Raw genomic sequence first — 226,663 nt, 5'->3', positions numbered from 1 at the left:
GGCAGCACCCGTGCCAGGTTCGCCGCCAGTCCGCCGCCGGTGACGTGCGTGAAAGCGTGCACCTGCGCGGCCTCGTCGCGGGCGAGCGCCAGGCAGTCGGCGGCGTAGACGCGCGTCGGCTCCAGCAGCTCCTCCCCCAGCGTCCGGCCGAACTCCTCGACGTGCCGGTCCAGCTCCCAGCCGGCGTGCCGGATCACGGCACGCACCAGCGAGTAGCCGTTGGAGTGGACACCGCTGGATGCCATGCCGATCAGCACGTCCCCGGCCCGCACCCGGTCCGGTCCGAGCACGTCGTCGGCCTCGACCACACCGGTGGCCGCGCCCGCCACGTCGTACTCGTCGGCGGCGAGCAGCCCGGGGTGCTCCGCGGTCTCCCCGCCGACCAGGGCGGTCCCGGCGACCTCGCAGGCGCGGGCGATCCCGCGGACGATGTCGGCCACCCGGTCGGGGACGACCTTGCCGGTCGCGATGTAGTCGGTCATGAACAGCGGCTCGGCACCCACCACGACGATGTCGTCGACGACCATGCCCACGAGGTCGAAGCCGATCGTGTCGTGGACGTCCAGGGCCTGGGCGATGGCGACCTTCGTGCCGACGCCGTCCGTCGAGGTCGCCAGCAACGGCTTGCGGTAGCGCGTCAGCGCCGATGCGTCGTACAGACCCGCGAACCCCCCGACACCACCGAGCACCTCGGGCCCCTGGGTCCGGCGGACGGCGTCCTTCATCAGCTCGACGGCCCGGTCACCGGCTTCGGTGTCGACGCCGGCGGCGGCATAGGTGAGGCGTTCGGTCACGTGTTCTTCAGACTCCTGGTCGGACGGTGGCGGGGTCGCCGGGTCACGGGTGCTCGAGCGCCGACTGGCCGCCCACACCGACGGAGAGCTGGGACAGCCCGTCCTCCGGGGCGCCGAGCGGCAGCTCGGACTGCTCGAGCAGGTGCTTGCCGAGCCGGTCCTCCTCGGGCAGCTCGATCGGGTACTCCCCGGTGAAGCACGCCGCGCACAGCCGCGAGGCGGGCTGCTCCGTCGCGGCGATCATGCCCTCGGTCGAGATGTAGCCCAGGGAGTCCGCCCCGAGCGACTGCCCGATCTCGCTCGGCGTCAGGCCGTTGGCGATGAGCTCGGCACGGGAGGCGAAGTCGATGCCGTAGAAGCACGGCCACTTCACCGGCGGGGACGAGATCCGCACGTGCACCTCGGCGGCACCGGCCTCACGGAGCATCCGGATCAGCGCGCGCTGGGTGTTCCCCCGCACGATCGAGTCGTCGACGACGACGAGGCGCTTGCCGCGGATGACCTCCCGCAGCGGGTTGAGCTTCAGGCGGATGCCGAGCTGGCGCAGGGTGTCCGACGGCTGGATGAAGGTCCGGCCGACGTAGGCGTTCTTCGTCAGCCCCTGACCGAACGGGATCCCGGACTCGGCCGCGTACCCCGTCGCGGCGGGAGTGCCCGACTCGGGCACGGGCATGACCAGGTCGGCGTCCACGGGGTGCTCGCGCGCGAGCACGCGTCCCATCTCGACCCGGGCGGCGTGCACCGGTCGGCCCTGGATGGTGTTGTCCGGGCGGGCCAGGTACACGTACTCGAACACGCAGCCGGCGCGCTCGACCGGGGCGAACCGGGTGGACCGCAGACCGTCGTCGTCGATGCAGATCAGCTCGCCGGGCTCGACCTCCCGCACGAAGGAGGCGCCCACGATGTCCAGGGCGGGGGTCTCGGAGGCGACCACCCAGCCCCGCTGCGTGCGGCCCAGCACGAGCGGCCGGACGCCCTGCGGGTCGCGGGCCGCGTAGAGGGCGTGCTCGTCCATGAACACCAGCGAGAAGGCGCCCCGCAGCCGCGGCAGCACCTCGAGCGCCGTCTGCTCCAGGGTGTGGTCCTCGTCGCCGGCCAGGAGCGCCGTGATGAGCGCGGTGTCGGTCGTGTTGCCGCGGGCCAGCTCGCCCCGGCGCTGGGCGCCGTACCGCTCGGCCACGAGGTCGACCAGCTCGGCGGTGTTGGTCAGGTTGCCGTTGTGCCCGAGGGCGACGGTCCCGGCCGCGGTCGCGCCGAGGGTCGGCTGCGCGTTCTCCCAGGTGACGCCGCCCGTGGTCGAGTACCGGCAGTGGCCGACGGCGATGTGCCCGGCCAGCGCGTTGAGCGCGGTCTCGTCGAAGACCTGGGAGACCAGGCCCATGTCCTTGTAGACCAGGATCTGCTCACCGTTGCTGGTGGCGATCCCGGCGGACTCCTGCCCCCGGTGCTGCAGGGCGTACAGGCCGAAGTAGGTGAGCTTCGCGACCTCTTCACCGGGGGCCCAGACACCGAAGACCCCGCAGGCGTCCTGCGGGCCCTTCTCGCCGGGCAAGAGGTCGTGGTTCAGGCGGCCGTCGGGGCGCAAGGGCATGTGTCGAGTATCCCACACACGTGTCCGGGGATCGCCGCCGCGGTCGTCCCCCGGGACGGCCGCGGCCCGACCGTCAGCGACGTCGCAGGCTGCGCCGGTCGGCGAGCACCGCGAGACCCCCCGCGAGGAGCACGAAGAGGGTCGTCGTGCCCAGCGTGAAGACGGAGACGAAGACGCCCGGCTTGAGCAGGAGGATCTCCTCGTCGACCGCGACGCTCGTGAGCCAGGTGCCGGCGACGACGCCGACCACGAGGCCCACGATCGCGCCGACGGTGAAGAACGCGCGGTAGCGCGGAGCCCGGCGGACCCGGGTGGGGTCGACGAGCAGGTGGTCCTCCGCGTCGTCGTCGGCGACGGCGCCGCCGGACGTCACGCCCTGGTCCGGCCGGGTCTCCTCGACGGCGTCGGGGGTGTCGGCGGGCTGCTCGGGAGAGGTGCTGCTCACCCGACGAGCCTATCGCCCCCGACGACAGCACCCGGTGGCGAACCCGGCGGCCCGGGCGGGCGCGTCGTGAGGGACGCGCCCGCCCGGGCCGCCGGTCGGCTCACCGGCAGGTCAGCCGCCGTGGGTGCCGCGCGCCTCGGCGACACGGTCCTCGGCCCAGGCCGGGGCACCCGGCACCAGGTCCAGCCCCACCAGCAGCGGGTCGTGGTCGGAGGACCGGAACGGCGACTCGTCGTACAGGATGGTCACGTTGTTGTTGTACCGGCTGTACTCGTTCGCGACCGGCTCGTACGCGTTGATGTTCCAGATGTCCGCACCGGCGAGGTCCTCGAGGGCCCCCTCCGAGGCGAGCACGTGGTCCAGCGACCCGACCTGACCGTCGTAGTTGTACGTGTACTTGCCGGTCGTCGGCCCGAGGTCCGTGTAGCCGGCGTCGGCGAGGACCATGATCGGGTCCTCCTGCTCGTAGGCGTTGAAGTCACCCACGAGCAGCACGCGGTCGGTCCGGGCGTCGGACGCGACCTCGTCGGCGAAGTCCACCAACGCCGTCGCCTGCCGCACGCGGGACTCGTTGTTGCGTCCCTGCCCGTCGCCGGCGTCGACGTCACCCGGCCACGGACCGAGCGACCCCTTGGACTTGAAGTGGTTCGTGATGACCACGACGTCGTCCACCGGGGCCTTGTCCTTGCCGCCCGCGGGCTGGAAGACCTGCGCCAGCGGCTCGCGGGCGTTCTGGAACGCCTCGGGGGCGTCGGTGAGGATCCGCGACGCGCCCACCGGCTCGGCACCGGCCGTGCGGTAGATGAACGCGTTGCGGATGACGTCCTCGTCCGCGGGCAGCTCGGCCGGCGAGGGGACGAACGCCCAGGTGCCGGCGCCGTCGGCCGCGTTGAGCGCGTCGACCAGGTCGGACAGGGCCTGGTCGCGGTCCTTGCCGAAGGCGGCCGAGTTCTCGACCTCCTCGAGCGCCACGACGTCGGCACCGAGGCCGCTGATCGCCGCGACGATCTTGGTCTCCTGGCGCTCGAGGTTCTCGGCGTCGGCGGCCCCGCGGGCCAGGCAGCCGGACCGCACGGTGATCGGGTTGCCCTCACGGTCCGTGTAGAAGGAGCAGCCGTCGAGCTGGTCGCCGGTGGTCGTGAAGTAGTTGAGCACGTTGAACGTCGCGACCTGCAGGTCACCGCCCACGTCCTGCGGCGAGGACTCGCGGGTGTTCTCGAACGTCGCCGGCTGGACGCCCGCGGCGTCGTCACCGGTGAGCTGCTGCTGCGGCTGGAAGGACCAGGTGCTGTAGCGGTAGTCGAGCACGACGGGCTCGGTGAACGTCACGGACGCTCCCACCCGCACCGGGTCGGTGCCGTTCAGCCACGGCAGCGGGACGTCGGTCCGCGAGTCGCGGCTGTAGTCCCACGAGGAACCGTCGTCGAGCAGGACGGCCCGGGCGGCGTTGTCGGCGGCCTGCTCGGCCGCCGCGTCCGACCCCGGTCGGCCGGCGGTGGTGGGCTGCACCAGCGGGCCGTCGCCCGCGGCCAGGCCGACCGTGCCGTAGCGGTTGGTCGGGTAGGTGTCGGTCACCGTGAAGTCGCCGGACGGCGCGAGGAGCATGTTCTCCAGCGCCTCACGCTCCTCCTCGGTGGCGGGCCACCCCGTGACCGTCGGCTCGACGGGCTCGGCCGGCTCGTCGAGGACGGTCCAGGACTCCGCGGAGACCTCGGTCAGGCCGTAGTACTCGGTGGCCTCACCGGTCACCTCGACGTGGTCGCCCACGGCGACCTCCTGGGCACCCGCCCAGGTGTAGACGAACACCGCGTCCGAGGCGCCCGGCGTCTCGTCGTCGGCGGGGTCGCCGCCCGTGCCGGCCGTCTGCAGCATGAACCCGTTGAAGCCGCCGGTCGGGTAGGCCGCCGTGACGACGCCGCGCGTGGTCACGTCCTGGCCGTCGAGCGGGGACGAGTCCCCCGTGCCCTGGATCTCGGCGATCGGCACGAGCTCGGGCTCCGGCTCGGGCTCCGGGTCGGTGCCCGGCGTCGTCCCGCTGTTCTGCGGGGTGGGCTCACCGGTCACGAAGTCCGCCGCGTTGTCCACGGTGTTCTCGTGCTCGACGCGGGCGACGGAGACGGCGTTGCTCGTCCCCGGCGCGGGGCCCGAGCCGAGGAACGTGTTCGCCGAGCCCCAGCCGACCAGGTCGACGAGGTCGGTGACCTCGGCACAGGCGCTGCCGGTGCAGTCGAGGCGGTCGGTGGAGCGGACCAGGGCCACCTCGGCGCCGGAGCCGGACATGAAGATGCTGCCCTCGACGTCCGGGGTGGGCAGGTCCGGCTGCGAGTCGTCGTTGCCGGGCGCCTGGGCCACGAGGAAGGACCCACCGGCCGGGATCTCACCGGTGAGGTCCGTCTGGGAGGACCAGGTGGTGCCCCCGGCGGAGCCGTACTGCACGGACCAGCCGTCCAGCGAGACGGGCTCGTCACCGGGGTTGTACAGCTCGACGAAGTCGCGGTCGTAGGCGCCGCCGTTGTTGCCGCCGCCGCCGTAGACCTCGTCGATGAGGACGGGCGCGTCCACGGACGGCTCGGCGGCCGCGGGGAGCGCGGCGACGGACGGGACGGCGAGGGTGGCCGCCAGCACCGCGGCGTACCCGGTACGGCGCGAGGGTCTGGCAGATGAGGTGCGGGTCACGCTGATCCTCCAGGGCAGGGATGACAGGACGCCCAGCGAAGCAGCATCCTGTGAACCCCAGTTGAACCGCAGGTCACGAGCGTGATGCCGACAGGGGGCGGGTGGCCGCGACAGTAGCGGTCGGCACCGACGAAAGCACGGCGACAGGCCGTGTCGGTCAGCGCTCGCGCGCCGCCTGCAACGGCAGCCACGCGCTGAGGTCGGCGCGTTCCCCCGAGGCGCGGACCCTGCCCGCGGCCGCCGCGTCAGCCCAGCGGCTCCGTCCCGTGGCGAGGCCGAGCCAGGTGTCGACGTCGGTCTCGACGACGTTGGGCGGCGTCCCGCGGGTGTGCCGGGGCCCCGGGACGGCCTGGACGGCACCGGCCGGGGGCACGCGGACCTCGACGGCGTTGCCGGGCGCGACGGCGGCCAGCTCCTCGAGGGTGAACCGCACCGCCGTCGTCGTGGTGCGCCGGTCGGCGTCCCCGGCGAGCCAGGACGCGACGGCGGCACGTCCGGTCGCCGGATCGGTCCGTCGTCGCGCAGGCATGGCGACACCCTAGGCCGAACGGTCAGGGCGCGGTGAACAGCACCCGACGGTCGGCCACCGACGCCTCGGCGAGGGTGACCTTGATCCGCTCGCCCAGCGGGAGCTCGGTGCCCTGGACCCGGGCCCGCACCGCCGGGTCCCGCAGCATCACCTCGCCCCGCCGCAGGCCGTCCGGGCGGGGCTCCCCGCCGTCGTCGACCACCACGGCCTCGAAGCGGCGCCCCACCCGCGGGGCGAGCAGCGCCGCCTCGACGATGTCGATGCACGACCGCTCGAACGCGGCCTCGCGCGCCGTGGCCGCACCCATCGTGCCCGGCAGGTGCGGCAACGCCTCCAGCACCCACCCGGGGACGTCCCGGCCGGCCGACTGGGCGAGGCAGACCTCCGTCGCGTACCGGTCCGCGAGGCGGCGCAGCGGTGCCGTGACGTGGGCGTACTCGGCCCCGACGGCGGCGTGGCGGGCGTCGTCCGGCAGCCCGACCCGCGCCCCGCCGCCGGGCCCGGGGACCCCGAAGGCCAGGTAGCCGGCCCCCCGGAAGAGGGTGGTCGCCTCGGTGAGGAAGGCCGCGTGCGCGGCACGGCGGGACTCGACGGTCGACAGCATCTCGCCGTACGGGACGTCGTCGGGCCAGTCGATCCCGAGCGCGGCCGCCGTGCGACGCAGCCGCCGGACGTCCTGCTCCTGGGCGGGCGGCAGCGTGCGCAGCAGACCCACACCGGCCTCGCGCATCAGCCGGGCCGCCGCGATGCCCGTCAGCAGGGAGATCTGGGCGTTCCACGACTCGACGGGCAGCGTCCGGCGCAGCTCCAGGTCGAAGGAACCGTCCGCGCGCTGCACGACCTCCTGCTCGGGCACGTCGAGGGAGACCCCGCCGCGGTCCCGTTCGCGCTGCTGGCGCAGCCGCCCGACGTCGGCCAGGTGCACCAGGGACTCCGGTGCGGTGCCGGAGTCGAGCGCCGTCTGCGCCTCGCCGTAGGTCAGCCGGGCGCGGGAACGGACGACCGCGCGCGTCACCGCGACGCTGCCGATCTCACCGGAGGAGTCGAGGGAGACGGTCCACAGCACCACCGGCCGGTCCTCCTCCGGCAGCAGGCTCGCGGCACCCTCGGACAGCACGGCGGGGTAGAGCAGGGAGCGGGTGTCGGGGCCGTAGTAGGTCACCCCGCGCCGGTGCACCTCGGTGTCGAGCGCCCCGCCGGGCGAGACGAAGGCCGCGGTGTCCGCGACGGCGTACCGCACGATGTACCCGTGACCTGAGCTGGCCACGTGGACGGCCTGGTCCAGGTCCTTCGACCCGGCCGGGTCGATCGTCACGAAGCCGATGTCCCGGCGGTCCTGGCGGAAGTCCTTCAGGTCGCCCCGCGCGGCGGCCTCGGCCTCCGCCCGCGCCTCGGCCGGGTACATCGCCGGGAGCCCGATCTCGGCACGCAGCGTCGCCAGCGCACTCCCGACGTCCTCGGGGGTGGCGGACGCGATCCGGAGCTGGCGGATGGGCACGTCACGACGGTAGTGGGGCCCGCGCCTGATCGCGCGGGGAGACAGGAGCCGCGCCGTCGGACACGATGGGAACGCACGCGCACCGCCGCCCGGGCGCTCGCCGCGTGGTTTCGACACGGCCGCGGGCGGCAAAGTATCTTGATATCAAACCATCTCGTCGTCCCCAGGAGCACCTCCGCATGAACACCGAGTCCCGGCCTGCGGCCGGCAAGATCATCTACACGTACACCGACGAGGCGCCCCTGCTCGCCACCTACTCGTTCCTCCCGATCGTCCAGGCGTTCGCGGCGAAGGCCGGGATCGACGTCGAGACCCGCGACATCTCCCTGGCCGGACGCATCCTCGCCCAGTTCCCCGAGACCCTCGGCGAGGACCAGCGGGTCGAGGACGCCCTGGCCGAGCTCGGCCAGATGGCCACCACGCCCGAGGCGAACATCATCAAGCTGCCGAACATCTCGGCCTCCGTGCCGCAGCTCAAGGCCGCCATCGCCGAGCTCCAGGAGGCCGGCTTCGCGATCCCCGACTACCCGGAGGAGCCGGCCACGGACGCCGAGCGCGAGGCCCGCGCCGCGTACGACAAGGTCAAGGGCTCCGCGGTGAACCCCGTGCTGCGCGAGGGCAACTCCGACCGGCGCGCCCCCTCGGCGGTCAAGAACTACGCCAAGGCGCACCCGCACCGCATGGGCGAGTGGACCGCGGACTCCAAGACCGAGGTCGCCACGATGGGCGCCCACGACTTCCGCTCCAACGAGCAGTCCGTCGTCATCCCGTCGGCGGACACGCTGACCATCCGCCTGCGCACCGCCGAGGGCACGCAGGTCCTCAAGGAGGGGCTGGCGGTCGAGGCCGGCGAGGTCGTCGACTCGACCTTCCTGTCGGTCAAGGCGCTGCACGCCTTCCTCGCCGAGCAGATCGAGCGGGCCAAGGCGGAGGACGTGCTGTTCTCCGCCCACCTCAAGGCCACCATGATGAAGGTCTCGGACCCGATCATCTTCGGCCACATCGTCGAGGCGTTCCTGCCGGAGGTCTTCGAGAAGTACGGCGCCGAGCTCAAGGCCGCGGGCCTGTCCTCGCGCGACGGCCTCGGCGGCATCCTCAAGGGCCTGGACTCGCTCGAGCACGGCACCGAGGTCAAGGCGTCCATCGAGAAGGGGCTGGCCGACGGCCCGGCCCTGGCGATGGTCGACTCCGACCGCGGCATCACCAACCTGCACGTGCCCTCCGACGTCATCATCGACGCGTCCATGCCCGCCATGATCCGCATCGGCGGCCACATGTGGGGGCCCGACGGCGCCGAGCACGACACGCTCGCCGTCATCCCCGACTCCTCGTACGCCGGCGTGTACCAGGCCGTCATCGACGACTGCAAGGCCAAGGGCGCCCTCGACCCGGCCACGATGGGCTCCGTCCCGAACGTCGGCCTCATGGCGAAGAAGGCCGAGGAGTACGGCTCGCACGACAAGACCTTCGAGATCCCCGCCGACGGCACCGTCGAGGTCGTGAACTCCGCCGGCGACGTGCTCACCTCCCACGACGTCGAGGCCGGCGACATCTGGCGCGCGTGCCAGACCAAGGACGCCCCGATCCGCGACTGGGTCGCGCTGGCCGTGCGTCGCGCCCGCGAGTCCGGCGCCCCGGCGGTGTTCTGGCTGGACGAGACGCGTGCCCACGACGCCAACCTCATCGCGAAGCTCGAGCAGTACCTGCCGGAGCATGACACGGACGGCCTGGAGATCCTGGTCATGAACCCGGCCGAGGCCACGCGGTACTCGCTGGACCGCATGCGCGAGGGCCTGGACACCATCTCGGTGACCGGCAACGTGCTGCGCGACTACAACACGGACCTGTTCCCGATCCTCGAGGTCGGCACGTCGGCCAAGATGCTCTCGATCGTGCCGCTGATGAACGGTGGCGGGCTGTTCGAGACGGGTGCCGGCGGCTCCGCCCCGAAGCATGTCCAGCAGCTGCTCGCCGAGAACTACCTGCGCTGGGACTCCCTCGGGGAGTTCTTCGCCCTGGCCGCCTCCTTCGAGCACCTGGCCAAGGCCGAGGACAACCCCCGCGCCCGGGTCCTGGCGGACACCCTGGACCGCGCGACCGAGACGTTCCTCCACGAGGACAAGGGCCCCTCGCGCCGCATCGGCGGGATCGACAACCGCGGCTCGCACTTCTACCTCGCCCTCTACTGGGCGCAGGAGCTGGCGAAGCAGACCGAGGACCCCGCGCTGGCGGAGGTCTTCGGCCCGCTCGCCGAGCAGCTCGCGGCCCAGGAGGCCACGATCGTCGACGAGATGGTCGCGGCGCAGGGCAACCCGGCCGACGTCGGCGGCTACTACCGGCCCGACGGTGACAAGGCCGCGGCCGTGATGCGTCCCTCCAAGACGCTCAACAGCGCGATCGACTCCTTCTGAGTCATCCCGGCGGGGTCCCTCAGGGGCCCGCACCCGACCCGTCTGCGGAGGTGCGTCGCTACCAGGACCAGCCGCGGGCGCTGAGCTCCAGCTCCTCGCGCAGCCGCTCGTCCTCCGAGACGCGCTCGTCGGGACGCAGCGGTTCGTCCACCACGGCGAGACCGGCGACGCGGCAGGCGTCCCGCAGCATGGCGTCGTAGGCGTCCTGGACGGCCCGCCAGTGGTGGGCACGCGCGTACAGCCCGGGATCCTCGGTGACGGTGCGGAGCTCCTCCGCGAGCTGGCCGAGCCGGATCTGGATGGCGAGGGTGACCAGGGGGTCGGGACCCGCCCGGCGGCGACGACGGCGGGCCACCGCGTCGTGGTGGGCGTCCGAGCGCAGCCAGGATCGCACGGCCAGACCGATGACCACCGATCCGGTCGTCAGCAGGAACACTGCGAACCACGACATCGTGCGCCTCCGAGACACCCATTCTAGTGACCCGTCTCACCGTGCGGCGACCTCGCCGCGTCCCGACCTGCTCCCCCGGCCCCTGGCCCCGGGCTCCGGGCCCTCGGCCCCGGCACCCCGGCCCCCCGTCCGCGAGTCAGGACTGATTCGCGCGAGGGAGTCCTGACTCGCGGGCCCACGGCCTGACGCACGGCGAGGGTTCGGCTCGGCCCGCTGGCGCGATCCCACGACGCGCCCTATTCTGGAATCGTTCCAGAAAAGCGACCGGGTGACCCCCGAGAGAGCGAGGAGCACGATGACCACGCCCGCCATCCATCGCACGACGGACCGTGCCGAGGCCTCCGAGACCCTCACGCGGCACCTGCAGCGTGTCCTCGTGGCGCTCGTCGACCTGCACGTCCAGGGCAAGCAGGCGCACTGGAACGTCACCGGCCGCGGGTTCCGCGACCTGCACCTGCAGCTCGACGAGCTCGTCGACGTCGCCCGGCAGCACAGCGACACGGTCGCCGAGCGGCTCCGTGCCCTGCAGGCCGTGCCCGACGGACGCTCCGAGACGGTGGCCACGTCGACCGACCTCTCGCCCTATCCCGCCGGCCTCGTGTCCGTGACCGACACCGTGGACGCCGTCGTCGAGCGCGTCGCCCAGGTCGCGGAGGTCGTGCGCGAGGTGCACGACGACGTCGACGCGGCCGACCCGACGTCGGCCGACCTGCTGCACGAGATCATCCACGACCTGGAGAAGCAGGCCTGGATGATGTCCTCCGAGAACCACGAGGTCTGACTCCCCGTCCAGGTCGCGTCCCCGTTGTGGGGATGAAAAATGCAGGTCCCCGTCTCGGGGACCTGCATTTTTCATGCCCACAACCAAGGGGCGACGGGAGGGGTCAGCCGAAGAGCCGCGGCAGCGTGCCCTCGTGGGCCTCGCGGGCCTCGTCGAGCGCGATCTCGAAGGAGTCCTCGCCGAAGGTCACGGACACGGTGTCGCCACCGGTCCGGCCCAGACGCACGACCGGCACCCCGGCACCCTCGGCGAGCGCCACGACCTCGGCCTCGCGCTCCGGCGTCACGGCCACGAGCGCCCGGGCGGTCGACTCGCTGAACAGCGTCGCGAACGGCGTCACCGCGTCCCGCGCAGCGACCTCGTCGAGGGAGACCGCGACGCCCACGCCGTAACGCAGGGACGCCTCGAGCAGGGACTGCGCGAGACCGCCCTCGGACAGGTCGTGCGCCGCCGTCGCGGCACCGGCGCGGCGCGCGGCCACCAGGACCTCGGCGAGCGAACGCTCGGCCGCCAGGTCGACCCGCGGCGGCAGCCCGCCGAGGTGCTGGTGCTCGACGTCGGCCCAGGCGGAGCCGTCGAGCTCGTCGGCGGTCGTGCCGAGCAGCAGCACGGACTGGTCCGCGGCACGCCACCCGGACGGCAGCGCCGTGCGGACGTCCTCCAGCACGCCGAGCACGCCGACGACGGGCGTGGGGTGGATGGCCGAGTCGATCTGCCCGGCCTCCCCGGTGCCGTTGTACAGGGACACGTTGCCGCCGGTGACGGGCACGGCGAGCTCCTGGCAGGCGTCGGCCAGCCCCTCGATGGCCTCGACGAGCTGCCACATCGAGTCCGGGTGCTCGGGGGACCCGAAGTTGAGGCAGTCGGTCACCGCCAGCGGGGTCGCCCCGGTCGTGGCGACGTTGCGGTACGCCTCGGCCAGGGCGAGCTGCGCACCCGCCCGCGGGTCGAGCTTGCCGTACCGCCCGTTGGCGTCAGTGGCCAGGGCGACGCCCAGACCGGTGCTCTCGTCGACACGCACGACACCGCCGTCGTCGGGCTGGGCGAGCGCGGTGTTGCCCTGCACGAAACGGTCGTACTGGTCGGTGACCCAGGCCGGGGAGGCCAGGTTCGGGGAAGCCAGCAGCCGCAGCGCGGTGGCGCGCAGCTCGGCACCCGTGACCGGTCGCTCGAGGCCCAGCCCGACGACGGAGGCCGCCTGCAGCTCGTCCTGCCAGGCCGGCCGCGCGTAGGGACGCTCGTAGACCGGACCCTCGTGGGCCACGGTCTTCGGGTCGACGTCGACGATCCGCTGCCCGTGGTGGTCGATGGTCAGGCGGCCGGAGCCGTTGACCTCGCCGATGACGGAGGTCTCGACGTCCCAGCGGCCCGTGATCGCGAGGAACTCCTCGAGCTTGTCCGGCCGCACGACGGCCATCATCCGCTCCTGCGACTCCGACATGAGGATCTCGCCGGCGTTGAGGGTGGGGTCGCGCAGCAGGACGTCGTCGAGGTCGACGTGCATGCCGCCGTCACCGTTGGACGCGAGCTCGGAGGTCGCGCAGGAGATGCCGGCCGCGCCGAGGTCCTGGATGCCCTCGACGACGTGCGCGGCGTACAGGTCCAGGCAGCACTCGATGAGCACCTTCTCCATGAACGGGTCGCCGACCTGGACGCTGGGCCGCTTGGCCGGCACCCCGTCCTCGAAGGTCTCCGAGGCGAGGATGGACGCGCCGCCGATGCCGTCGCCGCCCGTGCGCGCGCCGAAGAGGATCACCTTGTTCCCGGCACCCGAGGCGTTGGCCAGGTGGATGTCCTCGTGGCGCAGCACGCCCAGGCACAGGGCGTTGACCAGCGGGTTGCCCTGGTAGGAGGGGTCGAAGACCAGCTCACCGCCGATGTTCGGCAGCCCGAGGGAGTTGCCGTACCCGCCGACGCCGGAGACCACGCCGTGCACGACGCGTGCGGTGTCGGGGTGGTCGACCGCGCCGAAGCGGAGCTGGTCCATCACGGCGACCGGGCGTGCGCCCATGGAGATGATGTCGCGCACGATGCCGCCGACACCCGTGGCCGCGCCCTGGTAGGGCTCGACGAAGGAGGGGTGGTTGTGCGACTCGACCTTGAAGGTCACGGCCCAGCCGTCGCCGATGTCGACGACGCCGGCGTTCTCCCCGATGCCGACGAGCAGATGGCGCTTCATCTCCTCGGTGACACGGTCGCCGAACTTGCGCAGGTGGACCTTGGAGGACTTGTACGAGCAGTGCTCGGACCACATCACCGAGTACATCGCCAGCTCCGCCGCCGTCGGGCGACGCCCGAGGATGTCGCGGATGCGTTGGTACTCGTCGGGCTTCAGGCCGAGCTCGCCGAACGGCAGGGCCTCGTCAGGGGTGGCGGCGGCGTTGTCGACGGTGTCGAGCGTCGGACGGGGGGTGGCAGCCTGGGCAGCGGCGGTCATCAACTTCCCTCGGGTCGCACGGGATGCTCGGGCCGAGCGTCCGCCAGTCTACCGGCGCGCCGCGAGGCCTCCCGGGGTCGCCCCCTCGTCGCCCCCGGCCGCTGCGGCGGCCGCCGCGTCCTCGGGCTCGTCCACCTGGGCGGCCAGCCCCAGCAGGAAGTCGCGCACGGCCCCGCGGCAGTGCTCCGGCACCTGCCGGGCGACCTCGAACATCTCGCGGTGCACCCGGGTCAGCCGCTCGCGGACCTCCTCCTGCGCACCCTCCGTGGCCAGGACGACGAACGAGCGGCGGTCGTGCGGGTGCGGCTGCCGCTGCAGGCGCCCCGTCCGGCTGAGCCGGTCGAGCAGCTTGGTGGTCGAGGCGGTGGAGATCTCGAGGTACTCGGCCAGGCCGCGCGGGGTCACGGGTTCGCCCCGCCGCTGGGCGGCGATGACGAACCGCAGCGCCCGCAGGTCGGTGACGTTCATGTCCATCTCGCGGCTCGCCCGCTGCCGCATCACCTCGTCGGAGCGGCGGAAGACCCGGACGGCCTCGAGCAGCTCGCGGGCCGCCGCGTCCTCGTCGCCGTACCAGTACGGCGACGAGGTGGAGAGGGAGGAGGTGCTCACGACACCCACTGTACCTAGTTCGGCTAGCAAGAATCTTGCTAGGCTAGCCACATGCCAGGCCACGGACTGACCGAACCCACGTCGGACGCCGCCGAGGATGCCGACTCCGCCTACGACGACGTCGCGTACCGCAGCGCCGCGGTGGTGATCGATCGGTACTCCACGTCCTTCGGGTGGGCGTGCCGGCTGCTGGGCCCCGAGGTGCGCGACCACGTGCGTGCCGTCTACGCCCTGGTCCGGGTCGCCGACGAGATCGTCGACGACATGGCAGCACCCCTGAGCCTGGACGAGCGCGCGGCGCTGCTCGACGAGCTCGAGCGCGAGGTCGACGCCGCCGTGCGCCGCGGCCGCAGCACCAACCTGGTGGTGCACGCCTTCGCCGTCACGGCACGGAGGTTCGGCATCGGCGCCGACCTCACGGCGCCGTTCTTCGCCTCGATGCGCACGGACCTGACGGTGAGGGAGCACGACGCCGACAGCTTCGCGCGCTACGTCTACGGGTCGGCCGAGGTGGTCGGGCTGATGTGCCTGCGCGTCTTCACCGGCGGCGACGAGGCCGCGTACGGCCGGCTCGCACCCGGTGCCGCCCGCCTCGGGGCGGCGTTCCAGAAGGTCAACTTCCTGCGCGACCTCGCCGACGACCTCGACGACCGGGGCCGCGCGTACTTCCCCGACTACGACGTCGACTTCGACGACTCGGTCCGCGACCGCCTTCTCGACGACATCGACGCCGACCTCGCCACGGCCTCGGCGACGATCGTCGAGCTGCCCCGGTCGAGCCGCGTCGCCGTGCGCGCCGCCCACGACCTGTTCGCCGAGCTCTCCCGCCGGCTGCGCGCCACGTCCGCGGACGAGCTGCGCACGCGCCGGGTCCGGGTGCCCGACGCCGTCAAGGGCCGGCTCGTGCTCTCCGCCATGGTCCGTGAACGCCGGAAGGTGGCTGTCGCGTGAAGGTCGTCGTCGTCGGGGGCGGCATCGCCGGGCTCGCCACCGCCGGGCTCCTCGCCCGGGACGGGCACGAGGTCGAGCTGCTCGAGCGGCACGAGACGCTCGGCGGCCGCGCCGGGTCGTGGGAGCGCGACGGCTTCCGGTTCGACACGGGTCCCTCGTGGTACCTCATGCCCGAGGTCTTCGACCACTGGTTCGACCTCATGGGCAGCTCGACGGAGGCCGAGCTGGACCTGCGCGCCCTGGACCCGGCGTACCGGGTCTTCCACGAGGGGCACCGGGACCCGCTCGACGTGCGGCGTGACCGCGCCGCCAACCTGGCTGCCTTCGAGGCCGTCGAACCCGGCGCCGGGGCGCGCCTGGACCGGTACCTGGACGAGGCCCACGAGGCCTACGACATGGCGCTGGACCACTTCCTGTACACGACCTTCGCCTCCTGGCTGCCCCTGGCCGACCGTCGGGTCCTCACCCGCGCCCACCGCCTCCTGCCGCTGCTCACCCGCTCGCTCGAGTCGCACGTGGGCCGGCGGTTCGAGGACGTCCGCCTGCAGCAGGTCCTCGGCTACCCGGCGGTGTTCCTCGGGTCCTCCCCGGACCGCACCCCCGCGCTGTACCACCTGATGAGCGCCCTGGACCTGGACGGCGGCGTCCGCTACCCGGCCGGCGGGTTCGCCCGCCTGATCGACGCGGTCGCCGGGCTGTCCGAGCGCGCCGGCGCACGGATCCGGACCGGTGCGCACGTGACGGCGGTCACCACGGCCGCCGGCGAACGGCCCGGCGGGCGCGGCGGCGTCCCCGGTCCCCGCCGACCCCGCGCGCACACGACGGGCGTGCGCTGGCGCGACGCCTCCGGCCTGGAGCACCACTCCGCCGCGGACGTCGTGGTCACCGCCGCGGACCTGCACCACGTCGAGCAGGACCTGCTGCCCGCACGGCTGCGCAGCCAGCCCGAGCGCCGGTGGCGACGCGGTGACCCCGGGCCCGGCGGCGTGCTGGTCATGCTCGGTGTCCGTGGCCGGATCCCCGAGCTCGCGCACCACTCCCTGTTCTTCACCGCCGACTGGCACGAGAACTTCGGGGCCATCGCGGACGGCCGGGTCCCGGACCCGGCGTCGCTGTACGTGTGCGCCCCCTCGCGCACGGACGACACGGTCGCCCCCGCCGGCGACGAGAACCTGTTCCTCCTCGTCCCGGTGCCGGCCGACCCAGGGCTGGGGCGCGGCGGCGAGGACGGCACCGGGGACCCGCAGGTGGAGGCGATCGCCGACGACGCGATCGACCGCGTGGCCGCCTGGGCGGGCGTCCCGGACCTGCGGGACCGGATCGCCGTGCGCCGCACCGTCGGCCCCGGGGACTTCGCGGCGGACCTCGCCTCCTGGTCGGGCGGGATGCTCGGCCCGGCGCACACGCTGTCGCAGAGCGCGATGCTGCGGCCCGGGAACCAGTCGCGGCACGTGACCGGGCTGCTGCACGCCGGCGGCACGACGATCCCCGGCATCGGGCTGCCGATGTGCCTGATCAGCGCCGAGCTCGTGGTCAAGCGGCTCCGGGGGAACACGTCGGCGCGCCCGCTGGACCCCTCCCCGGGGGACGTCGCACGATCGCTTCCCTGACCCATCTGCCGGGCCATGAACAACTCATGGCACGAGTGACGCACCGGCGTGAACCGGGTCACATCTTGTTCACTCGTTGACACGCTTTCTCCGGAGTGGAGACCGTGTTTTGATGCGCGCGTGGAACACCTTCGACCCTTTGCCCCCGAAGCCTTCGAGTACGGGCTGGCGGCGTGGTCGTGGCTCGGCCTCCGGGGCAAGAACCCACGCTTCGCCACCGTCTTCGGCGACGTCCTGCTGGAGTCGTTGGAGGGGTGGTGGTTCCTCGACACCGTCGAAGGGACCCTCGAGCTGCGGTGGCACACGGCCGTCGAGCTCTCCGCCGAGCTGGACTCCCCCGAGGGACGTCAGGAGCTCCTGCTCGAGGACCTCGTGCTGGAGGCCGCCGAGCACGGTGTCGTGCCCGCTGCGGACGAGGTGCTGACCTTCATGCCGCACCCTGCGCTCGGCGGGCGGCTCCGCGGTGACTGTGCCGTGCCGGTCCGCCTCGAGCTGGCGCTGCGGATGTGCGGCGAGGTCCACCAGCAGGCACGGCGCGCCGCGGCGCCGGAACCCTCACCGCTGCTGCTCGGTCACAGCCTCTCGGTCTCCGCCCGGTCCGGCCTCGGGGACGCCCTGCCCCGGCCCTGACCTCTTCTGCAGGTCGGCGTCACGCAGTCGGTATCGACTTGTGACCCGATCGGCGCCTCCAGCGGATGCGTCCTCGCCGTGGATGACGTGTGCTGGTGGTGACGCGGTTGAGGCGGACCGCGGAGAAGGGTCGGAAACTGATGAAGAAGGTGCTCCTCGCGGGCGGAGCCGTCGCACTGGGCGACGGTGTCCTGCTCGGTACGACGATCGCGCTCGGCTGGACCGTGGTCGCGATCCTCCTGGTGGGGGCCGGCATCGCCGGCGCCACCCTGGTCGCGGTGACGACACCGGCGCCGCGGGCGCCGGCTCGTGCGTCGACCGTCACCCTGGGCCTCCCGTTGCGCGACCCGGTCGCCACGGAGAGTGCCGACGAGGCCGACGCCGTCGCGACGACGGGCATCGTGCCCGAGGCGCAGGTCGCGGAACCCGCAGCGGTCGCCGCCTGACCTCAGCGGACGACGCCCCCGGTCACCTGGTGACCGGGGGCGTCGCGTCGTCGGGTCGGCTCAGCGCGAGGACTTGCGCAGCGCCTTCTCGCTGACCGGGGCGGCACCGCTCGCCCGCTGCGCGGCGTAGTACGCGCGGGCCTCGGACTGCCGCTCGGCCTCGGCACCGGACGAGATCTTCGCCCGCAGGTGCTCCTGGCCGTAGCCGAAACCGTCCACCAGGTCGACCGCGTGCGGGCGCAGCCGACGCAGCAGCCGGTCGACGTAGGCGGTGACGGTGCGGGCGCGCTGGTCCGACAGCCGTCCGTTGAGCAGGTACCACGCCATGTTCCGCTCGATGACCGTCAGGCCGAAGACGTCGCGCACCCAGGTCATGATCCGGCGGGTGCCCGGGTCCTTGATCTCCGTCAGGGCCGTGGTGAAGGCCTCCCAGCGCAGCAGGTCGGCGTGCGCCTTGGCCGCCTCGACCAGCGCCACCTGGTTCTCGTCGACGATGCGCGCCGCCTTGGCCGGCTCCGCCTTCTGGGCGGGCCGCAGCGCCATCGCGACGTCCTCGACCATGGTGGCCACGCGGTCGGCGAGCAGCTCGCGCTGGGTCTCCGGGTCCCGCAGGTGACCGGCGGCCCGGCGGGGGTCGCCCACGTCGGCGATCGCCTGGGAGACGCGGCGCAGCCCCGTCCGGTCCAGCGCCGCGCCGGTGGCCCGCTCCACCACGAACCGTGCCATGCCGGCCGGCGTCTTGGTGGCGCCCTTGACCTCGCGGCCGTAGTCGGCGACGAGGCGACGGGCCACGAGCTGCTGCAGGACGGTGTTGTCCCCCTCGAACGTCGCGTAGACGTCGAGGTCGGCGTGCAGGGAGGTGATCCGGTTCTCCGTGAGGAACCCGGCGCCGCCGCAGGCCTCGCGGCACTCCTGCAGGGTGTCGAGCGCGAACCGGGTGGAGGTCGACTTCAGGGCGGCCGCCGTCGTCTCGAGGTCCTCGCGCCGCTCGGGGGTGTCGTGCTCGCCCGAGAAGACGTCGTCGAACAGGTCGAGCAGCCGCTCGTTGGCGAAGTGGCCCGCGTACGCCTCCGCGATGGCGGGGAACAGCCGACGACGGTGCGTGGCGTAGTCGAGCAGCACGGTCTCCTCGGCGCCGGCACCCGCGAACTGACGCCGCTCGGCGGCGTACTTCACCGCGATCGCGAGACCGATCTTGGCCGCGTTGACCGCGGAGCCGTCCAGCGAGACACGGCCCTGGACCAGGGACCCGAGCATCGTGAAGAAGCGGCGGCCCGGGCTCTCGATCGGCGAGCTGTAGGTGCCGTCGGGCGCCACCGAGCCGTAGCGGGCGAGCAGGTCCTCGCGCGGCACGCGCACGCCCGAGAAGTGCAGCCGACCGTTGTCGATACCGCGCAGGCCGCCCTTGAGGCCGTCGTCCTCCCCGCCGACCCCGGGCAGGAACTCCTGGGTCTTCGGGTCACGGATCGGCACGTAGAAGCAGTGCACGCCGTGGTTCACACCGTTCGTGATCAGCTGGGCGAACACCGTCGCGGCCGTGGCGTGCAGGGCCGCGTTGCCGAGGTAGTCCTTCCACGCCCCGCGGAACGGGGTGTCGATGACGAACTCCTGGGTCTCCGGGTCGTAGGTGGCCGTCGTGCCGATGGCCGCCACGTCGGAGCCGTGACCGGTCTCGGTCATCGCGAAGGCCCCGGGCACCGTGAGGTCCATGGCGTCCGGCAGCAGCCGGTCCTGCTGCTCCGGGGTGCCCAGGTGCAGGATCGCCGCGGAGAACAGACCCCACTGGACACCGGACTTGATCTGCAGCGACGGGTCGGCCGCGACCAGCTCGGAGAAGCAGGCGAGGTTGGCGCCGGGCTGGTCCAGGCCGCCCATCCGCTCCGGGAAGGCGAGCCACGACAGCTTGTTGCCGCCCTCGACCATGACGCGCATCTGCGCGAGCACACGCTCGCGGTGCTCGGCCGGGGTCAGGGACTCGTCCTTGTGGAACTGGGGGTCGCCGGCGCGCTCGCGCGCCTGCCGCCGCCACTCGGGCCACCGGCCCAGCAGCAGCTCGGAGACCGCCTCGACGTCGAGGCGCACGTCCTCGTCACGAGGCGCGGAGGTGCGGTCGCGGTCGGGGAGGGTGGCCGGGGACTGGTCGGACGTCGTCGTCATCAGGACTCCTGCTTCTCGAGGTGGCGGGACGGCTCGGCGCCGCCGGTGGCGTCGTGGTGGAGCACGCCGACGGGCCCGTTCCAGAGCCAGGTCGTGACCTGGTCGGTCAGGTCGTCGCGGGTCTGACCGTCGGCGCGGGTGTGTCCGAGCCACCACTCCCCCGCACCGCGGACGAAGCCGACGGCACCGGCGGCCCAGGCGGCCGCCGTGGTCGGGGGGACGTGGACGGCCCGGGCGAAGGGCTCGGCGACCAGGGTGATGACCGAGTCGAGGTAGGCACCCAGCGCCTCGGGGCGGGCGGTGCCGTCGTCGGGCTCGTTGCCCCCGAGCGCGGTCCGGGTGACGAACCAGTAGACCTGGGGCGAGCTCTCGATGGTCTGCAGGTAGGTGCGCACCATGGCACGCAGGGCGGCGTGCGGCGTCGGCGCCTCCGCGGCGGCCTCCGCGAGCAGGCGGTGCATCCCCTTGACCACGGACTCGGCCACGGCGAGGCGCAGGCCGGCCTTGTCGTCGAAGTAGCGGTAGTAGATCGACTTCGACGTGCCGGCCATCGCGGCGATCTCGTCCATCGACGCGCCGGGGCCGATCTCGTGGATCGCCCGGCGGGCCTCACGCACGAGCGAGGTCCGCCGCTGGGCACGATGATCGTCCCATCGGGTCGACCGTCCGTCCGGCCGGGTGGCACGTCCGTTCGTCGCGACCGTCATCGGTCACCCCCTGTGACTCGTCTCACGGGACTGAGAGTATCAGGTACTGTGAGTACTACTTGAAACCGTCGAGTGTAAGGAAGCACACAGTGGCCACTCGCCAGACCGCCCGAGCCCAGTCCGCCGGTTCGGCACAGGCCCCGCGCGACGCCGTCGTCGTCGGCGCCAACCGCATCCCCTTCGCCCGTGCCGGGAAGAAGTACGCCGACGCCTCCAACCAGGAGATGTTCACCGCCGCCCTCGAGGGCCTCGTCGCCCGCTACGGTCTGCAGGGCGAACGCCTCGGCGAGGTCGTCGGCGGAGCCGTGCTGAAGCACTCCCGCGACTTCAACCTCATCCGCGAGTCGGTGCTGGGCTCGTCGCTCTCCCCGAACACGCCCGCGTACGACCTGCAGCAGGCCTGCGCCACCGGGCTCGAGGCGACGATCACCATCGCCAACAAGATCCGCCTGGGTCAGGTCGACTCCGGGATCGCCGGCGGTGCCGACACGATCTCCGACGCACCGGTCGCCGTCAGCGAGGGGCTGCGCCGCGCCCTGCTGGAGGCCGGGCACGCCAAGACCTGGCAGGCGCGCGCCAAGGCGCTCGCCCGGATCCGCCCCGCCGACCTCAAGCCGCTCACCCCCGCCACCGACGAGCCGCGCACCGGCCTGTCCATGGGTGAGCACCAGGCGATCACGACCGCCCGCTGGGGCATCAGCCGCGAGGCCCAGGACGAGATCGCCCTGGCCAGCCACCACCACCTCGCCGAGGCCTGGGACTCCGGGTTCTTCGACGACCTGGTCACCCCGTTCCGAGGCCTGTCCCGGGACGACAACATGCGCCCCGACAGCTCGGCGGAGAAGCTCGCCGGTCTCAAGCCCGTCTTCGGCCGCTCGCTGGAGACCCCGGCCACGATGACCGCCGGCAACTCCACCCCGCTGACCGACGGCGCCTCGACCGTGCTGCTCGGCTCGCGGGAGTGGGCCGAGTCCCACGACCTGCCGGTGCTCGCGCGGTTCGTCGACGCCGAGACCGCCGCCGTCGACTTCGTGCACGGCCGCGAGGGTCTGCTGATGGCCCCCGTGCACGCCGTGCCGCGCCTGCTGGCCCGCAACGGCCTGACCCTCGAGGACTTCGACTTCTTCGAGATCCACGAGGCCTTCGCCTCCACGGTGCTCACCACCCTGGCCGCCTGGGAGGACGCCGACTACGGCAAGAACGAGCTCGGCCTGTCCGGCGCGCTCGGCACCGTGGACCGCAGCAAGCTCAACGTGCGCGGCTCCTCGCTCGCCGCCGGCCACCCCTTCGCCGCGACCGGCGGGCGGATCGTCGCCACCGCCGCCAAGCTCGTGGCCGAGAAGGCCGCCGAGACCGGCAAGCCAGCACGAGCCCTCGTGTCCGTGTGCGCCGCCGGCGGCCTCGGTGCCACCGCCGTCCTCGAGTCCGCCTGAACCCGGAAGGAGACCCCGTGACCGACCGCTACACCCAGGCCGTGAACTCCGGGTTCACGAAGACCCTCGCCACGAAGCTGGGGCTGCCGCGTCCCGCGCTCCTGCGCCGCTACCGTGCCGGTGAGCCGCTCACCGTGGGCCCCGTCCTCGTCGTGTCCGACGGTGCGTCGAAGGCCGACGCGGACGCCCTGGCCCAGACGTTGCTCGGCTGGGACCTCGACGTGCGGCGCGACCCCGGCGACGACGTCCGGTTCGGCGCCGTCGTCCTCGTCCTGACCGAGACGGCCCGCCCCGGCGACGCCTCCGAGGCCGTGCTGGCCACCGGGTCCGTGCTGCGACGGCTGGCCGGCAACGGCCGGGTCGTCACCGTCTCGCGGGCTGCCGCCGAGGGCGACGCCCCGGCGCTGTCGGCGGCCCGGAACGCCGTCGACGGGTTCCTGCGCTCGCTCGCCAAGGAGCTGCGCGGCGGCGCCACCGGCAACGGGATCGTGCTCACCGACGACGCCGCGGTCGACCAGACGTCCGTGCTGGCCACGCTGCGGTTCTTCCTCTCCGCGAAGAGCGCCTACGTCGACGGCCAGCTCCTGCGGGTCGGCCCGACGAAGGCCGGAGCACCCGCCGCGGACCTGACCACGGACCGTCCGCTGGCCGGGAAGGTCGCCGTCGTCACCGGCGCCGCCCGTGGCATCGGCGCAGCGATCGCCCGCACGCTCGCGCGTGACGGCGCGACCGTCGTGTGCGTCGACGTCCCGGCCGCCGGCGAGGGGCTGGCCCGTACCGCGAACGCGGTCGGCGGCACCGCCCTGCAGCTCGACGTCACGGCGCCCGACGCCGGCCGGCGGATCCTGCTGCACGCCCGCGAGCGCCACGGCGGGCTCGACATCGTCGTCCACAACGCCGGCATCCTGCGCGACAAGCTGCTCGCCAACATGAAGCCGGCGCAGTGGGACGCGGTGATCGCGGTCAACCTCGAGGCCCAGCTGCAGATCAACGAGACGTTGGTCCAGGCCGGCCTGGAGAACCTGCACGTCGTGTCGCTGGCCTCCACCTCGGGCATCGCCGGGAACAAGGGCCAGACGAACTACGCCTTCTCCAAGGCCGGCGTCATCGGGCACACCCGGGCCACGGCACCGCTGCTCGCCGAGCACGGCGGCACCGCGAACGCGGTCGCCCCCGGGTTCATCGAGACCGACATGACGGCGTCGATCCCGTTCGCCACGCGGTCCGTGGCACGGCTGCTGCCGACGCTCTCCCAGGGCGGCGAGCCGGTGGACGTCGCCGAGGCCGTCGCCTTCCTGGCCTGGCCCGCGACGGCCGGCGTCAACGGTCAGGTCCTGCGGGTGTGCGGACAGCACATGGTGGGCCAGTGACGGCGGCGCCCCCGCGCACGGCCGACGGCCGCGAGCTGCGCGTCGAGACCCAGCCGAGCCTCCCCGGACTCGGCGGGCTCTACGCGCGGGGCGCGGCCGCCTCGGGCCTGATCGCGGCCGGCCGCGCGCTGCCGTCGATCCCGGGCATCGGGGAGGCCCGCGGATCGGAGACCCGGGCGGACGCCTCGGACGGGGACCTCACCCTGCCCGACGTGGCCTACCGCGTCGGTGGGGTGCGCACCGACGACCTCGAGCGCCACCTGCACGACTACCAGCGGCTGGTGCACGAGCCGGTGGGCAACACGATGCCGGCCGGCTACCTGCACGTGCTCACCTTCCCACTGACGACCGGGATCATGGTGCGCAACGACTTCCCGCTGCCCCTGCTCGGCATGGTGCACCTGGCGAACCGGGTCGAGCTGCGCGGGCCGGTCACGGTCGGCGACGTCCTCGAGGTGCGGGCGTGGGCGGAGAACCTGCGTCCGCACCGGCGCGGGGTGCAGGTGGACCTCGTCGCCGAGGTCCGCCGCGACGCCGGCGACGAGACGGAGCCGCCCGTGTGGCGCGGTGTCTCGACGCACCTGGCCAAGGGGTACTTCCTCGAGGACGGCGACGGCGCGTCGGAGGCCGACCGGCCGCGCGGGGAGTGGACACCGCCCCTGCCCACCGGCCGGTGGGTGCTGGGGCCGGAGACCGGCCGTGCCTACGCGGCGGTGTCCGGGGACCGCAACCCCATCCACATGTCGGCGCTGTCGGCCAAGGCGTTCGGCTTCCCGCGGGCGATCGCGCACGGGATGTACTCCGCGGCGCGGGCGCTGGCCGACGTCGGCCCCGGGCGCGGGGACGCGTACCGGTGGACCGTGGAGTTCGCCAAGCCCGTGCTGCTGCCCGCCACCGTGGACGTGGCGATCACGCCCGAGGAGGGCGACGGGGCCGGGTTCTCCTACGTGGGATGGAACGCCCGCAAGGGGCTGCGGCACTTCTCCGGCGAGATCGTCCCGCTCTGAACCCCCGGGGCGTCCGCCGCGTCGGTAGGGCTACGCCGGACGCTGGTGCCGGGGGCGTGGCGCTGCTCGGCGGGCGCCCGTTGGCGGGCGCCCGCCGGCCGGCCTAGTTCGTGTGGTCGGACAGGATGCGTGCGACCTTGGGCAGATCGGCCTGCGTGCCGTCCGCGATCGACATGACGAGGTCGTAGGCGTCGTCCTCGCGCATGCGGAGGTCGTGCCCGTTGTAGAGGTAGAACAGCCTCACGCCTACCCACCCGAGCCGCTTGTTGCCGTCGATGAGGCTGTGGTTCTTCACCAGGCTCATCAGGAGGGCAGCGGCCTTCTGGTGGATGCCGGGGTACGCCTCCGTGCCGTACATGCCCGCTCGAGGGCGGGCGCACGCCGAGGACAGTAGGCCCATGTCGCGGACCTCGGGCGGGTGCCCGAGGAACGCGGTGGCGGCGGCGAGCAGGTCTGTCTCGTCGACGTAGATCACGTTCACGGTCTGTCCGTTCTCCTGGCGCTACTTCGCCAGGCGGTCGAGAAGCCCGCTGTCCTCCTTGACGATCTTCGCGATGAGCTGGTCGCGGAGGGTCGCGCGCTTCGTGTCGTACTCAATGAGTGCCCGGTCGATCGCGGCGTTCTCCGAGATTCCCTCGGAGGTCGCGATGCGCTTGACCGCCTGCTCCCCCTCGGGGCTGAGCCGGGTCGTGCGAGCCATGGGGTTCCTCCTTGCCAGGGTGCTCCGGGTGTTTGCGCCCCCGGTGGCGTCCGCGTTGGGTGATGCGGTACCACGACGGTACCACACGAGTGGTACCACAGTGATACCACCGCAGGGGATGGCTCGCCCCCCTACGTAGTGGGATGCTCATCGGCCAGCGCGTTCAAGGCGTCGAGCAGGCAGTCGCGGGTGACGGACAGGCCGGTCGGGTTCCACGACGTCGGGGTCACGCGAGGACCAGCTCCTGCTCCCGCAGCTCGAGACGGTCCCGGAGCCGCCACAGGAAGACCAGGAACCAGATCAGGACGGCGAACCCCAGCGCGGCGAGGAGCAGCACCACACCCGCGCCGACGGGCCCGACGGCGGCCCCCGGCACCGAGCCGGCCGAGAACAGCAGGGGGCTCGATCCGAGGCCCAGAGCGATCACCGTGAACGCCACGTCGAGCGCCCGCAGGATCCGGGCGTGCCGGACCACCCGCGGTTCAGCAGCCAGCACGTGGATGATCCCCGTGCAGGTGGCCACGACCACCACCGTGAGCGCGAGCGTCTCGACCGCCCCGAGCACGGAGAGGACGCCGTCCCCGACCGTCAGGCCGGGGACGAGCTGGACGATCGACCCGAGGCCGCCGAGCACCGCACCGACGGCGGCGACCGAAAAGGCCCGGTCGCGGACCGCGAGGAGCCGCAACGCCTTCACCATCAGGATCCAGCCGATCAGGTCGACGACGACGTCGAACCCGTCGAAACGCAGGTCGAGAACGACGATGACCAGGCCCCCGACGACGATCTGCAGCGGTCTCATGCGGCGGAGAGTAGCGCAGGGCGTCCCGGCGTAGGGTCGGGCCATGGACGCCCTGCACGAGCAGACCGCCCTGGAGCTCCGCGACCGGCTGCGCGCCGGTGAGCTGACCCCGGGCGAGGTGACCGACCACTTCCTGGCCCGGATCGCGGCACGCAACGACGAGCTGGGCGCGTTCGCCCGCGTCACCCCCGAGAGGGCTCGGGAGCGCGCGACGCAGCTGGGTCCGCCGTCGGGGCCCCTGTGGGGGATGCCGACCGCCGACAAGGACCTGTGGAACCGGGCGGGAGTGCCGACCGGCTTCGGCACGCGCGCCATGGAGGGCTTCGTGCCCGAGGAGTCCGACGACGTGGTCCTGGACCTCGACGCCGCCGGGATCGTCAGCCTGGGCAAGACCGCGACGCCCGAGCTGGGGTTTCCCGCCTACACCGAGCCGCTGGCGGGGCCGGTGGCACGCAACCCGTGGGACCTCGCGCGCGGCGCCGGCGGCTCCAGCGGCGGGGCGGCGGTCGCGGTGGCCGCGGGCCTGCTGCCCTTCGCCCCGGGGTCCGACGGCGGGGGGTCCGTGCGGATCCCGGCCGCCGCCTGCGGCGTCGTGGGTCTCAAACCCTCGCGCGGCCTGCTGCCCGCGGGGTCCGGGATCGAGGCCCTCGGCGGCCTCGTGGTCAACGGACCGATCGCCCGGACGACGGCGGACACGGCGCTGCTGCTCGAGGGGATGCTGCGCCGCACCCCGGACGGCCACGTCGACCACCGGTTCACGCTGCGCACCCCGGCCGCGCACGCGGGGTCATACCTCGCGGCCGCGCTGCGCGGCGAGGTCCCCGGGCGGGACGACGACGGCGACCGGTTCCGGGTGGGGGTCACCACCTGGAACGCCTGGGACGACTACTACGACGTCACCGTGGCGCCGGAGGCACGGGCGGCCCTCGACGCGGGCGTCCGGGCGCTGGCGGGTCTCGGGCACGGCGTCGAGGAGCACACCTGGGACCCGGTCCCGGAGTACGGCGACGCCTTCCGCAGCCTGTGGATGGGCGGCGCGTCGGCGGTACCGATCGACGACGACGCGGTGCTGGACCAGCTCGAGCCGCTGACGGCATGGCTGATCCGCCGCGGCCGGCAGGTGCCGGCCCGCGAGCTCGCCGAGGCCCTGGCGACGCTGACCCGGTTCGAGCGGACCCTCATCGCCGGGATGGGCGACCTGGACGCCGTCGTCACTCCCGCCCTGGCGATGACGCCGCGGCCGATCGGCTGGTTCGACGCCGCCGACCCGGACCACAACTTCGCCCAGCAGTGCCAGTACACGCCGTTCACGTCGTGGCTCAACGTGGCCGGGCTGCCCGCGATCACCGTGCCGACGCACTGGACGGCGGAAGGGCTGCCCATGGGGGTGCAGATCATCGGCCGTCCCGGCGGCGAGGTCACGCTGCTGGCGCTCGCCGCCCAGCTCGAGGACGTGCTGCGCTGGCCGGAGAGGCACCCGCCCGTCTGGTGAGGCCGGTCAGTCGGGGACGCAGGCGAACGCCTCGTCACCGCCGGGGCCGGCCGTGGCGAGCAGGCCGTCCAGCCCGGACCCCTCGGGCACCGGACGCGGGTCGTCCACGACGACCCACAACCCGTCGACGACGGCGTAGTCGGCCCGCGGCCCGTCGGCGACGAGCGCGGCCACGGCGGCCACGAGCCGCTCGACCTCCTCGCCCGCCGTGCCGGCGCCGACGGACGCGCGGACGGCCCCGGCGCGGTACCCGAGCCGGGTGAGCAACGGGTGCGCGCAGAAGCGACCGTCCCGCACGCCGATGCCGTGCTCGGCGGACAGGTAGGCGGCGACGTGACCCGGCTCGTAGCCGGACACCGTGAACGTCACGACGCCGACCGTGTCGGGGGCGTCGGGCCACAGCCGGATGACCTCGACGCCGTCGATCGCCTCCAGCCCGTCGACCAGCCGGGCCCGCAGCGCGTCCTCGTGCTCGCGCAGGGCCACGGTGTCGACGGCGGCGAGCGTCTCGCAGGCGGCGGCGAGCGCCACCGCACCGAGCACGTTCGGCGAGCCGGCCTCGTGGCGGGCCGGGCCGTCGTGCCAGTCCGTCCCGTCCACGCGCACGCTGCGCACCGCGCCGCCGCCGGCGAGGTAGGGCGTGCCGGCGTCCAGCCAGTCGCGGCGGCCGACCAGGGCGCCGGCACCGAACGGCGCGTAGGCCTTGTGGCCGGAGAAGGCGACGTAGTCGACCCCGGTCTGCGCCAGCGAGAAGCGGCGGTGCGGCACGAGCTGGGCGCCGTCCAGCACCACCCGGGCGCCGGCGCCGTGCGCGGCGGCGACGACGTCGGCGACCGGCAACGTCTCGCCGGTGACGTTGGAGGCCCCGGTGACGGCCAGCAGGGCGTAACCGCGCCCCGCGGACGCCCCGGCGGCGAGCTCGTCCCGGACCGCCGCCAGCGTGGCGGCGACCGTGCCGCGACCGGTGAGGACCGTGGCGTCGGTCGCGCGCTGCCACGGCAGGAGGTTCGCGTGGTGCTCGACGTCGAGGACGAGCACCCGGCCCGGGCTCCCGTCGGCAGCGGGGACGCACCCGGCCAGCAGGTTGAGCGCGTCGGTGGTGTGGCGCACCAGCAGGGTGAGGTCGTCCGGGCGGGCACCGACGAACTCGCCGATGGTGGCGCGGGCGGACTCGTACAGCGTGGTGGAGACCTGGGAGAGGTAACCGGCACCGCGGTGCACGGAGGCGTAGAGCGGCAGGGTGCGGGTGACGCGGTCGCCCACGGCCTGCAGCGCGGGCGCCGAGGCGGCGACGTCGAGGTTGGCGTACGGCACTCGCCGTCCGTCGACCAGCGGGGCGGGGGTGTCGTGCCCGAGGACGGGCAGCACCGGCGTCAGCACGTCGACCCGGTCGGCCTGCGGACAGGCGGGGCTCTCGGCGATCGTGGTCATGGCGTCCTCCTCGGTGTCCCGGGGAGCCGTCTCCCCGCGCTTGCCCGACGCCGGTCGGCGCCGTGCCTGGTCGTCACCCGGGGCACCCCGCCGCGAGGGGAGGGTTGCCGGCCAGCGAGCCGGGGCTTGGCGCTGGCGCTCTTGACCTGGTGCCAGGTTCACGGATCGACGCCGGGGTGTCAACAGATGGTCAGATGGTCTCGCGATGTGGTCGTCTCGCGGTCGAGCAGGCCCGGGGCGCGGTGTGGCGTCCACCAAGCGAGACCGACGTCCCGCTTCATGGACGCCGTCGCGTACGATCGCAGGGACCATCCCGAGCGGCCGAGTGACGTGGCACGTCGACGCCGCAGCAACCCCGCGGGACCGGCCGCCGTCGTCGACCGCGACGAGCGAGCCCGGGACCGGGCGCGGGTGCTACCGCCACGACCGATGGGAGGAGTGCCGTGACCGCACCGATCGAACCCCGACCCGCGCAGGGCTACGCCGGCGACCTGACCCCGCAGCAGGCGTGGGACCTGCTCGCCGCCGAACCCGGCGCCGTCCTGGTCGACGTCCGCACCGAAGGCGAGTGGCGCACGATCGGGGTGCCCGACGTCGCCTCGCTGGACAAGGCCACCGTCTTCACGCAGTGGGTCACCGGCGACGGCCGACCCAATCCGGGATTCCTCGCCGAGCTCGAGGCCGCCGGCGTGCCCACCGACCAGCCCGTGGTGTTCCTGTGCCGCTCCGGGCAGCGCTCCATCGGCGCCGCCCGCCTGGCGACGTCGGCGGGCTACGGCCCCGCCTACAACGTGCTCGAGGGTTTCGAGGGGCCGGTGGGCCCGTTCGGCGCCCGCGACCAGGCCGGGTGGAAGGTCCGCGAGCTGCCGCACACCGCCTACGCCGAGCCGACCCGGTGACCCGCACCGAGATCCCCACCGGTCCCGGCCCGAACCCCGAGCCGTACGGCGGCGCCGGCCACGCGCCCCTGCCCCCGACCGCACGTCCCGCCACCCTCGCGGTCCGCGGCGGCCACCGCCGCTCGGACTTCTCCGAGACGTCCGAGGCGATGTTCCTCACCCAGGGCTACACCTACGACTCCGCCGCCGACGCCGAGGCAGCGTTCGCCGGCGACCACTCCCGGTTCGTGTACTCCCGGTACGGCAACCCGACGGTGCGCACCTTCGAGGAACGCCTGCGCCTCATCGAGGGGGCCGAGGCCTGCTACGCCACCGCCACCGGGATGTCCGCGGTGTTCACCACGCTGGCCGCCCTGGTGCGCAGCGGGTCGCGGATCGTCTCGGCCCGTGCCCTGTTCGGCTCCACGAACGTCATCTACGACGAGATCCTCGCCAAGTGGGACGTGCAGGTCGACCTGGTCGACGGGCACGTGACGTCGCAGTGGGAGGAGGCCCTGGCCACCCCCGCCGACGTCGTCTTCTTCGAGACACCGTCGAACCCCATGCAGGAGCTCGTCGACGTGCGGCGCGTGTGCGAGCTCGCCCACGCCGCGGGTGCCGTCGTCGTGGTCGACAACGTGTTCGCCACCCCGGTCCTGCAACGGCCGCTCGAGCTGGGCGCCGACATCGTCGTCTACTCGGCGACCAAGCACGTCGACGGCCAGGGCCGGGTGCTCGGCGGGGCCATCCTCGGCCCCCGGGAGTTCCTGTCCGGACCGGTCGAGACGTTCCTGCGGCACACGGGGCCGTCGCTCAGCCCGTTCAACGCCTGGGTGCTGCTCAAGGGGCTGGAGACCCTCGACGTGCGGGTGCGCGCGCAGAACGCGAGCGCGCTGCAGCTCGCCGAGTACCTCGAGTCCGCCGACGGCGTCACCGGCGTGCGCTACCCGTTCCTGGCCTCCCACCCGCAGCACGAGCTGGCGAAGGCCCAGCAGACCGGGGGCGGCACCGTGGTCACGTTCGACCTCGCGGTGCCCGACGACGCCACCCCGGAGCAGGCGAAGCAGCGGACGTTCCGTTTCCTGGACGCGCTGCAGATCGTCGACATCTCGAACAACCTCGGGGACGCCAAGTCCCTGGTGACGCACCCGGCCACGACGACGCACCGGCGGCTCGGTGCCGAGGGCCGCGCGGCCGTCGGTATCCACGAGACCACGGTGCGGCTGTCCGTCGGGCTCGAGGACCCGCTGGATATCGTCGACGACGTCGCCCAGGCGCTGCAGGCCTGACCCCCGCACCGCCGAGCATGCCTTTGCGGCCCGGACCGGCACCGGGACGGGCCGGGAAGACCTGTTCGACCGTCGCGAGGGCATGGTCGCGGCGGAAGCGGAGCGAGAAATGCCAGGTGGGACGGGAGGAGGGCTCGCTAGGGTCGGGGCGTGTCCACCTACGTCCGCCCCGCGCTGCCGGCCGTGGTGTTCCGCGACGATGCCGGGGCACCGATCCCCTATGGCGCGCGGTGGACCGACCGGGCCGGACCGCCGGAGGACACCTACTCCGTCTGCGCCCACCCCGAGCGCTTCGCCCGCTGCACACGGTCGCCGACGCCTTGGTCGAGCACCTGACGGCGACTTACGACGTCGAGGTCACCGTTGACGACACCCCCGCCCCGGACGCCCGGGCGGTCGACGAACCGCAGCGCAGCGTCCACCTCCGCCCTGCTCACGACGACGGCGCTCCTCTGACGATCGTCTGGAGCGACCTGCCGGGGGTGTTCGTGCTCGCCGGGCTGGAGCACCTCGAGACGTTTCCCGGCTGCGCCTGCGACGCCTGCGACGAGGCCATCGAGGACGGCGCCGACGACCTCGAGGAGCTGGTGCTCGGCGTCGCGGCGGGCTCGCTGCACGAGCGGGTGCGCCGCACCTGGCCGGGCGCCCGGGACGTCTGGATCGGGCACGCCGTCGGGCACCGGGGAGGCCGGGAGCGGCGTCGCCTCCCCCTCGCGGAGGTCCGCCGCTCGCGCCGCCGCCTCCGCGCACTGCCGGACGGCCGCTGGCAGCCCTGGACTCGTCGGGACGGCGACACCGCGCCGTAGACTCCCGGCCGTGAGCCTCACGACCCGCACCGCCACCTCCGTCGACGGCGAGGACCTGATCGTGCTGACGGGTCCGACGGCGGTGGCCTCGTGAGCCGGGTCCGGCTCGTCCGCTCGGACGTGCTCACCGCGGAGGTCGACTACGCCTACGCCTCCGTCGTGCCGGCCGGCACCCGGCTGGTCCATCTGGCCGGCGCCTGCCCGCTGGACGCCGACGGCCGGACCGTCGCGCCCGGGGACCCGGTGGCACAGGCGCACCAGGTCGTGGCGAACCTCCGTCAGGCGCTCGCCGACGCCGGCGCCGGCATCGAGGACGTCGTCAGCACGCGGGTGCTCGTGGCCTCCACCGACCGGTCCGACCTGGTGGCGGTCTGGGACGTCGTCCGGGCGGCGTTCGGCGACCACGACGTGCCCAGCACCCTGCTGGGCGTCACGGTGCTCGGCTACCCGGACCAGCTCTGCGAGGTCGAGGCGGTCGCCGTCGCACACGGATGACGACGGACGTCATTCCGTCTCGCCCCGGACCATCTCCTCCTCGGCGTCCGGGCGGGTGCTCGCGAACGCGTCGGCCGCACGGCGCAGGGCGACCGCGACCGAGCCCACCACGAGCCCCTCGCCGGGGTCGCTGGAGCGCTCGACCACACCCCGGCGGAAGTCGCGGACCTGCTCGCGCAGCGCGTCGACGAGCTGGTCGCGGTCCTCTCCCCAGGCGTCGGCGCGGAGCACCCCGGCGAGTGAGCGCAGCACTCCGACGAGCGGTTCGCACAGGTCCTCGGGCAGGCGCACCGGTTCGGCCGTGTCCACCAGCAGCGTCACGACGACGTCGACGGACGCCGCGACCGTCTCCAGCTCCTGGGCCCGGGCGTCCTGCCCCTCGGTCCACCGCCGATACCGGCGGACCCGAGGGTGGCGCCCGGCCTTCGCGGCATCACGGCTCTCCCGCACCGACACCCGGGTCTCCTCGAGCACCGGCTGGATCGCGACGCGCCGGCGTTCCCAGTCCTCGGCGTCCACGTCGCTGGACTCCTCCAGCGACTCCGCCAGGTCCTCGACCTGCCCGGCGAGCAGCGCGCTCAACCCGTCCAGCGCGTTCTCCGTGGGGGTCAGCGGCAAGGGCGGCAGCAGCAGGTTCAGCCCGATCCCCACCAGGGCGCCGAGAGCCACCAGTCCCGCGAACGAGCCCACGAACGACAGCGCGTCGGCGTTGCCGAGGATGAGCACGAACAGGGCGGAGTTCGCCACCCAGCTCCCCTGGTCGCCGAAGAACTTCCACCCGGCGCACAGCAGCGCGACGCCGATGACCAGCGCGATCGAGAACGGGCCGACCGGGAGGAACTCTTGGGCCAAGCGGGCGATCCCGGCACCGAGCAGGACGGCGACGGTGACGCGATAGGAGTCCTTGACGGACCGCACCAGCGTGCTCGTCGTCGCGATGATGGCACCGAGCGGCGCGTAGTAGGGGAAGTCCCCCAGCGGGTGCGGCACGTAGATCCCCACGACCCACGCCACCCCGGCCGCGAGCGCGCCGCGCGCCGCGATGGACCAGCGTGGATGGCGCAGCCATGCCCAGTACATCGCCTGGGCGACCCCGGCGACCCGCTTCTCGACCATCGGACCCCTCTCGTCCCGAGCGATCCTCGCCACAGAACGTCAGGAGCGCATCCGCTCGCCGGAATACGCAGGTCGGGGCGGTGGGTTGTCCCGGGCGATGAACGACGTCCCCGCCCCCTCCCTCTCGGTCCTCGACCTCGTCCCCGTGCGCACCGGGCAGTCGAGCGCGCAGGCGCTCGAGTCCTCGATGACGCTGGTCCGCCGGGCCGACGCACTGGGCCTGACCCGCTACTGGTTCGCCGAGCACCACAACATGCCCGCCGTCGCGGCCTCCACACCGCCGGTGATGATCGCTGCCGCGGCCGCACGCACCGAACGCATCCGCGTCGGGTCCGGCGGTGTGATGCTGCCGAACCACGCCCCGCTCGTCGTCGCCGAGCAGTTCGCCGCGCTCGAGGCGCTCGCCCCCGGCCGCATCGACCTCGGGATCGGGCGTGCCCCGGGCAGCGACCCCGTCGTGACCGCCCTGCTGCGATCCTCCGGGCCGACGTCGGACGTCGACCGGTTCCCGGAGCACCTGCGCAACATCCTGGCCCTCATGGAGCCCGACGGCGCCCGGTTGCGGCTCACGGACGGCCAGACCTACGACGTCAACGCCACGCCCGCCGCGACGACGACGCCCACGCTGTGGCTGCTCGGCTCCTCGGACTACTCGGCGCGTCTGGCCGCGGAGCTCGGGCTGCCGTACGTGTTCGCGAACCACTTCTCCGGTGCCGGGATCGACCAGGTACTCGCGCTCTACCGCGACGGGTACCGCCCCAGCGAGACCCAGCCGCGACCGCGGACCTTCCTCACCCTGAACGCCGTCGTCGCCCCGACGGTCGAGGAGGCCCGCGAGCGCGCGCTGCCGCAGCTCCGGGCGATGGCCCGGCTGCGCACCGGTCGGCCGATGGGCACCGCCGAGACGGTCGAGGAGGCGCTGACCGCCCCGCTGGACGGCCTCGGCGAGCAGATGGTCGAGGACATGCGGTCGCGCTGGCTCGTCGGCACGCCGGACGAGGCCCGGGCCGAGGTCGCCCGCCTGGCGGCGCGGCACGGGGTCGACGAGGTGATGATCGTCCCGGTGGCCGGCAGCTACGCCTCCGAACCGCTGGACGCGACCCCCGGCCGGGTGCAGACGCTGGAGCTGCTCGCCGGCTGACGTGCGAGGATCACCGCGACGACCGAAGGAGCAAGGACCGTGCCCGACCTGCGCCCCCTCACCCCGTCGGTCGGCGTGCTGCGCGCCGACAACCCCGGCCCGATGACGCTCGACGGGACCCGGTCGGTCGTGCTGCGCGCCCCCGGTGCGTCCTCGTGCGTCGTGGTGGACCCGGGGCCGGACGACGCCGCGCACCTCGACGCCCTCGCGGCCGCCGGGCCCGTGGACCTCGTGCTGATCACGCACCGCCACGCCGACCACACGGCCGGATCGGCCGGGCTGCGGACGCGGACGGGAGCCCCGGTGCGGGCCGCCGACCGGCGGCACTGCCACGGCGGCGAACCGCTCGCCGACGGCGAGGTCGTCGAGGCCGCCGGGCTGCGCATCGACGTGCTCGCCACCCCGGGGCACACGGCGGACTCGGTGTCCTTCACGGTCACGGCACCGGGCGAGGACCCCGTGGTGCTCACCGGCGACACCGTCCTGGGGCGCGGCACGACCGTCATCGCCGAGCCCGACGGCTCGTTGCAGGACTACCTCGCCTCCCTCGACCTGCTGGAGCGGGTCGGGGACGGCCGGCTCGGGGTCCCCGCGCACGGGCCGGAGATCGCCGACCTCGGTGACACCGTCCGCGCCTACCGGGCGCACCGCCTCGAGCGCCTCGACCAGGTGCGCGCGGCCCTGGCCGCCCTGGGCCCCGACGCCGGCGTGGACGACGTCGTGGCCCACGTCTACGCCGACGTCGACCCGTCGGTGCTGCCGGCCGCCCGGCAGTCGGTGGCGGCTCAGCTCGCCTACCTGCGGCACGGGAGCTGACGGCGCACCGGGGCGCGCGGGCCCCGACGACGGCATGATGGCGGCATGACCGTCCGTCTCGGCATCGCCCACGTCCCCACGCACGCCCCGGAGACGCTGCGCACCGTGGCCACCGCGGCCGAGGACGCGGGGCTGGACGACCTGTGGGTGTGGGAGGACTGCTTCAAGCAGAGCGGCCTGGCCTCGGCGTCCGCGGCCCTGGCGTGGACCGACCGGATCCGGGTCGGGATCGGCCTCCTGCCGGTCCCGCTGCGCAGCACCGCGATCACCGCGATGGAGATCGCCACGCTGGCACGGACGTTCCCGGGCCGGTTCGTCCCCGCCGTCGGGCACGGGGTGCAGTCCTGGATGGCGCAGTCCGGGGTGCGCGTCGACTCACCCCTGACGCTGCTGCGCGAGCACGTCACGACCCTGCGCGCGCTGCTGGACGGCGAGGAGGTCACGACGTCGGGCCGCTACGTGCACCTGGACGCCGTCCGCCTGGAGTGGCCGCCGACGACGCCGGTGCCCCTGTGGACGGGCGGGGTCGGCCCGCGCACGCTGGCGCTGACCGGCGAGCTGGCCGACGGCCTGACCCTGGCCAACGCGTTGACCCCGGACGACGTGCGCGACGCCGTCGCCACGGCGCGGGAGGGCGCGTCCGCCGTCGGGCGTGAGCTCCCGGACGTGCACGCGACCCTCGTCGTCGCGACCGGGGCGCGGGCTCGGGAACGACTGGCGGCGGAGCTGCCGAGGTGGGGAGCCGACCCGCAGCGCGGGATCGGGGCGGCCGGGGGCGCCGACGAGATCGCCGCGGGCGTCCGGGCGCTGGCCGACGCCGGTGCGACGGCTGTCGCGATCCAGCCGACCGCGGACGAGCCCGACCTCGCCGAGCTGGCGGCGTTCCTCGGGCGGGAGGTCAGGCCGCGGATCGCCGACCGAGCGGGCCGTTCGGTCGGCGCGTGGTGACGCCGACCCTGGTCAGAGGTGCTTGCCGAAGCTGCGCTGGTCGTCGTAGCCGGCGTACTTGCCGTACGACTCGATCGGCTCGTACCCGAGCGCGGTGTACAGGCCGATGGCCTCCGGCTGCGCGGTGCCGGTCTCGAGCACGAACCGCCGGAACCCGGCCTGCCGGGCGACGCGCTCCAGCTCGGCCATCAGCAGGCGGGCCAGCCCGCGCCCCCGGTGCTCGGGCAGGACGAACACACGCTTCAGCTCACCGGTCGCCGCGGGGTGCACCGTGCCCCGACCGCGGCCGTCGTCGGTGGCGGACACGTCGCGGACGCTCCCGCACGCGGCCGGGACCCCGTCGACGCGGACGAGGAAGGTGGCGACGACCGTCCCCGGGTCGATGACCTCGTGGGCGTCGTCGTCCCCGCCGTAGCGGCGGCCGAGCTCGGCCACGGCCTCGGCGCGCAGCGTCACGGCGTCGGCGTCCTCCCACGGGACCCGGACGACCTCGACGGCGCCGCCACCCGGTCCGGTGCCTGCGGGCCGCTGCAGGTCGACACTCATGGCGCCACCCTTTCTCGCTGTCGAGGCGGACGGGCCGTCGGGATCACGCGTGGACGAGCGAGGCCAGGACCGAGGTGAAGAAGCCCAGGCCGTCCGTGCCGGAGCGCGGCCCGTCCGGACCGTCGGGGCCGAACCCCGCCTCGACCGCGTGCTCCGGGTGCGGCATGAGCCCCACGACGTTCCCCGCGGCGTTCGTGATGCCCGCGATGTCGCGGCGGGAGCCGTTCGGGTTCCAGCCGACGTAGCGGAAGGCGACGCGGCCCTCCCCCTCGAGCTCGTCGAGGGTGCGCTCGTCGGCGACGAACTGGCCGTCCTGGTTCTTCAGCGGGATCGTGATGTGCTGCCCCGCCTCGTACCGGTGGGTCCACGCGGTGTCCGCGTTCTCCACGGCGAGCACCTGCTCGCGGCAGACGAAGTGCAGGTGCTCGTTCTTGATCATCGAGCCGGGCAGCAGGTGGGCCTCGGTGAGGATCTGGAAGCCGTTGCAGATGCCCAGGACCGGCATGCCGCCCTTCGCGGCGTCCACGAGCGCGTCCATGGCCGGGGCGAAGCGGCTGATCGCGCCCGCCCGCAGGTAGTCCCCGTAGGAGAACCCCCCGGGCAGGACGACGGCGTCGACGCCCTGCAGGTCGCCGTCGGCGTGGAACAGCGAGACCGGCTCGCCGCCGGCGAGGCGCACGGCGCGGGCCGCGTCGCGGTCGTCCAGGGTGCCGGGGAAGGTGATGACGCCGATGCGTGCCTCGTCCAGCGTCGTGTCGACGGTGCCCGCGCTCATCAGGCCGACACCTCGGCCGCCTCGGCGGAGGCGTCCGCGACCCGGACGACGTCCTCGATGACCGGGTTCGACAGCAGCGTCTCGGCTGCTTCGCGCGCGGCGTCGAGCACCTCGGGCGTGACGTCGCCCTCGACCTCGAGCTCGAACCGCTTGCCCTGTCGGGCACCGGTGAACTGGGTGAAGCCGAGGCGCGGCAGCGCCCCGACGACGGCCTTGCCCTGGGGGTCCAGGATCTCGGGCTTGGGCATGACCTCGACGACGACGCGTCCCACGGCGGGCTCCTCAGGCGCTCGGCTGGGCCGCCGCTCCGGGATCCCGGCACGCAGCACGGCGGCAGGTGACGGGCGGGAGCACGGCGGCAGGATTCCGGGCGTCAGTCTACCCGTCGAGCGGAGCCGCGGGCCCCGGCCGGCCACGGACCCCGGACCATCGTCCGGTCGGGTGCAGACAGGGGTGGTCGTCCCCCGCTACCGTCCAGGTCATCCACAGCCAAAAGGGAGAAACCGTGACCAACCCGCCGCAGGACCCGTACGCACCCCCGACCACCACCGCACCGGACGCGTCCGCGCCGCCGACCGAGAGCGAGCCGTCCACGCCGGACGCACCGACGACCGTGCTGCCGGACACCGCCGACGTGCCCGCTCAGCCGTACGGGGTACCGCCGACCCGCCCCGGGACGGACGGGCTGGCGATCGCCGCGCTGGTGACCGGGATCCTGCAGATGACGATCATCCCGCTCGGCCTCGGCATCGCCGCGCTGGTCCGCATCAGGACGTCCGGCAGGTCCGGCAAGGGGTTCGCGATCGCCGGCATCGTTCTCGGCGCGCTGTCCACCGTCGCGTGGGCCGCGATCATCCTGCTGTTCTCCGCCCTCTTCACGAACGACGACTTCCAGGAGGCCTTCGCGGAGGGCTTCGAGGAGGGCTACGAGGAGTCGACCGGCACGGACCTCGGGCTCGAGGACTCCGCCGGCACGGACCCGGGACTCGCCGAGGCGTCGAGCACGGAGATCACCGTCGGCGACTGCTTCGAGGACCCCCCGCTCGAGGCCGTCGACTGCACGTCCCCGCACCACTCCGAGGTGTTCGGCGTCCAGGAGCTGGCCGGCGAGGAGTTCCCCGGTGAGCAGCAGGTGATCAAGGAGACCGAGGAGTTCTGCCTGAGCGCCTTCACCGAGTACGTCGGCACCGACTACATGGACTCCAGCCTCGACTTCTTCTACTACTACCCGACCGAGGAGATGTCGACGTCCGGGGACCGAGAGGTCTTCTGCGAGGCCGTGACGATGGACGGCAGCCCGCTCGAGGGGACGGTCGCCGGCTCCGGGATCTGAGCTCCCGGCGCCTCCTCGTCGAACCGGCCGAATTCACCCGGCGCTGTGCGTCACCTGACGCAGAAGGCGTCGGCCCTCCGGGAGAACGGTGGATCCGGACGATCTCCGCCGATGGCGGACGCCCTCCGGCCCGTCTCCCGCGGGCCGGTCGGACTCGACGAGGAGGCACCGACCCATGTCAGACAACAGCACGACGCCGACCGCGACGCCACGGAGGTCGCGACGCCGGTTGGCACTGTTCAGCGCTCTCGCGCTCGCCGTCCCGCTCCTGCTCGCGCAGGCCGTTCCGGCCCTGGCCAGTCATCCGCTCGCATCGCTGCCGGACAGCGACTTCGAGATCGACGTCGACGCCAACCTCGTCGTCGACGACGGTGCCCCCTGGATGGACTGGGCGAGCGTCGAGGCGACCGTCAACCAGGACGAGCCGACCGGCCGGGACGACGACTCGTTCGCCGGCGGGTCCAAGGAGGACGACGTCTGTCCGGGCACGACGACGGGCAGCATCCCCAACAACAAGAGCGACCTGCGTTACTTCGGGTTGTACGAGGAGGAGGGTGACCCCGGATTCCTGCACCTGTTCTGGTCCCGCGTCTCGGAACCGAACGGCACCACGCTGATGGACTTCGAGCTGAACCAGTTGCCGGATGAGTGCGGCAACGGAGTCAACAAGGTTCGCAAGGTGGACGACCTGCTGCTCGAGTACTCGATCGACCAGGGAGGTGCGAGGGCAGAGATCACCGCTCGCAAGTGGACCGGCACCGAGTGGGGACCGGCCGACGTCCTCCCGGAGGACATCGCGACGGGAACCATCAACGACAGCCCGATCACTGGCGCCAACGCCGTGGTGGGCAGCGGCGAACAGCTGGGCCCGCTGAGCGCGCGGACCTTCGGCGAGGCAAGCATCGACCTCGACTACCTGTTCACCGAGGGGGAGTGCACGACGTACGGCAGCGCGTTCCTCAAGTCGCGGTCCTCGGACTCGTTCACCTCACAGCTCAAGGACTTCATCAAGCCCGTCGACGTGGACATCTCCAACTGCGGGAAGCTCACCGTCGAGAAGGTCACCGACCCCTCCGGGGTGTCCGATACCTTCGACTTCACGACGACCGGCGGTCTCGACCCGGCGACCTTCACGCTGGGTGACGGGCAGTCCCAGCCCTACACGGACGTGTACAAGGGCACCTACACGGTGACGGAGGCCGCGGACGCACCAGGAGAGCTCGACAGCATCGTCTGCGACAGCGGCGACTGGAGCGTGGCCGACCGGACGGTGACCGTCAATCTGGAGGCGGACGACGACATCACGTGTACGTTCACGAACAGCCTGTACGGGTCGATCCTCGTGGAGAAGGTCGACGACAACGGTGATCCGCTCGACGGCGCGGCCTTCACCGCAACAGCCGGCGAGGACGTGACCGACCTCACCGACTACGGCAACGGCGTGTTCTGTGCCGACGTGCCGTACGGCGACTACACCGTCGAGGAGACGACGGTGCCGGACGACTACGTGGGGCAGGACCCGCAGGACGTCACGGTCAACACCTCGGAGACCTGTGCCGAACGGCTGGCCGCCGGGGACGACCCGGACCTGACGTTCACCAACGAGCAGCTCCACCGGGTGGTCGTGCTCATCTGCCACCAGGCGGACGACGAGCTGGTCGTCGGCACCGTGGCACTCGGTGAGGGCACTCCGCAGGACACGGTCGCACCGAGCGACATCACGCCGCTCACGGGCGTCGACCCGGACGCGGAGGAGAAGCTGTGCAACCTGCCCGGGTTCTCCGACCTCGAACACGGGGAGGTGGGCCTGACTGTCGACATCCCTGGCCACACGGCCGAATAGTCCCCTGAGCACGGCGGGCGCACGCACCAAGCGTGCGCCCGCCGTGCCGTGCCCCGGGTACGTCGTCGGCCCGGCAAGCACGCCGCACCGCCCAGGCCTACGCTGGCGCGAGGGGGACCTTGCTGCGGCAGGGACGACACGATGGCAACCGCGCGCACAGTGCCGGCGTTCGATCCGGCGTCGTTCATCGGGCTGATCCACGAGCCCGATCGCTCCCGCCTGCTGGCGGCCGGGCACCGCACGAAGGTCCCCGCCCGGACGCCCCTCACCACCCAGGGCACCACGCCGTCGTCGCTCTGCGTGCTCCTCTCGGGCACCGCCGAGGCGGTGCGGGTCGACCAGGGCGGCCACGAGACCCGCGTGCTGTCCTATGGCCCCGGCGACGCGGCCTGCCTCCCCGAGGTCTGCGCAGCCGTCCCGGCGCTGTCGACCGTGCGCACGTCCGCGCCGGCCGAGGTGCTCTCCGTCCCGGCGCGGGTCTTCCGGCAGCTGGTCACCACACCCGCCGTCTCGGAGGCGGCGGTCTCCGCCCTGGCCACCCTCGCCTACACGTTGGAGGAGCACCGGCTGCACGGGTCCTACGGCAACGTCCGGTCCCTGGTGTGCCACTGGGTGCTCCAGCTGGCGGCACGGTCCGGCGTGCCGCAGCCCGACGGATCGGTCGTCGTCCGGTGCACCCAGGCCGAGCTGGCGTCCTGGGCGGGGATCTCCCGCGAGGCGCTGGTCCGCCACCTCCGGGTGATGCGCCTGGACGGCCTCGTCGCCACGAGCCGCGGGTACCTGACGATCCACGACCCGGAGGGGTTGCGCGCGGCGGCCGACGACGGCGGCGGACCGTCGACGGCGTCGCCGAACGGTGTCAGTCGAGGCGAGAACCCGTGAGCCGTTGGTAGGCCTCGAGGTACCGGTCGCGGGTCCGGCGCACGACGTCCGCCGGCAGCGCGGGCGGCGGGGCGTCCCCGGCACGGTCCCACCCGGACGCCGACGACGTGAGCCAGTCACGGACGAACTGCTTGTCGAAGCTCGCCTGGGCCCGGCCCGGTTCCCAGTCGTCGGCCGGCCAGAACCGCGAGGAGTCCGGGGTCAGCACCTCGTCACCGAGCACGATCGGCCCGGTCGGGTGGTCGGACCCGTCGGGCACCCGGCCGAACTCGAGCTTGGTGTCCGCGAGGACGACGCCGCGGTCCCGGGCGATCCCCTCGGCACGGGCGTAGACGGCGAGGGTCAGCTCACGCAGCCGGGCGGCGTCGTCCTCCCCGATCCGCCGCGCCACCTCGGCGAAGCTGACGTTCTCGTCGTGCTCCCCCACCTCGGCCTTGGTCGCCGGGGTGAAGATCGGCTCCGGCAGGCGCGAGCCGTCGACGAGCCCGGCGGGCAGCGGGATGCCGGTGACCTCGCCGGTGCTGCGGTACTCGGCGAGCCCGGAGCCGGTGAGGTAGCCGCGCGCCACGCACTCGACGGGGAACATGTCCAGGCGGCGACAGACCATCGCCCGGCCCGCGACGACGTCGGGGACGAGACCGTCACCCGGCTCGGCGCTGGCCTCGGCCGAGACGACGTGGTTGTCGACGAGGTCGGCGAGCTGGTCGAACCACCACAGGCTGAGCTGGGTGAGGACCACACCCTTGTCGGGGATCCCCGGCGTGAGCACGTGGTCGTAGGCCGACACCCGGTCCGAGGCGACCACGAGCACGACGTCACCCAGCGGGTGCACCCCGCCGAGCGCCGGCAGGTCCGGGAGGTACAGGTCGCGGACCTTGCCGGAGTAGGCGTGCCGCCACCCGGGCAGGTCGAGGGGGCCACCGGCGAAGGCCTCGGGCGTCTCGGTCGTCACGGCACCCGCACCTCGCCCCGCTCGGCGGCCAGCGCGATGTCCGTGCGGTGGTGGGAGTCCGCGAGGTGGATCTCGGCGACGCCGGCGTAGGCCGCGGCCCGGGCCGCGGCGAGGTCGGCGCCCCGGCCGACCACGGACAGCACCCGGCCGCCGGCGGAGACGAGCGTGCCGTCCTCGGCCGTCGCGGTGCCGGCGTGCAGGACGTGCACACCCGGCAGGGCCTCGGCCGCCTCGATGCCGGTGATCGCATCGCCTCGTCGCGGGGACTCCGGGTAGCCGGTCGCCGCGACGACGACGTTGACCACGGCCTCGGGCGACCAGTGCAGCGGTGCGTGCTGCTCGAGCTCTCCGCGGGCCGCGGCCAGCAGCACGGACGACAACGGGGTCGTCAGGCGGGTCAGGACCGCCTGGATCTCCGGGTCGCCGAACCGGGCGTTGAACTCCACCACCCGGGCCCCGCGGGAGGTCAGCGCGAGGCCGACGTAGAGCACGCCGACGAACCGGGTGCCACGGTGCGCCATCTCGTCGATCGTCGGCTGCGCGATCCGGTCGACGACCTCGGCGACGAGGCCCGACGGCGCCCAGTCCAGCGGGGTGTAGGCACCCATGCCGCCCGTGTTCGGGCCCTCGCCGCCGTCGAACACCCGCTTGAAGTCCTGGGCGGGGACCATCGGGACCACCGAGGCGCCGTCGCACAGGCAGAAGAGCGAGACCTCCGGGCCGTCCAGGTACTCCTCGACGACGACCCGCCCCCCGGGTCGGGCACCGAGGGCCGCCTCCGCGTGCGCCAGCGCCTCCTCGCGGTCGGACGTGACCACGACCCCCTTGCCGGCCGCCAGGCCGTCGTCCTTGACCACGTGCGGGGCGCCGAACGCGTCCAGGGCGGCGGCGACCTCGTCGCGGGTGGTGCACACGTGGGCCATCGCGGTGGGCACGTTCGCCGCCGCCATGACCTCCTTCGCGAACGACTTCGACCCCTCGAGCCGAGCCGCCTCGGCGGAGGGCCCGAAGACCGGGACACCCGCGTCCCGGACCGCGTCCGCGACCCCGGCCACCAGCGGCGCCTCGGGGCCTACGACGACGAGGTCGGCACCGAGGTCGGTGGCCAGCGCGGCGACCGCGCCGCCGTCGACGGCGTCGACGGGGTGCAGGGTGGCCTCGCGGGCCATCCCCGGGTTCCCGGGGGCCGCGTGCAGCTCGTGCGGCTCTCCCCCGAGGGCGTCTTCCGCGGCGAGGGCGTGGAGGATGGCGTGCTCGCGAGCACCGTTCCCGACGACGAGGATCTTCACGGGATCTCAGTGTAGGTGGACGGGCCGGACCCCAGGGGGCCGTCCACGGGACGGCCGGTCCGCGCGCGAGCGACCGGAGAGGTGCCTAGCGTGGTCTGAGGTCGCCGACGCCCTCCACGCCGCCCCCAGGGCGCGCTGCCGACGATCGGACGGTCAGCCCGAGCTCTCCGCCACCCCACCCCTGGATTCCTCGCGTCGAGGGCACGACGGACCCGAGTCAGGAGCGGTCATGACCGTCACGGATCTGCAGGGTGTCGCCGGCACGGTGGTGCTGCCGGACGACCCGGCGTACGAGGACGCACGCCACGTCTACAACTTCATGGTGGACAAGCACCCGGAGGCCGTCGTCCGGTGTGCGAACGCCGACGACGTCGCCGCGGTGGTGAACTACGCCCGCACGTCGGGCAGGCCCATCGCGGTGCGCGGCGGGGGGCACAGCGTCCCCGGGTTCGGGACGGCCGACGACGCCGTGGTCGCCGACCTGTCCGCGATCAACCACGTCGAGGTCGATCCCGAGCGTCGCATCGCCCGAGTGGGCGGCGGAGCCACCTGGGGCATGTTCAACGAGGCGGCCGGTGCGCACGGGCTCGCCACGACGGGCGGGATCATCTCCACCACCGGCGTGGGCGGACTGACCCTCGGCGGCGGCATCGGCTACCTGACCCGCGCCCACGCCCTGAGCTGCGACAACGTGAACAGCGTGCAGATCGTGCTGGCTGACGGACGCCAGGTCACGGCCAGCCCGACCCAGGAGCCGGACCTGTGCTGGGCGCTCCGCGGCGGCGGGGGCAACTTCGGCGTGGTGACCGAGTTCGAGTTCGAGCTGCACCCGGTCGGCGACATCTACGGCGGCCCCCTGTTCTTCGAGCTCTCGGACGCCGAGGCCGTCCTGCGGTGGTACCGCGAGTTCGAGGCGGACGCACCCCGCGCCTGGGGCGGGTTCCCGGCCTGGCAGATCGCTCCCCCGCTGCCCTTCGTGCCGGAGGAAAGGGTGGGCGAGCCGTTCCTCGCGCTCGTCTCCTGCTTCAACGGCCCCGAGGCCGAGGGCGCGAGGCTGCTGGAGGGGGTGCGGGACGTGGCGACGCCGGTGGCCGAGCACGTGGGCGTCATGCCGTACCCGGCGCTCAACAGCGCCTTCGACGGCCTGGTCCCGCGGGGCCTGCAGCACTACTGGAAGGCGGCTTTCGTGACGGAGCTGACCGACGAGGCCATCGCCGCCCACCTCGAGCACGGCCCGAAGGTGCCCGTCGTGAACTCGACGATGCACCTCTACCCGATCGACGGCGCCGCTCACGACGTGCCGAAGAAGTCGACCGCGTGGGGTCACCGCGACGCCCGCTTCGCCTGCGTCATCGCGGGGATGTGGCCCGACCCGGCCGACAACGAGCGGTGCATCGCCTGGGTCAAGGACTACTACGCGGCGATCGCCCCGCACTCCCAGCAGGGCGGCTACACGAACTTCGCCTCCCCCGACGACGCCGACAAGGTGCGGGAGAACTTCGGCGGCAGCTTCGACAAGCTGCGCCGGGTGAAGCAGGAGTACGACCCGGAGAACCTGTTCCGGATCAACCAGAACATCCCCCCGGCGGGGTGAGTTTCGCCGGACCCGAGCGGCCCGGTCAGGACGGCACGGTCGCGTCCTGACCGGACGCCGCGAGGGAGTCGGCCACGAACCCGGTCCGCACCAGGTCGGCGACCGCGTCCCGCAGCCAGGACACGGCGTCCGGGGACCGGTCGCGCCCGGTGGCCACGGCCTGTCGGATCTCGGTGAACCGCGGCTCCAGCACCCGCACGTCGCCGCGCTCGGCGGCCCAGCGGGTCACGGGCTGGCGGATCCCGGCGGCGACGTCGAGACCCTCCGCCTCGAACACGGCCGTCCCCTCCGCGCCCCGGACGAGCTGGGCGTGCCGCAGGGTCCGCGTCAGGGACAGGTCGTACGCCGACCCCTCCTTGACCCCGATCCGCACCCCGGGGGCGTCGACGTCGGCGGCAGACCGCAGCGGCGAGGACGCGGGGACGGCGAAGACGCCCTCGATGAGGACGTACGGGTCGGTGAACGCCACGTGCTCGGCGCGCTGCGGCTCGGCCGCGAGGAACCCGACGTCGGCCTGGCCGTCCCGGACGGCGGCGAACGCGTCCCGGGCGGCGTCGACGCAGGACAGCTCGATGAACGTGCCGAGGTGGTCGGCCAGGGCACGGGCCAGGTCGACGGTGACGCCGGTGGGCGCCGACGCCGTGCCCTGGGCGAGCACCGGGTTGCCGAGGTTGATCACGGCGCGCAGCGCCCCCGTGGGGGCGAGCACGGCGGCCTCCGCGACGCGGCTCATGCCCGCGCGTGGATCAGGTCGTGGATGGGGATGATCTCGTCACGCCGCGGCCCGACCCCGACGGCGGAGATCCGGCAGCCCGACATCTTCTCGAGCGCCCGCACGTACGCCTGGGCGTTGGTCGGCAGCTCGTCGAAGGACCGGCACTGCGAGATGTCCTCCCACCAGCCGGGCAGCTCCTCGTAGATCGGCGTCGCGTGGTGGAACGCCGACTGGTCGTCCGGCATCTCGTCGTAGCGGGTGCCGTCGACGTCGTAGGCCACGCAGACCGGGATCTTCTCGATGCCGGTCAGCACGTCGAGCTTGGTCACGACGAGGTCGGTGAGTCCGTTGACGCGTGCCGCGTACCGGGCGATGACCGCGTCGTACCAGCCGCAGCGCCGGGCGCGTCCGGTCGTCACGCCGTACTCCCCGCCGGTCTTGAGCAGGTACTCGCCGTTCGCGTCGAACAGCTCGGTGGGGAACGGTCCCTCCCCCACGCGGGTGGTGTACGCCTTGATGACGCCGATGATCGAGTCGATCCGGGTCGGCCCGACGCCGGACCCCGTGACGGCGCCGCCGGCCGTCGCGTTCGACGACGTCACGAACGGGTAGGTGCCGTGGTCGACGTCGAGCATGGTCGCCTGGCCGCCCTCGAAGAGGACGTTGTGACCGGCGTCCAGGGCCTGGTTCAGCGCGAGCCCGGTGTCGGCGACCATCGGCCGCAGCCGTTCGGCGTGCCCGAGCAGCTCCTCGACGACCTCGTCGACGTCGACGGCGCGACGGTTGTAGACCTTCACCAGCAGGTGGTTCTTCTGGTCGAGCGCGCCCTCGACCTTCTCGCGCAGGATCTTCGGGTCGAACAGGTCGGCGACCCGGATGCCCACGCGGTTGATCTTGTCGGCGTAGGCCGGGCCGATGCCCCGCCCGGTGGTGCCGATGCGCCGCTTGCCGAGGAACCGCTCGGTGACCTTGTCCACCGTGCGGTGGTACGAGGCGATGACGTGCGCACCGGAGGACACCATCAGCTTGGAGGTGTCGACGCCGCGGGCCTCGAGCGCGTCCAGCTCCTCGAAGAGGACGTCGATGTCCACCACGACGCCGTTGGCGATGACCGGGGTGACACCGGGGGACAGGATGCCCGAGGGCAGGAGGTGCAGGGCGTACTTCTCGTCGCCGATCACCACCGTGTGCCCGGCGTTGTTGCCCCCGTTGAACTTGACCACGTAGTCGACGCGGTCACCGAGGAGGTCCGTCGCCTTCCCCTTGCCCTCATCGCCCCACTGGGCGCCGACGAGCACCACGGCTGGCATGGATCAACTCTCCTCGTTCGTCGATGAGACCCGGAGGATCCCGCCGGGCCTCGCCAGAGTTTACCCGGCCATGACCTGGTGTCCCAGACAGCGCGCCCTAGGCGGGTCGGGGACGCTGCGGCAGCTCGACCGACGCGCCACCCGTGGCCGTGTCGGACTGCTCGCAGTGGTGGTCGGTGTCGATCCGGAAGAGGTCGAGCGCGCCGCACACCTCGAGCACGAAGAGGTCGCGGTCGTCGGCGCCGCGCAGGACCGTGGCCCCGCCGCGCTTGCGGCCCGCGTCGGCGAGCGAGATGAGGAACGCCGCGCCGGTGGAGTCCATGAAGGTCACCCGGCACATGTCGATCACCAGCAGCTGGCGGCGGAGGCCGACGACGCGCGCCGCGATCTCGGGGAACTGGTCCCGTTCGGCGAGGTCGAGGTCGCCGGCGATCACGAGCGTCGTCGTCGTGGAGGACGTCGCGATCTCGATCATGTGCGCGAGCCTACCGTCGCACCCCGGAGTTCCGCGCCTCGGGACGGCGAGGGCCGCGTCCGCGTGGCAGGCCCGCGGGCCGCCCTGGGAGGATGACGCCATGAACCCTCTCACCGACAACCTGCTGTCCGGACCCGACCCGACGCTCCTGCCCGACGACCACGCGGCGGTGCGGGAGGCCCTGGAGACCGGTGAGGACCCCGCGGTCCTGGCGGCGGCGCACCCGGCGGCCAGCACGGCCTGGGCCGTCCTGGCCGAGCAGACCCTCGCGGGCGGCGACGACGTCACCCGCTCCGTGACGGCCTACGCCTACGCACGGACCGGCTACCACCGGGGCCTGGACGCCCTGCGCCGGGCGGGGTGGCGCGGCCAGGGACCGGTGCCGGTCGACCACACCCCGAACCAGGGGTTCCTGCGGGCCCTGCTGGCGCTGTCGGAGGCCGCCGCGCGGATCGGCGAGACGGACGAGGCGGAGCGCTGCGCGCAGCTCCTGACGGACTCCGGGGTCGCGGCCGCCGACGTCCGCGCGCTGCGCTGACCCCGTCCCGGCCCAGCCGCCCGGCGCGCCGACGCCGGGCCGGGCCGGGCCGGCTACGCGGGTCCTGACCCGCTGGTCAGGTCGGGGCGCAGCTTGGCCCAGACCAGCTTGCCCGACGCGCTGGGCCGCCATCCCCAGTCCGCCAGGCGTTCGACGATCTGCATGCCGAACCCGCCGAGCCGGTTCGGGTGCCCGTCCGTGGCGACCGGTGGCGCCGGGTTGGAGTCCTCGACCTCGATGCGCAGGCCGTCCCCCGTGTCGAACAGCCGGAGCGCGATGTTGCCCCAGCCGTGCAGCACGCCGTTGGCGACCAGCTCGCTCACGACGAGCTCGGCCGCCGCGGACTCCGCCAGCCCCCACGCCTGCGAGGTGCGCAGCACCGCGTGGCGGGCACGGCCGATGGCACCCGGTTCGCTCGGCAGCAGCCAGCGGCGCGAGCGCGGGCTCAGCGCCGTGACCCGCTGGTCGGCCTCCGGGTCGGGGACCCGCACCACGACGATCGCGACGTCGTCCTCGGGCGAGTCGGCCAGTCGGGACAGCAGCTCCTCCCCGACCCCCGCGGCGTCGCGGGCCGTGATGCGCCCGGACATCTCCGTCAGCGTCTCCAGCCCGCGCTTGAGGGACCGGTCGCGGCGCTCGATGAGCCCGTCGGTGTAGAAGACCAGCACGTCCCCGCGCCGCAGGACCTCGTGGCCGGTCTCGCGGGGCTCGTCGCCGAAGCCGACGAGCCTGCCGCCCGCGCCGTTCAGCAGGCGTGTGGTGCCGTCCCGCAGCAGCAGCGGCGGGAGGTGCCCGGCGCGGGTGTACTCCAGGCCCCAGCTGTCGTCCTCGGTCCGGTGCTGCAGCGCGGCGTAGACCATCGACGCCGGCCGCGGCACCCGCATCCCGGCCACGAGCTGGTCGACGCGGTCCAGCACGGTCCCCGGGGTCGTCAGCTCGTACGCGTAGGCGCGCACCACGGACCGCAGCTGACCCATCGCCGCGGCCGCCTCGACGTCGTGCCCGACGACGTCGCCGATCACCAGCCCGACCGTCCCGTCGGTGATCTGAAGGACGTCGTACCAGTCCCCGCCCACCTGCGCGTGCTCGGCGTTCGGCGCGTAGTAGGTCCAGACGTCCAGCCCGGTCACGTCCGCCTGCTCGGGCAGCATGGCGCGCTGCAGGGCCTCGGCGAGCCGGTGCTCGCGCGCGTACAGCCGCGCGTTGTCGATCGCGGTGCCGGCGCGGCGGGCCACGACCTCGACCACGGTGGACACGTGGTCCAGCCCCGGCGCGGGGCCCGGCTCCGGCACGGGTTCGTCCCCGTCCCAGGTGACGAGGAGACCGAGCACACGACGTCGGCCGGCCACCGCGTGCACGACGGCCTCCCGGGGCACCGCGCCCGTCTCGGCGACGACCCGGTGCATCAGGTCCCGCCGCAACCACCCCGCGGCCGAGGACGGGTCGAACCGGCCCTCGAGGCTCAGCCGCACCGGCCCGTCGACGGCGCCGTCGAGCAGCTGCTGCACGTCGTCCACCACGGGCTCGGAAACCTCGGACACGCCCCCCGTGAGGGCGGGTTCGAGCCGGTCGTGGGTCCGGTCCTCGGGGACGTAGCGCGTGTGACGCCGGCCGCGACCCGACGGCGGGGACGCGACGTCGACGCCGTCGGCGAAGAGCAGCCCGTCGTCGTTGACGTAGAACCCCGCCCAGGGCACCAGGGAACGCAGCAGGTCGGCGATGTCCCGCAGTGCGAACGGGTACTCCAGGTCGCCGAGGAGATCGGTGGTCTGCGCGATGAGGTCCAGGTCGGCGCGCTGCCGGCGTTCGACCTCCAGCGACGCCAGCTGCGCCGCCTGCTGGTCGACGTACTCGGAGACGTCGGTCGTGACGCCGATCCAGTACTCGGGGAGCCCGTGGTCGGTCGGCAGCGGGGTGACGTCGACCTGCAGCCACGTGGTGCCGCCGTCGCTGCGACGGGTGCTGACGATCCTCCGCATCGCGCGGCCGGCCTTGAGGTCCTCCTGGGCGGCGGTGCGCTGGGGGTCGTCCTCGACGAGCGCGAGCAGGGAGTTCGGGCCGAGGAGCGCCAGCTCCTCGATGCCGACGCCACCCAGCTCCTCGAACGCCCGGTTGACCCAGAGCACGGGCATGCCGAGGCTCCAGGCACCCGTGACGAAGGCCGGGACGGTCGTGACGGACAGCGCGGCCGCGAGCCGGGAGGCGGGAACGGGGAGAACGTCGGCGGACGAACCGGGCATTTGGTCCATTGCCCCCTCCCTTCTCAAGGTCTCGCGGCCAGGTTGGTGCATCGGGGGGCCATTCAACCGTAGATTGGTGTCCGCCGAGACGTGAGGTGAGCGAAAGCTCGAGGAAGGAGCACCGTGCAGGACGCATCCAATGCGGCGCACCCCCGGACGACGGGGACGGTGACAAGAACGCGGCGCCCCAGATCGGCGACCCCGCGAGCATCCATGTGATCGTGGGGAGCTCACGCGCTCGCGTGGTCCTCTCGGGCGAGATCGACGCCGACGTCAGCTCCGAGCTGGGCGAGGCCATCTCCGACGCGGAGGCCTCCGGGCTGCCGGTCGAGATCGACGCCCACCACGTGACCTTCATGGACTCCTCCGGCGTGGCCTTCCTGGCGCGCCTCGCCTCGCGCAGCCCGCACACGGTGCGCATCCTGCGCGCACCGCCGACGGTGCGCTTCCTGCTGGAGGTCACACGGATCGGCGAGCTGCTGGAGATCGTCGACGACGACCCCGGCGTCGACCTGGACATCACCTCGGCCCAGCACTGAGCCTGCACGCACCGACGCCCCGCCGCTCCGAGGAGCGGCGGGGCGTCGGTGCGTCAGCGGAGGCTGATCACATCTTGTGACCGGCCGAGCGCAGCCACTGGCAGGCCTCGACGATGCGGGCCGCCATGCCGGCCTCGGCCTTCTTGCCCCAGGCGCGCGGGTCGTAGGCCTTCTTGTTGCCGACCTCGCCGTCGATCTTCAGCACGCCGTCGTAGTTGGTGAACATGTGCTCGACGACGGGACGCGTGAACGCGTACTGGGTGTCGGTGTCGATGTTCATCTTGATGACGCCGTTGTCGACCGCCTCGGCGACCTCCTCGGCGGTGGAGCCCGACCCGCCGTGGAACACGAGGTCGAACGGGTTCTCCTTGCCGATCTCGTCACCGACGGCCTTCTGGATCTCCCCGAGGATCGCCGGGCGCAGCTTGACGGCACCGGGCTTGTAGACGCCGTGCACGTTGCCGAAGGTGAGCGCCGTCAGGTAGCGGCCCTTCTCACCGGCACCGAGCGCCTTGACCGTGGCCAGGCCGTCCGCCGGCGTCGTGTAGAGCTTCTCGTTGATCTCCGCGACGTGGCCGTCCTCCTCGCCGCCGACGACGCCGATCTCGACCTCGAGGAGCGTGCGAGCCGCCTGCGAGAGCTCGAGCAGCTCCTCGGCGATGACGAGGTTCTCCTCCAGCGGGATGTCCGACCCGTCGAACATGTGGGACTGGAAGGTCGGGTTCTTGCCGGCCTTGACCTGCTCGGCCTCGAGCGCGAGGAGCGGGCGCACCCAGGAGTCCAGGTTCTTCTTGACGCAGTGGTCGGTGTGGATCGCGATGTTGACCGGGTAGTTCTTCGCGACCTCGTGCGCGTAGGCGGCCAGCGCCAGCGACCCGGCGACGCGGTCCTTCACCGTCGAGCCCGAGCCGTACTCCGAACCACCCACGGAGACCTGGATGATGCCGTCCGACTCCGCCTCGGCGAAGCCCTGCAGGGCTGCGGTGATGGTCTGGGACGACGTGATGTTGACGGCGGGGTAGGCGAACTTGCCGGCCTTCGCCCGGTCGATCATCTCGGCGTAGACCTCGGGGGTTGCGATAGGCATCTGCGGTACTCCAATGAGGGGACGTACGAGGGACGACGCAGGCGGGCGACGTCCCACCGTCGCTGGTGGCCGGCGAGCACGCAGCCCACATGCATCCGGATTTTCTCACGTCCGACGCATCACCGTCACATGGCGTCGCACAGGATGAGACGGTCGCCCGGGTCATCGGTGGCGCGACGGGACGTCACGGGCGGTTCACAGATGCTGCGACGCCCAGGCGTGCAGGGCGATCGCCGCCGCGGCGCCGGCGTTCAACGACCGTGTCGACCCGTGCTGGGTGATGTGGACGACGACGTCGCACACCGCCTGCGCCTGCGGGGTCAGCCCGTCGGACTCCTGGCCGAGGAGCAGCACGCACCGCGGCGGCAGCTCGCGGCGCTCGAGCGCCACCGAGCCCGGCACGTTGTCCACGCCGACCACGGGCAGGCGTTCGCCGGCCGCCCACGCGGCGAAGGACTCGGCGTCCGGGTGGTGCTGGACGTGCAGGTAGCGGTCGGTGACCATCGCACCGCGCCGGTTCCACCGCCGCCGGCCCACGATGTGCACGCCGGCGACGTTGAAGGCGTTGGAGGTGCGCACCACGGAGCCGATGTTCAGGTCGTGCGCCCAGTTCTCGATCGCGACGTGCAGCTGCCGGTCCGCCGGACGACGTCGGTCCATGTCCGCCACGATCGCCTCGACCGACCAGTAGCGGTACGCGTCGACGACGTTGCGCCGGTCGCCGTGCTCGAGCAGCTCGGGGTCGTAGCGCGGGTCGTCGGGCCAGGGCCCGGCCCACGGACCGACGCCGACGACCCGGTCACTCATCGCCGTCCCGCGTGGACTCCCACCAGAACAGCGCGCCGACCACCGCGGCCCCCGCGAGGGCGAGCAGCAGGGGGCCGACGACGGCGCTCGCGTCGTCCGGGGCCAGCAGCCCGCCGTCGGCGTCCTGCCACGGCCACAGGGCCCGCAGCGAGCCGATCATGAGACCGGCGAGCACCGCCATCGTGCCCTGCCGCCGGTGCTCGAGCAGCCAGTGCAGCAGCTTCACGAACGAGGCCAGACCGACGGCGGCACCGACGACGAACGCGCCCAGGAAGGCCAGGTCACGGTCCTCCACGGCCTGCTGGACCGGGATGTACAGCCCGAGGATCACCAGCAGCGTCGACCCCGAGACGCCCGGCAGCACGAGCGCGTTGATCGCGACCGCCGCCGAACCGGCGACGTACCACAGCGAGGGGTCGACGACCTGCGACGGCGGCAGCCCGACGAAGAAGAACCCGACCACGGCAGCACCCAGCAGCAGCACGGCGTCCAGCGGCCGGAACCGGCGGGGCATCATGCTCAGCGGCACGAGCACCGACACCGCGATCATGCCGAAGAACACCGACCGCACCGGGACCGGGTTCTCCTCGAGCAGCGGGGCGATCGTGTTCAGCGAGGCGAGGAGCACCACCACCATGCCGCCCAGCACGGGGGCGAGGAAGCGCCAGTCCACCGCCCGCAGCGCCCGGCCGGCCGGGCGCAGCCCGTGCCCCTGCGCCACGCCCTGGACCAGCTCGCGGCCGGCGTGCACGACCTGGCTCGCCGCGGCCAGCAGCTGGTCGTACAGACCCGTGATGAGCGCGACGGTCCCGCCGGAGATGCCGGGGACGGACTCGGCCATGCCGACCAGCCCACCGCGGGCCGCCAGGCCCGGGGCGGAGCGCCAGCTCGTGCCGGACGCGGGGGCCGCGTGGCGGCGGACGGCACCGGTGTGGGTGGGAGGATCTGCGTGCTCGTCGGTCACGCTCGAAGCCTACGGGCTACCGTGTCTGCCATGACCGAGCGGAAGATCGAGTGCTGGCTGACCGACATGGACGGCGTCCTCGTGCACGAGGGCGAGGCCATCGACGGCGCGGCGGAGTTCATCGACGCCCTCCGGGAGAAGAAGCGCCGCTTCCTGGTGCTCACGAACAACTCGATCTTCACCCCGCGCGACCTGGCCGCCCGGCTCGCCACGTCGGGGGTCGAGGTGCCGGAGGAGTCCATCTGGACCTCGGCTCTCGCCACCGCCACGTTCCTCGCCGAGCAGGTGCCCGGCGGATCGGCGTACGTCATCGGCGAGGCGGGGCTGACCACCGCCCTGCACGAGGCGGGGTACACCCTCACCGACACCGAACCCGACTACGTCGTGCTCGGCGAGACCCGCACCTACTCGTTCGAGGCGATCACCAAGGCGGTCCGGCTCATCAAGGGGGGCGCGCGGTTCATCGCCACGAACCCGGACACCACCGGGCCGTCGCCCGAGGGGCCGCTGCCGGCCACCGGTTCCGTGGCGGCGATGATCACGGCCGCCACCGGCCGCTCGCCGTACTACGTGGGCAAGCCGAACCCGATGATGTTCCGCTCGGCCCTCAACCGCATCGAGGCCCACTCGGAGACGACGGCCATGATCGGCGACCGCATGGACACCGACATCGTGGCCGGGATCGAGGCCGGCCTGGAGACGTTCCTGGTGCTGACCGGGACGACCGTGGAGGACGAGGTCGACGAGCACCCGTTCCGCCCGTCCCACGTCGTGGAGTCCGTCGCGGACCTCGTCGACCGCGTCTGACCCGAGGGGCGCCCGCCCCGTCACTCCACCGCCGTCTCCGCTGTGGGCATGAAATCTACGGCCCATGACCGGTGCGGGGCGGCAGATTTCATACCCACAACGCGAGGGTCAGCCGTTCAGGCCGAGGTCCTCGAGGTCGAAGAGGTAGTGGTACGGCACCCCGAGCGCCTCGATCTTCTCCCCGGCCCCGGTGGCGCGGTCGACGATCGTGGCGCAGCCGAGCACCTCGGCACCGGCCCCGCGCAACGCCTCGATCGCGGTGATCGGCGAGCCGCCGGTCGTGGTGGTGTCCTCCAGCACGACCACCTTGCGCCCCGTGACGTCCGGCCCCTCGATCTGCCGCTGCATGCCGTGGGCCTTGGCCTCCTTGCGCACCACGAAGGCGTCGAGGTCCTGCCCGCGGGAGGCCGCGGCGTGCAGCAACGCGTCCGCGATGGGGTCCGCACCGAGGGTCAGTCCGCCGACGGCGTCGACCTCGGCGGTCCCGAGCCCGACCTCCTCGAGGTGGTCCAGCAGCACGTGCCCGACCAGCGGGGCCGCACGGTGGTGCAGCGTGATGCGACGCAGGTCGACGTAGTAGTCGGCCTCCTTGCCGGAGGAGAGCGTCACCTTCCCGTGCACCACGGCGAGGTCCTTGACGAGCTGCAGCAGCTGCTCGCGGGGGGTCGGGGAGAAGTCGGCGGAAGTCACGGGTACCAGGGTACGGGGGCGCGTCAGCGGTAGTGCCCGACGGCGCGCACCGCCCAGCGGGGCATCGCGCGCAGCAGCGCGGCGGCCGCCTTGTAGCGCACCGACGGCGTGGAGATGACGACGCCGCGCCGCACGTCCGCGAGCGCCTCGGCCGCCACGTCGGCGGCGTGCAGCCAGGCGCCGTCCGGCAGGACCTCCGTGCTCAGGCCGGCACGGTCGTGGAACTCCGTGCGGGTGAAGCCGGGGCAGAGCACGGTCGCGGTGACACCGGTCCCCTTCAGCTCGACGGCCAGCCCCTCGGTGAAGGTCCGCACGTAGGCCTTGGCGGCGGCGTAGCTGCCGCCCGCCGTCAGGGCCGCCACCGAGGCGACGTTGAGCACGGCACCCCGGCCGCGCGGGACCATCTGACCGACGGCGGCGTGGGACAGCACCATGACCGCCCGGACCATGACGTCGACGGCGTCGAGCTCGATGTCCAGGTCCCCGGCGACGAACCGCTGCGCGGGGGCGAAACCGGCGTTGTTGACCAGCAGGCCGACCGGACGGCGGTCGTCCTCCGGGTCCGCGCCGGTCACGGTGAGCCGCTCGGCGACCCGGGTGACGTCGTCGTGGCGCGCCAGGTCCGCCTGGATCACCTCGACGTGGACACCGGCCGCGGCCCGGATCTGTCCGGCGACGCGGTCGAGCCGCTCGCCGTCACGGGCGACGAGGACGAGGTCGTGGCGAGCGGTGGCGAGCTGCCAGGCGATCTCGAGTCCGAGACCGGCGGTCGCACCGGTGACGAGCGCAGTACCCATGACGGCACTCTATGTGTCCTAGGGTGCTCGCGTGCGCATCGCCACGTGGAACGTGAACTCCGTCCGCACGCGGCTGGACCGCGTGCTGGCCTTCCTGGAACGGTCCGGGACGGACGTGCTGGCCGTCCAGGAGACCAAGTGCCGGGACGACCAGTTCCCCCACCGGGCCTTCGAGGAGGCGGGGTACGAGGTGGCGCACACCGGCTACCACCAGTGGAACGGCGTGGCCGTGGTCTCCCGGGTGGGTGTCGAGGACGTGGCGACGTCGTTCCCGCACCAGCCCACGTTCGCCAAGCCCGACGAGGAACCGCGTCTCGAGGCCCGCGCCCTCGGGGCCACCTGCGGCGGCGTGCGGGTCTGGTCGCTGTACGTGCCGCACGGCCGCGCGCTGGACGACCCGCACTACGCCTACAAGCTGGCCTGGCTGGAAGGCCTGCGCACCGACGCCGAGCAGTGGCTGGCGGCGGACCCCGGGGCGCAGCTCGCCCTGCTCGGCGACTGGAACGTCATCCCCCGTGACACCGACGTCTGGGACGTCACGGCGTTCGAGGGCAGGACCCACGTGTCGGCCGCCGAGCGGGCGGCGTTCGAGGCCTTCGGACCTGCGGGGTACACGGAGGTGACGCGCGAGCACCTGCCCGCGCCGCACACGTACACCTACTGGGACTACCAGCAGCTCGCGTTCCCGCGGGACAAGGGGCTGCGCATCGACTTCGCGTACGCCTCGCCGGCGCTGCGCGACCGGGTCACCGGTGCGACGGTCGACCGGGACGAGCGACGCGGCAAGGGCGCCAGCGACCACGTGCCGGTGGTGCTCGACCTGGTCTGAGGCGCCGAGGTGACGGCCGGTCCGGATCGATGTCACGCCGGCCGCCGCGGCGTGTCGGGAGGGCCCCCTCCCTCGCCTCGCTAGGCTCGTGAATGTCTTCACAAGCCTGATGCGAGGAGTCGCCGTGGGTACGCAGATCGATGCCTCCGCCGCCGTGGGCGAGTACGTCGCCCGGGCCGACTGGCGGGTGCACGCCAACGCCAACCAGGGCTACTCCCTCGGTGGCCTCGTCCTGAACGTCGCGGGCAAGACGATCGCGAACTACTGGCTCGACGAGGTGTTCTCCCCCGAGCTGGCCGCCGCGCACCGGCAGGGCGACCTGCACGTCCACGACCTCGACGTGCTCGGCGGCTACTGCGCCGGGTGGTCGCTGCGCCAGCTGCTGTCCGAGGGGTTCGGCGGGGTCGCGGGGGCGGTCGCCTCCTGGCCGCCCCGGCACCTGAGCTCGGCGCTCGGGCAGATCGTCAACTTCTTCGGCACGCTGCAGAACGAGTGGGCGGGGGCCCAGGCCTTCAGCTCCTTCGACACCCTGCTGGCCCCGTACGTCCACGTCGACCGCCTCAGCCAGGCCGAGGTCACCCAGGCCCTGCAGGAGTTCGTCCACAACCTCAACGTGCCGTCCCGCTGGGGCACCCAGACGCCGTTCACCAACCTGACCTTCGACCTCACCTGCCCGCCCGACCTCGCCGACGAGCACCCCGTCGTCGGCGACGACGTCCTCGACGTCACCTACGGCGACCTGCAGGCCGAGTCCGACATGATCAACCGGGCGTTCGTGGCCGTCATGTCCGCCGGGGACGCCGCCGGCCGGGTGTTCACCTTCCCGATCCCGACGTACAACATCACGCCGGACTTCGACTGGGACTCCGAGATCTCCGAGGAGATCTTCGAGATGACCGCGCGGTACGGCACGCCGTACTTCCAGAACTTCATCAGCTCCGACCTGAACCCCGGCGACGTGCGCTCGATGTGCTGCCGCCTCCAGCTCGACCTGCGCGAGCTGCTCGCGCGCGGCAACGGGCTGTTCGGGTCCGGCGAGCAGACCGGCTCGCTCGGCGTGGTCACGATCAACTGCGCCCGGCTCGGGCACGTCCACGGCCCGGACCGCGAGGCGCTGTACGCGGCGCTGGACCGCCTCGTCGACCTCGCCGCCGACGGTCTCGAGGCACGCCGCGAGACGGTCCAGCGGCTCATGGACGGCGGGCTGTACCCCTGGACGCGGCGCTACCTCGGGACGCTCGACGCCCACTTCTCCACCATCGGCGTCAACGGGGTCAACGAGATGATCCGCAACGCCACCGCCGACACCGAGGACATCACCACGCCGGCCGGGCACGCCACGGCCCTCGAGCTGCTCGACCACCTGCGCACGCGCCTCGTCGAGATCCAGGAGCGCACCGGCCACCTGTACAACCTCGAGGCGACCCCTGCCGAGGGCACGACCTACCGGTTCGCCCGCGAGGACCGCGCCCGCTACCCGGGGATCCTGCAGGCGGGGACCCCGGAGCAGCCGTACTACACGAACTCCACCCAGCTCCCGGTCGGCTTCACCGACGACCCGTTCGAGGCACTCGCCCGCCAGGACGAGCTGCAGCGGCGCTACACGGGTGGCACGGTGCTGCACCTCTACCTGGGCGAGCAGATGTCCGGCGCCGAGTCGTGCCGGCTGCTCGTGCGCCGTGCCCTGGAGAACCACCGGCTGCCCTACCTCACGGTGACGCCGACGTTCTCGATCTGCGCCACGCACGGCTACCTCGCGGGCGACGTGCGGTCCTGCCCGACCTGCGGCGCCGGGACCGAGGTGTGGACCCGGGTGATGGGGTACTTCCGCCCCGTGGCGTCCTTCAACACCGGCAAGCAGGGCGAGTACGCCGAGCGCGTGCCGTTCCGGGAGCCCGCGGCCTCCCGGGAGCCCGCGGCGGTGACCGTCGATGTCGCCTGACGCGCCGGCCCGGGCACCGCTGCGCATCGCCGGCTTCGTGCCGTTCTCGACGGTCGACCGGCCCGGTCGTCTGGTCGCCACCGCGTTCACCCAGGGATGCCCGTGGCGGTGCACCTACTGCCACAACCCCTCCCTGATCGACCCCCGGCGGCGGCCCGGTGCGACCTGGTCGGAGGTCCTCGAGCTGCTGCGCAAGCGCCGCAGCCTCCTGGACGGCCTGGTGATCTCCGGCGGTGAACCCACCCTCCAGCCCGGCCTGGCGGACGCCTGCCGCGACGTCCGCGACCTCGGGCTCGAGGTCGGCGTGCACTCCGGCGGCCCCTGGCCGACCCGGCTCGCCCGCGTGCTGCCCCTGGTGGACTGGGTCGGCCTGGACATCAAGGCGGTGCCGGACCGGTACGAGCTCGTCACCGGAGCGGCACCGTCCGGGCGGGCGGCGTGGGAGTCGGCCCGGCTCGTGGTCGAGTCCGGGGTCGACCACGAGATCCGCACCACCGTCGACCCCACCGTGCACACCCGCGAGGACGTCCTGGCGATCGGCGCGCGCCTCACCGCGCTCGGCGTCCGCCGGTGGGTGCTGCAGGAGGCGCGACCGGACGGCGCACGGGCCGGGTGGGTGCGCCGCCTGGACCGCCGACGGCTGTCCGACGTGCTGCGCGAGGACGACCTGCCGGGCGTCGAGCGCCGCGTGGGGGTCTGAACCGCCCGGACCCGGAAGGAGCGCCCGGCTCGGTAGGTTGGCTCCCATGACCGAGCGCCCCGAGGACGACCTCTCCTTCGCCTCGCCCGGCCCGGAGGCGTCCGGCCCCGCCCCGGACGGGACGCGGGGTCCGGCCCGTCCCTCCCCCGGCCCGGCACCGACGGGCGCATCGGACCGCCGGCCGGTGGACCCCGGGGCCCGCTGGGGCGCCCCCGGACCCACGCCGGCCGAGCGCGCCGCGGCGCGGCGCCGGGCCCGGATCTGGGTGCTGTCGGTCCTCGCCCTGATCCTGCTCGTGGTCGGCGGCGCCGTGGGGGCCTCCTACCTGACGACGAGCACGCGCGAGGAGGCGTGGGAACCCGTCGCGGCCGACGTCACCGCGCCGCAGACCGTCAACGCCGTGCAGCTCGTCCTCGGCTCGTGCCTCGCCGAGGCCCCGACCGACGGCGCCGTGGGACGCGTCGAGGTGGTGCCGTGCGGCGAGCCGCACGCGGCCGAGGTGGTCGGGCGCACCGACGCGTCGGCGGACGCCGTCTGGCCCGGCGCGGACGAGGCCGCGGCCCGCACCGCGCGGGGCTGCACCCCGGACCTCCTGGGCCCGCAGGCGCGCGCGGACGACTCCACACGGGTCGAGCTGGTGGTCTGGGCGCCGAGCGAGGAGTCCTGGGCCGCCGGGGACCGCACGGGGCTGTGCGTGGCCGTCGTGGACGGCACGCGGACCGGCTCGCTCCTGGACTGAGCGGCCGGGAACGTCATCGGATCGGTGCCCGATCTTCACCTCCCCGGCACCCCGGATGGGTCGATCGCCCGATCCCGGCCCTCGGTCGACGGCCGTTTCCGACGGTTCCGGCGTGCCGTGTCCGTCATGTCGGACAGCGTCCCGCCGCCGGATCCCTTCACACCGCCTCCACCATCGGCGCAGGAGGTGACCGTTATCTGACCGTGACCTCCGACCGTTTCGGGGCTAGCGTCCTGTCGTCGCCCGGAGACCGGGCGGCGACCGGCCCGGTGCCCAGTGCTGCCGACGGGACGGCCCACCGGAGCACCGACGGCAGCAGCGGGAGACCCAGGTTCTTCGGGTGACGTCAGCGCCACCCTCGGGGTGAAGCCGTCCATCGGCGGCAGGCCACCACTTCTCGGCCTAACCCGACAGCTCATCTCGCCGGCTGGAGGAGTACCCCATGTCCACACCCTCGCTGGATGCTGCGCGCCCGCAGGGTGCCGTGCGCACCCCCAGGAAACGCCACGCCGCCGTCGCCATGACGCTCACGGCGGCCCTCGCCGGCGGCACGCTGGTCGCCGGCGCCGGATCGGCCGCCGCCGACGACGCGCTCACGACCACCACGGACGAGACCGTCGCCGGCGATACCACCTCGGCCGGCACGACCACCACGGACGCGACCGACACGTCGGTCTCCGACGGCACCGCGACCCCGACGCCGGAACCCGTCGTCGAGGACACCGCGTCGCCCGAGCCGACGACCACCACGGACGGGACGACCACGACCCCGACCGAGGAACCGGCCGCCGAGGACACCGGCACCGCCACCGAGGAGCCCGTCGTCGTGAGCACGACGCCCGACGTCTCGGTGTCGAAGTCCCGCAGCACCGGCCGCAAGGGACAGGGCCACACCCGCCCCCGCTACACGGTCCGCGCGACCGCGGACGGCGAGGCGTTCGCCGGCCGGGTCCGGCTCTACGTCCAGGGCACCAAGGTCGCGGTCAAGAGCCTCGACGGGGACGGCACGATCCACTTCCGCCCCGGGTTCTCCCACTACGACGTCGGCCGCAACGGCATCCGCGTCGTCGTCGCGCCGGCCGCCTCCACCGGGTTGGAGCAGGTGACGAAGCACCGCAGGGTGTGGATCAAGCCCAAGGCGACGACCAACATGTACGTCTCCAAGAGCCGTCACACGGCCACGAAGGGCAAGTGGCACACCCGCCCGAAGTACACGGTGAAGCTGCGCAAGTGGGGCGAGCCCGTCCAGGGCCGCGTGCGCCTGTTCATCTCCGGCGACAAGGTCGCCGTGAAGAAGACCAACAAGTACGGGGTCGTCCGGTTCCGGCCGGGGCTCGGCAAGTACGACCTGGGCAAGAACAGGATCCGCGTCGTCGGGGTGCCGGCCCGGGCCGAGGGACTCAAGAAGTCGACCAAGTACCGGAAGGTCCACGTCAAGCCGAAGATGACCCGCGGCCAGAAGGTCGTCCGGGTCGCCCACAACTACATCGGGCACCGGTACTCGTGGGGCGGCACGTCGCCCGCCACCGGGTTCGACTGCTCGGGGTTCACGTCCTACGTGTACAAGAAGGCGATCGGCAAGACCCTGCCGCGCTCGTCGTCGGCCCAGGCCTCTCTCGGCACGCGCGTCTCGCGCAGCAACGCCCGGCAGGGCGACCTGGTCTACTCGCCGGGGCACATCGGGATCTACGCCGGCAACGGCCGGATCATCGAGTCGGCCCGTCCGGGCGTCGGCGTGGTGAAGCGCCAGATCTGGCAGAGCAGCCCGCGGTTCATCCGCATCTGACCGGCACCGGTCCGGGCGCCGCGAGCGCCCGACGGCCCCGCCTTCCGCACGGAGGGCGGGGCCGTCGTCGTCCCGGCGACGATCAGGCCAGCGAGAGCCCCTCGGCACCCTCGACCCGGTCGACGACGACGGTGTCCCCGTCGGCCGTCTCGCCGGACAGCAGCCGGCGGGCCAGCCGGTCGCCGATCTCGCGCTGGACGAGCCGCCGCAGCGGGCGGGCGCCGTAGGCGGGGTCGTACCCCTCGACCGCCAGCCACCGGCGAGCGGACGGCGTCACGTCGAGCGTGATGCGCCGGTCGGCCAGCCGCTGGGCGAGCGCCGCGACCTGCAGCTCGACGATCCGTCCCAGCTCGTCGAGGGACAGCGCGTCGAAGAGGACCACGTCGTCCAGCCGGTTGAGGAACTCGGGCTTGAAGGCCGTGCGCACCGCCGTCATGACGCTCTCGCGCTTGGCCTCCTGGTCCATCACCGGGTCGACGAGGAACTGCGAGCCGAGGTTCGAGGTCAGCACCAGGATGGTGTTGCGGAAGTCGACGGTGCGGCCCTGGCCGTCGGTGAGGCGACCGTCGTCGAGCACCTGCAGCAGGATGTCGAAGACCTCGGGGTGGGCCTTCTCCACCTCGTCGAGCAGCACCACGGAGTAGGGCCGACGGCGCACGGCCTCGGTGAGCTGCCCGCCCTCCTCGTAGCCGACGTACCCGGGGGGTGCGCCGACCAGCCGCGCCACCGAGTGCTTCTCGGAGTACTCGGACATGTCGATGCGCACCATGGCGCGCTCGTCGTCGAAGAGGAACTCGGCCAGGGACTTGGCGAGCTCGGTCTTGCCGACACCGGTCGGCCCGAGGAACAGGAAGGACCCCGTGGGCCGGTCGGGGTCCGCCACCCCGGCCCGCGAGCGCCGCACGGCGTCGGACACGGAGCGCACCGCCGCCTGCTGCCCGATGAGCCGCTCGCCGAGCACGTCCTCCATGTGCAGGAGCTTCTCGGTCTCCCCCTGGAGCATGCGGCCGGCGGGGATGCCGGTCCAGGCCGAGACGACCTCGGCGACCTCGTCCGCCCCGACCTTGTCGGCGATCATCGGCGTCTCGTGCGCCGCCTCCTCGGCCGCCTCCTCGGAGGCCTCGGCCTGCTCGGCCTCGACGAGCTCGCGCTCGACCTGCGGGATCTCCCCGTAGAGCAGGCGCGCGGCGGACTCGAGGTCGCCCTGGCGCTGCAGGCGGTCGGCCTCGGTGCGCAGCTCGTCGATGCGGGCGCGCAGGTCGCCCACCCGGTTGTGGCCGGCCTTCTCGGCCTCCCAGCGCGCGGTGAGGGCGGCGAGCTCCTCGCGGCGGTCGGCCAGGTCGGCGCGCAGCTTCTCCAGCCGGTCCCGGGAGGCCGTGTCGTCGGAGTCCTTGAGGACGACCTCCTCCATCTCCAGCCGGGTGACGGCGCGCTGCAGCTCGTCGATCTCCACCGGGGAGGAGTCCATCTCCATGCGCAGCCGGGAGGCGGCCTCGTCGACCAGGTCGATCGCCTTGTCCGGGAGCTGGCGCCCGGAGATGTACCGGTCGGACAGCGCCGCGGCGGCGACCAGCGCGGAGTCGGCGATGGTGACCTTGTGGTGGGCCTCGTAGCGCTCCTTGAGGCCGCGCAGGATCGCCACCGTGTCCTCCACGGAGGGCTCGCCGACGAACACCTGCTGGAACCGCCGCTCCAGGGCGGGGTCCTTCTCGATGTTCTCGCGGTACTCGTCGAGCGTGGTGGCGCCGACCATGCGCAGCTCGCCGCGGGCGAGCATCGGCTTGAGCATGTTGCCGGCGTCCATGGCGCCCTCGCCGCCGGCGCCCGCGCCGACCACGGTGTGCAGCTCGTCGATGAAGGTGATGACCTCGCCGTCGGAGGCGGTGATCTCCTCCAGGACGGCCTTGAGCCGCTCCTCGAACTCGCCGCGGTACTTGGCCCCGGCGACCATGCCGGCCAGGTCGAGGGCGACGAGCCGCTTGCCCTGCAGGGAGGTGGGCACGTCCCCGGCGACCACGCGCTGGGCCAGCCCCTCGACGACGGCCGTCTTGCCGACACCGGGCTCGCCGATGAGCACGGGGTTGTTCTTGGTGCGGCGGGACAGCACCTGCACGACCCGGCGGATCTCGGCGTCCCGGCCGATGACCGGGTCGAGCCGGCCGTCCCGGGCCTGCTGGGTCAGGTCGGTGCCGTACTGCTCCAGGGCCTTGTAGGTGCCCTCGGGGTTGGGGCTGGTGACCTTCCCGGAGCCGCGGACGGCGGGCAGGGCAGCTCGCAGCGCGTCCGCGGTGGCGCCGGCGTCGGTGAGGGCCTGGGCGGCGGCCGAGCGGCCGGCGGCGACCGCGATGAGCAGGTGCTCGGTGGAGACGTACTCGTCGCCGAGCGCCTCGGCCTCCTGGGCCGCGGTGCTCAGCACGGTCTGCATGGCGCGGGACGGCGAGGGCTGGGCCACGCCCTCACCGCTGGCGGTGGGCAGCGCGACGAGGGCCGCGCGGGTCTTCTGCCCGATCTGCTGGGGGTTGGCACCGACCGCCTCGAGCAGACCGACCGCCACCCCGCCGGTCTGCTGGAGCAGCGCCGACAGGAGGTGGGCCGGCCCGAGCTGCGGGTTGCCGGCCGCCGATGCCGACTGCACGGCGTCGCCGATCGCCTGCTGCGACATCGTCGTGAACTTGGTGTCCATGGATCCTCCGGGTCCGGGGTCGTGATGACTGCTGAGGTCAACCTCCGCAGAGTTGAGTCTATTCCGCTCAACTTTGCGTCGCCACGCGAGGGTCGGCGCTGATGGGACGTCGCCCGGCACCGCGGGTGAATCCTGCCGGGCGACCCGGGGCCGGGGTGCCGGTCCCCGCCCGGTCGGCGATGCTGGAACGGTGAGGACCATCACGCCCGTCCACGCGCCCGCCACGGACCGCCCCCGTCGCCGGCACCCGCTGCGGCGCGCCTCCGTCGCGGCGCTCGCGACCGTCGGCCTGCTCGCCCTGGGCGGCTGCATGAAGGTCGACTGGGACATGACCCTGCACGAGGACGACACCGCGTCCGGCACCGTGATCATGGGTTTCTCCGACGAGCTCGCCGAGTCGATGGGCATGGACCCCCAGGAGCTGTGGGACATGTCCAACGAGGGGGGCGACTCGTTCACCGAGGGCATGCCCGAGGGGTCCACCGAGCAGCCGTACTCGGACGGCGAGTACACCGGCGTGGAGGTCACGTTCACCGACCAGCCGATCTCCGAGATGGCCGGCGGCGCGGAGGACGAGCTCTCCGTCACCCGCGAGGGCGACGAGTTCGTCGTGGACGGCGTCTTCGACCTCAGCGAGGACGCCGCGGACATGGGGGACACCGGCGACCTGCCCGAAGGCCTCCTCGACAGCTTCGACATGCGCATCGCCGTGACCTTCCCCGGCGAGGTCACCGAGACCACGGGCGAGGTCGAGGGGACCACCGTCGTGTGGACCCCTACGTTCGGCCAGGTCACCGAGGTCTACGCCCGCGGCTCCGCGGTGGGCGACGGCGCGGCAGCCCCGGAGGAGGGTGCCACCGACGAGCCCACCGAGGACGCCGACGAGGGCACCACCGGCACCGGTGACGACGTCGCCGACGCGGCCCAGCAGGACGACGCGGGCTTCCCCTGGTGGATCGTCGGCCTGGTGCTCGGCCTGGCGGTCCTGGGTGTGGTGGTCGCCCTCGTCGTGCGCAACAACCGTCGGCCGGGTCCACCCGCCGCGGGGGCACCCGGGAGCGGCCCGGCGCCCTACGCCGCCGGCGGCGTCCCGCCCGGGTACGGTCAGCCGCAGCAGCCGGCACCGCCCGTCGTGCCACCGCAGCAGACCGCACCGCAGCCCTACCCCCCGCCGTACCAGGGACCTGCGCAGCAGCCGCCGGCAGGTCCGCAGCAGCCCCCGGCGGGCCCCCAGCAGCCTCCGCAGGACCCGGACGGCACCCCGCCCGCCGCTCCGCGCTGACCCTCCGTGGCCGCTAGCCTCGGGCCATGACGCAGCTCGAGGACGGCACGGCCCCCACGCCCGGCACCGACTGGCACCCGGACCTGCTGGGCGACGGGTTCGAGGCCCGGACACTGCACCTGCCCGACGACGCGACGGCCACCCTGGTCCGCCACACGCCGTCCGTGGCCCCGCAGGGCGCCCCGGCACGGGTCGCCGTGCTGGTCGTGCACGGCCTGGCGGACTACTTCTTCCACCCCCACGTGGCCAGGGCACTGGCGGCGGCCGGGTTCGCGGCCTACGCCGTCGACCTGCGCGGCCACGGACGATCCTGGGACGCCCACGCCGCCGCCGGCCGGGACCCGAACCAGGAACCGGACCTCGCGGTCCACGCCGTGGATCTCGACGCGGCCGCCGACGCCGTCCGCGCGGCCGGGCACGAACGCCTCGTGGTCATGGCCCACTCCACCGGCGGCCTCGTCGTGCCGCTGTGGGCGTCGGCCCGCCCGGGACGCGCCGACGCGCTGGTGCTCAACAGCCCGTGGTTCGAGCACCACGCCCCTGCTCCCGTGCGGTGGGTCTCCGCCGCCGTCGCCGAGGCGGTCGCCCCGCTGGCGCCCCGGGCCGTGCTCGGCCATCTCGACGACGCCTACCCCCGCGCCCTGCACCGCACGCACGAGGGGGAGTGGGACTTCGACCCCGCGTGGAAGCCGCTCGAGCCGTTCCCGGTGCGGGCCGCCTGGTTCCGCTCCGTCCGTCGGTCGCAGCGACGTCTGGCGCGCGGGCTGGACCTGGAGATCCCGGTGCTCGTGCTGACCTCGGACCGCACGACCCGCACCGAGCACCTGAGCAGCGACACGGTGCTCGACGTCGGCCACATGCGCAAGATCGCCCCCCGGCTGGGGGACGACGTCAGCCTCGTCACGATCCGCGGTGGGATGCACGACCTCGCGCTCTCGCCCTCCCCCGCGCGCGAGGAGTACCTGCAGGTCGTCGTCGACTGGATCCGCGCCGCCGTCTGAGCCGCGCCGCCCGGGCGCTCACCGTCGTGTCCGATTCCCGCTAGCCATCGTGCCGCCCGCCGGGTGACGATGACGCCATGACCGACGAACGGGCCGAGCGCTACCGCGCCATCGCCGCGCGCGACGCACGGTTCGACGGCCAGTTCGTCACCGCCGTGCGCACCACCGGCATCTACTGCCGGCCGTCCTGCCCCGCCCGCACGCCCAAGCCCGAGAACGTCACGTTCTACCTGACCAGCGCGGCCGCGCACGACGCCGGCTTCCGCGCCTGCAAGCGGTGCCTGCCCGAGGCCACCCCCGGCACCCCCGCCTGGGACGTGCGCCGGGACGCCGCGGGCCGCGCGATGCGACTCGTGGCCGACGGCGTCGTGGACCGCGAGGGCGTGGCCGGGCTCGCCGCACGCCTGGGCTACAGCCCCCGCCACCTGCACCGGGTGCTGCGCACCGAGCTCGGCGCGGGCCCCCTCACCCTGGCTCGCGCCCAGCGCGCCCAGACGGCGCGCACCCTGCTGACGGGCACGGACCTGCCCGTGGCGGACGTCGCCTTCGCCGCCGGGTTCGGCAGCATCCGCCAGCTCAACGACACCGTGCGCGCCGTGTTCGCCACCACGCCCACGGACCTGCGGCGACGGCGTCCGGCACCCGTCGGCACCGCGACGGCCGGGGACCGGGTCCACCTGGACCTCACCCTGCCGGTGCGCGAGCCGTTCGACGCCGCGGGCACGGTCGCCTACCTGGCGGCCCGCGCCGTCGCGGGCGTCGAGACCGCCTCGCTCGACGGCCCCACCGTGCGCTACGCCCGCACCCTGCACCTGCCGCACGGCCCGGGTGCCGTCGCGGTCACCGCCGGGCCCACCGTCGGACCCGGCCGGGTCGCCGCCCACCTGGAGCTCTCCTCGTGGCAGGACGTCGCCACCGCCGTGGCCCGGCTGCGCCGGCTGCTGGACCTCGACGCCGACCCGGTCGCCGTCGACACCGCGCTGGCCGACGACCCCGTCCTCGCCCCGTCGGTCGCCGCCCGCCCCGGGACCCGGGTGCCGGGGGCCGTGGACGCCCACGAGATCGTCGTCCGCGCCTGCGTGGGACAGCAGATCTCCGTGGCCGCCGCCCGCACGCACCTGGACCGGCTCACGTCGGCCGCCGGCACGCCGTACCCGTCCACGATCGACGGCTTGGACCGCCTCTTCCCGACCGCCGCCCAGGTGGCCGACGACGACGGGACGCACCTGGCGCTGCCCGCCCGGCAGCGCCGCACCGTCGTCGACACGGCCCGCGCCCTGGCCGACGGCACCCTCACCGTCGACGTGGGCGCCGACGCCGCCGACCTGCGCGCCGTCCTTGAGGCCCGGCACGGGATCGGCCCGTGGACGTCGGGCTACGTGGCCCTGCGGGTCCTGGGCGACCCCGACGTCTGGCTGGACGGGGATGCTGCCCTGCGGGCCGGGGCCCGCGCCCTGGGGCTCCCCGACGACGCCTCCCTCGCCGCCCGGGCCGACCGCTGGGCCCCGTGGCGCTCGTACGCCGCCCGGCACGTGTGGCAGGCCGCCGCACCCCGCTCTGGAAGGAACACCCCATGATCGCCGCCACCACGCTCGACACCCCCGACGGAGCGTTCACGCTCGTCGCCGACGACGGCACCGTCCTGGCCTCGGGCTGGACCGACGACGTCGACGTGCTCGTCGGACTCGTCCACCCGGCCCTGCGCCCCACCGCCGTGACCGAGGTCGACCCGGGGCACGAGGCGGTCTCCGGACCGGCCGCGGCCGTCGCCGCGTACTACGCGGGCGACCTCGACGCCGTCGGCCGGGTCGCCGTCGTCCAGCGGTCCGGCCCGTTCCGCGAGCACGCCTGGCAGGTGCTGCGCCAGGTGTCGCCCGGCGCCCCGGTCACCTACGCCGAGTACGCGGACCGGGCCGGGCGCCCGGCCGCCGTCCGGGCGGCGGCCGGGGCGTGCGCGCACAACGCGGCGGCCCTGTTCGTCCCGTGCCACCGGGTGCTGCGCAGCGACGGCACGACGGGCGGCTTCCGGTACGGACCGGCGGTCAAGGAGTCGCTGCTGGCCCGCGAGCGCTCCGCGGCCGGCTGACCGGAGCCGTCAGCCCAGGTCCTCCGGCGCGAGGAGGAACTCCGACTCGTCGGCGATCTCGCCGCCGACGGCCGCGTGGATCGCGGCGGCGACCTTGGCCACCAGGTCGGCCGCCCGCTTGCGGGCGACCACCAGACCGGCCTGCGGGAACTCCATCTGGGCCTCGAACTGGTCCGGCGGGTCCCACACGACGCGGTAGCAGATCGCCCCGGCGGCAGCCCACGGCAGCTCCTTGACCAGCAGCGGCAGCACCTCGTCGCCGCTGACCTCCACCGTGACCCAGCCGTCGTGGCCGAGGTCGATCGTCAGCCCGTAGCCGTCCAGGACGACGGGCGCCTGCAGCGCGGCGATGTCGAAGTCGTCCGCCCGCGCGTGCACCTCACGGCGCAGGTCCGGGTCCATCTTCTCGCCCGGGTACAGCGGCTTGTCGGCGATGCCCTGCGGCGGCCCCTGGTAGTCGGCGCCCTGGGTGGCCAGGACGACGCGGGGATGGACCTCCTGCAGCACCCGGTGGGCGGCCTGGGGGTCGAGCCACACGTCGGACCACACCGTGAGGTCGACCGCCGCACCCGGGTCCGGGGTCAGCACGACGCCGGACCCGGCGCCGCGGCGCTGGGCCTCGGCCGGGTCCCAGAGACCGGCCACGTCCAGACGGACCGCACCGCCGAGGCGGCGGGCCGCCGCGATGAGCCACTGCACGACCCGGTCCTCCTCGCGGGTGGGCAGACCCGCCGGGAACGCCCGGGCGAGGCCGTCGCGGTCGCCGCCACCGGGGTAGGGCGCGTCGTCCCAGCGCTCGCGCGGGCAGACGACGTCGAAGACGAGGGCGGAGCGGGCGGGCAGCCCCGGCTCGAACCCGTCGCCGGACGGCGCGTAGGGGCCGTGGACGTGGCTGTGCCGCGTCAGACGGAGCACACCGGGCTCGCCGGGGCCGGCGATCCGGCCGGCGGGCAGGTCGGCGCCGGGCAGGTCCGCCGGGACGACGTCCCAGCGGGTGCCGCTGAACCGGGACAGGGCGAGCACCTCGACCTCGTCGACGGCCACGTCGTCGGGCACGGCGAGCAGGTGCCGGGCCTGGTGCCCCTGCGTGGAGGCACGCGGGAGCGGTGGCAGGGGCGGGGACGAGGTCTGGGCCATCGGGTGACGTTCCTTCCGGGTCCGGGAGTCCGGCCGACGGAGGTCGCCGGCGCGGCGGGTCCGAGCGTACCGACGACGGTCGCCGCCGTTGAAGGGCCCGTTCATACGTCGGTGCGGTGGAAGGACTGCCAGGACCGGCTCGCCGTCGGGCCGCGCTGGCCCTGGTAGCGCGAGCCGTACCGGGCCGAGCCGTACGGGTGCTCGGCCGCGGAGGAGAGCCGGAAGAAGCAAAGCTGTCCGATCTTCATCCCGGGCCAGAGCGTGATCGGCAGGGTGGCCACGTTGCTGAGCTCGAGCGTGACGTGCCCGGAGAACCCCGGGTCGATGAACCCGGCGGTGGAGTGCGTCAGCAGCCCGAGACGACCGAGCGAGGACTTGCCCTCCAGCCGGGCGGCGACGTCGTCCGGCAGCGTCACCGTCTCGTAGGTGGACCCGAGGACGAACTCCCCCGGGTGCAGCACCAGCGGCTCGCCGGACTCCACCTCGACGAGACGGGTCAGCTCCGGCTGCTCCTGCGAGGGGTCGATGAACGGGTAGCGGTGGTTGTCGAACAGCCGGAAGAACCGGTCCAGGCGCACGTCGATGCTCGACGGCTGGACCATCGCCGGGTCGTACGGGTCCAGAGCGACGCGTCCGCCGTCCAGCTCGGCCCGGATGTCGCGGTCGGAGAGCAGCACGAGGCCCACGGTAGTCCGCCACGCGGCCCTGCGTCAGGAGGTCCGCGGCGTGGTCCGGCACGCGCTCAGGGGCCGATTCGGGTCACCAGCGGTTGTTGGGTATGATCGCCGTGCGCGCATCGACGTCGGTGCGCCGCGCGGGTGTAGTTCAATGGTAGAACTTCAGCTTCCCAAGCTGACAGCGCGGGTTCGATTCCCGTCACCCGCTCGCTGATCGACGAGGCCCCGCACCGGTTCCGGTGCGGGGCCTCGTCGCGTTCGGGCGGCCAGGGGGGCTGCCGTCAGCGCGGCGGCTGCGTGCGCGGCTTCAGCCGCACGTCGGGCAGTGCGGGGGCGCGCAGGGGTCCGCCGTCGTAGCCGTCCACCCGACCGAAGCGGCGTCCTTCCGCCCCCTCGACGTACCCCGTGGACCCGTCGGCGAGGTCCGTGAGCTGCGCCGACCAGTCGGCCCGTGCCGCGACGACGTCCTCGTGGCTGCGGCCCACGAAGTTCCACCACATGACGACGTCCTCGGTGAAGGGCGCACCCCCGAGAAGGATCGCCCGCACGGGCTCCGCACCGGCGGTGACGACGAGCCGGTCGCGGCCGGGGGCGGCGTAGGCGAGCTCGGACGGCGGCACCACGGTCCCCTCGAGCGTCGCCTCCCCGGCGTCGACCAGCAGCCCGTGCTCGAAGCCGGGGTCGACGTCCAGCTCGAGCCGGCTCCCGGCCGGGAGGTCGAGCTGGGCCCCCACGAGCGGGGAGTAGGTCCGGGCCGGCGAGGCCAGCAGGTCGCCCGCGACACGGAGCGAGCCGAGGAAGACCTGGACGCGCACCCCGTCGACGTCCGCCACCGGCAGGTCGGCGTGGTGGTCGAACCGCGGGGCCGTGCCGGCGTCGGACGAGGGCAGCACCGTCCACAGCTGGACGCCGTGCAGCGTCGGCGGGCGGGGACGGTCCGGCGTGGACGGCGTCGACTCCTCCGAGTGGGAGATCCCGTGCCCTGCGGTCATGAGGTTCAGCTCGCCCGGACGGACGAGCTGCTCGGAGCCCACCGAGTCGCGGTGCAGGATCTCCCCGGCGAAGAGCCACGACACCGTCTGCAGGCCGATGTGCGGGTGCGGCGGCACCTGCATCCCGGCGGAGGACGAGACGTCGTCGGGCCCGTAGTGGTCGCAGAAGCACCACGCCCCGATGAGGGACCGTCGGCGCTGCGGGATCGTGCGCCGGACGGTCATCGCCCGGGGTCCGCCGAGTGGCACCTCACGGGAGGTGAGGAGCTCGATGTCGTCGGGGGCGTCACCGACGGCGCACACCCGCTCGGCCGGTCGCAGCTCGAGGTTGCTCATGGATCGGAGCCTACGCGCGCCAGCAGTCCGTGACATGGCCGAGGCCCCCGGGGCGGCCGGGGGCCTCGGCAGGAACCACGTTCCCCGCGCGATCGCTGGCGGGGCGCCGTGTCGACGTCACGGCCCCGGGCCACTGTCGGCGCGGCGGGGCCTGGTGCGTCGTCGCCCCGTCCACCCCGTTTCTCCACAGCGAGACCCGGACGTGGGTGGTCTTCCGGCCACGCCCGGACACCCGCGTCGTCACCCGCGGCCCGCACTCGGTGCGGATCGGCCCGTCGTTCTCCGGTCGACCGTCGTCCCGTCGACGAGCCGGCCCGCAACCGTGCGGTCCGGAGGTGCTCTCCGGCGGAACTGCTACCGCCGTTTCTAGACCCGCCTCGGGCCCCCTGCAAGGGTCCCGGCGGACGAAATTCTCAGCCACAGGTTCGTCCACAGTCGGAGGCGCGGAATCCCCACACCGTCCACAGCGCTGTGGACAAAATCTGTGGACACGCGTTCACGGGATGGCCCTGCCCGGCTGCGGCACCCTGCCGCAGGGCGCCCGACGACACGCGGCGGACACCCGCGACCGGTACGAGGAACCGCAGGATCCCGGGGATGAACAGCACGGAGACACGCCGTTCCCGCTCGTCGCGGCTGTCCGAGCACCTCCCGGCCCCCGGCGTTCACCGGAAGCGGCCGGGGAAGATAGCACGGCCGGCGGGCGTCCACACTCCTGTGGACAACGTGCTGGTCAGACCCAGGCGCGTGTCGGCGACCGCTCCTCGTCGACCCGTCGGTCGACCTCCGCCGTCGTCGCGACGAAGGCGCCGTCGTCGACCAGCACTCCGCCGGACCGGGCGTGCATGAGCAGGGCCAGCCGCGCCACCGTCGCACGCATCCGGTTCCGGGCGATGACGTGCACCCCCGAGGGCTGCTCCAGCCGCAGCTCGTACGGGTCCTGCGGGACCCACCGGACCTCGACCGCGAAGGGTCCGTAGTCGTTCACGTCGACGTCGACCAGCGCCCGCGGCACGCGGTCGACCTGCCACGCGTCGAGCACGATGCTCCCGTCGTACGGCGTGCGCGCGACCAGCCGGTGGCTCGTGGACCCGTCGGGCTCCGGGGTCTCCGCCTCGTGCTCGGCCGTGGCCACAACCGACCGGAGCAGGGCCAGGAGGTCGGCCGCGCCGATCGGGTTCGCCGAGAAGAGACGCAGGTCGACCGAGCCGGCCGGGTCGGGGCGCAGGAGCTCACGCCCGTCGGCCAGGAGCAGCCCGCCGAGCTTCCGGGCCACGGCGACCCCCCACTGGACCAGACGCAGCTCGTCATCCTCCGGCAGCCCGGCCGCGAAGGCCCGGGCCACACCGTCGCGGTCGTCCGGCGAGGCGGGTCGCGGACCACGCCGGTCGAACGTCCCGTCGACACGGCCGAGGGCGAACACCCGCACCGGCCCCGTCATCCCGAGCTGCGCGGCGACCTCGGCCGGCCCGGTGAAGGGACCGGCGACACCGTGCTCGGCGCCGATCCCGAGCACACCCGGGCCGACGTCCCGCGGGTCCGGCGCCGCCGCGGCCATCCCGCGGAATCGCGCGCCCCGCATCGGCTGCGGCCCCGAACGCGCCTCGGGTTCCTTCAGCCACCGGGCGTCGGAGAACCAGGACTCCGCCAGCCGTCGCACCGTCGCGACCTCGGTCGCGTCAGGCAGGACGAGCAGGTGGTTCGACACGTGCTCCGGGGGGACGAGCGCCTGGACGTACGACATGTCGCGGACGCTACTCCCCTCGGGGGCGCGGCGGGAGCCCCGAAGGTGACGTCCGTGTTACGTCTGCTCGGGAACGAGCAGACCGTCCGGATGCCGGGATGCCGCGCGGGACACGCCGGCCCCGGAGTGGTGTCGCTCACAGGGACGCGTGTGCCGGGCACTGACCTGACGACCGGGCCCTATGCTGTCAGCATGCCCAAGATCATCGGCAAGAGTCTTCACGAGCACCGCCAGATGACCCGGCACAAGCTGTTCGCGGCGTTGTCCACGCTCATGGCAGAGCGGGGGTTCGACACGATCACGCTGGCCGACATCGCCCAGGCCGCCGGCGTGGGCCGGACCGCCGTGTACAACCACTTCGCGGACAAGGAAGCCCTGCTCCTGGGCTTCATCACCCACGAGACCGAGCAGTACGCCCACACCCTGGAACGCGCCCTCGCGGAGGTCGACGACCCCGTCACCCAGCTGCGCACCTACATCCGCCAGCAGGCGCAGCTGACCACCGTCTTCCACCTCGCGCCGGGTCCGGACCTGCGCACGGTGCTGTCCCGCAGCACCCAGTCCCGGCTGCGCGAGCACGCCGAGATCGTCGAGTCGATCCTCAAGCGCATCCTGCGTGACGGCGTCGAGACGGGCGCATTCCCGCCCCAGGACATCGAGCCCACGGTGCAGCTCGTCAACGCCTGCCTGTCGGGACGGCTCATCCCGACCGACCAGGAAGCCCGCGAGCGCACGATCCGCGCCACCGAGACCTTCGTGCTGCGCGCCGTCGGCGCCCGGCCTCAGATGGCGGCCTGACCGCCCGTCACCACCAGGCGTCGGCAGGACGGTGGCGGTGCTCCGGCGGCGGCGTCACGTACGGCACGGGCACCGGCGCGAGATAGGCGCGGGCGAACTCCAGGGCCGCCGCCAGGTCGGAGTGCCGCTCGTGGGCGTCGTTCGCCTTCCGCGTCCCGATCTCCAGGCAGACGTCACCGCGGTAGCCGTTGTGGGCCAGCTCGGTGAGCACCTTGTCACAGTGCATGTCGCCCCGGCCCGGCACCAGGTGCTCGTCACGGATGTTCGACGTGCCGTCCGCCAGGTGCACGTGCCGCAGCCGGTCGCCGAACTCCCGGACGAGGTCCAGGCCGTCCTGCTGGGCGACCGCGGCGTGCGACAGGTCCAGCGTGACGGCGTCGTAGTCGTGCTCGGAGGGGTCCCAGCCGGGCAGGTACGCCTTGAGCTCACGGTCGAGACGGGAGTGCGGCCGCCACGGGTACATGTTCTCCACGGCGACCGTCACCGGGCCCTTGGCGTTGAGCTCGCGGACCTGGTCCTCGAAGCCGCGCGCGTACTTGTACTGCCACCGGAACGGCGGGTGCACCACCACGGTGTCGGCGCCGAGCTCGCCGGCCATGTCGACCGCGCGGTCGAGCTTGGCCGCCGGGTCACGCCCCCAGACGCGCTGGCTGATCAGCAGGGTCGGGGCGTGGATGGACCGGATCGGCATCCCGGTGCGCTCGGACAGGCGCGCGAGCGTGCGCGGGTCCTGCGTGGCCGGGTCGGACCAGACCATCACCTCGACGCCGTCGTACCCGATCTCGGCCGCCACCTCGAAGGCGAACGCCGCGCGCCGAGGGTACACCGACGCGGTGGAGAGAGTTACGGAGATCGGCGTCTCGGCCATGTCGCCACCCTAGCTCGGGCACCTGCAAGAACGCTGGACACGTTACCCCCGAAAGACGTGGGGCGCTGCGGTCGGTCCCGACGCACCGATCGGGGGGCGGCTACCCTCGGTGCCATGGTGCGCGCGGTGGTGTTCGACGTCGGGGAGACCCTGATCGACGAGACCAGGATCTTCTCCCGGTGGGCCGACCGGCTCGAGGTGCCGCGGGGCACGTTCCTGGGCCTCGTGGGCGCCTGCGCCGCGGCGGACCGGCCGCTCGTCGAGGCCTTCGAGCTCGTCCGGCCGGGCCTCGACCTCCCCTCCGAGATGGCCCGCTGGGCCGCCGAGGACCCCACGGGACTCCGCGAGAACTTCGACGCCGACGACCTGTACGACGACGTCCGTCCCGCGCTGTCCGCGCTGCGCGACGCCGGGCTCGCCGTCGTCGTCGCCGGGAACCAGCCTCCGCAGGCCCGGGCCGCGATCGAGGCCATGGACCTGCCCGTCGACGCCATCCGCACCTCCGACGAGTGGGGGGTGGAGAAACCCGCGCCGGCCTTCTTCGACCGCGTCGCCGAGCTGGCCGGGCACGCGGCCTCGGACATCGCCTACGTGGGCGACCGCCTCGACAACGACGTGCTCCCCGCCGCCGACGCCGGGATGCGGCCCGTGCTGGTCCGTCGCGGACCGTGGGGCTACTGGCACGCGACCCGACCGGAGGCCGCACGGGTCGACGTCGTCGACTCGCTCGCGGAGCTGGTCGGGCTGCTGACCCGCTGACGCCGTCGCCGGCTCCGGTCAGTCCCGGTCCGGAGGCGCTGCGGCCGCGTCGTGCTCCATCTCGTTCGGCACCAGCGCGTCCTCGTCGATCTTCCCGGTCCGGAAACCCGCCCGGCTGACCAGGTGGGCGGCCACCGGTGCGGTCGCGAGCTGGAAGACGACGACGAGCGCGAGCATCGTCACCGCCGACCAGCTGCGCACCCGCAGCGCGAGCCCGAGCAGCAGCAGGATCAGTCCCAGCACCTGCGGCTTGGTCACCGCGTGCATCCGGCCGAGCAGCGAGTCGAAGCGCACGGCGCCGACCGCCGCGGCGAGCGTGAGGAACGCCCCGGCGAGCAGGCTCACGCCCGCGACGACGTCGGCGAGCGTCGTCCAGAACCCCGGGTCGACCTCGGTCATCGGTCCCCCTCCTCGGCCTCGGGGGCCTCGCCCGGCACGGAGTCGGGGTCGTCGGCGGCTCGGTGCCGGACGGCCGACGGCTCCCGTGCGGCGAACCGGGCGATGGCGACCGACCCGACGAAACCGACCAGGGACATCGCCACGAGGATCGGGATGGTCTCGGTCCGCCGGGTCCAGGCGGCCTCGATGGCGACCACCCCGACCAGGGCCGCCGCGAGCAGCTCGAGCCCCAGCGCGCGGTCCAGCATCGACGGTCCCCGTTCGAGACGCACGAGCGCCAGCAGCGCGGCGACGGCCACCATCACCGCGGCCAGCACGACGACGACGATCATGGGTGCGCCTCCGTCCCGTCCTGCGCCCGGCACCGGTCGAGCACGTCGCGCGGCGCGAAGCTGCGCAGCACGCGGTCCTCCAGGTCGAGCAGGTAGTCGCGGACCCCGTCGGGCCCGCCGGAGCTGCCGATGTCCAGCACGTGCACGGACAGCAGACCGGTATCCCGCTCGGTCTCGACCACCAGCGTCCCCGGCACCAGCGTGGAGAGCACGGCGGTGGTGGTCAGGAAGACGTCCTCCGGGTTGCGCAGCCGCACCTGCACGACCGCGGCCTGCGGGGCCGGCCCCGGGCGGATCGCGATCCACGCGACGTTGAACGACGCCACCACGAGGTCGACGACGAAACGTCCGAGCAGCCCCAGGAAGGGGCCCGGACGGACGGTCCAGCGCGACGGGATCGGCGGCAGGGGCAGGGCGACGACGACGAGCACGCCCAGCGCCAGCCCGCCGAGCACGTTGGCCCAGGACAGGTCGCCCCACAGCAGCACCCAGACCACGGTGAGGCCGGCCAGGGCGGGCCACTGCGCGGCCACGCGGCGGGCCCGGGCGCGCAGGGTCTTCTCCGCCCCATCGTTCACGGCCCGTCACCCCCCTCGGTCTGCGCGTCCGTGACGTCGGCGGACTGTCCCGTGCCGCGGTCGGACCCGCCCGGGTACACCGCCTCGATGTAGGTGAACCCGTCCATGGTCGTCGCCGCGGAGCGGTCCGCGTACCCGTACAGCGGACCGGCGACCACCGTCAGCGACAGCCCGAAGGTCACCAGGGCGGCGGCCGGCCACACCATCGTGCGCGGCATCGGCGCGTGCTCGGGGATCTCGGCGGGCGCGGTCTGCCAGAACGCCTTGTTCCACGCCTTGACCACGGCGTAGAGCGTCAGCAGCGAGGTGGCGACCGAACCCACCACGAGCGCCCAGGCCAGCGGCGTGCCGATCCGGACGCCCTCGGTGAGCAGCCCGACCTTGCCGAGGAACCCGGACAGCGGCGGGATGCCCGCGAGGTTGAGGGCCGGGACGAAGAACAGCACCGCCAGCAGCGGGGCGAGCTTCGCCAGGCCGCCGAGCCGGTCCAGGGACGTCGACCCGCCCCGCCACTCGACCAGCCCCACCACGAGGAACAGGGCCGTCTGGACGGAGATGTGGTGCACGACGTAGAAGATCGCCGCGGCGGTCCCTGCCTCGGACGCCAGCGCGACGCCGAAGATCATGAACCCGATGTGGCTGACCAGCGTGAACGACAGCAGACGTTTGACGTCGTTCTGGGCCACCGCACCCAGGATGCCGATGACCATGGTGGCCAGGGCGACGACGAGGAGGATCTGGTCGACCACGGGGCTGTCCGGGAAGATCAGCGTCTGGGTGCGCAGGATCGAGTACACGCCCACCTTGGTGAGCAGCCCCGCGAACACGGCCGTGACCGGGGCGGGGGCCGTCGGGTAGGAGTCCGGCAGCCAGAACGACAGCGGGAACACCGCCGCCTTGATCCCGAACGCCAGCAGAAGCAGGAGCTGCAGCGCGACCCGGACCGTGTCGTCGATCTCGGGCAGGCGCACGGCGAGCTGGGCCATGTTGACCGTGCCCGTGGCGGCGTAGATCAGCGCGATCGCCGAGAGGAACAGCACCGAGGAGGCCAGCGCCACGATGAGGTACACGGACCCGGCCCGCACCCGTTCCGCCGTGCCACCGAGCGTGAGCAGCACCGCCGACGCGGCGAGCAGGATCTCGAACCCGACGTAGAGGTTGAACAGGTCACCGGTGAGGAACGCGTTGGAGACGCCGGCAGCCAGCACCAGGTAGGTGGGGTGGAAGATGGCCACCGGGATCGCCCCGCCGACGCGTGCCTCGTCGACCGTCTCCGCCTCGTTCTCGGGCACGCCCTGACCGAGCGAGTACAGCAGGACGCAGAGCAGCATCACGCCGCTGACCGTGAGCATCAGGGCGGCGAGCCGGTCCGCGACCAGGGCGATGCCGACCGGTGCGGCCCAGCCGCCCACGTCCACGACGACGGGACCGGCGTCGGCCGCGAGGACCAGGCCCACGGAGGCCAGGGTCGAGGCGACCAGCGCCGCGACCGAGATCGTGCGCTGGACGTTGGCGTAGCGGTGCAGCGCCAGGGTGAGACCGGCCGCGAACAGCGGCACCAGCACCGGCAGCGGGACGAGGGTCTCCGGCCCCCAGGCTGCGGGGATCCAGCTCATCGCGCCTCCCCCGGTGTCGTCACGTCGGAGGTGTCGTCGCCGGGGGCCTCGTCACCGGCGACGTCGTCGTGCACGGCGGCGGCCTCCTCGTCGAGCGTCTGGCCGGTCTCGTCCGCGTCCGCGTCCTCGTAGGCCGGGGCGTTGAGCGCGGCGTGCCGCGCGACCCGGCGGTCCTCGACGTCGTCGGCGACCTCGTCGTGGCCGTGCAGCTGCCACGACCGGTAGGCGAGCGCCAGGATGAACGCGGTCAGGCCCAGGGTGATGACGATCGCGGTGAGCGTCATCGCCTGCGCCAGCGGGTCGCTCATCGGCTCGTCGGAGCTGCCCACGATCGGCGACGCGCCCGCCCGGCCGCCCGCGACCAGCAGCATGAGGTTGACGCCGTTGCTGATCAGGATGAACCCGAGCAGGATCCGCGTCAGCGGCCGCTCGAGCAGCAGGTAGACGCCCGTGCCGCACAGCACGCCGACGGCGAGGACCAGCACGGCCGAGGGGGTGTTCTCCAGGACGATCACCGCGACTCCTCCCCCGCGACGGCGACGACGTTCTCGGGCAGCTCGCCCTGCCGGTCGATCTCGGCGCCGAGCGTGCGCAGGACGTCCAGGACCAGCCCGACGACGAGGAGCATCACGCCGACGTCGAAGAACAGGGAGGTCACCAGGTGCACCTTGCCCAGCAGCGGGACGTGGAAGTCGAAGGTGAAGCTCTCCAGCACCTCCTGCCCGATCAGAAGAGCCCCGAGGCCGACGCCGGCCGACAGGAACAGCCCGGTCCCCAGCAGCAGGCCCGGTGGGACGGGCATCGCCTCACCGAGCTCGTACCGGCCGCCGGCGAGGTAGCGCACCGCCAGCGCGATCCCCACGACCAGCCCCGCCGCGAAGCCCCCGCCCGGCGCGTTGTGCCCGCTGAACAGCAGGAACAGCGCGAAGACGATCATGGCGTGGAAGACCAGCCGGGTCACGACCTCGAACATGACCGACCGTCGCTCGGGGGCGAGCGTGCGGCCGGCGGCCAGCCACTCCTTGCGCTCCCCGGAGTCCGCCCCCGGGGCGCGCGACAGCCGCAGCACCGCACCGCTGCGCTGCCGCAGGAACACCAGCGACGCCACGCCGGTGGCCGCCACGAGCAGCACGGACAGCTCCCCGACGGTGTCCCAGGCCCGGATGTCGACCAGCGTGACGTTGACGATGTTGTCCCCGCTGCCGTACTCCACCGCCTCGGCGGGGAAGTCCACGCTGATGGGCGGCTGCACCCGGGCCAGCGGGGCCGCGAGGGTGAGTCCCATCATCACGACGCCCGTCGTGACGCCGAGGACGACCCGCACCCACCGGCTGGCGGTGAGCGGCCGGTCGGTGAAGTACGGCGGCATCCGGCGCAGCACGAGGACCAGCACCACCAGGGTGACCGTCTCCACCAGGACCTGGGTCAGCGCCAGGTCGGGAGCCCCGTGCAGCAGGAACAGCGCGGCGTTGGCGTACCCCGCGACACCGACCAGGACGACCGCCTTGAGCCGACGCCGGGCCCGCGCCGCGAGCACGGACGCCACGGCCACGATCGCCACGACGGCCGCCTGCGCGGGCCGGTCCCACGGCACCACGTCGACGGCGACCGTGGTGCCGGTGAGCAGGCCCGACAGGATCACGGCCCCCGGGGCGACCGCCAGCACGACCAGCACGATGCCGAGGTAGAACGGCAACGAGCCGCGCTGCGTGGCTCCGGTGACGTCCGCCGCCAGGTCGTCCAGCCGGCGCATCGACCGGCGGTAGACGAGGTCGGCGCCGCGCGGTGACGGCAGGGACGCCTGCCAGCGCTCCACACGGACCCGTTGCCCGAAGAGCACGGCGCCGACGGCGAGCACCAGCACGGAGGTCGCCAGTGCCGGCGTGAACCCGCCCCACAGCACGAGCTTCCCGGGGTCACCGCTCGGGTAGGTGTCGGCGAAGGGCGCCAGCACCCGCTCGCCGACGGACGGCACGAGCGCGACGAGCAGCCCGCCGAGCGCGAGCACGGCCGGCGGCGCGACCAGCAGCGCCGGCTGGCGACGGTGCGGCACCGCCGGGGCACCGCCGTCGGGCAGGGAGCCCTTGGTGCCGAACGCCCCCCACCAGAACCGCAGCCCGTACGCCACGGTCAGGATCGACCCGACGACGACCGCGACGAGCGCGGCGACCTCGAGGCCGCCCGCCCCGTGGGTCACGTCGTGCCAGAGCCCCTCCAGGGCCGCCTCCTTGGCCACGTACCCGGCGAACGGCGGCAGCCCGATCATCGACGCCGTGGCGAGCAGTCCCGCCGCCGCCGTGACGGGCATGGCTCTCCACAGGCCGGACAGACGGCGCAGGTCACGGGTGCCGGTGGCGACGTCGACGACCCCGACGACCAGGAACAGCGCCGCCTTGAACAGGGCGTGGGCGCCGAGCAGGGCGAGCCCGGCGAGCGCCGCGGCGCGGGTGCCGAGCCCGAGCAGCAGCACGAGCAGCCCGAGCTGGGAGACCGTGCCGAAGGCGAGCACGAGCTTGAGGTCGTGCTGGCGCAGGGCCCGGTAGCCGCCGAGGAGTAGCGTCGCCGCGCCCAACGAGACGACCGACCAGCGCCAGACCGGCTCCCCGGACAGGCCCGGGGCGAACCGCGCCACGAGGTAGACGCCGGCCTTCACCATCGCGGCGGCGTGCAGGTAGGCCGAGACCGGGGTGGGGGCCGCCATCGCGGCCGGGAGCCAGAAGTGGAAGGGCACGAGGGCCGACTTCGTGGCGGTGCCGGCGACGAGGCAGAGCGACGCCACGACGGCCGCGGTGCCCGTGGGCGGGTCCGCGACGACCTCGGAGACGCGCCAGGTGCCGGTCGACACCCCGAGCACGATGAGGCCGACGAGCATGGCCAGCCCACCGGCGGTCGTGACGACGATGGCCTGCATCGCGGCCCGCCGGGACGCCTTGCGGTCGGCGTAGTGGCCGATCAGCAGGTAGGAGAAGACCGTGGTCAGCTCCCAGAAGACGAACAGCAGCAGGAGGTCGTCGGCGGTGACCAGGCCCATCATCGCGCCCGCGAACGCGGTCAGCGTGCCGGCGAAGCGTCCCGTACCGAAGGCATCGCGGGAGAAGTACGCCGAGCAGTACAGCAGCACCAGGGCACCGACGCCGCCGACGACGAGCAGCAGGAGCCAGGAGAGGGCGTCGAGCCGCAGGTCGATGGTCAGGTGCAGACCGGGCACCCAGGGGATGCTCGTGACCGGTGGGTCGCCGTCGAGCACCGCCCGGGTGCTCACCAGGGCGTAGCCCGCCGCGGCCGCAGGCCCGACCGCGAGCACCCAGAACGCCCGCCGACCCAGCAGCGCCACCAGAGCGGGCGCCGCCACGGCCAGCGCGAAGGTCAGGAGCAGGACTGCCAGCACGGCGCTCCGTCCGGTCGTGGGGCGGGGACATGACTCTAACCGGGGACGGCGCCGCCGTCCCGGCAGACGCGACGGGCCCGGGTCAGCCGCGCAGCGGCAGCGTCAACGTCGCGGCGCCGTCGGCCGTGACCGTCACGGGGACGCCCCAGTCCTGCTGGGCGAGGTGGCAGGCGGGGAAGAAGTCCTCCGGCTCACCGTCGGGGCCGAGGGCGGCGTCCTGCGGCGGAAGGTCGCAGGAGGCCGCCTTCGCCGTCACGTGCAGCACGCCCTCGCCGACCGCGGGGTCGATGCGCAGGTCACGCACCAGGTCGGTGCCGTCGCCGGCCCCGTCGAGCAGCAGCTCCGGCGGCGTGGCGCTGATCCGCAGCTCGGTGGACGGCCCGAACCGGTCGTCGAGCTTCTGCCCGGGCGCCGGGGTGAACGGCACCTCGAGACGGACCGTGCCCCCGGCGATCTCCGTGGCCTCGCGGGCGACGCGGTGCGCGCCGCCGTCGAGGACCCGGCCGACGAGGTCGGCGGGCAGCGCGACCCGGGTCAGCCGGTGCGCCGCGGACTCCACGACGAGCAGGTGCACCCGGCCCTCGCCCTCCTGGACGAGCACGTCGCTGGGTTCGGCGAGCCCGGTGGCGAGCGTGGTGACCTCCCCCGAGCGCGGGTCGTACCGACGCAGCGCGCCGTTGTAGGTGTCGGCCACGACGGCCGACCCGTCCGGCAGCGTGGCGACACCCAGCGGGTGCTGGAGCAGCGCCTCGGCGGCGGTACCGTCCCGGTGCCCGAAGTCGTACAGACCCTGCCCGACGGCGGTGCTGACGTCGACGTCCGCGGCTCCCGCCGGCGCGACACGGCGCAGCGCGGACGTCTCGGCGTCGGCGAGCCAGAACCCCCCGTCCGGTCGGCGGTCCTCGTCGAGCGTGGGGGCGAGCCGGGAGGGCTGGGCGAACCACGCCACCGCACCCGGACCGTCCTCGAGGCCCTCGTTCATCGTGCCCGCCAGCAGGCGCAGGCTGCCGTCCTCGTCGGACGCCACCGGGTCGAACGCCCACAACGTGTGGTTGCCGGCCATGGCCACCACGAAGGCGGACAGCGGCTCCGACCACGCCACGTCCCACGGGGAGGACAGCCGGACCGTCGACGCCAGGAGCTCCTCGTCGGACGGGTGGGCCCGCGGCTGCTCACCCGGGACCTCCACGTTCTCGTGACCGCCGACCATGTACTGACGGCCGGTCCCGGCCACGGTGTACGCCTCACCCGACTCCAGGTGGACGCCGCGCAGCGTGTGGTTGACCGTGTCCGCCACCAGGACGTCGTAGCCCAGGCGCTCCCGCAGCGGGTCCGGCACGAGGCACAGCCCGTTCGGCTCGCTGAACCGCGCGGCGTGCGTGCCGTCGGGAGCGGGGCCGCCGTCGACCAGCCCCCGCTCGCCGGAGCCGATGCGCCGCACCAGCGTCTCGCCGTCGGGCGCGAGCTCCGCCAGCCCGTGGTGCCCGGCGTCGGCCACCAGCAGGTTCCCGCCCGGGAGCTCCACCGCCGCCGCGGGGAACCGCACCGTCGTGGGCTCCGGCGTCGGCGCCACGTACGGGCCGTCCCCGCGGTGCAGGGTGCCCTTCGCCTCGTGCTCGGCGACCAGCTCGCGCACCAGCGCCGCAACCGCGGACGCGTGCCCCTCGCCGGCCATCTGCGCGACGACGTACCCCTGCGGGTCCACGACGACGAGCGTGGGCCACGCGCGGGCGGTGTAGGCGTCCCAGGTCACGAGCTCCGGGTCGTCCAGCACGGGGTGGCGCACGTCGTAGCGCTCGACGGCCGCCGCGAGGGCCTCCGGGTCGGCCTCGTGGGCGAACTTCGGCGAGTGCACGCCGACGATCACCAGCACGTCGCGATGAGCCTCCTCGATCTCGCGCAGCTCGTCGAGGACGTGCAGGCAGTTCAGGCAGCAGAACGTCCAGAAGTCCAGCACGACGATCTTGCCGCGCAGGTCGGCGAGCTGCAGCTCACGGCCGCCGGTGTTCAGCCAGCCGCGGCCGACGAGCTCGGACGCGCGGACCTTCGGGAGGGTGGGAGTGGTGCTCACCGCCCCATTGTCCCCGCGCGGGCGCGATCGCGGCGAGGTGACCGCACACCGGGACGCCGGGCTCCGGGGAGTGGCCGGGGCTCGGCACGACTACGCGTCGACGTCTCCGGCCCGCTGGTCGAGGAAGGCATCGATCTCGCTCCAGGCGCGCGCGTACGACGCCAGGATCGCGGCCTTCATCTCCTCGCTCGCGCCCGCGGCCTGGGCCTCGTGCACCGCCAGGAAGGAACCCTGGGCGACGGCCGCCTGGACACGTGGCTTGACGTTGCGCATCGCCTGCTCCGTCGTGAACAGCGCCGGCTCGGAATCGTGCATGACCAGCACCGTAGGCACCGCCACCGACACGATGCGTCTCAGAGCGCCTGGACGGCCCCTACGACGTGCACCCGGACCGGGACGCCCTCGACGTCGGGCGGCACGTCCTTGCGCGCCCGCACGGTGGTGACGTTCACCTGCAGGACCCAGTCGTGGGAGTCGCCCCGCTGGGCCAGACCCACCCCGCACACGCCGTCGACCTGGGCGACCTTCTCCCGCAACGCGCTCTTGGCGGCTCGTGCCTGCTCGATCGTGGCCATGGCCACCACCTCCTGGTCCCATTCTCCCCCGCGGCGCGCTGCAGTGCCACGATGGGCGGGTGACGACGATTCCCACCGTGACCCTGAACAACGGCGTCCCCATCCCGCAGGTCGGTTTCGGGACGTACAAGATCGGCGACGACGAGACGCGAGAGGCGGTGCTGCAGGCCTTCGAGGCCGGGTACCGGCACATCGACACCGCGCAGATGTACCGGAACGAACGCGGCGTGGGCGAGGCGATCACCGCCTCGGGGCTCCAGCGCGGCGAGGTCTTCGTGACCAGCAAGCTCAACAACGCCAACCATGCCTACGACGACGCCCTCGCGTCGTTCGACCGCACCCTGGAGGAGCTGGGGCTCGAGTTCGTGGACCTCTTCCTCATCCACTGGCCGCTGCCCGCCGTGGGCCGCTACCTGGAGGCCTGGCGCGCGCTGGAGGAGATCCTGCGCAGCGGGCGGGCGCGGGCGATCGGCGTGTCGAACTTCCAGCCGACGCACCTGCGCACGCTGCTGGACGAGGCGACGATCGTGCCGGCCGTGAACCAGATCGAGATGCACCCCTGGTTCACGAACTCCGACGTGCGGTACTTCGACGAGAGCCACGGCATCACCACCGAGGCGTGGTCGCCGCTGGGGCGCGGCAAGGCGCTGGAGGACCCGACGATCACGCGGATCGCGCAGGAGCACGACGCGACCCCGGCCCAGGTCGTCCTCGCCTGGCACCTGGCCCGCGACGTCGTCGTCATCCCCAAGTCGGTGACGCCGTCGCGCATCGCCTCGAACCTGCGGGCCGTCGACCTGACGCTCAGCGACGACGAGGTCGCGGCGATCACCGCCCTCGACCGCGGCGAGCGCATCGGGTCCCACCCCGACATGGAGAACCGCACCGACCGCTGACCCCCGCCCCCGGTCCGCTGTGGGTATGGAATCTGCGGGTCCGGAGCGGTCCGGACCCGCAGATTCCATACCCACAGCGGGGTCGGGCGGCCCGGCGGGGCGACGGCGGGCAGAATGACCTCATGGAACGCCACACCGTGGTCGCGATCCGCGAGGGGCTGCACGCCCGCCCCGCTGCGCTGTTCACCCAGCTCGCGGCCTCCCAGCCGCTGCCCGTCCGGATCGCCCGGGACGGCGGGGAGCCCGTCGACGCCGCCAGCATCCTCGCCGTGATGACGCTCGGGGCCGACGCCGGCACCTCCGTCACGCTGTCGGTCGACGCCGACGGGCACGACGAGGACTCCGCCACGGCGGTGCTGGACACCCTCGAGGAGTTCCTGTCCGACCCGGAACCGGGCTGACCTGCCCGAGGGTCACAGACCCAGGTCGACCAGCACCGGGCGGATGGCGTCCCGCACCGCGTTGCGCGCCTCCATCGGGTCGTCCTCGGCCAGCGCCAGCCGCGCGAGCTCCACGCACTCCTCGTCGGTGACCCGCTGCAGGACCGCCGCGACGTCCGCGAGCGCCCGGGGCGTCATCGACAGCGACCGCACGCCCAGCCCGACGAGCACGGGGGCCAGGGTGGCGTCCGCGGCGGCCTCCCCGCAGACCCCGACGGGTCGGTCGTGCCGGGCCGCCCCCTCGCAGGTCGCGCGGATCAGCTCCAGCACCGCGGGCTGCCACGGGGTGGACAGCGCGGCGAGCTCGCCGAGCATGCGGTCGGCGGCCATCGTGTACTGGATGAGGTCGTTGGTGCCCACCGACCCGAAGGCGGCGTGGGCGAAGACGTCGGCGGCCCGCAGCGCCGCGGCCGGCACCTCGACCATGACCCCGGCGTGGCGCAGCCCGTGCTGCTCGCACAGCGTGACGAAGTCGGCGGCCTCGCCCGCGGTGGCGACCATCGGCGCCATCACCCACACCTCGGCGTTCTCGGCCTCGGCGGCGGCCGCGATCGCCTGCAGCTGCCGCTCCAGCACGCCGGGCCGTGACGAGGCCGTGCGCAGCCCGCGCACGCCCAGGGCCGGGTTGGGCTCGCCGTCGGCGGTGACGAACGGCAGCGGCTTGTCGGCGCCGGCGTCGAGGGTGCGGACCACGACCTTGCGCCGCGGGAACGCGGACAGCACCTGGCGGTAGGCGGCGACCTGCTCGGACACCCCGGGCTCGGTGCTGCGGCCCAGGAAGCAGAACTCGGTGCGGAACAGCCCGACCCCCTCGGCGGAGGCCTCAAGCGCGGCCTGGGCCCCGGCGGGGTCGGCGACGTTGGCGAGCAGCTCGACGCGGGTGCCGTCGGCGGTGCGTCCGGTCCCGTCGAACGCGCGACGTTCCGCCTCGTGCTGCTGCGCGGCCGCCACGGTGTCGGGGTCGGGGTCGAGGACGACGACGCCGGCCGCCCCGTCCAGGAGCACCGTGTCGCCGTCGGAGATCGCCTCGGCGCCGCGGACCGCGACGACGGCGGGGATCCCGAGTGCCCGGGCGAGGATCGCGGTGTGCGAGGTGGGCCCGCCGCCGCTGGTCACGACGCCGAGCACCACCTCGGGGTCGAGCGTGGCGGTGTCCGCCGGGGCGAGGTCGTCACCCACCAGGACGAACGGGTGGTCGAGCTGCGGCACCCCGGGCGGGCGGACGCCGATGAGCTCGGCGACGATGCGGTCCCGCACGTCGCGCACGTCCCGGGCGCGCTCCGCCAGGGGCGGCCCGAGCTTCTCGAACTGCTTGATCAGCCCGCGCGCGGCGTCCCAGATCGCACGCTCCGGGGTGAGGTGGTCGGTGCGGATGCGCCGTTCGCCGTCGGCGACCAGGGCGGGGTCCGCCGCCATCGCCGCGGTGACGGCGAGGAGGTCGGCCGCGGTGCCGGTGGCGCGGCCGGCCCGGTCGGTCAGCTCGTCGCGGACCGCCCGGGCGGCGGCCGTGAGCTGGGTGACGGCCGCCTCGACGCCCTCGCCCTCCAGACGCGTCGTGCGGGGTTCGGGCACGGGCGGAGGCATGGTGGCCGCGGGGCCCGCCGCCCTGCCCGGACTGACGGGCGCACCCGTGAGAGTCGTGCTCATCGCTGCCGTGACCTCCGTCCGCCCCACCGGTGCCGCGCGGTCGCGTCTCCGATCCTGCTGTGCCTGGCACGCTGTCGGATGAGGCACTCTGTGTCAAGGATCACGTCCGTCACGGCCCACGACTCCTCGGAGGACCCCCGATGCCCCTGATCGTCAGCTCTCCCGTCGCCGGCACCGTGGTCGACGTCCGCGAGGTCCCGGACCCGGTGTTCTCCGCCAGTCTCGTCGGTCCCGGCACGGCCGTCGAGCCCGAGGGGACCGAGGTGGTCTCCCCGGTGGACGGGCGGATCGTCAAGCTGCACCCGCACGCCTTCGTCGTGCAGCCCGCGGAGGGACCGGCGGTGCTGGTGCACCTGGGGATCGACACCGTCCAGCTCGGCGGCGCGGGGTTCACCCTGCACGTCGCCGAGGGGGACGAGGTCGTGACCGGGCAGCTCCTGGTGGAGTGGGACCCGACGGCGGTGCGTGACGGTGGCCGGGCCGCCGTCTGCCCCGTGGTGCTCCTGGAGGCGGACCCGGAGCAGGTGGAACCACGGGTCGCCCCCGGCACCGCCGTCGTGCCCGGGGACCCGCTCCTGGCGGCCCGCTGACCGGTGGCAGACTGGGCCGGGAACGAGCCGGTCCCCGTCCGGCGTGGTCAGGGAGGACTCGACTCGACGATGGCGACGCGCCCCGCCGGCCGGACCGGCACCGGTCAGAAGTACCGCGTGGTCCGCGCCTACCTGGCCGAGCTGGTGGACCACCTCGCCGTGGGTGACGCGATCCCGTCCGAGCGGGCGCTCGGGGACCGCTTCGGCGTCTCGCGCATGACGGTCCGCCAGGCGATCGACGCCCTGGTCGCCGACGGGCTGCTGGAGCGGGCGCAGGGCCGCGGGACGTTCGTCGCCCCGCCGCCCGCCGACCTCGAGATGCGGCTGACGACGTTCGGCGAGGAGGTGCGCCGCCGCGGCATGACACCGGGGTCGCAGGTGCTGGAGGCCTCGACCACGCCGTGCCCGGCCCCCGTGGCGGACCTCCTGGCGATCCGCCCCGGCGACGACGCCCACCGCGTGCTGCGGGTGCGCAGCGCCGACGACGAGCCCTGGGCCGTGGAGGACGCCTGGATCCCGGCGCACCTCGCCCCCGACCTGCTCGCCCACGGCGTGCCGGAGAGCCTGGACGCCGAGCTGCGTCGGCGCGGCCACGCACCGACCGGTGGGGACGAGACCATCACGGCCGCGGACGCCACCCCCACCGAGCGCCGGCTGCTCGCCATGACCGGCACGCACGCCGTCATGCGCATCGAGCGCCGCACCTACGTCGACCAGACGCCGCTGATCCACTCGCGGTTCTCCTACCGCGGCGACCGGTACAGCGTGTTCGTGCCGCTGGGCGAGGCCCGCTCCCCCGTCCCGGTGTGGGCCTGACCCGCACCGGCCCGGCGCCGGATCACACCAGGCGCACGCCCAGCGCGTCGAGGACGGCCGAGATGGGGTTGACGTAGGTCAGGCCCGTCCCGTCCGGCCCTCCGGTCTCCGAACCGGCGAACAGCAGGCCCAGGGCGGTGGCGTCGGTGCGGTAGACCAGGGACCCGGAGTCGCCTCCCCGGGAGAACGGCCCGGTGCCGGTCGACTCGACCTCGATCTGGCCGTCGAACGCGAGCAGTCCGAGCTCGGGGCCGTACCCCACCAGGACGTCGTCCATCTCGACGGCGCTGACGCGCCCGTGGGTGTGGCCGGTGGTCCGCCCGATCTTCTCGACGAGGTCGCCCGGCAGCGCCTCCGCCGTCGTCGACACCGCCCCCACGGGGTAGGTCGGGTCGATCTCGGGCCGGTCGAGCAGCGCGACGGCGGCGTCCACCGTGGCGCGCTCCCCCTCGGTCAGGGGGACCACCGCCGCCACGGACCCGACGAGGTCGTGAGGGGCGCGGCCGCCGTCCGCCGGGCCGGGCTGCAGCACGCCGTCCCCCGGGACGCCGTCGAGCACGTGCCGGTTCGACAGCGCGTACACCGACTCCGCGTCCCCGGGCAGGTCGACCGCGGCACCGGCGCACGAGGCGTCCGGGACGACGAACGCGCCGAGCGTGCCGGCGGTGACGTCGACGTGCGCGATCGACACCCCGGGACGCAGGGGGCGCACCCGGCCCGTCTCGCCGACCGCGAGGGCGGTCGCGACCGGGGGCTGCGGACCGAGACCGGTCTCCCGCGGAGTGCCGCGCAGCCCGGGCGCGAGCCGTCGGATGCGGCCGGTGCGGCGGACGTCGGGCGCCTGCCCGGCCTCGGCGGCGATCTTGCGGACCACCGCGCGCGCGGCGGGCAGCCCCAGCCGGTAGCGCACGGCGATCTCGTACTCGCCCTCGTGCTCCGCGGGCGCCAGCCCGATCGCGAGGGTGGGGGCCCGCACCAGGTCCGGTGCCGAAACCGTCCCGGCAGCGCGTGGTCCGACGGCCACCCCGTACCGTCCCGCCAGGTCACGGGCGTAGTCGGTGAGCTGGGCCTTGATCGTACGCGCCTGGGTCAGATCCATGCGGCGAGTCTGGCCCACCCCGCGGCGCGCGGCTCGCCGGGCACGCCGCGCAGCCACGGAGGGGCCGATCCGAAAAAGATGGCCCGATCACGTCATGAACCGCGGTCGGGTCCCTCTCCCCTGGTGTGAGGAACCCCACGGTCACCGACGTCCGCGCCGCGGTGCGCTGGGCGCTGAGCCACGACCTGGTGGCGCTGCGCGACTACCGCCAGGTGACGCTGCTCGACCGCAGCGCCCGCTGGCAGGCCGACGCGGCACTGGTCGCGCGGTGGCGCGAGGCCACCGGCAACCTGTTCGCCGCCTCCTGGACGCGGGACCCCGCGTCCGAGGAGACGTCGCGGCACCACGTCTCGCACTGACCCGTCAGGCGCGCAGCAGCGCCGAGACCCGCGTCCGCCGCGCACGTGCCGCCGCGGCGACCCCCAGCCCGAGACCGACGAGGGTCCACAGCACCAGTCCGGTCAGCGCGATGCCCAGGCCGTCGACCGCGGGCAGCAGCACGGCGGCGAAGGCGTCCCGGCCGGCACCGGTCGGCAGGAACTCCACGAGCGAGACGAGCACGTCGGGCACGGTGGCCACGACCCCTGTGCCGATGAGCAGCACCGCCATCAGCAGGCTGATGCCGCGGCCGACGTGGCCGAGCCAGCCGAGGAAGCCCAGGTGGGCGGCGACGAAGCACACCGACACCAGCACCCCGACGAGGACCGCCCCGACCCAGCCGAGCAGGGATGCGCCCTCGACCGCGGCGAGGATGCCGCCGACCAGCGCTCCGGTCCCGGCACCGATCGCCGCCGGGAGCGCCAGGGCCTCCAGGGCGAGCCGCGCCGACGACCGCGTGGACCCGAGGGCGTGCGCGGCGACGGGCGGGTACACGGTCATCAGGCCGAGCGCCCCCAGCCACAGGGCGACGACGGCGAACAGCGGTCCGGTCGCACCGGTCGACAGGTCGTCGACCCCCGGCGCGGAGACCGGGTCGGCGACGACACCCGCGAGGTTCTCCCGTTCGTCGTCCGAGTAGGTCGGGATGCCCTCGGCGGCCTCGTCAAGACCCACGGCGAGGTCGTCGGCGCCCGAGGCGAGCTGGTCGACGCCGTCGGCGAGCTGTCCGGAACCGTCCGCCACGCCGTCCGCACCGGCGGCGAGCTGCTGGGCCCCCGAGTCGAGCTGCCCGACGCCCGAGGCGAACCCGTTCACCCCCGAGGCCAGCTCCTGCGCACCCGAGTCGAGCCGCCCGACGCCCGAGGCGAACCCGTTCACCCCCGAGGCCAGCTCCTGCGCACCCGAGTCGAGCCGCCCGACGCCCGAGGCGAACCCGTTCACCCCCGAGGCCAGCTCCTGCGCACCCGAGTCCAGCTGCCCCACCCCCGAGGCGAACCCGTTCACCCCCGAGGCCAACTCCTGCGCACCGGCGTCGAGCCGGTTCACGCCGGTCGCCAGCTCGTTCACCCCGGTCGCCAGCTCCTGCGCTCCTGTGTCGAGCTGCCCGACGCCGGACGCCAGCTCAGCGGCACCGGTCGCCACGCCGTCGGTCCCCACGACGAGCTCGTCCGCACCGGCGGAGAGCTGGTCGAGACCGTCGGCGAGCGCCGTCGCCCCGTCGGCCGCCTCGCCCGCGCCGGCCGCGAGCTCGTCCGCGCCCGACGCGAGCTGGTCCGCGCCGTCGCTCGACGCGGCGATGCCCGCGGTGAGGGCGAAGAGGCCGGTCGGAGCACTGGTCTCGGTGCCCGGCTGTCCGGCCTGCGCGACCAGACCGTCACCCAGAGCCGCCATCCCCGCCTGGATCTCGGGGAGGGTGGGGACCTCCTGGCATGCCGCGCTCGTCGGGTCGGCGCCGCAGTCGAACGCGATGTAGGCGCCGAGCGCGTCGGCCAGGTCCTGCGCGGAGGTCCCTGCCGTCACGATCCCGTCCGGCAGCGGGGCAGCCTCGGCCGCGAGCGTCTCGAGGCCGCTCGCCAGGTCACCCGCACCGGAGGCGAGCTCCTCGGCGCCCGTCGCCAGCTCGGTGGTCCCGGCGGCCAGCGCGTCCGCGCCGGCGGCGCTCTCCTGCAGACCGGCAGCGAGCTCGTCCGTGCCCCCGGCGACCTGCCGGGCACCGGTGGCCAGCTCCTCGGCGCCCGTGGCCGCCGCGGCCACGCCCGCGGCGTACTGGTCGGCCCCCGCCGCGAGCTCGTCCGCTCCCGTGGCGGCCTGCCCGGCACCGGCCGCGTACTGGTCGGCGCCGTCGGCCAGCGCGAAGCCGCCGTCCGCTGCCTGCCCGACACCCGAGGCGAACTGGTCCGCCCCCGCCGCCAACGAGAACCCACCGTCCGCCGCCTCGCCCACACCCGAGGCGAACTGGTCCGCCCCCACCGCCAACGAGAACCCACCGTCCGCCGCCTGCCCGACACCCGAGGCGAACTGGTCCGCCCCCACCGCCAACGAGAACCCACCGTCCGCCGCCTGCCCGACACCCGAGGCGAACTGGTTCGCCCCCGCAGCCAGCGAGAACCCACCGTCCGCGGCCTCGCCCACGCCGGCGGCGTACTGGTCGACGCCGTCGGCGTACTGCTCCGCCCCGTCGGCCAGGTCATCGGCACCGGACGCGGTCTCGTCGACCCCGTCGGCGAGCTGGTTCGCGCCGTCGGCGGCCTCCCCGATCCCGTCCGAGAGGTCGTTGAACCCGACGAGCACGTTGTCCACGTACGTCTCGGTGAGCGAGGACCCCATGATGGTGGTGGCCGTCGTCGCCACGATGCGGGCGAGGGCGTCGTCCACGACACGGCCGCCGGGCGGTGTGGAGATGTCGATCGTCGCCTGCCGCGCCTCGGCGGGGTCGTCGGACCCGAACGACGTCGCGGCGGCCGAGAAGTCCTCCGGGATGGTCACCACGGCGGCGTACGTGCCGTCGTCCAGCCCCTCGGCGGCGTGCTCGGTGTCGGTGAGGGTCCAGTCGTAGTTGACGTCGGAGTCCTCGGCCCCGCCGACCAGCCCCGCCGCGAGCTGGCGGCCGAGCGGGACGGTCTGCCCGTCGACCTCGACGGGCTCGTCGTCGTTCACGATCGCCGCGGGCACCGTGTCGAGCCGGTCGACCGGGTTCCACAGGGACGCGAGGAGGATGCCCAGCACGAGCACGGGGAGCAGGACGACCGCTGCGACCGCCCACGGGTTCTGCCTGACGCGGTTCATGCCCGGACCTCCTCGGGGTCGTCGGTGTGCTCGGCCTGCTGGTCGGAGGGTGGTGGCGGCGGGGCCTCCCCGCCGCGCAGGGTGCTCGGGGCGCCCCAGCCGGCGCCGACGTCGAGCACGGGGGTGCCGTCGGGGAGCAGGTCGGTGGCCGCGACGCCGGTCGAGCCGACCAGCAGGGTCGTGCCCGCGGCCGCGGCGGCGGACAGCGCGTGTGCGAGCGACTCGCGGGCGGCGCGGTCGGCGACGACGTCGGTGCGGTCGACGACGAGGAGACGCGTGCCCTGGCGCACGGCCTCGGTCACGGCCCCGGCGGCGCCGCCGTCCGAGGCGTCGACCACGGCCACGCGCGACCGGACCGCCGGTGCCCGTTCCGGCAGCACGTACCCGGCGGTCTTCACCGCGCCCTGGTCCGGGTGGATGCGGCCGGCGAAGGCCAGGAGCAGGGCGTTGACCGCGGCCGTGGCGTCCCCGTGCACGGCCAGGGCTCCGCCCTCGGGGACCCGGACGCTGACGGGGCCCACCAGCGGCGCCCCGCCGGGGCGGTCGTGCGGGCCGGCGACGGTGACCTCGTGCGCGACGACGGCGTCCTGCCGGCCGTCGTCCCGCGTCCCGGGCCACGGGGCGAGCCGCAGCTCGCGGGCGATGCCCTCGCCCTCGACGTCGAAGGTCGGCAGGGTCCGGTCGAGCCAGCGCGGGATCCACCAGGCGCGGTCGCCGAGCAGGGCGAGGACGGCGGGCACGAGGACCATCCGCACCACGAAGGCGTCGACGGCCACACCGACCGCCAGTCCGAGCGCGATCGGCTTGAGGGACATGTCGCCCTCGGGGACGAACGCCACGAAGACGCTGAACATGATGATCGCGGCCGCGGTGACGACCTTCGCGGCGCCCTGGAAACCGGTGTGCACCGCTCGCCGGGCCCGCCGGCCGTTGTGGACGAAGTCCTCCCGGATGCGGGACACGAGGAAGACCTCGTAGTCCATGGCCAGCCCGAACAGCACACCCATGAGGATGATCGGCATGAAGCTGATGACGGGACCCTGCTTGGTCACGTGCAGCGCGTCGGCGAACAGGCCGTTCTCGAAGACGAGGGCGACGGCGCCGAACGCCGCACCCACGCTGAGCAGGTAGCCGACGGTCGCCTTGACGGGTACCCAGATCGAGCGGAACACCATCATGAGCAGCAGCAGCGACAGGCCGACGACCACGACGGCGAACGGCAGCAGCGCCTGCCCGAGCTTGTCCGAGACGTCGATCCCGACGGCGGTGAACCCGGTGACCGACAGGTCGACGCCGTACTCGTCGATCCAGTAGTCGTGCATCGAGCGGATCTCGTCGACCAGCGCCTTGGTCTCCTCGGAGTCCGGCGCACCGGTCGGCACGACCTGGATGATGCCGGTGTCGGCGCTCTGGTTGGGGGTGGCCAGGGGGACGTCGGCGACGCCCGGGAGGTCCTCGATCTCGGCCGCGAGGTCGTCCATGAGCCCCAGCGGGTCCGTGGACTCGATGATCGACCCGGTGACGATGAGCGGTCCGTTGAACCCGTCGCCGAAGTGCTCCCCGACCAGGTCGTACGTCTGCCGGGCCTCGTTGTCGTCGGGCAGGTAGCCGGCGTCGGGCAGCGCGAGGCGCAGGTTCGTGGCGGGGAACGCGAGGGCCCCGAGCGCGACGACGACGAGCACGATCGTCACCACCGGCCTCTTCGTCACGCCCGCCACCCAGCCGGCGAAGAACCGGTTCTCGTGACCGGTCGCACCGCCCTCGACGGGTGCCGGCGCGGCCTTGCTGCGGCGACCGCGGGACTTCTTCGGCCGGGGGCGCAGACGGTCCCCGGCGAGGGCGAGCACGGCCGGCAGGAGCGTCAGCGACACGATGACGGCGAACCCGACGGCGACCGCCGCCGCGATACCCATGACCGACAGGAACGGGATCCCGGCGACGCTCAGACCGACGAGCGCGATCATGACGGTCAGCCCGGCGAACACGACGGCGGAGCCGGCGGTGGCGGTGGACCGGGCGACGGACTCGTGGACGTCGACGCCGTCGCGCAGCAGCTCCTGGTGGCGCGAGACGATGAACAGCGCGTAGTCGATGCCGACGGCGAGGCCGAGCATCAGCCCGAGCATCGGGGTGGTGGAGTTGATCGGCCCGAAGACGGTGGCGGCGAGCAGCAGCAGCATCGACACCCCGACGCCGACGAGCGCGTTGACCAGCGGCAGCCCGGCGGCGACGAAGGAGCCGAGGGTGAGGACGAGGACGACCAGCGCGACGACGAGGCCGATCGCCTCGACGATGCTCAGCGCGGGCAGCTCCTGGGAGAACAGCTCACCGCCGAGGGACGCCTGCGACCCGGCGGGCAGGGACGCGCCCAGCTCGTCGGTGGTGTCGTGCATCGCCTCCTTGGTGGCGTCGCTGATGGAGAAGACGTCGCCGTCGAGCTGGACCTGCAGGATGGTCGCCCGCTCGTCGTCGCTGACGGAGGCGGACAGCTGCTCGTCGTACGGCGTGCTGACGACCCGGACCTCGTCGAGCTCGCCGATCTCCTCGGCGGCGTCCTCCACCGGTTCCCGCACGGCGTCGTCCTGGATCGTGGTGCCCTCCGGGGCGACGACGACGAGCTGCGCGGACGCTCCGCTGACCTCGGGGAACGTCGCGGAGAGCTGGTCGAGCGCCTGCTGCGCCTCGGTGCCGGGGATCGTGATCGAGTTGTCGAACCCCTGGTAGAGCAGGCCGCCGGCCGCCCCGGTGACCACGAGGATCCCGAGCCACGCGACGACGACGAGCCGACGGGCCCCGGCGGCCCAGCGGCCGAGCGAGTACAGGACGGATGACACGCGGGACTCCCCGGAACATGGACGACGGGCTGTCGATACGTCACTGTATCCGATACGGGTTTGTATCGGATACACCGGTGTACTGACTACGATGGACCCTGCACCGGACCCAGGAGGCCACCACCGTGACGACCGAGCCCGCCACCAGCGTGCGCTCCGCGCGCCGCGAGCGCACGCGTGAGCGCCTGCTCGACGCCGCCTTCGCGCTGTTCTCGGAGCACGGGGTAGCGGCCACCCCGATCGAGGCGATCTGCGAGGCCGCCGGGTTCACGCGCGGGGCGTTCTACTCGAACTTCGCCTCCCGCGAGGAGCTGTTCCGCGCCCTGGTGGAACGCAAGGAGCGCGACCACCTCGAGGCGCTGGAACGGCTCGGCCCGCAGATCGCCGCCGCCCAGGTCGCCACTCCCGAGGGGTTCCGCGACGCCGTGCGGCAGGTGCTGCTCGCCTTCGAGCTCGACGAGGAGAACCACCGCCTCTGGCGTCTGATGAACGCCGAGTTCGAGCTGATGGCCATGCGCGACCCGGAGGTCGCCCGGCAGTACGTCGCCGACCAGAACCGCCTCCGCGGGGAGGTCGCCACGGTCATCGACCGCCTGCTGGAGCAGTGCGGTCTCCGCTTCACCGTCGACACGCCGACCGCCGTCGACCTGCTCATGTGCGTCGAGGACGCCGGGTCCCGGGCGGCGGTCCTCGGCGCGCCCCCCGAGCAGCAGGCGACGGCGCGCCTGGAACAGCTGGTCGACCTCCTCGTGACGCCCCGGTAGGCGCCACGAGGAGGTCGTTCCTCAGCCGAGGGTGGTCGGCAGGACGGTGTCGCCCTCCCCGACCGGCACCTCGAGCACGTGCTCGGCCAGGAACGCCAGCACGCCCTGGTACCAGACCTTCGCGTGCTGCGGGGTCAGGATCCAGTGGTTCTCGTCCGGGAAGTACAGGAACCGGTGCACGGTGGAGCCGTCGTCCGCGGCGGGCAGCCCCGAGTCGGCCAGCAGCTCGCGCCACAGGCGCAGGCCCTCGCCGATCGGCACCCGGTAGTCCTTGTCGCCGTGGATCACCAGCACCGGGGTGGTGATGCCCTTGACGAACCGGTGCGGGCTGTGGGCGTCGCGCATCTCGGGAGTCATCTCCCGGGCCCAGTAGTAGGCGTGGTCCGTCGTCGGGCCGAAACCGTCCAGGGCCCACAGGGAGGCGTGCGTGACGATCGCCCGGAAGCGGTCGGTGTGCCCGGCCACCCAGTTCGCCATGTAGCCGCCGAACGAGCCGCCCATGGCCGCGGTCCGGGTGGCGTCGACGTCCTCCCGCGCCTCCGTGGCGTCCGTGATCGCCATGAGGTCGGTGTACGGCGCGTCCCCCCAGGCACCCCAGCCCCGGGCGACGAACTCCTGGCCGTAGCCGGTGGACAGCGCCGGGTCCGGCAGCAGCACCGCGTAGCCGCGGGCCACCATCAGCCACGGGTTCCAGCGCCACGACCAGGCGTTCCACGAACCGAGGGGACCGCCGTGGATCCACAGCAGCAGCGGTGCCGGGTCCGCCGACGACGCCCCCTCCGGCAGGGCCAGCCAGGCGCGGACCCGGCTGCCGTCCGCCGCCGTCGTCTCCACCTCGGTCAGGTGACCCGGCAGGGCCGGGGCCGGCACCGGCGACGGCAGCACGACGGTGGCGACGGGCTCGCGGTCGCCCGGAGCGCCCGAGGCGACGAACGCCGCCAGGTCGACCCGCACCGGCTCCGCGGGCGCCGCGTAGGACGTCCGCAGCGCGTACAGCGCCGAGCCGTCCGGGGCGACGCGGACGTCGGTGAGCACGGCGTCGTCCGCCGTCACCCGCTCCACGGTCACGGGGCCCTGGCCGGGGACGCCGTCGAAGGTCAGCAGGAAGACCGGGCCGCGGCCGTCCTCGTCGGCGGTGAGGACCAGGCCGCTCGTGTCGGGGAGCCAGGCGGCCGACGTCGGCCAGCGGTCCCAGTCGTCGGCGAGCACCTCGGGCTCGCCGGTAGCGTCCAGCGCCACGAGGCCGAGGCGGACCACCGGGGGGTCGGTGGGCGAGGTGATCGTCGAGGTGACGTAGGCGACCCAGCGGCCGTCGGGGGACACCGTCGGACCGCCGACCTCGGCGTCCGGGTCGTCGACCAGCGTGCGGCGTTCGCCCGAGACGGTGTCGACCGCGACCAGCGTGGTGCGTCGCGCCGCGCCGGGGTCGGCCACGGCCCAGGTCGTCACGAGCGTGCGCCCGTCCGGGGACAGCGCGGCGTCGTGCTCCTCGAGCTGCCGGCCGGGGCCGGTGAGCTGGCGCAGCTCGGCCCGCTCGCCCTCGGCCACGTCGCCGAGCGTGAACGCGTAGCGCCGCGGGGCGTCCGGTCCGAGATCGTGGTCCCAGTGCCGCACCGGGTAGCCGGTGTGCCAGATGGCGTTCACCTTCGCGTCACGACGTGCCTCGCGCAGCTCGCCGTCGGCCTCGAGACCCTCCGCGGAGGGCAGCACGGCCGCCGAGACCGAGACGACGTCGGCGTCACGGGCGGCGAGCACACCACCGACCCCGCCCGGCGCCGTCGCCACGACGCGGGCCTCGCCGCCCGCCGCGGGCAGCGACCAGAGCGCGGCCTTCTTCTCGTCGCCGTCCTTGGTCTCGGGGTCCGGGCGCGCCGAGGTGAAGAGCAGGTCACCGCCGGCGGTGAACACGGCGGCCGCCTCGCCCTGGGTGCTGCGGGTCAGCCGGCGGGCAGGGCGCTCCCCCGCCGGGTCGACCTCCCACAGCGCCGACACGTAGCCGGTGCCGTCCGGGTCGAGGGTCTGCACGGTCGTCACCAGCCGGCGTCCGTCGGCGCTGAGGGCCAGGCCGCCGAGCCGCCCGAGCGCGATGTAGTCGTCGAGGTCGTCGAAGGGGGTCTGCGAGGTGTTCGCAGTGGTGTCCTGAGTCACCTACCCGGGTCTACCACACGCCGGGCCCGCCCGGCCCGCACGAGCGCGCTCACGACGCTGCACGACGCCGCGGGAACGTCCGCCCCAACAGCCGGTGAACAGTGGTCGAACTCCTGCTCAGGGTGTCACGCACGCCTTGAACGGCACCCGCGGGCTCGGGCAGATTCTGGACGTGAACCACCACAGCGCCCTGCCCCCGTTGCCCGCCAAGGCCGACCTCGTCGTCGTCGGTGCGGGCGTCGTGGGTCTGGCGCACGCCGTCGAGGCCCAGGCCCGCGGCTGCTCGGTGGTGGTGGTCGACGCCGCCGACCGTCCCGACGGCTCCACCGCACGACGCAGCGGGCACGTGGCCGTCACCACCCAGGACTCGACGGCGCTGGCCTGCGCGCTGGCCTCCCGCGAACGCTGGCTCAAGCTCGGCCGGGACGCCGGGTTCGGGGTCCGCGAGAGCGGCGCCGTCGTCGTCGCGCAGCACGAGGACGAGCTCGCCGTCCTCGACGACCTGGTCGCCGCGCGCGCCGGGGACGCCACGCTGCTGGACCACCGCAGCGTCGCCGACCGCACCCCCGTGACGCGGGCCGTCGGCGGTGCCTGGCTGCCGCTGGACCTGCGCCTGGACCCGCCCGCCGCGCTGGCGGCCGTCAGCGACTGGCTGGGGACCCGGCCCCAGGTCCACGTCGCCTGGCGTACCGCCGCCCAGACCCTCGACGCCGGCAGCGGCCGCACCCTGGTGCGCACCTCCCGCGGCGAGGTGGTGGCCAAGCGCGTCGTGGTCGCCGTCGGGCAGGACGTCGGCTCGCTGTGCTGGGAGGTCGGCGCCGAGCTGACGCCGGTGCGCCGCCAGCTCCTGCGGGTCGCACCCCCGATGCCGGACGACGCCGCCGCCCGGGGACGCCTCACGACCGGGCCGGTCGTCCTGGGCGGGACGACCCTGCTGCGCGACACCGCCTACCGGCACTCCCGCGCCCTCGGTGAGGTGCGTGACCGGTGGCGCCGGCACCGCCCGGACGTGCTGGCCGCCGAGATCCACCTGTCGCTGCAGGCCCGGGCGGACGGCTCCGTGGTGGTCGGGGACGGTCGGGCCCCCGCCGACGTGCCCGGACGGTCCGAGGCGGTGGACGGGCTGCTGCTGACCGCGGCCGCCGAGCTGCTCGGCACCGGGCCCCTGACGGTGCTCGGCCGCTGGACGGCGACGGAGCCCGTCCGCGCCCGGACCTCGCCCGCCGCGGACCCGTTCGTCCTCGGCGAGCCGCTGCCCGGGGTGCGCACGGTCAACGTCACCGACGGTCTGGCCACGACGACCGCGCTCGGCCTGGCCCCCCGGGTGCTGGACGAGCTGTTCTGAGCAGCGCCCGCAGGGCGTCACGCCAGGTCACGAGCCGATCACGGTTCGGGGGTGAAGTTCGGGTCCTGTGTTGACAACGGGGAAGGCCGAGCGTTCTCTGAAATCGGGGATGACGGGTGCACCGACGCACCTGGTCGTGGCCCCGGGCCTCGATCCCCTCGCACCGCACCGAAGGCGATGAGGAGAATGCGTAGCGCACGACTCATGACAGCGACGGCGGGCGCCGCCGTCCTCGCCCTGGGCCTGGCGGCCTGCGGCGGCTCCGACGACAGCTCGGACGGGAGCACCTCCGGCGAGGAGATGTCCGGCGGCGGGGAGGTCGAGGTCTTCACCTGGTGGGCCGCAGGCTCGGAGAAGGCCGGGCTCGACGCCCTCGTGGGCGTGTTCGAGGAGCAGCACCCGGACTACACGTTCGTCAACGGCGCCGTGGCAGGTGGCGCGGGCTCCGCGGCGAAGGACCTCCTGCAGTCCCGGCTGCAGGCCAGCGACCCGCCGGACACCTTCCAGGCGCATGCCGGTGCGGAGCTGCAGGACTACATCGACGCCGCGCAGATCGAGGACGTCTCGGCCCTGTACGACGAGTTCGGCCTGACCGACGCGTTCCCGGCCGACCTGGTCGACCGCCTGAGCACCGAGGACGGCGCGATCTACTCCATCCCCTCGAACATCCACCGGGCGAACGTGGTGTGGGCCAACCCGACGGTGCTCGAGGACGCCGGGCTCGACCCCGCCGCCGAGTACGCCGACCTCGACGCCTGGTACGAGGCGCTCGACGCCGTCGAGGAGAGCGGCCAGACGGCCCTGTCCATCGCGACGACGTGGACGCAGGTCCACCTGCTGGAGACCGTGCTGCTCTCCGAGCTCGGCCCCGAGGCCTACACGGGCCTGTGGGACGGGTCGACCGACTGGGAGGGCCCCGAGGTGACGGCCGCCCTGGAGGACTTCGAGAAGCTCATGGGGTACACGAACGACGACCGTGACGGTCTGGACTGGCCCGACGCGACCCAGCAGGTCATCGACGGCCAGGCCGGGTTCAACGTCATGGGCGACTGGGCCGAGGCCGCGTTCCAGGAGGCCGGCGCGATGTCGCCCGACGACTACGTCTACTTCCCGGTCCCGGGCACCGACGGGGAGTTCGACTTCCTCGCGGACTCGTTCACCATGCCGGTGGGCGCGCCCAACCCCGACGGCACGAAGGCGTGGCTGGAGACGGTCGGCTCGGTCGAGGGCCAGGAGGCGTTCAACAAGGCCAAGGGATCCATCCCGGCCCGCACGGACGCCGACACCTCGGACTTCTCCGAGTACCAGCAGAGCGCCGTCGAGGCGTTCGCGAACGACACCATCGTGTCCTCGCTCGCGCACGGCGCCGCGACACCGATCGCGACGCTGAACGCGATCTCCGACGCGACGAGCAAGTTCACGACCGGGGCCTCCGACCTGGCCACCTTCCAGTCGGAGCTCGCCGCGGCGAACATGTGACGCCGTCGGGGCGGGGGTCGCGGCCGCACCGGCCCGGCCCCCGCCCTCCCGGCCCGGAGGACGCGGAGGACGCATGAGACACCGCCTGCGACGGCTCGGAGCCCCGCTCCTGCTGCTCGCCCCGTCACTGATCCTGCTGGGCGTGTTCGTCTACGGCCTCATCGCGGCGAACTTCAACACCTCGATCACGGACAACCACACGGCGGCGCAGGCCACGGGCCAGGAGCCCGTGACGACGGTCTGGTTCCAGAACTACGTCGACCTGCTGGGCAGCGACGACTTCCAGCACTCGTTGACCAACCTCGTGCTGTTCACGGTCGTGTTCCTCGTCGGCACCATGGTCATGGGCTTCGGCTGGGCCTGGATGCTGGACCGGCCGGACCGCGGGGAGGGGTTCTTCCGCTCGATCTACCTGTTCCCGATGGCGGTGTCCTTCGTGGCCTCCGGCGTCGTGTGGCGGTGGCTGCTCAACTCGAACCAGGGGGAGAGCGCGAGCGGCCTCAACCGGCTGTTCCAGATGGTCGGGCTCGACTTCCTGCAGAACAACTGGTGGAACAACATCACCTTCGGGATCACGGCGATCGCGCTGCCGGCGATCTGGCAGCTGTCCGGCTACGTGATGGCGCTGTTCCTCGCCGGCTTCCGGGGCATCCCCGAGGAGCTGCGCGAGGCGGCCCGCGTGGACGGCGCCAGCGAGTGGAAGGTCTACCGGCTGGTGCTGTTCCCGCAGCTCTCGCCGATCGCGCTGTCCGCGCTGATCATCATCGGCCACATGTCGTTGAAGTCGTTCGACCTCATCATGTCGATCTCGAAACCGGCGAACTACCAGACCAAGGTGCCGGCCGTGGACATGTACGTGTTCAAGTCGAGCTTCAACTACGCCGACGCGGCCGCCGTGGGGACGATCCTGCTCGTCATCGTGGCGCTGGTCGTCGTGCCCTACCTGGTCCGGACCCATCAGGCGGAGAAGCGATGAGCACCCACGTCTCCACGCCGCCGGGCGTCACGGGCGAACCCGTCGAGCTCCGGGACGACACCGCGCGCAACAGGTTCACCGTGGGCCGCACCGCCAAGTACGCGGCGATGATCCTGTTCGTCCTCATCGTGCTGATCCCCGTCTACGTGCTGTTCGTGACGAGCTTCAAGGGTGCCGGTGACGCCTCGCCCAGCCGCGCCTGGAACCTGCCCACCGACTGGACCCTCGACAACTGGCGCGGCGCCTGGAACGCCCTCTCACCGGCGATCTGGCGCACGTTCCAGATGGTGATCCCGGCGGCGATCATCTCGGCGATGCTGGGGTCGATGAACGGCTTCGTGCTGTCGCGCTGGTCGTTCCGCGGCGCCGACGTCGTGTTCACGCTGATCCTGTTCGGCATGTTCATCCCGTACCAGGCGGTGATGATCCCGCTGCTGGAGCTGATGCTCGGGGCGGGCATCCCCAGCGGCGTCCCGTCGCTGATCATCCTGCACGTCATCTACGGCATACCGATCACGACGCTCATCTTCCGGAACTACTACCAGACCGTCCCGCACGAGCTGGTCGAGGCCGGACGCGTCGACGGCGCGGGGATGCTGCGCACCTACTGGTCGATCATCCTGCCGATCTCGGTGCCGAGCTTCGTCGTGGTGCTCATCTGGCAGTTCACCAACGCCTGGAACGACTTCCTGTTCGCCGTGTTCTTCTCCTCGAGCCAGAACGGCCCGGTCACCCTGGCCCTGAACAACCTGGCCAACGGTGCGCTGCTGCAGGACTACGGCGTCTCCATGGCAGGCGCGCTCCTCGCCTCGCTGCCGCCCCTGTTGGTGTACATCCTGCTCGGCAAGTACTTCGTCGGCGGGCTCATGTCCGGGTCCGTCAAGGGCTGACCGACCGGGTCGGGGGGCGGCGCGGTCAGTCCCGCCCGTCGCGCTCGGCCATGTCGGCCAGCATGCGGTTGTAGGCCCGCAGCTCGGCGTCGTCGTCCCGCTCGGCCCGGCGGTCGTTGCGGCGCGCCTCGCGCTCGTCGGACCGGGCCCACTGCACGCCCACGACGACGGCGAGCACCAGCGTCGGCAGCTCGCCGATCCCCCAGGCGATGGCCCCGCCGAGCTGCTGGTCGTCGATCGCGGACAGCCCCCACGGCCGCCCCATGTTCCCGAACCAGTCCGCCACGAGCAGCGACGTGCCGGTGGTGAGCACGACCCCGAAGAAGGCGTGGAACACCATGGTGGCGAACAGCAGCAGCAAGCGCTGCGGGTACGGCGGGCGCTGCGGACCGGGGTCGATGCCGATGAGCGCGTTGGCGAACAGGTACCCGGCCAGGGTGAAGTGGATGATCATCCACACGTGCCCCGCGTGGTTGGACAGCGCCCAGCCGAACACCGGCGTGAAGTAGAAGGCGATCATGCCGCCGGCGAAGATGACCGCGGCCACGACCGGCTTCGCGACGAAGCTGCCGAACCGGGAGTGCACGATCGCCAGCACCCACTCGCGCGGACCGCGGGAGCCGTCCTTGCGGGGCGGGACGGCCCGCAGCAGCAGGGTCACCGGCGCGGCCAGCACGAGCAGCAGCGGGATGACCATCGCCAGGACCATGTGCTGGGTCATGTGGCCGGAGAAGATCACGTGCCCGTACACCGACGGGCCGCCGTTGGTGACCCAGACCATGACGACCATGCCGGCGCACCAGGAGATGGTCCGACCCACGGGCCAGCGGTCGCCGCGACGGCGCAGGCGCAGCGCCCAGGTGACGTAGACCAGCGCGCCGGCGGCGCAGGCGACGGCGAAGAGCGGGTCGAAGCTCCACTGCGTGAAGTAGTTGCCCACGGTGTTCTCGGGCGGGAGCGCGTAACCCGTGAGCTGGAAGGCCGGTGAGGCGTCGACGATCTCCTCGTCCGGCACGGGCGGTGCCGTCGACCCGAGCGCGACGGCGACGCCGGAGACCGCCCCGATCGTGGCGAGCTCGACCGCGAGCAGCTGCCAGAACAGCCGGCGCACCCGGCCGGGGTCGGCGGCGAGACGCCCGACGACCCAGCGCCGGTGCGCCCACCCGAACGCGCCGAGCGCCAGCAGCAGCAGCACCTTGGCCTGCAGCAGGAGGCCCCACCGGGTGACGAGGTCGTCCAGGTGCTCCATGCGGATCAGTGCGCTCATCACGCCGGACGCGGCCACGAGGACGAAGCACCAGGCGGCCACGGGCGAGAACCGGGCGACCGCTGAGGCGGCGACGCGGTCGTCGTCCCGCCGACGGCCGGTGCGGGTCAGCACGACGACGAGCAGCGCCGCCAGGCCGCCGACCCACAGTGCCGCCCCGACGAGGTGGAGCAGCATCGCCCCGACGGCCAGGTCGTGGTTCACCGCCCCGGCGGCGTGCCCGGTGGTGGACTGCAGGGCGAGCGCCGCGGCGGGCAGCACGGCCGTCCACAGGGCTCCGACCGGTCCCCGCACCCCGAGGGCGAGGGCGGAGGTGACGGCCGCCAGCAGGATCGTCCACAGCCCGATCCGGCCGAGCTCGACGTCCCGCGCGAACTGCCACAGCCCCTGCCCGAAGGTGTCGGCGGTCACGGAGATCGTCGAGACGTAGGAGTAGTTGAGGACGAGCTGGGCGACGGCGGCGACGGCCCACAGGCTCGACGCCCAGCCGGCCACGAGCAGGACGCGGTCCGCGTGCCGGCCCCGGGGCAGCAGGAACGCCGCCGCGAACAGCCCGCCGACGGTCACCGACAGCGCGAGCTCGGCGACCACGGTCGCGGCGGGCAGGCCCCACCGCACCACCGGCCCGGGGTCGCTGAACGTCCCCAGCGGGTCGAAGGCGCCCGAGTACGCGCCGGCGGCCAGCAGGGCGAGCAGGGCGACGACGACGGCGCCCGGCCCGGCGGCGACCAGCCACCACGGGCGCGCGGACGTCGACGCCGGGGCGGGGCGACTCGTCGGGCGGGCGGGCGCTGTCACGCCGTCCAGCCTAGGCCTCTCCCGCGGGGCTCCGGCCGCGTCGACGGTGTGACGCTCGCCCCGGGACACCCTGGGGAACGGCCCGCGCTCAGCCCCAGACGAGACCCTGCGCGGGATCCTCGAGCACCCGGGCGACGTCCGACAGGAACCTCGCCCCGAGCTCGCCGTCGACGAGCCGGTGGTCGAAGCTCAGCGCGAGCTGGGTGACCCAGCGCGGCTTGACCTTGCCCTTGTGCACCCACGGCTGCTGCCGGATCGCCCCGACGGCGAGGATCCCGGACTCGCCCGGGTTGAGGATCGGCGTCCCGGTGTCGATGCCGAACACCCCCACGTTCGTGATCGTGAACGTGCCGTCGGCCATGTCCGCCGGGGACGTGCGCCCGGCCCGGGCGGTCGCGGTGAGCTCGCCGAGCGCCTGCGCGAGCCCGAGCAGCTCGAGCCGGTGGGCGTCCTTGACGTTGGGCACGACGAGCCCGCGCGGGGTCGCGGCGGCGATCCCCAGGTTCACGTAGTGCTGGTAGACGATCTCCTGGGCGGCCTCGTCCCAGCTCGCGTTGACCTCCGGGTGCCGCTGGAGGGCGAGCAGCGCCGCCTTGGCGGCGATCAGCAGCGGGGTGACCCGCACGTCGGCGAAGTCGCGGTCGCGCTTGAGCCGCTCGACGAGCTTCATCGTCCGCGTGACGTCCACCGTGCGGAAGACCGTCACGTGCGGGGCGGTGAACGCGCTGGCCACCATGGCCTCGGCGGTGCGCTTGCGCACGGACCTCACCGGCACGCGGGTGGTGCGCCCGTCGGCGGAGAGGCCGTCCGAGGCCGTCCAGGGCCGGTCCTCGCCGTAGGACGTGGCCAGGGGTCGCGGTGCGGCGGCCGCCGCGTGCGCCGTCACGTCCTCACGGGTGACGATCCCTCCGGGACCCGTGGGGCGGACCGAGGCCAGGTCGACCCCGAGGTCGCGGGCGAGCTTGCGCACCGGAGGCTTGGCGAGCACCCGCGCCCGGGTCGAGGTCGGCGCGTCGGCCGGGGACGAGGCCGCGGGCACGCTGACCATCGCGCGGTCGAGGGACGACCCGGACCGCGCCGCGGGGGTCTCGGACACCGGCGGGGTCGCCGCGGGCTGCCGGACCTCCGGGGGCCCCGCCGGGGCCGGCGGGGTCGCCGCGGCGGTGCTCGCACCCCCGCGACGGCGGCGACGCCGTCCGCCCGCGCCGGCATCGGCGGTGCCGTACCCGACGAGTACCGAGCCCGAGGACTCCCCGGCCGCCGCGGCGGCCGGCTCGGCGGGAGCGGCCTGCGCCGGCGCCTCCGGCGCCGTGGACCCGGGGGACGCCGCCGACCCGTCGCCGATCTCCAGGATCGGCGTGCCGACGTCGACGGTGGTGCCCTCCTCGGCGAGCAGCCCGGTCACGGTGCCGGCCCAGGGGCTGGGCAGCTCCACCAGGGACTTGGCGGTCTCGATCTCCACGACGACCTGGTTGACGGTGACGGTGTCGCCGACCGCGACCTTCCACTCGACGATCTCGGCCTCGGTCAGTCCCTCGCCGACGTCCGGCAGGGGGAAACGCTGGGTGCTCATCTCGCTCCTGGGCATCAGTGGGACATCGCGTGGTCGACGGCGTCCAGGACGCGGTCGACGCTCGGCAGGTACTCGTGCTCGAGCTTCGCCACCGGGTACGGGGCGTGGAACCCGCCGACGCGCAGCACGGGCGCCTCCAGGTGGTAGAAGCACTCCTCGGCGAGACGGGCGGCCAGCTCGGCCCCGGCCCCGAGGAACGACGGCGCCTCGTGCACGACGACGCAGCGTCCGGTGCGGCGCACGGAGTCGGCGACGGTCGGCACGTCCAGCGGGGACACGGACCGCAGGTCCACGACCTCGGCACTGGTGCCCTCCGCGGCGAGCGCCTCGGCGGCGGACAGCGCGGTGGCGACCGTCGGGCCGTAGGCGACCAGCGTGACGTCCGTGCCCGCGCGCGCGACCCGGGCCGTCCCCAGCGGGTCCGGGGTGCCGGCGTCGGCCGCGATCGTGGGGACCGGGGCCTCCAGGTCGACCTCGCCCTTGGACCAGTAGCGCCCCTTGGGCTCGAGGAAGATGACCGGGTCCGGGGAGGCGATGGCCGCCCGCATCATGTCGTAGGCGTCCTGCGGGGTGGCCGGAGAGACGACGCGCAGCCCCGCGGTGTGCGCGAACAGCGCCTCCGGCGACTCCGAGTGGTGCTCGACGGCGCCGATCCCGCCGCCGTACGGGATACGGATGACCACGGGCACCTGGATGCGGCCGCCGGAGCGGTTGTGCAGCTTGGCGAGCTGGGTGGTGATCTGGTCGTAGGCGGGGAAGACGAAGCCGTCGAACTGGATCTCGCAGACGGGCCGGTAGCCGCGCATCGCCAGCCCGATGGCGGTGCCGACGATCCCGGACTCCGCCAGGGGGGTGTCGACGACCCGGTGCTCGCCGAAGTCCTTCTGCAGCCCGTCGGTGACGCGGAAGACGCCGCCGAGCCGGCCGATGTCCTCGCCCATGAGCAGCACGGTGTCGTCGGCGTCGAGGGCGGCGCGCAGGCCGGCGGTGATGGCCTTGGCCAGGGGCATGGTCTCGGTGCTCATCGGGCCACCTCCGCCGCGTCGCCGGTCTCGGACTCGTACGTCTCGAACCACTCGCGCTCGGCCGTGACCTGCGCGTGCGGCGTGGCGTAGACGTGGTCGAACATCGACGTGGTCTCCGGCGCCCCGAGCGCCCGCACCCCGGCCCGCAGGCTCTCGCCGAGCGCGTCGGCCTCGGCGGCGAGGTCGGCCGCCCACTGCTCGTCCCAGTGCCCCTCGGCCCGCAACAGGGCGGCGAGGCGCTCGATCGGGTCGCGCCGGCGCCAGTACTCCTCCTCGGCCCGCTCGCGGTACCGGGTCGGGTCGTCGGAGGTGGTGTGGGCACCCATCCGATAGGTGTACGCCTCGACGAACGTGGGCCCGTGGCCGGCGTGCGCGCGTTCCAGCGCCTCGGCCATCACCGCGTAGCAGGCGAGCACGTCGTTGCCGTCGACGCGCACGCCGGGGACGCCGAAGCCCTCGCCGCGACGGTAGAGCGGGGCGCTCGACTGGCGGGTGGTGGGCTCGGAGATCGCCCACTGGTTGTTCTGGCACCAGAACACCACCGGGGCGTCGTTGACGGCGGCGAACACGAGCGCCTCGCTGACGTCGCCCTGGCTGGTGGCGCCGTCGCCGAAGCAGGCGACGACGGCGGTGTCGCGTGCGGGGTCGCCGGTCCCGACGGCGCCGTCGCGCTGGACACCCATCGCGTACCCGGTGGCGTGCAGCACGTGGGAGCCGATGACGAGCGTGTACAACGAGACGTTGTGCTCGGCCGGGTCCCACCCGCCGTGGTCCTGGCCGCGGTACAGCCGCAGCCGGTCGACGGGGTCGACGCCGCGCACGTGCAGGATCCCGTGCTCGCGGTAGGACGGGAAGACCATGTCCTGGGGCGCCAGGGCGTGCGCCGGACCGACCTGGGCGGCCTCCTGCCCGGTCGACTGGGCGTACAGGGCGAGCTCGCCGTGACGCTGCAGGGCCGTGGCCTCGTCGTCGAAACGGCGGGTCAGGACCATGTCGCGGTACATCGCGCGCAGGTCGTCCGCACCGAGGTGCGCGACACGCGCCGCGTAGCCGGGACGGTCGCCCGCGTTGTCGGGTTCGTGGACGCGCTCCCCGGTGGGAGTGACGAGCTGGACGAGCGGGGTGACGTCGGCGGACTCGCCGACGGACCCTGCGTTGGCCTGGTGCGGCACGCGGTCTCCTTCGCTGGCGGCCCCGGGGCGGGGCTGGGCTGCTCCGGCTGTGCGCAGGCCCGGGAGGCGATCCGCACGCGCGTCGACCCGGAACCTACGCCTTCGTAGCCTACGACAGCGTAGGTTGACGACCCCGTCGGCCACCCCCCAGCATGCCGTCCAAGGTCTTCCGCACGGCCTTGGAGGTTTCCTCCAAACCCTCGCCGTCGCGGTCCCACCGGCGACGCCGCCGGCACCCGCTGGTCCCCCGCCGGTGCCCCGCCCGCGGATCCTCTACGGTGGAGGACAGGTGAACGAGGGCCGGTCCGGCCTCGGACGCGCGGACCGGTCGACGACCGCAGGGGGTGTCGACAGTCGCCGGGCCGCACGCGCCCGAAGAACATCCGTCCACCGCACGACCGATCCAGGGACGCATCGTGACCTCCACCCCCTCGACCTCCGACCGCACCCCCGACACGCCGGACCGGAGCGCCGGGAAGCTGCGCTCCGCCGTCCTCAAACCGGTCTTCATCCCCGCGTCGATCGTCATCCTCGGTCTGATCATCGCGACGATCGTGTTCGCGCGCGTCGCCGGCGACACCCTCGACGACGCGACCTCCCAGCTCAACACGTGGATCACGGACGGTGTCGGCTGGTGGTACGTCATCGCCGTCAACATCTTCCTGGTCTTCGCGCTGTACTGCGCCTTCACCCGCATCGGCCACATCCGGCTCGGACGCGACGGCGAGGGGCCGGAGTTCGGGACCGTCTCGTGGTTCCTCATGCTCTTCAGCGCCGGGATGGGCATCGGGCTGGTGTTCTTCGGCGTCGCCGAGCCGCTGAGCCACTACGTCACCCCGCCGGAGGCCTTCGGCAACGCCCCGCAGTCGGACGACGCCGCCCGGGAGTCGGTCGGCCTGATGATGCTGCAGTGGGGCTTCCACCCGTGGGCGATCTACGCCGTCGTCGGCCTGGGGCTGGCCTACATGTCGTTCCGCCGCGGCCGCCCGCTCGCGGTGCGCTGGCTGCTCGAACCCCTGCTCGGCCGTCGGCGGGTCGAGGGCTGGATGGGCCACACCGTCGACACCGTGGCCATCGTGGGCACGCTGTTCGGCGTCGCGACCTCCTTCGGCTTCGGCATCAGCCAGATCCTCGGCGGCCTGGAGTTCCTCGGCTGGGCGCAGACGACCGACCCGCTGATCATCGGCCTCATCACCGGCATCACCGCCGTGGCGGTCTGGTCCGTGGTGACCGGCGTCCACAAGGGCCTGAAGTGGCTGTCGAACTTCAACATGTCGACCGCCGCCGTGCTGGCGCTGGTCGTCTTCCTGCTCGGCCCGACGGTCTTCCTGCTCAAGGCGATCCCCGAGAACGCCGGGGCCTACCTGTCGCTGCTGCCGGAGACGATGTTCCACGCCGGACCCTTCGCCAGCGACGGCTGGGAGGCCGCCTGGACCATCGCCTACTGGGGCTGGTGGACGAGCTGGGCGCCCTTCGTGGGCATGTTCATCGCCCGCATCTCCCGGGGACGCACGATCCGCGAGTTCGTCGTCGGCGTCCTGCTGGCCCCCACGGCCGCCAGCCTGCTGTGGTTCACGATCTTCGGGGACTCCGGCATCCTGCAGCAGCGCGAGCAGGGGAACATGCTGGTCGAGGACCCGGAGACGGGCGAGATGGTGGTCGATAGCACCACCGCGCTGTTCCAGTTCTTCGAGACGTTCCCCGGCGTCCTGCCGGTGCTGCTCAGCGTGGTCGCGATGGTCGTCGTCGTGCTGTTCTTCGTGACCTCCTCGGACTCCGGGTCGCTGGTGATCGACATGCTCGCCAGCGGCGGCAGCACCCACACGTCCACCACCACCCGTGTGTACTGGGCGGTCCTCGAGGGGCTGGCGGCCGCGGTCCTGCTCGTGGTCGGCGGCAACGTCGCGCTCACGGCGCTGCAGACGTTGTCGATCTCGACCGCCGCACCGTTCTCGATCATCCTCGTGCTGGCGTGCGTCTCGCTGGTCAAGGCGTTCCGGCACGAGGTGGCCACCATGCCCCGCTACATCCAGGTGCTGCCCCCGACCGACGAGGCCGAACCCGACCTGGCGCCGGCGGAGCACCGGCACCGACGGGGACCGGCCCTGTCGACGACGTTGTACGGGTTCGCCCCGACGGCGTCGGACGGGCACCGTGCGGGAGTCGACGGCGACGGCGCGAGGGGCGACGGCGAGCCGGAGTCGCCGATCATCTCCTACCGGGCGCTGCACCCGAGCGACGTCGTCATCGACCCGGAGACGGGCGATCCCGTGGAGGTCGAGCCGGTCGAGGACCCGTTGGCCGGCGAGGTCTTCGACACCCCGGAGTTCGAGCACTCCCAGGAGTTCCTCGACCAGGGCGGCCAGCTCGACGACGACGGCAACCCCCGTCCGGAGACCCTCGACGGGCTGGAACCCGACGGCCGGCCGCAGGACGCGCAGGAGGAACCGCGGCCGGCCGGCTAGACGGACCCGGCCGCTAGACCGGCGCTCCGCCGTGCCGGCGGAGAGCGGGCTCGGTGCCGGCACGCCCGCCGTGGTCGCCATCGGCACCACGCCGGCCCACACGCCGTGGTCCTCCCCGTCGTCCACCGCCTCGCCGACGCCACCGGCGCGCACCTTCACGCTCACGCTGTCCAGCGGCACCTGCAGCACCTGGGTGGCGGCGACCTCCTTGGCGGTCATCTCCCGCACCTCCGTCCGGCGGCCGGGCATCAGGTGGTCACCGACGCACCACAGGGCCGCCGCCCGCCGGTCGTCCGGCACGACGGTCGCGCGCCCCACGATCATCGCCGAGCGGTAGTTCGCCGAGCTGTCGTGCAGGGACCGGGCGTAGACGAGGCCGTCGAGGTGCGTGACCGCCACGGAGACGGGCACCCCCTCGGGCCCCGCGTCGAGGAAGAGCCCGCCGCCGGTGGACCCGTGCAGCAGCAGCCGGCGCCCGAGCCCGTCCTCGAGGTCCCCGACGCCGTACAGGTACGGCAGCACGACGGGGTACCCGTCCCGGACCATCGCCACGTGGGCGAGGCTGCCCTCGGCGAGGAGGCGGTCGAGCACCTCCGGGTCGGCGCTCTGGCGCGCCGGCTTGCGGCGGACCCGCAGGGACGGGAGGGGGACGGCGGGAGAGGTCTCGGTGCTCACGGTCCCGACCGTAGGCAGCACGCTGGACCAGGGCATGGTCCAGATCCGTCTGTTCTCATCGGTCCAGTGCGAGACTGACGGTCGTGACCACCAAGACCGCCCGTGTCGCCGACCTCGTGCGCGACATGGTCCACGACGGCCGGCTCGGTGCGGGCGACCCCCTGCCCTCCACGCGCACGCTGGCCACCGAGCTGGGCGTGGCCCGCGGCACCGTGACGGCCGCGTACGAGCAGCTCGACGGCGAGGGGTACCTCGTGCTGCGGCACGGTGCGGTGCCGCGCGTCGCCGCCACCCTCGCCGGGGCGCCCCGGGCCACGGACCGGCCGGTCCGGACGGAGCGGCCGTCCCCCGCCCGCGCGGCCGACGTCGTCGACCTGCAGCCCGGCGTCCCGAACGTGGCCACGATCTCGGACCGGGACCGCCGCGCCGCCTGGCGGCACGCCCTGGCCGTCCCGGTCGCACCGCGCTACCCCGACCCGACGGGCGAACCCGCGCTGCGCGGCCAGGTCGCGACCCAGCTCGCCCTGAGCCGCGGGTTCGCGCCCGACCCGGGCCGTGTGGTGGTCACCGCGGGCACGGCCGAGGCGATCTCGCTGGTCGTCGAGGCGCTGGCCCGCCCCGGCCGCCCGCCCCGGATGGCCGTGGAGAACCCCGGCTACCGGGCCGGCCGACGCGCCGTCGTCTCGGCCGGTGGCGCCCTCGTCCCCGTGCCGGTCACCGACCACGGCCTGGACGTGGACGCGCTGCGCACCGCACAGGCGCACGCCCCGCTCGACGCCGTCATGGTCACGCCGAGCCACCAGTACCCCCTCGGCGGCGCCCTGCCCGTCGCCCGGCGGCTGGAGCTGCTGCGCTGGGCCGCCGCCGAGAGGGTGCTGGTGATCGAGGACGACTACGACTCCGAGTTCCGGCACCGTGGCTCGCCGCTGCCGGCTCTGGCCACCCTGGACGAGCACGGGGTGGTGGTGCACGTGGGTTCGTTCTCCAAGGTCCTCGACCCGTCGCTGCGGTGCGGGTACCTCGTGCTGCCGTCCGGCACCGGCGGGGCGCCCGACGGCGGCACCGCGGCGGCCGAGGCGATCCTCGCGGCCCGCACGGGACGGGGCGCGACGGTGGCCTCCGTGGTCCAGCACGCGCTGGCGCACCTGATGTCGACCGGTGCGCTGCGCCGGCACGTGGCACGGTGCCGCCGCGACTACCGGGACCGGCGACGCCTCGTGGCCGAGGCGTTCGCCGGCCTGCCCGGCGTCCGGGTCCGCGCCCTGGACGGCGGCCTGCACGCCGTGCTCGAGCTCTCCACGACACCGGCGCGCGCCGTCGTGGAGCGCCTGGGCGGGCGCGGCGTGCGGGTCGCCGACCTGCAGGACTACGTCGTCGAGGGGTCCGGGCTGCGGCTGGACGGGCTCGTGCTCGGCTACGCACCGCCACCGGTGGCCGCGCTGCGGGACGCGTTGCGCACGATCCGCGCCGAGATCACCGCGACGGGCTGACCGCCCGTGGGTCCGGACCACCGGGCACCGCGAGCAGGCCCGGGCGCGCACCGAGCAGCTCCTCGACGCGCCGCCGGACGCCGGCCGCATCCAGACCGTGCGCGGCGGCGTGGTCGGCGGCCGACCCGTAGCGGCGCAGCTCGGCGTCCCGCGGGACCCCGACGTGCGCCACGCGGCTGGGGCGGTCCACGAGCGCCGCGGCCACGGCGGCGGCGCTCGTGCCCTCCAGGGACGGCTCGACGACGGCGAGCACCGGCGTCGGCCCGGCCAGGGAGCGCAGCCCGTCGGTGTCCAGCGGGTGCGGGGTGGCGGTGTACGCCACCCGGACCGGCAGGTCGGCGGTGGCCTCGAGCACCGTGTCGAGCATCGGTCCGACGGCGAGCACGAGCGGGTCCTCCGGCGGGCCGGGACGGATCGTGACGAGACGACCGGCGGGAGCGGCCCACGGCCGGCGGTTCTGACCGGTGGACAGCCGCAGGTACACGCGGCGCTCGGTGGCGGCCTCGGCGTGAAGCATCGCCGCGACCTCGTCGGGGTGGCCGGGGACGTGCACCGTCCACCCGGGCAGCGCGGAGACGAGCGCGACGTCGGCCGGCGCCTGGTGGGTGCGGCCCTCGCTGCTGGCGTCGAAGGACGCCCCGATGCTGACCAGGATCGCCCCGACGTCCTGGTGACCGAGGTCGAGCTTGAGCTGCTCGTACGCCCGCTCGACGAGGAACGGCGCGTAGGTGTGGACGATCGGCCGGCGACCGGTCAGTGCCAGCCCACCGGCGACCCCGATCATGGCCTGCTCGCGGATGCCGACGTCGATCACCCGACCGGGGTGCCGGGCCGCGACCGGCGCGAGGTTCCCGGCACCGATCACGGCGAGCACCACGTCGACGTCCGGGTGGGCCGCCAGGACGGGGTCCAGCTCGGCGTAGAAGCGGGCGCGCATGCCGGGCCCGCGCGGGGCGCCGGCGCTCATGCCGCCGCCTCCGGTGCGCGGGTCGTGTCGACGACGACGGCGGTGGGCCGGTCGGCGTCCCGCCGGTTCAGCGCGGCCGCGAGCCGGTCGTCCGAGCGGTTGTCCACGTCCGTCGTCGTCCACCCCTCCAGGGCGAAGCGGGCCGCGATCCCGCCCGGCCAGCCGAGGTCGTCGCTGCGGTTGTCCACGACGACGCAGGTGAGGTTCGCCAGCCCGAACCGGCCGGCGACCTGGATGGCCTCGGCGTTGCTGCCCTCGTCGAGCTCGGCGTCCCCGACGAGGACGACGACCCGGGCGGGTGAACGGCCCCGCAGCCCGATGGCCATACCCACGGCGAGGGGCAGGCCGTGCCCGAGCGAGCCGCTGCCGATCTCGATGCCGGGCACGAGGGTCCGGTCCGGGTGGTGGCCGAGCCGTGAGCTCCACGAGGCGACGTCGTCGAGCCATGCCGCGGGGAAGAACCCCTGCGCGGCGAGCACGGCGTAGGTGGAGGCCGGACCGTGTCCCTTGGACAGCACGAACCGGTCCCGGTCGGGGTCGTCGGGGCGGTCCGGGTCCACGTGCAGCACGCGGTCGTACAGGACCCGCACGACGTCGAGGGTGGAGTGGGCGCTGGGGTCGTGCTTCTCGTCGCCGGTCACGCGGGCCACGAGGTCACGGACCCGGTCCGGGGCGAGGGCTGGTGTCGTCATGGCACGATGGTGAAAGATGAAGTTCACTTGAGGTCAAGGGAGTCGGCGTGGTCGAGCGGTACCTGACGATCGGTGACGTCGCGCGACGCAGCGGGGTCGCGCCGTCGGCACTGCGGTTCTACGAGCAGCGCGGACTCATCGCCGCGGAGCGCAGCGGCGGCAACCAGCGGCGCTACGAGCGCACGGTCCTGCGTCGCGTGGCGTTCGTCCGCACCGCGTCCCGCCTGGGCCTGACCCTCGAGCAGATCGGCGACGCCCTGGCGACGCTGCCGGACGGCCGCACGCCCACGGCCGCCGACTGGCGCCGGCTGTCCCGGTCCTGGCGGGGCCTGCTCGACGAGCGCATCGCCACGCTGGAGCGGCTGCGCGACGACCTCGACTCGTGCATCGGCTGCGGCTGCCTGTCGCTGGACCGGTGCGCGCTGCAGAACCCCGACGACCGCGCCGCGGCACTCGGCCCCGGGCCGCGCTACCTGGAGGGCGACGACCCGTCGGACGTGGGCGCGGGGCGGTGACTCAGTCGGGCGTCTGCTGGTGGAGCAGCATCCGCCATCCGGCGTCGGCGGCCACGTAGGTGCTGACCAGCGTCGCCGCGTAGCTGTCCGCACCCCGGCGTCCGGTGAACCGGTAGACCACCGTCGCCGTGTCGTCGCTGCGCACGAGCCGCGCCTCGCCGAGGTCCACGTCGTCCCAGCCCGGCGAGTGGTCCATCGCCGCGACGCAGGCCGCCTTGTCGAGCACGGCGCCCGGGACGACGACGACCGCGTCCGGGTGCAGCACCTCGGCGTAGTCGGCACCGGTCCCCCGCGCGAGTCGTCGCTCGATCGCCATCAGCTCCGTGGTCACGTCCATCCCTCGACCGTAGGCGGGACGGGACGATGTCACAGCCCGGGCGACCCGCGTCGACCGGACGGTATCGGTGGCGCTCCGCCGCAGCGTGCGCGACGGTAGGGGGACCTTCCCCGACATCACGGAGGTCCGTCATGAAGGTCGTCGTCATCGGAGCGCTCGGCAAGGTCGCGCAGCTGCTGGTCCCGCTGCTGGCCGACGGCGGGAGCGGGCCGGCCACCGACGTCGTGGGCGTGGTCCGCAAGGAGGAGCAGATCGACCGCGTGGCCGACCTCGGCGGTGAGCCGGTGCTGCTCGACGTGGAGAACGCGAGCACCGAGGAGATGGCACGGGCCTTCGCCGGCGCCGACGCCGTGGTGTGGGCCGCGGGGGCCGGCGGCGGCAACCCCGACCGCACCTACGCCGTCGACCGGGACGCCGCCATCCGCTCGATGGACGCCGCCGCACAGGCCGGGGTGCGCCGCTACCTCATCGTGTCCTGGATCGGATCGGTCCCCGACCACGGCGTGCCGGAGGACAACAGCTTCTTCCCCTACGCCGACGCCAAGCTGGCCGCCGACGACCACCTGCGCTCGACGGACCTGGACTGGACCATCCTCGGGCCGGGGTCGCTGACCGACGGTCCCCCGACGGGGAAGATCCGGGTGCTCGCCGACGGCGAGACGGTCGAGCGCGGGGCACCGTCCGAGGTGCCGCGCGCCGACGTCGCCCAGGTGGCGGCCGCTGCGCTGCGCATCGACGAGACGATCGGGAAGTTCGTGCGGTTCACGACCGGTGACGAGACGATCCCGGCCGCGCTGCGTCACCTGCGGTAGGCATCGGCGCGCCGCCGGTCTGCCCGCGGTCGGCTACCCGGAGGTGCGATCCGCGACGACCTCGACCTTGAACCCGGCGGCGTTCTCCAACCAGCCGGCGTAGTGGTCCGGCCCGCCGGCATGCGGGTAGCGCTCGCCGTAGAGCAGTGTCCACCCGTGGGCCGGGCCGGCGGCCATGAGGGCATCGACCTGGTCCGACGTGCCGCCGTCGAACGCGAGGTGGTTCATCCCGGCACGACGACGGTCGTGGTCCGCGGCGGAGAGGTTCGGCGAGGTCGTCAGCGTCAGGTACGCGCCGGCGCACGCCCAGGTGCGTCCCTGCGGCCACTGCTGCGTCGGCTCGAACCCGAGCCGTTCCAGCAGCCAGCCCCACGGGGCCGCGGCGGCCTCGATATCCGGCACCCAGAGCTCGACGTGATGAAGTCCTGGCACCCGCCCATCCCACCACGCGGCACCGCCCGGGCGAGGCGCCACGCCGGCGAGAGCGCAGCGCCCGGACGGCAGGCGGCGGGCGACGGGCGGCGGGCCGCGACATCAGACGTGTGCTCGCGGCAGGAGCCCCGGGGGCCCAGCGAACGCCGCTCACGGACAGCGTGAGATTCCCGCCGTCCGGGACTGGCGCACGCCGAGCGGTCGCGGATCCTGCAGGACGGACACCCCCGCGATCCTTCTCCGGGAGGACGCCGCGATCGACGCCCCGACGGTGTCCCGCGAGCAACGCCGTGAGCGGCGACGTCGTCCTTCACCGCGCGCTCGGGGACCTGCTGCGGCAGCATCGCAGGAGCCCGCACGTCTCTCGCTGGAGGTCCCGCATGGCCCGCACCGTCGCCGAACACCTCGTCGACCAGCTCGTCGCCGCCGGCGTCGAACGCGTCTACGGCATCGTGGGGGACTCCCTGAACCCCGTCGTGGACGCCGTCCGCCGCACCGACGGCATCGACTGGGTGCACGTGCGCCACGAGGAGGCGGCCGCCTTCGCGGCGGCGGCCGAGGCCGAGGTCACCGGCAAGCTCACGGCCTGCGCGGGCTCCTGCGGGCCGGGCAACCTGCACCTCATCAACGGGCTCTACGACGCCAACCGCTCCGGGGTGCCGGTGCTGGCCATCGCCTCGCACATCCCCAGCGCGCAGATCGGCACGAAGTTCTTCCAGGAGACCCACCCGGACCGCCTCTTCAACGAGTCGTCCGTGTTCTCCGAGATGATCTCCACCGCGGCCCAGCTCCCGCGCGTCACCCGCTCGGCGATCCAGCACGCGTTGGCCGCGCCGGGCGTCGCGGTGCTGACGCTGCCCGGTGACGTCGCCGACGAAGAGGTGCCCGACGACGACGCCCCGATCCTCATCCCGGGCGCCTGCCCCGCGCGCGTCGTCCCGCACGACGACGACGTCGCCGCCCTGGCCGACGCGATCGACGCCGCCCGCAAGGTCACCCTGTTCGTCGGGGCGGGCGCCCGCGACGCCCGTGACGAGGTCCTCGAGCTGGCCGATCTCGCGGCCGCCCCGGTCGGGCACTCGCTGCGCGGCAAGGAGATCATCCAGTACGACAACCCCCACGACGTCGGGATGTCGGGGCTGCTCGGGTACGGCTCCTGCCACGAGGCGGTGCACGAGGCCGACCTGCTGATCCTCGTCGGCACCGACTTCCCGTACGACTCGTTCCTGCCCGCCGACGTCCCCACGGCCCAGATCGACATCGACGCCTCCCACCTCGGCCGGCGCACCCGCCTGGACCTGCCCGTGCACGGAGACGTCGGCGAGACGCTGCGGCTGCTGAACCCCCGCATCCAGCGCAAGTCGGACCGCAAGTTCCTGGAGTCGATGGTCGACCGGCACGCCAAGGTGATGACCAAGGTGGTCGGCGCGTACACGCGCAACGTGGAGAAGCACACCCCGATCCACCCCGAGTACGCCGCCGTCCAGCTCGACGAGGCCGCCGCCGACGACGCCGTCTTCACCGTGGACACCGGCATGAACAACGTCTGGGCCGCCCGGTACATCACGCCGAACGGCCGGCGCCGCGTCATCGGCTCGTTCATCCACGGCTCGATGGCGAACGCCCTGCCGCACGCCATCGGCGTCTCGATGGCCCAGCCCGACCGGCAGGTCGTGGCGCTGGCCGGTGACGGCGGCCTGTCGATGCTGCTCGGCGAGCTGATCACCGTGCGGGCGTACGACCTGCCGGTGACGATCGTCGTCTTCAACAACTCCACCCTCGGCATGGTGAAGCTGGAGATGCTCGTCGAGGGGCTGCCCTCGCACGGCACGGACTCGCCGGAGGTCGACTACAGCGCCATCGGCACCGCCGTCGGCATCCCCTCCCAGCGGGTGACCAAGCCGAAGGACCTGGCCAAAGCGTTCTCGACGGCGCTGGCCACGGACGGCCCCGCCCTCGTGGAGGTCATGACGGACCCGCGGGCGCTGTCCATCCCGCCGTCGATCACCTCCGGTCAGATCCGCGGGTTCACCACGGCCATGACGAAGGAGATCTTCGGCGGCGGCATGGGCGAGGTCATGTCGATGGCGCGCTCGAACCTGCGCAACCTGCCGCGGTGAGGCGGGTGCCGGCCGGCGACGAGCGCCGGCCGGCACCTCGGGCGGTCAGCGCCAGCCGGCGGCCAGCGCGAGGAACGCGTCGTTCGCCTCGACCTCGCCGATGCTGACGCGCATGCCCTCGCCGGCGAACGGACGCACGAGCACACCGGAGGCCGACGCCTCGGCCGCGAGCTCGACCGTCCGCTCCCCCGTGGCCAGCCAGACGAAGTTCGCGTGCGTGTCGGGGACGTCCCAGCCCTGCTCGCGCAGCGTGTCCCAGACCCGGGTGCGCTCGGCCACGAGGTGCTCGACCCGCTCGGCGAGCTCCGCCTGCACGGCGGGCTGCAGGGTGGCCAGGGCGGCCCGCTGCGCCAGGTGGTTCACGCCGAACGGGGTCGACGTCGACCGCACCGCCGCGGCCAGGCGCGGCTCGGCGACGGCGTACCCGACGCGGAGCCCCGCCAGGCCCGACGCCTTGGACATCGTGCGCACGAGCACGACGTTGGGGTGCCGGCGCAGCAGGTCGATGCCCACGGGCGCCTCGGCGTCACGGATGAACTCCAGGTAGGCCTCGTCGACGACGACGAGCACGTCGCGGGGCACCTCGGCCAGGAACGTCTCCAGCTCGTCGGCCTGCACGACGGGGCCGGTCGGGTTGTTGGGGGTGCACACGAGGGCCACGCGGGTCCGCGGGCCGACGGCTGCGGCCATCGCCGGCAGGTCGAGCCGGCCCGCGGCCGTCAGCGGCACGGTGACCGCTTCTCCGCCCGCGACGGCGGTGAGGATCGGGTACGCCTCGAAGGACCGCCACGGGTAGACGACCTCGTCGCCTGGCTCGAGGACCGCCTCGAGCACGTGCTGCAGCACGGCCACGGACCCGTTGCCGACCACGACCTGCGCCGGGTCGACGCCGACGTGCGCGGCGAGCGCCTCGACGAGCTCGGTGGCGAACATGTCGGGGTACCGGTTGACCTCGACGGCGGCCTCGGTGATCGCCGCAACCACAGCCGCGGGCGGCGGGTACGGGTTCTCGTTGGAGGACAGCTTCCACGCCTGGCCCGAGGGGCGCGCCCCCGGGACGTAGGCGGGCAGCGCCGCGACGGCGGGGCGCAGGGGAACGGTCTTCTCTGATGCCGGTGAGCTCACAACGGTCCAGGATGCCACCTCATGCCGGCAAGGGGTGCCGTCCGGCGCCAGACCTGCCACGATGTCGGCCATGAACTTCCTCGCGCGACTCGTGGTGACCTCGCTCGCCCTGTGGATCTGCGACCTCATCTTCGACAGCTTCGAGATCTTCGGCGGTGACGACGTCCTCGGACGCATCCTCGCCATCCTCGGCGTCGGGCTGATCTTCACGCTGGTCAGCTCGATCGTGAAGCCGATCGTCAGCATCCTGTCGATCCCGCTGCTGATCCTCACGCTCGGCCTCTTCTACCTGATCATCAACGCCGGCATGCTGTGGCTGACGGAGTGGGTGACCAGCCAGGGGTGGCTCGGCGACTGGGGGCTCGCGATCGAGGGCGGCTTCTGGTGGTACCTGTGGATCGCCCTGATCCTGGCGATCCTGCAGGCCGTCATCGGCTGGGTCGTCCCCGGCGACAAGGACTGACCCGCACACCGGCGGCTCACCCGCGCCGGACCCGGTAGTACCGGGTCTCGGCGCGGTCGCCGTCCAGCAACCGGTCGATCCGCCCGACGACCCCGGCGACCTGCACGCTGTCCAGCGCGCGGGCGTGCTCCAGGGTGCGTAGGTGCGTGGCCACCGAGTGCGCCGTGGCCACGCCGCCGGACGCCGACCGGTCCGCCGGGTCGCGGGAGTCCGCGAGGTCACGGCCCACCGTCACGCGGTCCGCCGTCGGCGGGTTCTCGGTGCTGGAGCGCCCGTCCAGCGGCGAGACGAGCTCCTCGGTGGTCTCCAGGTGCAGCACCGGGACGCCCGGCGGCGTCCGGAAGGTCGCGGTCGGGGCACCCGCCGTGACCACGCCGCCCACCCGGTGCCGACGCCGGAACGCCGGTGAGGACGCCAGGGCGACGGCCGCGATTCCTCCCAGGGAGTGGCCCACCAGGACGACGGGTTCGTCGGGGCGGGCCCCGGCGTCGGCCAGGGCCTGGACCACCCCCTCGGCGACGTCGGCCGACCGGTGGGCCATCAGGTCGAGGTCGGTGTCGACGTCGAAGGGGTTCGCCGGGGAGAGCAGGGCCTGGGTCCCCGGGATGAGCACGGTCCACGACGAGCTGCCGTCGGCGCTGACGACCTCCTGCACCGCGACGGTGCCGGGCGGCGCTCCCGGGGTCGGGCGTCCGGGGAGACCGCTGCCGTGGGGGTAGAGGTCCGCGGTGCGGGCCAGCGCCTCCTCGACGCCCGCGAGGGGCCGGTCGTCCCCGGCGGGCGGCCCGGCGTCGAACTCTCCCGGTGCGACGAGGTCGACGTGCACCGGCCGGGACCCGAGCACCGCGGAGACCGCCGCCGACAGCACCCGCGCTCCCCCGGTCACCGAGAGGTCCCCGGCGGCCAGGTCCGGGGCCGCGAGCGCCACCCCGACCCCGGCACCGGCCAGCGCCTCGTCGACGAACGGGGCGGCGGTGCGGAGCAACCAGCCGCCCCTGTCCCCGTCCTCGTCCGGCGACGGCGACGGCGGCGGCGGCGGAGCAGGCGGCGGCATGTCCGGGTCGGGCGCCGCGGCGGAGAGCCCGACGAGGCCGGCGGCACCGGTGAGCAGGGCCGGCAGGCCGGCGGGACTTCGCAGGAACCCGGTCACCCCGAGCCCGACGGCCCCGGCGACGACGGTCACGCCCGCCCCGACGGCCTGCTCGGCGAGGGACTCGGCGTGCGTGTAGAGCCCGGCGGCGCGGCGCAGCCGGTCCGCCAGGGTCGTGCACACCGCGGCGCGCGCCCCCAGGGCCCCGGCGGTGTCGCCGACGAGCGTCCCGGCACGCCGGAGCCGAGTGGGCCGGGTGGGGTCGGCCTCGCCCCACGGAGCCGGGGTCCACACCGCGCGCTCCAGCGCACGGCCCGCCTCCGAGCAGTCCCAGGCGGCGGACCGCAGGGACGCCGCGGCGGCGTCCAGGTGCCCGGCGGCGTCGCGGACGGCATCGGCGTCCACCCGGTCGAGGGTCGCGCCGCCGACGATGCGCAGGGTGTCCCGCGGGTCCCGGCTCACCCGTCGAGACACCCGGCGGTGGCCCCGTCCGCCTGCTGCAGCGTGGCGCCGTCGGCGTCCAGCAGGGTGAGCACCTCGGCGACGGCGTCCCGGCAGGAGTCACCGGCCGCGGACTCCCAGCCCGGCCCGCGCGCCCGGTGCAGGGCGGCGGTGGCGTCCTCGAGCCGGTGGCGTGCGCGCCGGAGCAGGGCCGCGGCGGTGGCGACGTCGGAGGTGGTCACGAACATGTCGGGGACGCTAGGAGCGCCGGCGCCGCGCGGTCGGGCTCCCCTGCCCGCACTGTGGACACCCGCCCCTGGGGGTGGAGGGCGCCCGTGGGACAATGCCGGTCGTGACCTCCACTGTGCAGCCCACCCGTGTGTCCCTGGCCGACGTCACCCCGCCGATCGCCCTCGGTCCGCTCGACGGCCGCTACCGCTCCGCGGTCGCCCCGCTGGTGGACCACCTCAGCGAGGCGGCCCTCAACCGCGAGCGTCTCCACGTCGAGGTCGAGTGGCTGATCGTGCTCTGCAACGGCACGGACACGGTCCCCGGCCCGGTGGTGCCCGGCGCGCCGAGCCTGACCGACACCGAGATCACGTACCTGCGCGCGATCCCGGCGACGTTCGGCGCGACCGAGATCGCCGAGCTCGGCGCCATCGAGCGCGAGACGGTGCACGACGTCAAGGCGGTGGAGTACTTCATCAAGCGCCGCATCGCCGACGCCCCCGAGATCCTCGGCGAGACGAACCTGCCCGCCGTGAGCGAGCTGGTGCACTTCGCCTGCACGTCCGAGGACGTCAACAACCTGTCCTACGCCCTGATGGTGCGCGGGGCCGTCACCGACGTGTGGCTGCCCGCCGCCACGGCGCTGGCCGACCAGCTCGCCGACATGGCCCGCGAGCACGCCGAGGTGCCGATGCTGAGCCGCACGCACGGCCAGCCCGCCACCCCGACGACGATGGGCAAGGAGCTCGCGGTGCTGACGCACCGGCTGCGGCGCCAGCTCCGCCGCGTCGAGGGCGCCGAGTTCCTCGGCAAGCTCAACGGCGCCACCGGCACCTTCGGCGCGCACACCGTCGCCGTCCCGGGTGCCGACTGGCCGGCCGTCTCCCGCGGGTTCGTCGAGCACCTCGGCCTGACCTGGAACCCGCTGACCACGCAGATCGAGTCGCACGACTGGCAGGCCGAGGTCTACGCCGACGTGGCCCGGTTCAACCGGATCCTGCACAACCTCGCCACCGACGTGTGGACCTACATCTCGATGGGGTTCTTCACCCAGATCCCCGTCGCGGGTGCCACCGGCTCCTCGACGATGCCGCACAAGGTCAACCCGATCCGGTTCGAGAACGCCGAGGCGAACCTCGAGATCTCCTGCTCGCTGCTCGACACGCTCGGCGCGACGCTGGTGACGAGCCGTCTGCAGCGCGACCTCACCGACTCCACGACGCAGCGCAACATCGGCCCGGCCTTCGGGCACTCGCTGCTCGCGATCGACAACGTGCGCCGCGGACTGCAGGCCCTGGCCGTCAACGCCGACCTCATGGCCGAGGACCTCGACGAGAACTGGGAGGTCCTCGGCGAGCCCGTGCAGTCGGCCATGCGTGCGGCCTCCGTCGCCGGGGTCGAGGGCATGGAGAACCCGTACGAGCGCCTCAAGGAGCTCACCCGCGGGAACCGGGTCGACCAGGCCCGGATGCGCGAGTTCGTCGGCGGCCTCGGGCTGCCCGACGACGTCGCGGCCCGGCTGGCCGAGCTCACCCCGGCGTCCTACACCGGGATCGCCGCCCGGCTCGTGGACGAGTACCTGGACTGAACGCCGGGCCCCGTGCGGTCCGCGGGTCGCGCCTATGCTGGAGTAAACCGGCCGAGGAGGCGATCATGACGACGCAGGCGCCGGAGCAGGAGCCCGGCCACGACGGGGCGCGCGTCCGGCACAGCGAGTTCGCGCGGCTGCTGCTCTCCCACGACCCGGCCGTCACGGACCCGCGCTTCAAGGGAGCCGCGGTCGAGGTCGACACGGGTTACGAGGAGACCGACGACCACGAGCGGTTCGACGCCGGCTGATCTCGGCCCGGTGACGTCGGCAGGTCCCGGCCCTGGACGGGCCGGGACCTGCCGACGCCCTCACGGCACCGCTGCGCTCGCCGGGACGAGCCACGACGACCGGGGTCCATGGCTCAGGCACGGAAGGATCTTCTCGCACGACTGTCACACGGGGAACACGCGGTGGATCGGGAAGAGGTTGCTCCGCCGTCGTTCCTGGTGTCGGGATGCCGGACGGGCCGCGCGGACCTACCGTCGGGGGATCCGGCCGCGAGGGAGACGTCGTGCTCGAGAGCTACCCGATCCTGACGATCGTGCCCCCGGTGCTGGCGATCGTGCTGGTGGTCCTCACCAAACGCGTGCTGCTCAGCCTCGGGGCCGGGGTGCTGGCCGCTGCCCTGCTCGTGGCCGACCTGGACCCCCTGGAGGCGCTACGCCTCGTGTGGGAGTCCTTCGTGGCGATCTTCTGGGTCGACGGCGCGGTGAACACCTGGTACGTCTACATCCTCGTGTTCACGCTGATCCTCGGCGTGATCGCGGCGCTCATCATGATGTCCGGCGGCACCAAGGCCTTCGCCGACTGGGCGGTGGAGCGCATCCGGACGCGCCGGGGCGCCCAGGTCCTCCCGGCGATCATGGGCATCGTCATCTTCATCGACGACTACTTCAACGCCCTCGCCGTGGGCCAGGCCTCCCGCCCGGTGACCGACCGGCACCGGGTCTCGCGGGCCAAGCTCGCCTACATCATCGACTCGACGTCCGCGCCGGTCGCCGTGCTCGCCCCGTTCTCGAGCTGGGGCGCCTACATCATGGGGATCCTCGCCCCGATCGTCGCGGCGTCCGCGATCACGGCCTCCAGCGTGCAGGCGTTCCTCGGGGCGGCCGCCGCCAACTACTACGCGATCGCCGCCGCGGTGACGGTCTGGCTCGTCATCCTGCTGCGCCTGGACGTCGGGCCCATGCGGCGCGAGGAGGCCCGCGCCGTCCACGAGGACGAGCCGTTCGACCCCGACGACGACATCCCCGGACGCCTCGCGGAGGACCTGCCGGTCCACCACCCCGGCGAGAAGCGGGCGCTGGTCGTCCCGTTCGTGCTGCTGGTGGTCGGCGTCTTCGCGGGGATCGTGTGGACCGGGTACTCGGCGGCCGGCACGTGGGACGCCGTCGAGATCCTCGCCGAGACCGACACCAGCACCGCGCTCGTCGTGGGCGGCGTGCTCGGGCTGGCCGCGGCCGTCTTCTACTACCTGCGCTACACGGGCCCGAACCCCGCCTTCGCGGCCCGGCACTTCGGCCGCGGCTGGATCGAGGGGCTGCGGTCCATGTGGCCGGCGGTCAGCATCCTCGTCCTCGCCTGGATGCTCACCGGGCTCATCGACCAGCTCGGCACGGGTGCCTACCTGGGCGGGCTCGTCGAGGACACCAACCTGTCGGCCTCGTGGCTGGTCCCGGTCGTCTTCGTCCTCGCGGCCGCCATGGCGTTCGCCACCGGGACGTCCTGGGGGTCCTTCGCCCTGCTGCTGCCCCTGGTGGGCGGCATCATGAACAGCCTCGGCGAACCCGACCTGCTGCTGCCGGCCCTCGGGGCCGTGCTCGCCGGAGCCGTGCTCGGCGACCACAGCTCCCCCATCTCGGACACCACGATCCTGTCCTCCACCGGTGCCGGGGCGAACGTCATCACGCACGTGCTCACCCAGCTCCCGTACGCGGGCGGGGCCGCGGTCGCGGCCCTGGCCGGGTACGTCGCGATCGCCCTCGGGGCGGGGACGGCTCTGGGGCTGCTGGTGACGCTGGTGGTGCTGGTCGCCCTCGTGCTGGCCGTGCGGGCCGTGCGCCGGCCCGTCGAGGCGGACCGGCCGGTCCGGCAGGACCAGGGCCCCGCGTCCACCGCCTGAGCCGTCCTCAGTCGAAGAGCCGCAGCAACAGCGTGTGCCAGGTGATCGGCCCCACGACCCCGTCCTTCGGCGGCGCGAACATCCCCTGGAAGTCGCGGACCGCGGCATCGGTGAGCGGGCCGAACACCCCGTCGACCGCGAGGCCACCCGGGAGCAGGGTCTGCACCGCACGCACCGCCTCGCCCGCGTCACCCTGCTGCAGGGTCACGATCAGCTCCGGCCAGTCGAGCTGACCCACCGTCGTCGAGACGAACCGGCTCCGCCGCGCCTGCTGGAACCTCCGGATCGCCTCCCCGCTCAGGGGGCCGAACAAGCCGTCCGCGACGATCGGCGCACCGTGCTGGCGCAACAGGTGCTGGGAGCCGAGCACCCGCCAGTTCGTCTCCTGGCACGTACCCACCTTCACCAGCGGCCACGGGAGCCGGGCCACACCGAGGAACGACCAGGTCTCCGGTCCGACCGTGCCGTCGATCGTCAGGCCCCACGACTCCTGGAAGAACCGGACCCGTTCGGCCGTGAGCGGCCCGAACACGCCGTCGATCACGAGCTCCGGGTCTCCCGGGAACCGCACCAGTCCGAACTGCTGCACCGCCCGGACGGCCTCCCCGGTGTCACCCACCCGCGTCGGGACCACCAGGACCGGCCAGGTGTGCATGCCCACGACGCCGTCGACCGCCAGGCCGCGGTCCGCCTGGAACGACGCGACCTCGGCCGCGGTCACCGGTCCGTAGGTCCCGTCGACGGTCAGCGAGTGCCCGTGCTCGCGCAGGAGACGCTGGATCCCCACGACGGCGCGGCCGCTCTCCCCCGCCCCGAAACTTCCCCACGGCTGGACGTTCATCGTGCACTCCTCGATGTCGACTCGTCGGTCCTACCCGGAGGGAGCGACCGGCCCGGGGCGGTGATACGCGGGGCCCGAGCAGCACCGGTCCGACCACGAGGGCGCGGACCGGAGCGACAGATCTCGCCCGCCCCAGGGGAGACACACCGCGCGGCTGCTGGCAGGATCGGACCATGCACCCTCGCGCCGGCCAGGTGGCCCAGCCCGACGACCTCATCGACGTCGACCACGTGGTCGGCGCGTACTACGACATCCGGCCCGACGTGGAGGACCCGGCCCAGCAGGTCGCGTTCGGCACGTCCGGCCACCGCGGCTCCTCGCTCGACGGCGCGTTCAACGAGGCGCACATCGCCACGATCACGCAGGCGATCGTGGAGTACCGGGCGCTGGAGGGCATCGACGGCCCGCTGTTCCTCGGCCGGGACACGCACGCGCTCTCGCTGCCGGCGTGGCAGACCGCGATGGAGGTGCTCGCCGGCGCGGGCGTCACCGTGATGATCGACGCGCGCGACTCGTACACCCCCACGCCGGCGGTGTCCCAGTCGATCCTCATCCACAACGGCGCGGCGGCCGAGGGCGGGGTGCGCACCGGCGGTCCCGGCGCCGCGGACGGCATCGTCGTGACGCCGTCGCACAACCCGCCGCGCGACGGCGGCTTCAAGTACAACCCGCCGCACGGCGGACCGGCGGGTTCCGAGTCCACCCGCTGGATCGCCGACCGGGCCAACGACCTGCTGCGCGCCGGGGGCCTGGCCCGCGTGCACCGCGTCTCGCTCGACGTCGCCGTGGCCGCCCCGACGACGCACCGGCACGACTACCTGTCCACGTACGTCGACGACCTGGCGAACGTGCTGGACCTGGACGCGATCCGCGAGGCGGGCGTCCGCATCGGCGCCGACCCCCTGGGCGGGGCGTCGGTGGAGTACTGGGGTGCGATCGGCGAGCGCTACGGCCTGGACCTGACCGTCGTCAACCCGCAGGTGGACCCGCGCTGGGCCTTCATGACGCTGGACTGGGACGGCAAGATCCGCATGGACTGCTCCTCCCCGCACGCGATGGCCTCGCTCGTGGAGCAGATGGCCGGCGACGCCCCGTACGACGTCGCGACCGGCAACGACGCCGACGCCGACCGGCACGGCATCGTCACCCCCGACGCCGGGCTCATGAACCCGAACCACTACCTGGCCGTGGCGATCCAGTACCTCTACGGGGGTGCGCGCCCGGACTGGCCGACGTCCGCGGCGATCGGCAAGACGCTGGTGTCCAGCGCGCTGATCGACCGCGTGGCCGCCGGGCTGGACCGCCGGCTGATCGAGGTGCCGGTCGGGTTCAAGTGGTTCGTGCCCGGCCTGCTGAGCGGCGAGATCGGGTTCGGCGGCGAGGAGTCGGCGGGGGCCTCGTTCCTGCGCCGTGACGGCCGGGTCTGGTCCACGGACAAGGACGGCATCCTGCTGGCGCTGCTCGCCTCGGAGATCCTCGCCACCACGGGGCGGTCCCCGTCGCAGCACCACGCCGACCTCGTCGAGCGGTACGGCGAGTCCTGGTACGCCCGCGTGGACGCGGCGGCCTCCCGGGAGGAGAAGTCGCGCCTCGCCGCACTCTCCCCGGAGCAGGTCACCTCCACGACGCTGGCCGGTCAGGACATCACCGCCAAGCTCACCGAGGCTCCCGGCAACGGGGAGAAGATCGGCGGGCTCAAGGTCACGACGCAGGACGCCTGGTTCGCGGCGCGTCCCTCGGGGACCGAGGACGTCTACAAGATCTACGCCGAGTCGTTCGTGTCCGCCGACCACCTCGGCGAGGTGCAGGCCGAGGCCAAGCAGGTCGTCGGGGACGCGCTGGGCGGCGAGTAGCGGGCCGCGCGCCGACCGGTCAGCCCCGGTCGGCGCGCAGGTCCTCGTACTCGGGATGCCGTTCGAGGTAGGCCCGGATGAAGGGGCACTTCACGACGATGCGCTCGCCGCGGGCCCGCACCGTGTCGAGCGCCCCGCGGGCCAGGGCCGACCCGACGCCCTGCCCCTCGAGCTCCGACGGCACCTCGGTGTGGTCGAAGGTCACCACGTCCCCGGAGCGCTCGTAGTACGCCCCGCCGGCTTCGGTGCCGTCGTCGAGCAGGGCGAGGAAGACGCCCCGCTCGGGGTCGTCACGGACAGTCACAGCAGGCTTGTCGTTCATGCCCCCATGCTGCCGTCGGGACGCTACTCCGACCACCGCAGGTACTGGTAGTCGGGGTGGCGGCGGAGCCACGTCTCGACGAACCAGCAGTCCGGCCGCACGGTCGCGCCGGCCGCGGCGATGTCGTCCAGGGCCCGGTGGACGAGCGCGTCCGCCACCCCGTGACCCCGGTGCTCCGGGATGACGACGGTGCTGGGGATGACCACGACGTCGCCCTCGCGGTGGTAGCGCAGGACGCCGATCGCGTGGGCACCGCCGTCGGGCGAGCCGGCCGGGGCGGGGAGCCGGGCCTCGTACCGACCGTGCTCGGGGTCGTGGTGGATGTCGACGTCGGCAGGGGAAGACACCCGAGGAAATCTACTCCTCCACACACCACGTGCACGTGCGGCCGCCGGGGGTCGCGCCTCGGTCATGCCACGGTCGTGCCGAAGGCCAGCCCGAGCAGGTACGTCGCACCGGCCGCCCCGAAACCGATGAGGAGCTGGCGCCCGGCCCGGGTGAACGGCGAGGTGCCCGACAGCAGCCCGGTCACGGCGCCGGTGACCAGGAGGCACAGCCCGACGAGCGCACTGGCCACCACGACCGCAGTCGTCCCCTCCAGGCCGAACAGGTAGGGCAGCACCGGCACGATCGCCCCCGAGGAGAAGAGGAAGAAGCTGGCCACCGCCGCCCCCCAGGCGGTGCCGTGCGTCTCGTGGTTCGTCTGCTCCTCGTCCTCGGCGATACCCTCCGGCACCCCGGTGGCCTGCAGCCGGTGCAGCACCCCGTCGGCCTTCGCCTCGGCCTCGTCGGCGTCCATGCCACGCGCCCGGTAGACCAGCGCGAGCTCGTTGGCGTCGACGTCGAGGTCCGGCAGCGCGTCCGTGGCGGAGGGCGCCGGGGTGGACGCCTCGAGGAGCTCGCGCTGGGACCGCACGGACACGTACTCGCCCGCGCCCATGGACAGCGCACCCGCCAGCAGCCCGGCGAGACCTGTCAGCAGCACGGTGCCGGTCGTCACCCCGGAGGCGCCGATGCCGAGCACGAGGGCGAGGTTGGACACCAGACCGTCGTTCGCCCCGAACACGGCGGCCCGGAACGACCCGGACAGCCGGTTGCGGCCCCGGGTGGCCAGGCTGCGCACGACCTCCTCGTGGATCTGCTCGTCGGCGGCCATCTGCGCCGTGGCGTGCCCGTCGTCGGCGTAGCTGGACCGGGACTCGGCCCGCTGCACCAGCGCCAGCACGAACACCCCGCCGAGCCGCCGGGCCAGGAAGGCCAGCATCCGGGTGCGCGGGTCACCGCGACGCGGCATGCCGACGTCGTCGCCGAGCAGGTCGAGCCAGTGCTGCTCGTGCCTCTTCTCGGCGGCGGCCAGGGCGAGCAGGATCTCCCGCTCCTCCCCGGTGCGGGTCGCGGCGAGGTCCCGGTACACGGCGGCCTCGCAGCGTTCGGCGGCGAGGTAGCGGCGCCACCGGCGGATCTCGGCCGGTGTCCGGGTCGGCGTGGGCGTGGGCGCGTCCATGGGACACCATGATCGCGCCCGACGGCGCTCCGTGTGTTCCGGAGGGCGCCGGGAGCGGTTTCGGTGGTCCGCGAGGACGTGCTCCGACGATCCGCACCCGGCGGGGGACCCGGATGTCACCGGGAGAAGGCACAATGGTGGCCGTCGCACCGCACGCGACAGCATCCGCGGACTCCGAGGGACACCGGCGTGATCATTGTCAGCACCGACGGCTCCTGCCCGACCGACGGCGACGCGATCGGCTGGGCATGGGTCGCCCATGGCTCCGGCCGTTTCGACTCCGGCGGGGACGCGCACGGCACGACGCGGGTCGCCGAGCTGACCGCGCTGCGCCGGGCCGTCGAGGCCCACCCCGGCGACGAACCCCTGTTCGTCGAGTCGGGTTCCCAGTGGGCGTTCCGGTGCGCCTCCGAGTGGCTGGAGACGTGGAAGGCGCACGACTGGCGCACCGCCGCCGGCGAGGAGGTGCCGCACCGCGAGTCCGTGCAGGCCCTGGACGAGGCGATCTCGGAGCGGACCGGTCCGGTCCGGTTCCGGTGGGCCCGCGGCCACGTCGAGAGCCCGTTCACGGCACGCGCCCGCGAGCTGGCCGAGCTGGCCGCGAACGACTGGGCCGCCGGACGCGGCGACCTCGACGGGCTCCTGCTCGACGACGCCGCGGGGCGCGAGACCCCGGAGGCGCCGGCGGGCGGCCCCGAGCCCGAGCCGGTCGGTGCCCGCCGTTCCCCGACGACGCCGACGAGCGGCCCGGGCTGGGAGCTCGACACCCTCTTCGACTGAGGGCGCCGAGCCCTTCGGCAACGGCCGGTCAGTGGCCGTTGGCCACCGACCGGTCGTCGGCGACCGACCGGTCCGAGCCGGCTCCCTGCTTCTGCGCCAACCCGGTCAGCAGCTGGTTGATGTCGATCCCGGTCAGCTCCTTGACGACGGCCTGACCCTCGCCGAGCACGCTGCTCACGTTCTTGGTCACGGCGGACGCCCCGTCCGTGGAGATCACGGTCATGCCCTGGATCGAGGCCATCGGCTCCGCCGCGGCCCGCACGATCTCGGGCAGCCGCTCGATGAGCTCCTGCACCAGCGCCGCCTCGCCGTACTTCTTCAGCGCCTCGGCCTTGGCGTCGGTCGCGGCGGCCTCGGCACGGCCCTCCGCCTCCGTGGCGGCGGCACGGGCCTCACCCTCGGCCCGGATACCGGCCGCGTGCGCGACCTGCCGGTCGCGGTCGGCCTCACCGGCACGACGCACGGCCTCGGCGGCCGCCTCGGCGTCCTGGATGGCGGCCTTCTTGTTCGCCTCGGCCACGGTGGTGCGCCGGAACGCCTCGGCCTCGGTGGCCGCGTTGTGCGAGTCACGGCGCGCGTTGGCCTCCTGCACCTCGGCGTACGCCTTGGCCTCGGCCGGCTTGCGCACCTCGATGTCGAGACGCTCCTGCTCGACGCGGGCCTTCTCCGAGAGCGCCTCGCGCTCCTGCAGCGCGACGAGCCGGTCCTGCTCGGCCCGCGCGAGCTGCCCGGCCGCCTCGGCCTCGGCCTGGGCCTTGTCCGTGTCGGCCTTGATGGCGGCCTTCTTCAGGTCGAGCGCCTTCTGCCGCTCGGCGATCTGCTCGGCCGCCTCGATGACGGCGAACTCGGAGGCGCGGCGCGCCTCGGCCTCGGACACCTCGGCCACCTGCAGGGCCCGGGCGGACTCGGCACGTCCGAGGTTCGAGAGGTAGTCGGACCCGGGCGTCGAGATGTCGGAGATGTTGAGGATGTCGACCTGCAGACCCTGCTCGGCCAGGTCCCGCTTGGTCGACTCCACGACCCGGTCCGACAGCCCCTTGCGGTCGGAGATGATCTCCTCGATCGACATGTCGCCGACGATGGAGCGCAGCGACCCCTCGAGGGACTCGGCGATGATCTCGGTGAGCAGCCCCTGCTGGGACAGGAACCGCTGCGCCGCACGGCGCACGCCCTCCTCGTCGCCGCGCACCTTGAAGTTGATGGACGCCTTGATGGCGATCTTGATGCGGTTCGAGTCGACGCCCTCGACGGTGATCCCGATCTGGCGCTGCTCGAGGGAGATCGGGAAGCCCTGCTGCAGGACGGGCCAGACGAACGTCCGGCCGCCGATGACGACCTTCTGCCCGGCCATGTCCTTGCGGCCGGCTCCGCGGCCGACGATGACGAGCGCCTGGTTCGGGGGGACGCGGCGGATCCGTTGGGCGACGAAGACGCCGATGGCGAGGAACGCGAGGACGACGGCCGCGACGGCGATCGTGGTCACGAGGTTGGCAGAGCTGTCCATGGTTGCGCGCCGGAGCGCGACTCCTCTCGGGGGATGACGGTCGGCGTGCCGGGTCGACACGGCCGGGGCATGGGCCCCGGCGTCAGTCCTCGGGCCGGTAGGGGCCGACGCGCACGCTGTGGGGCTGGTGCTCGAGGACGACCACGCGGGTCCCGGAGGCGATGGGCTCCGTCGACCACGCCAGACGTCGTTCGAGCTCGCTCACCGCATCGAGGGCGACCTCGCCGGAGGACTGGGTGATGTCCGTCGTCGCGGTGCCCTGCACGCCCACGAGGTCGACGTGCGCGTTGTCCTCGGTGGCGCTGAGCCGCCGGATCAGGAGCTGGGCGACGAGCACCGCCAGCAGGCCCACGGCCAGCGAGGCGACGTACGCGATCCACGGGGCCCAGCCGTTCACGGTCACGACGGCGCCGACGGCACCGAAGACGACGGCACCCACCCCCAGGGAGGTTCCGGAGACGGCGCCGTCACCGAGGTCCACGACCTCCCCGACGACGAGCGAGACGAGGAGCAGGACGAGACCGGCGACACCGATCAGCGCGAAGACGAGCACGGACGCCCTCCAGGACGCAGATGTGGCAAACGTGTGAAGAGTGCCACAAATCACCCTCCGGGCGCGACCCCCGGCCCGATCCGGGACGATCGAGGCATGAACGCTCCTGCGGCGAGCCCGTCCCGCCTCGTGCTCCTGCGCCACGGCGACACCGAGTGGGCGCTGGCCGGGCGGCACACCGGGCGCACCGACGTCCCGCTGACCCGCGACGGCGAACGGCAGGCACGGGCGGCCGGGCAACGGCTCGCCGGCCTCGAGCCGGTCGCCGTGCACTGCTCGCCGCTCCAGCGGGCCCACCGCACGGCCGAGCTGGCGGGGTTCGGCGACGCCGTCACGGACCCCGACCTCGCCGAGTGGGACTACGGCCCCGTGGAGGGGCTCACCTCGGCCGAGGTCGGCGGGGCACTGGGCCGCCCGTACGAGATCTTCCGCGACGGCGTCGACCTCCCGGCGCTCCGGGAGCCCGGTGGCGGCGGCCCGAGCGGGGAGTCCCTGGCCGACGTCCGGGTGCGCACCGACCGGTTCCTGCGTCGCGTCCGCCCGGCGCTCGCGAACGGCGGGACCGTGCTGGTCGTGGCGCACGGCCATCTGCTGCGCGTGCTGGCCACCTCGTGGCTGGGGGTGGAGGCGGGGTTCGGCGTCCACCTGGAGCTCGGCTGCGCCGCGGTCAGCGAGCTCGGGAGCTCGCACGGGCGGCCCACCATCGCGTCGTGGAACCTCGTGGGCTAGCTGTACTGACCTGACAGGTTGGTCAATCGGGTGCTGCGTGGCCGGTTCCCGCAGGCGGTGTGGGGTCGGTGGTTGTACTGGGTGGATCCATGCTGCCAGGGCGTCTAGTCGTTCGGTCTCTGAGGTGTTGCAGCGGGCGTAGCCCAACCCGTCGGCCAGGTGCGATGGAAGGTTTCGATCTTGCGGTTGATCTGGGGGCGGCGGGGCCCGGTCCGGGAGTGCTTGATCTTGAGGTCGGCGCGGGTGTCGCGCCACAGGTGGGAGACGTAGGCCGAGTCGTTGTCCGACAGGATGCCGTGGCCCGGCGCGGCACCCCGGTCGCGGTCACGGCGGTCTCGTCGTCGTGCACCTCGGCGTAGGCGACCCAGGAGTGGTCGCCAATGACGGTGTCCACGAACGCGTAGCCCATCTTGGGGTAGTGGTGCTTGTTCCTGGGCTTGCCCGCGGTGGCGGCCCGGTTCCGGTCGCCCCGCGGGCGGCCCAAGAATCGCCACCCGCCGCCGTCGGGGATGTTGCCGGGCTTCTTGACGTCCACGTACAGCATCGCGCCGGGATGGTCGTGCTCGCAGCGACGCACCGGCTCACCGGTCGTGCGGTCAACGTGCTAGAGCCGGTTGAGGCGGCACCGAGTCAGGACCCGATGCGCGTTCGAGGGTGCCACGCCCGTCAACGCCGCATGCTGGACCGGTCCCAGGCGCTTGCGAAGCCGCAGCGACACGATTCGCCGTGTGGTGGCCGGGTCGGTCCTGGCCGGCATCCGGCGCTGGCGCGAGGACCGGTCGCTCATGGGCCCGTCCGCCGCATACTGGTTGGCCCACCGCTTGACGGTGGGCCACGAGCACTGGAACCGGGCCGCGACCTCGGCGAGTAGAGGTGTTCTACCGAGAGGGTAAGTCTGCTGTCAATTCGCTGGCGAGTCGTCGTGGTGGCCTGGATCGTCAAGGAAGTCAACGATCCGGGGATCGTACTCTGTCGCCACCGTTCCTTCCGGCGATCCGTAGGTCACCGAAACTCCTGGCCGGTTGAGCACCACGTCTTGGACTTCATTCATTCCCTGTGCTGCTGGACGGACAGAAGCGGACGTGCTCTTTCCAGAGACCCTGCGCCGGACAAGGCCATAGACGACGATGCCTGGAAGAGTCAAGGAAACGATCCAGCCGCCGAGGGGGTTCTTGGTCGATATCAAGTAGAGCAAGAGTGCCATCAACGCTGTGAGCGATCCGACGACTGCAAGTCGTTTGAGTGTCATGATTATCACCGCCGTTACCTACCTGCTCAGGTTAGCGGAAATTTAGAATGCGCGCAATGCGGCAGCTCGAAAGTGCCTTACACGGCCCCTGGGGCACCCAAACCGTGCCAGGCGCCCCAGGAGCCGTGGTCGAACCACTAGAATTCTGCCCGGCCTCAGACCCACCACCCAACTTGCTGCGTGAGACCCAGTGAGGCTGCGCGCACCGATGGGTTCCCGATAACATTGCCCCACGGCACGGAAACCCCAGTGTAATGGAACTTGCGGCAACCCAGGTCCCACATTTTCTTAACTGGGTAGCCGCTGCGATCGAAGTAGTAGCCCCTTCCCTTCATGCAAGTAGTTTCATACTTGCTCCCGGTGCCCCAGTAGTACCTTTGCTCGTAGCCTCGGTGCCCCCAGATCACTACACTGCAGATATCTTCGACGCCGAAGTAACCATAGCTACCGGCGTACACCGTTCCTGAGCAGCCAGCCGCAACCGCCGCCGCCTCCATGGTCTCGGCCGCCGTAAGGTTCTGGCCCTCCACCGGCCTGCCATCGGGATAGTAGATAATGTCACCCGGGGAGTACGAGGGGTCAATGTAGGAGTCGGCTCGCTGCATCTTTCCAGGCAGAGAAAGGATGACCTCCTTGGAGGCGTTGGGGTTGGCTTTGGCGATAGGCAGGTTCATCCAGTCGTCGTTACCGCGGTCGGTCGACATATCCCTATCCGCGGATGCTGGGGCGGAGATCGTGAGTGCCAACAATCCGGCCAGCACGGCGGTCAGAAGTGGACGCAGGGAGCGCATTGCTTGGTATCCAATCAGATTGGGGTTTGATGCGCTCGAGAGACTACTTGACATGCCTCTCTGTGCCGTCATGCCTCGGATGGCGCGTTGCAGGCAGAATAGTTTGACCCTTCGCTTCGCGCGAGGGCCGCCCTCTTTCTAGCACTCCTTTCTGCTGGCGTTCTGGCTGGTCACAGGCGTACGCGCCATATTGTCCGTCTACGCAGCCTTTCGCTCGCAGCATTGCCCTCCAGGGTGCACCAGGCCACCCCCTGAAAGAGATCGTTATCATTCCGTTATGTGTTGCGCCAATAACGACCGTTTGTGACGAACCATCATTGCCGTCACCTGATCGGCCTGGTTGCAGGGGAGCGCCTCGGTCAAAGACCCATGTCAGCAAGTGCGGCGATCGGAACCCCTCAGACGGGTTTTCGATAGCGTTCTCGGTATGGCGATGACGTTCGGCTACGCGCGGGTCTCCACCGCGGGACAGACACTCGACTCCCAGCTCGACCAACTCGTGGCTGCCAACGTCGACCGTCAGAAGATCAAGGTAGAGGCCGCCTCCGGCGCCCGCGACGACCGCCCTGTCCTTACCGAGCTCATCGAGCATCTCCAAGAGGGCGACACGATCGTGGTGACGAAGTTGGACCGTCTGGGTCGTTCGGTGGGCCATCTGATTGACCTCACGACCCGACTCGATGCAAGAGGTGTCGCTCTTCGGTCGCTGTCTGAACAGATCAATACCTCAACTGTTGCAGGTCGGGTCATGGTGCACATGCTGGCTGTGCTGGCGCAGATGGGGCGCAATCTGATCCGCGAAAGCACCGTCGCGGGCCTCGCGGCCGCCCGTGCTCGCGGGCGCACGGGGGGGCGTCCCACAGTCATGACGCCTGACCGCTGCGAGGCGGCTGCCTCGCTTCTCGCTGACGGACATTCAGCGGCTGCCGTAGCCAGGGCGCTGGGAGTCTCCGAGTCCACTATCCGCCGCTACGTCAAACGATGAAGCCCGGGCCCCAGGCTGTCACCTAGCCGTGCAGCAGTCCCACGAGCCTCGCTGGCAGCATGGATCCACCAGTACAAGAACCACCGACCCCACACCGCTCGCGGGAACCGGCCACCCATCACCCGATTGACCAACCTGTCAGGTCAGTACAGCTAGGTGGACACCGAGCGACCCGCAACAGGTGGGTCCGGCGTCAGGCGTCAGGCGAGACCGAGCGCCCCGGCCAGCACCCGCGCACCCGGGGTCCGCTCGTCCGCCCGCACCGCCGCGATCGCCTCGAGCTGCCACCCCATCCACGGGCTGAAAGCCCACGGCGTCGCCTGGACCGCCGCACGGACCTCGTGCGCCGGCGCCCACACGTGCTCGGAGACCTCGTCCGGGTTCGGCGTCAGGTCCCCGTCGACGCGGGCGACGTACACCGGGCAGATCTCGTGCTCGACCACGCCCGAGGCGTCCACGGCGCGGTAGCGGAACTCGGGCAGCACCACGTCGACGCCGGTGACGGTGGCACCGAGCTCGTGCTCGGCGTGCCGGACGATCGAGTCCTCCACCGCCTCCGTCCAGCGCAGGTGCCCGCAGAACGAGTTGGTCCACACCCCCGGCCAGGTGCGCTTGACCAGGGCGCGCCGCGTGATCAGAAGGTTGTCGGCGCCGTCGAGCAGGTAGCACGAGAACGCCAGGTGCAGGGGCGTGTCGGTGGTGTGGACCTCGGCCCGTGGGAACGTGCCGGTCCGCTCGCCGGCGTCGTCGCACAGGACGACGTGGTCGGCGGTGGTGGGGACGTGCGTGGTGCTCATCGGTTCATCGCCTTCGTCATCCGGGTGTCCATGTCCTCGCTCGGTCGGAGCTCGCCGTCGTCGGCCGCCCGGCGCAGCGCGCTGGCCAGGCGGGCCGCCTCCGCGAAACCCTCGGGGCCAGCGTTCCAGGCGCCGAACCAGTCGGCGACCGACACACCGTGCGTCGGCCGTGACGCGACCTCCACGGCGTCGCCGGCGCCGAGCTCGCCGGTCACCACCACCCGCAGGTACGCCCCGGTGCGGTTCGCCTCGGTGAACCGTCGCACCCAGCGCTCCGGCGACCCCAGGCGGCGGGCGAAGGTGGCGCAGGGGGTGCGCGGCTGCGTCACCTCGAGCACGGCCGACCCGACGTGCCACCGCTCGCCGATCAGCGCACCGCCCACGTCCAGGCCGCGGGTGCGCAGGTTCTCGCCGAACAGTCCCGGGGTCACCTCGCGGCCCAGCTCCTCGGCCCAGTAGCGGGCGTCCTCCTCGGCGTAGGCGTAGACCGCCTGCTCCGGTCCGCCGTGGTGCACCCGGTCCGCCTGGACGTCGGCGTACAGGCCGTGGGTGCCGGCCTTCACCCGCCCGGCGACCGCGCGCTTGTCGATCGCGGTGACGCCGACGGTGCCCGCGTCCGGCAGGAGCTGGTGCACGCGACACACCGCGACGAGTTCAGCCATGGACGTCATGCTGCCACTGTTCCGCACCGCCGCGGGCACGACGTCGCCACCCGAGGAGCCCGTACGCCGCGAGGATGACGGCCACGAGCCCGGCGGTGGCGACGAGCTGGGCGCGTGCCGCGTCGTCGGACAGCATGAGCGCGGCCAGGGCGACGAGCGCGGCCAGGGTGAGCCAGGTCAGCCACGGGAAGGCCCACATCTTCAGCCGCATCGGCACCCCCGTGCGGCGCGCCTCGGCCTCCAGACGCGGCCGCAGCCGCAGCTGGGACACGGCGATGAGCAGCCAGACCACGAACAGGGCGGAGCCGACGGCGTTGAGCAGGACGGACAGCAACGTCTCCGGGAGCACCCGGTTCAGCACGACCGCGACGACGCCGAAGAACACCGACACCGCCACCGCCACCCACGGCACGTCGCGCCGAGAGATGCGGGTCGCCACCGCCGGCGCGTCACGTCGCTCCCCGAGGGAGAACAGCATGCGCGAGGTGCCGTACACCTGGGCGTTGAACGCGCTCAGCAGCGCCAGGACGACCACGACCTCCATGAGCCGCGCGGCTCCGTCGAACCCGGCGAGCTGCAGGACCGCCACGAACGGCGAGGTGAGGGCGTCGGCGTCGTCCCACGGCACCAGCGCGACGATGATCGCCACGGACCCGAGGTAGAAGACCAGGATGCGCCACAGGATCGTGCGGGTGGCGCGGGCGACGGCGTCGCGCGGGTCGCGGGCCTCGGCCGCGGCGATCGCGACGATCTCGATCCCGCCGAACGCGAACGCGACGGCGAGCAGGCCGGCGGCGATCCCCGGCACGCCGGCCGGCGCGAAGCCGCCGTGCGCCGCCCAGTCGCCGAGCACGCTGCCCGCCACGGGGATCACGCCGACGACGACGAGCAGGCCGACACCCAGGAAGGCCACGATGGCGGCGACCTTGACCAGGGCGAACCAGAACTCGGCCTCGCCGAACTGCCGCACCCCGATGAGGTTGATCCCGCCGAAGACGGCGACGACGACGCCCGCGACCACCCACTGCGGGACGGCGGGCCACCAGGCGGTGGCGATCTCGGCGACGCCGGTGACCTCCACGCCGAGGACCATGATGAGCATGAACCAGTAGAGCCACCCGAGCAGGAAGCCGGCCCAGCGTCCGAGCGCCACCTCGGCGTACACGGAGAACGACCCGGAGGCGGGCAGGGCGGACGCCATCTCGGCGAGCATGCGCATGACGGCCACGACGATCGCCCCGGCGATCGCGTAGCTGATCAGCACCGCCGGGCCCGCCGTCGCGATCGCCTCGCCGGAGCCCAGGAACAGCCCGGCCCCGATCGCGGAGCCGAGCCCCATCATCGTCAGGTGCCGGGGCCGCAGACCGTGGGCGAGGGGTTCCGCGGGGGCCGTGACGGCCTCGTCGGGGCCGTCGCCGGATGTCGTCGTCACCGGGTCACGCTAGCCCGCCCTCCGGGCCGGCGCCGAAACCCGGCCTACAGTGGCGACGTCCGTCCCTCGACCCCTGGAGCGCTCCATGACCCTCGACCTGCACGGATCGTCCGCCGTCGTGACCGGCGCGAGCTCCGGCATCGGCGCCGTCGTCGCGGCGCGGCTCGCGGCCCGAGGAGCCGACCTCGTGCTGGTCGCCCGCCGCACGGACCGCCTCGAGGAGCTCGCGGCCCGGCTGCGCGCGGAGCACGGCGTCGCGGTCGACGTCGTGCCCGCCGACCTCACCACCCCGGACGGTGTCACCGAGGTCGTCAAGGCCGCCCGCGCCGCCGACCGTCCCGTCGGCACCCTGGTCAACAACGCCGGGTTCGGCACGCACGGCCCCTTCGTCGAGGAGGACCCGCAGCGCGTCGACGACGAGGTCGCCCTCAACGTGACGGCGCTGACGAACCTCACCCGCGCGCTGCTGCCTGACCTGCTCGCCCACGGCTCCGGCGCGGTCGTCAACGTGGCCAGCACCGCGGCGTTCCAGCCGCTGCCGCGGATGGCCGTCTACGGCGCGACCAAGGCCTACGTCCTCAGCTTCACCGAGGCGCTGTCGGTCGAGCTGCGGGGGACGGGCGTCCACGCGATCGCGCTCTGCCCGGGTGCGACGCGCACGGAGTTCTTCGACGTCGTCGGGTCCGAGGAGCCGGCGGTGGGCCGCTTCCAGACGGCCGACCAGGTCGCCGACACGCTGTTCCGGGCGCTGGACCGCCGTCGGCCTCCCGCGACCGTGGTGTCCGGCCGGGCGAACGCCCTGGCGGGCGCCCTGGTCGGCGTGCTGCCCCGCCGGCTGGCGCTCGCGGCGGTCTCCCGCGTGACGGGCGGCTGACGGCCGACCGCCGGAGCCCGCACGGTCCGTACCGCGCGGGCCCGGCGGTCAGCCCGTGGCGAGGTCGCGGCGCCGGAAGCCCACGAACCCGAGCACCGTGAGCACCACGGCGACACCCCACAGCAGCGCGAGGTCGCCGGCGTACGACTCCTCGGAGAACACCTCCGGCACCCCGTCGAACGGCGAGACCCGGTAGACCCAGTCCGGCAGGTCGAGGACCTGGCCGAACATCCCGACGACGAACGTGTAGGCCACCAGCGCCCAGCCGAGCCCCGTCAGCCGCGGCACCCAGCCGTACAGCGCGACGACGAGCCCGAGGAACACCGCGAGCGCCGGCAGGTGGGTCCACACGACCACGCTGTAGTCGCCGAACCCCTGGTCTTCCCACCCGGCGATCGCGGCACCGGCCCACAGCCCGTAGACGCTGACGGCCAGCAGCACCGCCGTGCCGAACCCGGCGACGGCGAGCTGCGCCCCGAGCCAGCGGTGCCGGGACACGGGGTGGGAGAAGACGACCTCGGCACGGCCCGAGGACTCCTCGACCTTGGGACGCTGGGCCATGACGACGGCGTACGCGGCGCAGCAGACGGCGGCGTACAGCACGAGCACGCTGATGAACCCGACGGCGAGCTGGGACGGGTCGTCGCCGAACAGCTGGGCCAGCACCGGGTTGTCGACGACCATGTCGCCGATCATGTCGCCGATGCCCGGCAGCATGGTGCCGGAGGCGAACCACATCAGCCCGAGCCCGAGGCAGCTCCACAGCAGGGCCCAGCGCTGCTGCAGCCAGGCCATCGCCAGGGGTCCGCGCAGCGTGACGGCGGCGTCGGGCCGGCCGGCGCGGGTCTCGACGAGGCTCCCGCCGAAGTCCCGGCGGGAGGCGAGCACCGCCGCCAGCACGAGGAGGGCGACGATCGCGACGACGCTCAGCGCGACGGGCCACCAGCGCAGGTCGACGAAGGCACGCATCTGCTGGGCCCAGGCGATCGGCGAGAACCAGGACAGGGTGGACCCGCCGAGCTCGCGGATGTCCCCGACGGCCCGGACGACGAACGCGACGGCGAAGACGGCCAGGCTCACCCCGGTCGCGGTGCGGGCGTGACCGACCACCTGGCACCCGACGAGCGCGACGGCGCCGAACACGAGCGCGCTGAGCCCGGAACCGATCGTCATGGCGAACGAGTCCGCCACGGCGAGGTCGCCCACGGCCACCATGGCCAGTGCCGACAGCACGGCGATGACCGCCTGCACGAGCACGAGGGTGATCATCGCGGCCACGGCCGGGGCGTGCCGCCCGACGACGGCGGCCCGCACGAGCTCGGAGCGGTTCGACTCCTCCTCGGCGCGGGTGTGGCGCACCACGTGCAGGATCGACAGGATCGCGAGCGCGAGCACCATCCACGTGATGCCCTCGTTCGACATGGCGACCCCGGTCGAGTAGTCGTCCAGGCCGTACCCGGGGCCGCCCATGACGATGCCGGCGGGCGTCTCCATCAGGGCGGCCCGCCCCTGCATCGCGGCGGGGTCGTCGAAGAACAGGTTCAGGGCGAACGTGAAGTAGGTGTAGAAGAACACGACCGAGGCCGTCCACACGGTCAGGCGCACCCGGTCCTGGCGCAGCATGAAGCGCACGAGCGCGCCGGTGCCGGTCAGGGTGGCCCCGCGGGCGGGCTCGGCGGTCCGGACGGCGGGCGGGGCGACGGCGGTGCTCATCGTGCTCCCGCCTCGCTCGTCGTCGGGGCGGCCGCGTGCCGCCCCGGGGCGTTCCCGGTCCCGTCGGTCGACTCGCCGTCGGCGGACACGTCGTCGCCGTAGTGCCGCAGGAACAGCTCCTCCAGCGACGGCGGCGCGGCGGTGAAGGAGCGCACGTCGAGGCCGGAGAGCGCGGTGAGCACGCTGCCCATGGCCGTGTTGTCGACGTCGAAGGAGATCCGCGTCCCCTCGAGGTCGTCGTGGGTCTGCAGGTCGTGCACCCCGTCCAGGGCGGTCACCCGCGCCGGGTCGCCCGCCACCACGGCCGTCACGCTGGACCGGGTCAGGTGGCGCAGCTCGTCGAGGGTGCCGGACTCGACCGCGCGTCCGGCGCGGATGATCGTCACGGTGTCGCAGACCTTCTCGACCTCGGACAGGATGTGGCTGCTCAGGAGCACCGAGGTGCCCTGCGCCGCGGCCTCGCGCACGCGCTCGGTGAACACCGCCTCCATGAGCGGGTCGAGGCCGGCGGTGGGCTCGTCGAGGATGAGCAGCGGCACCTCGGTCGCGAAGGCGGCCACGAGGGCGACCTTCTGCCGGTTGCCCTTGGAGTACGTGCGGGCCTTCTTGGAGGGGTCGAGCTCGAAGGCCTCCAGCAGCTCGGCCTTGCGCCGCGGGTCGGGGCGTCCGCGCAGCCGGGAGAGGAAGTCGATGGCTTCCCCGCCGGTCAGGTGGGGCCACAGCGTCACGTCGCCGGGGACGTAGGCGAGGCGGCGGTGCAGCTCCACGGCGTCGCGCCAGGGGTCGGCACCGAACAGCCGCGCGGAGCCGGCCGTCGCGCGCAGGAGCCCGAGCAGCACGCGGATGGTGGTGGACTTCCCGGAGCCGTTGGGCCCGAGGAACCCGGCCACCTCCCCCTCGGCGACGGACAGGTCGAGTCCGTCCAGGGCGCGGGTGGGGCCGAAGTGCTTGTGCAGGTCGTGGATCTCGATGGGGAGCGCGCCGGCGCTCGGGGTGCTGGTCATGGTTCCTCGTTCGTGGTCTCGGGGGCGGGTGCGTCGTCGGACTCGCCGCCCGTCGGAGGGTCGGAGACGTAGAGCAGGTAGTCGTCGAGCATGCGACGGCTGGTGAGGAAGCCCTGGGCGTAGAGCTCGATCATCGGCAGGTAGTGCTCGGCCAGGAAGGTGCGCACGGTGGCCCCGACGTCCTCCGGGTCCTCCGGCGGGTTCAGGGTGAGGGCGAGCGAGAGGGTGCCCAGCGAGGACAGCGTGAGGTACCGGACCCGGGCGTCCTCGTCGACGCTGGGCTTGGCGATCCCGGCGGCCACGGCCTCGCGGGTGTAGACGCGGGCGTCCTCGATCATGTGCTCCACGAACGCCCGGGCGACGTCGCCGCCCGCCTGCAGGGAGCGCACCACGTAGCCGAGCAGGGGCGCGTACTCGTCGACCTCGGCGAGCACTTGCAGGAGCTGTCCGCCGGTGGCCCGGCCCATGTTCTGCCGCTTGGACTCGACGATCCCGGCCAGCACGTGCTCGTCGCAGGCGGCGTGCAGCGCGTCCTTGGAGCCGAAGTGGTGGATCACCAGCGCCGGGCTCACCCCCGCGTCCGCGGCGATGGTGCGCACCGACGTGCCGAACCCGGACCGCGCGAACCGCAGCACGGCCGCGTCCCGGATGCGGTCCCGGGTCGACCCGGGCGGACCGGCCGAGGACGGGCCCGGATCGGCGTCGGCGGCGAGGGCTGAACTCATGTTCACCAGATTAAACACGTGTTCAGCCTGCCCACAAGGGATGACGGCGGATGCGCTTGATTCGAAGTTCGTCTATATTGACAGGAGTCGAATCAGCTAGGAGACGTCGTGCCCCTCACCTCGGCGGACACCCCGGTCCGCGCCCGCCTGTCCACCCTCGACCGCTGGCTGCCGCTGTGGATCGGCCTGGCGATGGTGGTCGGCCTGGCGCTGGGACGGTTCGTCCCCGTGCTCGGCGACGCCCTCGAGGCGATGGAGGTCGGCGGTATCTCCCTGCCCATCGCGCTCGGGCTGCTGGTGATGATGTATCCGGTGCTCGCCAAGGTCCGGTACGACCGGGTCGCCGCCGTCACCGGGGACAAGGCCCTGCTCGTCAGCTCGCTGGTGCTCAACTGGCTCGTCGGGCCGGCGCTGATGTTCGCCCTCGCGTGGATCTTCCTGCCCGACCTGCCCGCGTACCGCACCGGGCTGATCATCGTGGGGCTCGCCCGCTGCATCGCCATGGTCGTCATCTGGAACGACCTGGCCTGCGGCGACCGCGAGGCCGCGGCCGTGCTCGTCGCGGTCAACTCGGTCTTCCAGGTCGTGATGTTCTCGGTGCTCGGGTACTTCTACCTCACGGTGCTGCCCGGGTGGTTGGGCCTGGACACCGCGGGCCTGGACGTCTCGATCGGGCAGATCGCCCTGAACGTGCTGGTCTTCCTCGGCATCCCGCTCGCGGCCGGCTTCGCCTCCCGGGCGATCGGCGAGCGCACCCGGGGGCTCGACTGGTACGAGGAGCGGTTCGTCCCGCGCGTCGGCCCGTGGGCCCTGTACGGCCTGCTGTTCACGATCGTGCTGCTGTTCGCCCTGCAGGGTGAGCAGATCAGCGACCACCCGGGCGACGTCGCCCGGATCGCGCTGCCGCTGCTGGCGTACTTCGCGATCATGTGGGGCCTCGGCATGATCGCCGGCAGGGCCCTCGACCTGGGCTACGCCCGCACCACGACGCTCGCGTTCACCGCGGCCGGCAACAACTTCGAGCTCGCCATCGCCGTCGCCGTCGCGACCTTCGGCGCCACGTCCGGCGAGGCGCTCGCCGGCGTCGTCGGGCCGCTCATCGAGGTCCCCGTCCTCGTGGGCCTCGTCTACGTCACCCTGTGGGCCGGACGCCGCTGGTTCGGCGTCGACCCGCTCGCGGCTCCCGGCGGCACCGAGGCCGCCGTGGAGACCGCGTCCTCGGACACGGAGGTCCGCGCATGACCGTCGCACCGTCACCCGACCAGTCCCCCGGCGGATCCGCCGACCAGACCACCGGACCGGCACCCGTGCCCGCCGACGGCCGCGCCCTCGGCCCCGACGTGGCCGTCTCGGTCGCGGGGGTGCTCAAGGCGCTCGCCGACCCGCTGCGCCTGCGCATGCTGTCCGCCATCGCCACCGCCCCGGGCGGCGAGGCCCACGTGGGCGACCTCGCCGCGCTGGCCGAGGTCTCCCAGCCCACCGTCTCCCACCACCTCAAGGTGCTGCGCGACGTCGGCGTGCTGAGCGCCGACCGGCGCGGCACCTCGGTGTTCTACCGGGTGGCCCCGGTGTACCGCACCGCCGTGACCACGCTGCTGGACCGGTTCGCCCCCGCCGTCGCGGACTCCGGACGGGTCGCCACACCGGAGGACCCCGGCGCCGGGCGGTGGACCGAGCTCCACGGCCTGGCCGACGTCGACCGCGAGCTCGGCCGGCTCGCCGAGTCGTTGGCGGCCCGTATCCCGGGCACCACCGAGGACGAGGCGCTGCGGGTCGTGCGCGAGTCGTACACCGCCCTGGCCCGCCGCGGCGGCATCCCCGTCCACCTCGTCGCGCTCACCGAGCACTTCGCCCGCCAGCGCCTCGCGGACGCCGCCAAGAACCGCACGGTCGAGGCCCCCGGGCCCGCCACCGACCACCCGCCGCAGGTGCTGTTCGTCTGCGTCGGCAACGCCGGCCGCTCCCAGCTGGCCGCGGCGCTGCTGGCCCGCAGCGCCGGGGACCGGGTGGTGGTCCGTTCGGCCGGGTCGGTGCCTGCCGGCGACGTGCACGACGTCGTCCGCCCGGTGCTGGAGGACCTCGGCGCGCCCGACGACGTCTTCTTCCCCAAGCCGCTGACCGACGACGCCGTGCGCGCCGCCGACGTGGTCGTCACCATGGGCTGCGGGGACTCCGTCCCCGTGCTGCCCGGCAAGCGGTACGAGGACTGGGTCGTCGGGGATCCCGCGCTCGCCTCCCCGGCGGGCGTCCGGGCCATCCGCGACGAGCTCGACGCCCGCGTCCACCGCCTCATCGACACCCTTCTCTGAGAGGAACGTCCGACATGCCCACCCCCTCCGTGCTGTTCGTCTGCGTCCACAACGCCGGCCGCTCCCAGATGGCCGCCGGGTTCCTGCGCGCGCTCGGCGGCGACGCCGTCGAGGTCCGCTCCGCCGGGTCCGCCCCGAAGGACTCGATCAACCCCGTCGCCGTCGAGGCGATGCTGGAGCAGGGCGTCGACCTCCGCGCCGAGCAGCCCAAGGTGCTCACCGACGACGCGGTGCAGGCCTCCGACGTCGTCATCACCATGGGCTGCGGCGACGCCTGCCCCATCTACCCCGGCAAGCGCTACGAGGACTGGCAGCTCGACGACCCGGCCGGCCAGGGCATCGACGCCGTGCGCCCGATCCGCGACGAGATCGAGCGCCGGGTGCGGGAGCTGCTCGCCTCGCTCGACGTCGAGGTGGTCGCCCGATGAGCGACGGGCCGAAGATCGTCGTCGTCGGGTCCGTCGCCGCCGGCACCACGGCCGCCGCCAAGGCCCGGCGCGGGTCGGAGGACGCCGAGATCGTCGTCTACGAGCGCGACCGGGACATCTCCTACTCGGGCTGCGGGCTGCCGTTCTACCTCGGCGGCGTCGTGGAGAGCATGGACGATCTCACCCCGCGCGACCCCTCGTGGTTCGCGCAGCGCTACGCGATCGACGTGCGCACCGGCCACGAGGTCACCGACGTCGACGCCAGGTCCCGCACGATCACCGTCCAGGACCTGGCCACCGGCGAGACGTTCACCGACGGCTACGACGAGCTCGTCCTCGCCACCGGTGTCTCCCCCGTCGTGCCGCCGCTGCCCGGCGTGGACGCCGACGGCGTGTTCACGCTGCGCAACCCGTCCGACGCCCGGGCGATCCGGCAGTGGATCGAGTCCCGCGGCGTCGAGCGGGCGGTGGTCGTCGGCGCCGGGTACATCGGGCTGGAGGCCGCCGAGCAGCTCACCGAGCGCGGTCTGCAGGTCACCGTGGTCGAGCAGGAGCCGCACGCGATGCCCTCCCTGGACGCCGACGTCGCCGACCGCGTCGACGACGAGCTGCGCGACCACGGCGTCGAGCTGCTCACCAGGGCGCGGGTGACCGCGATCGAGACGGCCGACGACGGCGCGGCCCGGGCCGTCGTCGTCGCGGCGGACGAGGACGGGAAGGACCGGACCGTGCCGGCCGGGCTGGTGATCGTCGCGGTCGGGGTCCGGCCGAACCTCGAGCTGGCGGAGGCCGCCGGGGTGCGCGTCGGGGAGACCGGCGCGATCGCCGTCGATCGCCGCGGCCGGACCTCGGTGGAGCACGTGTGGGCCGTCGGGGACGTCGCCGAGAGCTTCGACCTCATCACCGGCGAGCCGGTCTGGGTGCCGCTCGGGTCGACGGCCAACAAGATGGGCCGCATCACCGGTGACGTGCTCACCGGCGGGGACCTGGAGCACCGCGGGATCCTCGGGACGTCGATCGTGCGCGTCTTCGACCTCGCCGTGGCGCAGACCGGGCTCTCGGAGGACCGCGCCCGCGCCGCCGGGTTCGACCCGGTCGTCGTGCACAACATCAAACCCGACCGGCCCGAGTACCTCGGCGGCCAGGAGATGCTGATCAAGGCCGTCGCGGACCGCGTCACCGGGCGGCTGCTCGGTGCCCAGATCGTCGGACCGTCGGGTGTGGACAAGCGCGTCGACGTGCTCGCCACCGCCATCAGCTTCGGGGCGCGGGCCGAGGACCTGTTCCACCTCGACCTCGCCTACGCCCCGCCGTTCTCCACCACCAAGGACCCGGTGCACTACACGGGCATGGCGCTGGACGGCGCCGTCAGCGGGCGGGCCGGGCTCGTCTCGTCCGCCGAGCTGGACCGCCGGCGTGACGCGGGCGGCAGCCTCCAGGTGGTCGACCTGCGCTCCGCGAAGGATCGCGAGCGCTCGTCCGTCGACGGCTCCGTGCACATCCCGTTGGCCGAGCTGCGGGCCCGGGCCGCCGAGCTCGACGCGGCAGTGCCCACGATCGTCTACTGCAACAAGGGCGTCACCGCCAACGCCGGGCAGAACGTGCTGCGCAACCGCGGGTTCGCCGACGTCGCGAACCTGTCGGGCGGCAACACGACCTACCAGCGCCACCTGCGCGGCCGCGGCCTGGCAGGATGAGCGCGCACCACAGGACCCCACCCGAAGGAACCGCTCCGTGACCCGGCTCGCCCGCCGCCTCGGCACGAAGGACGCCGTCGCGATCGGACTCGGATCCATGATCGGCGCCGGTGTCTTCGCCGCGTTCGCCCCGGCCGCCCGCGCCGTGCTGCCCGCCGGCACGGGCTGGGCGCTGCTCGGGGCCCTGGCCCTGGCCGCCCTCGTGGCGTACGCCAACGCGACCAGCTCGGCCCAGCTCGCCGCCCAGTACCCGGTGGCCGGCGGCACGTACGTCTACGGCCGCGAACGCCTCGGCGAGTGGTGGGGCTACCTGGCCGGGTGGGGGTTCGTCGTCGGCAAGACGGCGAGCTGCGCGGCCATGGCGTTGACCTTCGCCGCCTACGCCGCCCCGCCCGGCTGGGAGCGCCCGGTCGCGGCCGTGGCGGTGGTCGCGCTGGCCGCGGTGAACTACCGGGGCGTGACCCGCACGGCCCGGCTGACGCGCTGGATCGTCGCCCTCGTGCTGCTCGTGCTGGCGACCTGGACCGCCGTGGTGTGGTCGGGCGCGGCCGCCCCGTCGCTCGGGACCGGCGCCGTCACCCCGACGGACGGCGGCTGGGCGGTGGCCTACGGGGTCCTGCAGGCCGCGGGTCTGCTGTTCTTCGCCTTCGCCGGGTACGCGCGCATCGCCACGATGGGCGAGGAGGTGCGCGACCCGCGCCGCACGATCCCGCGGGCGGTGCTGCTGGCGCTCGGTGGTGCCGTCGTGGTGTACACGGTGGTGGCCCTCACGCTGCTCGGGTCCCTGGGGCTGGACGGCATCGCCGGCACGACGACGCCGCTGGCCGCCGCGGTCGACGGCTCACCGTGGGCCGGGGTGGTCGTGCGGGTCGGGGCGGCGGCCGCCTCGCTGGGCGCGCTGCTGGCGCTCGTGGCCGGCATCGGGCGGACGTCGTTGGCGATGGCGCGCGAGGGCGACCTGCCTCGCTGGCTGTCGGCGGTGCACCCCCGCTTCGGGGTGCCGCACCGGGCCGAGGTGGCGCTGGCCGTGGTCGTCGTGACGCTCGTGCTGACCGTCGACCTGCGCGGGGCGATCGGGTTCTCCAGCGTCGGTGTGCTGCTGTACTACGCGGTCGCCAACGCCAGTGCCTGGACGCAGACCCCCGAGCACCGGCTGTACCCGCGCGTGCAGCAGGGGTTCGGCCTGGTCGCGTGCCTCGTGCTCGTGGTGACGCTGCCCGTCGGGGCGGTGCTGACCGGGGCCGGCGTGTTCGCCGTGGGGGTGCTCGTCCGGTGGGTCCGGCAGCGGCGGTCCCGCACGGGCTCGACGTCCTAGGACCGGCAGGGGTCGATACCGTGGGAGGGATGACGTCCCTCGGCACCCACCCCCGCCCGCTCGCTGCCGCCCGTCGCGCCGTGCTCGAACGCCGGGTGCGCTGGATCGTCACCGCGACGATCACCTACAACGTCGTCGAAGCCGTGGTGGCCCTCACCGCCGGCCACCTGGCCTCCTCGGCGGCCCTGGTCGGGTTCGGGCTCGACTCGGTCGTCGAGGTGCTCTCCGCCGCCGCGGTGGCCTGGCAGTTCGCCGCCCCCGACCCGCACCGGCGCGAACGGGTGGCGCTGCGCCTGATCGCGTTCTCGTTCTTCGGGCTGGCCGCGTTCGTCACCGTCGAGGCCGTGCGCACCCTGCTCGGGGCGGTCGAACCCGACCACTCGACCGTCGGTATCGCGCTCGCCGCCGTCAGCCTCGCCGTCATGCCGCTGCTGTCCTGGTTCGAACGCCGCACGGGCCGGGAGCTCGGATCGGCCTCCGCCGTCTCCGACTCGAAGCAGACCCTGATCTGCAGCTACCTCTCGGCCGTGCTGCTCGTCGGCCTGGTGCTCAACGCGACCCTCGGCTGGACGTGGGCCGACCCGGTGGCGGCGCTCGTCATCGCCGGGTTCGCCGTCCGCGAGGGCCTCGAGGCGTGGCTTGGGGACGCCTGCTGCACCCCGGTCGCGGCGATGGTCGGCCACGAGGACGGGGACCACGCCGGCGACTGCCGCGGCGGCGACGACTGCTGCGACGCCAGCTCCTGACCCGACCCCACTGCGCGAGTCAGCACGACACCGCGCGAGTCAGGACAGTTCTTCGCGAGTCAGGACAGTTCTTCGCGAGTCAGGACCGGTCGGCGACGAGTCAGCGCCGGGCCCGGCTGGCGCCGAACGGCCCGCCGAACACGAACGAGATCCCCAGCACGTAGCCGAAGTCGTACCAGTTGCCGCTGTTGTGGACCTCGTAGATCGAGACGGTGTCGGTGAACAGCGACACCACGAAGGTGACCGGCAGGATCATGCCCTGCCAGAGCCCGTACCAGAACCCGGCCGGGTCCTCGGCGCCGGCGGGGGCGGTGTCGAGCGCGGGGTTCGCGCCGGCCGCGCAGGCCGAGAGCAGGGTGAGCACGAGGACGACGGCGGCGGCCGTCACCAGACGGCGGGAGCGGCTGGTCATGCGTCCAGCGTGGCACCGGGTGCGGGCCATCGCGCGACGGCGGCGGCGCGCACCCGGTGCCGACGAACCTACCGCGGCGCCGACGACAGCGCGACCGGCCGGGGTCCCGGCTCCGCCGTCGTCCCGCAGCAGCCGTCGCCGCCGTCCGGCTCCGCCAGGTCCGTCGAGCAGACCCCCGTGGTCGGCAGCTCCAGGTGGACGGCGTCGGCGGCCGCCCGGTCCCCCGCCAGTGCCGCGGCGATGGACCGGACCTGCTCGTACCCGGTGGCGAGCAGGAACGTCGGCGCCCGGCCGTACGACTTCATCCCGGCCAGGTAGAAGCCGGCGTCGGGGTGGCTGAGCACGGACTCGCCGTGCGGTTCGACGGACCCGCACGAGTGCAGGTTCGGGTCGATGAGCGGGGCGAGCCGGGACGGCGCCTCGACGACGGGGTCGAGGTCGAGGCGGATCTCGCGCAGGAGGTCGAGGTCGGGCCGGAACCCGGTGGCCCCGACGACCTGGTGGACGGCGAGGTCGAGCGAACCGTCGACCCCGGCACGGCGTCCGGTCCCGCGCACGCGGACGACGTCACCGTCGGGCACGAGCTCGTCGACCGCGGCGCGGGTGATCAGCTCGAGGCGGCCGGCCTCGACGGCGTCGCGCAGCCGGCTGCCGAGCAACCCGCGGGCCGGGAGCTGGTCGTCGGCACCACCGCCGAACAGCCGGCGCGCCGAGCCCCCGCGGATGGCCCAGGTGACGCGGGTGCCGGCCACCTCGTCCGCCAGCGTCGTCAGGGCGAGCAAGGTGTTGGCGGCCGAGTGCCCCGTCCCCACGACCAGGGTGTGCCGGCCGGCGAACCGGTCCCGGTCGGCGCCGAGGACGTCCGGCAGGGGCCCCGTGACGAAGGTCCGCGCCGCCTCCTCGCCCACCGCGGGGATGCCGTGCGCACCGACGGGGTTGGGGCGGGTCCAGGTGCCGGAGGCGTCGACGACGGCCCGGGCGAGCACGTCCCGGGTGCTGCCGTCGGCCCCGACGGTCCGCACGCGGTAGGCACGGCGCTCACGTCCCAGGGAACGGGTGCGGTCGGCCCCGTCGCGGACGACGGCGGTGACCCGGGTGCCGTACGCGATGCGGTCGCGCAGGGCGTCGGTGGCGGCCAGCGGCTCGAGGTAGTCGTGGACGAGGTCCGCGCCCGTGGGGAGCGCCTCGGGGTCCGGCTCCTGCCACGTGCCGGTGGCCTCGAGCAGACGGCGGGAGGCCGGGTCGACGCAGTACCGCCAGGGCGAGAACAGTCGCACGTGCCCCCACTGGGCCACCGCCGCGCCGGGGCCCTCACCGGCCTCCAGCACGAGCGGGTCGAGCCCGCGTTCGAGCAGGTGCGCCGCGGCCGCGAGCCCGGTCGGGCCTGCGCCGATCACCACGACCGGGTACTCCGTCGTCGTTCCCATGACTGCCTCCATATCGATACTTGTCGATGTGTCCGCCGGACAACATATCCACACTTGTCGATACGTGGCAAGATGGAGGCCATGACGACGACCGAGACGCCTGCCACCGACGCACCGGCGGGCTCCTGCTGCGTCGAACCGGCCGCTGCGGGCGTCGACGCCGCACGGGCCCAGGAGCTGGCCCGCGTGTTCAAGGCCCTCGGCGAACCCGCCCGGGTGCGCCTGCTCTCGATCGTCGCGGCCCAGCAGGGCCACGAGGCGTGCGTCTGCGACCTCACGGAACCCGTCGGCCTGAGCCAGCCGACCGTCAGCCACCACCTCAAGGTGCTCGTCGACGCCGGGCTGCTGACCCGCAGCCAGCGGGGGCGGTGGGCCTACTACGCGGTGGCTCCCGGCGCGCTCGACCGGACGGCCGCGGCGCTGGGCAGCCTCTGACATGCTGCCGGTCGACGGCCCACGGGCCGTGCGCCGCGCGGCCGCTCACCGCGTGATGACGGGCGCCCGCTCCGGGAGGCGGTCGAGGCGGTCGGCCGTGGAGATCGCGCACTCGGCGAGCTCCGTGGCGATCTGGGCCGACAACCCGAGGTAGCCGGCCGGGTCGACGAGCTCGTGCAGCTCGTCCGGCGCGAACGACCCGCCCACCAGCGGGTCCGCCTGCAGCAGCTCCAGGAACGGCGTGTCCTGCGTGGCGGCCGCCTGCGCGACCTCGAAGACGACGTCGTGCGCCTTCTGCCGACCGATCTTCTCCCCCAGGGCGAGCATGAGCGCCTCGGAGCCGATCATGCCCTCGGACAGCTTGATGTTCTCGCGCATCCGGGCCGGGTCGAGCTCGAGGCCGGCCAGGATGACCTGCAGCCGGGCCAGCATGTCGCCGGCCAGCACCGCCGCCGACGCCGAGACGTCCTCGAGCAGCGCGGTCATCGCCCCGTTGGCCTCCTGGTCGTGCAGCATCGACTCCAGCGCCGGGGTCGCCAGGGCCCGCAGCTCGGACGACATCGTCAACAGGTCCAGGGCGAGCTGGGGGTTGCGCTTGTGCGGCATCGTCGACGACCCGACCGTCCCCTCGGGGACCGGCTCGAAGGCCTCGGCGAACTCCGGCTGCATGAGCGCGTAGACGTCGCGACCGATCTTGCCGATCGTCCCCGCGAGCTGGGCGAGGACCAGCACGAGCTCGACGATGCCGTCGTTGACCGAGCGGGACGGCACCCGCATCGGGTGCAGCGAGAGTCGCTGGGCGACGCCCGCCTCGATGACGCGCCCGGCGTCCCCGAAGGACGCGAACGTGCCGGCAGCGCCGCCCATGAGGACGCAGAACAGGCGGTCGTCGAGCCGTTCGAGGCGTTCGGTGTGCGCGACGAGCTGGTCGATCCACACCGCGACCTTGAACCCGAAGGTGACGGGCACGGCGTGCTGGGAGTGGGTGCGGCCCGCCATCGGCAGGTCGGCCGCCCCCTCGGCCAGGGCCGCGGCGGCCCGGAGCGTGCCGCCGAGCTGGCGCAGCAGCACGCGGTGGGCGTCGCGCAGCACCAGCACGTCGGCGGTCTGGGTGATGTTCTGCGTCGTCGCACCCCAGTGCACCCAGCCGCCGTGCTTGGACCCGACGACGCGGGCGAACTCCTCGATGAGCGGTACCAGCGGGTGGCTGGCCTCCGCCGTGCCCGCCAGCACGCGCTTGATGTCGAGCTTCTCGATGCGGGCGGTCAGCGCGATCGCCCGGGCGGACTCCTTCGGGATGACGCCGGCGTCGGCCTCCGCCAGGGCCAGCGCGGCCTCGACGTCGAGCCGGGCCTGCCAGCGGTTCTCGCGCGTGAACAGCGCGGCGATGCCCGGGTCGGGGACCCGGCCCTCGGTGAAGCGTCCGAACGGTGCGACGATCATGTCCAGCTCCTGTCGACGTGGGAGTCGATGCTGTGCATTCTGCCCCGCCCATGTTTCAGCGGTGACAACTGGGCACCCCGCGGAAGGCTCAGCGCACCAGCAGCGCCGGCCGGTCGGGATGGTCGACCCGCACCACGACGTCGGCCCGCCGCTCGGGCGCGACCTCGCGTCGGTACCGCGTGTACGCGGCGAGCCGCCACGCCTCGTCGAGCGGGGTGTTCCGGGTCTCGGTGGCCGGCCGCAGCGCGAGGTGCACCGACAGGTCGACGTCGAGACCGCGGCCGAGGGTGAGCGATCCGTCCAGCACGACGACGGTCCCCGGTGCCGCGTCGACCCGGTCCGCCCGGGTCGGGCGGTCCGTCACGGGGTCCCTGAGCGAGGGCAGCCAGCGGCCCCGCCGCACCACCGCGGTCAGGACCTCGCGGTTGAGACCGCCGACGTCGACCCAGTCGTCCAGCAGGGCGTCCGGGTCCCGGCGCCCCTGCTCCAGCCGCAGCGAGGCGGGACGCCAGAAGTCCCGGACCCGCACCCGGGCCACCGGGCGCCCGGCGACCTCCAGCGGGCCGACCAGGGCGTCGGCGAGCACCTCGGGGCGGGTGGACGGGTGCCCGTCGACGACGAGCCGCACCGGGCGGTCGGCCGGCCGGGACAGGACGAGGTCGACGACGTGGGCCACCACGGCGTCGGGGGTCGTGGGCTCGGCGTGCACACGGTCCAGTCTCGCAGCGGCGCCCGGCGGCGGGCGGCGCTACCGGGCCGCGCTACCGAGTGCCGGCGTGCTCGACGCAGCGGGTGGTCGCCGGGCGGGCCTCGAGCCGGCCGGCGGGGATCGCCCGCCCGCACACCTCGCACACGCCGTAGGTCCCGGCTTCCACCCGGTCGAGGGCCGCGTGCAGGGCGTCGCGCTCCTGCTCGGCCTCGGCGAGCAGCGCCGCCGCCTGCTGCCGCTCCCAGGCGAGCGTCGCACCCTCCGGGTCGTGCTCGTCGTCGACGTTCTCGCCCCGCACCGAGGCGACGATCCCGTCGACGACGGCGCGCTGCCGGGCGATGCGGTCCTCGGTCAGTGCCAGCCGCTCACGCAGCCGGGCCACCGGATCCGGCGTCACCACGTCAGAACCCCCGGTAGGTCCACCGGCCGGCCACGAGGGTGCCCGCCACGGGCAGCTCGCGCAGCACCTCGGCGAGGACGGCCGCTCCCGTCGGGGTGCCGTCGTCGGACAGCGTGAGGGGGTCGAGCTCCAGCACCGCCAGGTCGGCCGGGTCGCCGGGCCGCACCCGCACCCCGCGGCCGTCGGTCGAGGCCGCGAGCGCCGTCGCGACGTCGATGCGCTGCTCGGGGTGCCACGGGTCGCGGCCGTCGCGGGACCGGGTGACGGCCGAGGCGATCGCGAACCACGGGTCGAGGGGGGCCACCGGCGCGTCGGACCCGAGGGCCAGCGGCACCCCGGCGGCGTGCAGGTCGGCGAGGCGGAACGCCCGCTCGGTGCGGCCGACCCACAGCTCGTCGGAGGCGTCCCGGTCGTCCATGGCGTGCTCGGGCTGCACGCTGGCGGTGATGCCGAGCGCCGCGAACCGCGCGACGTCCTCGGCCTGCAGCATCTGCGCGTGCTCCACGGACCCTCGCGCCCGGGAGGCCTCGAAGGCGTCCAGCGCGAGGGCGTTGGCGTGGTCGCCGATCGCGTGGATGGCGCAGCGCAGCCCCGAGGCGTGGGCGTGCGTCATGAGCGGCACGAGCTGGTCGGTGGCGACGTTGAGGATGCCGTGCGCGTCCGGTCCGGCGAACCCGGCGTAGTCGTCGAAGCAGAACGCCGTGAGGGTGTTGAGCGAGCCGTCCGAGATGACCTTCAGGGGGCCCTGGGTGATGAGGTCGGCGGCCGGCCCGGACCCGGGGGCGAGCACGTCGCCGGTGTGCAGGCCCGCGTCGACGACGGCGTCCAGGTGCTGCTCCCACACGGCGGCCCGGACGCGCAGCAGGTCCCAGCCGGCCATGGCCCGGCGACGCCACGCGGTGAGGTTGTCGTCCACCTCGAAGTCGACGACGCCCACGACGCCGCGTTCGGCGGCGGCCCGGGCGGCGTCGGCGAGGAGCTCGTCGGCGTCGGCCGCCGAGACCGTGACGATCTCGGGGGAGGCCGGCATCCACTCCTCCTCGCGCAGCAGACCCGTGGGGTGGTGCTCGATGCCCAGGTACCGCAGCCCGGCGGTCGACGCCCAGGCCGAGTGCAGGTCCCCGGAGATCAGGATGACCGGGACCTCGCCGGCGACGTAGTCCAGCACCTCCGAGGTCGGCTCGTCGTCCCACGTGGCCCAACGGAAACCGAACCCGACGAACGGCCGGCCCGGGGCCGGGTGGCGCCGTTCGTCGGTGAGCGCGGCACCGACCAGGGCGGCGGCGTGCGCGGGCCCGGTCGCCGTCGAGACGTCCAGGCGGCGACGCACCATGGCCCACTGGGTCAGGTGCGTGTGCGCGTCCCACAGCCCGGGGATCACGGTGCGACCGTCCAGGTCGACGCGTTCGGGCCCGGTGTACCCGACGTCGAGGTCACCGGGCAGGGGTGCGCCCGTGGGGACGACGGCGGCGACGTGGCCGTCGGCGAGCAGCACGTCCACCGGCCGGTCGGGGCGCCCGGCGAGGCGGGCGTTCACGAGGTGCAGGACGGTCACGCGCACACCGTATGACGTCCACCCCGCGCCGGGCAGGCCGGGAGGCGGATCAGCCGCGAAGAGGCTGGTCAGGCGCTCGCGGCGACGACCGTGCGCAGGGCCTCCACCACGAGCGCGTGGTCGTCCGCCTGGGCGAGCCCCGAGACGGTCACGACCCCCACGATCCCGACACCCTCGACACGGACCGGGAACGCACCGCCGTGGGCCGCGTACTCCTGCAGGGGGAGCTGGTGCGTCTCGTTGAAGTCCCGTCCGCGCGCGCGGGCGCGCAACCCGACGAGGTACGACGACGCGCCGAACCGGTGCACGACCCGCACCTTGCGCTCCACCCACGAGTCGTTGTCCGGCGTCGTCCCCTCGCGCGCCGCGTGGAAGACCTGCTGGTCCCCCTTGCGCACGTCGATGGTCACGGCCAGGTCCCGTTCGGCCGCGAGCTCGACGAGCAGGCAGCCGAGCCGCCACGCGTCGTCATGGGTGAACCGGGCCAGCACGAGCTCGTGCTCGGCGGCCTCGGCCTCGGCGACCAGGGCGGCGACGTCGTCGGTGCTCATGCGCCCCAGCGTGGCACGTCCGCCCCGACCTGTCCGGCCGGACCGCGCCGCGCACCGCGCCCGGGTGGCGTCGCTCACAGCGGGAATACGGCCGGAGCGCCGCCCTGTTGGCGCTCGTGGCATCACGCCGGTCGATGCGACCCATCGACACCATTGATCGATCGTCCCGTCCGCCCGGGGCACCCCGCCGCCGGGCCCACGCACCACCCAGGAGAACCCTCATGCGACGCACGCCCGCCCTCCTCGCCACCGCCACGGCCGCCCTGACCGCGCTGGCGCTGACGGCCTGCGGCACCGACGGCGGGACCTCCGGGGGCGCGGACGCCGCCGAGGGCACCGGCGAGCTGAACCTGGTCTCCGACGGCACCCTGACCGTGGCCACCGAGGGCACCTACCGGCCGTTCACCTACCACGACGCCTCCGGCGAGCTCGTCGGCTACGACGTCGAGGTCGCCGAGGCGGTCGCCGACGAGCTCGGCCTGGAGATCGAGTTCGCCGAGACCCAGTGGGACGCCATCTTCGCGGGGCTGGACGCCGGCCGGTTCGACACCATCGCCAACCAGGTGTCGATGACCCCGGAGCGGCTCGAGTCCTACGAGTTCTCCCAGCCGTACACCGTCTCGCGCGGCGCCGTCGTCGTGGCCGAGGGCGACACCTCGATCACGAGCTTCGAGGACCTGGACGGCAAGGTCGCCGCGCAGTCGCTGACCAGCAACTGGCGCGCGCTGGCCGAGGAGTCGGGAGCCGAGATCGAGGCCGTCGAGGGCTGGGCCCAGTCCGTCGAGCTGCTCGGCACCGGCCGGGTCGACGCCACGATCAACGACTCCCTGACGGTGCTCGACCACCAGGCCGAGCACCCCGACGCGCCGATCGAGATCGCCGCCGAGACCGAGGAGACCTCCGAGATGGGGTTCGTCGTCACCCCGGAGCGCGCCGCCCTGGTCGCGGAGATCGACACCGCGCTGGACACCCTGCGTGAGGACGGGACGCTCACGGAACTCTCGGAGAAGTACTTCGGGGCCGACGTCACGAGCTGATGGACGTCCAGCTCTTCACCGACTCCTGGTGGCCCCTCGTCCTCGGGGGGCTGACGGGGACGATCCCGCTCGCGCTCGTCTCGTTCGCGATCGGGCTCGTCCTCGCTCTCGGCGTCGCGATGCTGCGCCTGGCGGCCCACCCCGTGCTCTCCGGGGTGGGCCGGGCGTACGTCTCGGCGATCCGCGGCACGCCGCTGCTGGTCCAGCTCTTCGTCATCTTCTACGGGCTGCCGTCCCTGGGGCTGACGATCGACCCGTGGCCGAGCGCCGTCATCGCCTTCTCCCTCAACGTCGGAGGGTACGCCGCCGAGGTGATCCGCGCCGCCATCCTGTCCGTGCCGACCGGCCAGTGGGAGGCCGGCTACGTCGTGGGCATGTCCCGCACCCGCACCCTGCGGCGGATCGTCCTGCCGCAGGCCGCCCGCGTCTCCGTGCCGCCGCTGTCGAACACGTTCATCTCGCTGGTCAAGGACACCTCGCTGGCCTCGCTGATCCTGGTGACCGAGCTGTTCCGCGAGGCGCAGGAGATCGCCGCGTTCACCAGCGAGTTCATGCTGCTGTACGTCGAGGCCGGGATCATCTACTGGATCTTCTGCACCGTGCTGTCCTTCGGGCAGACGCGGCTCGAGAGGAAGCTGGAGCAGTATGTCTGAGGCACCCCTGCTCACCGCCACCGGACTGCACCTGTCCTTCGGTGACAACCACGTGCTGCGCGGCATCGACCTGGAGGTGCGACGGGGCGAGGTCGTGGCCCTCATCGGCCCGTCCGGGTCCGGCAAGACCACGCTGCTGCGCTCGCTCAACGGCCTGGCCGCACCCGATGCCGGCACCGTCGCGTTCGACGGCGGCCCGTCCGTCACGTTCGACGGCGGTCCCCGCCGCGCGTGGGGCCGGGCCGGGCGCCGGGCACAGGCCGCCCGGGACGCGCTGCGCGACCGGTCGGCGATGGTGTTCCAGCACCACCACCTGTTCCCGCACCTGACGGTGCTGCAGAACGTCACCGAGGGGCCCGTCCAGACCCGCGGCGTGCCGCGGGCCGAGGCCGAGTCACGGGCGCTGGGGCTGCTGGACCGGGTCGGGCTCGCCGCCAAGCGCGACGCCTACCCCCGCGAGCTGTCCGGCGGGCAGCAGCAGCGCGTCGGGATCGTGCGGGCCCTGGCCCTGCAGCCGGACCTGCTGCTGTTCGACGAGCCGACCTCCGCCCTCGACCCCGAGCTCGTCGGCGAGGTGCTGACGGTGATGAAGGAGCTCGCCGAGGAGGGCTGGACGATGGTGGTGGTCACCCATGAGCTGCAGTTCGCCCGCGCGGTGGCCGACGAGGTGCTGTTCCTCGACGACGGCGCGGTGGTCGAGCGGGGGGCGCCGGCGACGATGTTCTCGGCCCCCCGCGAGGAGCGGACCCGGCGGTTCCTGCACCAGGTCCTGCACCCGCTCGACTGAACAGCCGGCTCGCTCGACGAAGGAACGGCCGCACCGCGGGCCCGGGGCAGCGCGACCGGGCGTGGTCGGTTGCCCCGGGCTCTGGCAGACTCCGCGCCATGGCAGACGTCACGGTGGTCGGAGCTGGGGTGATGGGGCTGACCTGCGCCGTCCGCCTCCTGGAAGAGGGGCACCGGGTCACGGTCGTCGCCCGGGACCTGCCCCGGGACACCACCTCGGCCGTCGCCGCGGCGCTCTGGTACCCGTACCTCGCCTCCCCGCAGGACCGCGTCACGCGGTGGTCGGCCCGGTCCTTCGAGGTCCTCGCCGACCTGGCCGCGACGGACCCGGGGGCCGGCGTCACGATGCGCTCCGGGACGGAGGTCTTCGGCGAGCAGCCGGCCGAGCCGTGGTGGCGCGACGCCGTCCCCGCGCTCACCCGGACGACGGAGGTGCCGTCGTCGTACGCGGCGGGCTGGACCTTCGCGTCGCCGGTGGCCGACATGCCGCGGTACCTCGGCTGGCTGGCCGGCCGGGTCACCGCCCTCGGCGGCGCGATCACCCGGCGGACGGTGGCCTCGTGGCCCGGCGACGCCGACGTCGTCGTCAACACCACCGGGCTGGGAGCCCGCGAGCTCGCCGACGACCCGTCGGTGCACCCGGTGCGCGGCCAGGTCGTCGTCCTGGCGCAGTGGGGCCTGGACCGGTGGTGGCTGGACGCGAGCGGACCGACGTACGTCGTACCCCGGACCGACGAGGTGGTGGTCGGCGGCACGCACGACGCCGACGACGACACCCTCGACCCCTCGCCGCGGACGGGGCTGGACATCCTCGAGCGGGCCGCCCGCCTCGTGCCCGCGGTCGCGGAGGCGCGCGTGCTGCGGCACGCCGTCGGGCTGCGGCCGGCGCGCCCGGAGGTCCGCGTCGAGCGGGCGGGCCGCGTGGTGCACTGCTACGGCCACGGCGGGGCGGGCGTCACGGCGAGCTGGGGCTGCGCCGACGACGTGCGCTCCCTCGTCCAGGACGCGGTGGCCGCATGACCCGGCTGATCCTGCTGCACGGCCGCGACACCGGAGGGCTCGACCCCGAGCGCATCGAGGCCGGCTGGCTGGCCGCGCTGAACGCGGGGCTCGCCGACGCCGGTGCGGAGCTGCGGCTGCGCGACGACGACGCCACGTTCGTCTTCTACGGTGACGCCCTGGCGGCCGTCACCGGCGGGGACGAGCCCCCGCCGATCACCACGCACGGCCTGCCCGGGCTGTCCGAGGACGCCGCGCGGTTCGCGCTGTCGGTGGCGCGGGAGGTGCTCAGCGGCTCCGGGGTGCTGACGGCCACGCCGTCCGTCGCACCCGCGTCGTTGTCCGGCGGGTCGTTGTGGGCCGCGCTGTCGGCGGCGCTGGCCGCGGTCGACCGGTGGGTGCCGGGGCTGAGCAGCGCGATCCTGCTGCTCTTCGTCCGCGACGTCTACGTCTACCTCGCCGACGACGAGGCGCGGTCGACGATCGACACCGGCGTGGCCGCGGCGTTCGCCGGGGACGAGCCGGCCGTCGTCGTCGCCCACTCGCTGGGATCGGTGATCGCCTACCAGGTGCTGCGCTCGGCCGTTCCCGGGGCCGACGACGTCCCGCTGCTGGTCACGCTCGGATCCCCGCTGGCCATCACCGCGGTGCTCGACGCCGTGCGTGCGCTCGCGCCGCTCACCTGGCCGGAGCCGGTGCAACGGTGGGTCGCGCTGCGCGACCCGCGCGACCTGCTGACGCTGAACGACCTGGACCCGGCGGCGTTCCCGGTCCCGGGGCCCCGGTCGATCGAGAACGCGCACGTCGAGAACCCGGTCCCGGGGCACCACGCGGCCGCGAGCACGCTGGACGGCCTCCCGGCGGGCTACCTGGCGTCTCCCGAGGTCGGGGCGCTGGTCGCCGAGGCGCTGACCGCCGTGCGGCCCGCGCGTCCCGGGACCGAGGGCGCCTGCCCTCCCTGAGACGTTCGGCGCACCGGCTGCTACGCCGTGCGGTCCCGCCAGCCGGGCACCAGCCGCTCGAGCGCGTCGACGAGGTCGATGGAGTCCCCGTCCTTGCCGCCGGCACCGAGCACGAGCGGCGGACGCGTCGCGGCCGGGCGCACCCCCCGCACCCGGTCGAGCAGGGTCAGCGGCGCGGTGAGCACGTAGAACTCAGCGTCCGTGGAGACGGCGGCGGTGCGGTCGGCGCGCAGGTACCAGCCCTGCAGCGGTGTCCGGGCGGTGCCGCGACCGCCGTACCCCTTGACCTGCAGCGGCTCGGGGTCCGGCCCGACCTCGCGGGCCGCCGCGACGAACCGGGCGAGGAACTCCTCGGCGCGGCGGTGCTCGGCGTCCTGCCGGGCGGCCAACCGGGCGGCGTGCTCGTGGGCGGCCTCGGTGCGCTGCCGGGCCCAGTCGTCACTCACCCGGCCAGTCTCGCACCCCCGCCCGGTCGTAGCCCTGCGGGTCGTCAGAGCTCCCGCTCGGCGTGGGCCCGCAGGGCGTCGCGCACGAAGGTCGCCCCCTCGACGCCGCCGTAGTGCGCGGCGAACCGCTCGTCGGCGACGTACATCTCGGCGAGCCCCAGGACGTACTGCTTCGGCGGGCGCCCGACGTCGGCCCCGGGCGTCCCGGGGATCGAGCCGAGCCACTCGACGTGGCGAGCAGCGAGGGTCTGCGCCTCGGGCGACTCCGGGTCGACGCCCCGCTGCGCGGCGTCGACCCACGCGCGGCCCAGCGCCTCGGCCTTCTCACGGAAGTCGGCCTGCCCGTCGACGCCGAGACCGCGCCACCAGGCGTCGGACTCGCGGTAGGCGTCGGCGCCCCAGCGCTCGGTCACCTCGTCGGCGTACTGCGTGTGGTCGAACCCGTCCAGCATCTCCTCGGCCATGATCGGCCTCCTCTCGGTCAGTGCGGCGAGCGTGCGTTCCACCGAGGCGATCTGCCGGTCGATCCGGCCGCGCTCGTCGTGCAGCACCGCGAGATGGCCGCGCAGGGCGGTGGCCTCGTCGGTGCCGGCGTCCAGGACCTCGGCGATCCGGGCGAGCGGCAGCCCGAGGTCGCGCAGCATCAGGATGCGCTGCAGGCGCCGGATCGCGGCGTCGTCGTAGCGGCGCAGCCCACCGTGCCCGGTGCCCGACGGCGGCAGCAGGCCGATGCGGTCGTAGTGCCGCAGGGTGCGGCTCGAGACCCCCGCGAGGCGGGCGACGTCCTGGATGGAACGGCTCATGGCACCGACGCTAGAGGTTGACGCCGCGTCAACAGCAAGGGTCGTCAGCCGTCCGTGGTCGGGGACTCGGCGCCGGCCGGCTCCGGCTCCGAGGAGGGACTGTCCGTCTCCGACGCGTGGTCCGGCACCAGCTGCTTCCCCGGCGGCGCCGTGGCGTTCCACTCCTTGACCGCCGCCCAGGCGACGGCCGTGATCGGCACCGCCAGCAGCGCACCGACGATGCCGGCGAGGATCGTGCCGGCCGTCAGGGCCGAGAGCACGACGAGCGGGTGCAGCGACAGGACCTTGCCCATGACGACCGGTGCCAGCAGGTCGCCCTCGAGCTGGTTCACGGCGACCACGAGCGCGACCACGACGAGGGCCGCCACCAGACCGTTCGTCACCAGCGCCACGAGGGCGGCCAGGGCACCCGCGAGGACCGCGCCGATGAGCGGGATGAACGCCCCGAGGAAGACGACCGCCGCCAGCGGCAGCGCCAGCGGGACACCGATGATCAGCAGGCCGACACCGATGAAGACGGCGTCGACCGTCGCGACGATCGCCGTGCCGCGCAGGTACCCGCCGAGCACCTCGACCGAACGCTCCCCGACCCGCTGGGCCCGCTGCCGCGTGGCCTCGCGCAGCGGGGTGATGAGGAACGCGAACATGCTGCGGCCGTCCTTGAGGAGGAAGAACAGCACGACGACGCCGAGCAGCAGGCTCGCGACGGCCTCCGCCGCCGCGGTCGCCCCGCGGATGGCCCCGGACTGCACCTGCTCGCTCGACAGCGCGTCCACCGCCGACTGCCGGACGGACTCGATCTGATCCGGGCTGATCCCCAGCGGCCCGTCGGTGAGGAAGGCCTCGAGCTCGTCGATCCCGCGGCCGGCCTCCTCGACGAGGTTCGGCCACTCGTCCTGGAACGCCAGGGTCACGAGCCACACCACCAGCCCGAGCAGGACGAGGCCCGCCAGGAGCGTGGTCCACGTCGCCAGCAGCGCCGGCCACCCCCGGCGACGCAGGAAACCGACCAGCGGGGCCAGGGCCGCGGCGACGACCATGGCGATGAGCACCGGGATCACCAGCAGCGACAGCCGGGTCAGGGCGAAGACCACGCAGGCGGCCAGCGCGAGCAGCAGGAGCACCTGGGCCGCGCGGATCGCGGGCCGCCCGAGCCGGTCGTTCCACAGGCGGGCGACCTGCCCGGAGGGTGACGAGTTGTCCATCGGTTCAGCGTGGCACCGCGCCGACGATCTTTCTCGTCCTGCCCCACGTCACGCGCCCGAACCGCCGATGGATGGATACCCCTGGTGGGTATACGGTGGAGGAGACGGAAGGAGATCCATGGCCACGTCGCACACGGACCACACCGGGCACGCCGAGCGCACGGAGCACGCCGAGCGCACGGAGCACGCCGAGCACACGGACCAGACCGAGCACACCGGGAGCCACGAGGACCACGAGGACCACGCGGGCCACGGCGGCCACGGGGACCACGTCGCCCAGTTCCGGCAGCTGTTCTGGATCATGCTGGTACTGGCCGTCCCGACGGTCGCGATGTCGAGCACCTTCGCGATGCTGCTCGGCTACGACCTGCCCGACGCCGCGTGGGTCCCGTGGGTCTCCCCCGTCCTGGGCACCGTGATCTACCTCTGGGGCGGCCGCCCGTTCCTCACCGGGGCCTGGAGCGAGCTGCGCTCCCGCACCCCCGGGATGATGCTGCTCATCGGCCTGGCGATCACCGTCGCCTTCCTCGCGTCGCTCGGGGCGAGCCTCGGCGTGCTGGACGGCGGTCTCGACTTCTGGTGGGAGCTCGCCCTGCTGGTGGTGATCATGCTGCTGGGCCACTGGGTGGAGATGCGGTCCCTGGCCCGGACCACCTCCGCGCTCGACTCGTTGGCCGCTCTGCTCCCCGACGAGGCGGAACGGGTGACCGACAGCGGCACCGAGACGGTCTCCCCGACGGACCTGCACACCGGCGACGTCGTCCTGGTCCGCCCCGGGGGCAGCGTCCCGGCCGACGGCCGGGTCGTGGACGGCCGTGCCGAGATGGACGAGTCCATGGTCACCGGCGAGTCCCGTACCGTGACGCGCACCGACGGGGACCAGGTCACCGCCGGCACCGTGGCCACCGACTCGGCGCTGCGCGTCGAGGTCACCGCGACCGGCGACGACACCACCCTCGCCGGCATCCAGCGCCTGGTGAGCGAGGCGCAGTCGTCGTCCTCCCGGGCGCAGCGGCTGGCCGACCGCGCCGCGGCCTGGCTGTTCTGGTACGCACTCGGTGCGGCCGTGGTCACCGCGGCCGTCTGGACCGCGACCGGCAGCCCCGACGAGGCCGTCGTGCGCACGATCACCGTGCTCGTCATCGCCTGCCCGCACGCCCTCGGCCTGGCGATCCCGCTCGTCGTCTCCATCGCCACCGAGCGGGCGGCCCGCGGCGGCGTGCTGGTCAAGGACCGCCTCGCTCTGGAGAGCATGCGGACGGTCGACACGGTCCTGTTCGACAAGACCGGCACCCTGACGCGCGGCGAGCCCGCGCTGGGCGACGTCGCCGCGACCGCTGACCTCGACGAGGACGCCGTGCTGGCGCTGGCCGCCGCGGCCGAGGCCGACAGCGAGCACCCGCTGGCCCGCGCGATCGTGGCCGCGGCGAGCGACCGCGGCCTCGACGTCCCCCGGGCGGGCGACTTCTCCTCCGAGCCCGGGCTCGGCGTCACGGCGACCGTGGACGGCAGCGAGGTCCGGGTCGGCGGACCGCGGCTCCTGCAGGAGACCGGTGCCGACGAGGCTCCGGAGGCCGCGGGGTGGCGCGACCACGGGGCCACCGTCCTGCACGTGCTGCGCGACGGCCGCGTCGTCGGTGCGCTCGAGCTCGCCGACGAGGTGCGCCCGGAGTCCGCGCAGGCGGTCCGAGCCCTGCACGCGCAGGGTCTCCAGGTCGTCATGATCACCGGTGACGCCGAGGCCGTGGCGCGGTCGGTGGCCGAGGAGCTCGGCATCGACCGCTGGTTCGCCGGGGTGCGGCCCGAGGACAAGTCCGACCGCGTGGCCGAGCTGCAGCGTGAGGGACGCCAGGTCGCGATGGTCGGCGACGGCGTCAACGACGCACCCGCCCTCGCGCAGGCGGACGTCGGGATCGCGATCGGCGCCGGCACCGACGTCGCGATCGCCTCCGCCGGGGTCATCCTGGCCAGCGACGACCCGCGGTCGGTGCTCTCCGTCATCGAGCTGTCCCGGGCGACCTACCGGAAGATGAAGCAGAACCTGTGGTGGGCGGCCGGATACAACCTGCTGGCCGTGCCGCTCGCCGCCGGCGTGCTCGCCCCGGTCGGGTTCGTCCTGCCGATGTCGGTGGGCGCCCTGCTGATGTCCGCCTCGACCGTGGTCGTGGCGCTCAACGCCCAGCTCCTGCGGCGCCTCGACCTGCGGCCGGCCGGCCCGGCCGCGAGGGACTGAGCCGGTCGCTCAGCGGGCGCGGGGACCGGCGCCCGCACCGGCGACGGCCGGTGCGTGCAGCGGAACCAGGAAGTGGGTGTCCCTGCCGCGCAGCCCGGACGTCGCGACCCGCACCTGGTCCCCGCGCGCGACCTGCCGGTACGCCTCCCGCCGGAGCCGGTACTCCCGGATCGCCCCGGCGTCGTCGACCACGGTGACGTAGAAGGCCGCCTGCCCCAGCGGCCCGTCCTGGCCCACGGCCCGCTCCACACGACGGCGGCGGTCGGTGACCGTGCCGACCACGACGCGCGGGTGGACGGCGTCGGCGACGTCGCGCAGCAGCGGCACGACGGTGACCCGCAGCAGCCCGACCGCGGGCACCCCGACCAGCAGCGGGATCCACAGACCCGGACCGCTGCCGGTGAATCTCTCCAGCGCGAACCCGAACAGTCCCAGCGCCACGAAGGCCCCGAGGGCGCGCGCGAGCGCCACGACCGTCACGGTCCGCGCCGTCGCCGCGACCTCGCGCTCGGAAGGGCGGTCGCCCCGGGTCCGGTAGGCGTGCACGACCATCGCACCGAGCACCAGGCCCAGGACCGCGAGCCGCAGCCCGAGGTCGAGGACGGCCGGCAGGTCCACGGCGGTCTCCTCTCGTCGACGTACTGGTCAGGTCAGGCGGACAGGCCGCGGGTCGTCGGGCGCGGCGCCCGGTCGAGCCAGGCGTCCGGTGCCCTCCCGAACGGCTCGGTCGCGCGGGCGACGTCCCGCCGCACGTCCTCGCGGGCCTCCCACGCCAGGTCGACCCAGGCCCGGGGGTACGACGGTGAACGGCGGACGAACCCCGCACGCTCCGGTGCCCGCACCGTGCCGTCGGCGTCCCGCACGACGTCGAGACCCAGCCCGACGAACGAGCTCAGCGTCGACGCGACGGACACCTCGGTGGCGACGTCCACACGCACCGAGCCGTCGTGCCGGAACCACGCGACCCAGGGGTCCGCCACCGGCAGCAGCAGCAGTCCGTGGTCCGGCACCGCGAACCAGTCCCCCCACTCGTCCGTGCCGAGAGCCTCGGCCTGCCAGGCACGGTCGACCGTGCCGAACGGCGTGCGCTGCTCGATGCGGACCGGCATGTGGCCTCCCCCAAGGCTGATGTCCGTCGCCCGGAGGACCGGTTCCGACGACCCGACGACCCCGCGGCACGCCTCATCGTGCTGCCTCGCCGTGGCGGCGGCACGGCAGCGAGATGACCATCACTCGTCGATCAGGTGAACTCCAGGTGCACTCGGGACCGGGACGTCAGACCGCCGTGTACCCGCCGTCGATGAGCCAGTAGGCGCCGGTGACGAAGGACGCCTCCTCGGACAGGAGGAACCGCACGACGCTCGCGACCTCGTCCGCCTCGCCGAGCCGACCGAGCATGTGCTTGGAGACCAGCACCTCCTCCAGCTCGGGGGTCAGGACCCCCTCGAGCAGCGGCGTGCGGATGTATCCGGGCCCGACGCAGTTGATCCGCAGGCCGGCCGGGCCGTACTCGGCCGCCGCGTTCTTCGTGATCCCCACGACGCCGTGCTTGGAGGCCGTGTACGCCCCGTTGCCGATCGCGGCCACGGTGCCGTGGATGGACGCCATGTTCACGATGGCGCACCCGGACGGGTCCTTCTCGAGCATCGCCGGGATCTGAGCGCGCATGCCGAACAGGACACCGTGGAGGTTGATGTCGATGACACGCTTCCAGTCCTCCACGTCGAGCTCGCCCGCCGGCGCCGCGTTGCCTCCGATCCCCGCGTTGTTGACCGCGTAGTGGAGCGCGCCGTAGGCCTGCTTCGCGGTGTCGACCACCCGCACCGCGTCGTCGAAGCTCGCCGTGTCCTGCTGCACGGCCGTCGCCTCACCACCTGCGGCCTTGATCTCGTCGGCGACACGCTGCGCCGCGTCGAGCCGGATGTCCGTCCCGACGACCTTGGCTCCCCGTGCAGCCAGCTGCTTGCTGATCGCCTCGCCGAGCCCTGACCCGGCGCCGGTCACCAGCGCCACCTTGCCCTCGAACGTCATCGCGGACCACCCCCTCGTCGGCGCCTGTCCCTTCACGCTAAGTCCGTGACCGGGCCCACGCCCGCCACATGACGGACGTGACGACCGTGCCATGATGAACAGATGGGCCAGGTCCTGGAGACGGACTACCTCGTCGTCGGCGCGGGTGCGACCGGGATGGCGTTCGCGGACACGCTGCTGGACCATTCCGACGCCCACGTGACGATCGTCGACCGCCGCGACGCCGCCGGCGGGCACTGGCGCGACGCCTACCCGTTCGTGCGGCTGCACCAGGCCTCCTCCTTCTACGGCGTGGCGTCCACCTCCCTCGACGGCGGCATCCAGACCTCCGGCCCCGAGGCCGGTCTGCACGTGCGCGCCACGGGCGCCGAGGTCTGCGGCTACTACGACCGGGTGCTGGCCGACCGGTTCCTGGCGTCCGGACGGGCGACGTTCCTCGGCGGGCACGAGATGGCCGACGACGGCTCGGTCGTCGCGCTCGACACCGGCGAGACGCGGGAGATCCGCGTGCGCCGTCGGGTCGTGGACGCGCACTACCTCGCCCCCTCGATCCCGGCGCTGACCCCGCCGCCGTTCGCCGTGGACGAGGGTGCACGGTGGGTTCCAGTGGGGGAGCTCCCCACCGTCGCGGACGAGGCCGGGTCGTTCGTCGTCGTCGGGTCCGGCAAGACCGCCACCGACGCCGTCGTGTGGCTGCTCGGTCGTGGCACCTCCCCGGACGCGATCACCTGGGTCCGCCCGCGGGACCCGTGGATGCTGGACCGCGCCGCCGTCCAGCCCGACGCCGCGGTGATCCGGACCATGGTGGCCGAGCTCATGGAGGCCGCGGCGGCGGCCCCGACCGTGGACGACTTCTTCCTGCGCCTCGAGGACGCCGGGGTGATGCTCCGACTGGACCCCGACGTCGTGCCCACGATGGCCCGCGTGCCCACGCTCGCCCGCTGGGAGCTGGAGCTGCTGCGCTCGGTCGAGCGCGTCGTGCGCCGCGGGCACCTGCGCCGGGTGTCCCCGGGGACGCTCCGGCTGGACGAGGGAGACGTGCCGGTGCCCCGGGACGCCGTCGTCGTGCACTGCGCCGCCGAGGGGCTCCGGCTGCGGCCCGCCGTGCCGATCTGGTCGCCCGGACGGATCGTCGTCCAGCCGGTGCGGGCCGGGTTCCCCTGCTTCGGGGCCGCGCTCATCGGCTACGTGGAGGCCACCCAGGGCGAGCGCCCGGACGACGAGCTCAACGCGCTGTGCCCGTCCACCCCGTACTTCTCCACCCCGCGGGAGTGGGTCGCCGGGCAGGCCGCCGGGGCGCTGGCGACCGCGGCCTTCATGGCCGACCCGGACCTCGCCCGCTGGTCGCACGGGACGACCCTCAACCCGAGCCGCGTGACACCGCACGACCGCGACCGCCCCGAGGTGCAGACCGCCCAGGCCCGTCTGCGCGCGGCGACCGAGTCGGGGATGCGGGGCCTGCTGCGGCTGGCCGGATGACGTCCCGGGAGACCCGTCAGGTCCGCACGGACGGCAGCACGTCGTCGGCCGTCGGGAAGGACGGCTGGGCACCGTGGGTCGCGACGGAGAACGCGCCGACCCGCACGGCCGTCCGGGCCGCGTCAACGAGCGTGTCGCCCTGGCTGACGCGGTAGGCCAGGGCCCCGACGAACGCGTCACCGGCGCCCGTGGTGTCCACCGCCTCGACGTGCGGCGTCGGCACGACGACCGGTTCGCCCACCCCGGCGGCGGGCTCGAGCACCACGGCACCGGCGGGGCCGAGGGTGAGCACCACCGACCGCGGACCGAGAGCGTGCAGCTCGGCGATGATCGCGAACGGCGACTCGGGCACCGGCCGCTCGGACTCCTCCAGCAACCGTTCGGCCTCCGCGTGGTTCACCACCAGCGGGTCGGCCAGCGCCAGCACGTCGGTGGCGACCGGCACGACGGGCGCGAGGTTGAGCAGCACCCGGCCCCGGCCGGCGCGGGCCGCGGCCTCGGACCCCCGCAGCGGGATCTCCCCCTGCAGCACGACGACGTCGGCACCGGCCACGAGGTCGTGGTGGCGGGCGACGACGTCCGCGTCGACGGCACGGTTGGCACCCGGGACAACGACGATCGAGTTCTCGCCGTCGTCGTCCACCCAGATCTGCGCCACACCGGTGGGTCCTTCGACCGTCTCGACCCCGTCCAGGTCCACGCCGGCGTCGCGCAGCCCGACGAGCGCGATGTCGGCGAAGGCGTCGGAGCCGATGGCCCCGAGCAGCGCGACGTCGCCGCCGAGCCGGGCGGCCACGACCGCCTGGTTGGCCCCCTTGCCCCCGGGGATCACCGTCATGGAGTCGGCGAGCACCGTCTCCCCCGTGACGGGCAGCGCGGGGACGCGCGCGACGAGGTCGGCGTTGACGGAGCCGACGACCACGATCGAGGTCATGCCTCGGGCCTCCAGGATGCGTGAGCAGGACGGACGGGCCGACGGACCGTCCGTCCCCATGATCGCGCACGATTGTGACGGCGGCGTTGCCTCGCCGCTCGTCAGCAGGCCAGGACCTCGCGCAGCCGGGTCGCGAACGCGGCCGGGTCGTTGTCCGGGGCCCACTCGTGCCGGGCGAAACCGCCGTGGTCCCCGGGGAAGACGACGACCGGGACGTCGAGGGCCTCGGCCAGCGCGACCGCACCCCGGTACGCCATCTCGCCGGGCAGGGACCCGGCGCCGACGGCGGGCAGGACCTGCGGGCCGCCGGCGCGGGTGGCCGCCCGGAGGGACTCCAGGGGCGGCTCCCACACGGGCATGACGGCCAGCGACGTCCCCAGGAGCAGGTCGTCGCGCCGGCCGTCGTCCTCCGTGGGCAGGCCGAACTCCGCCGGGTCCGGGTCGGGCTGGTCGAGGAAGTCCTCGGTGAGCGGTTCCGTCGCGAACACCAGCCGCAGGAACTTGGCCATCGCGGGGCCGAACCCGGCGCGACGGTAGGTGTCCACGATGTCGGCCTGGGCCCGGACCGCGACGTCGCGGTCGGCGAGGAGCGCGGTCAGCGGGGGCTCGTGGGCGACCAGCCGCCGCACCTCGCCCGGGTGCCCGGCCGCCCAGGCCAGGGCGGCCGCGGCGCCGCCCGAGCTCCCGAAGACGTCGAACGGCCCGGGCCCGACGCCCCGGGCGACGGCGTGCAGGTCCTCACCGTGCCGGTCGACGGTGAGGAGGGCGTCGGCGGCGACGGGGCGCGACCGTCCGGTGCCACGGGGGTCGTAGGTGACCACGAGGCGGTCGTCCAGCGCGGGGACGAGCTGGTCGAAGCCGTCGGCCGCCATCGGGTTGCCGACCACGAGCAGCGGGGCGTGCCCGCCGTCGTGCGCCGGTTCCCGGACGTCGTAGGTCACCGTGGCGCCGGGCAGGTCGAGCGTGCGGGTCGTCGTGGCCATGCCGGTAGCGACGTGGCGCGGGGCCGGAACTCATCGGCCGGCCCGCGCGGCTACTGGTCGTCGTCGGGCGAGGAGTCCCAGTCGTCGTCCTCGTCGATCGTGAAGGAGCCGCCGAAGTGCACCTGGTCCGGGTCGACGCCGAGGCCCTCGGCGATCTGCCGTCGCATCTTCTCGGCCATCGCCACGCCCTCGGAGGTGTCCCGCATCGACCGGTAGGTCTCGGCGTCGACACCGAACTCGGCGCGCGTCCAGGCGTCGAACGCCGTCTCGTAGGCGGCGCTGGGAGCCTCGACGACGTACTCGAGCACCTCCCCGAGCGGGAAGTGGCGGGTGCGGCGCGGGGTGTCGCCGGTGCCGGCCAGCGTGACCGTGAGCACGCCGTCGCCGACCTCGTGGCTGATCAGCTCGGGACGCCGGAAGTACTCCGTGTCTCGACCCTTGAGGTGGACCACGAGAAGCTCGTCGCTGACCGGTTCGCTCGTCGGAGTCGGCGGGTAGGTGCGCGGCACGGGTCGCGTGGTGGAGTCAGACATCAGTTCCGAGCATGCGCCGTCGGCGGCGACTTGTCACGCCGGTTCTCCCCTGGCGCAACGCGTGACGCCCACCCACCGACCCCGGCCTCCACAGCGGGGCACCGACCCGCCGCGACGACCCGACGACGACTCCGACGGCACGGCACCGTGGCCTGCACACCGTCCCCAGACCCGAGGAGCCCCGTTGCCGACCCCGACCCTGCCGCCCGCCGGACCGACCGGACGTCCCACCCGGCCCGGCCGCCGCTTCGTCCACCCCGAGCCGGTCGACCTGGCGACCGCCTGGCGGGCCGAGGAACGGCTCGCGGGCGACCCCGACCGACCGCACCACTGGTGCCCCGACCGGCACGGCTGGTTGCTGCGCGCGGGTCTGCACGAGGTGCTCGAACCCGTCCTGGTGCCGGATGCCGCGGGTGCGTCGTCCTTCTACCGGTTCGCCGACCTGGACGAGCCGGTGGCGGCCGCCCTGCTCGACCGGCTCGACGCCGACTACCTCGCCGTCGAACGGCAGAACGACGGCCCGACCATCGGCACCGTGCTGCGTGCCGTCGTCCGCCATCCCGACCGGTTGCGCGCGCACGGCTACGTGGTGGGCCCGGGCCGCTGCGACGAACGCGTGACGGTCGAGGGGGTGCTGGTGCGCACCGACCACGCCTTCGTGCTCGGTGACCACCACGGCCCCGGGTGCCAGTGCGACGAGCTGGAACGGTTCGTCGCCTCCCTCGGGGTGGACGACGCCCGCGTCCCGCCGCACGAGGTCACCCGCTGGTGGGGCCGGCCCGGTGACCTGTCGCCGGACGGGCCGGCCGAGCACTGGTACCGGCTCTGGTGGGACTGAGCCGTCCACAGCCTGTGGACGGCGCCGGTGTGCCGGCACGTCGGCGCACTAGCGTCCGGCCGCATGGCGCACCTCGACCTGGACACCGACGACCTCGCCGCGGCCGGACGGCGGGCGCACGCCGCAGCGGACCGGCTGGACCCGGCCGCGATGGCCGACGATCTCACCGGGACCGGTGCCGGTGCGGCGGCCGGCGACCCCGCGCTCGGCGCCGCGATCGACGACCTGACGGCGGCATGGGGACCGCTCCGGGCCACGCTCGCCGCGACCCTGGAGGGTCTCGGGGACCGGCTCGCGCGGACCGCCGCCACCTTCGACACCGCCGAGGGCACGACGGCGCAACGCGTCGCCGCCGCCGTGACGCCCGCCCCGGTGGTCCGCACGGACGGTGCCGGATGACGGCGGACCGGCCGTTCGAGCCCCTGAGCGGGTCGCCCGACGTCCTCGACTCCCTGGCGAGCGGCGCCTCGCGCGCGGCCGCCGCCCTGTCCACGGTGCACTCCGACCTGGTCGGCCTGGACACGACCATGACGCGCCACCGGTCGGCCGCCGTCGACACGGCCCGGGCGGTGCTGGACGACCTGATGGCTCGGGTCCGGCTGAGCGACCGGGTGCTGCGCGAGACGGCGCACGTGCTGGCCGACCGCGCGGCGGGGCTGGCCCGCGAGCAGCACGAGGCTCTCCAGGCGATCGCGCAGCGCCAGGAGGCGTGGACGCGGGTGCGCCGGGCCGAGGCCGACGAGGCCGCGGCCTGGCGGCTGGGTCTCGACATGGCGGACCTGCGCCACCTGGACGCGGCACGGCTCGCCGCGGAGGCACGGGCACGCCGGGACACCGCCCACGACGACGTCCTCGACGCCGAGCGCCGGTGGTACCGCGTGCGGGAGACCAAGGAGACCAGCTCCCGGGTCGCCGCCCGCCGGCTCGGCGGGCTCGGGCACCCCGACCTCGTGCGGTGGGCGGTCGCCGACGGCACGACCCTGGCGGACCTCGGCAGGCGCTGGGCCGACGGCGTGCGGCTCGCGGAGCGGCTGTCGGCGGGGGCCGTCACCGGCGCCGACCCCGCGGAGCGCCAGGAGCTCCGCGAGGGGACGGTCGCCGCCCTGGGCGCGGCCGGCGACGACCCGGTGCTGTGGACGGCCCTGTGGGAACGGGTCGGGCCCGCCGAGCTGTACGCCGCGCTCGGCGTCCGGGCCGTCGCCGGGCCGACCCGGGAGGCGCTGGCCACCGGGCTGGCCGCCTGGGCGCAGCACGCCACGCCGACCGAGCGGTACGCGCTGGGGAACGCCCTGGTCTCCGCGCTGCCTCCTGGCTTCCACGAGCTCGGCGACCGGGCCGACCTCGCCGCCGCGCTGCTGCGCCCCGCCCTGCCGGCCGACGTCCACCGCGGTGCCGCGGACGCCCTCGTCGAGCGCCACGGTGCGACCGGAAGCACCGAGGCCGACACCGCCGCGACCGGCACCCTCACCGTGGCGGTCGCCACCGGCCTGGCTGCCGACCCGGACGCCGCACTGCGCCACCTGGCACCGCCCGGCACCACCGCCGCCGACGTGACCGACCGCGCGCACGCCTGGTTCGGCGTGGCACCACCGGACGGCTGGCCCGACGGCGGCACCGCCGTCACCGCCCTGCTCGCCGCCGCCGTCGGCGCCGGGACGCACCCCGGTGCCGACGCCCCGCAGCAGGTCCGGGCGGCCCTGGCGACGTCCGCGGCCACGACGGCGCTCGTCGCGCCCGGGGGCCTGCTCGCGGGGGCGTACCCGGTGTCCGACGCCGCGAGCCGGCACGTCGCGGCGGCGTACGCGCCGTACCTCGTCTCGGCCGACGACGCCGCGTGGCACCCGTCGGCCGACGGCTCGCCGCCCGCGCCGGGCGTCCGGGGGCTGCCCCCGCTGGCGGAGGGCGCCGAACCGGTGCCGGACGTCGTCCAGCCCCGGCTGGACGCGTTCGCGCTCCGGGACGTCGTCGCCGCGACCTCGACCACGGAGACCGCCTCCGGTCACTGGCTGCGGCAGGTCGACGTCGCGGTGGCCGCGGCCGCCGCCACGGCGACGGCGGAGGGTGTCGGGGCCGCCGACGCGGAAGCGCTCGCGCAGGCCGGCGTCGCGGACGGGGCCGCCGTCGTCGGCTCCATCGCCTCGGGCACGATCTCCGTCGCCCAGGACGCCGCCGCCGAGGACGCGCTGCTGTACTCGACCGGGCTGAACCTGGCCACGACGCCGGTCGGGGCGAGGACATCGCTCGGCCTGCTCGGGCTCGGCACGCTCCTGCCGCCGCTGGGTCCCGACCACGTCGGTGCCGCCCGCGAGGAGGTGCTCGCGACCGAGGACGCGCTGCGGGAACGGGTCGTGACGCCCTTCGAGACCGCGTGGCGCCGGGAGCTGGCCGACCGGGGTCTGCCGCCCGACGCGATCGACGACGCCGCACGACGCTGGGCGGCGGACTCGCAGACCATGACCATCACGTTCCGCGAGTCCTTCGACGTGCACTCGGGCCTGGGGCGGCGGCTGGGAGAGCGGTCGTGACGGCCGGTCACGAGGCGCCGACCCGCGGCTGGCGGGGAGAGGTCGTCGTGCCCGTCGCGACGGCGGTGCTCTTCGCGCTGCTCGTCGCGGTGCTGGTCGGCGGCCCGCCGCTGCGCGCCGCCCTGCAGCAGCGGTGGCACCCGGGTACCTGGGCGCTGACGCCGGACGACTTCCCCGCCGGGAGCACGGAGGCGGTCCCGGTCGAGGCGCGATGGGTGTCCACGGTCCCGCCGCACGACCCGGCGCCGTACCTGCTGCCGGGACAGCGCTACCTCGCCGACGGCAGGCCGCTGCGGCTCGCGGTCGAGGAGGACACGGTGACCGCGACGGCCGGGGTCCGCCGGGGGGACGTGGAGGTCTACACGAGCGTGGTGGCCTCGGTGGAGGCCGGCCCCGGGGCGGCGGCGTTCCGCCGCGACGAGATGCACGACCGGGTCCACCGGCCCGGCCGGCGCGAACGCCTGCAGGAGACGGCCCGGCGCGGCGGTGCGTCGCTGACGGCGGTGCGCCCGCTGACGGGGCCCGGCCCCGCGGACGGACCGGCGCCGGTCCTGACCGGCCTCACCGGGGTCGAGACCGACCGCACGGGGGCACGCTGGCGTGTGACCGCCGTCGCGACCGTGGCGTGCGAGGCGCTCGTCCTGGTGGCGACGCGGGCACCGGTCGGTGCCGACGTGCCGCCGGACCTCACGGTCGACGCCCTGGTCGACCGGGGCGCGGCGGCCGTGTGCGCCGACCCGCCGGAGACCGGGTCCGGGCCGGACGCGCCCGTGAGCGCCGACGCGGCGACCGCGCCGGTCAGCCGTCCAGGAGCCGCAGCTCGACCACCGGGACGACGCGCCGCCAGTCGGGTTCGCCCCGGGCGGCGCCCAGGGGTTCGGCCCACTCGGACACGACGGGCCGCAGCGCCGCCCAGGCGGCGGGATGCTGTGCGGCGTACTCCTCGAGCCGCGCCACACCGGCGTCGGGGTCGAGCGGTTCGGCGACGGCACGCACGTCGCGCCGCCGGCCCACGGAGACCAGCACCCGGGGCTCGACCACGACGTTGCGGTACCACTGGGGACGGGGTCCGAGCCCCGAGGCCACCACCAGCCGGTCCGCGGAGGGCCGCCCGACGACCTCGAGCACCACGAAGCGGGTCTCGCCCGTCGTGCGCCCCCGGTGCTGCAGCATCAGCAGCCGGTCGCCGAGCAGCGCTCCGAGGCCGGCGCGGTACAGCCAGATCGGTGCGCGGACCAGCCAGCGGGTGCGCAGCATGCGGGTGACCAGACCCATGCCGCCACGGTAGCGCCGCCCCTCAGCGGGCGCCCGCCCCCTCGGCCGGGACGGTCGGCGCCGGACGGCGCACCCGGTCGTGACGGTCGTCCTGCAGGGCGCGCAACGCGTTGAGGATCGCGAGCAGGTCGACGACCTCCTGGCTCAGGGCCCCGACGACGGCCGGGATCACGCCGGTGGCGGCGATCCCCATGAGGACCACGGACAGCGCGATCCCCAGCCAGATGCTCTGCAGGGCGACGGTCATGGTCCGTCGTCCGACCCGCACGGCGGTGGCCGTCCGGACGAGGTCCTCGGTGAGGATGACCACGTCGGCGGACTCGCTGGCCGCCGTCGAACCGCGCGCCCCCATCGCCACGCCGACCTCGGCGGCGGCCAGGACCGGGGCGTCGTTGACCCCGTCCCCGACCATCATCACGGGCCGGTCGGGCAGGTCGCGGACGATGCGCACCTTGTCCTCGGGCAGGCACTCGGCGTCCACGCGGGCGATGCCCACCGCCGCGGCGATGTGCTCGGCGGTGGAGCGGGAGTCGCCGCTGAGCATCATCGTGCGCGTGATCCCGAGACCGGCGAGCTCGTCCATCGTGCGCCGGGCGTCGGAGCGGGCGGGGTCGCTCATCACCAGCGTGCCGGCGAAGCGGTCGTCGACGGCCACGTAGACGGCGAGCTCGCCCGGCCCCAGGGTCTGCTCCTCGACGTCGGGCGCGGCGGCGGCGACCCGCTGCCGCTTGCCGACCACCACGTCGTGGCCGCCGACGTCGGCCGCGACGCCGTGCGTCGCCTCCTCCCGGGCGCTCCGGGCGCCGAGCAGGTCCAGCCCGCGCCGCGTGGCGGCGTCCTGGATGGTGGTGGCCAGCACGTGCGAGGAGTACTGCTCGGCCGACGCCGCGAGCCGCAGCAGCTCGTCCGCGCTCCACGGCGGGCGGGGGTGGACGGCCAGCAGCGTGGGACGGCCGAGGGTGATGGTGCCGGTCTTGTCGAAGGCGACGGACCGCACCGCGGACAGCTGCTCCAGGGTGCCGGCGTCCTTGACGATGAGGCCGTGCCGGGCCGCCCGGCTCATGCCGCCGAGGAACGCCACCGGGGCGGCGATGAGCAGCGGGCACGGGGTGGCGACCACGAGCACCTCGGCCACCACGGTGGGGTCGCGGTGGTAGACCCACGCGGCCCCCGCGACGAGGAAGGCGAAGAGGGTGAAGGGCACGGCGTACCGGTCCGCGAGGCGTACCACCGGCGCCCGGGACTCGGCGGCCTCGCGGACCATGGCCACGATGCGGGCGTACTGGCTGTCCGCCGCGGCCGCCGTGGCCCGCAGGGTGACGGCCTGCTCGGTGTTCAGCGCGCCGGAGAGCACCGGGTCCCCGACGTGCCGGGTGACCGGCAGGCTCTCGCCGGTGAGCGAGGACTCGTCGAAGTCGGTCTCCGGCCCCACCAGCTCGGCGTCCACCGGCACCACCTCGGCGGGGCGGACGAGGACGAGGTCGCCGGGACCGAGGTCGGCGACGTCGACGTCGGTGATCGTGCCGTCGGGTCCCAGCCGGTGGGCACGGGTGGGTGCGCGTTCCAGCAGCGCGCGCAGCTCCTGGCGCGCCCGGTGCGCGGCGAAGTCCTCCAGCGCCTGCCCACCGGTCAGCATGAGCACGACGACCAGCGACGCCACGTACTCGCCGACGACGACCGTCGCGACGATCGCGGTCAGCGCCAGCAGGTCGACGCCCCAGTGCCCGGCGAGGACGTCACGGACCATGTGCCCGGCGACGCGCAGGCCCACGACCAGCGCCCAGGCGGACCCGACCCAGCGCGCCGTCGTCTCCTGGCCGCCGGCCAGCAGCCCGAGCACGACGACCAGCACCAGCAGGGATGCCGCCACCCAGGGGTAGCGCTGCACGAACCACCGCAGCCGTGTGCGCCGCACCCCGTCTGATCCGGCACCGGTCGGTGCCGACGGTCCGCTCATGGGTCCATCGTCCCGCCGGACCGGACCTCCGGCCTCCCGACTGCACGGGCGGGGAGTCGGCCCTACGCTGTCGACGTGCCCGCCCTGCCGGTCCCCGGAGGTGTCGTCGACGTCGACGACGCCACCGTCGCCCCTGCCCCGCGCCCGGCGCCCTGGCTGGTCGACGTCGCGGCGGCGCTGGGGACGATGCTGGTGCTCACCGGCGCCGTCCTGGTCGGTCAGCACGCGGGGCTCCTCGGTGTCCTCGCCGCGGTCGGCTTCGGCCTCCTGGTGCTGCTGCGGCGGCCCGCCCCGGTCCTGATGGTGGTGCTGACCTCCGTCGGCGTCCTCGTGTGCGCCGCGGAGGGGCTCGGGGCGCTGGGGACGCCGCTGGCCGCGGTGACGGCGCTCTGCGCGGCCACCGCGCAGGGGCACGAGCGCTGGGCGGCCGGGGCCGGCGCGGCGCTGGTCGTCACGGCACCGGCCCTCGGACCGCCCGGGACGGGTCTCGCCTCCGACTCGCTCGTGGAGCTGGTCCTCGGCGCGGCGCTGGTGACGGCGGCCGTGTGCCTCGGCCTGCTGCTCCGGTGGCGGCGTACCGCGCAGTCGGCTGCGCCGTCGGCCGTGGCGGGGGCCGGAACGCTCGGACCGGACGAACCCCCCACGCCGCCGGCACCCTCCACGGCGACCGCACCGAGCGCCCCGCACACACCGGACGCACCGGACGCACCGGACGCGCCGGACGCGCCGGACGCGCCGGACGTGCCGGTCGACGACGCCCGGCACCGCCGCCAGCAGGAGCTGCTGCGGGTCGCGCTGGACCTGCAGGAGGTCGTCGGCCACAACCTGTCGCTCGTGGCCCTGCACACCGACGTGGCGGCCGGCGCGATGGGCCGGGACGACGACGCGGCCGGCACGGCGCTGCGCCACGTGCGCGAGGCGACGTCGGCCACCGTGCACGAGCTGCGGGCGACGACCCTGCTGCTGCGGGGCGCGCTCGACCCGGCGCGGGCAGGTCACGACGCGGACACCGCGGCGCGGGAGCACCTGCCCGCGGCCACCGGTCCGGCCGGCCTGGCCGCACTCGTGCAGCCGGTCCTCGCCGCCGGCGTCGACGTGTCCACGCGGGTCGACGTGCCCCGCGGCTCGATCGACGCGATGGTCGACGCCGCGGCCTTCCGGATCGTGCAGGAGGTGCTGCGGGACGTGCGGGACGCCACCGGGGGACGCCGTGTGCAGGTCCGCCTGGTGGTCGCCGCGGGCCGGCTGCGGATCGTCGTCGCCGACGACGGCCGGAGCCTCGCCTCCGGCTTCGGCGAGGACCCCGGACTCGCCGCCGTGCGCCACCGGGCGGCGCTGCTCGGGGGCACGCTCGACGTCGGGTCCGGGACCGACGGCGGCCTGGTCGTCACCGCGGAGCTGCCGGCACGCCTGGGCGAGTGACGGCACGGCCCGGAGCGGCACGGCCGTGCCTGTATCGTCGCCCCCATGGCCACCACCGCGTCGCACACCGAGGCGTCCGCCCGGGTGGCCCCCGCCCCGGGCGCCCCGCCCCTGACCCACCCGCCGCGCGTGCGCTGAGGTCCCGACCATGGCGCACGACCACTCCGGGCCCGGCACCCACCGCGGCCGTCTCGGCCTGGCCTTCGGCATCACGGCGGGCATCGTCGTGGCCCAGGCCGTCGGCGCGGTGGTCACGGGCAGCCTCGCCCTGCTGGTCGACACGGCCCACCTGCTCACCGACGCCGCGGGGCTGGGGATGGCGCTCCTGGCCGCCCACGCCGCGACGCGCCCGGCCACCCCGCGGCGTACCTGGGGACTGCGGCGGGCCGAGGTGCTCGCCGCCCTCGCCCAGGCCACGTTGCTGCTCGGCGTCGGCGTGTTCGTGGTCGTCGAGGCGGTGCAGCGGCTGCAGGACCCGCCCGCGATCCCGGGGACGGAGCTCGTCGTCTTCGGCGTGATCGGCCTGGTCGGCAACCTCGCGGCCCTGGCCGTCCTCGTCGGCCGCCGCAGCGCGAACCTCAACCTGCGGGCCGCGTTCCTCGAGGTGCTCAACGACGCGCTGGGATCGCTGGCCGTCGTCGTGGCGGCGGTCGTCATCGCCACGACCGGCTGGCAGCAGGCCGACTCGGTCGCGGCGCTGCTCATCGGCGCCCTGATCCTGCCGCGCGCCGTGCTGCTGCTGCGCGACACCACCGCCGTGCTGCTCGAGTCGACGCCGCCGGGTGTCGACCTGGACGAGGTCCGCAGCCACCTGCTCGGGGTCGAGCACGTGCACGAGATCCACGACGTGCACGCCTCGCTCATCGCCACCGGGCTGCCGCAGCTCTCGGCGCACGTCGTCGTCGAGGCGGAGTGCTTCCGGGACGGCCACGCCGGGGCGATCCTCGACGAGCTGCAGGACTGCGTCCGCGACCACTTCGGCATCGAGCACACGACGTTCCAGGTCGAACCCGAGACCCACCCCGAGCACGAGCACCCGACGCACGACTGAACGCGACAGCGCCCCGCGCCACCGAGGGCGGGCGGCGGGGGCCGAGCGGCCGGGACCCCCGGGATACGGCCAGCCTTGCCTTGCTGGCGGGGCCCGGTCGGGAGTGCTTACCTGGTGGCATGAGCAGCGGACCCGAGGTGCGCACCCACGCCGACGAACCCCACCGGACGGGGCTCGCGCAGCGGCTCAACTGGCTGCGCGCGGGCGTCCTGGGGGCGAACGACGGCATCGTCTCGGTCGCGGCCGTCGTCGTCGGCGTCGCCGCGGCGACCAGCGAGCAGGCGGCGCTGCTGACCGCCGGCCTCGCCGCCCTCGTCGGCGGGGCCATCTCGATGGCGCTGGGCGAGTACGTCTCCGTGTCCTCCCAGTCGGACACCGAGAAGGCGCTCATCGCCAAGGAGAAGCACGAGCTCGCCACGATGCCCGAGGCGGAGCTGGAGGAGCTCGCCGGGATCTACCGTGACCGCGGCCTGTCCGAGGAGACCGCTCGGCAGGTCGCCGTCGAGCTCACCGAGCACGACGCCCTGCGCGCCCACCTGACCGTGGAGCTGCACATCGACGCCGACGACGTCGTCTCACCGTGGCACGCCGCCTTCGCCTCGTTCGTCGCGTTCGCCCTCGGCGGCCTGCTGCCCTTCGCGACGGTGCTCCTGGTGCCCGAACCCGCCAAGGTCGCCGCGACCTTCGTCGCCGTCCTCGTCGCGCTGGCCCTGACCGGTGGGGTCGCCGCCTGGATCGGCGGCGCCCGGATCGGGCGGGCCGTCCTGCGGGTGGTCGTCGGGGGCGCGCTCGCGCTCGGCGCCACGTTCGCCGTCGGGTCGCTGCTGGGCAGCGCCGGCGTGGTCTGACCGCAGCCACCGCGCGAGCAGCAGCACCCCGAGCGCCGAGCCGGCCCCGACCAGCGTCAGCACGACACGCACCCAGGCGGCCGTCTCCGGCCCCTCCGGGCTGGAGAGCACGACGCTGACGGTCAGCAGCGCGGCGAGCACCCACAGCGGGGCCGCGGCCGTCGCGACGACCGTCGCCACGAGGGCGAGCACGGTGACGACGGTCAGCACGGGCCCGGGCAGGTCGAGCGCCACCAGGCCGGCGGCGAGGACACCGCCGAGGACGGTCCCGCCGGCCCGGGCGACCGCGCGGGCCGCGATCTCGCCGGCGCGCGGCACGAGCACCACGTAGAAGGTGAGCAGCAGCCACCAGGAGTGGGTGTCCGGGTAGTAGGTGACGGCCCACCACGTGCCGGCCGCGGTCAGGACCACGAGCGCGCCCGCGTAGAACACGCTCTCGGCCCGGGTCACGCGCGGGCTCTCGCGTCGGGGCAGCCCGCCGGTCAGCACCGCGACCAGCAGTGCCGTCCACAGGCCGGCCAGGAGCACGGTCAGCGCCGCGGGCCAGGCACCCGCCAGCGTGCGGGGGTCGACGTCGGTCAGGGCCGGCGGCGCGATCGTGAAGACCGCGACCGTCGTCGCCAGCACGGTGCCCCCCGCGGTCCGGCCGTACGCCGCGGCGAGCCCCACCGTCGCCGCGACGGCCGTCATGAACACCGTGGCGGTCCCCGCGTCCGCGCCCGCGAGGGGGGCGAGGAGGACGAGCGCACCGGTGGCCACCGCGACCAGGACGGGACGACGCGGGGAGGCGGCCGCCGCGGTCAGCGGGGGCAGCAGCCCGAGCAGCCAGGGCATCACCAGCACCGGGTCGACGAGCCCGAGGACGACGCCGGGGGCCAGGGTCAGCAGGGCCGCGGCCACCAGGCGACGGCGCGCACCGCCCGGGGGCAGGGGCTCGGTGCCGTCGTCGACGCCGGCCGACCCGTCGGGCCGGTCGGGACGGGCGTCAGGCGCGGTCGTCGCGGCGCTCCTCGACGGCCTGCTTGAGGATGAAGGCCGGCAGCAGGAACGTGGCGAGCATCGTCACGAGCCAGACGATCACCGGGCCGATCACCCACCCCTGCCAGCCGGAGATCTCCAGCCCGTCGGAGACGAGCGAGGCCACCAGCAGCGCCGCGTAGGTGCTGATCAGCCCCACGGCGCCGACCAGCGTCGGGGCGTTGCGCCGCGCGAGCTGGGCGAAGAAGGGGGACATCACCGCCTGCACCACCGCGAAGATCACGACGGCGAGCACGAAGCCCAGCGGGTCGTCCCACACGACGTCGAACGTCTGCCAGTCGAAGGCCGCGAAGAGGACGTCCGTCAGGACCACACCGATCGCCGCCGCGAGGAGAAAGACGGCGGTGCGCGCGAGAAGTCGGACCATGACGGCAGAGTGGCACGGATCACCACAGGTCGCGCGAGATGCTCAGGATTCCCTCAACCCCCCTGGGCCGGGGCGGTGGCCGACCGCCAGCATGTGCACCACGTCGAGAGGTTCGGGGGTCACGTCAGATGCGGGTCCTGGTCACCGGTGGGGCCGGCTACCTGGGGTCCCACGTCGTGCTGTCGCTGCTCGAGGCGGGCCACGACGTGGACGTCGTGGAGAGCTTCGTCGGCGGCAGCCCGGCCGCGCTGGCCCGCGCCGAGGGCGTCGCCGGCCGGCAGGTCACGACGCACGCCGCCGACGTGGCCGACATCGACGCGATGGAGCGGATCTTCGCGACGGCGCGCTTCGACGCCGTCGTGCACCTCGCCGGGCAGCGGTCCGGCCGGCTCGGCGACCGCCGCGTGCTGGACACCTACGAGACCAACCTGTCGAGCCTGTTCACCCTGCTGCGCTGCATGACCTGGTACGAGGTGCACCGCCTCGTGCTGTCGTCCTCGGCCGCCGTCTACGGCCCGTCCGACGACGGCGGCGCGCTGGACGAGGAGTCGCCGCTCGCGCCGGTCTCCCCCCTGGGCCGCAGCCTCGCCACGAACGAGCACCTGCTGCGGGACCTCGTCGGCCAGGACCCCACCCTGCGGGTCGCCGTGGTGCGCTGCTTCACCACCGCCGGAGCCCACCCCTCGGGCCGTCTCGGGGAGCACACCGCGCACGCGGCGCCCGGCCTGCTGACCCGCATCGGTCAGGTCGCGGCCGGGCGGCGGCCCGTCGTCGAGGTGCTCGGCGGCGACCACGCCACCGCGGACGGCACGCCCGTGCGCGACGTCGTGCACGTGGTCGACGCCGCGGCGGGCCACGTCGCCGCGCTGGAGGCGCTGGAAGCCGCGCCCGGAGGGTTCACGACCTGGAACCTCGGTTCCGGCCGCGCCACCAGCGTGCTGGAGGTGATCCGGACGTTCGAGCGGGTCACCGGGCGCGCGGTGCCGCACCGGGTCGTCCGGGCGGCCCCCTCGACGGCGGCCCGCCTCGTGGCCGACGCCCGGCGCGCCGCGCACGCCCTGGGCTGGCACGCCCGGCGCGGTCTGGAGGAGATCTGCGGCGACCACTGGCGCTGGCAGCTCGCGAACCCGGACGGCTACCCGCCCACCGTGACGCCGGAGACCCCCTGGCGGGGCGGGGTGGGGCACCGGCTGCGGACCGTCCCCCCGCTGCCGGACGCCGGGGCCCCGGCGGTGGGGCGGCCGTCGGGGTCGGTCAGTCCTTGACGTCGCGGTAGTACCGCAACGCCCCGGCGTGCAGGGCGGCCGGCTCGGTGTAGATGACCCGGGTCCGGTCCAGCATCGCCGCGGAGGCGACCTGCTCGGCCAGCTCCGAGCGGGCCGCGAACAGCGTCGCGACCAGCGCGTAGGCGGCCTCCTCGGGCAGCGACGCCGGGACCACCAGGACGTTGGGCACCGCCAGCGTCTCGACGTCGGCATCCAGGCCGTAGATGCCCTCCGGCACCGTGCCGTGGCGGTAGCCCTGACCGAACTGCTCGCGCAGCTCGTCCACGACGCCGTCCAGGGGGACCAGACGGACGGGCGTCTCCTCGGCGAGCTCGACCAGACCGGGCGTGCGCAACCCGCCGGACCAGAAGAAGGCGTCGATCCGCCCGGTGCCCAGCGCGTCCAACGACTCGGTGATCCCCAGCTCGAGGACGCGCAGGGCGGACTCCGGGAGCTCCCCGGCGGCCAGCACCCGCCGGGCGATGAGCGACGTCCCCGACCGGGGAGCCCCGACGGAGACCCGCAGGCCGCGCAGGTCGGACAGCTCGCGCACCGGCGAGTCCGCCGGGACGACGAGGTGCGCGAAGTCGTCGTAGACCCGGCCCAGGGCCCGCAGGTCGACGGGTTCGTCGAACGCCCCCGTCCCGTGCACGGCGTCGGCGACGGCGTCGGCCGCGCTGAACGCCACCTGCGCCTCGCCGGCGGCGAGCAGCTCCAGGTTCTCCACCGAGCCGCCGGTGGTCAGCACCTCGGTCTCGACGCCGTGCCGGTCCTCCAGCACCTCGGCCAGCGCGCGGCCGTACCCGTGGTAGATGCCCGTCGTGCCGCCCGTGGCGATGATGATGCGGTCCGGCAGGCGGCCCTGCCCGGGGGTGTCCTCCGTGGCGAAGCACCCGGCCAGGACCACGAGGACCAGCACCGCGGCCGTCAGCGACCTCCCCACCCGTCGGGTCACGGCTGCTCCTCGTCCCAGGGGCGGACCTGCAGGTGGGCCCGCAGCCCGCCGTCGTCCGGGAGCTCGAGACGGAGCCCCCCGCCGGCCGAGGCCAGCAGCTCGGAGGCGATCGCCAGCCCGAGCCCGGAGCCCCGGACGTTGCTGTGGCCGGGGCTGCGCCAGAACCGCTCGGTCAGCCGTTCGAGCTGGTCGGGGGCGACGCCGGGACCGTGGTCGCGGACGACGATCTCGCACCGGCCCTCGACGTCCGCGACCGTGATCTCGAGCGGTTCGGAGGCCGGGGAGAACTTCAGCGCGTTGTCCACGATGGTGTCGAGCGCGGTGCCCAGGGCCGTCGGGTCGATGGCGGCCCACACCGGACGGTCCGGCGTGGCCAGCCGGACCTCCCGGCCGTCCTCGAGCAGCCGCCACCCCTCGATCCGTCGGGTCGCGAGCTCGACCAGGTCCACGGGCTGGGCCGTCCCGCTGCTCCCGTCCTCGGCGAGCAGCAGCAGGGCGTCGAGGATCCGGGCCATCCGCACCGCCTCGGCACGCACGTGCTCGACGTCCTCGACCTGCTCGGACGGCACGGTCAGCGCGAGCCCCTCGATGCGCAGCATCAGCGCGTTGAGCGGGTTGCGCAGCTCGTGGGACGCGTTGGCCACGAACTCCTGCTGACGCCGCATGAGGTGCTCGACCCGTTCGGCCATCTCGTTGAACCGCGTGACGACCTCACGCAGCTCGGGCGGACCCGTCGACGGCGGGATGCGTTCGTCGAGCCGCCCCGACCCCATGCGTTCCATGGCGGCGTCCACGACCCGCACGGGCCGCAGCACCCAGCCGGCGGTGCGGTCGGCGACGAGCACGGCCAGCAGCGCCACGGCGACGCCGCCCGCGGTGAGCAGGCCCCAGCTCAGCCAGATGCTGCGCTCCAGCGCGCGCGTGTCCGACACCGACACCAGCGCCCCGACGACGTCCTCGCCGTCGAAGACGGGTTCGGCGACGACGATCTCGTCCACGTCCCACGGCCAGAAGCTCGCCGCCATCTCCGACCGCCGCCCGGCCACGGCCGTGTGCCGCTCCGGGTAGTCCTCGACGTCGAGCCCGGCGGAGGCGAGCGTCACCCCGGCCTGGTCGACGACGGCGGACCGCACGCCGTACACCTCGCGGTACCGCTCCAGGTCGACGGCGACGATGGCCGGGTCGTCGGCCAGGATCGCCTGCCGGGCGGTGAGGGAGAGGTAGGAGGCGTCCCGCAGCCGGTCGAGGAAGATGTCCTGCTGCTGCGCGCGGGTGACGCTCGCGGCGTACAGCAGGCCGACCAGGAGCAGCACCAGGGCGATCGGCACGTAGACCAGCGCCGTCAGCCGCGCCCTCACGCCGGTCCGGCGACGCGGTAGCCGACCCCGCGCACCGTCTCCACGACGGCGGGGGCCCCGAGCTTGCGGCGCAGCGAGGCGACGTGCACCTCCAGGGTGCGACCCAGCCCCTTCCAGCTCGACCCCCAGACCTCGCGCAGGATGCGCTCGCGGGCCAGGGCCGTGCCCCGGTGCCGGACGAGCAGGGCCAGCAGGTCGTACTCCTTGCGGGTCAGCGAGACCAGCGAGTCGTCGGTGCGGCGTACCTCCCGGGCGGCGAGGTCGATCTGCATCCCGGCGACGGCGACCCGCGCGGCCTCCTGCCGGCCGTCCCACTCGCGGGCGCGACCCCGGCGGAGCACCGCGTCGATGCGCGCCAGCACCTCGCGGACGTCGTACGGCTTGGTGACGTAGTCGTCGGCGCCCAGCTCGAGACCGCGGACCCGGGCGTCGAGCTGCGTCCGGGCGGTGACCATGATGATCGGCGTGTCCGCCACCTTGCGGATGCGGCGGCAGACCTCGAAGCCGTCCATGTCCGGCAGGGCGAGGTCGAGGAGCACCAGGTCGGTACGCGGGTTCAGCTCGGCGAGCGCCGTCGCGCCGTCGGCGGCGCGGATCACCTCGTACCCGTGCTTGCCGAGGACGGAGACCAGCGCTCCGGCGACGTGCTCGTTGTCCTCCACCACCAGCAGCTGCACGGACCTGACCGTAGCCGAGCGTGGGCCGACGCCGCCAGCGCGTCAGCGGGTGACGTCGCTGGTCAGCCCACGCGGTCGACGAACGCCACGGAGGCCGCGGCGATCTGCTCCCGGGCGTCGTCGTGGCTGATCGTCGGCGTCCCGTCGCCGGGCTGGACACCGTAGTCGCCGAAGAACGCGTGCACGGCGCCGTCGACGACGGTGAACCCGGCGCCGGGCGGGAGGTCCGCGCGCGACGCCTCGATCGCCTCCGGGGTGGACAGCCCGTCCCGCGAGCCGGAGACGGACTCGACCGCCGCGGTCAGCGACGTGCTCACGTCGCCGGCCGGGTAGGAGGCGTACAGCAGCAGCCCCGCGGCGGGCGCGACCTCGTCCTCGTCGGCGGCGTCGGCCTGCGTGGAGGCGACGACACCGCCCAGGGAGTGCCCGCCGAGCACCCACCGCTCGGCCTCGGGGTGCGCGTCCCGGGCGTCGTCGAAGGCCCCGGTGGCGAGGAACCCGATCCCCAGCGGCTGCTGGGCGATCACGACGGTGTGCCCGGCCTCGGCCAGGGGGCGCAGCACGGCGGCGTAGGCACGGGCCTCGACCTTGGCGCCCGGCTGGAAGAACACGGCGGTGCCGCTGGGCTCGCCGGTCGGCGCGAGCTCGATCCGGGTCGGGGTCTGCGTCACCGTGACGACGTCGTCGGACTCCATCGCGTCCAGGGCCGGCTCGACGGCGACGAACGGGCGCAGCCAGGCGATCAGCGCGACCCAGCCGACGGCGAGGACCACCAGCACGACGTCGAGGACGCGCCGCCGGCCGGAGTGCGCCCGCCGACGGCGCGTGGACGCCCACAGGACCAGCGCGCCGCCCACCACGGTCGGCCCGAGCAGCACGGCGTAGGCGGGGTGCCCGTGCACCACAGCTCCCCAGGCGGTCAGCAGGACCCAGGCGACGACGGCGATCCCCGCCGCCGCGACCGCGCGCACCACCCAGGTCAGCCCGCCGGCCCGCCCCGTCTCGTCGGTCATCTGTCCCCTCGCTCCTGTCCCACGGTCGGCGCCACGGTCCGGGTCACAGGTCCTGGAGCCGGCCGTCGGCCATCTCGACCACCCGGTCGGCGTGCCCGAGAACATCATGGTCGTGCGTGACCATCACCGTCGCCACGCCGAAGGAGTGCGTCCGCTCGGCGAGCAGCCCCACGACGTCCTGGCTGCGCTGCCGGTCCAGCGCCGACGTCGGCTCGTCGACGAGCAGCACGGACGGGTCGTTGACCAGGGCGCGCGCGATGCCCACCCGCTGCCGCTCGCCGCCCGAGAGCTCCGCGGGCCGCCGGTCGGCCTTGTGCGCCATCCCGACGGCGTCGAGCAGCGGCGTCGGGTCGAAGGCGCCGCGGGCGGCCAGGCGGTGCGCCAGGCGCAGCTGGTCCGCGACCGTCAGGGCCGGCACGAGGTTGCCGCTCTGGAACACGAAGCCGATCTCGGTGAGCCGGAACCGCGTCCGGCGGCGGCGCCCGAGGGTCGCGAGGTCGGTGCCGTGCACGCGCACGGTGCCCGACGTGGCGTCCGTCAGCGCACCCGCGACGGCCAGCAGGCTCGACTTGCCCGCACCGGACGGGCCGACGACGGCCACGAACTCCCCGCCGTCGACGGCGAGGTCGACGTGGTCGAGAGCGTGCACGGTGCGGTCGCCGTCGCCGAGGTCGAGCGTGACGTCCTCGAGCCGCAGGCCGACGGCGTTCCCGGCGGCGGTCGCGCTCGGGGCGGGACGGGACGTGGTGGTGGTCGTGGTGTTCATCGCTGGCCTCCGAGAGCGGTGAGCGGGTCGATGCGGACGATGCGGAGCACGGCGAGCGCAGCGCCGAGCAGGCCGAGGCCCACCATGAGCGCCGTCGCGACGACGAGCGGGCCGGCCTCAAGGGCGAACGGCATCCCGGCCGGCATGAGGGCGCCGAGTCCCACGCCGACGCCGACGCCGACGGCGGTGAAGACGGCGAGGATCGCGGCGGCCTGGGTGACCCCGTCGCGGAGCAGGAATCCGGTGGGGGCGCCGACGGCCCGCAGCACGGCGAGCTCGTGCTGCCGCTGGACCGTCCACACCGAGAAGAACGCGCCGACGATCAGCGCGGCGATCGCGTAGAGGAAGACCTGGATCATCTCGATCGTCATGGTCTCGGCGGTGAAGCCGGGCGACGCGTGGTACGCCTCGTCCATCGAGCGCGTGGTGGTCCCGGCCGCCGCGTCCCCGGTGACGACGTCGACCACGGCCGCCAGGTCTGCGCCGCCGTCCGTGCGCAGCGCCACGACGCTGGCCGTGTCGACATGGTCGGCGGCGACCAGGTCGGCCGTCGGCGCCCCCTCCTGGGACCGCCCCGTGGCGAGGTACTGCCAGGTGGCGAGGGGGAGGTAGGCCACGTCGACGTGACCGAAGGTGTCCTGGCGACCGGTGAAGCCGACCACGGTCAGCTCGGTCCCGACGCGGTCGAGCTCGACGGTGTCGCCCAGCTCGAGGCCCTCGTCCCGGGCGGTGTCTGAGACGACGATGCCACCGGGAGCCCCCAGACCGTCACCCCCGGCCGGCTCCGGGGCGAGGAACGACGACGGCTCGACGCCGAACAGCGTGAGGTCGACCTGCTCGCCGTCGGCGGTGGTGCCGTTGGCGAGGGAGACGCCGAAGAGCTCGGCGTCGGCGACGCCGTCCTGCTCGGCCCAGGCGTCCCGCTGCGCGGGGTCGACGACGGAGCGGGAGAACCCGTTGTCCTCCTTGGTGCCCTCGTCGAAGGCGACGGCGGAGGCGGGCAGGTTCTGCAGGCCGGAGACGCCGTCGTTGACGAGTCCGGTCGACAGCCCGGACAGCATGACGGTCAGCAGGGCGAGCAGGCCGATGACAGTTCCCATGAGGAGGAACCGGCCGCGCTGGTGGCCCAGGGCGCGGAGAGCGAGGAACATCCGGGGTCCTTCGACGGAGGGCTATGATGTCGACGTGCCGTCGACATGTTGTCGACACTACGTCGACAACATTGCCGACGGCCAGGCCCAGGACGGTGACATGGCGCACACCGCGGAGCGGTTCAGCCCTGGGCCGGACGCTGCTCGCGCAGGTAGGGGTCGAGCAGGCCGACGACGGTCCGCCGGGCCTCCTCCAGGTCGCCGGAGGACTCCAGGCGGCGGGCGGCGGCGAGCACGACGGCGTTGACCAGGTCGACCACGGCGTCGGCGTCGTCCACACCCAGCTCGTCGAGCGCTTCCCTCACCGGACGCAGCAGGCTGTCGTGGAACGCGCGCGCCCGGCGCGCCATCTCCTCGGTCGGCACCGCAGCGGCAAGGGTCTGGGCCAGGGCGTGCTCCCCGTCGGCGACCAGCCCGAGGTTGACCGCGACGAAGGCGAGCACCTTGTCCCGGGGCTCCGTGCACCCGTGCATCGCGGTGGCGATCCGCTGCTCCCAGCGCGGGAAGGCGTCGGCGATCACCGCGTCGAGGAGGTCGTCGCGCGACCGGAAGTAGTGGTAGACCGCCGACCGGGACAGCCCCGCGCGCTCGGCGACCCGTCCGAGCCCGGGTACCTGGTCGGGCTGCTCCGTGAGCAGCCCCCGCGCCGCGTCGAGGAGCGCCGCCCGCCGCGCCTCGCGGTGCTCGACGACGGTGGCCTCGCTGATCTTCGGCATCCTCGGCTCCCGGTCAGCCGGTCACGGTGATGCCGAGGTTGGCCGCGAGCAGCGGCGCGAGGTGGGCGAGCTGCACGCTCGTGATCGTGGTGCCGCGCAGCGCGTCGGTGCCGACCAGCTCGCTCAGGTCCGCCCCCCGCAGGTCGACGTGCTGCAGCGTCGAGGCCTGCACGTCGAGCCGGCGGACGGCGGTGCCCTCGAACGCGACCCGGGTGGCGCGGACCTGGACGAGGTCCAGCTCGTCGATCTGGCAGTCGGTGAACACGACGTCCTGCAGGGTGGCGCCGCGCAGGTTCACGTACCCGAGCTTGCAGCCGACGAAGCGGACGGACTGCCACGTCGACTCGTACAGCTCGGCCGACCCGATCCGGGCGTCGCGCAGCTCGACGTCGCGCCACCGGCCCCGGATGCCCTGCACGACGGGGACGTCCACCTGCTCCATGACGACCTCGGTGAGGGTGAGATTGCGCAGGTCGGCCTCGCGGGCCTGCAGCCCGCGCAGCCGCGAGGAGTGCACCTGCGCCCCGCGGAGCTCGAGACGGTCGGCCTCGACGGCCGTGTGCTCACGCCCCTCGAGATCGGCGCCGGCGACGAGCTCGCCCGCCTCGCCGGGGTCGAGGTCGGTCAGCGCGACCGGGTCGACGACGGGCGGGGCGGGCGGCGTCTGCTGCGGGGAGGGCACGGGCTCAGTGTAGGGAAGGCCCGGCCCCGGCGGTCAGGCCTGTCCGTACCGGGTGAGCAGCTCCTCGAACCGCTCGGGGGTGAGCCCGTCGGAGAAGCCCATCGTGGTGACCTTGATGCCCGGGATCGCGGACAGCATGGCCGCCATGGCGGGGTCGGCCTCGGTGTCGAACATCTGCGCGGCGTCACCCATGGCGTCGACCAGGGCGGCCCACGCCTCGGGGTGGCGGCGCCACTCGTCGATGGTGGAGTACCGGTGCAGCGGGGCCACCGGCTCCGGGGCGACGACGTCGACCGTGGCGGTCAGCGGCAGGTCCCGGGAGGAGGCGCCGACGGCGACCTCGAGGGCACCCGGCTCGACGACCCAGGCGTGCGTGGCCGTGTCCCAGTGGGACAGGTCCCGCCGGGTCAGGGTCAGCTCGACGCGGCGGGAGTCGCCGGGCTGCAGCGTCACCGCCTCGAAACCGCGCAGCTCGCGCGGGGCGCGGGTCACGGCGGAGCCGGGCCGGCCCACGTAGAGCTGCGGCACCGCGACCCCCTCGCGGGACCCCGTGTTGGTCACGGTGAACCCCACGCGTACGACGACGTCGCCCGGCGCCGTGTCCGCCGTGACGTCGTCGGACTCGACCGTCAGGTCGGTGTGCTCGAACGAGGTGTAGGTCAGGCCGTGCCCGAACGGGTAGGAGACGTCGGCCCCGGTGGCGTCCAGGCCGCGGTAGCCGATGAACAGGCCCTCGCCGTACCGGACGCTGCCGTTCTCGCCGGGGAAGTTGAGCTGGGCGGGCACGTCGGCGAGCGCCACCGGGATCGACTCGGCGAGACGGCCGGAGGGCGCGGCCTCGCCGAGCAGCAGCGCGACGGCGGCGGAGCCGGCGGCCTGGCCGCCGAGCCACGTCTCCAGGATCGCGTCGACGGAGTCCTGCCAGCCGGAGACGGTCACGGCCGAACCGTTGGAGAGCACGACGACGGTGCGGCGGGCGACGGCGGACACCTCGCGGAGGAGGGCGAGGTGGCTCGCGGGGAGCTCCATGTGCTCGCGGTCGTACCCCTCGGACTCGTCGACCGCGGGCAGGCCGGCGAACACGACCGCGGTGCGTCCGGCAGCGGCGGTGACGGCCTCGGCGCGCAGCTCGGCGTCGCCGCGGTCCTGGCCCGGCCGCCCGGTGGCCTCGGCCAGGACGTAGCCGGGGTGGAACGGCACGTCGAGACCCCGCTCGGCGAACGCGTCGAGCGCGCTGACCAGGCGGGTGGGGTTCACCTGCGACGAGCCGGCGCCCTGGTAGCGGGGGGTGCGGGCCATCTCGCCGACGACGACGAGGTCGTCGGCGGCCGCCGGGTCGAGGGGCAGGACGTCGCCGTCGTTCTTCAGCAGCACGGCGGTGCGGGTGGCGACCTCGTGGGCCAGGGCGTGGTGGGTGGCGGCGTCGAACGTGCCCGGGTCGGCCGCGGCCTCCAGGGCGCGGGCGACCACCGTCAGGACGCGGGTGGCGGCCTGGTCCACGAGCGCCTCGTCGAGCTCGCCGGCGCGGACGGCGGCGACGATGCGGGCGTCGTTGATCCCGGCGGAGGACGGCATCTCGAGGTCGAGGCCGGCGGCGACGGCCTCGACGCGGTCGTCCACGGCGCCCCAGTCGGAGACGACGAGACCCTCGAACCCCCACTCGTCCCGCAGCACCTCGGTGAGCAGCCAGGGGTCCTGGGAGGCGTACACGCCGTTGACCTTGTTGTAGGCGCACATCACCGTCCACGGCTGGGCGCGGGTGACGACCGTCTCGAACGCCGGCAGGTAGATCTCGCGCAGGGTGCGCTCGTCGACCTCGGCGCTGACGCGCATGCGGTCGGTCTCCTGGTTGTTGGCGGCGAAGTGCTTGAGGGAGGTGCCCACGCCCTGGGACTGGATGCCGTCCACGAGGTCGGCGGCGAGCTCGCCGGCGAGGTGCGGGTCCTCGCTGAAGTACTCGAAGTTGCGGCCGCACAGGGGGCTGCGCTTCATGTTGACGCCCGGGCCGAGCAGCACGCCGACGTCGTGCGCGCGGGTCTCGACACCGAGCGCCTCGCCCACCCGGCGGACCACGTCGCGGTCCCAGGTGGAGGCGAGCCCGGCGGCGGTGGGGAAGCACGTCGCCGGGACGGAGTCGTGCAGCCCGACGTGGTCGGCGGCGCCGGCCTGCTTGCGCAGCCCGTGCGGCCCGTCGGTGACCATGACGGCCGGGATCCCGAGCCGGTCGACGGCCTGGGTGTTCCAGAAGTCCTGCCCGGAGCACAGGGAGGCCTTCTCCTCGAGCGTCAGCTCGGCCACGAGCCGGGGGACGTCGGCGACGGCGAGCGGTGTCGTCGCGATGGTGTCGACAGCCATGGTGATCCCTTCGATCTGGTCCTGCCGGGACCGTAGCACGAATTGCTACCATGCGGTCGGTAACGTCTCGCAGGGCGACCTGCCGCCGCCCCCGTCCCGCCGATCGGAGATCCTGGAGCCATGACCCTCCCCCCGGTTCCGCACCTGGACGACGTGCGCCTGGTCGTCACGGACATGGACGGCACCCTGCTCGACGCCGACGGTCACGTGCCCGACGGCCTGTGGCCGCTGCTCGCCCGGCTGCACGAGGCCGGCGTCCTCCTCGTCCCGGCGTCCGGGCGGCAGCACGCGACCATCACCGCCGCCTTCCCGGCCGACCGCACCCCCGGGCACGAGGACCTCGTGGTCATCGCCGAGAACGGCACCTACGTGACCCGGGGCGGGACCACGGTCGCCACCGACGCCGTCGAACCGGCGTCGGTGGCCGCGATCGTGCACGCCGTCCGCGGCCTGCGCGCCACGCGCGACGGCGGTGCCGTCGTCGCCGGCCTCCGGTCCGCCTACGTCGAGCGCTCCGACGCGGAGTTCCTCGACCGGGTCGGGCCCTACTACACCGACCTCACCGTCGTGGACGACCTGCTGGCCGTCGACGACCAGGTGCTCAAGGTGGCGGTGTACGACCACCTCGACTCCGCCACGGGGCCCTACCCCGCGCTCGAGCACCTGCGCGACGACCTGCAGGTCGTGGTGTCCAGCCCGCACTGGGTCGACGTCATGAACCACGGGGTGAACAAGGGCGTCGCGCTGCGCCGCCTGCAGTCCGCGCTCGGGATCGACGCGGCGCAGACGATGGTGTTCGGGGACTACCTCAACGACCTCGAGATGATGAGTGCCGCCACCTGGTCCTACGCCATGGCCGGCGCTCATCCCGAGGTGCTCGCGCACGCCGCGCACACCGCCCCGAGCAACGCCGACCACGGGGTGGTCCAGGTGCTCCGGGCGATGCTCGACGCCGCCTGAGCGCCTAGGGTCGGGGAATGACCGACCGAGCGCTGCGGATCGTCAAGCACCACCACGCCTGCGTCGAGCTCGTCGCCGACGGCAGCCGGATCCTCGTCGACCCGGGCAGCCTCGGCCCGGCGCCGGGCCTCGACGGTGTCGACGCGGTGCTCGTCACCCACGAGCACCCCGACCACGCCGATGCCGCGGTGCTGTCCGCCGCCCTGGACCGGGGCATCCCCGTGCACGGACCCGCCTCCGTCCGTGACACGCTCGGCGACGCGCTCGACGACCCGGGCGCGCCGGGATGGCGCACCCTCTCCCCCGGTGACCGGCTCGACGTGGCCGGCCTCGACGTCGTCGTCGGCGGGGGCCCGCACGCGGAGATGCACCCCGACGTGCCCGGCCCCGAGAACCTCAGCTACCTGGTGGCCGGGACGGTGCTCGTCAGCGGTGACCGGCACACGCCGTGGGACGGACAGGTGCCGGTGCTGGTCACCCCCGTCGACGCCCCCTGGCTGCGCGCCGTCGACCTGGTCCGGTACGTCCGCCAGGTCGCGCCGCGCACCGTGGTCGGCGTGCACGACGGGCTGCTCAACGACACCGGCCTGTCGATCGCCGACCGGGTGCTGGCCTCGCTCGAGCGCGAGGGGGTCACCCGCGCCGTGCGGCCCGCCGTCGGCGAGGAGCTCACCGTCCCCTGACCGCAGCACGACGGGCGCGGCCCCCGGTCCGTCCCGCCCGCTCGGGGAGGGACGGACCGGGGGCCACGCCCGTCAGGTGTGCGTCGGACGGTCAGGCCGTCCGGACTCAGCCGTTGAACGGGGCCGGGACCCACGACGGCGGGCCCGGGAGACCCGCCGGCTTGCCCGGCGCGGTGACCTCGCCGACGACGACCTCCGTGCCGGTCGACATGCCGACCAGCGTGAGGGTGCCCTCGGTCTTCTTCGGCAGCTTCAGGCTGACCGACGCGGTGCCGGTGACGTCGTAGACGCTGTCGGTGACGGTGTTGTCGACCGGGAACGACCCGACCTTCTCGCCGTCCACCATGACGACCAGCTCGTCGTCCTTGGTGTCCGCCGCGGTGGACATCGACCACGAGGAGACGTCGAACGCGGTCTGCTTGCCGGCCTTGAGGTCGGCGTTCTCGGTGAACGACACGCCCACGGCCCGCTGGCTCGGGTCGGCCTCGAGCGGGGTGTCCCCGGCGAACTCGGCCATGTAGTCGACGAACGCCGACAGGTCGATCTTGCCGGTGTCGCTGGCGTCGGCGCCCTCGGCGAAGACGCGGAAGTTGTCACCGCCGGCGGCGAGGAAGGAGTTCACCGTCACCGAGTAGGCGGCGGCCGGGTCGATCGCCTCGCCGTGCAGCCACATGCCGGTGATCCGGTCGCCCTCGGGACGCGAGTCGTCGTAGGTGTACTCGAAACCGTCGGAGGCGCCGAGACGCAGGAACGGGCGCGAGGGCACGTCGCCCTCGTCGTCGCGCTGCCACTGCTGCTCCAGGGCGGTCTTGATCTGCTCGCCCGTGAGGTCCATGTTCACCAGGGTGTTGGCGAACGGCTGGACGACGGCGGCCTCCTTGTAGGTGATCGTCCGCGGGAAGTCCGCGGCCGGGTCACCGGTGAGGTCGGCCCGCAGGCCGCCCGGGTTCATGAAGGCGATCTCGGCGCTGCCGGACTCCTCCGAGGAGGTGGCCCAGCGCTGCACCTCGGCCACGAGGTTGCCGAGGGTGGACTCGCCACCACGGTTCTCGACGAGGACGTCCTCACCGGTGTCGGCGTCGACCGTCCAGCGCTTGGCGCGGTTGAGCACGTCGGCGACCTCGCCCAGCGGCTCGGCGCCCAGCTCGTCGGCGACCTCGACGGCCTCGTCGACGATCGCCTGGACCTCGGGGTCGGCCGGGTAGTTGCCGAACAGGGGCAGCACGTCGGTCTGCAGCCCGGTGACGTCGCCGGAGTCCGGGTCGACGGAGAACTCGAGCTGGTTGAGGTTCACGCCGTACTGACCGGCGGAGACCACGGGGCGCTCGGTGACGGCACGGCCGGACCACTCGGCGACCGGGACGCGGCAGTCGTAGGCCAGGTGGGTGTGCCCGGAGACGATCGCGTCGGTGTCGCCGTCGAGACCGGTGACGATCTCGCCGAAGGCACCGCCGGTGATGTCCGCGCAGTCGGTGGAGGTCGCCCCCTCGTGCACGAGCAGGACCACCAGGTCGGCACCCTCCGCCCGCAGCGCGTCCGCCTCGGCGTTCGCGGCGTCGACGATGTCGGTGACCTCGATCTCCTCGATCCCCGCAGGGCTCACGAGGAACGGCAGGTCCTCGGTGACGGCGCCGACGAAGCCGATCTCGACCCCGCCGCGCTCGGTCAGCCAGGAGGCCGGGACCGCGTCGTCACCCGTGGCGCGCATCTTGAGGTTCGCGGCGACGTACTCCCACTCGGCCCCGCCGAACGGGTTCGTCACCGGGTCGTGGTCCGCCATCACGCGGTCGACCAGGTCGGAGTACCCGCCGTCCAGCTCGTGGTTACCCACGGCGGAGACGTCGAGGCCGGCCTCGTTCATGGCCTGGATGGTCGGCCGGTCGTGCTGGATGAACGACTCGAAGGTCGACGCCCCGATGAGGTCACCCGCGGCCGCGAAGACCGTGTTCGGGTTCTCCGTGCGCAGCTGGTCGACCGCGCCGGCCAGCACGGCCGCCCCGGCGTCACCGCTGTAGGAGTTCGGAAGGATGCGACCGTGGAAGTCGTTGGTGGCGAGGATCTGGACGTCGACCGGGTCGGCGGCCTGCGCGGGCAGTGCGCCGACGGTGGCGACACCCGTGGCTGCCAACCCGAAGGCGGCGAACCCGGCCACTCGCTTGCGAGCAGTGAGCATGGGTGTGATCTCCCTGGAAGGTGTGGGTGACGTCACCCTAGCCACGGAGTCCGACATGTGAACACCCGGGGAGTAACGATCAGGCAAACACCTGATCGACGGGCGTCAGCCGCGCGACGCGTCCCCGGCCACCGGTTCGGGCTCGGGCTCGGAGCTGGTGGTCGCCGCCGGCGCGTGCAGGTGCCCGGTGCGGCGCAGCCACCGCTCGGCGAGCACCGTCGCCAGCGGCGGCACGGCGGCCGCGAGCGCCACGAGGGTGCGCCGGACGCCCCACCGGTACCGCACGGCGACGACCAGGGCGACGAGGCCGTACGCGACGAACGCCCCGCCGTGCAGGCGGCCGAACAGCCAGACGCCGAGGTCCGTGACACCCGCGACGTGCTCGAGGTACATGCCCACGAGCAGCCCGGCCCAGGTGAACGCCTCGACCCAGGCGACGACGGCGAAGAGGCGGCCGAGGCCGGTCAGCGGCTGCGCGGTGGTGCGGTCGGCGGGCATGCGGGGTCCTTCCGGGAAGCGGTGGGGTCGCCGGGAGAACGCCCCGCCCGCAGGCCCGGTTCCGTGGCGTCGGGCACACCGGAGGACCTGCAAGGATCAGCACATGGGTGCGCGTGCGGGGCGACGCAGGCGATGGCTGCGGTGGACGACCGGGGTCCTCGCCGGCCTGGTGCTGGCCGCCGGCGTGCTGGCCGTGCTGGTCTGGAACGGGATCGTCTGGCCGAACCGGTTCCTCGTCGGCGACTACGAGGTCCGCGGGGTGGACGTCTCCGCCTACCAGGGGGAGATCGACTGGCCGGTCCTCGCCGCCCAGGACCTCGACTTCGCGTTCATGAAGGCGACGGAGGGTTCCCGGCACGTCGACGAGCGGTTCGCCGCCAACTGGGCCGGCGCCCGCGACACGGACCTGGTGGTCGGCGCCTACCACTTCATGAGCTTCGAGAGCGCGGGCGAGAGCCAGGCGGCGCACGTCGTCGCCCAGGTGCCGGCCGAGCCGGGCACCCTGCCGCCCGTCGTGGACGTCGAGTACTACGGCGCCTTCGCCGCCGACCCGCCGAGCGGGGACGAGCTGCGCGGGATCCTCGACCCGCTGCTGGCCGACCTGGAGGCCCACTACGGCGCCCCGCCGATCATCTACACCACCCAGGAGATCCGCAGCTCCTACCTGGGCGAGGACTACGACCGCTACCCGTTGTGGATCCGGTCGGTCGCGCTCACCCCGGACCTGCCGCGCCACGACTGGGAGTTCTGGCAGTACTCCGACCGGGACCACCTGGACGGGTACGACGGCGAGGAGGAGCACATCGACATGAACGTGTTCGACGGCTCGCTCGCCGAGCTGCGGGCGCTCACCCTCGACTGACGCCGTGACCCGCGAGGTCGTACCTCCCGTCTCCCGGTCGTACCCGCCGGGTACGACGACGTGACGGGAGGTACGACCTCGCGGCCTGGGGGCGGTGGGGCCGTCGGGATCAGGCGGCGGGGCCGTCCGGGTCAGGCCGGGCGGTCGGGCTGCAGCAGCGCGGTGACCTCCTCCGGGGTCGTCACCGGCCGGTCGCAGACGAACCCGCGGCACACGTAGGCCGCCGGCCCACCGTCCACGAGCGGGCGGTCCGCCAGCAGCGGCACCCCGGACATGTCCGGCATCCCGGGGACGACGACGGCACCCGCGGTGTGCGCACGCCGTGCTGCGTGCAGCAGCCCGGCCGCCCGGCCCGAGTCTCCGTCGTCGTCCACGTGACGTGCGCCGACACCGACGCGCGAGGCGTCGAGCAGCACCCCGCCGTCCCCGCCGGCCCGCGCCCCGACGACGGCGACCTGCCGCGGCCCGTCCGCGAGCGCCTCGGCGGCGGCGAGCACCCCGCCGGCGAACCGCGGCGCCCGCCGGGCGAGGGTGCCGGAGGCCCGCACGGTGGACTCGGCGAGCTCGCGGTAGCGGGTCGACCCGGTCAGCGCGGCAGCGGTGCACAGCGCCTCGGCCATGGCCGACTGCCCGGACGGCTCGGCACCGTCGCTGGGGTCGCGGGGCCGCACGACCAGGCGCTCGGCGTCCGAGCCGACGTCGTAGAACCCGCCGTCCTCGCCCGCGCCGAACAGCTCGATCGCGCTGTCCAGCAGGTGCACCGCCGACTCCAGCCACTGCGCCTCGCCGGTGGCCTGGTGCAGGCACAGCAGCCCGCGCACCAGGTCGCCGTGGTCGGCGGCCACGGCGAGCGCGTCCCCGACGACCCCGCCGCGGGAGGCCCGGTAGAGCCGTCCCTCGACGACGTGCTCGCTGAGCAGGTACGTCGCGCACTTGCGGGCGGCGGCGACCCAGAGCGGCTGGTCCATCATGGCGCCGGCGTCGGCGAGGGTGGCGATCGCGATGCCGTTCCAGGCGGTGACGACCTTGTCGTCCCGGTGCGGCTGCGGGCGCTCCAGGCGGGCGACGCGCAGCCGGGCCCGGACGTCGGCCCACCAGTCGGGGTCGGGGTCGCCCGGCATCTGCAGCGTGGAGGCGCCGTGCTCGAAGGTCCCGTGCTCGGTGACGCCGAGGACCTGCGCGGCGCGGGCGCCGTCGTCGTCCCCGAGCACCTCGCGCAGCTGGGCGGGGGTCCAGACGTAGGTGAGCCCCTCGACGCCGTGCCCGTCGACGACGGTGTCGGCGTCCAGGGAGGAGGCGAAGCCCCGGGACGCCGTGGACAGGTCCCGCAGGATGAACGAGGCGGTCTCGTGGGCGACCCGTTCGGCGAGCTCGGAGCCGGTGGCGCGCCACCACCGGGCGTACACGCCGAGGAGCTGGGCGTTGTCGGCCAGCATCTTCTCGAAGTGCGGCACGACCCAGGCCGCGTCGACGGCGTAGCGGGCGAACCCGCCGCCGAGCTGGTCGTAGACGCCGCCGCGGGCCATCGCCTCGGCCGTGCGCTCGACCATCGCCAGCGCCGCGGGGTTCCCGGTGCGGGCGTGGTGGCGCAGCAGGTGGTCGAGCGTCATCGACGGCGGGAACTTCGGGGCGCCGCCGAACCCGCCGTGCGCGGTGTCCGCCTCGGCGCTCAAGGTCTCGACGGCGGCGGCGAGCTCGGCGTCGTCCAGCGGTGCGGCGGGCATCCCCGACGTGGTCCGCGCGATGGCCTCGGTGACGGCGCCGGCACGTTCGGCGACGGCGTCGCGGGCGTCGGCCCAGGCGTCCCGCACGGCACCGAGCACCTCGAGGAACGGGTCGCGCGGGAAGTAGGTGCCGCAGTGGAACGCCTCGCCGTCGGGGGTGAGGAACGCCGTCATCGGCCAGCCGCCCTGGCCGGTCATGGCGGTGGTGGCCGCCATGTAGACGGCGTCGACGTCGGGGCGCTCCTCGCGGTCGACCTTGATCGGCACGAAGCCCGCGTTGATCACCGCGGCGACCTCGTCGTCCTCGAACGACTCGTGCGCCATGACGTGGCACCAGTGGCAGGCGGCGTAGCCGACGGAGAGCAGGACGGGCACGTCACGACGGCGGGCCTCGGCGAAGGCGGCCTCGCCCCACGGCCACCAGTCGACCGGGTTGTCGGCGTGCTGCCTCAGGTAGGGGGACGTGGCGGAGCGGAGACGTTCGGCCATGCCCCCACGCTACGCGTCGCGCTGCCCGGCGCGTCGAGATCCAGGGATCCACTGCGACCTCTCCGATTGCCGGAACCCCGCGCCGGGCACACGCTTGCCTGGCGATACAGATCATCGACCCGCCCGGCCCGGCACCGAGGAGAGACCCATGGCGAGCGACCAGACGAGCCGACCGCACGAGGACCATCCCGCCAAGCCGGACTCCCCCACCGACCTCACGAAACCGTCGTGGACGTACGTCGCCACGAAGAGCGGCCGGGAGTTCGTCCAGGACCAGTCCCCTGACCTCGCCGCCGCGCTGACGTACTACGCCGTGCTCTCGATCTTCCCCGCACTCATCGCGCTCGTGTCGATCCTGGGCCTCGTCGGTCAGGCGGAGTCCACCACGGACCGGCTCCTCGGCATCATGGAGTCCTTCGTCCCGGCGGACGCCATCGAGCAGCTCCGGCCGTTCGTGGAGAGCCTCACCTCGAACCAGGGCGCCGGTCTCGGACTCGTCCTCGGTCTCGCCGTCGCGCTGTGGACGGCGTCGAACTACGTGAACGCCTTCTCCCGGGCGACCAACCGGATCTACGGGGTGGAGGAGGGCCGGCCGTTCTGGAAGCTGCGCCCGCTGATGTACCTGCTGACCCTGGTCCTTCTCGTGCTCGTCGCCGTCGTCGCTCTCCTCCTGGTCGTCAGCGGCCCGGTCGCCGAGGGCATCGGCGAGGTCGTCGGCCTCGGCTCGACCGCCCTGACGGTGTGGAGCATCGCGAAGTGGCCCGTGCTGCTCCTCGCGTTCGTCGTCATCGTCGCGCTGCTGTACCACTTCACGCCCAACGTCCGGCAGCCGAAGTTCCGCTGGATCAGCGTGGGTGCCTTCATCGCGATCGTCATCGCGATCCTCGCGTCGGTCGGCTTCGGGCTCTACCTGTCCTGGGCAGGGGGTGGCGAGAGCTACCAGGCCACGTACGGCGCGCTGGCCGGCGTCATCATCTTCCTGCTGCTGCTGTGGATCATGAACCTGGCGCTGCTCTTCGGCGCCGAGGTCGACGCCGAGCTCGAGCGGAGCCGTCAGCTCCAGGCGGGCATCCCGGCCGAGAAGGAGATCCGGCTGCCGCTGCGCGACGACGCCGCCATCACGAAGAAGGCGGCGAAGGAGGAGAAGAGCCTCGCCCGCGCCCGCGCCATCCGGGAGTCGTCGGGTCGGACGTCCGACCCGGACGACGCGCCCGGCCCGGACCCCGCGTCCGGCCGCGGGCACGACGACCACCACGACGACGACCGCACCGCGTCACGCAGCGACCTCCGCTGAGGCCGTCGCGGCGCCTGCCGTGCCCCACGCCACGCGTCGCGCCACCCGGTGCATCGAACGAGATCGGCGGAGCGGCTGCGACCGCGGCGGGGGCGGCGCAGAATGGATCGCGCCGAGCCTCTGCCACGCCAGGCAGCGAGCCGGTCTCCCCGAAAGGCGGACGTGATGCGACGGAGCATCCCGACTCATCGGCACCCCCGGGTTCGTGCGCTGCTGGCCGCCGTGGGCGTGGCCCTGCTCGCGGCCGTCCCCCTGGCACCCGCGCAGGCCGCACCAGGCGGGCAGGGCGGCGGGGACGACCTGGTGGTCATGACCCAGAACCTCTACGTGGGGACCAGCCTGGACCCCGCCCTCGACGCGACGACGCCTGAGCAGCTCCTCCAGGCCGTGGCACAGATGTACGCCACGGTGGAGTACACGAACTTCCCGGCGCGCGCCCAGGCCATCGCCGACGAGATCGCGGCGAAGGACCCGGACCTGATCGGCCTCCAGGAGGTCGCCCGCTGGACCACCACCGGGGTCGGTGCCGGGCCTGGGTACGACTTCCTAGCGATCCTCCAGACAGCGCTCGAGGAGCGCGGTCTGGACTACTCCGTCGCCGCGGTGTCGGACAACGCCTCGATCGGGCCGGTCCCCCTCGCGCTCCCCGGCTGCCTGTCGCCCGCGCCCCCGTTCATCACCTGCACGGTGCAGCTGGACGACCGTGACGTGATCCTCGTCAACGACGAGACGCCCGGTCTGCGCTGGGACAACCCCCGCAGCGGCCAGTACGTCGCGCAGGCCGAGCTCGAGTCCCAGGCCGGTCCGCTCACCTTCGACCGGGGCTGGGCCAGCATCGACGGGACCCTGCACAAGAAGCCGTTCCGGTTCGTCACGACCCACCTCGAGATCGCGGCCTTCCCCGACGTCCAGGAGGCGCAGGCGGCCGAGCTCCTGGCCGGCCCGGCGCGCGGGGGGACGGTCATCGCGGCGGGTGACTTCAACTCCGCCGCGGACGGGTCGACCACGACGACCTACGCGCAGCTCACGGCACCGGGACAGCTCCGCGACGCCTGGGACGAGGACGTGCTGGGCGCGGGCTTCACCTGCTGCCAGCGCTCGAACACGCCGCCACTGGCCCCCGGAGCGCTCAACAACCCGGTCTCGACGCTCGACCAGCGGATCGACCTCGTCCTGGGGCGCGGGGCCGCGCGGTCGGACGGGAGCCAGGCCGAGCTCGTCGGGGACTTCCCGTTCCAGGGGGCGCCGCCCTTCTGGCCCTCGGACCACGCAGGAGTCGTGGCGGAGTTCCGGCTCTAGCGACGGGGCTGCGTGGCCGCGGACGCCCGGCCACGTGAGCCCTGCCCGGTCGGCAGTTCGTGCCTGGATCGGCAGCTCAGACTGCCGATCCAGGCACGAACTGCCGACCGACGCGGGTGGCCGCCGCCCGGGTCGTCAGCCGGAGACCGACCGGACGTCGGCGAGGTCGGCCTCGAGGAGCGCCGACCCGCCGGCCGGGCGGAAACCCATCGCGATGTTGATCGCCAGCATGTACGGGTTGTCCTCGTTGTTCCACGTCCAGATGCGCTCGACGCCGGGCCAGCGGGCCGCGTGCTTGCGCAGGTTGACGCACTTGACCAGCAGGCCGAGCCGGTGCCCGCGGTGCTCGGGCATGACGACGGTCGTCTCCTGCTCGGAGTACGCCGGGTGCTGCGGGTCGTGGTCCAGCAGGGTGGCCGCGACGAGCTCGCCGGAGGGCTCGTGCTCGACGCAGGTGGTGACGAACTGGTGGCCCACCGACCGGCCCTGCTCGATCTCGAACCGTAGCCGCTCGGCGTCCCAGTGCTCGGGTTCGAGGTCGAGACCCGGGTTCGGCTCGTCGATGGTGAGGCGTTCGATGAGGGCGGCGTAGCCGGCGAGCCACTCGTCGGGGAGGTCGTCGTGCCAGACGTGCAGCCGGTACTCCGGCCCCGCCGCGGCGCGCGCCTCCGGCTCGAGGCGGGTGACGACGTCGTCGGGCGGGGGCAGGTCGAGCACGGAGCGCCGGGCGATCATCTTCAGGTCCAGGCCGGCGGTGCGGGCGAGGCGCAGGCCGGGCAGGTCGCCCGCGATGCGGCCGTTGCCGGTCGGGGCGACGACGGCGTCCGGGGCGTCGGCGGGCGGCTCGGCGCCGAACTCGACCTCGGCCATGAGGCGGGTGCGGCCCTCGGCGCGGGCCCGGTCGACGACGACGTCCGCCAGCGCGGGGCCGATCCCCCGGCCGCGGTGGTCCGGGTGCACGGCGACGTGCACGAACGCGAGGTCGAGGTTGTCGTGGGTGTCGCAGATGACCAGCCCGTGGCCGAGGACCTGCGGCGCCTCCGGGGTGCCGCCGTCGGACGAGGCGCTGCCGCCGGTGGAGACGTCGTCGGCGGCGAGACCGTCGTCGACCGCGACGACGCGGTGCCGGCGCTGGTACCTCTGGTCGGCCATGGCGGCCCGCAGCGCGTCCGGGGTGGGTGCGCCGTCGGGGAGGCCGCGGTCGGCGAGCGCGACCCGGCGCTCGACCTCCGCGATCCCGCGGTAGGCCCAGGAGTCCGGATGGTCGAGGGAGTCCACGTGCGGGGCCTCGACGATGCGCCAGTGCATGACTCCACCATGACCGGACGGTGGCGATCACGCCAAGGAATTTCGCGCTCCACCAGTCACGACACATCGGGTGAGTGCCGCCCGCGCGGGTTAGGGTTCCTCACCGTGACCGAGCCGACCTCTCCCCCGCGAGCCGTCCTGCCTGTGCGGACGAGCCGCCTCGTGCTGCGCACGTACCGGGAGGACGACGTCGAGCCGATGCTCGCGTACTACAGCGACCCGGAGGTCGCGCGGTTCCTGCTCGAGGAGCCGTGGACGCGCGAGGAGGCCGAGGTCAACGTGGCGCGGCGGATGCTGCGCACCGGCGTCGACGGGCCGGGGTCGGCGCTGGCTCTCGTGGTCGAGCACGAGGGCACCGTCGTCGGCGACATCGCCCTGTGGACGACGGGGGACACGGCCTCGCGCGGCGAGGTCGGGTGGGCGTTCAACCCCCGGTACACCGGCCAGGGGTACGCCACCGAGGCGCTGCGGTCCCTGCTGGGGATCGCGTTCGACCGATACCGGATGCACCGGGTGGTGGCCCAGCTCGACGCCCGCAACACCGCCTCGGCGAAGCTCTGCGAGCGCGTCGGGATGCAGCGCGAGGGGTTCCTGCGCGCGGACTGGTGGTCGAAGGGCGAGTGGACCGACACCCTGGTCTACGGGATGCTCGACACCGACTGGCAGCGTCCCTGATCTCTCCCTGCTGAGGTGATCGGCGGTGCGCGCCGCCCGCCCGTAGAATCGATTCGATGACTACTGCCGGGCCCGCCGTCGACCCCCGCCGCGCCACGATCATCCTGCTGGCGATGGCGTCCTCGACGTTCCTGTTCGTCACCGTCGAACAGCTCCCGGCGGGCCTGCTCACCCTCATGGCGCCGGACCTGGACCGCACGACGTCCGCGATCGGTCTGCTCGTGACGGTCTACGCGCTGGTCGTGCTCGTCTCCTCGGTGCCGCTGGCGCACGTGACCCGGCACCTGCAGCGCCGCTGGGTGCTGGCCGCCTGCGCCGGCGTCGCCGCTCTGGCGACCCTGTGGGCCGCGCTGACGCCCTCGTACGAGCAGCTCCTCGCAGCGCGCGTGGTCACCGCGCTCGCCCAGGCCCTGTTCTGGGTCGCCGTCGTGCCCGCCACGGCCGGGCTGTTCCCGCCCGGTGTGCGGGGCAAGGCGATGGCTCGGCTGGCGGTCGGCAACTCGCTGGGGCCGGTGCTCGGGGTCCCGGCCGGGACGTGGCTCGGCGAGGCGACGTCGTGGCGGTGGTCCTTCGCCGCCGTCGCGCTGTTCTCCGCGCTCATCATGGTCGTGGTCATCGTGCTGTTCCCGTCGGTGTCCCCGCGGGCCGGCGGGGCGAGCGAGGCACCGTTCCCCTCGATGCGCCGGTACGTGTCCGTCATGGTCGTCACCGTGCTCGCCGTGACCGGGTCGTTCGGCGTCATCACGTTCGTGACCCAGTTCCTCATCGACGTCGCCGGGTTCACGCAGTCCGACCTGCCGGGACTGCTCCTGCTGCAGGGCGGCGCCGGGGTGGTGGGCGCGCTGATCATCGGACGAGTCCTCGACCGGTGGCCCGTCGGGGCGCTCCTCGTCGGCCTGGGCGTGCTCGTCGTGGCGCTGCTCGGGCTGTGGGCGTTCGGGACCACGCCCGCGGCCGCGGTGGCCTTCCTGGCGCTGTTCGGCTGCTCGTTCTCCACCGTGCCTCCCGTGCTGGCGCACCGCGTGCTGCTCGTGTCACCGCGCGGGACGAACATGGGCCAGGCGATCTCCTCGTCCCTGTTCAACCTCGGGATCGCCGGCGGGTCCGGGCTCGGCGCGCTGCTCGTGGCGCTCGTCGACGTGCGGTCCGTGCCGCTGGTGGGCGTGGGGATCGTGGTGCTGGCGCTCGTCGTGGCGCTGGTCGAGGAGCGGACGAACCCGCCGCTCGGGTCGCTCGTGGAGCACGAGGTCGGCGAGGCGCTGGGCGATGGCGGGCGGGGTTGACCTCAACACCTCAGCACCGCTACTCACGCAGCGTCGAGAGCCGCCACATGGGGGAGGCACGTGACGTCTACTGCCCCGCCTCGTCGAGCCCCTCGGCGATCTTGGTGAAGAGCTCGGCCGCGGCGGCATCCATCCAGTACTCAGCCGGCTCACCCTCGATGTAGCGCACCGGGAAGTGGTGGCCGAACTCTGCAGACTTGCGCCAGGTCCACGAGAGACGACCACCCACGGCCGTCGGCTTCACCCCCAGCAGCTTGGAGAGCTCGGGCATCGTGATCGTCTCCGGCGCGGCGTCCGCGACCGCTCGCACCACGGACCGCGCACCGTCCGGCAAGACGTCCCACAACGCACGAGCGTCGTCCGAGTCGTCCGGCCCCCACCACTCCAGCGCCTGCGACGCCTCAGGGGGGGAGCCGTCCTTGTACTGGGCGCGGACATCGCTCAGTCGGCGCCCGTCCTCGAGGCCCCAGAACGTCCATCCGTTCGTGGATCCGCCGCGGACGTGCCGACCTGCAGAGGAGGGCGAGCTGAACTGCAGGTCGCCAATCTGGACCATCCCTCTGTCCGTCACGTACGCCTCGGAGTCCGCATAAGCACCCGCCCGCGGCACCAACCGCGTCCCCGGGGCGAGGAGACCAGCGCCGACAAGGTCCTTGATCTCCACCCAGGTGTTGACCGAGGCCCGCGTCGCGCTCACCGTCCCCTCGTGTCCGGGGGGAACCGGCCAGACCTCGAGCAGGATGTCGATCAGCCGGTCGGTCCGGGCATCGATGCTTGCCTCGTCCCAGCCCTCCGCTGACACCGCCCGGACCTCTCGGTTGAGGAGCAGGACGTCATACTTCTCGAGCCGCGCCCGCTTGCCGTCGGCGCCGAGCCATGGCCCGTTGGACACCGAGGAGTTCAGAGCGCTCGTCAGGAGAGTGAGGTTGCCGAGCCTGTGCACGTGGTCGGCACGCTCCAGCTCAGCATCCAGACCATCGACGGGCCAGCTCGACTGCCACTTCTGTGGCATCAAGTGCTCGATCGGATATCCCCGCCTCGGCACCTGTCCATAGTCATAGCTCGCTCGGAGCCGGTCTTCGACCGCCTCGAGGAACATCCGGAGTCGGCCACGAGGGAACTTGGTGTAGGCGCGCATGGTGGGTAGCTGGCGGCGCACCTCGAGGTCTCCTGGCCAGTAGGTCGAGGCCGCTGTGAAACGCGCCAGATGATCCGTCACGGCTGGCACCAGCGCTTCAGCATGCGTCGAACGGTGGACGCGGATCAGCTCGGCGACCACGCGCCCTTGGTCTGCCGACTGCAGTCGCAGCAGCTGGCGACGCATCAGCCAGCTCTCCATCACCCCGACGACCCTGTCGATCACGTCCTGTGGGATCTCACGTTCCGGTTCGTGCAGCCAGAGCAGAACCGGCTTGAGCACCTCAGTGCCCGTCGCCTTCATCCGGTAGACGCACATCTCGACAGGAGCGAGAGTTCGTTCCTGTTCGTCCGCGGTCCGTGTCCACCCCTCGTAGATGTCAGCCTGCACTCGGATGACCTCGAGAAGGTCCGCCATCTTCTGGGTGGACTCGTGCTCCACGAAGTGCTTGAAACGCGAGAAGGTCTGCTTCGGACTCACCTCTTCGCCGGTGCGCGACCCGAGCCATTGGTTCAGGAACAAGGAGCTACGGCTCAGCGTGAGTCGACCGACGCTCACGTCGGCCTCCCAGAAAGACCGGTCGAACGGCCATACCTCGAGATACACCTTGTGCGTGTCGGCGCCTTCGGCGTCGAGCCGCTGGAAGACGAAGTTCTTGATGAGGTCTGCTGCCGTGAGCGGGGTTCCTCGGGCATTGAGCGTCTCGAATATCTCCTGCGAGTTCTCGCTCGCCAAGAGATCGATGACGACGAGCTGCAAGCCCTGCTCTAGCACCTCCTCGAGTGCACCCGCACGGCCTTCGTGCTCGGCCCCTCCGGGATCGCCCAGCCACTCCGCGACCGCACCCATGAAGTACTCGTGCGCGCGGACGATCCGTGACGCCGAGCTCTTCAGCGCCGCGTGGTCGACAGGAGGTTCCGCGCGCATGACCTCGTCGAAAGCGCCTCGGTCCTTGTTGGTGTGCTTGATCTTGAGCCGGTCCGACTCCTCCGGCGCATAGATCTCGTCGTTGTGGGTGAGTGCCTCGAGACGCCGCGCAAGCTTGTCGTGTCCGGCCTCCTCGAGGACCGCTCCGGTCGCATCCATCAGGATCTGGAGGGTCGTCAACCGCTGCTGCCCGTCGATGACGTTCTTGACGGCGACCGCGCCGTGAGGCGCCTCCTGGGCCTGGAGCACCACTGCACCCAGGAAGTGCGTCCCCTGACTACCAGGCATCGCGAGACGCAGCTCCGCCATGCGGCGCACGTCCTGCCACAACGGCTGCCACTGCTCTCGCTCGTCCCAGACGTAGGGGCGCTGGAAGAGCGGAACCACGAGGTGCTGCGGCAGTGCGAAGACCCGCATGGGGTTGAGGACGTCGGTGTGCATCTGCTGTCGTTCTCCTTGCGTCGTGGCCGTGTCGTCAGCCCTGGAGCAGGACTCTGCTGGTGAGCCCGTCCGGGAGGTGGATCGCGACAGCGGTCGCGGCCAACGGATCGCCTGAGGGCACCTCCAGCTCCAGCTCATGGATCTGGAGGGTGATCGTCCGGTCACTCACGAAGGCACGGTCACCCGGGTACACGCTGCCGTCTGCAGGGTCGGCACCCTGCATCAGGTTGCTGATCGCGAGGCTGTCGACATCGTCAACGCGCATGGGGTCCCCGGCGGCAGCGACCAGCAGGCGGCGACTCTCCGCGTCTGGGCCGCGACGACGTCGCTGACCGGGGTTCATGAAGACGACCTCGACCGGGGTTGACCCGGCGCGCGCTTCCTGCAGCGCGAGCATCACGGCGTAGATGCGGTCCTTGTCCACCTCTGCCGCCGCCCACCCCGCGAGGACCGGGGCGACGTCGTCCCAGCTGGCACGGCAGACCATGTTCCGCGGAGCGGCGCCGGTCCGCAGGTCGCGTGCGTCCGGCTCGGCGCGGTCGAGAAGGGACCTGAGGACATCTTCACCTTCCGTGTCCGGGCCGGCCCCTCCGTACAGGCGGTCCTGGACCAGCGCCCACCCGGGACGGACCGGGTGGCTCGTGAGCTCGAGCCGGATCACTGCTCGACGGGTGGGATTGAGGTCCGGGTCGAGCAGCATCGAGCGGCGCCACGCGCGGAGGGGGAGGCCTTCCCGGTCGAGGCGCTCGAGCTCCTGCCGCATCACACGGTCGTGCTCCGAGTACCTCTTGTAGACCTCGGTGGTCCCAGGGTTGAGCCACGCGCGGAGCAGGTCGAGGTAGCGGCGCTTGTACCCGAAGAACCGTCCGCGCTGCTGAACTGTGTCGGCGTTGCCCACGCCGGGTCCGCGCGGCATGTAGGTGACAGCCAGGTTCTCGACGGTGAAGCCTCGGTCGAGCTTGTTGCCGCCGATCACGATCCAGCCAGGTCGGCTCTTCCAGTCGCTCGCGGCGACCTCGCGACCATCTTCGCTGTTGACCGTCACCACGTTGACCTGCCGGAGGTAGACCTCCAGGTCGTCGATCAGATCGTCGAGCGTGACCTGCTCTCCGCGGACCTTGACCCCACCGCTCGATGCGAGGTCTTCGTAGGGAGCCGCAAACATCTCCGCCGTGGTCTCAGCGAGCAGATCAGGGTCGTCCGACTCGAAGACGGTGACCAGCCGATAGATCACACTCTTCGTCCAGCGCTCGTACGCGCGGTGCAGGTCGGTGGTCGACGACGGATGGATGAGCATGCTCAACGGGCGTGGGGTACGCCTCCGCTGAGCCACGAGCAGTGCCAGCAGATACGTCGCCAGCGCATCAAGCAACGACGACGGCGGCTCGACCCCGTCGGGGTCGAGGGCATCGTCCTTGTCACCGATGGGACGGACGAAGCCCTCCGGCCGATCCTCGAAGAGGACTTGTCCCCCGACGTAGTCCTCACCGGCCTCGAGGAGGCTGACGGTCCTCGGCGAGAGCGAGTCCTCGAGCGCGATGAGGAGGGGGGCCTGCGGCGTCGCCGTGTACAGCACGTATGTGTGATTCGTCGATGCCTCCCGCAAGCGCCGGATCGCCCGATACGTCGAGCTCTCGCGCCCCTCCTTGGCGATGTTCAGTCCAGCCTGGTCACCCTCGTCATCGACGAAGAGCACGGGGACGTCGCCGACCTGAGCCGTGACCGCTTCCATGAACTCCCGGGTGTGGCGGAGCGCGGCGTGGTTCTTCAGGGCTACCGCGACGGTGGCGACGCGACCACGGGCGCGACGCCGGCTCTGCCACCGCTCGAGCAGCCGGACGACGTCCTCGGCATCGTTCGCCGTCGGCCCGTTCAGAGCGTTCCAGGTCGCCAGCCCGCCATCACCGTCCATCCCGAGGTCGCGCCACAGGCGGTCGTAGGTCTGGTCGCGCAGATTCTTCTTCGTCCCGGCGAGGACGACGACCAGGGGGAATCCGTTGTCGCAGCCCGCGGCTATCAAGGACGTGAACGACAGGGTCTTGCCGCTCTGCACCTCTCCGACGACCAGCTCTGCTTCCTGCCCCGGGGATCCCCAGGTGGGGGGACGGCACCTCGACAGGACACGGAGAGTCTCGGCACGGACCTTCTCCACCGCGCCATCAGGAAGGCCACTGCGCTCGAGCGTCTTCTCCAGCTCGTCCCCGATCGCAGGTGTCCACTGACCGTCGGGGTCCGGAGTGCACTCTGTCGCAGTCATACGCCCACGTCCGTTCGTTCCGCCAAGGGCCCCGCCAGGAGCCGGTTGAGGGCGGCCACGAAGAAGCGTGGCTCCTTCACGCCGCTCCGCTGCGCATGGATCTGCGCGAGCGCGACGGCGACGCCCAGCCGGAGGATCGGTTCGAGGTCCATCCCGGGGAGGTAGGCGAAGGACTCGGTGAAACGGTGCGCTCTGTTGAGCGAGATGACCCAGTCATCGCCTGATCGCTCGACCCGGAGCCACCGCCGCGCGTCCGTCGGCTCGTCGACGACACGGATCACCAGGTTGTCTCCCTGGACCTGCAGCTCCGTCTCGCTGGTCTCGACCCGCTGCTCCACCGGAGGCGACGCATGCTCGGAGCTCCCCCCAGACCGATCATCGTCATCATGCTCGAAGCCCGTCCCGTGACCGTCGTGGTCGAAGGGGACCTCCCGCTCGGACCGTGCGACCACGTGAGCGACGCTCTCCACCACGCTGCGAACCGTCGACTGCACCGAGCGGTTTCGCTCCGTGGCGCGATAGTTGTCAGCCTGACGGAGCAGCGGGAGCGGCTCGGCGTCTGCCCGCTCCTTGAGCTCGCCCAGGAAGGCTTCCTCGTCCTCTCCGTCCCAGACGAGGGCATCCTTCGTGTGGGTGACCTTGATCTCGGACACGTCGAACTCGCCCACGAGCCGCTGAGCACGGAAGGTGTTGCCCTGTCCGAAGATCTCGGGCGGCTTGAAGGCGTCCGCAGGGTCCTGAGCCATCGCTCCGGCACCCTGGACGACCTTGCCGCGGTAGAGGAGAGCGAACCCCGCCTTCGACGTCGAGCCCTTGGCCAGCAGGCCGGCCCATCCGCTCACCCGCCTCCCGGACGGAAGCACGACGTCCATCTCCTTGCGCCACTCGACGGCCGGCGAACCCGGGTCGCTCCACCGGGGGGTCGTCAGCAGCGGCGGCCGTTCAGGCCGCAGCCTCTCGCCGCCGACGACGAGATGGATGTCCTCGTCCTCGAGGAACGTCCGATAGATGCTCCGGAGGTAGGCGCGGATCTTTCCGAGGGTTCGACCGCTCGGCGGGCTCTGGTTCAGCCGAGTGAGAATGAGCTGCGTGCCGTGGTCCCCGGCGGGGGCCGGCCTCTCGACGACCGGGAGCGTGTCCGCCTCGCTATCGACGATCCGTGGCACGTCGAAGGTCACGGTCCGCCGGACGGGCTCTCCGAGCGCTGTGCTCGTGACGACGAAGTGCTGCGCGTACCAGCACGCGGCGCTCTTCATGCCGATGCCGAACTGCGAGAGGCCACTGGAGTCAGCGGGCGGCGCGGCTGGCGTGAACGCGCGGTCCACGTCCGCCGTCGCGATCCCTGCTGCATTGTCGATCACTACGATGGCGCCGCGGTCCCGGTCGATGTCGACGTCGATCTTCAGCACCGGCGGGCGGCCGTCGTACGCCGCTCGGAGAGCCTCATGGTTGCTTCGCCACGACTGCAGCGCATTGTCGACGAACTCGCCGATGGCGTACCAGGGCTTGTAGCTCATCGAGGGAAACAGGGCGAGCATGCCGACACCAGGCCGGACGACGACGTTATGGGCCATGAATCCCCTTTCAGCACCTCGACCTACCTTAGGTGCCCCAGACCACCATCCTCGCTGACGTGGTCCAGGCGGACTGGGTGAAATCACCGCAAGCGCATCGCGCTCCGGAGCCCGTCCGGACGGACGGCGGCCTCGACCTTGTCTGCCGCAACAGCCACGGACTCGTGCTCCCAGATCCGCACGACCCGCCAGCCAGACTCGTCCAGCAGCCGGTCCGTGTCACGGTCACGGTCCATGTTCGCCGCGAGCTTCGTCCGCCACCACTCTGCGTTGGACCGGGGAGCGTTGCCGTGCTCGGGGCAGCCGTGCCAGAAGCAGCCGTCGACGAAGACGGCGACGCGAGCCCGAGTGAAAGCGACGTCGATCGTCCGCCGCCGCTGACCCGGGACGGGGAAGCCGACGCGGTAGCGGAGCCCGCGGGCGTGCAGCTCGCGCCGGAGGGCCATCTCCGGCGCGGTGTCACGGCGCCGAGCCGTGCTCATCCGCCGCGAGACAGCGCCCGAGGTTGCCCCTGGGTGGGCGGGGACGTGCTGAGGCCGCGGTGGCGAGCTCACGCCGCGTCGGACTCCTCTGCAGAGTGGATGTCGAGCGTCCCCTGGCTAGGCGCTCGCGGCACTTCCGCCGTCTCCAGACCGGCGGCGGTTCGAGCCTTCTCCATCAAGGGCCTCAACGACTCATCGAGCCCCTTGTCGGCGAAGTGGCTGAGGAACTGCGCGAGGGCGAAGCGCACCGCTCCGACGTGGACGGCATTCCCGAACTGCTTGTACGACTCCCCGTCACCCTGCTTCACCTTCACCATGGCGTCGGCCACTCGCTCGGGAAAGGCCTGCAGACGACCCACTTCGCGCGGGGTCAGTCGGCGCTTCCACGGCCCGTAGACCGGCGTCTGGTTGATCGCGACAAGAGCAGGCGTGTAGGTCGCGGGACGTACCCGGATACCGGAGGGCCGGAACTGGATCAGGCAGTCGTAGACGGACGTCTTCAAGCCTGCCTGCCACTCGAACTTGGTCCGGCTCAGACCTGTGAACTTGTCTGGGTCCGGCTGCACCTCGACCCGCTCCAGTGCGTCGCCGTTGTTCGAGAAGAAGACCTGGTTCTTCTTGAGGAAGTCGAGCTTCCAGGTGAGGTCTCTGGCCCGAGCATCGGCTTCCTGAGCCTTTCGCCAATCTTCGTCCAGAGTCTTGTACCAGATCGGATGGCCAGGCATCCAACGGCCGCTCCGGGGAGGGACTCCCTCGGCTTCCTCGGCTTCCTTGATGATCTGCGTGAGCAAGGCCTCCCACCACACGAGCGCCTTTTGCTCCTCACCTTTCAGGCCGTACCCGTCGGACTCACCGACCGAGCGGTCGAGGATCGTCCTCCCGCCGATCGCCGGGAGCTTGAGCTCGTGAAGGTTCCACAGATCGGGATCCCACGGCGAGTATCTGAAGCCCTGGAACGGGATAGCGCCGTCAGAGACGAGGTCACGGCGGATCGCCATGATGTAGATGCGTTCACGCACCTGCGGCGTACCGCCGTGCTGGGGGGCCATGCGGTGCGGGCTGACGACCGTCGGGTCGCCAGCGACGACATAGCCGTACTGCTTGAGTCCAGCGATGATCGTGGCGAACGTCGTCTTTCGGTGCTTCGGACCGGCGAGGTTCTTCACGTTCTCGAGGAATACGACCTTCGGGCGTCGTGCCCGCACGATCCGCAAGATGTCGTGAAAGAGCGTTCCCCGGGTGGCGTCCAGGATGCCGTCCTGCTTGCCTGACTTGCTGAAGGCCTGGCACGGGAAGCCGGCCGTCAGCACGTCATGGTCTGGGATGTCCGGGAGGTCCCTCTCGGGCCCCTCCGGGAGCGACTCCTCCGCCTCTGACCCGACGTGATCACGGATGTTCCTCGAGTACGACGGCTTGCCTTCGTACTCGGGAACGCCCCACGCCTGCGTGTAGACGCGCCATGCGGGGCCGTTCATCTCGCTGGCGTAGACGCAGCGACCACCGAGAGGCTCGAGCGCGGCATGGAACCCACCGATGCCGGCGAAGAGATCGATGAACGTGAACGACGCACCAGACTCGGTGGGCATGGGACTCCTTGCTTCGTCTGCGGCTCGGTGCACCGCGGGTTCCTTCTCCGGCCAGCTTAGCCCGACGTCTCGGGCGGTCGGCGGAGCTGCTCGGCGAGCCACTCAGCCCAGCAGCACTGTGGCGCGTCGCAGCACGGCAGTGTAGAGGCTAGGAGCCACCGTTCCCTCAAGTCGCTCCACGACGTCGGTCGCCTCACGCTCCACGACCCTGGCCTGCCGCTCGGTGAGCTCCCGGCTCGGACGGCCCTCCGCCCCGAGGAGGCCTGCAGCACGGGACAGCACCTCCGCCACGAGAGCCGGCGCGACGAGCTCGGCGAGCGCCTGGACGATGTCCTGCGCCTCGTCATCGACGATCGCCCGTTGTCTCGGCGTGAGGTCGGAAGAAGCCGAAGGCGCCGGAGCGTCAGCGGTGCTCCCCCGAGCCGGCTCGTCCTTCGTGGGTTCCGCCACGACGAGCTCAGAGTCGTCCTCCGCCGCGTCAGGTTCCGCACCGGACGCGACGGTGACGCCCTGCCGAGCGTCACTCTCGTCGACCGGACCTGCCCCTCGGCCCTCGCCCGCAGGAGAGATACCCAGCTCGGCCGGGACATGGCCGACGGGATAGATCAGGTCGAGATAGGCCGTCGTGCGCGTCAGGGCGACGAACAACATCCGCAGACCCTGCGGACCCGCGTCCACGATCCCCTGCGGGTCCACGACGATGACGGAGTCGAACTCCAGACCCTTCGACGCGACCGGACTGACGAGGTTGATGGAGCTGCTCAGCCCGCCCTCGTCAGCGTCCTGCCAGCTGATGCCACGCCGGCGCATCGTAGCCTCCACGTCCCCGCGGATCCCGTCCGGGCAGATCACGCCGACGAAGCGACCCCGTGACGAGTGCTCCTGCACCACGTCCGCCACGCGCATGGCGACGTCGTCAGGATCCTCGACCTCGAGCAGCTGCGGACCGGGCTGGACGTCCCGGACAACCTTCGGCACGGGCAGTCCCGGCGCCGCATGGGGCAGGAGGCGCGCGGCGAGATCCATCACCGAACGCGGCACCCGATATCCGATGTCGAGGTGCTCCACCTGCTTCGGCAGCCGGGTCTCGACGAGCTCGAAGATCTCGTCCCACCCGTCGCGCGCCCAGTGGCCCGTCGACTGCGCGATGTCGCCGACCATCGTCATGGCTCCGTCGCGGGACCGCCTGGCGACCGCGCGCACCTGCATCGGCGAGAGGTCCTGGGCCTCGTCCACCACGATGTGGGCATACGTCACAGGACTCGTCGCCCCCATCTGCGCTGCGACCTCGTCCAGCACCACCAGGTCCTCCCTAGACCACTGCTGGTCGGCGATCCGCGACCCGGTCGACCGCTGGAGTAGCGCGACCTCCTCCGCGGAGAGATCACCGCCGGCCGCCGCGATCAGCCGGGGATAGGAACCGTAGAGGCCGGAGAGGAACGCCCTCGGCGAGATGGTCGGCCAGATCTTCGTGACAGTGGATTCGATCTCGGAGCCGTCGACCCGCATCGCGAGGTCGCCTCGGACCGAGAGCCTCGCAGAAGTCGCGGCCTCTCGGGCCCGGGCGACGACCAGATTCTTCAGCAGCTCGCGGAACCGTGCCCGACCAGCGGCGAACCCGCCGTCGAGCGCACGGTCGATCGCCTGTGACAGCTCGGCCCGATCGATCGTCACCGGGCCGACGCCGGAGACGGAGAACGACGCCCCACTCTCAGGAGCTCGTACGCGGTCTCGGAGCGCTCTTTCGATGAAGCCGACCATGCGGACCTCACCCTTGAGCCGCGCCGATTCCGGCACGTCCTTGCGGTCCGGTCGCGTCTCGCCAAGCATCTGCACCAGATCGGTGACGCGGACCTGGTCGTCCCCCAGCTCTGGCATCACCCGGCCGATGTAGCGGGCGAACGTCGCGTTGGGCCCCACGACGAGCACGTCGTCTGGCGTCAGCGCTTGTTTCTGGAAGAGGATCACGCTCAGTCGGTGCAGCGCGACAGCAGTCTTGCCCGTACCGGGGCCTCCCTGGATCACCAGCATCCGGTCCGGGTCGGACCCGATGAGCGCCGCTTGGGCGGCCTGGATCGTCTCGACGATCTGCCGCATCTCCGGTTCACGGGATGTCCCGAGGACTTGCTGCAGCATCTCGTCGGCCTGGGCGGCGACGACATCGTTGTCCTCGAGCTCGGCGACCCTCTCGGCCAGCTCGGCGAGGACCTGGTCGGCGAAGGACTCGATGACGTTGGTGGGACGGCTGGCGAAGTTCCGGAGGCGCGCGACACCGCGCGCGTCATCAACGGTCGCTCCCCGCAGCTCCAGAGCGAGAGGGGCCTTCCAGGAGACGACATAGAGCTCACCATCGTCGTTCACCGCAGCATTCCCGACGTAGAGGCACTCGCCGTCCTGGGTGTCGACGCGCAAGAAAGCCGCCGGGTCGGAGGGCTTGCCGAGCGTCTCGTCGTCGTCCGCGTTCTTCTTCATCCGAGAACGGGACTTGGTATCGGCGGCGGCGCCGTAGGAGCTGCCTCTGGCCTGGCGTTTGCGCTCGCGGATCTCGTAGACATCGTCGAAGAAGAGCTGCTCGACCTCGAGCGTCGCTTCGGCGTCGGGGATGGTCAGGGCCACGTTTTCCTCCGTCGGACTCGCACCACGTGGGAGGAGGATATGTCCAGCCTGAGACACTCCCTTCCCACTGCTCTCGGGTACCAGTAGATTGCGGGCCATCCGCTGAGCCCGAGGAGACCGTCGTTGAAGAAGGAACAGATCGTCGCAGAGATCGCGCTCGCGATCGGCGTCGATGCACCGCCCATGTCCTCGGGGTCCACCGAACCCCGAGCGATCTTCGACCTGGTCAACGACCGGCTCGGGCTCGGGCTGGAGGGGACGACCAAGCAAGGGCTCGCACGAGGGATCGTCGAGATCGTCGGCGGGACATGGACGACGGCCTATGAGTCGCGAGGGGCCACAGTGACGAAGGACGGTCTGCTGGCAGTGCGAGACGCGGTGCGAACACTCACGGCATGAGCCTCGTCGGGTGAAATCTTCGGCAGGCGCCGAAAAACGGACATCTCATCACAGGCCGGGATGTACGGTCTGACCGAGTTCGATGCCGACACCTGTGGTTCGGCACAAGCACCACCGTGGAGCCGCCAGACATGTCCCTCGATGTTCAGACAGCCATGGCTGGCAACACCACCCACGTGGCGCTCGACTCCCTGCGGCTCGACGAGCGCAACCCGCGACTGCCCGAAGAGCTGCACGGCTCCCCACAGCTCGCGCTCGCCAAGCACCTCGCGGCGGTCGCCGATGCGTTGCAGATCGCCGAGTCGATCGTCGACAACGGTTTCTTCGGCACCGAGCACATCGTCGTCACGCCCGACCCGCAGGACCCGGACGCCTTCGTCGTCCTCGAGGGCAACCGACGCGTGACGGCACTGCTCGGTCTCTCGTCAGCCGAGGTCCGCGCTGAGTTCGACCAGCCGGCCCGATGGCACGCGATCGGACCCGAGAGCGGGATCAGCCCGACATCCCTGGTGCCCGCGGTCGTCGTGCCGAACAGGGAGGAAGCGGCACCGATGATCGGCTTTCGCCACTTCACGGGCATCAAGAAGTGGGGCCCTTTCGAGCAGGCACGCTACGTCAAGTACCTCGTCGAGGAAGAGGGCATGACGATCCGCGCCGCGGCCAAGGCCATGGGGTCGAGCAGCGTCAAGGTGGGCAACGCCTATCGGAACCACGAGATCCTCGAACAGGCCAAGTCGCTGCCAGGTGTCTCAGCGGATCTCCTCGCCCGCGCGCGCAAGGACTTCTCCCTCATCACCGTCGCGATGGCGAACGGTGCTCTGCGGGAGCACGTCGGGGCACCGCTGGCCTCCCAGATCCAGGTCGGACAGCCTCCTGTGCCCGCTGACCGGGCAGACGAGCTCGCAGAGCTGATGGGGTGGATCTACGGCGCCGACGAGAGCACGCCCCGTGTCGTCACGGAGTCACGCGAGATCGGCGCACTCGCCGAGGTTGTCGCCGACCCCGCAGGACGGAACGCGCTGCGGGAGAACAAGGACCTCGGGCGCGCCAAGCAGGCGATGCACGACGCAAGAGACGCCAAGAATGGTGACGAGGTGCTCGCCGTGGGTCGTCAGATCACCTCGTCGGTCAAGATCCTCGGGTCGCTGGAGTCGCGCCTACGGGCGATGCCCGACGCCGATCGTGCACAGGTCCGCAACGAGGCGCACCAGCTGCTCGAGCTGGCCCAGCGCATCAGCGGCATCGTCGAGCACTCGGTCCAGCAACGCTGACGGGGGCAGTCATGAGCTTCACCGAGGCGGACTACCTGGATCTCAGGCATTCCCAGGCGATGAACCAGTGGCGCGGGATCCTGTCCAGGTCCTGGCCCGTCAACGGGCGGCGCCAAGTCGCGTTCGTCCCCGTCGAGACGCTCCTGTGTCTGGCCGCGATGTTCGTCGTCGAGCACTCGCGCTATGGCAGCGGCAGCGCGCACCGCGCACCTGAGCCGGTCCAAGCGCTCTCCAGGCTGTTCAAGCGGCCCGCGACCAGCGTCATCGCGAAGATGAACAACCTGGACGGCTCCCGGTCTCACGGTGCGCGTCATGACCTGCGGGTGGGGTCCGTCCTCCGGACCGACCTCGAGGCAATGGCCGACATCTACCGGACGATCCTCTCAGCGGGACGCTCCGTCGGTGTCGACAGCTCCGCGCTGCCGGATTTCTTGGGCCTGGAGGCTGCCGGCGACCTCGTGCTGCTCGGCCAGGAGGAGCTCGAGCCCAGCGCTGTGGAATCGGTCATCGAGCGCGAGATCCAGCGGTGGCTCGTCGACGGCGTGGAGGAGCGGGAGACCGAGCGGACGATGATGGCCTCGCTCCGGGTCGGCCAGCACCGGTTTGCGCGCGGGGTGCTGGCGTCGTGGTCGCACGAGTGCGCGTTCTGCGGGTTCTCCTTGGGCGACCAGAGCGGCCCGAGCCTCCTGCGGGCGAGCCACATCAAGCCCTGGCGGGATTCCGACCCTCGAGAACGCCTGGACATCCGCAACGGGTTTGCAGCCTGCGCGGCCCACGACGCAGCGTTCGACGCGGGCCTGCTGACAGTCTCAGACGCGCTCGAAGTTCGGATCTCGGCCCGACTGGCCGCGGCGATCGAGACCAACGAGGCAGCGCGCACCTACTTCACCGAGCCCCACCTCAGGCGCCACGTGGCAGCTCCCGACGCGAGTGCCGGCCCATCAAAGATCTACCTCACGTGGCACCAGTCCCGAGTCTTCGAGTCGACGTCGCGCGGGGCCTGAGCCGGACTGCTCACACCTCGCGCACAACCGTCTCCCGGACCGCCTCGAGCCGGGCACGTGTTGTCGCGCTGAGGCGTGTGGGTCCGAAGATCGCCGCCGTGCGCCGCAATGTCGCTTCCTCGCTGATGCCCGGGTGGTCACGGAGCACGGCACGCATCGCCGCCGCGATCTCCTCGGGGGCGATCTCGTCGATCTTCCGGGCGGGCTCGTCACCTGCCTGCCGGTAACCGGTCCAATTGTCCGGATCCACGCCCTCGGGCCAGACGAAGGTGCCGAGCCGGCTCTTGCGGACGAGCGTCCGCGGGACGAGCCGGGCGATGTCGGCGGCGCGGCTCGCGCGGACGGCGGTCAGGCCGAACCGTCGTCCGACGATCCGGACCAGCCTCTCCATCGCGACGGGGCCCTCGGCCTCGACGACGTCGAGAAGCATCGTCCGGACCACGACGGCCGCCGCACGTGACGGCAGCTCGTCGAGCGTCCGGCGTTCGCCCACGACCTCGTTGTGCGCCGGGACGAACACGGGGGCGGAGACCTCGGGGGCGTCCTCCGGGCGGCTGGGGACGGCCCGGTCGACGACGTCGGCCGGGAACGCGCCCTCTGTGGCCGCCCGGGACACCACAGCCTCGGGCGAGGCACTCGGCCCCGGCGCGCCCCAGAGGTCGAACGCCGGGACGAACGCGGAGCCGGACGCGTGAGGAACCGTCGCGGCCGCGGCGGTCGGGGCCGCGTCGTCACCGGCGAGGGCGTCCTCGAACGCGGCGCCCTCGGCGTCGGGCTCGTCAACCGGCTCGGGTGGCTGTTCGTCCGCGAGCGCGGTCTCCGCCGCCTCGACCTCGGCGAGGATCCGGGTGATCACCTCGTCGCGGTTCTGGAGCCACATCGGCCACCAGACCCGGGCCACCGACGGCCACCCCATGAGGTTCCTCAGCACCTCGACGGGCAGCACGTCCCGGTCAGAGACCGTCCGACGGCCCTTCCAGCTCTCGCCGTCCAGCAGGACCGGCAGCAGGACCCGGTCGGGCTGCTCGGGCCGCGACAGCACCAGGTCGAGCCGGAAGTCGGACAGACCGACGTCGGTCCTGACGTGCAGCCCGGCGTCGCGCAGGGCCTGGGCGACGTCGTCCCGGTGCCGGTCGCGCACCGGCGTGCGACCGAGCGAGGTGCCCGACTCGTCGGCACGTCCCGCGGCGCGCGCGAAGAGCAGGAACTGCTTGAGGTCCTTCACCCCGCGGTACGACGCGCTCTCGGCGTCGAGTTCCTCGGGCTCGAAGCTGCAGAAGACGACGTTCTTGCGACGAGCGCGCGTGACCGCGACGTTGAGCCGCCTCTCGCCGCCGAGGTTGGACAACGGTCCGAAGTTCAGGGGGATCTTGCCGTTCGCCTGCTTGGAGAACGCCACGGAGAACAGCACGACGTCCCGCTCGTCCCCCTGGACCTGTTCGAGGGCTTTGACGAAGAGCACGTCCGAGGGGCCCATCGCGCTCTCGTCCATCGCCGCGGCGACCCTCGGGTCGTTGCAGACCTTCAGCAGGTCCTCGATGAGCTGACGCTGTTGCTCGTTGAACGTCACGACGCCGACGGTCGGCGGCGTGGGCGTGTCGAGCAGGTCGCGGACGGCGGCCACGATGGCCAGCGCCTCGTCGGCATTGATCCCCTTGCCCGCCACGACGTCGCCGCCGAGGTCGCGCTTCTCGCTGCTGCCGGCGCGGATGAACCGCCCGTCGACCCGGACCAGCTCGACGCCTGTGGACGACGAGAGCAGGGACGGCGCCGGGAAGCTGCTCAGGTCGCCCTCGTAGTACGCCGCGTTCGAGAAGGCGATGAGCGCCTCGTCCTGGCTCCGGTAGTGCCACGACAGCTTGAGCGTCGGCACGCGCGCGAGCTCGCACTCGCTCAGGATCGACTCCTGGTCCTCGACGGGCTCCTCCGCGTCGATGTCCTCGATCTCCTCGTCGGTGGAGGGCTGCGCGCCGACCTTGCGGCTCGGGGGCATCTGCTTGGAGTCCCCGACGACGACGACAGCCTTGGCACGCCCGATCGCCCCCACCGCCTCCGGGACGGTGATCTGGGAGGCCTCGTCGAAGATCACGAGGTCGAACTCCATCTTCCCCGGCTCGACGAGGTCGACCACGGACGACGGGCTCGCGAGCACCAGCGGTGTGAGCTCCTGGACCGAGCCCGCGTACTTGCGCAGG

203 protein-coding genes, 1 tRNA gene, 5 pseudogenes and 2 riboswitches (2 of these 211 only partly in view) are annotated in these 226,663 nt (G+C 73.4%); of the genes and pseudogenes, 92 read left to right on the top strand and 117 right to left on the bottom strand.

The features are described 5' to 3' along the window. From purM to Q6347_RS03060, 6 genes are all read right to left on the bottom strand, one after another. Nucleotides 1-794, bottom strand: partial view of a phosphoribosylformylglycinamidine cyclo-ligase gene (gene purM / locus Q6347_RS03085; RefSeq protein WP_304602705.1) — the 5' portion only. Its footprint begins 310 nt before the window's first position; only the first 794 of its 1,104 coding nucleotides appear in the window; the start codon lies at nucleotides 792-794; its stop codon lies beyond the left edge, outside the window. A gap of 43 nt (nucleotides 795-837) precedes the next feature. Further along, nucleotides 838-2,385, bottom strand: coding sequence for an amidophosphoribosyltransferase (gene purF / locus Q6347_RS03080; protein WP_171246545.1), 1,548 nt, complete (start codon nucleotides 2,383-2,385; stop codon nucleotides 838-840). Nucleotides 2,386-2,458: 73 nt separating this feature from the next. Beyond that, nucleotides 2,459-2,830: a hypothetical protein gene (locus Q6347_RS03075; RefSeq protein WP_171246546.1), complete on the bottom strand. Its 372-nt coding sequence runs from the start codon at nucleotides 2,828-2,830 to the stop codon at nucleotides 2,459-2,461. Nucleotides 2,831-2,941: 111 nt separating this feature from the next. After that, a complete protein-coding gene (locus Q6347_RS03070) occupies nucleotides 2,942-5,506 on the bottom strand; it encodes an ExeM/NucH family extracellular endonuclease (protein WP_304606658.1) in 2,565 nt (854 codons plus the stop codon). 157 nt (nucleotides 5,507-5,663) lie between these two features. After that, nucleotides 5,664-6,035, bottom strand: a complete 372-nt coding sequence (locus Q6347_RS03065; protein WP_171246548.1) for a sterol carrier family protein — start codon at nucleotides 6,033-6,035, stop codon at nucleotides 5,664-5,666. 22 nt (nucleotides 6,036-6,057) lie between these two features. Then, nucleotides 6,058-7,533 carry an RNB domain-containing ribonuclease gene (locus tag Q6347_RS03060; protein ID WP_304606657.1) on the bottom strand — a complete coding sequence of 492 codons (1,476 nt, stop codon included), beginning with the start codon at nucleotides 7,531-7,533 and terminating at the stop codon, nucleotides 6,058-6,060. A gap of 179 nt (nucleotides 7,534-7,712) precedes the next feature. Here Q6347_RS03060 and Q6347_RS03055 point away from each other — a divergent pair, with 179 nt between their 5' ends. After that, nucleotides 7,713-9,944: an NADP-dependent isocitrate dehydrogenase gene (locus Q6347_RS03055; protein ID WP_304602708.1), complete on the top strand. Its 2,232-nt coding sequence runs from the start codon at nucleotides 7,713-7,715 to the stop codon at nucleotides 9,942-9,944. A 58-nt stretch (nucleotides 9,945-10,002) separates the two neighbouring features. On the opposite strand, the gene Q6347_RS03050 is transcribed toward Q6347_RS03055, so the two are convergent. After that, nucleotides 10,003-10,395, bottom strand: a complete 393-nt coding sequence (locus Q6347_RS03050) for a hypothetical protein (RefSeq protein WP_304602709.1) — start codon at nucleotides 10,393-10,395, stop codon at nucleotides 10,003-10,005. 295 nt (nucleotides 10,396-10,690) lie between these two features. On the opposite strand from Q6347_RS03050, the gene Q6347_RS03045 reads away from it, so the two are divergent. Then, nucleotides 10,691-11,176 carry a Dps family protein gene (locus tag Q6347_RS03045; RefSeq protein WP_369810796.1) on the top strand — a complete coding sequence of 162 codons (486 nt, stop codon included), beginning with the start codon at nucleotides 10,691-10,693 and terminating at the stop codon, nucleotides 11,174-11,176. Between the two features lie 103 nt (nucleotides 11,177-11,279). On the opposite strand, the gene purL is transcribed toward Q6347_RS03045, so the two are convergent. Both purL and Q6347_RS03035 read right to left on the bottom strand, forming a co-directional pair. Continuing rightward, nucleotides 11,280-13,613: a phosphoribosylformylglycinamidine synthase subunit PurL gene (purL, locus tag Q6347_RS03040; protein WP_304602710.1), complete on the bottom strand. Its 2,334-nt coding sequence runs from the start codon at nucleotides 13,611-13,613 to the stop codon at nucleotides 11,280-11,282. Nucleotides 13,614-13,661: 48 nt separating this feature from the next. Continuing rightward, entirely contained in the window at nucleotides 13,662-14,222 is a 561-nt protein-coding gene (locus Q6347_RS03035; protein ID WP_304602711.1) for a MarR family winged helix-turn-helix transcriptional regulator, read from the bottom strand. A gap of 51 nt (nucleotides 14,223-14,273) precedes the next feature. Between Q6347_RS03035 and Q6347_RS03030 the strand changes: the two genes are divergently transcribed. The 4 genes from Q6347_RS03030 to Q6347_RS03015 all read left to right on the top strand — a co-directional run bounded on the left by Q6347_RS03030 (nucleotide 14,274) and on the right by Q6347_RS03015 (nucleotide 17,859). After that, nucleotides 14,274-15,173, top strand: a complete 900-nt coding sequence (locus Q6347_RS03030; RefSeq protein ID WP_171246876.1) for a squalene/phytoene synthase family protein — start codon at nucleotides 14,274-14,276, stop codon at nucleotides 15,171-15,173. Next, nucleotides 15,170-16,783, top strand: a complete 1,614-nt coding sequence (gene crtI / locus Q6347_RS03025) for a phytoene desaturase family protein (RefSeq protein WP_304606656.1) — start codon at nucleotides 15,170-15,172, stop codon at nucleotides 16,781-16,783. The genes Q6347_RS03030 and crtI overlap by 4 nt, the downstream gene beginning before the upstream one ends. Nucleotides 16,784-16,903: 120 nt before the next feature. Further along, on the top strand, nucleotides 16,904-17,413 hold the full coding sequence (locus Q6347_RS03020) for a hypothetical protein (protein WP_304606655.1): 510 nt from the start codon (nucleotides 16,904-16,906) through the stop codon (nucleotides 17,411-17,413). Between the two features lie 140 nt (nucleotides 17,414-17,553). Then, nucleotides 17,554-17,859, top strand: coding sequence for a hypothetical protein (locus tag Q6347_RS03015; protein ID WP_304606654.1), 306 nt, complete (start codon nucleotides 17,554-17,556; stop codon nucleotides 17,857-17,859). A 60-nt stretch (nucleotides 17,860-17,919) separates the two neighbouring features. On the opposite strand, the gene Q6347_RS03010 is transcribed toward Q6347_RS03015, so the two are convergent. Both Q6347_RS03010 and Q6347_RS03005 read right to left on the bottom strand, forming a co-directional pair. Continuing rightward, entirely contained in the window at nucleotides 17,920-20,016 is a 2,097-nt protein-coding gene (locus Q6347_RS03010) for an acyl-CoA dehydrogenase (RefSeq protein WP_171246880.1), read from the bottom strand. Further along, nucleotides 20,016-20,633: a TetR/AcrR family transcriptional regulator gene (locus Q6347_RS03005; protein ID WP_304606653.1), complete on the bottom strand. Its 618-nt coding sequence runs from the start codon at nucleotides 20,631-20,633 to the stop codon at nucleotides 20,016-20,018. Before Q6347_RS03005 ends, Q6347_RS03010 begins: the two co-directional genes overlap by 1 nt. Before the next feature lie 179 nt (nucleotides 20,634-20,812). Between Q6347_RS03005 and Q6347_RS03000 the strand changes: the two genes are divergently transcribed. The 3 genes from Q6347_RS03000 to Q6347_RS02990 are packed head-to-tail and all read left to right on the top strand — an operon-like array spanning nucleotide 20,813 to nucleotide 24,533. After that, nucleotides 20,813-22,156 (top strand): acetyl-CoA C-acetyltransferase, encoded by a 1,344-nt coding sequence (locus tag Q6347_RS03000; RefSeq protein WP_304602716.1) that lies wholly within the window; start codon nucleotides 20,813-20,815, stop codon nucleotides 22,154-22,156. A 17-nt stretch (nucleotides 22,157-22,173) separates the two neighbouring features. Then, nucleotides 22,174-23,526, top strand: coding sequence for a 3-oxoacyl-ACP reductase (locus tag Q6347_RS02995; RefSeq protein WP_304606652.1), 1,353 nt, complete (start codon nucleotides 22,174-22,176; stop codon nucleotides 23,524-23,526). Continuing rightward, on the top strand, nucleotides 23,523-24,533 hold the full coding sequence (locus tag Q6347_RS02990) for a MaoC/PaaZ C-terminal domain-containing protein (RefSeq protein WP_304606651.1): 1,011 nt from the start codon (nucleotides 23,523-23,525) through the stop codon (nucleotides 24,531-24,533). Before Q6347_RS02995 ends, Q6347_RS02990 begins: the two co-directional genes overlap by 4 nt. A 103-nt stretch (nucleotides 24,534-24,636) precedes the next feature. Here Q6347_RS02990 and Q6347_RS02985 read toward each other — a convergent pair whose 3' ends face one another. The 3 genes from Q6347_RS02985 to Q6347_RS02975 form a co-directional block, all read right to left on the bottom strand. Next, nucleotides 24,637-25,014, bottom strand: coding sequence for a type II toxin-antitoxin system death-on-curing family toxin (locus Q6347_RS02985; protein ID WP_304606650.1), 378 nt, complete (start codon nucleotides 25,012-25,014; stop codon nucleotides 24,637-24,639). A 21-nt stretch (nucleotides 25,015-25,035) separates the two neighbouring features. Next, entirely contained in the window at nucleotides 25,036-25,233 is a 198-nt protein-coding gene (locus Q6347_RS02980; RefSeq protein WP_304602720.1) for a hypothetical protein, read from the bottom strand. Between the two features lie 226 nt (nucleotides 25,234-25,459). Beyond that, the gene (locus Q6347_RS02975) at nucleotides 25,460-26,035 is read right to left on the bottom strand and encodes a hypothetical protein (RefSeq protein WP_304606649.1); all 576 of its coding nucleotides are present in this window, start codon (nucleotides 26,033-26,035) and stop codon (nucleotides 25,460-25,462) included. Nucleotides 26,036-26,078: 43 nt separating this feature from the next. On the opposite strand from Q6347_RS02975, the gene Q6347_RS02970 reads away from it, so the two are divergent. Next, complete coding sequence (locus Q6347_RS02970) at nucleotides 26,079-27,527, top strand: amidase (RefSeq protein WP_304606648.1); 1,449 nt, start codon at nucleotides 26,079-26,081, stop codon at nucleotides 27,525-27,527. A 6-nt stretch (nucleotides 27,528-27,533) separates the two neighbouring features. Here Q6347_RS02970 and Q6347_RS02965 read toward each other — a convergent pair whose 3' ends face one another. Then, on the bottom strand, nucleotides 27,534-28,958 hold the full coding sequence (locus Q6347_RS02965; RefSeq protein ID WP_304606647.1) for an aminotransferase class V-fold PLP-dependent enzyme: 1,425 nt from the start codon (nucleotides 28,956-28,958) through the stop codon (nucleotides 27,534-27,536). A gap of 31 nt (nucleotides 28,959-28,989) precedes the next feature. Next, nucleotides 28,990-29,105: riboswitch (SAM riboswitch) on the bottom strand. A gap of 296 nt (nucleotides 29,106-29,401) precedes the next feature. Here Q6347_RS02965 and Q6347_RS02960 point away from each other — a divergent pair. From Q6347_RS02960 to Q6347_RS02940, 4 genes and pseudogenes are all read left to right on the top strand, one after another. Then, complete coding sequence (locus Q6347_RS02960; RefSeq protein ID WP_171246889.1) at nucleotides 29,402-29,857, top strand: rhodanese-like domain-containing protein; 456 nt, start codon at nucleotides 29,402-29,404, stop codon at nucleotides 29,855-29,857. Further along, nucleotides 29,854-31,125, top strand: a complete 1,272-nt coding sequence (locus Q6347_RS02955) for an O-succinylhomoserine sulfhydrylase (protein WP_369810795.1) — start codon at nucleotides 29,854-29,856, stop codon at nucleotides 31,123-31,125. The genes Q6347_RS02960 and Q6347_RS02955 overlap by 4 nt, the downstream gene beginning before the upstream one ends. A gap of 150 nt (nucleotides 31,126-31,275) precedes the next feature. After that, nucleotides 31,276-31,931 (top strand): annotated as a pseudogene (locus Q6347_RS02945) (DUF6226 family protein). 90 nt (nucleotides 31,932-32,021) lie between these two features. Continuing rightward, nucleotides 32,022-32,426, top strand: a complete 405-nt coding sequence (locus Q6347_RS02940; protein ID WP_304606644.1) for a RidA family protein — start codon at nucleotides 32,022-32,024, stop codon at nucleotides 32,424-32,426. A 9-nt stretch (nucleotides 32,427-32,435) separates the two neighbouring features. On the opposite strand, the gene Q6347_RS02935 is transcribed toward Q6347_RS02940, so the two are convergent. Further along, entirely contained in the window at nucleotides 32,436-33,542 is a 1,107-nt protein-coding gene (locus Q6347_RS02935) for an aromatic acid exporter family protein (RefSeq protein WP_304606643.1), read from the bottom strand. 97 nt (nucleotides 33,543-33,639) lie between these two features. Between Q6347_RS02935 and Q6347_RS02930 the strand changes: the two genes are divergently transcribed. The 3 genes from Q6347_RS02930 to Q6347_RS02920 are packed head-to-tail and all read left to right on the top strand — an operon-like array spanning nucleotide 33,640 to nucleotide 36,447. Then, entirely contained in the window at nucleotides 33,640-34,683 is a 1,044-nt protein-coding gene (locus Q6347_RS02930) for an LLM class flavin-dependent oxidoreductase (RefSeq protein ID WP_304606642.1), read from the top strand. A gap of 39 nt (nucleotides 34,684-34,722) precedes the next feature. Continuing rightward, nucleotides 34,723-35,499, top strand: a complete 777-nt coding sequence (locus Q6347_RS02925) for an MBL fold metallo-hydrolase (protein WP_304606641.1) — start codon at nucleotides 34,723-34,725, stop codon at nucleotides 35,497-35,499. Nucleotides 35,500-35,544: 45 nt separating this feature from the next. Further along, nucleotides 35,545-36,447, top strand: a complete 903-nt coding sequence (locus Q6347_RS02920; protein ID WP_304606640.1) for an LLM class flavin-dependent oxidoreductase — start codon at nucleotides 35,545-35,547, stop codon at nucleotides 36,445-36,447. 12 nt (nucleotides 36,448-36,459) lie between these two features. On the opposite strand, the gene Q6347_RS02915 is transcribed toward Q6347_RS02920, so the two are convergent. Genes Q6347_RS02915 through purS form a run of 3 tightly spaced genes read right to left on the bottom strand, consistent with a single transcriptional unit; the run spans nucleotide 36,460 to nucleotide 38,040 of the window. Next, the gene (locus tag Q6347_RS02915) at nucleotides 36,460-36,993 is read right to left on the bottom strand and encodes a GNAT family N-acetyltransferase (RefSeq protein ID WP_304606639.1); all 534 of its coding nucleotides are present in this window, start codon (nucleotides 36,991-36,993) and stop codon (nucleotides 36,460-36,462) included. 43 nt (nucleotides 36,994-37,036) lie between these two features. Beyond that, a complete protein-coding gene (gene purQ, locus Q6347_RS02910; RefSeq protein ID WP_304602731.1) occupies nucleotides 37,037-37,768 on the bottom strand; it encodes a phosphoribosylformylglycinamidine synthase subunit PurQ in 732 nt (243 codons plus the stop codon). Continuing rightward, a complete protein-coding gene (purS, locus tag Q6347_RS02905) occupies nucleotides 37,768-38,040 on the bottom strand; it encodes a phosphoribosylformylglycinamidine synthase subunit PurS (protein ID WP_304606638.1) in 273 nt (90 codons plus the stop codon). Before purS ends, purQ begins: the two co-directional genes overlap by 1 nt. A gap of 233 nt (nucleotides 38,041-38,273) precedes the next feature. On the opposite strand from purS, the gene Q6347_RS02900 reads away from it, so the two are divergent. The 3 genes from Q6347_RS02900 to Q6347_RS02890 all read left to right on the top strand — a co-directional run bounded on the left by Q6347_RS02900 (nucleotide 38,274) and on the right by Q6347_RS02890 (nucleotide 41,826). Further along, nucleotides 38,274-39,101, top strand: coding sequence for a DUF4190 domain-containing protein (locus tag Q6347_RS02900; protein WP_304606637.1), 828 nt, complete (start codon nucleotides 38,274-38,276; stop codon nucleotides 39,099-39,101). A 175-nt stretch (nucleotides 39,102-39,276) separates the two neighbouring features. After that, nucleotides 39,277-40,944 (top strand): collagen binding domain-containing protein, encoded by a 1,668-nt coding sequence (locus tag Q6347_RS02895; RefSeq protein WP_304606636.1) that lies wholly within the window; start codon nucleotides 39,277-39,279, stop codon nucleotides 40,942-40,944. Nucleotides 40,945-41,085: 141 nt separating this feature from the next. Then, nucleotides 41,086-41,826 (top strand): Crp/Fnr family transcriptional regulator, encoded by a 741-nt coding sequence (locus Q6347_RS02890; RefSeq protein ID WP_304606635.1) that lies wholly within the window; start codon nucleotides 41,086-41,088, stop codon nucleotides 41,824-41,826. Here Q6347_RS02890 and Q6347_RS02885 read toward each other — a convergent pair. Continuing rightward, on the bottom strand, nucleotides 41,804-42,778 hold the full coding sequence (locus Q6347_RS02885) for a phosphoribosylaminoimidazolesuccinocarboxamide synthase (protein ID WP_304606634.1): 975 nt from the start codon (nucleotides 42,776-42,778) through the stop codon (nucleotides 41,804-41,806). The genes Q6347_RS02890 and Q6347_RS02885 overlap by 23 nt on opposite strands. Continuing rightward, a complete protein-coding gene (gene purD, locus Q6347_RS02880; protein ID WP_304606633.1) occupies nucleotides 42,775-44,067 on the bottom strand; it encodes a phosphoribosylamine--glycine ligase in 1,293 nt (430 codons plus the stop codon). The genes Q6347_RS02885 and purD overlap by 4 nt, the downstream gene beginning before the upstream one ends. 229 nt (nucleotides 44,068-44,296) lie before the next feature. Between purD and Q6347_RS02875 the strand changes: the two genes are divergently transcribed. Next, nucleotides 44,297-45,661: an FAD-binding oxidoreductase gene (locus tag Q6347_RS02875; RefSeq protein ID WP_304606632.1), complete on the top strand. Its 1,365-nt coding sequence runs from the start codon at nucleotides 44,297-44,299 to the stop codon at nucleotides 45,659-45,661. Between the two features lie 25 nt (nucleotides 45,662-45,686). Here the strand turns inward: Q6347_RS02875 and Q6347_RS02870 are convergent, their stop codons facing one another. The 3 genes from Q6347_RS02870 to Q6347_RS02860 form a co-directional block, all read right to left on the bottom strand. Continuing rightward, nucleotides 45,687-46,394 carry a transporter substrate-binding domain-containing protein gene (locus tag Q6347_RS02870; RefSeq protein ID WP_304606631.1) on the bottom strand — a complete coding sequence of 236 codons (708 nt, stop codon included), beginning with the start codon at nucleotides 46,392-46,394 and terminating at the stop codon, nucleotides 45,687-45,689. Beyond that, complete coding sequence (locus tag Q6347_RS02865) at nucleotides 46,391-47,686, bottom strand: adenylosuccinate synthase (RefSeq protein WP_304602739.1); 1,296 nt, start codon at nucleotides 47,684-47,686, stop codon at nucleotides 46,391-46,393. Before Q6347_RS02865 ends, Q6347_RS02870 begins: the two co-directional genes overlap by 4 nt. Before the next feature lie 97 nt (nucleotides 47,687-47,783). Continuing rightward, nucleotides 47,784-48,161 carry an STAS domain-containing protein gene (locus tag Q6347_RS02860; protein WP_304606630.1) on the bottom strand — a complete coding sequence of 126 codons (378 nt, stop codon included), beginning with the start codon at nucleotides 48,159-48,161 and terminating at the stop codon, nucleotides 47,784-47,786. Between the two features lie 100 nt (nucleotides 48,162-48,261). Here Q6347_RS02860 and Q6347_RS02855 point away from each other — a divergent pair, with 100 nt between their 5' ends. Next, complete coding sequence (locus Q6347_RS02855; RefSeq protein WP_304602741.1) at nucleotides 48,262-48,699, top strand: DUF3151 domain-containing protein; 438 nt, start codon at nucleotides 48,262-48,264, stop codon at nucleotides 48,697-48,699. 53 nt (nucleotides 48,700-48,752) lie between these two features. Here Q6347_RS02855 and Q6347_RS02850 read toward each other — a convergent pair whose 3' ends face one another. Then, nucleotides 48,753-50,948 (bottom strand): SpoIIE family protein phosphatase, encoded by a 2,196-nt coding sequence (locus Q6347_RS02850; RefSeq protein WP_304602742.1) that lies wholly within the window; start codon nucleotides 50,946-50,948, stop codon nucleotides 48,753-48,755. Nucleotides 50,949-51,160: 212 nt separating this feature from the next. Between Q6347_RS02850 and Q6347_RS02845 the strand changes: the two genes are divergently transcribed. Next, on the top strand, nucleotides 51,161-51,478 hold the full coding sequence (locus Q6347_RS02845) for an STAS domain-containing protein (protein ID WP_304606629.1): 318 nt from the start codon (nucleotides 51,161-51,163) through the stop codon (nucleotides 51,476-51,478). 67 nt (nucleotides 51,479-51,545) lie between these two features. Here Q6347_RS02845 and fbaA read toward each other — a convergent pair whose 3' ends face one another. The 3 genes from fbaA to Q6347_RS02830 all read right to left on the bottom strand — a co-directional run bounded on the left by fbaA (nucleotide 51,546) and on the right by Q6347_RS02830 (nucleotide 54,336). Then, nucleotides 51,546-52,565 (bottom strand): class II fructose-bisphosphate aldolase, encoded by a 1,020-nt coding sequence (gene fbaA, locus Q6347_RS02840; protein ID WP_171246908.1) that lies wholly within the window; start codon nucleotides 52,563-52,565, stop codon nucleotides 51,546-51,548. A 195-nt stretch (nucleotides 52,566-52,760) separates the two neighbouring features. Next, nucleotides 52,761-53,372, bottom strand: coding sequence for a TrmH family RNA methyltransferase (locus tag Q6347_RS02835; protein ID WP_304602744.1), 612 nt, complete (start codon nucleotides 53,370-53,372; stop codon nucleotides 52,761-52,763). Next, complete coding sequence (locus Q6347_RS02830) at nucleotides 53,365-54,336, bottom strand: DUF368 domain-containing protein (RefSeq protein ID WP_304606628.1); 972 nt, start codon at nucleotides 54,334-54,336, stop codon at nucleotides 53,365-53,367. Before Q6347_RS02830 ends, Q6347_RS02835 begins: the two co-directional genes overlap by 8 nt. A 30-nt stretch (nucleotides 54,337-54,366) precedes the next feature. Here Q6347_RS02830 and Q6347_RS02825 point away from each other — a divergent pair, with 30 nt between their 5' ends. Further along, on the top strand, nucleotides 54,367-55,143 hold the full coding sequence (locus Q6347_RS02825; protein WP_304602746.1) for an HAD-IIA family hydrolase: 777 nt from the start codon (nucleotides 54,367-54,369) through the stop codon (nucleotides 55,141-55,143). A gap of 108 nt (nucleotides 55,144-55,251) precedes the next feature. Here Q6347_RS02825 and pyrE read toward each other — a convergent pair whose 3' ends face one another. Further along, the gene (pyrE, locus tag Q6347_RS02820) at nucleotides 55,252-55,833 is read right to left on the bottom strand and encodes an orotate phosphoribosyltransferase (protein ID WP_171246912.1); all 582 of its coding nucleotides are present in this window, start codon (nucleotides 55,831-55,833) and stop codon (nucleotides 55,252-55,254) included. A 23-nt stretch (nucleotides 55,834-55,856) separates the two neighbouring features. Continuing rightward, the gene (locus Q6347_RS02815; protein ID WP_171246913.1) at nucleotides 55,857-56,630 is read right to left on the bottom strand and encodes an SDR family oxidoreductase; all 774 of its coding nucleotides are present in this window, start codon (nucleotides 56,628-56,630) and stop codon (nucleotides 55,857-55,859) included. A 31-nt stretch (nucleotides 56,631-56,661) separates the two neighbouring features. Here Q6347_RS02815 and Q6347_RS02810 point away from each other — a divergent pair, with 31 nt between their 5' ends. The 5 genes from Q6347_RS02810 (at nucleotide 56,662) to Q6347_RS02790 (ending at nucleotide 62,626) form a co-directional block, all read left to right on the top strand. Further along, complete coding sequence (locus Q6347_RS02810; protein WP_304606627.1) at nucleotides 56,662-57,459, top strand: exodeoxyribonuclease III; 798 nt, start codon at nucleotides 56,662-56,664, stop codon at nucleotides 57,457-57,459. Nucleotides 57,460-57,568: 109 nt separating this feature from the next. Next, entirely contained in the window at nucleotides 57,569-59,401 is a 1,833-nt protein-coding gene (locus Q6347_RS02805; RefSeq protein WP_369810794.1) for a ribonucleoside triphosphate reductase, read from the top strand. Next, a complete protein-coding gene (locus Q6347_RS02800; protein ID WP_171246916.1) occupies nucleotides 59,391-60,101 on the top strand; it encodes an anaerobic ribonucleoside-triphosphate reductase activating protein in 711 nt (236 codons plus the stop codon). The genes Q6347_RS02805 and Q6347_RS02800 overlap by 11 nt, the downstream gene beginning before the upstream one ends. 46 nt (nucleotides 60,102-60,147) lie before the next feature. After that, nucleotides 60,148-60,840 (top strand): septum formation family protein, encoded by a 693-nt coding sequence (locus Q6347_RS02795; protein ID WP_304606626.1) that lies wholly within the window; start codon nucleotides 60,148-60,150, stop codon nucleotides 60,838-60,840. Between the two features lie 294 nt (nucleotides 60,841-61,134). Continuing rightward, a riboswitch (cyclic di-AMP (ydaO/yuaA leader) is annotated at nucleotides 61,135-61,278 on the top strand. 4 nt (nucleotides 61,279-61,282) lie between these two features. Beyond that, nucleotides 61,283-62,626, top strand: coding sequence for a C40 family peptidase (locus Q6347_RS02790; protein ID WP_304606625.1), 1,344 nt, complete (start codon nucleotides 61,283-61,285; stop codon nucleotides 62,624-62,626). Nucleotides 62,627-62,708: 82 nt separating this feature from the next. On the opposite strand, the gene clpB is transcribed toward Q6347_RS02790, so the two are convergent. Continuing rightward, nucleotides 62,709-65,309, bottom strand: a complete 2,601-nt coding sequence (clpB, locus tag Q6347_RS02785) for an ATP-dependent chaperone ClpB (RefSeq protein ID WP_304606624.1) — start codon at nucleotides 65,307-65,309, stop codon at nucleotides 62,709-62,711. Nucleotides 65,310-65,499: 190 nt separating this feature from the next. On the opposite strand from clpB, the gene Q6347_RS02780 reads away from it, so the two are divergent. The 4 genes from Q6347_RS02780 to Q6347_RS02765 all read left to right on the top strand — a co-directional run bounded on the left by Q6347_RS02780 (nucleotide 65,500) and on the right by Q6347_RS02765 (nucleotide 69,678). Further along, on the top strand, nucleotides 65,500-66,591 hold the full coding sequence (locus Q6347_RS02780; protein WP_304606623.1) for a hypothetical protein: 1,092 nt from the start codon (nucleotides 65,500-65,502) through the stop codon (nucleotides 66,589-66,591). 26 nt (nucleotides 66,592-66,617) lie between these two features. Next, nucleotides 66,618-67,592 (top strand): alpha/beta hydrolase, encoded by a 975-nt coding sequence (locus Q6347_RS02775; protein ID WP_304606622.1) that lies wholly within the window; start codon nucleotides 66,618-66,620, stop codon nucleotides 67,590-67,592. Nucleotides 67,593-67,669: 77 nt separating this feature from the next. Next, entirely contained in the window at nucleotides 67,670-69,169 is a 1,500-nt protein-coding gene (locus Q6347_RS02770; protein WP_304606621.1) for an AlkA N-terminal domain-containing protein, read from the top strand. Continuing rightward, nucleotides 69,166-69,678, top strand: a complete 513-nt coding sequence (locus tag Q6347_RS02765) for a methylated-DNA--[protein]-cysteine S-methyltransferase (protein WP_304606620.1) — start codon at nucleotides 69,166-69,168, stop codon at nucleotides 69,676-69,678. Before Q6347_RS02770 ends, Q6347_RS02765 begins: the two co-directional genes overlap by 4 nt. 9 nt (nucleotides 69,679-69,687) lie before the next feature. Here Q6347_RS02765 and Q6347_RS02760 read toward each other — a convergent pair whose 3' ends face one another. Continuing rightward, nucleotides 69,688-70,815: a hypothetical protein gene (locus Q6347_RS02760; RefSeq protein ID WP_304602756.1), complete on the bottom strand. Its 1,128-nt coding sequence runs from the start codon at nucleotides 70,813-70,815 to the stop codon at nucleotides 69,688-69,690. A gap of 101 nt (nucleotides 70,816-70,916) precedes the next feature. Continuing rightward, a complete protein-coding gene (dcd, locus tag Q6347_RS02755) occupies nucleotides 70,917-71,492 on the bottom strand; it encodes a dCTP deaminase (protein ID WP_171246924.1) in 576 nt (191 codons plus the stop codon). A gap of 137 nt (nucleotides 71,493-71,629) precedes the next feature. On the opposite strand from dcd, the gene Q6347_RS02750 reads away from it, so the two are divergent. After that, nucleotides 71,630-71,700 (top strand) — tRNA-Gly (locus Q6347_RS02750). A 73-nt stretch (nucleotides 71,701-71,773) separates the two neighbouring features. On the opposite strand, the gene Q6347_RS02745 is transcribed toward Q6347_RS02750, so the two are convergent. Then, entirely contained in the window at nucleotides 71,774-72,820 is a 1,047-nt protein-coding gene (locus tag Q6347_RS02745) for a pirin family protein (protein ID WP_304606619.1), read from the bottom strand. 733 nt (nucleotides 72,821-73,553) lie between these two features. Continuing rightward, nucleotides 73,554-74,564 carry a hypothetical protein gene (locus Q6347_RS02740; RefSeq protein ID WP_304606618.1) on the bottom strand — a complete coding sequence of 337 codons (1,011 nt, stop codon included), beginning with the start codon at nucleotides 74,562-74,564 and terminating at the stop codon, nucleotides 73,554-73,556. Between the two features lie 192 nt (nucleotides 74,565-74,756). Here Q6347_RS02740 and Q6347_RS02735 point away from each other — a divergent pair, with 192 nt between their 5' ends. Next, the gene (locus Q6347_RS02735; protein WP_171246927.1) at nucleotides 74,757-75,362 is read left to right on the top strand and encodes a TetR/AcrR family transcriptional regulator; all 606 of its coding nucleotides are present in this window, start codon (nucleotides 74,757-74,759) and stop codon (nucleotides 75,360-75,362) included. A gap of 7 nt (nucleotides 75,363-75,369) precedes the next feature. Here Q6347_RS02735 and Q6347_RS02730 read toward each other — a convergent pair whose 3' ends face one another. Then, nucleotides 75,370-76,230 carry a sugar phosphate isomerase/epimerase gene (locus Q6347_RS02730; protein ID WP_304602761.1) on the bottom strand — a complete coding sequence of 287 codons (861 nt, stop codon included), beginning with the start codon at nucleotides 76,228-76,230 and terminating at the stop codon, nucleotides 75,370-75,372. 114 nt (nucleotides 76,231-76,344) lie between these two features. Here Q6347_RS02730 and Q6347_RS02725 point away from each other — a divergent pair, with 114 nt between their 5' ends. Then, complete coding sequence (locus Q6347_RS02725) at nucleotides 76,345-76,989, top strand: HAD family hydrolase (RefSeq protein WP_304606617.1); 645 nt, start codon at nucleotides 76,345-76,347, stop codon at nucleotides 76,987-76,989. Between the two features lie 18 nt (nucleotides 76,990-77,007). Here the strand turns inward: Q6347_RS02725 and mnhG are convergent, their stop codons facing one another. The 9 genes from mnhG to Q6347_RS02680 form a co-directional block, all read right to left on the bottom strand. Continuing rightward, entirely contained in the window at nucleotides 77,008-77,388 is a 381-nt protein-coding gene (gene mnhG, locus Q6347_RS02720) for a monovalent cation/H(+) antiporter subunit G (protein WP_171246930.1), read from the bottom strand. After that, nucleotides 77,385-77,720, bottom strand: a complete 336-nt coding sequence (locus Q6347_RS02715) for a monovalent cation/H+ antiporter complex subunit F (protein WP_304606616.1) — start codon at nucleotides 77,718-77,720, stop codon at nucleotides 77,385-77,387. Before Q6347_RS02715 ends, mnhG begins: the two co-directional genes overlap by 4 nt. After that, nucleotides 77,717-78,298 carry a Na+/H+ antiporter subunit E gene (locus tag Q6347_RS02710; RefSeq protein ID WP_304606615.1) on the bottom strand — a complete coding sequence of 194 codons (582 nt, stop codon included), beginning with the start codon at nucleotides 78,296-78,298 and terminating at the stop codon, nucleotides 77,717-77,719. Before Q6347_RS02710 ends, Q6347_RS02715 begins: the two co-directional genes overlap by 4 nt. Continuing rightward, nucleotides 78,295-79,914, bottom strand: coding sequence for a Na+/H+ antiporter subunit D (locus tag Q6347_RS02705; protein WP_304602765.1), 1,620 nt, complete (start codon nucleotides 79,912-79,914; stop codon nucleotides 78,295-78,297). The genes Q6347_RS02710 and Q6347_RS02705 overlap by 4 nt, the downstream gene beginning before the upstream one ends. Further along, nucleotides 79,911-80,429 carry a Na(+)/H(+) antiporter subunit C gene (locus tag Q6347_RS02700; RefSeq protein WP_304606614.1) on the bottom strand — a complete coding sequence of 173 codons (519 nt, stop codon included), beginning with the start codon at nucleotides 80,427-80,429 and terminating at the stop codon, nucleotides 79,911-79,913. Before Q6347_RS02700 ends, Q6347_RS02705 begins: the two co-directional genes overlap by 4 nt. After that, the gene (locus Q6347_RS02695) at nucleotides 80,426-83,302 is read right to left on the bottom strand and encodes a Na+/H+ antiporter subunit A (protein WP_304602767.1); all 2,877 of its coding nucleotides are present in this window, start codon (nucleotides 83,300-83,302) and stop codon (nucleotides 80,426-80,428) included. The genes Q6347_RS02700 and Q6347_RS02695 overlap by 4 nt, the downstream gene beginning before the upstream one ends. Before the next feature lie 82 nt (nucleotides 83,303-83,384). After that, a complete protein-coding gene (locus tag Q6347_RS02690; protein WP_304606613.1) occupies nucleotides 83,385-85,373 on the bottom strand; it encodes an NHL domain-containing thioredoxin family protein in 1,989 nt (662 codons plus the stop codon). 90 nt (nucleotides 85,374-85,463) lie between these two features. After that, the gene (locus Q6347_RS02685; protein ID WP_304602769.1) at nucleotides 85,464-85,688 is read right to left on the bottom strand and encodes a hypothetical protein; all 225 of its coding nucleotides are present in this window, start codon (nucleotides 85,686-85,688) and stop codon (nucleotides 85,464-85,466) included. Between the two features lie 38 nt (nucleotides 85,689-85,726). Continuing rightward, entirely contained in the window at nucleotides 85,727-85,948 is a 222-nt protein-coding gene (locus Q6347_RS02680) for a hypothetical protein (protein WP_304606612.1), read from the bottom strand. A 59-nt stretch (nucleotides 85,949-86,007) separates the two neighbouring features. Here Q6347_RS02680 and Q6347_RS02675 point away from each other — a divergent pair, with 59 nt between their 5' ends. After that, nucleotides 86,008-86,844, top strand: a complete 837-nt coding sequence (locus Q6347_RS02675; protein ID WP_304606611.1) for an aldo/keto reductase — start codon at nucleotides 86,008-86,010, stop codon at nucleotides 86,842-86,844. Between the two features lie 122 nt (nucleotides 86,845-86,966). After that, nucleotides 86,967-87,245, top strand: a complete 279-nt coding sequence (locus tag Q6347_RS02670; RefSeq protein ID WP_304606610.1) for an HPr family phosphocarrier protein — start codon at nucleotides 86,967-86,969, stop codon at nucleotides 87,243-87,245. A gap of 12 nt (nucleotides 87,246-87,257) precedes the next feature. Here Q6347_RS02670 and ptsP read toward each other — a convergent pair whose 3' ends face one another. After that, a complete protein-coding gene (gene ptsP / locus Q6347_RS02665; protein WP_304606609.1) occupies nucleotides 87,258-88,931 on the bottom strand; it encodes a phosphoenolpyruvate--protein phosphotransferase in 1,674 nt (557 codons plus the stop codon). Between the two features lie 140 nt (nucleotides 88,932-89,071). On the opposite strand from ptsP, the gene Q6347_RS02660 reads away from it, so the two are divergent. Both Q6347_RS02660 and Q6347_RS02655 read left to right on the top strand, forming a co-directional pair. Next, on the top strand, nucleotides 89,072-89,521 hold the full coding sequence (locus Q6347_RS02660) for a PTS glucose transporter subunit IIA (protein WP_304606608.1): 450 nt from the start codon (nucleotides 89,072-89,074) through the stop codon (nucleotides 89,519-89,521). A 69-nt stretch (nucleotides 89,522-89,590) separates the two neighbouring features. Then, nucleotides 89,591-90,337 carry a GntR family transcriptional regulator gene (locus Q6347_RS02655; RefSeq protein WP_171246942.1) on the top strand — a complete coding sequence of 249 codons (747 nt, stop codon included), beginning with the start codon at nucleotides 89,591-89,593 and terminating at the stop codon, nucleotides 90,335-90,337. A gap of 22 nt (nucleotides 90,338-90,359) precedes the next feature. Here the strand turns inward: Q6347_RS02655 and Q6347_RS02650 are convergent, their stop codons facing one another. Further along, nucleotides 90,360-91,436 (bottom strand): hypothetical protein, encoded by a 1,077-nt coding sequence (locus tag Q6347_RS02650; protein WP_304606607.1) that lies wholly within the window; start codon nucleotides 91,434-91,436, stop codon nucleotides 90,360-90,362. Nucleotides 91,437-91,561: 125 nt separating this feature from the next. Between Q6347_RS02650 and Q6347_RS02645 the strand changes: the two genes are divergently transcribed. After that, complete coding sequence (locus Q6347_RS02645) at nucleotides 91,562-91,795, top strand: hypothetical protein (RefSeq protein ID WP_304602775.1); 234 nt, start codon at nucleotides 91,562-91,564, stop codon at nucleotides 91,793-91,795. Between the two features lie 4 nt (nucleotides 91,796-91,799). On the opposite strand, the gene Q6347_RS02640 is transcribed toward Q6347_RS02645, so the two are convergent. Together Q6347_RS02640 and Q6347_RS02635 are read right to left on the bottom strand one after the other, a co-directional pair. Beyond that, the gene (locus tag Q6347_RS02640; protein ID WP_304606606.1) at nucleotides 91,800-94,601 is read right to left on the bottom strand and encodes a YhgE/Pip domain-containing protein; all 2,802 of its coding nucleotides are present in this window, start codon (nucleotides 94,599-94,601) and stop codon (nucleotides 91,800-91,802) included. Beyond that, nucleotides 94,598-97,435 carry an efflux RND transporter permease subunit gene (locus Q6347_RS02635; protein ID WP_304606605.1) on the bottom strand — a complete coding sequence of 946 codons (2,838 nt, stop codon included), beginning with the start codon at nucleotides 97,433-97,435 and terminating at the stop codon, nucleotides 94,598-94,600. Before Q6347_RS02635 ends, Q6347_RS02640 begins: the two co-directional genes overlap by 4 nt. A gap of 125 nt (nucleotides 97,436-97,560) precedes the next feature. Between Q6347_RS02635 and Q6347_RS02630 the strand changes: the two genes are divergently transcribed. Further along, complete coding sequence (locus Q6347_RS02630) at nucleotides 97,561-98,199, top strand: TetR/AcrR family transcriptional regulator (protein WP_304602778.1); 639 nt, start codon at nucleotides 97,561-97,563, stop codon at nucleotides 98,197-98,199. Nucleotides 98,200-98,220: 21 nt separating this feature from the next. Here Q6347_RS02630 and Q6347_RS02625 read toward each other — a convergent pair whose 3' ends face one another. Further along, nucleotides 98,221-100,347: an alpha/beta fold hydrolase gene (locus Q6347_RS02625; RefSeq protein ID WP_304606604.1), complete on the bottom strand. Its 2,127-nt coding sequence runs from the start codon at nucleotides 100,345-100,347 to the stop codon at nucleotides 98,221-98,223. Between the two features lie 172 nt (nucleotides 100,348-100,519). On the opposite strand from Q6347_RS02625, the gene Q6347_RS02620 reads away from it, so the two are divergent. The 4 genes from Q6347_RS02620 to Q6347_RS02605 all read left to right on the top strand — a co-directional run bounded on the left by Q6347_RS02620 (nucleotide 100,520) and on the right by Q6347_RS02605 (nucleotide 105,037). Next, on the top strand, nucleotides 100,520-101,692 hold the full coding sequence (locus Q6347_RS02620) for an FAD-dependent oxidoreductase (RefSeq protein ID WP_171246949.1): 1,173 nt from the start codon (nucleotides 100,520-100,522) through the stop codon (nucleotides 101,690-101,692). 204 nt (nucleotides 101,693-101,896) lie between these two features. Then, nucleotides 101,897-103,171, top strand: a complete 1,275-nt coding sequence (locus tag Q6347_RS02615) for an ABC transporter substrate-binding protein (RefSeq protein ID WP_304602780.1) — start codon at nucleotides 101,897-101,899, stop codon at nucleotides 103,169-103,171. 73 nt (nucleotides 103,172-103,244) lie between these two features. Beyond that, a complete protein-coding gene (locus Q6347_RS02610) occupies nucleotides 103,245-104,147 on the top strand; it encodes a carbohydrate ABC transporter permease (protein ID WP_304602781.1) in 903 nt (300 codons plus the stop codon). Then, nucleotides 104,144-105,037, top strand: a complete 894-nt coding sequence (locus Q6347_RS02605) for a carbohydrate ABC transporter permease (RefSeq protein ID WP_171246952.1) — start codon at nucleotides 104,144-104,146, stop codon at nucleotides 105,035-105,037. The genes Q6347_RS02610 and Q6347_RS02605 overlap by 4 nt, the downstream gene beginning before the upstream one ends. 25 nt (nucleotides 105,038-105,062) lie before the next feature. Here the strand turns inward: Q6347_RS02605 and Q6347_RS02600 are convergent, their stop codons facing one another. The 4 genes from Q6347_RS02600 to pdhA all read right to left on the bottom strand — a co-directional run bounded on the left by Q6347_RS02600 (nucleotide 105,063) and on the right by pdhA (nucleotide 110,872). Next, on the bottom strand, nucleotides 105,063-107,102 hold the full coding sequence (locus Q6347_RS02600) for a cytochrome c oxidase assembly protein (RefSeq protein WP_304606603.1): 2,040 nt from the start codon (nucleotides 107,100-107,102) through the stop codon (nucleotides 105,063-105,065). 88 nt (nucleotides 107,103-107,190) lie between these two features. After that, complete coding sequence (locus Q6347_RS02595) at nucleotides 107,191-108,675, bottom strand: dihydrolipoamide acetyltransferase family protein (protein WP_304606602.1); 1,485 nt, start codon at nucleotides 108,673-108,675, stop codon at nucleotides 107,191-107,193. Nucleotides 108,676-108,689: 14 nt separating this feature from the next. Further along, the gene (locus Q6347_RS02590; RefSeq protein WP_304606601.1) at nucleotides 108,690-109,700 is read right to left on the bottom strand and encodes an alpha-ketoacid dehydrogenase subunit beta; all 1,011 of its coding nucleotides are present in this window, start codon (nucleotides 109,698-109,700) and stop codon (nucleotides 108,690-108,692) included. Further along, on the bottom strand, nucleotides 109,697-110,872 hold the full coding sequence (gene pdhA / locus Q6347_RS02585; RefSeq protein WP_304602785.1) for a pyruvate dehydrogenase (acetyl-transferring) E1 component subunit alpha: 1,176 nt from the start codon (nucleotides 110,870-110,872) through the stop codon (nucleotides 109,697-109,699). The genes Q6347_RS02590 and pdhA overlap by 4 nt, the downstream gene beginning before the upstream one ends. Nucleotides 110,873-111,288: 416 nt before the next feature. Here pdhA and Q6347_RS02580 point away from each other — a divergent pair, with 416 nt between their 5' ends. Then, a complete protein-coding gene (locus Q6347_RS02580; RefSeq protein WP_304606600.1) occupies nucleotides 111,289-113,337 on the top strand; it encodes a BCCT family transporter in 2,049 nt (682 codons plus the stop codon). Between the two features lie 213 nt (nucleotides 113,338-113,550). Here Q6347_RS02580 and Q6347_RS02575 read toward each other — a convergent pair. Beyond that, nucleotides 113,551-113,883 (bottom strand): annotated as a pseudogene (locus Q6347_RS02575) (pyridoxamine 5'-phosphate oxidase family protein); the annotation flags it as partial. Nucleotides 113,884-114,095: 212 nt separating this feature from the next. Between Q6347_RS02575 and Q6347_RS02570 the strand changes: the two are divergent. After that, nucleotides 114,096-115,502 (top strand): PLP-dependent aminotransferase family protein, encoded by a 1,407-nt coding sequence (locus Q6347_RS02570; RefSeq protein ID WP_304606599.1) that lies wholly within the window; start codon nucleotides 114,096-114,098, stop codon nucleotides 115,500-115,502. Here Q6347_RS02570 and Q6347_RS02565 read toward each other — a convergent pair. Both Q6347_RS02565 and Q6347_RS02560 read right to left on the bottom strand, forming a co-directional pair. Beyond that, nucleotides 115,486-116,469 carry a transketolase family protein gene (locus Q6347_RS02565; protein WP_304606598.1) on the bottom strand — a complete coding sequence of 328 codons (984 nt, stop codon included), beginning with the start codon at nucleotides 116,467-116,469 and terminating at the stop codon, nucleotides 115,486-115,488. The two genes, Q6347_RS02570 and Q6347_RS02565, sit on opposite strands and share 17 nt — an antisense overlap. Beyond that, nucleotides 116,466-117,161 carry a thiamine pyrophosphate-dependent enzyme gene (locus Q6347_RS02560; RefSeq protein ID WP_304602790.1) on the bottom strand — a complete coding sequence of 232 codons (696 nt, stop codon included), beginning with the start codon at nucleotides 117,159-117,161 and terminating at the stop codon, nucleotides 116,466-116,468. The genes Q6347_RS02565 and Q6347_RS02560 overlap by 4 nt, the downstream gene beginning before the upstream one ends. Nucleotides 117,162-117,208: 47 nt before the next feature. Between Q6347_RS02560 and soxR the strand changes: the two genes are divergently transcribed. Next, nucleotides 117,209-117,676, top strand: a complete 468-nt coding sequence (gene soxR, locus Q6347_RS02555; RefSeq protein ID WP_171247157.1) for a redox-sensitive transcriptional activator SoxR — start codon at nucleotides 117,209-117,211, stop codon at nucleotides 117,674-117,676. 1 nt (nucleotide 117,677) lies between these two features. Here soxR and Q6347_RS02550 read toward each other — a convergent pair whose 3' ends face one another. Beyond that, the gene (locus tag Q6347_RS02550) at nucleotides 117,678-118,013 is read right to left on the bottom strand and encodes a nuclear transport factor 2 family protein (protein ID WP_304606597.1); all 336 of its coding nucleotides are present in this window, start codon (nucleotides 118,011-118,013) and stop codon (nucleotides 117,678-117,680) included. 131 nt (nucleotides 118,014-118,144) lie between these two features. Here Q6347_RS02550 and Q6347_RS02545 point away from each other — a divergent pair, with 131 nt between their 5' ends. After that, complete coding sequence (locus tag Q6347_RS02545) at nucleotides 118,145-118,825, top strand: SDR family oxidoreductase (RefSeq protein ID WP_304606596.1); 681 nt, start codon at nucleotides 118,145-118,147, stop codon at nucleotides 118,823-118,825. A 33-nt stretch (nucleotides 118,826-118,858) separates the two neighbouring features. Here the strand turns inward: Q6347_RS02545 and Q6347_RS02540 are convergent, their stop codons facing one another. Continuing rightward, nucleotides 118,859-119,257: a VOC family protein gene (locus Q6347_RS02540; protein WP_304606595.1), complete on the bottom strand. Its 399-nt coding sequence runs from the start codon at nucleotides 119,255-119,257 to the stop codon at nucleotides 118,859-118,861. Nucleotides 119,258-119,637: 380 nt separating this feature from the next. On the opposite strand from Q6347_RS02540, the gene Q6347_RS02535 reads away from it, so the two are divergent. Further along, nucleotides 119,638-121,377 carry a pyruvate dehydrogenase gene (locus tag Q6347_RS02535; protein ID WP_304602794.1) on the top strand — a complete coding sequence of 580 codons (1,740 nt, stop codon included), beginning with the start codon at nucleotides 119,638-119,640 and terminating at the stop codon, nucleotides 121,375-121,377. 45 nt (nucleotides 121,378-121,422) lie between these two features. Here Q6347_RS02535 and hisC read toward each other — a convergent pair whose 3' ends face one another. Continuing rightward, the gene (gene hisC / locus Q6347_RS02530; protein ID WP_304606594.1) at nucleotides 121,423-122,502 is read right to left on the bottom strand and encodes a histidinol-phosphate transaminase; all 1,080 of its coding nucleotides are present in this window, start codon (nucleotides 122,500-122,502) and stop codon (nucleotides 121,423-121,425) included. A gap of 70 nt (nucleotides 122,503-122,572) precedes the next feature. Here hisC and Q6347_RS02525 point away from each other — a divergent pair, with 70 nt between their 5' ends. Next, a complete protein-coding gene (locus Q6347_RS02525; protein WP_171247165.1) occupies nucleotides 122,573-122,965 on the top strand; it encodes a phage holin family protein in 393 nt (130 codons plus the stop codon). Nucleotides 122,966-122,981: 16 nt separating this feature from the next. Here the strand turns inward: Q6347_RS02525 and Q6347_RS02520 are convergent, their stop codons facing one another. Together Q6347_RS02520 and Q6347_RS02515 are read right to left on the bottom strand one after the other, a co-directional pair. Continuing rightward, nucleotides 122,982-124,517 (bottom strand): hypothetical protein, encoded by a 1,536-nt coding sequence (locus Q6347_RS02520; RefSeq protein ID WP_304606593.1) that lies wholly within the window; start codon nucleotides 124,515-124,517, stop codon nucleotides 122,982-122,984. Beyond that, complete coding sequence (locus Q6347_RS02515) at nucleotides 124,514-124,744, bottom strand: hypothetical protein (RefSeq protein WP_304602797.1); 231 nt, start codon at nucleotides 124,742-124,744, stop codon at nucleotides 124,514-124,516. Before Q6347_RS02515 ends, Q6347_RS02520 begins: the two co-directional genes overlap by 4 nt. Before the next feature lie 104 nt (nucleotides 124,745-124,848). On the opposite strand from Q6347_RS02515, the gene purB reads away from it, so the two are divergent. The 3 genes from purB (at nucleotide 124,849) to Q6347_RS02500 (ending at nucleotide 128,437) form a co-directional block, all read left to right on the top strand. Further along, nucleotides 124,849-126,312 (top strand): adenylosuccinate lyase, encoded by a 1,464-nt coding sequence (gene purB, locus Q6347_RS02510; protein WP_304606592.1) that lies wholly within the window; start codon nucleotides 124,849-124,851, stop codon nucleotides 126,310-126,312. 65 nt (nucleotides 126,313-126,377) lie between these two features. Continuing rightward, nucleotides 126,378-126,563, top strand: coding sequence for a hypothetical protein (locus Q6347_RS02505; RefSeq protein WP_304602799.1), 186 nt, complete (start codon nucleotides 126,378-126,380; stop codon nucleotides 126,561-126,563). 263 nt (nucleotides 126,564-126,826) lie between these two features. Then, a complete protein-coding gene (locus Q6347_RS02500) occupies nucleotides 126,827-128,437 on the top strand; it encodes a Na+/H+ antiporter NhaC family protein (protein ID WP_304602800.1) in 1,611 nt (536 codons plus the stop codon). Nucleotides 128,438-128,444: 7 nt separating this feature from the next. Here Q6347_RS02500 and Q6347_RS02495 read toward each other — a convergent pair whose 3' ends face one another. Then, a complete protein-coding gene (locus Q6347_RS02495; RefSeq protein ID WP_304602801.1) occupies nucleotides 128,445-129,278 on the bottom strand; it encodes a peptidoglycan-binding protein in 834 nt (277 codons plus the stop codon). Between the two features lie 173 nt (nucleotides 129,279-129,451). On the opposite strand from Q6347_RS02495, the gene pgm reads away from it, so the two are divergent. Continuing rightward, entirely contained in the window at nucleotides 129,452-131,131 is a 1,680-nt protein-coding gene (gene pgm / locus Q6347_RS02490; RefSeq protein ID WP_304606591.1) for a phosphoglucomutase (alpha-D-glucose-1,6-bisphosphate-dependent), read from the top strand. Between the two features lie 19 nt (nucleotides 131,132-131,150). On the opposite strand, the gene Q6347_RS02485 is transcribed toward pgm, so the two are convergent. The 3 genes from Q6347_RS02485 to Q6347_RS02475 form a co-directional block, all read right to left on the bottom strand. Further along, the gene (locus Q6347_RS02485; protein WP_304602803.1) at nucleotides 131,151-131,453 is read right to left on the bottom strand and encodes a GNAT family N-acetyltransferase; all 303 of its coding nucleotides are present in this window, start codon (nucleotides 131,451-131,453) and stop codon (nucleotides 131,151-131,153) included. A 23-nt stretch (nucleotides 131,454-131,476) separates the two neighbouring features. Further along, complete coding sequence (locus tag Q6347_RS02480) at nucleotides 131,477-131,800, bottom strand: GNAT family N-acetyltransferase (protein ID WP_171247175.1); 324 nt, start codon at nucleotides 131,798-131,800, stop codon at nucleotides 131,477-131,479. 62 nt (nucleotides 131,801-131,862) lie between these two features. Further along, nucleotides 131,863-132,957, bottom strand: a complete 1,095-nt coding sequence (locus Q6347_RS02475; RefSeq protein ID WP_171247176.1) for a VIT1/CCC1 family protein — start codon at nucleotides 132,955-132,957, stop codon at nucleotides 131,863-131,865. 189 nt (nucleotides 132,958-133,146) lie between these two features. Between Q6347_RS02475 and Q6347_RS02470 the strand changes: the two genes are divergently transcribed. Then, the gene (locus tag Q6347_RS02470) at nucleotides 133,147-133,737 is read left to right on the top strand and encodes an RNase H family protein (RefSeq protein WP_304606590.1); all 591 of its coding nucleotides are present in this window, start codon (nucleotides 133,147-133,149) and stop codon (nucleotides 133,735-133,737) included. A gap of 28 nt (nucleotides 133,738-133,765) precedes the next feature. Here Q6347_RS02470 and Q6347_RS02465 read toward each other — a convergent pair whose 3' ends face one another. Continuing rightward, nucleotides 133,766-135,241: a flotillin family protein gene (locus tag Q6347_RS02465; protein WP_171247178.1), complete on the bottom strand. Its 1,476-nt coding sequence runs from the start codon at nucleotides 135,239-135,241 to the stop codon at nucleotides 133,766-133,768. A gap of 82 nt (nucleotides 135,242-135,323) precedes the next feature. Continuing rightward, nucleotides 135,324-135,794 (bottom strand): NfeD family protein, encoded by a 471-nt coding sequence (locus tag Q6347_RS02460; RefSeq protein ID WP_304602805.1) that lies wholly within the window; start codon nucleotides 135,792-135,794, stop codon nucleotides 135,324-135,326. 96 nt (nucleotides 135,795-135,890) lie between these two features. On the opposite strand from Q6347_RS02460, the gene Q6347_RS02455 reads away from it, so the two are divergent. Continuing rightward, nucleotides 135,891-136,523, top strand: coding sequence for a histidine phosphatase family protein (locus Q6347_RS02455; protein WP_304602806.1), 633 nt, complete (start codon nucleotides 135,891-135,893; stop codon nucleotides 136,521-136,523). On the opposite strand, the pseudogene Q6347_RS02450 reads toward Q6347_RS02455, so the two are convergent. From Q6347_RS02450 to Q6347_RS02440, 3 genes and pseudogenes are all read right to left on the bottom strand, one after another. Then, a pseudogene (locus Q6347_RS02450) lies at nucleotides 136,520-137,391 on the bottom strand (integrase core domain-containing protein); the annotation flags it as partial. The gene Q6347_RS02455 and the pseudogene Q6347_RS02450 overlap by 4 nt on opposite strands. A 33-nt stretch (nucleotides 137,392-137,424) precedes the next feature. Beyond that, nucleotides 137,425-137,772, bottom strand: a complete 348-nt coding sequence (locus Q6347_RS02445) for a hypothetical protein (protein WP_304606589.1) — start codon at nucleotides 137,770-137,772, stop codon at nucleotides 137,425-137,427. A gap of 155 nt (nucleotides 137,773-137,927) precedes the next feature. Beyond that, nucleotides 137,928-138,476: a hypothetical protein gene (locus Q6347_RS02440; RefSeq protein ID WP_304602808.1), complete on the bottom strand. Its 549-nt coding sequence runs from the start codon at nucleotides 138,474-138,476 to the stop codon at nucleotides 137,928-137,930. A gap of 514 nt (nucleotides 138,477-138,990) precedes the next feature. On the opposite strand from Q6347_RS02440, the gene Q6347_RS02435 reads away from it, so the two are divergent. After that, nucleotides 138,991-139,548: a recombinase family protein gene (locus Q6347_RS02435; protein ID WP_304602809.1), complete on the top strand. Its 558-nt coding sequence runs from the start codon at nucleotides 138,991-138,993 to the stop codon at nucleotides 139,546-139,548. Between the two features lie 42 nt (nucleotides 139,549-139,590). Then, nucleotides 139,591-139,704: pseudogene (locus tag Q6347_RS02430) on the top strand (IS481 family transposase); the annotation flags it as partial. Between the two features lie 44 nt (nucleotides 139,705-139,748). On the opposite strand, the gene idi reads toward Q6347_RS02430, so the two are convergent. The 3 genes from idi to Q6347_RS02415 are packed head-to-tail and all read right to left on the bottom strand — an operon-like array spanning nucleotide 139,749 to nucleotide 142,349. Further along, nucleotides 139,749-140,345: an isopentenyl-diphosphate Delta-isomerase gene (gene idi / locus Q6347_RS02425; protein WP_304606588.1), complete on the bottom strand. Its 597-nt coding sequence runs from the start codon at nucleotides 140,343-140,345 to the stop codon at nucleotides 139,749-139,751. Further along, complete coding sequence (locus tag Q6347_RS02420) at nucleotides 140,342-141,007, bottom strand: MOSC domain-containing protein (protein ID WP_304606587.1); 666 nt, start codon at nucleotides 141,005-141,007, stop codon at nucleotides 140,342-140,344. The genes idi and Q6347_RS02420 overlap by 4 nt, the downstream gene beginning before the upstream one ends. Next, entirely contained in the window at nucleotides 141,000-142,349 is a 1,350-nt protein-coding gene (locus Q6347_RS02415; protein WP_369810810.1) for an amino acid permease, read from the bottom strand. The genes Q6347_RS02420 and Q6347_RS02415 overlap by 8 nt, the downstream gene beginning before the upstream one ends. Nucleotides 142,350-142,524: 175 nt before the next feature. Between Q6347_RS02415 and Q6347_RS02410 the strand changes: the two genes are divergently transcribed. Continuing rightward, entirely contained in the window at nucleotides 142,525-143,313 is a 789-nt protein-coding gene (locus Q6347_RS02410) for an SDR family oxidoreductase (RefSeq protein ID WP_304602813.1), read from the top strand. Between the two features lie 48 nt (nucleotides 143,314-143,361). On the opposite strand, the gene Q6347_RS02405 is transcribed toward Q6347_RS02410, so the two are convergent. From Q6347_RS02405 to Q6347_RS02395, 3 genes are read right to left on the bottom strand one after another with little or no spacing between them, the layout of a single operon-like run. After that, nucleotides 143,362-145,026 (bottom strand): ABC transporter permease, encoded by a 1,665-nt coding sequence (locus Q6347_RS02405; protein ID WP_304606585.1) that lies wholly within the window; start codon nucleotides 145,024-145,026, stop codon nucleotides 143,362-143,364. After that, nucleotides 145,023-146,030 (bottom strand): ABC transporter ATP-binding protein, encoded by a 1,008-nt coding sequence (locus tag Q6347_RS02400; RefSeq protein ID WP_304602815.1) that lies wholly within the window; start codon nucleotides 146,028-146,030, stop codon nucleotides 145,023-145,025. Before Q6347_RS02400 ends, Q6347_RS02405 begins: the two co-directional genes overlap by 4 nt. Continuing rightward, nucleotides 146,027-146,755: a TetR/AcrR family transcriptional regulator gene (locus Q6347_RS02395; RefSeq protein ID WP_304606584.1), complete on the bottom strand. Its 729-nt coding sequence runs from the start codon at nucleotides 146,753-146,755 to the stop codon at nucleotides 146,027-146,029. The genes Q6347_RS02400 and Q6347_RS02395 overlap by 4 nt, the downstream gene beginning before the upstream one ends. Nucleotides 146,756-146,863: 108 nt before the next feature. Between Q6347_RS02395 and arsB the strand changes: the two genes are divergently transcribed. From arsB to Q6347_RS02365, 6 genes are read left to right on the top strand one after another with little or no spacing between them, the layout of a single operon-like run. Then, nucleotides 146,864-147,997, top strand: a complete 1,134-nt coding sequence (gene arsB / locus Q6347_RS02390) for an ACR3 family arsenite efflux transporter (RefSeq protein WP_304606583.1) — start codon at nucleotides 146,864-146,866, stop codon at nucleotides 147,995-147,997. After that, complete coding sequence (locus Q6347_RS02385) at nucleotides 147,994-149,064, top strand: metalloregulator ArsR/SmtB family transcription factor (RefSeq protein WP_304606582.1); 1,071 nt, start codon at nucleotides 147,994-147,996, stop codon at nucleotides 149,062-149,064. The genes arsB and Q6347_RS02385 overlap by 4 nt, the downstream gene beginning before the upstream one ends. Nucleotides 149,065-149,078: 14 nt before the next feature. Further along, nucleotides 149,079-149,492 (top strand): arsenate reductase ArsC, encoded by a 414-nt coding sequence (locus Q6347_RS02380; protein ID WP_304602819.1) that lies wholly within the window; start codon nucleotides 149,079-149,081, stop codon nucleotides 149,490-149,492. Continuing rightward, on the top strand, nucleotides 149,489-151,189 hold the full coding sequence (locus tag Q6347_RS02375; RefSeq protein ID WP_304606581.1) for an FAD-dependent oxidoreductase: 1,701 nt from the start codon (nucleotides 149,489-149,491) through the stop codon (nucleotides 151,187-151,189). The genes Q6347_RS02380 and Q6347_RS02375 overlap by 4 nt, the downstream gene beginning before the upstream one ends. Before the next feature lie 37 nt (nucleotides 151,190-151,226). After that, the gene (locus Q6347_RS02370; RefSeq protein ID WP_304606580.1) at nucleotides 151,227-152,504 is read left to right on the top strand and encodes an APC family permease; all 1,278 of its coding nucleotides are present in this window, start codon (nucleotides 151,227-151,229) and stop codon (nucleotides 152,502-152,504) included. Nucleotides 152,505-152,533: 29 nt separating this feature from the next. Further along, nucleotides 152,534-153,250, top strand: a complete 717-nt coding sequence (locus Q6347_RS02365) for a cation diffusion facilitator family transporter (protein ID WP_304606579.1) — start codon at nucleotides 152,534-152,536, stop codon at nucleotides 153,248-153,250. Nucleotides 153,251-153,350: 100 nt separating this feature from the next. On the opposite strand, the gene Q6347_RS02360 is transcribed toward Q6347_RS02365, so the two are convergent. Together Q6347_RS02360 and Q6347_RS02355 are read right to left on the bottom strand one after the other, a co-directional pair. Continuing rightward, entirely contained in the window at nucleotides 153,351-153,662 is a 312-nt protein-coding gene (locus Q6347_RS02360) for a hypothetical protein (RefSeq protein WP_171246162.1), read from the bottom strand. A gap of 68 nt (nucleotides 153,663-153,730) precedes the next feature. Then, complete coding sequence (locus tag Q6347_RS02355; protein ID WP_304606578.1) at nucleotides 153,731-155,089, bottom strand: FAD-dependent oxidoreductase; 1,359 nt, start codon at nucleotides 155,087-155,089, stop codon at nucleotides 153,731-153,733. Nucleotides 155,090-155,170: 81 nt separating this feature from the next. On the opposite strand from Q6347_RS02355, the gene Q6347_RS02350 reads away from it, so the two are divergent. Further along, nucleotides 155,171-155,524 (top strand): helix-turn-helix transcriptional regulator, encoded by a 354-nt coding sequence (locus tag Q6347_RS02350; RefSeq protein ID WP_171246160.1) that lies wholly within the window; start codon nucleotides 155,171-155,173, stop codon nucleotides 155,522-155,524. Between the two features lie 45 nt (nucleotides 155,525-155,569). Here Q6347_RS02350 and Q6347_RS02345 read toward each other — a convergent pair whose 3' ends face one another. The 5 genes from Q6347_RS02345 to Q6347_RS02325 form a co-directional block, all read right to left on the bottom strand. After that, entirely contained in the window at nucleotides 155,570-156,967 is a 1,398-nt protein-coding gene (locus Q6347_RS02345; protein ID WP_304602824.1) for an adenylosuccinate lyase family protein, read from the bottom strand. A gap of 88 nt (nucleotides 156,968-157,055) precedes the next feature. Continuing rightward, nucleotides 157,056-157,676, bottom strand: a complete 621-nt coding sequence (locus Q6347_RS02340; RefSeq protein WP_304606577.1) for a uridine kinase — start codon at nucleotides 157,674-157,676, stop codon at nucleotides 157,056-157,058. A 52-nt stretch (nucleotides 157,677-157,728) separates the two neighbouring features. Continuing rightward, nucleotides 157,729-158,076, bottom strand: coding sequence for a TraR/DksA family transcriptional regulator (locus tag Q6347_RS02335; protein ID WP_369810793.1), 348 nt, complete (start codon nucleotides 158,074-158,076; stop codon nucleotides 157,729-157,731). Between the two features lies 1 nt (nucleotide 158,077). Continuing rightward, the gene (locus Q6347_RS02330; RefSeq protein ID WP_369810792.1) at nucleotides 158,078-159,631 is read right to left on the bottom strand and encodes an amidohydrolase; all 1,554 of its coding nucleotides are present in this window, start codon (nucleotides 159,629-159,631) and stop codon (nucleotides 158,078-158,080) included. 68 nt (nucleotides 159,632-159,699) lie between these two features. Then, nucleotides 159,700-160,182 (bottom strand): heme-degrading domain-containing protein, encoded by a 483-nt coding sequence (locus Q6347_RS02325; RefSeq protein WP_304602827.1) that lies wholly within the window; start codon nucleotides 160,180-160,182, stop codon nucleotides 159,700-159,702. 221 nt (nucleotides 160,183-160,403) lie between these two features. Here Q6347_RS02325 and Q6347_RS02320 point away from each other — a divergent pair, with 221 nt between their 5' ends. The 5 genes from Q6347_RS02320 (at nucleotide 160,404) to Q6347_RS02300 (ending at nucleotide 164,619) form a co-directional block, all read left to right on the top strand. Next, nucleotides 160,404-161,219, top strand: coding sequence for an amino acid ABC transporter substrate-binding protein (locus tag Q6347_RS02320; protein WP_304606576.1), 816 nt, complete (start codon nucleotides 160,404-160,406; stop codon nucleotides 161,217-161,219). Continuing rightward, nucleotides 161,219-161,872, top strand: a complete 654-nt coding sequence (locus Q6347_RS02315) for an amino acid ABC transporter permease (RefSeq protein WP_304606575.1) — start codon at nucleotides 161,219-161,221, stop codon at nucleotides 161,870-161,872. The genes Q6347_RS02320 and Q6347_RS02315 overlap by 1 nt, the downstream gene beginning before the upstream one ends. Next, the gene (locus Q6347_RS02310; protein WP_304606574.1) at nucleotides 161,865-162,659 is read left to right on the top strand and encodes an amino acid ABC transporter ATP-binding protein; all 795 of its coding nucleotides are present in this window, start codon (nucleotides 161,865-161,867) and stop codon (nucleotides 162,657-162,659) included. The genes Q6347_RS02315 and Q6347_RS02310 overlap by 8 nt, the downstream gene beginning before the upstream one ends. A gap of 98 nt (nucleotides 162,660-162,757) precedes the next feature. Beyond that, entirely contained in the window at nucleotides 162,758-163,678 is a 921-nt protein-coding gene (locus Q6347_RS02305; RefSeq protein ID WP_304606573.1) for an FAD-dependent oxidoreductase, read from the top strand. After that, nucleotides 163,675-164,619 carry a hypothetical protein gene (locus tag Q6347_RS02300; protein WP_304606572.1) on the top strand — a complete coding sequence of 315 codons (945 nt, stop codon included), beginning with the start codon at nucleotides 163,675-163,677 and terminating at the stop codon, nucleotides 164,617-164,619. Before Q6347_RS02305 ends, Q6347_RS02300 begins: the two co-directional genes overlap by 4 nt. 20 nt (nucleotides 164,620-164,639) lie before the next feature. On the opposite strand, the gene Q6347_RS02295 is transcribed toward Q6347_RS02300, so the two are convergent. From Q6347_RS02295 to Q6347_RS02285, 3 genes are read right to left on the bottom strand one after another with little or no spacing between them, the layout of a single operon-like run. After that, nucleotides 164,640-165,065, bottom strand: a complete 426-nt coding sequence (locus Q6347_RS02295) for a hypothetical protein (RefSeq protein ID WP_304602833.1) — start codon at nucleotides 165,063-165,065, stop codon at nucleotides 164,640-164,642. Between the two features lie 44 nt (nucleotides 165,066-165,109). Continuing rightward, nucleotides 165,110-165,868, bottom strand: coding sequence for a MerR family transcriptional regulator (locus Q6347_RS02290; RefSeq protein ID WP_304606571.1), 759 nt, complete (start codon nucleotides 165,866-165,868; stop codon nucleotides 165,110-165,112). Between the two features lie 44 nt (nucleotides 165,869-165,912). Continuing rightward, nucleotides 165,913-167,073: an AI-2E family transporter gene (locus tag Q6347_RS02285; protein ID WP_304602835.1), complete on the bottom strand. Its 1,161-nt coding sequence runs from the start codon at nucleotides 167,071-167,073 to the stop codon at nucleotides 165,913-165,915. Nucleotides 167,074-167,191: 118 nt separating this feature from the next. Here Q6347_RS02285 and Q6347_RS02280 point away from each other — a divergent pair, with 118 nt between their 5' ends. Then, complete coding sequence (locus tag Q6347_RS02280; RefSeq protein WP_304606570.1) at nucleotides 167,192-169,306, top strand: heavy metal translocating P-type ATPase; 2,115 nt, start codon at nucleotides 167,192-167,194, stop codon at nucleotides 169,304-169,306. A gap of 9 nt (nucleotides 169,307-169,315) precedes the next feature. On the opposite strand, the gene Q6347_RS02275 is transcribed toward Q6347_RS02280, so the two are convergent. The 3 genes from Q6347_RS02275 to Q6347_RS02265 form a co-directional block, all read right to left on the bottom strand. After that, nucleotides 169,316-169,924, bottom strand: coding sequence for a hypothetical protein (locus Q6347_RS02275; protein ID WP_304606569.1), 609 nt, complete (start codon nucleotides 169,922-169,924; stop codon nucleotides 169,316-169,318). A 32-nt stretch (nucleotides 169,925-169,956) separates the two neighbouring features. After that, nucleotides 169,957-170,415 (bottom strand): hypothetical protein, encoded by a 459-nt coding sequence (locus tag Q6347_RS02270; RefSeq protein WP_304602838.1) that lies wholly within the window; start codon nucleotides 170,413-170,415, stop codon nucleotides 169,957-169,959. Nucleotides 170,416-170,581: 166 nt separating this feature from the next. Continuing rightward, a complete protein-coding gene (locus Q6347_RS02265; RefSeq protein WP_304602839.1) occupies nucleotides 170,582-171,337 on the bottom strand; it encodes an SDR family NAD(P)-dependent oxidoreductase in 756 nt (251 codons plus the stop codon). A gap of 102 nt (nucleotides 171,338-171,439) precedes the next feature. Between Q6347_RS02265 and Q6347_RS02260 the strand changes: the two genes are divergently transcribed. After that, nucleotides 171,440-172,816 (top strand): NAD(P)-binding protein, encoded by a 1,377-nt coding sequence (locus Q6347_RS02260; RefSeq protein WP_304606568.1) that lies wholly within the window; start codon nucleotides 171,440-171,442, stop codon nucleotides 172,814-172,816. Nucleotides 172,817-172,832: 16 nt separating this feature from the next. On the opposite strand, the gene Q6347_RS02255 is transcribed toward Q6347_RS02260, so the two are convergent. The 3 genes from Q6347_RS02255 to Q6347_RS02245 form a co-directional block, all read right to left on the bottom strand. Further along, on the bottom strand, nucleotides 172,833-173,750 hold the full coding sequence (locus tag Q6347_RS02255; RefSeq protein WP_304602841.1) for a ribokinase: 918 nt from the start codon (nucleotides 173,748-173,750) through the stop codon (nucleotides 172,833-172,835). 101 nt (nucleotides 173,751-173,851) lie between these two features. Continuing rightward, complete coding sequence (locus tag Q6347_RS02250; protein WP_304606567.1) at nucleotides 173,852-174,733, bottom strand: alpha/beta fold hydrolase; 882 nt, start codon at nucleotides 174,731-174,733, stop codon at nucleotides 173,852-173,854. 50 nt (nucleotides 174,734-174,783) lie between these two features. Further along, nucleotides 174,784-175,266, bottom strand: a complete 483-nt coding sequence (locus Q6347_RS02245; protein WP_171246136.1) for a hypothetical protein — start codon at nucleotides 175,264-175,266, stop codon at nucleotides 174,784-174,786. A gap of 184 nt (nucleotides 175,267-175,450) precedes the next feature. Between Q6347_RS02245 and Q6347_RS02240 the strand changes: the two genes are divergently transcribed. From Q6347_RS02240 to Q6347_RS02230, 3 genes are all read left to right on the top strand, one after another. Continuing rightward, complete coding sequence (locus Q6347_RS02240) at nucleotides 175,451-176,104, top strand: hypothetical protein (RefSeq protein WP_304606566.1); 654 nt, start codon at nucleotides 175,451-175,453, stop codon at nucleotides 176,102-176,104. Between the two features lie 63 nt (nucleotides 176,105-176,167). Beyond that, nucleotides 176,168-176,503, top strand: a complete 336-nt coding sequence (locus Q6347_RS02235) for a hypothetical protein (RefSeq protein WP_304606565.1) — start codon at nucleotides 176,168-176,170, stop codon at nucleotides 176,501-176,503. After that, nucleotides 176,500-178,629, top strand: coding sequence for a hypothetical protein (locus Q6347_RS02230; RefSeq protein WP_304606564.1), 2,130 nt, complete (start codon nucleotides 176,500-176,502; stop codon nucleotides 178,627-178,629). The genes Q6347_RS02235 and Q6347_RS02230 overlap by 4 nt, the downstream gene beginning before the upstream one ends. Before the next feature lie 798 nt (nucleotides 178,630-179,427). On the opposite strand, the gene Q6347_RS02225 is transcribed toward Q6347_RS02230, so the two are convergent. After that, a complete protein-coding gene (locus Q6347_RS02225) occupies nucleotides 179,428-179,904 on the bottom strand; it encodes a nitroreductase family deazaflavin-dependent oxidoreductase (protein ID WP_304606563.1) in 477 nt (158 codons plus the stop codon). Between the two features lie 22 nt (nucleotides 179,905-179,926). After that, nucleotides 179,927-181,861: a heavy metal translocating P-type ATPase gene (locus tag Q6347_RS02220; protein WP_304606562.1), complete on the bottom strand. Its 1,935-nt coding sequence runs from the start codon at nucleotides 181,859-181,861 to the stop codon at nucleotides 179,927-179,929. 75 nt (nucleotides 181,862-181,936) lie between these two features. Here Q6347_RS02220 and Q6347_RS02215 point away from each other — a divergent pair, with 75 nt between their 5' ends. The 3 genes from Q6347_RS02215 (at nucleotide 181,937) to Q6347_RS02205 (ending at nucleotide 185,182) form a co-directional block, all read left to right on the top strand. Then, the gene (locus Q6347_RS02215) at nucleotides 181,937-183,283 is read left to right on the top strand and encodes a sensor histidine kinase (RefSeq protein ID WP_304606561.1); all 1,347 of its coding nucleotides are present in this window, start codon (nucleotides 181,937-181,939) and stop codon (nucleotides 183,281-183,283) included. Nucleotides 183,284-183,431: 148 nt separating this feature from the next. After that, entirely contained in the window at nucleotides 183,432-184,334 is a 903-nt protein-coding gene (locus tag Q6347_RS02210; RefSeq protein ID WP_304606560.1) for a cation diffusion facilitator family transporter, read from the top strand. Nucleotides 184,335-184,453: 119 nt separating this feature from the next. Next, a complete protein-coding gene (locus Q6347_RS02205; RefSeq protein ID WP_304602850.1) occupies nucleotides 184,454-185,182 on the top strand; it encodes a VIT family protein in 729 nt (242 codons plus the stop codon). A gap of 42 nt (nucleotides 185,183-185,224) precedes the next feature. On the opposite strand, the pseudogene Q6347_RS02200 reads toward Q6347_RS02205, so the two are convergent. Continuing rightward, nucleotides 185,225-185,872, bottom strand: a pseudogene (locus Q6347_RS02200) (FUSC family protein); the annotation flags it as partial. Between the two features lie 295 nt (nucleotides 185,873-186,167). Then, nucleotides 186,168-186,587: a phage holin family protein gene (locus tag Q6347_RS02195; RefSeq protein ID WP_304602851.1), complete on the bottom strand. Its 420-nt coding sequence runs from the start codon at nucleotides 186,585-186,587 to the stop codon at nucleotides 186,168-186,170. 128 nt (nucleotides 186,588-186,715) lie between these two features. Here Q6347_RS02195 and galE point away from each other — a divergent pair, with 128 nt between their 5' ends. Then, nucleotides 186,716-187,852 carry a UDP-glucose 4-epimerase GalE gene (gene galE, locus Q6347_RS02190; protein WP_304602852.1) on the top strand — a complete coding sequence of 379 codons (1,137 nt, stop codon included), beginning with the start codon at nucleotides 186,716-186,718 and terminating at the stop codon, nucleotides 187,850-187,852. Here the strand turns inward: galE and Q6347_RS02185 are convergent. The 9 genes from Q6347_RS02185 to Q6347_RS02145 form a co-directional block, all read right to left on the bottom strand. After that, nucleotides 187,842-188,807, bottom strand: a complete 966-nt coding sequence (locus Q6347_RS02185) for a TAXI family TRAP transporter solute-binding subunit (protein WP_304606559.1) — start codon at nucleotides 188,805-188,807, stop codon at nucleotides 187,842-187,844. The two genes, galE and Q6347_RS02185, sit on opposite strands and share 11 nt — an antisense overlap. Beyond that, nucleotides 188,804-190,165 carry a HAMP domain-containing sensor histidine kinase gene (locus tag Q6347_RS02180; protein WP_304606558.1) on the bottom strand — a complete coding sequence of 454 codons (1,362 nt, stop codon included), beginning with the start codon at nucleotides 190,163-190,165 and terminating at the stop codon, nucleotides 188,804-188,806. The genes Q6347_RS02185 and Q6347_RS02180 overlap by 4 nt, the downstream gene beginning before the upstream one ends. Next, complete coding sequence (locus Q6347_RS02175) at nucleotides 190,162-190,842, bottom strand: response regulator transcription factor (protein WP_171246123.1); 681 nt, start codon at nucleotides 190,840-190,842, stop codon at nucleotides 190,162-190,164. The genes Q6347_RS02180 and Q6347_RS02175 overlap by 4 nt, the downstream gene beginning before the upstream one ends. A gap of 62 nt (nucleotides 190,843-190,904) precedes the next feature. Further along, the gene (locus Q6347_RS02170; protein WP_304606557.1) at nucleotides 190,905-191,855 is read right to left on the bottom strand and encodes an alpha/beta hydrolase; all 951 of its coding nucleotides are present in this window, start codon (nucleotides 191,853-191,855) and stop codon (nucleotides 190,905-190,907) included. A 43-nt stretch (nucleotides 191,856-191,898) separates the two neighbouring features. After that, complete coding sequence (locus tag Q6347_RS02165) at nucleotides 191,899-192,621, bottom strand: ABC transporter ATP-binding protein (protein WP_304606556.1); 723 nt, start codon at nucleotides 192,619-192,621, stop codon at nucleotides 191,899-191,901. Beyond that, the gene (locus Q6347_RS02160) at nucleotides 192,618-193,772 is read right to left on the bottom strand and encodes an ABC transporter permease (protein WP_304606555.1); all 1,155 of its coding nucleotides are present in this window, start codon (nucleotides 193,770-193,772) and stop codon (nucleotides 192,618-192,620) included. The genes Q6347_RS02165 and Q6347_RS02160 overlap by 4 nt, the downstream gene beginning before the upstream one ends. Nucleotides 193,773-193,894: 122 nt before the next feature. Next, entirely contained in the window at nucleotides 193,895-194,488 is a 594-nt protein-coding gene (locus Q6347_RS02155; RefSeq protein WP_304606554.1) for a TetR/AcrR family transcriptional regulator, read from the bottom strand. A 13-nt stretch (nucleotides 194,489-194,501) separates the two neighbouring features. Further along, complete coding sequence (locus tag Q6347_RS02150) at nucleotides 194,502-195,170, bottom strand: pentapeptide repeat-containing protein (RefSeq protein ID WP_304606553.1); 669 nt, start codon at nucleotides 195,168-195,170, stop codon at nucleotides 194,502-194,504. Nucleotides 195,171-195,203: 33 nt separating this feature from the next. Next, the gene (locus tag Q6347_RS02145; RefSeq protein WP_304606552.1) at nucleotides 195,204-197,525 is read right to left on the bottom strand and encodes a glycoside hydrolase family 3 N-terminal domain-containing protein; all 2,322 of its coding nucleotides are present in this window, start codon (nucleotides 197,523-197,525) and stop codon (nucleotides 195,204-195,206) included. Nucleotides 197,526-197,645: 120 nt separating this feature from the next. Between Q6347_RS02145 and Q6347_RS02140 the strand changes: the two genes are divergently transcribed. Beyond that, on the top strand, nucleotides 197,646-198,485 hold the full coding sequence (locus Q6347_RS02140; RefSeq protein ID WP_304606551.1) for an HAD family hydrolase: 840 nt from the start codon (nucleotides 197,646-197,648) through the stop codon (nucleotides 198,483-198,485). Nucleotides 198,486-198,502: 17 nt separating this feature from the next. Then, a complete protein-coding gene (locus Q6347_RS02135) occupies nucleotides 198,503-199,168 on the top strand; it encodes an MBL fold metallo-hydrolase (protein WP_304606550.1) in 666 nt (221 codons plus the stop codon). Nucleotides 199,169-199,274: 106 nt separating this feature from the next. Here Q6347_RS02135 and Q6347_RS02130 read toward each other — a convergent pair whose 3' ends face one another. Continuing rightward, entirely contained in the window at nucleotides 199,275-201,341 is a 2,067-nt protein-coding gene (locus Q6347_RS02130; RefSeq protein WP_304606549.1) for a bifunctional UDP-sugar hydrolase/5'-nucleotidase, read from the bottom strand. A gap of 105 nt (nucleotides 201,342-201,446) precedes the next feature. Continuing rightward, on the bottom strand, nucleotides 201,447-201,839 hold the full coding sequence (locus tag Q6347_RS02125; RefSeq protein ID WP_304606548.1) for a DUF3817 domain-containing protein: 393 nt from the start codon (nucleotides 201,837-201,839) through the stop codon (nucleotides 201,447-201,449). Between the two features lie 103 nt (nucleotides 201,840-201,942). On the opposite strand from Q6347_RS02125, the gene Q6347_RS02120 reads away from it, so the two are divergent. After that, nucleotides 201,943-202,701, top strand: coding sequence for a GH25 family lysozyme (locus tag Q6347_RS02120; protein WP_304606547.1), 759 nt, complete (start codon nucleotides 201,943-201,945; stop codon nucleotides 202,699-202,701). Between the two features lie 131 nt (nucleotides 202,702-202,832). On the opposite strand, the gene Q6347_RS02115 is transcribed toward Q6347_RS02120, so the two are convergent. After that, on the bottom strand, nucleotides 202,833-204,914 hold the full coding sequence (locus Q6347_RS02115; RefSeq protein ID WP_304606546.1) for a thioredoxin domain-containing protein: 2,082 nt from the start codon (nucleotides 204,912-204,914) through the stop codon (nucleotides 202,833-202,835). A gap of 148 nt (nucleotides 204,915-205,062) precedes the next feature. Between Q6347_RS02115 and Q6347_RS02110 the strand changes: the two genes are divergently transcribed. Both Q6347_RS02110 and Q6347_RS02105 read left to right on the top strand, forming a co-directional pair. Further along, a complete protein-coding gene (locus Q6347_RS02110; protein ID WP_304606545.1) occupies nucleotides 205,063-206,208 on the top strand; it encodes a YihY/virulence factor BrkB family protein in 1,146 nt (381 codons plus the stop codon). Between the two features lie 165 nt (nucleotides 206,209-206,373). After that, a complete protein-coding gene (locus tag Q6347_RS02105; protein WP_304606544.1) occupies nucleotides 206,374-207,507 on the top strand; it encodes an endonuclease/exonuclease/phosphatase family protein in 1,134 nt (377 codons plus the stop codon). 135 nt (nucleotides 207,508-207,642) lie between these two features. Here Q6347_RS02105 and Q6347_RS02100 read toward each other — a convergent pair whose 3' ends face one another. Continuing rightward, a complete protein-coding gene (locus Q6347_RS02100; protein ID WP_304606543.1) occupies nucleotides 207,643-208,815 on the bottom strand; it encodes a GNAT family N-acetyltransferase in 1,173 nt (390 codons plus the stop codon). A gap of 105 nt (nucleotides 208,816-208,920) precedes the next feature. Between Q6347_RS02100 and Q6347_RS02095 the strand changes: the two genes are divergently transcribed. Next, entirely contained in the window at nucleotides 208,921-209,490 is a 570-nt protein-coding gene (locus tag Q6347_RS02095) for a GNAT family N-acetyltransferase (protein ID WP_304606542.1), read from the top strand. A 56-nt stretch (nucleotides 209,491-209,546) separates the two neighbouring features. Continuing rightward, complete coding sequence (locus Q6347_RS02090) at nucleotides 209,547-210,773, top strand: MFS transporter (RefSeq protein ID WP_304606541.1); 1,227 nt, start codon at nucleotides 209,547-209,549, stop codon at nucleotides 210,771-210,773. A 67-nt stretch (nucleotides 210,774-210,840) separates the two neighbouring features. Here the strand turns inward: Q6347_RS02090 and Q6347_RS02085 are convergent, their stop codons facing one another. The 6 genes from Q6347_RS02085 to Q6347_RS02060 form a co-directional block, all read right to left on the bottom strand. Further along, nucleotides 210,841-213,279 (bottom strand): DUF262 domain-containing protein, encoded by a 2,439-nt coding sequence (locus Q6347_RS02085; RefSeq protein WP_304606540.1) that lies wholly within the window; start codon nucleotides 213,277-213,279, stop codon nucleotides 210,841-210,843. A gap of 34 nt (nucleotides 213,280-213,313) precedes the next feature. Continuing rightward, complete coding sequence (locus Q6347_RS02080) at nucleotides 213,314-215,536, bottom strand: Z1 domain-containing protein (RefSeq protein WP_304606539.1); 2,223 nt, start codon at nucleotides 215,534-215,536, stop codon at nucleotides 213,314-213,316. Continuing rightward, the gene (locus tag Q6347_RS02075; RefSeq protein ID WP_304606538.1) at nucleotides 215,533-217,110 is read right to left on the bottom strand and encodes an ATP-binding protein; all 1,578 of its coding nucleotides are present in this window, start codon (nucleotides 217,108-217,110) and stop codon (nucleotides 215,533-215,535) included. The genes Q6347_RS02080 and Q6347_RS02075 overlap by 4 nt, the downstream gene beginning before the upstream one ends. An 83-nt stretch (nucleotides 217,111-217,193) precedes the next feature. Then, a complete protein-coding gene (locus Q6347_RS02070) occupies nucleotides 217,194-217,592 on the bottom strand; it encodes a very short patch repair endonuclease (RefSeq protein WP_304606537.1) in 399 nt (132 codons plus the stop codon). 68 nt (nucleotides 217,593-217,660) lie between these two features. Beyond that, the gene (gene dcm / locus Q6347_RS02065) at nucleotides 217,661-219,178 is read right to left on the bottom strand and encodes a DNA (cytosine-5-)-methyltransferase (RefSeq protein WP_304606536.1); all 1,518 of its coding nucleotides are present in this window, start codon (nucleotides 219,176-219,178) and stop codon (nucleotides 217,661-217,663) included. A 102-nt stretch (nucleotides 219,179-219,280) separates the two neighbouring features. Next, entirely contained in the window at nucleotides 219,281-221,794 is a 2,514-nt protein-coding gene (locus Q6347_RS02060) for an AAA family ATPase (protein ID WP_304606535.1), read from the bottom strand. Between the two features lie 123 nt (nucleotides 221,795-221,917). Here Q6347_RS02060 and Q6347_RS02055 point away from each other — a divergent pair, with 123 nt between their 5' ends. The 3 genes from Q6347_RS02055 to Q6347_RS02045 all read left to right on the top strand — a co-directional run bounded on the left by Q6347_RS02055 (nucleotide 221,918) and on the right by Q6347_RS02045 (nucleotide 224,468). Further along, complete coding sequence (locus Q6347_RS02055; RefSeq protein ID WP_304606534.1) at nucleotides 221,918-222,193, top strand: hypothetical protein; 276 nt, start codon at nucleotides 221,918-221,920, stop codon at nucleotides 222,191-222,193. 155 nt (nucleotides 222,194-222,348) lie between these two features. Beyond that, nucleotides 222,349-223,464, top strand: a complete 1,116-nt coding sequence (locus Q6347_RS02050; RefSeq protein WP_304606533.1) for a hypothetical protein — start codon at nucleotides 222,349-222,351, stop codon at nucleotides 223,462-223,464. 11 nt (nucleotides 223,465-223,475) lie between these two features. Then, complete coding sequence (locus Q6347_RS02045; protein WP_304606532.1) at nucleotides 223,476-224,468, top strand: HNH endonuclease; 993 nt, start codon at nucleotides 223,476-223,478, stop codon at nucleotides 224,466-224,468. A 10-nt stretch (nucleotides 224,469-224,478) separates the two neighbouring features. On the opposite strand, the gene Q6347_RS02040 is transcribed toward Q6347_RS02045, so the two are convergent. Next, a protein-coding gene (locus Q6347_RS02040) for a DUF4011 domain-containing protein (RefSeq protein ID WP_304606531.1) crosses the window boundary here: on the bottom strand, nucleotides 224,479-226,663 show its 3' portion. It continues 4,076 nt past the right edge of the window; the window shows 2,185 of its 6,261 coding nt (coding positions 4,077-6,261); the start codon falls outside the window, past its right edge; its stop codon occupies nucleotides 224,479-224,481.

Origin of the sequence: Isoptericola sp. b408 (assembly GCF_030588085.1) — a bacterium.
Classification (GTDB): Bacteria; Actinomycetota; Actinomycetes; order Actinomycetales; family Cellulomonadaceae; genus Isoptericola; species Isoptericola sediminis.
The sequence above is the reverse complement of the archived record's forward strand: the minus strand, read 5'-3'. Positions and strand labels throughout refer to the sequence as shown.

Bases quoted from the DNA above. Each gene is read 5' to 3' on its own strand.
- Q6347_RS02155 (WP_304606554.1), bottom strand. From the start codon at position 194,488: ATGCCGAAGATCAGCGAGGCCACCGTCGTCGAGCACCGCGAGGCGCGG.
- purQ (WP_304602731.1), bottom strand. From the start codon at position 37,768: ATGAGCGCGGGCACCGTCGACACGACGCTGGACGAGGCACGCATCGGC.
- Q6347_RS02085 (WP_304606540.1), bottom strand. From the start codon at position 213,279: ATGCACACCGACGTCCTCAACCCCATGCGGGTCTTCGCACTGCCGCAG.
- Q6347_RS02655 (WP_171246942.1), top strand. From the start codon at position 89,591: ATGGCGACGCGCCCCGCCGGCCGGACCGGCACCGGTCAGAAGTACCGC.
- Q6347_RS02105 (WP_304606544.1), top strand. From the start codon at position 206,374: ATGCGACGGAGCATCCCGACTCATCGGCACCCCCGGGTTCGTGCGCTG.
- Q6347_RS02485 (WP_304602803.1), bottom strand. From the start codon at position 131,453: ATGAACGACAAGCCTGCTGTGACTGTCCGTGACGACCCCGAGCGGGGC.
- Q6347_RS02680 (WP_304606612.1), bottom strand. From the start codon at position 85,948: ATGGCCACGATCGAGCAGGCACGAGCCGCCAAGAGCGCGTTGCGGGAG.
- Q6347_RS02670 (WP_304606610.1), top strand. From the start codon at position 86,967: ATGGAACGCCACACCGTGGTCGCGATCCGCGAGGGGCTGCACGCCCGC.
- Q6347_RS02760 (WP_304602756.1), bottom strand. From the start codon at position 70,815: ATGGCCCAGACCTCGTCCCCGCCCCTGCCACCGCTCCCGCGTGCCTCC.
- Q6347_RS02715 (WP_304606616.1), bottom strand. From the start codon at position 77,720: ATGATCGTCGTCGTCGTGCTGGCCGCGGTGATGGTGGCCGTCGCCGCG.
- Q6347_RS02790 (WP_304606625.1), top strand. From the start codon at position 61,283: ATGTCCACACCCTCGCTGGATGCTGCGCGCCCGCAGGGTGCCGTGCGC.
- Q6347_RS02270 (WP_304602838.1), bottom strand. From the start codon at position 170,415: ATGCCGGTCCGCATCGAGCAGCGCACGCCGTTCGGCACGGTCGACCGT.
- Q6347_RS02650 (WP_304606607.1), bottom strand. From the start codon at position 91,436: ATGGATCTGACCCAGGCGCGTACGATCAAGGCCCAGCTCACCGACTAC.
- Q6347_RS02220 (WP_304606562.1), bottom strand. From the start codon at position 181,861: ATGAGCGGACCGTCGGCACCGACCGGTGCCGGATCAGACGGGGTGCGG.
- Q6347_RS02590 (WP_304606601.1), bottom strand. From the start codon at position 109,700: ATGAGCACCGAGACCATGCCCCTGGCCAAGGCCATCACCGCCGGCCTG.
- Q6347_RS02300 (WP_304606572.1), top strand. From the start codon at position 163,675: ATGACCCGGCTGATCCTGCTGCACGGCCGCGACACCGGAGGGCTCGAC.
- Q6347_RS02380 (WP_304602819.1), top strand. From the start codon at position 149,079: ATGCCCACCCCCTCCGTGCTGTTCGTCTGCGTCCACAACGCCGGCCGC.
- Q6347_RS02550 (WP_304606597.1), bottom strand. From the start codon at position 118,013: ATGGACGTGACCACGGAGCTGATGGCGATCGAGCGACGACTCGCGCGG.
- Q6347_RS02535 (WP_304602794.1), top strand. From the start codon at position 119,638: ATGGCCCGCACCGTCGCCGAACACCTCGTCGACCAGCTCGTCGCCGCC.
- Q6347_RS02290 (WP_304606571.1), bottom strand. From the start codon at position 165,868: ATGAGCCGTTCCATCCAGGACGTCGCCCGCCTCGCGGGGGTCTCGAGC.
- Q6347_RS02515 (WP_304602797.1), bottom strand. From the start codon at position 124,744: ATGTTCGTGACCACCTCCGACGTCGCCACCGCCGCGGCCCTGCTCCGG.
- Q6347_RS02115 (WP_304606546.1), bottom strand. From the start codon at position 204,914: ATGGCCGAACGTCTCCGCTCCGCCACGTCCCCCTACCTGAGGCAGCAC.
- Q6347_RS02895 (WP_304606636.1), top strand. From the start codon at position 39,277: ATGTCAGACAACAGCACGACGCCGACCGCGACGCCACGGAGGTCGCGA.
- Q6347_RS03030 (WP_171246876.1), top strand. From the start codon at position 14,274: ATGCCAGGCCACGGACTGACCGAACCCACGTCGGACGCCGCCGAGGAT.
- Q6347_RS02395 (WP_304606584.1), bottom strand. From the start codon at position 146,755: ATGAGTTCAGCCCTCGCCGCCGACGCCGATCCGGGCCCGTCCTCGGCC.
- Q6347_RS02595 (WP_304606602.1), bottom strand. From the start codon at position 108,675: ATGAGCACCCAGCGTTTCCCCCTGCCGGACGTCGGCGAGGGACTGACC.
- Q6347_RS02210 (WP_304606560.1), top strand. From the start codon at position 183,432: ATGGCGCACGACCACTCCGGGCCCGGCACCCACCGCGGCCGTCTCGGC.
- Q6347_RS02435 (WP_304602809.1), top strand. From the start codon at position 138,991: ATGGCGATGACGTTCGGCTACGCGCGGGTCTCCACCGCGGGACAGACA.
- Q6347_RS02915 (WP_304606639.1), bottom strand. From the start codon at position 36,993: ATGAGTGTCGACCTGCAGCGGCCCGCAGGCACCGGACCGGGTGGCGGC.
- Q6347_RS03065 (WP_171246548.1), bottom strand. From the start codon at position 6,035: ATGCCTGCGCGACGACGGACCGATCCGGCGACCGGACGTGCCGCCGTC.
- Q6347_RS02615 (WP_304602780.1), top strand. From the start codon at position 101,897: ATGACAGCGACGGCGGGCGCCGCCGTCCTCGCCCTGGGCCTGGCGGCC.
- Q6347_RS03045 (WP_369810796.1), top strand. From the start codon at position 10,691: ATGACCACGCCCGCCATCCATCGCACGACGGACCGTGCCGAGGCCTCC.
- Q6347_RS02495 (WP_304602801.1), bottom strand. From the start codon at position 129,278: ATGAACGTCCAGCCGTGGGGAAGTTTCGGGGCGGGGGAGAGCGGCCGC.
- Q6347_RS02205 (WP_304602850.1), top strand. From the start codon at position 184,454: ATGAGCAGCGGACCCGAGGTGCGCACCCACGCCGACGAACCCCACCGG.
- Q6347_RS02560 (WP_304602790.1), bottom strand. From the start codon at position 117,161: ATGACGACACCAGCCCTCGCCCCGGACCGGGTCCGTGACCTCGTGGCC.
- clpB (WP_304606624.1), bottom strand. From the start codon at position 65,309: ATGGACACCAAGTTCACGACGATGTCGCAGCAGGCGATCGGCGACGCC.
- Q6347_RS02090 (WP_304606541.1), top strand. From the start codon at position 209,547: ATGACTACTGCCGGGCCCGCCGTCGACCCCCGCCGCGCCACGATCATC.
- Q6347_RS02970 (WP_304606648.1), top strand. From the start codon at position 26,079: ATGGACGCCCTGCACGAGCAGACCGCCCTGGAGCTCCGCGACCGGCTG.
- Q6347_RS02565 (WP_304606598.1), bottom strand. From the start codon at position 116,469: ATGAGCGCCGGCGCCCCGCGCGGGCCCGGCATGCGCGCCCGCTTCTAC.
- Q6347_RS02455 (WP_304602806.1), top strand. From the start codon at position 135,891: ATGAACGCTCCTGCGGCGAGCCCGTCCCGCCTCGTGCTCCTGCGCCAC.
- Q6347_RS03015 (WP_304606654.1), top strand. From the start codon at position 17,554: ATGAAGAAGGTGCTCCTCGCGGGCGGAGCCGTCGCACTGGGCGACGGT.
- Q6347_RS02140 (WP_304606551.1), top strand. From the start codon at position 197,646: ATGACCCTCCCCCCGGTTCCGCACCTGGACGACGTGCGCCTGGTCGTC.
- Q6347_RS02525 (WP_171247165.1), top strand. From the start codon at position 122,573: ATGAACTTCCTCGCGCGACTCGTGGTGACCTCGCTCGCCCTGTGGATC.
- Q6347_RS02075 (WP_304606538.1), bottom strand. From the start codon at position 217,110: ATGGCCCATAACGTCGTCGTCCGGCCTGGTGTCGGCATGCTCGCCCTG.
- idi (WP_304606588.1), bottom strand. From the start codon at position 140,345: ATGAGCACCACGCACGTCCCCACCACCGCCGACCACGTCGTCCTGTGC.
- Q6347_RS02890 (WP_304606635.1), top strand. From the start codon at position 41,086: ATGGCAACCGCGCGCACAGTGCCGGCGTTCGATCCGGCGTCGTTCATC.
- Q6347_RS02800 (WP_171246916.1), top strand. From the start codon at position 59,391: ATGTCGCCTGACGCGCCGGCCCGGGCACCGCTGCGCATCGCCGGCTTC.
- Q6347_RS02975 (WP_304606649.1), bottom strand. From the start codon at position 26,035: ATGAGACCGCTGCAGATCGTCGTCGGGGGCCTGGTCATCGTCGTTCTC.
- Q6347_RS02345 (WP_304602824.1), bottom strand. From the start codon at position 156,967: ATGATCGTCGCACCGTTCGGACGCTTCACCGAGGGCCGGGTCCCCGAC.
- galE (WP_304602852.1), top strand. From the start codon at position 186,716: ATGCGGGTCCTGGTCACCGGTGGGGCCGGCTACCTGGGGTCCCACGTC.
- Q6347_RS02405 (WP_304606585.1), bottom strand. From the start codon at position 145,026: ATGAGCACCGCCGTCGCCCCGCCCGCCGTCCGGACCGCCGAGCCCGCC.
- Q6347_RS02360 (WP_171246162.1), bottom strand. From the start codon at position 153,662: ATGACCAGCCGCTCCCGCCGTCTGGTGACGGCCGCCGCCGTCGTCCTC.
- purF (WP_171246545.1), bottom strand. From the start codon at position 2,385: ATGCCCTTGCGCCCCGACGGCCGCCTGAACCACGACCTCTTGCCCGGC.
- Q6347_RS02965 (WP_304606647.1), bottom strand. From the start codon at position 28,958: ATGACCACGATCGCCGAGAGCCCCGCCTGTCCGCAGGCCGACCGGGTC.
- Q6347_RS02265 (WP_304602839.1), bottom strand. From the start codon at position 171,337: ATGACGTTCGAGGGCAAGGTGGCGCTGGTGACCGGCGCCGGGTCAGGG.
- Q6347_RS02930 (WP_304606642.1), top strand. From the start codon at position 33,640: ATGAACGACGTCCCCGCCCCCTCCCTCTCGGTCCTCGACCTCGTCCCC.
- Q6347_RS02850 (WP_304602742.1), bottom strand. From the start codon at position 50,948: ATGGACCAAATGCCCGGTTCGTCCGCCGACGTTCTCCCCGTTCCCGCC.
- Q6347_RS02775 (WP_304606622.1), top strand. From the start codon at position 66,618: ATGACGCAGCTCGAGGACGGCACGGCCCCCACGCCCGGCACCGACTGG.
- Q6347_RS02070 (WP_304606537.1), bottom strand. From the start codon at position 217,592: ATGAGCACGGCTCGGCGCCGTGACACCGCGCCGGAGATGGCCCTCCGG.
- Q6347_RS02135 (WP_304606550.1), top strand. From the start codon at position 198,503: ATGACCGACCGAGCGCTGCGGATCGTCAAGCACCACCACGCCTGCGTC.
- Q6347_RS02280 (WP_304606570.1), top strand. From the start codon at position 167,192: ATGGCCACGTCGCACACGGACCACACCGGGCACGCCGAGCGCACGGAG.
- Q6347_RS02410 (WP_304602813.1), top strand. From the start codon at position 142,525: ATGACCCTCGACCTGCACGGATCGTCCGCCGTCGTGACCGGCGCGAGC.
- Q6347_RS02355 (WP_304606578.1), bottom strand. From the start codon at position 155,089: ATGGGAACGACGACGGAGTACCCGGTCGTGGTGATCGGCGCAGGCCCG.
- Q6347_RS02795 (WP_304606626.1), top strand. From the start codon at position 60,148: ATGACCGAGCGCCCCGAGGACGACCTCTCCTTCGCCTCGCCCGGCCCG.
- Q6347_RS02735 (WP_171246927.1), top strand. From the start codon at position 74,757: ATGCCCAAGATCATCGGCAAGAGTCTTCACGAGCACCGCCAGATGACC.
- Q6347_RS02685 (WP_304602769.1), bottom strand. From the start codon at position 85,688: ATGCACGATTCCGAGCCGGCGCTGTTCACGACGGAGCAGGCGATGCGC.
- Q6347_RS02855 (WP_304602741.1), top strand. From the start codon at position 48,262: ATGAACCCTCTCACCGACAACCTGCTGTCCGGACCCGACCCGACGCTC.
- Q6347_RS02260 (WP_304606568.1), top strand. From the start codon at position 171,440: ATGGGCCAGGTCCTGGAGACGGACTACCTCGTCGTCGGCGCGGGTGCG.
- Q6347_RS03050 (WP_304602709.1), bottom strand. From the start codon at position 10,395: ATGTCGTGGTTCGCAGTGTTCCTGCTGACGACCGGATCGGTGGTCATC.
- Q6347_RS02765 (WP_304606620.1), top strand. From the start codon at position 69,166: ATGATCGCCGCCACCACGCTCGACACCCCCGACGGAGCGTTCACGCTC.
- Q6347_RS03055 (WP_304602708.1), top strand. From the start codon at position 7,713: ATGAACACCGAGTCCCGGCCTGCGGCCGGCAAGATCATCTACACGTAC.
- Q6347_RS02310 (WP_304606574.1), top strand. From the start codon at position 161,865: ATGTCTGAGGCACCCCTGCTCACCGCCACCGGACTGCACCTGTCCTTC.
- Q6347_RS02235 (WP_304606565.1), top strand. From the start codon at position 176,168: ATGGCGCACCTCGACCTGGACACCGACGACCTCGCCGCGGCCGGACGG.
- Q6347_RS02305 (WP_304606573.1), top strand. From the start codon at position 162,758: ATGGCAGACGTCACGGTGGTCGGAGCTGGGGTGATGGGGCTGACCTGC.
- Q6347_RS02705 (WP_304602765.1), bottom strand. From the start codon at position 79,914: ATGAGCTGGATCCCCGCAGCCTGGGGGCCGGAGACCCTCGTCCCGCTG.
- Q6347_RS02545 (WP_304606596.1), top strand. From the start codon at position 118,145: ATGAAGGTCGTCGTCATCGGAGCGCTCGGCAAGGTCGCGCAGCTGCTG.
- Q6347_RS02325 (WP_304602827.1), bottom strand. From the start codon at position 160,182: ATGAGCACCGACGACGTCGCCGCCCTGGTCGCCGAGGCCGAGGCCGCC.
- Q6347_RS02400 (WP_304602815.1), bottom strand. From the start codon at position 146,030: ATGACCAGCACCCCGAGCGCCGGCGCGCTCCCCATCGAGATCCACGAC.
- Q6347_RS02660 (WP_304606608.1), top strand. From the start codon at position 89,072: ATGCCCCTGATCGTCAGCTCTCCCGTCGCCGGCACCGTGGTCGACGTC.
- Q6347_RS02860 (WP_304606630.1), bottom strand. From the start codon at position 48,161: ATGATCGAGATCGCGACGTCCTCCACGACGACGACGCTCGTGATCGCC.
- purL (WP_304602710.1), bottom strand. From the start codon at position 13,613: ATGACCGCCGCTGCCCAGGCTGCCACCCCCCGTCCGACGCTCGACACC.
- Q6347_RS02875 (WP_304606632.1), top strand. From the start codon at position 44,297: ATGACCGTCACGGATCTGCAGGGTGTCGCCGGCACGGTGGTGCTGCCG.
- Q6347_RS02815 (WP_171246913.1), bottom strand. From the start codon at position 56,630: ATGGGTACTGCGCTCGTCACCGGTGCGACCGCCGGTCTCGGACTCGAG.
- Q6347_RS02505 (WP_304602799.1), top strand. From the start codon at position 126,378: ATGACGACGCAGGCGCCGGAGCAGGAGCCCGGCCACGACGGGGCGCGC.
- Q6347_RS02230 (WP_304606564.1), top strand. From the start codon at position 176,500: ATGACGGCGGACCGGCCGTTCGAGCCCCTGAGCGGGTCGCCCGACGTC.
- Q6347_RS02245 (WP_171246136.1), bottom strand. From the start codon at position 175,266: ATGTCTGACTCCACCACGCGACCCGTGCCGCGCACCTACCCGCCGACT.
- Q6347_RS02870 (WP_304606631.1), bottom strand. From the start codon at position 46,394: ATGAGCCGCGTCGCGGAGGCCGCCGTGCTCGCCCCCACGGGGGCGCTG.
- Q6347_RS02045 (WP_304606532.1), top strand. From the start codon at position 223,476: ATGAGCTTCACCGAGGCGGACTACCTGGATCTCAGGCATTCCCAGGCG.
- Q6347_RS02160 (WP_304606555.1), bottom strand. From the start codon at position 193,772: ATGTTCCTCGCTCTCCGCGCCCTGGGCCACCAGCGCGGCCGGTTCCTC.
- Q6347_RS02110 (WP_304606545.1), top strand. From the start codon at position 205,063: ATGGCGAGCGACCAGACGAGCCGACCGCACGAGGACCATCCCGCCAAG.
- Q6347_RS02165 (WP_304606556.1), bottom strand. From the start codon at position 192,621: ATGAACACCACGACCACCACCACGTCCCGTCCCGCCCCGAGCGCGACC.
- Q6347_RS02730 (WP_304602761.1), bottom strand. From the start codon at position 76,230: ATGGCCGAGACGCCGATCTCCGTAACTCTCTCCACCGCGTCGGTGTAC.
- Q6347_RS02225 (WP_304606563.1), bottom strand. From the start codon at position 179,904: ATGGGTCTGGTCACCCGCATGCTGCGCACCCGCTGGCTGGTCCGCGCA.
- Q6347_RS02745 (WP_304606619.1), bottom strand. From the start codon at position 72,820: ATGAGCAACCTCGAGCTGCGACCGGCCGAGCGGGTGTGCGCCGTCGGT.
- Q6347_RS02195 (WP_304602851.1), bottom strand. From the start codon at position 186,587: ATGGTCCGACTTCTCGCGCGCACCGCCGTCTTTCTCCTCGCGGCGGCG.
- Q6347_RS02440 (WP_304602808.1), bottom strand. From the start codon at position 138,476: ATGTCGACCGACCGCGGTAACGACGACTGGATGAACCTGCCTATCGCC.
- Q6347_RS02465 (WP_171247178.1), bottom strand. From the start codon at position 135,241: ATGGACAGCTCTGCCAACCTCGTGACCACGATCGCCGTCGCGGCCGTC.
- Q6347_RS02865 (WP_304602739.1), bottom strand. From the start codon at position 47,686: ATGCCAGCCGTGGTGCTCGTCGGCGCCCAGTGGGGCGATGAGGGCAAG.
- Q6347_RS02825 (WP_304602746.1), top strand. From the start codon at position 54,367: ATGACCGAGCGGAAGATCGAGTGCTGGCTGACCGACATGGACGGCGTC.
- Q6347_RS02145 (WP_304606552.1), bottom strand. From the start codon at position 197,525: ATGGCTGTCGACACCATCGCGACGACACCGCTCGCCGTCGCCGACGTC.
- Q6347_RS02610 (WP_304602781.1), top strand. From the start codon at position 103,245: ATGAGACACCGCCTGCGACGGCTCGGAGCCCCGCTCCTGCTGCTCGCC.
- Q6347_RS02445 (WP_304606589.1), bottom strand. From the start codon at position 137,772: ATGACACTCAAACGACTTGCAGTCGTCGGATCGCTCACAGCGTTGATG.
- Q6347_RS02980 (WP_304602720.1), bottom strand. From the start codon at position 25,233: ATGGCTCGCACGACCCGGCTCAGCCCCGAGGGGGAGCAGGCGGTCAAG.
- Q6347_RS02125 (WP_304606548.1), bottom strand. From the start codon at position 201,839: ATGCCCGCCGACCGCACCACCGCGCAGCCGCTGACCGGCCTCGGCCGC.
- Q6347_RS02740 (WP_304606618.1), bottom strand. From the start codon at position 74,564: ATGTCGTACGTCCAGGCGCTCGTCCCCCCGGAGCACGTGTCGAACCAC.
- Q6347_RS02365 (WP_304606579.1), top strand. From the start codon at position 152,534: ATGACGTCCCTCGGCACCCACCCCCGCCCGCTCGCTGCCGCCCGTCGC.
- Q6347_RS02320 (WP_304606576.1), top strand. From the start codon at position 160,404: ATGCGACGCACGCCCGCCCTCCTCGCCACCGCCACGGCCGCCCTGACC.
- Q6347_RS02385 (WP_304606582.1), top strand. From the start codon at position 147,994: ATGACCGTCGCACCGTCACCCGACCAGTCCCCCGGCGGATCCGCCGAC.
- mnhG (WP_171246930.1), bottom strand. From the start codon at position 77,388: ATGACCGAGGTCGACCCGGGGTTCTGGACGACGCTCGCCGACGTCGTC.
- Q6347_RS02130 (WP_304606549.1), bottom strand. From the start codon at position 201,341: ATGCTCACTGCTCGCAAGCGAGTGGCCGGGTTCGCCGCCTTCGGGTTG.
- Q6347_RS02770 (WP_304606621.1), top strand. From the start codon at position 67,670: ATGACCGACGAACGGGCCGAGCGCTACCGCGCCATCGCCGCGCGCGAC.
- ptsP (WP_304606609.1), bottom strand. From the start codon at position 88,931: ATGAGCACGACTCTCACGGGTGCGCCCGTCAGTCCGGGCAGGGCGGCG.
- Q6347_RS02100 (WP_304606543.1), bottom strand. From the start codon at position 208,815: ATGCACTGGCGCATCGTCGAGGCCCCGCACGTGGACTCCCTCGACCAT.
- Q6347_RS02420 (WP_304606587.1), bottom strand. From the start codon at position 141,007: ATGGCTGAACTCGTCGCGGTGTGTCGCGTGCACCAGCTCCTGCCGGAC.
- Q6347_RS02120 (WP_304606547.1), top strand. From the start codon at position 201,943: ATGGGTGCGCGTGCGGGGCGACGCAGGCGATGGCTGCGGTGGACGACC.
- Q6347_RS02375 (WP_304606581.1), top strand. From the start codon at position 149,489: ATGAGCGACGGGCCGAAGATCGTCGTCGTCGGGTCCGTCGCCGCCGGC.
- Q6347_RS02605 (WP_171246952.1), top strand. From the start codon at position 104,144: ATGAGCACCCACGTCTCCACGCCGCCGGGCGTCACGGGCGAACCCGTC.
- Q6347_RS02170 (WP_304606557.1), bottom strand. From the start codon at position 191,855: ATGACCGACGAGACGGGGCGGGCCGGCGGGCTGACCTGGGTGGTGCGC.
- Q6347_RS02285 (WP_304602835.1), bottom strand. From the start codon at position 167,073: ATGGACAACTCGTCACCCTCCGGGCAGGTCGCCCGCCTGTGGAACGAC.
- Q6347_RS02935 (WP_304606643.1), bottom strand. From the start codon at position 33,542: ATGGTCGAGAAGCGGGTCGCCGGGGTCGCCCAGGCGATGTACTGGGCA.
- Q6347_RS02315 (WP_304606575.1), top strand. From the start codon at position 161,219: ATGGACGTCCAGCTCTTCACCGACTCCTGGTGGCCCCTCGTCCTCGGG.
- Q6347_RS02250 (WP_304606567.1), bottom strand. From the start codon at position 174,733: ATGGCCACGACGACCCGCACGCTCGACCTGCCCGGCGCCACGGTGACC.
- Q6347_RS02640 (WP_304606606.1), bottom strand. From the start codon at position 94,601: ATGAACCGCGTCAGGCAGAACCCGTGGGCGGTCGCAGCGGTCGTCCTG.
- Q6347_RS02255 (WP_304602841.1), bottom strand. From the start codon at position 173,750: ATGACCTCGATCGTGGTCGTCGGCTCCGTCAACGCCGACCTCGTCGCG.
- Q6347_RS02835 (WP_304602744.1), bottom strand. From the start codon at position 53,372: ATGAGTGACCGGGTCGTCGGCGTCGGTCCGTGGGCCGGGCCCTGGCCC.
- pgm (WP_304606591.1), top strand. From the start codon at position 129,452: ATGCACCCTCGCGCCGGCCAGGTGGCCCAGCCCGACGACCTCATCGAC.
- Q6347_RS02415 (WP_369810810.1), bottom strand. From the start codon at position 142,349: ATGATGGGGCTCGGCTCCGCGATCGGGGCCGGGCTGTTCCTGGGCTCC.
- Q6347_RS02475 (WP_171247176.1), bottom strand. From the start codon at position 132,957: ATGGACGCGCCCACGCCCACGCCGACCCGGACACCGGCCGAGATCCGC.
- Q6347_RS02805 (WP_369810794.1), top strand. From the start codon at position 57,569: ATGCGAGGAGTCGCCGTGGGTACGCAGATCGATGCCTCCGCCGCCGTG.
- dcm (WP_304606536.1), bottom strand. From the start codon at position 219,178: ATGCCCACCGAGTCTGGTGCGTCGTTCACGTTCATCGATCTCTTCGCC.
- Q6347_RS02080 (WP_304606539.1), bottom strand. From the start codon at position 215,536: ATGACTGCGACAGAGTGCACTCCGGACCCCGACGGTCAGTGGACACCT.
- Q6347_RS02920 (WP_304606640.1), top strand. From the start codon at position 35,545: ATGACCGTCCGTCTCGGCATCGCCCACGTCCCCACGCACGCCCCGGAG.
- Q6347_RS02050 (WP_304606533.1), top strand. From the start codon at position 222,349: ATGGCTGGCAACACCACCCACGTGGCGCTCGACTCCCTGCGGCTCGAC.
- Q6347_RS02350 (WP_171246160.1), top strand. From the start codon at position 155,171: ATGACGACGACCGAGACGCCTGCCACCGACGCACCGGCGGGCTCCTGC.
- Q6347_RS02725 (WP_304606617.1), top strand. From the start codon at position 76,345: ATGGTGCGCGCGGTGGTGTTCGACGTCGGGGAGACCCTGATCGACGAG.
- Q6347_RS03010 (WP_171246880.1), bottom strand. From the start codon at position 20,016: ATGACGACGACGTCCGACCAGTCCCCGGCCACCCTCCCCGACCGCGAC.
- fbaA (WP_171246908.1), bottom strand. From the start codon at position 52,565: ATGCCTATCGCAACCCCCGAGGTCTACGCCGAGATGATCGACCGGGCG.